This window comes from Comamonas testosteroni ATCC 11996 (genome assembly GCF_000241525.1).
Taxonomy (GTDB): domain Bacteria; phylum Pseudomonadota; class Gammaproteobacteria; order Burkholderiales; family Burkholderiaceae_C; genus Comamonas; species Comamonas testosteroni.
In genome coordinates this window covers 56,396-262,996 of sequence record NZ_AHIL01000011.1, presented here as the reverse complement: position 1 = coordinate 262,996, position 206,601 = coordinate 56,396, and the positions used below count along the sequence as shown (strand labels likewise).

General features: G+C 63.3%; 193 protein-coding genes and 1 tRNA gene (1 of these 194 running past the window's edge). 97 read left to right on the top strand and 97 right to left on the bottom strand.

Annotated elements, in window-relative coordinates:
* Nucleotides 1-8 precede the first annotated feature (8 nt).
* Nucleotides 9-848, bottom strand: coding sequence for a pyrroline-5-carboxylate reductase (proC, locus tag CTATCC11996_RS05220; RefSeq protein ID WP_034348229.1), 840 nt, complete (start codon nucleotides 846-848; stop codon nucleotides 9-11).
* Between the two features lie 70 nt (nucleotides 849-918).
* A complete protein-coding gene (locus CTATCC11996_RS05215; RefSeq protein ID WP_003073867.1) occupies nucleotides 919-2,097 on the bottom strand; it encodes an esterase-like activity of phytase family protein in 1,179 nt (392 codons plus the stop codon).
* 100 nt (nucleotides 2,098-2,197) lie between these two features.
* Between CTATCC11996_RS05215 and aqpZ the strand changes: the two genes are divergently transcribed.
* Complete coding sequence (aqpZ, locus tag CTATCC11996_RS05210; RefSeq protein ID WP_003073864.1) at nucleotides 2,198-2,896, top strand: aquaporin Z; 699 nt, start codon at nucleotides 2,198-2,200, stop codon at nucleotides 2,894-2,896.
* Between the two features lie 109 nt (nucleotides 2,897-3,005).
* Here the strand turns inward: aqpZ and glpK are convergent, their stop codons facing one another.
* The 3 genes from glpK to CTATCC11996_RS05195 are packed head-to-tail and all read right to left on the bottom strand — an operon-like array spanning nucleotide 3,006 to nucleotide 5,757.
* A complete protein-coding gene (glpK, locus tag CTATCC11996_RS05205; protein ID WP_003073861.1) occupies nucleotides 3,006-4,502 on the bottom strand; it encodes a glycerol kinase GlpK in 1,497 nt (498 codons plus the stop codon).
* Nucleotides 4,503-4,516: 14 nt separating this feature from the next.
* Nucleotides 4,517-4,996 carry a GNAT family N-acetyltransferase gene (locus CTATCC11996_RS05200; RefSeq protein WP_003073859.1) on the bottom strand — a complete coding sequence of 160 codons (480 nt, stop codon included), beginning with the start codon at nucleotides 4,994-4,996 and terminating at the stop codon, nucleotides 4,517-4,519.
* Nucleotides 4,993-5,757 (bottom strand): DeoR/GlpR family DNA-binding transcription regulator, encoded by a 765-nt coding sequence (locus CTATCC11996_RS05195; RefSeq protein WP_003068405.1) that lies wholly within the window; start codon nucleotides 5,755-5,757, stop codon nucleotides 4,993-4,995. The genes CTATCC11996_RS05200 and CTATCC11996_RS05195 overlap by 4 nt, the downstream gene beginning before the upstream one ends.
* A 501-nt stretch (nucleotides 5,758-6,258) precedes the next feature.
* Here CTATCC11996_RS05195 and CTATCC11996_RS05190 point away from each other — a divergent pair.
* The 20 genes from CTATCC11996_RS05190 (at nucleotide 6,259) to CTATCC11996_RS05100 (ending at nucleotide 17,203) form a co-directional block, all read left to right on the top strand.
* Nucleotides 6,259-7,854: a glycerol-3-phosphate dehydrogenase/oxidase gene (locus CTATCC11996_RS05190; protein WP_003073856.1), complete on the top strand. Its 1,596-nt coding sequence runs from the start codon at nucleotides 6,259-6,261 to the stop codon at nucleotides 7,852-7,854.
* 93 nt (nucleotides 7,855-7,947) lie between these two features.
* A complete protein-coding gene (locus CTATCC11996_RS26465; RefSeq protein ID WP_274377460.1) occupies nucleotides 7,948-8,079 on the top strand; it encodes a hypothetical protein in 132 nt (43 codons plus the stop codon).
* A gap of 197 nt (nucleotides 8,080-8,276) precedes the next feature.
* Complete coding sequence (gene rplN / locus CTATCC11996_RS05185; RefSeq protein ID WP_003050500.1) at nucleotides 8,277-8,645, top strand: 50S ribosomal protein L14; 369 nt, start codon at nucleotides 8,277-8,279, stop codon at nucleotides 8,643-8,645.
* Nucleotides 8,646-8,657: 12 nt separating this feature from the next.
* A complete protein-coding gene (gene rplX / locus CTATCC11996_RS05180; RefSeq protein ID WP_003050504.1) occupies nucleotides 8,658-8,975 on the top strand; it encodes a 50S ribosomal protein L24 in 318 nt (105 codons plus the stop codon).
* A 10-nt stretch (nucleotides 8,976-8,985) separates the two neighbouring features.
* On the top strand, nucleotides 8,986-9,525 hold the full coding sequence (gene rplE / locus CTATCC11996_RS05175; protein WP_003050507.1) for a 50S ribosomal protein L5: 540 nt from the start codon (nucleotides 8,986-8,988) through the stop codon (nucleotides 9,523-9,525).
* A gap of 8 nt (nucleotides 9,526-9,533) precedes the next feature.
* The gene (gene rpsN / locus CTATCC11996_RS05170) at nucleotides 9,534-9,839 is read left to right on the top strand and encodes a 30S ribosomal protein S14 (protein ID WP_003050509.1); all 306 of its coding nucleotides are present in this window, start codon (nucleotides 9,534-9,536) and stop codon (nucleotides 9,837-9,839) included.
* A gap of 20 nt (nucleotides 9,840-9,859) precedes the next feature.
* The gene (rpsH, locus tag CTATCC11996_RS05165) at nucleotides 9,860-10,255 is read left to right on the top strand and encodes a 30S ribosomal protein S8 (protein ID WP_003050510.1); all 396 of its coding nucleotides are present in this window, start codon (nucleotides 9,860-9,862) and stop codon (nucleotides 10,253-10,255) included.
* 24 nt (nucleotides 10,256-10,279) lie between these two features.
* Entirely contained in the window at nucleotides 10,280-10,813 is a 534-nt protein-coding gene (gene rplF, locus CTATCC11996_RS05160) for a 50S ribosomal protein L6 (protein ID WP_003073853.1), read from the top strand.
* Between the two features lie 11 nt (nucleotides 10,814-10,824).
* Nucleotides 10,825-11,190, top strand: a complete 366-nt coding sequence (gene rplR / locus CTATCC11996_RS05155; protein ID WP_003050513.1) for a 50S ribosomal protein L18 — start codon at nucleotides 10,825-10,827, stop codon at nucleotides 11,188-11,190.
* 15 nt (nucleotides 11,191-11,205) lie between these two features.
* Complete coding sequence (gene rpsE / locus CTATCC11996_RS05150) at nucleotides 11,206-11,727, top strand: 30S ribosomal protein S5 (RefSeq protein WP_003050515.1); 522 nt, start codon at nucleotides 11,206-11,208, stop codon at nucleotides 11,725-11,727.
* Between the two features lie 14 nt (nucleotides 11,728-11,741).
* Nucleotides 11,742-11,924 (top strand): 50S ribosomal protein L30, encoded by a 183-nt coding sequence (gene rpmD, locus CTATCC11996_RS05145; RefSeq protein ID WP_003050517.1) that lies wholly within the window; start codon nucleotides 11,742-11,744, stop codon nucleotides 11,922-11,924.
* A gap of 11 nt (nucleotides 11,925-11,935) precedes the next feature.
* Entirely contained in the window at nucleotides 11,936-12,367 is a 432-nt protein-coding gene (rplO, locus tag CTATCC11996_RS05140) for a 50S ribosomal protein L15 (RefSeq protein ID WP_003050519.1), read from the top strand.
* 24 nt (nucleotides 12,368-12,391) lie between these two features.
* Nucleotides 12,392-13,705, top strand: a complete 1,314-nt coding sequence (secY, locus tag CTATCC11996_RS05135) for a preprotein translocase subunit SecY (protein WP_003050520.1) — start codon at nucleotides 12,392-12,394, stop codon at nucleotides 13,703-13,705.
* 118 nt (nucleotides 13,706-13,823) lie between these two features.
* On the top strand, nucleotides 13,824-13,937 hold the full coding sequence (gene rpmJ / locus CTATCC11996_RS05130; protein ID WP_003050535.1) for a 50S ribosomal protein L36: 114 nt from the start codon (nucleotides 13,824-13,826) through the stop codon (nucleotides 13,935-13,937).
* 22 nt (nucleotides 13,938-13,959) lie between these two features.
* On the top strand, nucleotides 13,960-14,325 hold the full coding sequence (rpsM, locus tag CTATCC11996_RS05125; protein ID WP_003050537.1) for a 30S ribosomal protein S13: 366 nt from the start codon (nucleotides 13,960-13,962) through the stop codon (nucleotides 14,323-14,325).
* 17 nt (nucleotides 14,326-14,342) lie between these two features.
* Nucleotides 14,343-14,747, top strand: a complete 405-nt coding sequence (gene rpsK, locus CTATCC11996_RS05120; RefSeq protein ID WP_003050538.1) for a 30S ribosomal protein S11 — start codon at nucleotides 14,343-14,345, stop codon at nucleotides 14,745-14,747.
* An 89-nt stretch (nucleotides 14,748-14,836) separates the two neighbouring features.
* Nucleotides 14,837-15,460, top strand: coding sequence for a 30S ribosomal protein S4 (gene rpsD, locus CTATCC11996_RS05115; protein WP_003068426.1), 624 nt, complete (start codon nucleotides 14,837-14,839; stop codon nucleotides 15,458-15,460).
* Between the two features lie 112 nt (nucleotides 15,461-15,572).
* Nucleotides 15,573-16,571 (top strand): DNA-directed RNA polymerase subunit alpha, encoded by a 999-nt coding sequence (locus CTATCC11996_RS05110; protein WP_003050542.1) that lies wholly within the window; start codon nucleotides 15,573-15,575, stop codon nucleotides 16,569-16,571.
* 131 nt (nucleotides 16,572-16,702) lie between these two features.
* Nucleotides 16,703-17,086, top strand: coding sequence for a 50S ribosomal protein L17 (gene rplQ, locus CTATCC11996_RS05105; RefSeq protein ID WP_003050544.1), 384 nt, complete (start codon nucleotides 16,703-16,705; stop codon nucleotides 17,084-17,086).
* Between the two features lie 40 nt (nucleotides 17,087-17,126).
* A tRNA-Met gene (locus tag CTATCC11996_RS05100) sits at nucleotides 17,127-17,203 on the top strand.
* An 84-nt stretch (nucleotides 17,204-17,287) separates the two neighbouring features.
* Here CTATCC11996_RS05100 and CTATCC11996_RS05095 read toward each other — a convergent pair.
* Nucleotides 17,288-17,605 (bottom strand): hypothetical protein, encoded by a 318-nt coding sequence (locus CTATCC11996_RS05095; RefSeq protein WP_003073849.1) that lies wholly within the window; start codon nucleotides 17,603-17,605, stop codon nucleotides 17,288-17,290.
* 268 nt (nucleotides 17,606-17,873) lie between these two features.
* Between CTATCC11996_RS05095 and CTATCC11996_RS05090 the strand changes: the two genes are divergently transcribed.
* Nucleotides 17,874-19,379: a DASS family sodium-coupled anion symporter gene (locus tag CTATCC11996_RS05090; RefSeq protein ID WP_003073847.1), complete on the top strand. Its 1,506-nt coding sequence runs from the start codon at nucleotides 17,874-17,876 to the stop codon at nucleotides 19,377-19,379.
* 9 nt (nucleotides 19,380-19,388) lie between these two features.
* Here the strand turns inward: CTATCC11996_RS05090 and CTATCC11996_RS05085 are convergent, their stop codons facing one another.
* Genes CTATCC11996_RS05085 through CTATCC11996_RS05055 form a run of 7 tightly spaced genes read right to left on the bottom strand, consistent with a single transcriptional unit; the run spans nucleotide 19,389 to nucleotide 27,077 of the window.
* Nucleotides 19,389-19,979, bottom strand: a complete 591-nt coding sequence (locus CTATCC11996_RS05085; protein ID WP_003073845.1) for an alkylhydroperoxidase domain protein — start codon at nucleotides 19,977-19,979, stop codon at nucleotides 19,389-19,391.
* Nucleotides 19,976-20,671: a CMD domain protein gene (locus CTATCC11996_RS05080; RefSeq protein ID WP_003073843.1), complete on the bottom strand. Its 696-nt coding sequence runs from the start codon at nucleotides 20,669-20,671 to the stop codon at nucleotides 19,976-19,978. The genes CTATCC11996_RS05085 and CTATCC11996_RS05080 overlap by 4 nt, the downstream gene beginning before the upstream one ends.
* Complete coding sequence (locus CTATCC11996_RS05075; RefSeq protein ID WP_003073840.1) at nucleotides 20,668-21,786, bottom strand: putative FMN-dependent luciferase-like monooxygenase; 1,119 nt, start codon at nucleotides 21,784-21,786, stop codon at nucleotides 20,668-20,670. Before CTATCC11996_RS05075 ends, CTATCC11996_RS05080 begins: the two co-directional genes overlap by 4 nt.
* Nucleotides 21,767-23,452, bottom strand: a complete 1,686-nt coding sequence (locus CTATCC11996_RS05070; RefSeq protein ID WP_003073838.1) for a dipeptide ABC transporter ATP-binding protein — start codon at nucleotides 23,450-23,452, stop codon at nucleotides 21,767-21,769. Before CTATCC11996_RS05070 ends, CTATCC11996_RS05075 begins: the two co-directional genes overlap by 20 nt.
* On the bottom strand, nucleotides 23,449-24,393 hold the full coding sequence (locus tag CTATCC11996_RS05065) for an ABC transporter permease (protein ID WP_003073835.1): 945 nt from the start codon (nucleotides 24,391-24,393) through the stop codon (nucleotides 23,449-23,451). Before CTATCC11996_RS05065 ends, CTATCC11996_RS05070 begins: the two co-directional genes overlap by 4 nt.
* Nucleotides 24,390-25,337 (bottom strand): ABC transporter permease, encoded by a 948-nt coding sequence (locus CTATCC11996_RS05060; RefSeq protein WP_003050560.1) that lies wholly within the window; start codon nucleotides 25,335-25,337, stop codon nucleotides 24,390-24,392. Before CTATCC11996_RS05060 ends, CTATCC11996_RS05065 begins: the two co-directional genes overlap by 4 nt.
* A gap of 27 nt (nucleotides 25,338-25,364) precedes the next feature.
* A complete protein-coding gene (locus tag CTATCC11996_RS05055) occupies nucleotides 25,365-27,077 on the bottom strand; it encodes a TIGR04028 family ABC transporter substrate-binding protein (protein ID WP_042437589.1) in 1,713 nt (570 codons plus the stop codon).
* Nucleotides 27,078-27,298: 221 nt separating this feature from the next.
* On the opposite strand from CTATCC11996_RS05055, the gene CTATCC11996_RS05050 reads away from it, so the two are divergent.
* The 3 genes from CTATCC11996_RS05050 to CTATCC11996_RS05040 all read left to right on the top strand — a co-directional run bounded on the left by CTATCC11996_RS05050 (nucleotide 27,299) and on the right by CTATCC11996_RS05040 (nucleotide 30,096).
* On the top strand, nucleotides 27,299-27,883 hold the full coding sequence (locus CTATCC11996_RS05050) for an OsmC family protein (protein WP_003073831.1): 585 nt from the start codon (nucleotides 27,299-27,301) through the stop codon (nucleotides 27,881-27,883).
* Between the two features lie 22 nt (nucleotides 27,884-27,905).
* Nucleotides 27,906-28,727, top strand: a complete 822-nt coding sequence (locus tag CTATCC11996_RS05045) for a VOC family protein (protein ID WP_003073829.1) — start codon at nucleotides 27,906-27,908, stop codon at nucleotides 28,725-28,727.
* Between the two features lie 118 nt (nucleotides 28,728-28,845).
* Complete coding sequence (locus CTATCC11996_RS05040; RefSeq protein ID WP_034348226.1) at nucleotides 28,846-30,096, top strand: Hsp70 family protein; 1,251 nt, start codon at nucleotides 28,846-28,848, stop codon at nucleotides 30,094-30,096.
* Between the two features lie 111 nt (nucleotides 30,097-30,207).
* On the opposite strand, the gene rsmI is transcribed toward CTATCC11996_RS05040, so the two are convergent.
* A complete protein-coding gene (gene rsmI, locus CTATCC11996_RS05035) occupies nucleotides 30,208-31,131 on the bottom strand; it encodes a 16S rRNA (cytidine(1402)-2'-O)-methyltransferase (RefSeq protein WP_003073824.1) in 924 nt (307 codons plus the stop codon).
* On the opposite strand from rsmI, the gene CTATCC11996_RS05030 reads away from it, so the two are divergent.
* From CTATCC11996_RS05030 to CTATCC11996_RS05020, 3 genes are all read left to right on the top strand, one after another.
* Complete coding sequence (locus tag CTATCC11996_RS05030; RefSeq protein ID WP_003073822.1) at nucleotides 31,131-31,532, top strand: YraN family protein; 402 nt, start codon at nucleotides 31,131-31,133, stop codon at nucleotides 31,530-31,532. The two genes, rsmI and CTATCC11996_RS05030, sit on opposite strands and share 1 nt — an antisense overlap.
* Nucleotides 31,533-31,621: 89 nt before the next feature.
* On the top strand, nucleotides 31,622-32,230 hold the full coding sequence (locus tag CTATCC11996_RS05025) for an SIS domain-containing protein (RefSeq protein ID WP_003073820.1): 609 nt from the start codon (nucleotides 31,622-31,624) through the stop codon (nucleotides 32,228-32,230).
* Complete coding sequence (locus CTATCC11996_RS05020; protein WP_003073818.1) at nucleotides 32,227-32,880, top strand: BON domain-containing protein; 654 nt, start codon at nucleotides 32,227-32,229, stop codon at nucleotides 32,878-32,880. Before CTATCC11996_RS05025 ends, CTATCC11996_RS05020 begins: the two co-directional genes overlap by 4 nt.
* 61 nt (nucleotides 32,881-32,941) lie before the next feature.
* Here CTATCC11996_RS05020 and CTATCC11996_RS05015 read toward each other — a convergent pair whose 3' ends face one another.
* The 3 genes from CTATCC11996_RS05015 to CTATCC11996_RS05005 form a co-directional block, all read right to left on the bottom strand.
* Entirely contained in the window at nucleotides 32,942-33,853 is a 912-nt protein-coding gene (locus CTATCC11996_RS05015) for an NAD(P)-dependent oxidoreductase (RefSeq protein WP_003073816.1), read from the bottom strand.
* A 148-nt stretch (nucleotides 33,854-34,001) separates the two neighbouring features.
* Nucleotides 34,002-35,138 carry a PilT/PilU family type 4a pilus ATPase gene (locus CTATCC11996_RS05010; RefSeq protein ID WP_003073814.1) on the bottom strand — a complete coding sequence of 379 codons (1,137 nt, stop codon included), beginning with the start codon at nucleotides 35,136-35,138 and terminating at the stop codon, nucleotides 34,002-34,004.
* 145 nt (nucleotides 35,139-35,283) lie between these two features.
* A complete protein-coding gene (locus CTATCC11996_RS05005; RefSeq protein WP_003073812.1) occupies nucleotides 35,284-36,327 on the bottom strand; it encodes a type IV pilus twitching motility protein PilT in 1,044 nt (347 codons plus the stop codon).
* A 37-nt stretch (nucleotides 36,328-36,364) separates the two neighbouring features.
* Here CTATCC11996_RS05005 and CTATCC11996_RS05000 point away from each other — a divergent pair, with 37 nt between their 5' ends.
* Nucleotides 36,365-37,096: a YggS family pyridoxal phosphate-dependent enzyme gene (locus CTATCC11996_RS05000; protein ID WP_003073810.1), complete on the top strand. Its 732-nt coding sequence runs from the start codon at nucleotides 36,365-36,367 to the stop codon at nucleotides 37,094-37,096.
* A 132-nt stretch (nucleotides 37,097-37,228) separates the two neighbouring features.
* Here the strand turns inward: CTATCC11996_RS05000 and CTATCC11996_RS04995 are convergent, their stop codons facing one another.
* Both CTATCC11996_RS04995 and CTATCC11996_RS04990 read right to left on the bottom strand, forming a co-directional pair.
* Entirely contained in the window at nucleotides 37,229-38,476 is a 1,248-nt protein-coding gene (locus tag CTATCC11996_RS04995; RefSeq protein ID WP_003073808.1) for a branched-chain amino acid ABC transporter substrate-binding protein, read from the bottom strand.
* A 47-nt stretch (nucleotides 38,477-38,523) separates the two neighbouring features.
* The gene (locus CTATCC11996_RS04990; protein WP_003073806.1) at nucleotides 38,524-39,318 is read right to left on the bottom strand and encodes a TetR/AcrR family transcriptional regulator; all 795 of its coding nucleotides are present in this window, start codon (nucleotides 39,316-39,318) and stop codon (nucleotides 38,524-38,526) included.
* 165 nt (nucleotides 39,319-39,483) lie between these two features.
* Between CTATCC11996_RS04990 and CTATCC11996_RS04985 the strand changes: the two genes are divergently transcribed.
* The 4 genes from CTATCC11996_RS04985 (at nucleotide 39,484) to CTATCC11996_RS04970 (ending at nucleotide 46,301) form a co-directional block, all read left to right on the top strand.
* Entirely contained in the window at nucleotides 39,484-41,082 is a 1,599-nt protein-coding gene (locus CTATCC11996_RS04985; protein WP_003073804.1) for an AMP-binding protein, read from the top strand.
* A gap of 68 nt (nucleotides 41,083-41,150) precedes the next feature.
* Nucleotides 41,151-44,447, top strand: coding sequence for an acetyl-CoA carboxylase family protein (locus CTATCC11996_RS04980; RefSeq protein WP_003073801.1), 3,297 nt, complete (start codon nucleotides 41,151-41,153; stop codon nucleotides 44,445-44,447).
* A 211-nt stretch (nucleotides 44,448-44,658) separates the two neighbouring features.
* Nucleotides 44,659-45,801, top strand: coding sequence for an aminotransferase class V-fold PLP-dependent enzyme (locus CTATCC11996_RS04975; protein WP_003073799.1), 1,143 nt, complete (start codon nucleotides 44,659-44,661; stop codon nucleotides 45,799-45,801).
* A gap of 89 nt (nucleotides 45,802-45,890) precedes the next feature.
* Entirely contained in the window at nucleotides 45,891-46,301 is a 411-nt protein-coding gene (locus CTATCC11996_RS04970) for an FKBP-type peptidyl-prolyl cis-trans isomerase (RefSeq protein WP_003073797.1), read from the top strand.
* Here the strand turns inward: CTATCC11996_RS04970 and norR are convergent, their stop codons facing one another.
* Nucleotides 46,302-47,888, bottom strand: coding sequence for a nitric oxide reductase transcriptional regulator NorR (norR, locus tag CTATCC11996_RS04965; protein ID WP_003073795.1), 1,587 nt, complete (start codon nucleotides 47,886-47,888; stop codon nucleotides 46,302-46,304).
* 159 nt (nucleotides 47,889-48,047) lie between these two features.
* On the opposite strand from norR, the gene hmpA reads away from it, so the two are divergent.
* Nucleotides 48,048-49,226, top strand: a complete 1,179-nt coding sequence (hmpA, locus tag CTATCC11996_RS04960) for an NO-inducible flavohemoprotein (RefSeq protein WP_003073793.1) — start codon at nucleotides 48,048-48,050, stop codon at nucleotides 49,224-49,226.
* 292 nt (nucleotides 49,227-49,518) lie between these two features.
* Here hmpA and CTATCC11996_RS04955 read toward each other — a convergent pair whose 3' ends face one another.
* A complete protein-coding gene (locus CTATCC11996_RS04955; RefSeq protein WP_003050615.1) occupies nucleotides 49,519-49,764 on the bottom strand; it encodes a DUF3297 family protein in 246 nt (81 codons plus the stop codon).
* Between the two features lie 152 nt (nucleotides 49,765-49,916).
* On the opposite strand from CTATCC11996_RS04955, the gene CTATCC11996_RS04950 reads away from it, so the two are divergent.
* From CTATCC11996_RS04950 to CTATCC11996_RS04940, 3 genes are all read left to right on the top strand, one after another.
* A complete protein-coding gene (locus CTATCC11996_RS04950; protein WP_034348249.1) occupies nucleotides 49,917-51,242 on the top strand; it encodes a DUF445 domain-containing protein in 1,326 nt (441 codons plus the stop codon).
* A gap of 349 nt (nucleotides 51,243-51,591) precedes the next feature.
* The gene (locus CTATCC11996_RS04945) at nucleotides 51,592-53,613 is read left to right on the top strand and encodes a ligand-gated channel protein (protein ID WP_034348222.1); all 2,022 of its coding nucleotides are present in this window, start codon (nucleotides 51,592-51,594) and stop codon (nucleotides 53,611-53,613) included.
* Nucleotides 53,614-53,694: 81 nt separating this feature from the next.
* A complete protein-coding gene (locus CTATCC11996_RS04940) occupies nucleotides 53,695-54,663 on the top strand; it encodes a siderophore ABC transporter substrate-binding protein (RefSeq protein ID WP_003073786.1) in 969 nt (322 codons plus the stop codon).
* Between the two features lie 112 nt (nucleotides 54,664-54,775).
* On the opposite strand, the gene CTATCC11996_RS04935 is transcribed toward CTATCC11996_RS04940, so the two are convergent.
* From CTATCC11996_RS04935 to CTATCC11996_RS04925, 3 genes are all read right to left on the bottom strand, one after another.
* Nucleotides 54,776-55,207 carry a hypothetical protein gene (locus CTATCC11996_RS04935; RefSeq protein ID WP_003073784.1) on the bottom strand — a complete coding sequence of 144 codons (432 nt, stop codon included), beginning with the start codon at nucleotides 55,205-55,207 and terminating at the stop codon, nucleotides 54,776-54,778.
* Nucleotides 55,208-55,307: 100 nt separating this feature from the next.
* Nucleotides 55,308-55,712 carry a hypothetical protein gene (locus CTATCC11996_RS04930; RefSeq protein ID WP_042437610.1) on the bottom strand — a complete coding sequence of 135 codons (405 nt, stop codon included), beginning with the start codon at nucleotides 55,710-55,712 and terminating at the stop codon, nucleotides 55,308-55,310.
* A gap of 99 nt (nucleotides 55,713-55,811) precedes the next feature.
* Nucleotides 55,812-57,233: a heavy metal sensor histidine kinase gene (locus CTATCC11996_RS04925; protein WP_003073780.1), complete on the bottom strand. Its 1,422-nt coding sequence runs from the start codon at nucleotides 57,231-57,233 to the stop codon at nucleotides 55,812-55,814.
* A gap of 58 nt (nucleotides 57,234-57,291) precedes the next feature.
* Between CTATCC11996_RS04925 and CTATCC11996_RS04920 the strand changes: the two genes are divergently transcribed.
* Entirely contained in the window at nucleotides 57,292-57,633 is a 342-nt protein-coding gene (locus CTATCC11996_RS04920; protein WP_003073777.1) for a DUF5713 family protein, read from the top strand.
* Nucleotides 57,634-57,643: 10 nt separating this feature from the next.
* On the opposite strand, the gene CTATCC11996_RS04915 is transcribed toward CTATCC11996_RS04920, so the two are convergent.
* Both CTATCC11996_RS04915 and CTATCC11996_RS26095 read right to left on the bottom strand, forming a co-directional pair.
* Entirely contained in the window at nucleotides 57,644-58,333 is a 690-nt protein-coding gene (locus tag CTATCC11996_RS04915; RefSeq protein WP_003073775.1) for a heavy metal response regulator transcription factor, read from the bottom strand.
* A gap of 83 nt (nucleotides 58,334-58,416) precedes the next feature.
* Nucleotides 58,417-58,653, bottom strand: a complete 237-nt coding sequence (locus tag CTATCC11996_RS26095) for a hypothetical protein (protein ID WP_238532396.1) — start codon at nucleotides 58,651-58,653, stop codon at nucleotides 58,417-58,419.
* A gap of 28 nt (nucleotides 58,654-58,681) precedes the next feature.
* Between CTATCC11996_RS26095 and CTATCC11996_RS04910 the strand changes: the two genes are divergently transcribed.
* The 6 genes from CTATCC11996_RS04910 to CTATCC11996_RS04890 all read left to right on the top strand — a co-directional run bounded on the left by CTATCC11996_RS04910 (nucleotide 58,682) and on the right by CTATCC11996_RS04890 (nucleotide 68,481).
* Entirely contained in the window at nucleotides 58,682-59,800 is a 1,119-nt protein-coding gene (locus CTATCC11996_RS04910) for a TolC family protein (RefSeq protein ID WP_003073769.1), read from the top strand.
* Nucleotides 59,801-59,815: 15 nt separating this feature from the next.
* The gene (locus CTATCC11996_RS04905) at nucleotides 59,816-61,144 is read left to right on the top strand and encodes an efflux RND transporter periplasmic adaptor subunit (RefSeq protein ID WP_003073767.1); all 1,329 of its coding nucleotides are present in this window, start codon (nucleotides 59,816-59,818) and stop codon (nucleotides 61,142-61,144) included.
* A 144-nt stretch (nucleotides 61,145-61,288) separates the two neighbouring features.
* Nucleotides 61,289-64,411 (top strand): efflux RND transporter permease subunit, encoded by a 3,123-nt coding sequence (locus CTATCC11996_RS04900; RefSeq protein WP_003073764.1) that lies wholly within the window; start codon nucleotides 61,289-61,291, stop codon nucleotides 64,409-64,411.
* Nucleotides 64,412-64,639: 228 nt separating this feature from the next.
* Nucleotides 64,640-64,813, top strand: coding sequence for a hypothetical protein (locus CTATCC11996_RS25855; protein WP_003073760.1), 174 nt, complete (start codon nucleotides 64,640-64,642; stop codon nucleotides 64,811-64,813).
* 27 nt (nucleotides 64,814-64,840) lie between these two features.
* Nucleotides 64,841-67,075: a phosphocholine-specific phospholipase C gene (locus CTATCC11996_RS04895; RefSeq protein WP_003073756.1), complete on the top strand. Its 2,235-nt coding sequence runs from the start codon at nucleotides 64,841-64,843 to the stop codon at nucleotides 67,073-67,075.
* A gap of 83 nt (nucleotides 67,076-67,158) precedes the next feature.
* On the top strand, nucleotides 67,159-68,481 hold the full coding sequence (locus CTATCC11996_RS04890) for a D-serine ammonia-lyase (RefSeq protein WP_003073752.1): 1,323 nt from the start codon (nucleotides 67,159-67,161) through the stop codon (nucleotides 68,479-68,481).
* Between the two features lie 23 nt (nucleotides 68,482-68,504).
* On the opposite strand, the gene CTATCC11996_RS04885 is transcribed toward CTATCC11996_RS04890, so the two are convergent.
* The 6 genes from CTATCC11996_RS04885 to purU all read right to left on the bottom strand — a co-directional run bounded on the left by CTATCC11996_RS04885 (nucleotide 68,505) and on the right by purU (nucleotide 76,554).
* Entirely contained in the window at nucleotides 68,505-69,767 is a 1,263-nt protein-coding gene (locus CTATCC11996_RS04885; protein WP_003073749.1) for a PQQ-dependent sugar dehydrogenase, read from the bottom strand.
* Between the two features lie 14 nt (nucleotides 69,768-69,781).
* Nucleotides 69,782-71,329 (bottom strand): FAD-linked oxidase C-terminal domain-containing protein, encoded by a 1,548-nt coding sequence (locus tag CTATCC11996_RS04880; protein ID WP_003073745.1) that lies wholly within the window; start codon nucleotides 71,327-71,329, stop codon nucleotides 69,782-69,784.
* A 138-nt stretch (nucleotides 71,330-71,467) separates the two neighbouring features.
* Nucleotides 71,468-72,589, bottom strand: a complete 1,122-nt coding sequence (locus tag CTATCC11996_RS04875; RefSeq protein ID WP_003073742.1) for an ABC transporter substrate-binding protein — start codon at nucleotides 72,587-72,589, stop codon at nucleotides 71,468-71,470.
* A 156-nt stretch (nucleotides 72,590-72,745) separates the two neighbouring features.
* Nucleotides 72,746-74,665, bottom strand: coding sequence for a UvrD-helicase domain-containing protein (locus tag CTATCC11996_RS04870; RefSeq protein ID WP_003073739.1), 1,920 nt, complete (start codon nucleotides 74,663-74,665; stop codon nucleotides 72,746-72,748).
* A 113-nt stretch (nucleotides 74,666-74,778) separates the two neighbouring features.
* Nucleotides 74,779-75,681, bottom strand: a complete 903-nt coding sequence (locus CTATCC11996_RS04865) for a LysR substrate-binding domain-containing protein (protein WP_003073736.1) — start codon at nucleotides 75,679-75,681, stop codon at nucleotides 74,779-74,781.
* 24 nt (nucleotides 75,682-75,705) lie between these two features.
* Nucleotides 75,706-76,554, bottom strand: coding sequence for a formyltetrahydrofolate deformylase (gene purU, locus CTATCC11996_RS04860; RefSeq protein ID WP_003073733.1), 849 nt, complete (start codon nucleotides 76,552-76,554; stop codon nucleotides 75,706-75,708).
* Nucleotides 76,555-76,605: 51 nt separating this feature from the next.
* Here purU and CTATCC11996_RS04855 point away from each other — a divergent pair, with 51 nt between their 5' ends.
* Nucleotides 76,606-79,308, top strand: a complete 2,703-nt coding sequence (locus CTATCC11996_RS04855) for a GGDEF and EAL domain-containing protein (RefSeq protein ID WP_003073730.1) — start codon at nucleotides 76,606-76,608, stop codon at nucleotides 79,306-79,308.
* Nucleotides 79,309-79,333: 25 nt separating this feature from the next.
* Here CTATCC11996_RS04855 and CTATCC11996_RS04850 read toward each other — a convergent pair whose 3' ends face one another.
* On the bottom strand, nucleotides 79,334-80,239 hold the full coding sequence (locus tag CTATCC11996_RS04850; protein WP_003073727.1) for a ChaN family lipoprotein: 906 nt from the start codon (nucleotides 80,237-80,239) through the stop codon (nucleotides 79,334-79,336).
* 147 nt (nucleotides 80,240-80,386) lie between these two features.
* Here CTATCC11996_RS04850 and CTATCC11996_RS04845 point away from each other — a divergent pair, with 147 nt between their 5' ends.
* Entirely contained in the window at nucleotides 80,387-81,487 is a 1,101-nt protein-coding gene (locus CTATCC11996_RS04845) for an AbrB family transcriptional regulator (RefSeq protein ID WP_003073720.1), read from the top strand.
* Nucleotides 81,484-81,729 carry a hypothetical protein gene (locus tag CTATCC11996_RS04840; RefSeq protein WP_003073716.1) on the top strand — a complete coding sequence of 82 codons (246 nt, stop codon included), beginning with the start codon at nucleotides 81,484-81,486 and terminating at the stop codon, nucleotides 81,727-81,729. The genes CTATCC11996_RS04845 and CTATCC11996_RS04840 overlap by 4 nt, the downstream gene beginning before the upstream one ends.
* An 86-nt stretch (nucleotides 81,730-81,815) precedes the next feature.
* Here the strand turns inward: CTATCC11996_RS04840 and CTATCC11996_RS04835 are convergent, their stop codons facing one another.
* The 3 genes from CTATCC11996_RS04835 to CTATCC11996_RS04825 form a co-directional block, all read right to left on the bottom strand.
* A complete protein-coding gene (locus CTATCC11996_RS04835) occupies nucleotides 81,816-82,115 on the bottom strand; it encodes a BTH_I0359 family protein (protein ID WP_003073714.1) in 300 nt (99 codons plus the stop codon).
* A 284-nt stretch (nucleotides 82,116-82,399) separates the two neighbouring features.
* Nucleotides 82,400-83,158, bottom strand: coding sequence for a DUF3108 domain-containing protein (locus tag CTATCC11996_RS04830; protein WP_003073712.1), 759 nt, complete (start codon nucleotides 83,156-83,158; stop codon nucleotides 82,400-82,402).
* A 427-nt stretch (nucleotides 83,159-83,585) separates the two neighbouring features.
* A complete protein-coding gene (locus CTATCC11996_RS04825) occupies nucleotides 83,586-84,377 on the bottom strand; it encodes an IclR family transcriptional regulator (protein ID WP_003073710.1) in 792 nt (263 codons plus the stop codon).
* A gap of 109 nt (nucleotides 84,378-84,486) precedes the next feature.
* Between CTATCC11996_RS04825 and CTATCC11996_RS04820 the strand changes: the two genes are divergently transcribed.
* From CTATCC11996_RS04820 to CTATCC11996_RS04810, 3 genes are all read left to right on the top strand, one after another.
* The gene (locus CTATCC11996_RS04820; protein WP_003073709.1) at nucleotides 84,487-85,557 is read left to right on the top strand and encodes a fumarylacetoacetate hydrolase family protein; all 1,071 of its coding nucleotides are present in this window, start codon (nucleotides 84,487-84,489) and stop codon (nucleotides 85,555-85,557) included.
* A gap of 24 nt (nucleotides 85,558-85,581) precedes the next feature.
* Nucleotides 85,582-86,616 carry a TraB/GumN family protein gene (locus CTATCC11996_RS04815; protein ID WP_236597899.1) on the top strand — a complete coding sequence of 345 codons (1,035 nt, stop codon included), beginning with the start codon at nucleotides 85,582-85,584 and terminating at the stop codon, nucleotides 86,614-86,616.
* A 99-nt stretch (nucleotides 86,617-86,715) separates the two neighbouring features.
* Nucleotides 86,716-87,690 carry a Bug family tripartite tricarboxylate transporter substrate binding protein gene (locus tag CTATCC11996_RS04810; protein WP_003073705.1) on the top strand — a complete coding sequence of 325 codons (975 nt, stop codon included), beginning with the start codon at nucleotides 86,716-86,718 and terminating at the stop codon, nucleotides 87,688-87,690.
* Nucleotides 87,691-87,800: 110 nt separating this feature from the next.
* Here the strand turns inward: CTATCC11996_RS04810 and CTATCC11996_RS04805 are convergent, their stop codons facing one another.
* Nucleotides 87,801-88,703, bottom strand: a complete 903-nt coding sequence (locus CTATCC11996_RS04805; RefSeq protein WP_003073703.1) for a LysR family transcriptional regulator — start codon at nucleotides 88,701-88,703, stop codon at nucleotides 87,801-87,803.
* 177 nt (nucleotides 88,704-88,880) lie between these two features.
* Between CTATCC11996_RS04805 and CTATCC11996_RS04800 the strand changes: the two genes are divergently transcribed.
* The 5 genes from CTATCC11996_RS04800 (at nucleotide 88,881) to CTATCC11996_RS04780 (ending at nucleotide 94,356) form a co-directional block, all read left to right on the top strand.
* The gene (locus CTATCC11996_RS04800) at nucleotides 88,881-89,600 is read left to right on the top strand and encodes a pirin family protein (RefSeq protein ID WP_003073701.1); all 720 of its coding nucleotides are present in this window, start codon (nucleotides 88,881-88,883) and stop codon (nucleotides 89,598-89,600) included.
* A gap of 85 nt (nucleotides 89,601-89,685) precedes the next feature.
* The gene (locus CTATCC11996_RS04795) at nucleotides 89,686-90,363 is read left to right on the top strand and encodes an isochorismatase family protein (RefSeq protein WP_003073699.1); all 678 of its coding nucleotides are present in this window, start codon (nucleotides 89,686-89,688) and stop codon (nucleotides 90,361-90,363) included.
* Between the two features lie 73 nt (nucleotides 90,364-90,436).
* On the top strand, nucleotides 90,437-92,326 hold the full coding sequence (locus tag CTATCC11996_RS04790) for an amidohydrolase (protein WP_003073697.1): 1,890 nt from the start codon (nucleotides 90,437-90,439) through the stop codon (nucleotides 92,324-92,326).
* 1 nt (nucleotide 92,327) lies between these two features.
* Nucleotides 92,328-92,738, top strand: a complete 411-nt coding sequence (locus CTATCC11996_RS04785; protein WP_003073695.1) for a DoxX family protein — start codon at nucleotides 92,328-92,330, stop codon at nucleotides 92,736-92,738.
* A complete protein-coding gene (locus CTATCC11996_RS04780) occupies nucleotides 92,728-94,356 on the top strand; it encodes an MFS transporter (protein ID WP_003073692.1) in 1,629 nt (542 codons plus the stop codon). The genes CTATCC11996_RS04785 and CTATCC11996_RS04780 overlap by 11 nt, the downstream gene beginning before the upstream one ends.
* A 91-nt stretch (nucleotides 94,357-94,447) precedes the next feature.
* Here the strand turns inward: CTATCC11996_RS04780 and CTATCC11996_RS04775 are convergent, their stop codons facing one another.
* The 5 genes from CTATCC11996_RS04775 to CTATCC11996_RS04755 form a co-directional block, all read right to left on the bottom strand.
* Complete coding sequence (locus CTATCC11996_RS04775; RefSeq protein ID WP_003073690.1) at nucleotides 94,448-94,993, bottom strand: RidA family protein; 546 nt, start codon at nucleotides 94,991-94,993, stop codon at nucleotides 94,448-94,450.
* Between the two features lie 18 nt (nucleotides 94,994-95,011).
* Nucleotides 95,012-95,509, bottom strand: a complete 498-nt coding sequence (locus CTATCC11996_RS04770) for a c-type cytochrome (RefSeq protein ID WP_003073688.1) — start codon at nucleotides 95,507-95,509, stop codon at nucleotides 95,012-95,014.
* 30 nt (nucleotides 95,510-95,539) lie between these two features.
* Entirely contained in the window at nucleotides 95,540-97,135 is a 1,596-nt protein-coding gene (locus tag CTATCC11996_RS04765; RefSeq protein WP_003073686.1) for a flavin monoamine oxidase family protein, read from the bottom strand.
* A 303-nt stretch (nucleotides 97,136-97,438) separates the two neighbouring features.
* Complete coding sequence (locus tag CTATCC11996_RS04760) at nucleotides 97,439-99,049, bottom strand: sensor domain-containing diguanylate cyclase (protein WP_003073685.1); 1,611 nt, start codon at nucleotides 99,047-99,049, stop codon at nucleotides 97,439-97,441.
* Between the two features lie 144 nt (nucleotides 99,050-99,193).
* Nucleotides 99,194-101,257: a molybdopterin-containing oxidoreductase family protein gene (locus CTATCC11996_RS04755; protein ID WP_034348245.1), complete on the bottom strand. Its 2,064-nt coding sequence runs from the start codon at nucleotides 101,255-101,257 to the stop codon at nucleotides 99,194-99,196.
* 161 nt (nucleotides 101,258-101,418) lie between these two features.
* Here CTATCC11996_RS04755 and CTATCC11996_RS04750 point away from each other — a divergent pair, with 161 nt between their 5' ends.
* Nucleotides 101,419-102,579, top strand: coding sequence for an ABC transporter substrate-binding protein (locus CTATCC11996_RS04750; protein ID WP_003073682.1), 1,161 nt, complete (start codon nucleotides 101,419-101,421; stop codon nucleotides 102,577-102,579).
* 84 nt (nucleotides 102,580-102,663) lie between these two features.
* Nucleotides 102,664-103,875, top strand: coding sequence for a M20 aminoacylase family protein (locus CTATCC11996_RS04745; protein ID WP_003073680.1), 1,212 nt, complete (start codon nucleotides 102,664-102,666; stop codon nucleotides 103,873-103,875).
* On the opposite strand, the gene CTATCC11996_RS04740 is transcribed toward CTATCC11996_RS04745, so the two are convergent.
* Nucleotides 103,862-104,884: an AraC family transcriptional regulator gene (locus CTATCC11996_RS04740; protein ID WP_003073679.1), complete on the bottom strand. Its 1,023-nt coding sequence runs from the start codon at nucleotides 104,882-104,884 to the stop codon at nucleotides 103,862-103,864. The two genes, CTATCC11996_RS04745 and CTATCC11996_RS04740, sit on opposite strands and share 14 nt — an antisense overlap.
* A gap of 157 nt (nucleotides 104,885-105,041) precedes the next feature.
* On the opposite strand from CTATCC11996_RS04740, the gene CTATCC11996_RS04735 reads away from it, so the two are divergent.
* The 6 genes from CTATCC11996_RS04735 to CTATCC11996_RS04710 all read left to right on the top strand — a co-directional run bounded on the left by CTATCC11996_RS04735 (nucleotide 105,042) and on the right by CTATCC11996_RS04710 (nucleotide 111,014).
* On the top strand, nucleotides 105,042-105,890 hold the full coding sequence (locus CTATCC11996_RS04735; protein ID WP_003073677.1) for a TauD/TfdA dioxygenase family protein: 849 nt from the start codon (nucleotides 105,042-105,044) through the stop codon (nucleotides 105,888-105,890).
* A gap of 118 nt (nucleotides 105,891-106,008) precedes the next feature.
* On the top strand, nucleotides 106,009-107,067 hold the full coding sequence (locus tag CTATCC11996_RS04730) for a beta-keto acid cleavage family enzyme (protein ID WP_003073674.1): 1,059 nt from the start codon (nucleotides 106,009-106,011) through the stop codon (nucleotides 107,065-107,067).
* A gap of 17 nt (nucleotides 107,068-107,084) precedes the next feature.
* Nucleotides 107,085-108,053: a Bug family tripartite tricarboxylate transporter substrate binding protein gene (locus tag CTATCC11996_RS04725; protein WP_003073672.1), complete on the top strand. Its 969-nt coding sequence runs from the start codon at nucleotides 107,085-107,087 to the stop codon at nucleotides 108,051-108,053.
* 107 nt (nucleotides 108,054-108,160) lie between these two features.
* A complete protein-coding gene (locus tag CTATCC11996_RS04720; RefSeq protein ID WP_003073670.1) occupies nucleotides 108,161-109,132 on the top strand; it encodes a quinone oxidoreductase family protein in 972 nt (323 codons plus the stop codon).
* Nucleotides 109,133-109,382: 250 nt separating this feature from the next.
* Nucleotides 109,383-110,588 carry a porin gene (locus CTATCC11996_RS04715; protein ID WP_003073668.1) on the top strand — a complete coding sequence of 402 codons (1,206 nt, stop codon included), beginning with the start codon at nucleotides 109,383-109,385 and terminating at the stop codon, nucleotides 110,586-110,588.
* 171 nt (nucleotides 110,589-110,759) lie between these two features.
* Nucleotides 110,760-111,014, top strand: coding sequence for an acyl-CoA-binding protein (locus CTATCC11996_RS04710; RefSeq protein ID WP_003073666.1), 255 nt, complete (start codon nucleotides 110,760-110,762; stop codon nucleotides 111,012-111,014).
* A gap of 168 nt (nucleotides 111,015-111,182) precedes the next feature.
* Here the strand turns inward: CTATCC11996_RS04710 and CTATCC11996_RS04705 are convergent, their stop codons facing one another.
* Nucleotides 111,183-112,181: an isopenicillin N synthase family dioxygenase gene (locus CTATCC11996_RS04705; RefSeq protein ID WP_003073665.1), complete on the bottom strand. Its 999-nt coding sequence runs from the start codon at nucleotides 112,179-112,181 to the stop codon at nucleotides 111,183-111,185.
* Between the two features lie 155 nt (nucleotides 112,182-112,336).
* On the opposite strand from CTATCC11996_RS04705, the gene CTATCC11996_RS26090 reads away from it, so the two are divergent.
* From CTATCC11996_RS26090 to CTATCC11996_RS04680, 6 genes are all read left to right on the top strand, one after another.
* A complete protein-coding gene (locus CTATCC11996_RS26090; RefSeq protein WP_147282734.1) occupies nucleotides 112,337-112,543 on the top strand; it encodes a hypothetical protein in 207 nt (68 codons plus the stop codon).
* A gap of 112 nt (nucleotides 112,544-112,655) precedes the next feature.
* Entirely contained in the window at nucleotides 112,656-113,672 is a 1,017-nt protein-coding gene (locus CTATCC11996_RS04700; RefSeq protein WP_003073663.1) for an ABC transporter substrate-binding protein, read from the top strand.
* Nucleotides 113,673-113,685: 13 nt separating this feature from the next.
* Entirely contained in the window at nucleotides 113,686-114,186 is a 501-nt protein-coding gene (locus CTATCC11996_RS04695; protein WP_003073661.1) for a nucleoside deaminase, read from the top strand.
* Between the two features lie 53 nt (nucleotides 114,187-114,239).
* Complete coding sequence (locus tag CTATCC11996_RS04690) at nucleotides 114,240-115,268, top strand: ABC transporter substrate-binding protein (RefSeq protein ID WP_003073659.1); 1,029 nt, start codon at nucleotides 114,240-114,242, stop codon at nucleotides 115,266-115,268.
* 57 nt (nucleotides 115,269-115,325) lie between these two features.
* The gene (locus CTATCC11996_RS04685; protein WP_003073657.1) at nucleotides 115,326-116,174 is read left to right on the top strand and encodes an ABC transporter ATP-binding protein; all 849 of its coding nucleotides are present in this window, start codon (nucleotides 115,326-115,328) and stop codon (nucleotides 116,172-116,174) included.
* Nucleotides 116,175-116,182: 8 nt separating this feature from the next.
* Nucleotides 116,183-116,953 carry an ABC transporter permease gene (locus CTATCC11996_RS04680; RefSeq protein WP_003073654.1) on the top strand — a complete coding sequence of 257 codons (771 nt, stop codon included), beginning with the start codon at nucleotides 116,183-116,185 and terminating at the stop codon, nucleotides 116,951-116,953.
* An 89-nt stretch (nucleotides 116,954-117,042) separates the two neighbouring features.
* Here CTATCC11996_RS04680 and CTATCC11996_RS04675 read toward each other — a convergent pair whose 3' ends face one another.
* Nucleotides 117,043-118,740, bottom strand: coding sequence for a phosphoethanolamine transferase (locus tag CTATCC11996_RS04675; RefSeq protein WP_003073651.1), 1,698 nt, complete (start codon nucleotides 118,738-118,740; stop codon nucleotides 117,043-117,045).
* Between the two features lie 103 nt (nucleotides 118,741-118,843).
* On the bottom strand, nucleotides 118,844-120,025 hold the full coding sequence (locus CTATCC11996_RS04670; RefSeq protein WP_003073650.1) for an aminopeptidase: 1,182 nt from the start codon (nucleotides 120,023-120,025) through the stop codon (nucleotides 118,844-118,846).
* A 42-nt stretch (nucleotides 120,026-120,067) separates the two neighbouring features.
* On the opposite strand from CTATCC11996_RS04670, the gene CTATCC11996_RS04665 reads away from it, so the two are divergent.
* The 3 genes from CTATCC11996_RS04665 (at nucleotide 120,068) to CTATCC11996_RS04655 (ending at nucleotide 122,364) form a co-directional block, all read left to right on the top strand.
* The gene (locus CTATCC11996_RS04665; protein WP_003073648.1) at nucleotides 120,068-120,685 is read left to right on the top strand and encodes a hypothetical protein; all 618 of its coding nucleotides are present in this window, start codon (nucleotides 120,068-120,070) and stop codon (nucleotides 120,683-120,685) included.
* Between the two features lie 74 nt (nucleotides 120,686-120,759).
* Nucleotides 120,760-122,031 carry an SAM-dependent methyltransferase gene (locus tag CTATCC11996_RS04660; RefSeq protein ID WP_042437587.1) on the top strand — a complete coding sequence of 424 codons (1,272 nt, stop codon included), beginning with the start codon at nucleotides 120,760-120,762 and terminating at the stop codon, nucleotides 122,029-122,031.
* 12 nt (nucleotides 122,032-122,043) lie between these two features.
* A complete protein-coding gene (locus CTATCC11996_RS04655; protein ID WP_003073644.1) occupies nucleotides 122,044-122,364 on the top strand; it encodes a DUF1840 domain-containing protein in 321 nt (106 codons plus the stop codon).
* Nucleotides 122,365-122,440: 76 nt separating this feature from the next.
* Here CTATCC11996_RS04655 and CTATCC11996_RS04650 read toward each other — a convergent pair whose 3' ends face one another.
* The 8 genes from CTATCC11996_RS04650 to CTATCC11996_RS04615 form a co-directional block, all read right to left on the bottom strand.
* Nucleotides 122,441-123,430, bottom strand: a complete 990-nt coding sequence (locus tag CTATCC11996_RS04650) for a tripartite tricarboxylate transporter substrate-binding protein (protein ID WP_003073641.1) — start codon at nucleotides 123,428-123,430, stop codon at nucleotides 122,441-122,443.
* A 254-nt stretch (nucleotides 123,431-123,684) separates the two neighbouring features.
* Complete coding sequence (locus CTATCC11996_RS04645) at nucleotides 123,685-124,932, bottom strand: phenylacetate--CoA ligase family protein (RefSeq protein WP_003073639.1); 1,248 nt, start codon at nucleotides 124,930-124,932, stop codon at nucleotides 123,685-123,687.
* A 161-nt stretch (nucleotides 124,933-125,093) separates the two neighbouring features.
* Nucleotides 125,094-125,933 (bottom strand): ABC transporter ATP-binding protein, encoded by an 840-nt coding sequence (locus CTATCC11996_RS04640; RefSeq protein ID WP_003073637.1) that lies wholly within the window; start codon nucleotides 125,931-125,933, stop codon nucleotides 125,094-125,096.
* Between the two features lie 203 nt (nucleotides 125,934-126,136).
* Entirely contained in the window at nucleotides 126,137-127,453 is a 1,317-nt protein-coding gene (locus tag CTATCC11996_RS04635) for an ABC transporter substrate-binding protein (RefSeq protein WP_003073635.1), read from the bottom strand.
* A gap of 182 nt (nucleotides 127,454-127,635) precedes the next feature.
* Nucleotides 127,636-128,700: a branched-chain amino acid ABC transporter permease gene (locus CTATCC11996_RS04630; RefSeq protein WP_003068654.1), complete on the bottom strand. Its 1,065-nt coding sequence runs from the start codon at nucleotides 128,698-128,700 to the stop codon at nucleotides 127,636-127,638.
* Between the two features lie 17 nt (nucleotides 128,701-128,717).
* Nucleotides 128,718-129,647: a branched-chain amino acid ABC transporter permease gene (locus CTATCC11996_RS04625; protein WP_003073633.1), complete on the bottom strand. Its 930-nt coding sequence runs from the start codon at nucleotides 129,645-129,647 to the stop codon at nucleotides 128,718-128,720.
* Between the two features lie 10 nt (nucleotides 129,648-129,657).
* Nucleotides 129,658-130,443 carry an ABC transporter ATP-binding protein gene (locus CTATCC11996_RS04620; protein ID WP_003073630.1) on the bottom strand — a complete coding sequence of 262 codons (786 nt, stop codon included), beginning with the start codon at nucleotides 130,441-130,443 and terminating at the stop codon, nucleotides 129,658-129,660.
* Nucleotides 130,444-130,454: 11 nt separating this feature from the next.
* Nucleotides 130,455-132,392, bottom strand: a complete 1,938-nt coding sequence (locus tag CTATCC11996_RS04615) for an AMP-dependent synthetase/ligase (protein ID WP_003073627.1) — start codon at nucleotides 132,390-132,392, stop codon at nucleotides 130,455-130,457.
* A gap of 226 nt (nucleotides 132,393-132,618) precedes the next feature.
* Between CTATCC11996_RS04615 and CTATCC11996_RS04610 the strand changes: the two genes are divergently transcribed.
* A complete protein-coding gene (locus CTATCC11996_RS04610; protein WP_003068662.1) occupies nucleotides 132,619-133,350 on the top strand; it encodes a Crp/Fnr family transcriptional regulator in 732 nt (243 codons plus the stop codon).
* 84 nt (nucleotides 133,351-133,434) lie between these two features.
* Complete coding sequence (locus tag CTATCC11996_RS26085) at nucleotides 133,435-135,399, top strand: pseudouridine synthase (protein ID WP_233506371.1); 1,965 nt, start codon at nucleotides 133,435-133,437, stop codon at nucleotides 135,397-135,399.
* Nucleotides 135,400-135,604: 205 nt separating this feature from the next.
* On the opposite strand, the gene CTATCC11996_RS04595 is transcribed toward CTATCC11996_RS26085, so the two are convergent.
* The 4 genes from CTATCC11996_RS04595 to CTATCC11996_RS04580 form a co-directional block, all read right to left on the bottom strand.
* Nucleotides 135,605-136,708: a Csu type fimbrial protein gene (locus tag CTATCC11996_RS04595; protein ID WP_003073619.1), complete on the bottom strand. Its 1,104-nt coding sequence runs from the start codon at nucleotides 136,706-136,708 to the stop codon at nucleotides 135,605-135,607.
* A 10-nt stretch (nucleotides 136,709-136,718) separates the two neighbouring features.
* A complete protein-coding gene (locus CTATCC11996_RS04590) occupies nucleotides 136,719-139,163 on the bottom strand; it encodes a fimbria/pilus outer membrane usher protein (RefSeq protein WP_080569827.1) in 2,445 nt (814 codons plus the stop codon).
* Between the two features lie 22 nt (nucleotides 139,164-139,185).
* Nucleotides 139,186-139,965, bottom strand: a complete 780-nt coding sequence (locus CTATCC11996_RS04585; protein ID WP_003073616.1) for a fimbrial biogenesis chaperone — start codon at nucleotides 139,963-139,965, stop codon at nucleotides 139,186-139,188.
* A 266-nt stretch (nucleotides 139,966-140,231) separates the two neighbouring features.
* Complete coding sequence (locus CTATCC11996_RS04580) at nucleotides 140,232-140,756, bottom strand: Csu type fimbrial protein (protein WP_003073614.1); 525 nt, start codon at nucleotides 140,754-140,756, stop codon at nucleotides 140,232-140,234.
* A 664-nt stretch (nucleotides 140,757-141,420) separates the two neighbouring features.
* Between CTATCC11996_RS04580 and htpG the strand changes: the two genes are divergently transcribed.
* Nucleotides 141,421-143,370: a molecular chaperone HtpG gene (gene htpG, locus CTATCC11996_RS04575; protein ID WP_003073613.1), complete on the top strand. Its 1,950-nt coding sequence runs from the start codon at nucleotides 141,421-141,423 to the stop codon at nucleotides 143,368-143,370.
* Between the two features lie 112 nt (nucleotides 143,371-143,482).
* Here htpG and CTATCC11996_RS04570 read toward each other — a convergent pair whose 3' ends face one another.
* Together CTATCC11996_RS04570 and CTATCC11996_RS04565 are read right to left on the bottom strand one after the other, a co-directional pair.
* Nucleotides 143,483-144,691: an MFS transporter gene (locus CTATCC11996_RS04570; RefSeq protein ID WP_034348211.1), complete on the bottom strand. Its 1,209-nt coding sequence runs from the start codon at nucleotides 144,689-144,691 to the stop codon at nucleotides 143,483-143,485.
* Between the two features lie 22 nt (nucleotides 144,692-144,713).
* Entirely contained in the window at nucleotides 144,714-145,208 is a 495-nt protein-coding gene (locus CTATCC11996_RS04565) for a RidA family protein (RefSeq protein ID WP_003073609.1), read from the bottom strand.
* A 200-nt stretch (nucleotides 145,209-145,408) separates the two neighbouring features.
* Between CTATCC11996_RS04565 and soxR the strand changes: the two genes are divergently transcribed.
* Nucleotides 145,409-145,876 carry a redox-sensitive transcriptional activator SoxR gene (soxR, locus tag CTATCC11996_RS04560; protein ID WP_034348241.1) on the top strand — a complete coding sequence of 156 codons (468 nt, stop codon included), beginning with the start codon at nucleotides 145,409-145,411 and terminating at the stop codon, nucleotides 145,874-145,876.
* A gap of 6 nt (nucleotides 145,877-145,882) precedes the next feature.
* Here soxR and CTATCC11996_RS04555 read toward each other — a convergent pair whose 3' ends face one another.
* Nucleotides 145,883-147,091 carry an MFS transporter gene (locus tag CTATCC11996_RS04555; RefSeq protein ID WP_003073606.1) on the bottom strand — a complete coding sequence of 403 codons (1,209 nt, stop codon included), beginning with the start codon at nucleotides 147,089-147,091 and terminating at the stop codon, nucleotides 145,883-145,885.
* A 93-nt stretch (nucleotides 147,092-147,184) separates the two neighbouring features.
* Between CTATCC11996_RS04555 and CTATCC11996_RS04550 the strand changes: the two genes are divergently transcribed.
* On the top strand, nucleotides 147,185-147,919 hold the full coding sequence (locus tag CTATCC11996_RS04550) for a TetR/AcrR family transcriptional regulator (RefSeq protein ID WP_236597902.1): 735 nt from the start codon (nucleotides 147,185-147,187) through the stop codon (nucleotides 147,917-147,919).
* Nucleotides 147,920-147,930: 11 nt separating this feature from the next.
* Nucleotides 147,931-148,392, top strand: a complete 462-nt coding sequence (locus CTATCC11996_RS04545; RefSeq protein WP_003073601.1) for a hypothetical protein — start codon at nucleotides 147,931-147,933, stop codon at nucleotides 148,390-148,392.
* A 22-nt stretch (nucleotides 148,393-148,414) separates the two neighbouring features.
* Here the strand turns inward: CTATCC11996_RS04545 and CTATCC11996_RS04540 are convergent, their stop codons facing one another.
* The gene (locus tag CTATCC11996_RS04540; RefSeq protein WP_003073600.1) at nucleotides 148,415-149,449 is read right to left on the bottom strand and encodes a serine/threonine protein kinase; all 1,035 of its coding nucleotides are present in this window, start codon (nucleotides 149,447-149,449) and stop codon (nucleotides 148,415-148,417) included.
* A 177-nt stretch (nucleotides 149,450-149,626) separates the two neighbouring features.
* Between CTATCC11996_RS04540 and CTATCC11996_RS04535 the strand changes: the two genes are divergently transcribed.
* A complete protein-coding gene (locus CTATCC11996_RS04535) occupies nucleotides 149,627-150,292 on the top strand; it encodes a 2'-5' RNA ligase family protein (RefSeq protein WP_003073598.1) in 666 nt (221 codons plus the stop codon).
* Here the strand turns inward: CTATCC11996_RS04535 and CTATCC11996_RS04530 are convergent.
* From CTATCC11996_RS04530 to CTATCC11996_RS04515, 4 genes are all read right to left on the bottom strand, one after another.
* Nucleotides 150,289-150,705 (bottom strand): organic hydroperoxide resistance protein, encoded by a 417-nt coding sequence (locus CTATCC11996_RS04530; protein WP_003073596.1) that lies wholly within the window; start codon nucleotides 150,703-150,705, stop codon nucleotides 150,289-150,291. The two genes, CTATCC11996_RS04535 and CTATCC11996_RS04530, sit on opposite strands and share 4 nt — an antisense overlap.
* Before the next feature lie 63 nt (nucleotides 150,706-150,768).
* Nucleotides 150,769-151,245 (bottom strand): MarR family winged helix-turn-helix transcriptional regulator, encoded by a 477-nt coding sequence (locus tag CTATCC11996_RS04525; RefSeq protein WP_003073595.1) that lies wholly within the window; start codon nucleotides 151,243-151,245, stop codon nucleotides 150,769-150,771.
* A 139-nt stretch (nucleotides 151,246-151,384) separates the two neighbouring features.
* Nucleotides 151,385-152,710, bottom strand: a complete 1,326-nt coding sequence (locus tag CTATCC11996_RS04520; protein ID WP_172590567.1) for a serine hydrolase domain-containing protein — start codon at nucleotides 152,708-152,710, stop codon at nucleotides 151,385-151,387.
* Nucleotides 152,711-152,731: 21 nt separating this feature from the next.
* Entirely contained in the window at nucleotides 152,732-153,547 is an 816-nt protein-coding gene (locus CTATCC11996_RS04515) for a crotonase/enoyl-CoA hydratase family protein (RefSeq protein ID WP_003073591.1), read from the bottom strand.
* Nucleotides 153,548-153,694: 147 nt separating this feature from the next.
* Between CTATCC11996_RS04515 and CTATCC11996_RS04510 the strand changes: the two genes are divergently transcribed.
* Nucleotides 153,695-155,818, top strand: a complete 2,124-nt coding sequence (locus tag CTATCC11996_RS04510; protein ID WP_003073589.1) for a radical SAM protein — start codon at nucleotides 153,695-153,697, stop codon at nucleotides 155,816-155,818.
* 52 nt (nucleotides 155,819-155,870) lie between these two features.
* On the opposite strand, the gene CTATCC11996_RS04505 is transcribed toward CTATCC11996_RS04510, so the two are convergent.
* Nucleotides 155,871-156,719: a 3-hydroxybutyryl-CoA dehydrogenase gene (locus tag CTATCC11996_RS04505; protein ID WP_003050821.1), complete on the bottom strand. Its 849-nt coding sequence runs from the start codon at nucleotides 156,717-156,719 to the stop codon at nucleotides 155,871-155,873.
* Between the two features lie 196 nt (nucleotides 156,720-156,915).
* Between CTATCC11996_RS04505 and CTATCC11996_RS04500 the strand changes: the two genes are divergently transcribed.
* A complete protein-coding gene (locus tag CTATCC11996_RS04500) occupies nucleotides 156,916-158,508 on the top strand; it encodes a GMC family oxidoreductase (RefSeq protein WP_003073586.1) in 1,593 nt (530 codons plus the stop codon).
* Between the two features lies 1 nt (nucleotide 158,509).
* On the opposite strand, the gene CTATCC11996_RS04495 is transcribed toward CTATCC11996_RS04500, so the two are convergent.
* The 3 genes from CTATCC11996_RS04495 to CTATCC11996_RS04485 are packed head-to-tail and all read right to left on the bottom strand — an operon-like array spanning nucleotide 158,510 to nucleotide 163,309.
* Nucleotides 158,510-159,724, bottom strand: coding sequence for a GGDEF domain-containing protein (locus tag CTATCC11996_RS04495; RefSeq protein WP_003073585.1), 1,215 nt, complete (start codon nucleotides 159,722-159,724; stop codon nucleotides 158,510-158,512).
* A 9-nt stretch (nucleotides 159,725-159,733) separates the two neighbouring features.
* Nucleotides 159,734-161,185 carry an AMP nucleosidase gene (locus CTATCC11996_RS04490; RefSeq protein WP_003073583.1) on the bottom strand — a complete coding sequence of 484 codons (1,452 nt, stop codon included), beginning with the start codon at nucleotides 161,183-161,185 and terminating at the stop codon, nucleotides 159,734-159,736.
* A gap of 45 nt (nucleotides 161,186-161,230) precedes the next feature.
* Nucleotides 161,231-163,309: a putative bifunctional diguanylate cyclase/phosphodiesterase gene (locus CTATCC11996_RS04485; protein ID WP_034348210.1), complete on the bottom strand. Its 2,079-nt coding sequence runs from the start codon at nucleotides 163,307-163,309 to the stop codon at nucleotides 161,231-161,233.
* 160 nt (nucleotides 163,310-163,469) lie between these two features.
* On the opposite strand from CTATCC11996_RS04485, the gene CTATCC11996_RS04480 reads away from it, so the two are divergent.
* The 3 genes from CTATCC11996_RS04480 to CTATCC11996_RS04470 are packed head-to-tail and all read left to right on the top strand — an operon-like array spanning nucleotide 163,470 to nucleotide 166,729.
* Nucleotides 163,470-164,444 (top strand): cation diffusion facilitator family transporter, encoded by a 975-nt coding sequence (locus tag CTATCC11996_RS04480; RefSeq protein ID WP_003073580.1) that lies wholly within the window; start codon nucleotides 163,470-163,472, stop codon nucleotides 164,442-164,444.
* Complete coding sequence (dtd, locus tag CTATCC11996_RS04475) at nucleotides 164,441-164,890, top strand: D-aminoacyl-tRNA deacylase (protein ID WP_003073578.1); 450 nt, start codon at nucleotides 164,441-164,443, stop codon at nucleotides 164,888-164,890. Before CTATCC11996_RS04480 ends, dtd begins: the two co-directional genes overlap by 4 nt.
* Nucleotides 164,891-164,944: 54 nt before the next feature.
* A complete protein-coding gene (locus CTATCC11996_RS04470) occupies nucleotides 164,945-166,729 on the top strand; it encodes a dipeptidase (protein ID WP_003073576.1) in 1,785 nt (594 codons plus the stop codon).
* A gap of 6 nt (nucleotides 166,730-166,735) precedes the next feature.
* On the opposite strand, the gene CTATCC11996_RS04465 is transcribed toward CTATCC11996_RS04470, so the two are convergent.
* The gene (locus CTATCC11996_RS04465; RefSeq protein ID WP_003073575.1) at nucleotides 166,736-168,061 is read right to left on the bottom strand and encodes an amidohydrolase; all 1,326 of its coding nucleotides are present in this window, start codon (nucleotides 168,059-168,061) and stop codon (nucleotides 166,736-166,738) included.
* Nucleotides 168,062-168,224: 163 nt separating this feature from the next.
* Between CTATCC11996_RS04465 and dbpA the strand changes: the two genes are divergently transcribed.
* Nucleotides 168,225-169,634, top strand: a complete 1,410-nt coding sequence (dbpA, locus tag CTATCC11996_RS04460; protein WP_003073573.1) for an ATP-dependent RNA helicase DbpA — start codon at nucleotides 168,225-168,227, stop codon at nucleotides 169,632-169,634.
* 122 nt (nucleotides 169,635-169,756) lie between these two features.
* On the opposite strand, the gene CTATCC11996_RS04455 is transcribed toward dbpA, so the two are convergent.
* Nucleotides 169,757-170,521 carry a sulfite exporter TauE/SafE family protein gene (locus tag CTATCC11996_RS04455; protein WP_003073571.1) on the bottom strand — a complete coding sequence of 255 codons (765 nt, stop codon included), beginning with the start codon at nucleotides 170,519-170,521 and terminating at the stop codon, nucleotides 169,757-169,759.
* 192 nt (nucleotides 170,522-170,713) lie between these two features.
* On the opposite strand from CTATCC11996_RS04455, the gene CTATCC11996_RS04450 reads away from it, so the two are divergent.
* Complete coding sequence (locus tag CTATCC11996_RS04450) at nucleotides 170,714-171,697, top strand: Bug family tripartite tricarboxylate transporter substrate binding protein (RefSeq protein WP_003073570.1); 984 nt, start codon at nucleotides 170,714-170,716, stop codon at nucleotides 171,695-171,697.
* Between the two features lie 145 nt (nucleotides 171,698-171,842).
* On the opposite strand, the gene ybeY is transcribed toward CTATCC11996_RS04450, so the two are convergent.
* Both ybeY and CTATCC11996_RS04440 read right to left on the bottom strand, forming a co-directional pair.
* Entirely contained in the window at nucleotides 171,843-172,301 is a 459-nt protein-coding gene (ybeY, locus tag CTATCC11996_RS04445) for an rRNA maturation RNase YbeY (RefSeq protein WP_003073568.1), read from the bottom strand.
* 49 nt (nucleotides 172,302-172,350) lie between these two features.
* Nucleotides 172,351-173,364, bottom strand: a complete 1,014-nt coding sequence (locus CTATCC11996_RS04440) for a PhoH family protein (protein ID WP_003073564.1) — start codon at nucleotides 173,362-173,364, stop codon at nucleotides 172,351-172,353.
* Between the two features lie 49 nt (nucleotides 173,365-173,413).
* On the opposite strand from CTATCC11996_RS04440, the gene ruvA reads away from it, so the two are divergent.
* A complete protein-coding gene (gene ruvA, locus CTATCC11996_RS04435) occupies nucleotides 173,414-173,989 on the top strand; it encodes a Holliday junction branch migration protein RuvA (RefSeq protein ID WP_003073563.1) in 576 nt (191 codons plus the stop codon).
* Nucleotides 173,990-174,038: 49 nt separating this feature from the next.
* Nucleotides 174,039-175,598, top strand: a complete 1,560-nt coding sequence (locus CTATCC11996_RS04430; RefSeq protein WP_034348208.1) for a trypsin-like serine peptidase — start codon at nucleotides 174,039-174,041, stop codon at nucleotides 175,596-175,598.
* 23 nt (nucleotides 175,599-175,621) lie between these two features.
* Here the strand turns inward: CTATCC11996_RS04430 and CTATCC11996_RS04425 are convergent, their stop codons facing one another.
* Entirely contained in the window at nucleotides 175,622-176,155 is a 534-nt protein-coding gene (locus tag CTATCC11996_RS04425; RefSeq protein ID WP_003073559.1) for a peroxiredoxin, read from the bottom strand.
* A gap of 141 nt (nucleotides 176,156-176,296) precedes the next feature.
* Here CTATCC11996_RS04425 and ruvB point away from each other — a divergent pair, with 141 nt between their 5' ends.
* Nucleotides 176,297-177,394: a Holliday junction branch migration DNA helicase RuvB gene (ruvB, locus tag CTATCC11996_RS04420; protein ID WP_034348239.1), complete on the top strand. Its 1,098-nt coding sequence runs from the start codon at nucleotides 176,297-176,299 to the stop codon at nucleotides 177,392-177,394.
* 304 nt (nucleotides 177,395-177,698) lie between these two features.
* On the opposite strand, the gene CTATCC11996_RS04415 is transcribed toward ruvB, so the two are convergent.
* The 10 genes from CTATCC11996_RS04415 to CTATCC11996_RS04375 form a co-directional block, all read right to left on the bottom strand.
* Nucleotides 177,699-178,418, bottom strand: coding sequence for an MgtC/SapB family protein (locus CTATCC11996_RS04415; RefSeq protein WP_003050868.1), 720 nt, complete (start codon nucleotides 178,416-178,418; stop codon nucleotides 177,699-177,701).
* A 105-nt stretch (nucleotides 178,419-178,523) separates the two neighbouring features.
* Complete coding sequence (mgtA, locus tag CTATCC11996_RS04410) at nucleotides 178,524-181,271, bottom strand: magnesium-translocating P-type ATPase (RefSeq protein ID WP_003073555.1); 2,748 nt, start codon at nucleotides 181,269-181,271, stop codon at nucleotides 178,524-178,526.
* A 12-nt stretch (nucleotides 181,272-181,283) separates the two neighbouring features.
* Nucleotides 181,284-181,607, bottom strand: a complete 324-nt coding sequence (locus CTATCC11996_RS04405) for a hypothetical protein (protein WP_003073552.1) — start codon at nucleotides 181,605-181,607, stop codon at nucleotides 181,284-181,286.
* A gap of 48 nt (nucleotides 181,608-181,655) precedes the next feature.
* Nucleotides 181,656-181,781, bottom strand: a complete 126-nt coding sequence (locus CTATCC11996_RS26460) for a hypothetical protein (RefSeq protein ID WP_274377459.1) — start codon at nucleotides 181,779-181,781, stop codon at nucleotides 181,656-181,658.
* Nucleotides 181,782-181,842: 61 nt separating this feature from the next.
* Complete coding sequence (locus CTATCC11996_RS04400; protein ID WP_003073550.1) at nucleotides 181,843-182,040, bottom strand: hypothetical protein; 198 nt, start codon at nucleotides 182,038-182,040, stop codon at nucleotides 181,843-181,845.
* A gap of 389 nt (nucleotides 182,041-182,429) precedes the next feature.
* On the bottom strand, nucleotides 182,430-184,232 hold the full coding sequence (locus CTATCC11996_RS04395; protein ID WP_034348238.1) for a lysoplasmalogenase family protein: 1,803 nt from the start codon (nucleotides 184,230-184,232) through the stop codon (nucleotides 182,430-182,432).
* A 74-nt stretch (nucleotides 184,233-184,306) separates the two neighbouring features.
* Entirely contained in the window at nucleotides 184,307-185,167 is an 861-nt protein-coding gene (locus CTATCC11996_RS04390) for a Bug family tripartite tricarboxylate transporter substrate binding protein (RefSeq protein WP_236597903.1), read from the bottom strand.
* 157 nt (nucleotides 185,168-185,324) lie between these two features.
* Nucleotides 185,325-186,425 carry an NAD(P)H-dependent flavin oxidoreductase gene (locus CTATCC11996_RS04385; protein WP_003073542.1) on the bottom strand — a complete coding sequence of 367 codons (1,101 nt, stop codon included), beginning with the start codon at nucleotides 186,423-186,425 and terminating at the stop codon, nucleotides 185,325-185,327.
* Nucleotides 186,422-187,648 carry an acyl-CoA dehydrogenase family protein gene (locus tag CTATCC11996_RS04380; protein WP_003073540.1) on the bottom strand — a complete coding sequence of 409 codons (1,227 nt, stop codon included), beginning with the start codon at nucleotides 187,646-187,648 and terminating at the stop codon, nucleotides 186,422-186,424. Before CTATCC11996_RS04380 ends, CTATCC11996_RS04385 begins: the two co-directional genes overlap by 4 nt.
* A 27-nt stretch (nucleotides 187,649-187,675) precedes the next feature.
* On the bottom strand, nucleotides 187,676-188,872 hold the full coding sequence (locus CTATCC11996_RS04375; RefSeq protein ID WP_003073537.1) for a CaiB/BaiF CoA transferase family protein: 1,197 nt from the start codon (nucleotides 188,870-188,872) through the stop codon (nucleotides 187,676-187,678).
* A 104-nt stretch (nucleotides 188,873-188,976) separates the two neighbouring features.
* Between CTATCC11996_RS04375 and CTATCC11996_RS04370 the strand changes: the two genes are divergently transcribed.
* The 4 genes from CTATCC11996_RS04370 (at nucleotide 188,977) to CTATCC11996_RS04355 (ending at nucleotide 193,119) form a co-directional block, all read left to right on the top strand.
* Entirely contained in the window at nucleotides 188,977-189,942 is a 966-nt protein-coding gene (locus CTATCC11996_RS04370) for a LysR family transcriptional regulator (protein ID WP_236597904.1), read from the top strand.
* 191 nt (nucleotides 189,943-190,133) lie between these two features.
* Nucleotides 190,134-191,126: a Bug family tripartite tricarboxylate transporter substrate binding protein gene (locus CTATCC11996_RS04365; protein WP_003073531.1), complete on the top strand. Its 993-nt coding sequence runs from the start codon at nucleotides 190,134-190,136 to the stop codon at nucleotides 191,124-191,126.
* 3 nt (nucleotides 191,127-191,129) lie between these two features.
* Nucleotides 191,130-192,359, top strand: coding sequence for a M20 aminoacylase family protein (locus CTATCC11996_RS04360; RefSeq protein WP_003073528.1), 1,230 nt, complete (start codon nucleotides 191,130-191,132; stop codon nucleotides 192,357-192,359).
* 7 nt (nucleotides 192,360-192,366) lie between these two features.
* Nucleotides 192,367-193,119, top strand: a complete 753-nt coding sequence (locus tag CTATCC11996_RS04355) for a phosphoribosyltransferase (protein WP_003073525.1) — start codon at nucleotides 192,367-192,369, stop codon at nucleotides 193,117-193,119.
* Between the two features lie 125 nt (nucleotides 193,120-193,244).
* Here the strand turns inward: CTATCC11996_RS04355 and CTATCC11996_RS04350 are convergent, their stop codons facing one another.
* The 7 genes from CTATCC11996_RS04350 to CTATCC11996_RS04320 all read right to left on the bottom strand — a co-directional run bounded on the left by CTATCC11996_RS04350 (nucleotide 193,245) and on the right by CTATCC11996_RS04320 (nucleotide 198,838).
* A complete protein-coding gene (locus tag CTATCC11996_RS04350; RefSeq protein WP_003073522.1) occupies nucleotides 193,245-194,429 on the bottom strand; it encodes a DSD1 family PLP-dependent enzyme in 1,185 nt (394 codons plus the stop codon).
* Entirely contained in the window at nucleotides 194,413-195,054 is a 642-nt protein-coding gene (locus tag CTATCC11996_RS04345; protein WP_003073518.1) for a histidine phosphatase family protein, read from the bottom strand. Before CTATCC11996_RS04345 ends, CTATCC11996_RS04350 begins: the two co-directional genes overlap by 17 nt.
* A 212-nt stretch (nucleotides 195,055-195,266) precedes the next feature.
* Nucleotides 195,267-195,749, bottom strand: a complete 483-nt coding sequence (locus CTATCC11996_RS04340; RefSeq protein WP_003050913.1) for a YjjA family protein — start codon at nucleotides 195,747-195,749, stop codon at nucleotides 195,267-195,269.
* A 102-nt stretch (nucleotides 195,750-195,851) separates the two neighbouring features.
* Nucleotides 195,852-196,583 carry a DUF4136 domain-containing protein gene (locus CTATCC11996_RS04335; RefSeq protein ID WP_003073515.1) on the bottom strand — a complete coding sequence of 244 codons (732 nt, stop codon included), beginning with the start codon at nucleotides 196,581-196,583 and terminating at the stop codon, nucleotides 195,852-195,854.
* A gap of 83 nt (nucleotides 196,584-196,666) precedes the next feature.
* Nucleotides 196,667-197,662: a tRNA 2-thiocytidine(32) synthetase TtcA gene (gene ttcA, locus CTATCC11996_RS04330; protein WP_003067973.1), complete on the bottom strand. Its 996-nt coding sequence runs from the start codon at nucleotides 197,660-197,662 to the stop codon at nucleotides 196,667-196,669.
* Nucleotides 197,656-198,027 (bottom strand): dihydroneopterin aldolase, encoded by a 372-nt coding sequence (locus tag CTATCC11996_RS04325; protein WP_003050921.1) that lies wholly within the window; start codon nucleotides 198,025-198,027, stop codon nucleotides 197,656-197,658. The genes ttcA and CTATCC11996_RS04325 overlap by 7 nt, the downstream gene beginning before the upstream one ends.
* Nucleotides 198,028-198,052: 25 nt before the next feature.
* Entirely contained in the window at nucleotides 198,053-198,838 is a 786-nt protein-coding gene (locus CTATCC11996_RS04320; protein WP_003073512.1) for an SDR family oxidoreductase, read from the bottom strand.
* 9 nt (nucleotides 198,839-198,847) lie between these two features.
* Between CTATCC11996_RS04320 and CTATCC11996_RS04315 the strand changes: the two genes are divergently transcribed.
* Complete coding sequence (locus tag CTATCC11996_RS04315) at nucleotides 198,848-199,975, top strand: class I SAM-dependent methyltransferase (RefSeq protein ID WP_172590566.1); 1,128 nt, start codon at nucleotides 198,848-198,850, stop codon at nucleotides 199,973-199,975.
* Nucleotides 199,976-200,004: 29 nt separating this feature from the next.
* On the opposite strand, the gene CTATCC11996_RS04310 is transcribed toward CTATCC11996_RS04315, so the two are convergent.
* Entirely contained in the window at nucleotides 200,005-200,991 is a 987-nt protein-coding gene (locus CTATCC11996_RS04310; RefSeq protein ID WP_003073508.1) for a Bug family tripartite tricarboxylate transporter substrate binding protein, read from the bottom strand.
* Nucleotides 200,992-201,199: 208 nt separating this feature from the next.
* On the opposite strand from CTATCC11996_RS04310, the gene CTATCC11996_RS04305 reads away from it, so the two are divergent.
* Nucleotides 201,200-201,400, top strand: coding sequence for a DUF2905 domain-containing protein (locus CTATCC11996_RS04305; RefSeq protein WP_012839950.1), 201 nt, complete (start codon nucleotides 201,200-201,202; stop codon nucleotides 201,398-201,400).
* A 208-nt stretch (nucleotides 201,401-201,608) separates the two neighbouring features.
* Complete coding sequence (gene trxC / locus CTATCC11996_RS04300; RefSeq protein ID WP_003073498.1) at nucleotides 201,609-202,043, top strand: thioredoxin TrxC; 435 nt, start codon at nucleotides 201,609-201,611, stop codon at nucleotides 202,041-202,043.
* 75 nt (nucleotides 202,044-202,118) lie between these two features.
* Here trxC and adhP read toward each other — a convergent pair whose 3' ends face one another.
* The 3 genes from adhP to CTATCC11996_RS04285 form a co-directional block, all read right to left on the bottom strand.
* On the bottom strand, nucleotides 202,119-203,153 hold the full coding sequence (adhP, locus tag CTATCC11996_RS04295) for an alcohol dehydrogenase AdhP (RefSeq protein WP_003073495.1): 1,035 nt from the start codon (nucleotides 203,151-203,153) through the stop codon (nucleotides 202,119-202,121).
* Between the two features lie 293 nt (nucleotides 203,154-203,446).
* Nucleotides 203,447-204,709, bottom strand: a complete 1,263-nt coding sequence (locus tag CTATCC11996_RS04290) for a multifunctional CCA addition/repair protein (protein WP_003073490.1) — start codon at nucleotides 204,707-204,709, stop codon at nucleotides 203,447-203,449.
* Nucleotides 204,710-204,768: 59 nt separating this feature from the next.
* Nucleotides 204,769-205,449, bottom strand: coding sequence for a glutathione S-transferase family protein (locus CTATCC11996_RS04285; RefSeq protein ID WP_003073486.1), 681 nt, complete (start codon nucleotides 205,447-205,449; stop codon nucleotides 204,769-204,771).
* 116 nt (nucleotides 205,450-205,565) lie between these two features.
* On the opposite strand from CTATCC11996_RS04285, the gene queC reads away from it, so the two are divergent.
* Entirely contained in the window at nucleotides 205,566-206,330 is a 765-nt protein-coding gene (queC, locus tag CTATCC11996_RS04280; protein ID WP_003073482.1) for a 7-cyano-7-deazaguanine synthase QueC, read from the top strand.
* A 117-nt stretch (nucleotides 206,331-206,447) separates the two neighbouring features.
* On the opposite strand, the gene CTATCC11996_RS04275 is transcribed toward queC, so the two are convergent.
* Nucleotides 206,448-206,601: the 3' portion of a hypothetical protein gene (locus CTATCC11996_RS04275; RefSeq protein WP_003073480.1), read on the bottom strand. Its footprint extends 107 nt past the window's final position; the window shows 154 of its 261 coding nt (coding positions 108-261); its start codon lies off the right edge, out of view; the stop codon is at nucleotides 206,448-206,450.

Here is a 206,601-nt window from a genome sequence, read left to right as displayed (position 1 = left end):
CGGTTTTTTTATTTGCCGAACTCGGCGGCCAGCTCCTGTGCGCGGACCTGGGCCTTGCGCATGGCCTCGATGAAATGCTCGGGCAGCTTTTGCTCCTGCATATGCGTGATGGCCGCATAGGTGGTGCCGCCCTTGCTGGTCACGCGCTGGCGCAGCACTTCGGCGCTCTCGCTGGAGCGTGCCGCCAGTTCCGAGCCGCCCGCAAACGTGGCCACGGCCAGCTTGTAGCTTTGCTCGGCGCTGAGGCCCATGTCGACGCCCGCCTGGGTCATGGCTTCGAGGAACAGGAATACATAGGCCGGTCCGGAGCCGGAGATCGCCGTCACGGCATCCAGATGTGCTTCTTTGTCCACCCAGCTGAGTTCGCCGGTGCTGCCGATCACGGTCTCGATCAGGGCCTTGCCCTGGGCATCGACCTCGGGGCGGGCGAACAGGCCCGTCATGCCCTTGCCCACCAGGGCCGGGGTATTGGGCATGGCGCGCACGATGCGGCGGGTGCCGGTCCAGGCCGCAATGCTGTCGGTGGTGATGCCGGCAGCCACGCTCAGGTGCAGGGCGTTGCGGGTGTGGGCGGCAACGGGAGCGGCCGCTTCCTTGAAGCTCTGGGGCTTGACGGCCCAGACCACTAGCTGGGCGCTTTGCAGGGCCTCGGTGGCGGCGGGCAGGGCGTCGATGCCGAAGCTGGTCTTGATCGCAGCACGTGTGGCTTCAAAAGGCTCGACCACGGTGATGCTGCTGGCCGGAACGCCCTGGCGGATCAGGCCGCCGATGATGGCGCTGGCCATGTTGCCGCCGCCGATAAAGGCGATGGGAGGGAAAACGGAGGTCGAGTGGTCGGTCTGGCTCATGATGGTTCGATTCGCTCTGCGATGCAGCAAGTGGGCAAGCCTGTATTCGGATTCCAGGCGCACAACGGCACTATAAACCTGCTGCGCAGCGGCCGCGCTCCTCGCTCAGGGCGATGAACTGGGTGACTTCGGCGGGGTTGAAGTTGTTGTCGCTGACCAGCAGCAGCACGCGCCGACCATCGGGCAGCGGCGGCCCCCAGCTCATGCCCTCCAGGTTGTCTACGGAGCGCAGGCCGGCATCGGCCAGGTCCAGCAGCAATTCCTTGTCTGCAGGGCGGTAGCTGCCCGGCACGAGCCGGGTTTGGCCCAGCGTATCGCTGCTTGCGTCGGCACGGGTGCTGATGCGGTAGATGCGGGCGCCGAAGCGCAGCGGTGGCGCAAAGGAGCGCTCCAGCACCAGCAGATGTTCAGGGCCGTCGGCCAGCACGGCGCTGATGCCGTTGATGGCACCGCGTTGCAGCCACAGGCCGGCAGGCAGTGCATCGGGCTGGTAGGCCAGCTGGCGTACGGGCTGCCGCGTGCCCATGTCATAGGTGGTGATGCGAACTGGGCCGCCCAGGTGGTCAGCAGCGGGCAGGGGGCCGTCTTGTCTGAGCGCTGCCTCCATGGCCAGCCAGAGCGTTGCACCATCTTCGCTCAGCGCCATGCCTTCGAGCGTGAAGTTGCTGCGCGGCCCCTGGGACTTGCTGGCCGGCAGGCGCAGCTCGGGCGGCAGCGGCCATTCGCGCTGCCAGCGTCCGTCCGTGCCTGATTGCAGCAATTGCGGGCCGAATCCGCGTGCGAAGTCGCCCTCGCTGCTCCACAGCAGGGACTGTCCTCCTGGCAGCACGCGCAGGGCTTCCGCATCGGGCGTCGCGATGCCGGGCACGGACTGGCGGTGGCTGGGGTAGGGGGCCTGGGCGGAGCTGAGCATCGGCCGCGCATCGTGCACTCTGACCTGATGCAGGCCGCTGGCGTCGTATTCGATGCGCGCCGTGTAAAAGCGCGCCGGCCCGTGGGCGGAGCGGTCGTCGCTGACCAGGTAGTACAGATGGCTGCCCGCGTCATAGTCGATCGACGACAGACCGCCCACCGGCGTGTCGGCAAACAGCTTGTCATGCTGCCAGCGGATTTCCCCGAGCAGGGACCAGGGTCGGGCCTGGGATGTGCTGCAGATGCGGTGGGGTGCGACCGGTTTCGTCGTGCAGGCAGCAAGGCCGGCGCAGATCAGCGAGAGGCCCCAAAGGCAGAGCTGTCGTGGATTGTTCACATTTGTGCCTTGTACTTTTCGCCGATCGTTTTCTAAGATGCCAGCGGCTCTGTGCCGCGTGGGGCGGCACGGACAACGCCATCGGAAATAGGGAGCAATCATGGCATCCAATGTCAAAAAATGGTCGGCGGAGTTTCTGGGGACTTTCTGGTTGACGTTTGGCGGTTGCGGCAGCGCGGTGCTGGCAGCGGCATTTCCCGAAGTGGGCATCGGCCTGCTGGGCGTGTCCTTTGCCTTCGGCCTGACGGTGCTGACGGGCGCTTACGCCTTCGGTCCCGTCTCCGGCGGCCACTTCAACCCTGCGGTCTCCGTCGGTCTGGCAGTGGCGGGGCGTTTTCGCTTTGCCGAGCTGCCCGGCTACATCATTGCCCAGGTGCTGGGTGCCATTGTGGCGGCCGCCGCGCTGTACTTCATTGCCAGTGGCAAGGTCGGCGCCCAGGTGGCCGATCTGGCCACCAACGGCTATGGCGAGCACTCGCCAGGCAAGTTCAATATGGCGGCTGCGCTGGTGACCGAAGTGGTGCTGACCGCCGTGTTTCTGCTGGTGATCCTGGGCTCCACCACCAAGAAGGCCGCGGTGGGCTTTGCGGGCATGAGCATCGGCCTGTGCCTGACGCTGATCCATCTGATCTCCATCCCCGTGACCAATACCTCGGTCAACCCCGCTCGCAGCACCGGCCCGGCGCTGTTCGGGCCGGCCATCGCCCTGGAGCAACTGTGGCTGTTTTGGCTGGCTCCCATCGTGGGCGCCATCATCGGTGCCGTGATCCACAAGGCGCTGCTGGGTGATGAAGACTGAGCGTTGAGCGCGGCCGCTGCACAAGCAAAAAGGGATGCCTTGGCATCCCTTTTTTGATGGTTCTTTGAGGGCTTGAGCGCTTGCCTGGCCAGCGCCCAGCGCAGCGGCTTTACTGCGCCGTGGTCTGGCGCACGGCTTGCTCCCAGCGCTGCATCAGCTCGTCGGCGCGGTCCTTGCCAAGGGTGGGCAGGAAGCGGCGCTCGGCCTTCCACAATGCCGACAGCTCCTCGGTGCTCTGATAGACGCCGCTGGACAGGCCCGCCAGATAGGCAGCGCCCAGGGCCGTGGTCTCCACGCAGGCCGGGCGCACCACGGGAATGCCCAGCAGGTCGGCCTGGAACTGCATCAGCAGATTGTTCACGCAGGCGCCGCCATCCACACGCAGCTCGCTGACCGGCGTGCCGCCCGTGGCCACGGCGTCGCGGCTCATGGCGCCGAGCAGGGCCGCACTCTGGTAGGCAATGGATTCCAGGGCCGCGCGGGCGATATGGGCCATTGTCGTGCCGCGCGTCAGGCCGGTGATGGTGCCGCGCGCATCGGGCTTCCAGTAGGGGGCGCCCAGGCCGGTGAAGGCCGGCACCAGCATCACGCCGCCGCTGTCGGGCACGCTTTCGGCCAGTTGCTGCACCTGGCCGCTGTGCTCGATGGCCTGCAGGCCGTCGCGCAGCCACTGCACCACGGCACCGCCGACGAAGACGCTGCCTTCCAGCGCAAACTGAGGCTGACGGCTCGCCTGGGCGGCCGAGGTGGTCAGCAGACCGTTGCTCGAGGTCTGGAAGCTGCTGCCCGTATGCATGAGCATGAAGCAACCCGTGCCATAGGTGTTCTTGGCCATGCCGGCGTCGAAGCAGGCCTGGCCGAACAGTGCGCTTTGCTGGTCGCCGGCCACGCCACCGATATTGATGGAGCCGCCCAGCACTTCGTTGGCCGTCTGGCCGAAATCGGCAGCCGAGGGCAGGACTTCTGGCATCAGACACGCAGGAATGTCCAGCAGGGCCAGCAGATCGGTATCCCACTGGTTGCTGTGCACATTGAAGAGCATGGTGCGGCTGGCGTTGCTCACATCGGTGACATGGCGCTTGCCGCCCGTCAACTGCCAGATCAGCCAGCAATCCACCGTGCCGAAGGCCAGCTCGCCGGCCTGCGCTGCGGCGCGTGCGCCGGGCACGTTGTCCAGCAGCCATTTGAGCTTGGTGCCCGAAAAATAGGCATCGATGCGCAGGCCGGTTTTGCGCAGAATGGCGTCGCTGTGACCGGCTTCGCGCAGCTGCACGCAGGTGGGTTCGGCGCGGCGGTCCTGCCAGACGATGCCATGGTGAATGGGGGCGCCGGTCTTGCGGTTCCAGACGATGGTGGTTTCGCGCTGGTTGGTAATGCCCACCGAGCGGATATCGCCAGCCTTGAGGCCCGCCTTGGCCAGCGCCTCTTTGGCGGTGCTCAGCTGGGTGCGCCAGATCTCGCGCGGGTCATGCTCTACCCAGCCCGGCTGCGGATAGATCTGCGGCAGCTCCAGCTGAGCCGATGCCACGATGCGGCCTTGCGTGTCGAAGACGATGGAGCGGGAGCTGGAGGTGCCCTGGTCCAGGGCGAGCAGATAGGTTGTCATGGAATGTCCGTGATTCAGAGGGGGAGCACAAAGCGCGCCATTTCGGCCTGCTCGCTCCAGCCCTGGCGGGAGTAGAAGCCGCGCACATAGGAAGGGCGCTCGCGGTTGTTGACCAGCCAGATGCGTATGCAGCGGCGCTCGCGCGCAGCCTGTGTGGCGGCATCCAGCAGCTGCTGGCCCAGGCCGGCGCCGCGTGCTGCTTCGGCGACAAACAGCTCGCTCACATAGGCCTCCCAGCCTTGCTGCACGGCGACCGGCAGCCAGTGCACGGCGCAGTAGCCGTGAATGCGTTGCTGAGCGTCTTGCGCCACCAGCATCAAAGAGCGCTCCGGCCCGGCCTGTAGCTCGTCCAGCAGCGCCCTCACGGCCTGGGTGTTCTGGGACGCCGAATGACTTTCGTAGGCCTGGAACCAGCCGATGTCATGCAGCAGTCCGGCAATGCCTGCTGCATCTTCGGGCAGCGCGGGACGGATCAGATAGGGGGCAGCATTCATTGGGCGATGGTGCATTGCACCTCGGCATCGCGCAACAGGGCATCGAAGGGGGCGGAGGGCGCAACGTCGGTGAACAGGCGGTCGATCTGGTTCAGTCGGGCCAGCTCCACCATGGCCTGACGGCTGAACTTGCTGTGATCGGCCGCCAGCCAGACTTCGCGCGACTGGCCGATGATGGTCTGGGCCACCTTGACCTCGCGCAGGTCGAAATCGCGCAGGCTGCCGTCGGATTCGATGGCCGAGATGCCGATCACGGCAATGTCGACTTTGAACTGGCGCATGAAGTCCACGGCGGCCTCGCCCACGATGCCACGGTCGCGTGTGCGCACCACGCCGCCCGCGACGATGACCTCGCAATCGGCATTGCTGCTGAGGATGGCGGCGACATTGAGATTGTTGGTGATGACGCGCAGCCCCTTGTGCTGCAGCAGAGCCTGGGCCACCGCTTCGGTGGTGGTGCCGATGTTGAGAATCAGCGAGCAGCCGTTGGGAATGGCCTCGGCGATGGCGCGCGCAATGCGCATCTTGCCTTCGGCGTGCAGCACCTGGCGCTGGGTATGGGCCAGGTTCTCCACGGTGGCGCTGGGCACGCGCACGCCGCCATGAAAGCGCACCAGCAAGCCGGCATCGGCCAGCTTCTGGATGTCGCGGCGCACGGTCTGCAGCGTGACCCCGAGGATTTCGGCCAGTTGCTCTACCGAGGTGGATTGGCGGGCGCGGACTTCTTCGACAAGCTGCAACTGGCGGGGATTGCTGTTCATGACTGGTGACTGGTTATATAGGTGCTATTGGCGCATGGACGGGCCTGCAGGCGAAGAGCTCTACAGACGAGAGCGCCAGCCGCAGCGGGCAGTGCAGGGATTGTGAGCGAATCCAAACGAACCTCTAATAGGGTGATTTTCTATGGAATTGCCCGGTAAAAAACAAAAATGAATCCGCGCCGAGTCTGAAGTCTGACAGCAAGCTGCGGTTATATGTCATCGTGGTGAGTTGTTGCAGCAGTAACAATTGGCACGGCAAGAAGAATGCAGTTCATGCATCGAGAGTGTGCAAGCGCACCGATTGCTGATGTTGCGGCCTGGCTGGAGCGGCGCCGGATCGGTGGTTTTGTCTTGAATCGCGCAAAAACGAATCGATATTTGGGATTTGCAATGCACTAAAAGCGAAAAAGAGCGAAAATATTCGATCTGAAATTTGTTCTTTGCTGTGCGCGTCTCATCGCTGGATGATGGCGGCGCGGCGATCACCGCAGAAGTCGTTCCATGAACCAGTCCACTCAACCCTTGGCTACAACACGTGCTCAGCTGCTGGAGCGCCTGGCGCAGACAGAAAGCTTCGATCTGGCCATCGTGGGCGGTGGTGCCACGGGGCTTGGCGTGGCGGTGGATGCGGCGGCACGCGGCTTCAAGGTTTTGCTGCTGGAATCGCTGGACTTCGCCAAGGGAACCTCCTCGCGTGCCACCAAGCTGGTGCACGGCGGCGTGCGCTATCTGGCGCAGGGCAATATCTCCCTGGTGCGCGAAGCGCTGCATGAGCGCACGACCCTGTTGCACAACGCACCGCATCTGGCCCAGCCGCTGGCCTTTGTGATGCCCTCGTACAAGCTGCTGGATACGCCGTTCTACGGCATCGGCCTCAAGATGTACGACGCGCTGGCCGGCAAGGCCGGTCTGGGCTCGACCGAATTCCTCTCCAGCGCCAAGACCGTGAAATATCTGCCCACGGTGCAGCAAAAAGGTCTCAAGGGCGGGGTCAAGTACTGGGATGGCCAGTTTGATGATGCGCGCCTGGCGCTGGCGCTGGCGCGTACCGCAGCGGCCAAGGGCGCTTTGCTGATCAATTACTGCCCGGCAGAAAAGCTGATCTATGAAAACGACCAGATTGCCGGACTGATCTGCCGCGATGCGGAATCGGGTCGCAACTTCACCGTGCGTGCCAAGTGCGTGGTCAATGCCACGGGGCCCTGGGTGGATCTGTTCCGCCAGCAGGATGCCGAGGCCCAGGGCAAGCCCGTCAAGCCCATGGTTGCGCCCAGCCAGGGCGTGCACGTGGTGGTGGACCGCGAGTTTCTGCCCACGGATCATGCGCTGCTGATCCCCAAGACGGCCGATGGCCGCGTGCTGTTTGCCGTGCCGTGGCTGGGCAAGGTCATTCTGGGAACCACCGACACGCCGCGTCACGATCTGGCGCGCGAACCCCTTCCTTTCCCCGAGGAGCTGGACTTCATTCTCGGCGAGGCCGGCAAGTATCTGAATCGCCAGCCCACGCTGGCCGATGTGCGCAGCATGTGGGTGGGCCTGCGCCCGCTGGTCAAGCCGCAGGACGACGATGGCGAGAACACCAAGAAGATCAGCCGCGAGCACACGGTGATGGCCAGCAAGACGGGTCTGGTGACCGTCACTGGCGGCAAATGGACGACGTACCGGGCCATGTCCGAGGATGTGCTGGCCGAATGCTTCCAGATCGGCCGTCTGCCCAGCCGCCCTGCCGGGGTGACCGTGAACCTGCCCCTGGTCGGTGCGCCGGCCGAAGCCGCAGTCACGCACAGCATGAACCAGAGCCAGGGGCTGCACTCCTACGGCACGGATGCCGCCGCCGTGGCGGCCTTGCCGGGCGCGCAGAACTGGCTGATGGACGGTCTTTCCGAGGCCATGGTGCGCTTTGCCGCCCGCTTTGAGTACGCGCGTACCGTCGAGGACATGCTGGCGCGCCGCAGCCGTCTGCTCTTTCTTGATGCCCGCAAGGCGGCCGAGATCGCGCCCCGCGTTGCAGCCATCCTGACCGAGGAGCTGGGGCAGGATGTGTATCTCAACGACTTCCTGGCGCTGACCCGCCAATATCTGCCCGCTCAGGGCTGATCTGCGCGGCCGCGCTGCAGGGAGTGGCGTGCGGGCAACAGGCTGCGATCCGCAGGCCTTGTGAAAATGTGAGCTATCAGCGCTTTCTATCTCTTGATTTCAGATGATTTATTGTTTGAAATCAATGGTGTAAGCGCGCTGCGTGCTATTGTTTTGGTTGCAAGTGCGATAGACCTGTTTGCCAGGCTTTCCGTCAGTGAAATCAGTGCGGGTATTGCAGGCTAAACGCTTGACGCACAAAGGATTTCCTGCGACAATCTCCTGCTTCACGTTTAAAAGCGTGGAACTTTCTGCCCAGCGGGAAGCCTTCCGGAATGGTCCGGAAGGTGGACGACGGGCCCAAGACTGACCGGCTGCTTGATCAGCCCTTGAGAAGACTCTGGGGCTGTCGAGCGTTGCTGGAGCAAGTTGGGAATATTGAAATGATCCAAACAGAATCTCGGTTAGAGGTTGCCGACAACACCGGCGCGAAGTCTGTTCAGTGCATTAAGGTGCTGGGCGGTTCTCATCGTCGCTACGCAAGTGTTGGCGACATCATCAAGGTGAGCGTCAAGGAAGCAGCTCCTCGTGGTCGCGTCAAAAAAGGCGAGATCTACAGTGCTGTGGTTGTGCGCACCGCCAAGGGCATCCGTCGTGCAGACGGTTCGCTCGTGAAGTTCGACGGCAATGCCGCCGTGCTGCTGAACGCCAAGCTGGAGCCTATCGGCACCCGCATCTTTGGCCCCGTGACTCGTGAACTGCGTACCGAAAAGTTCATGAAGATCGTGTCGCTGGCCCCTGAAGTTCTCTAAAGGAATAGCACCATGAACAAGATTCGCAAGGGCGACGAAGTTATCGTGCTGACCGGCCGTGACAAGGGCAAGCGTGGCGTGGTTTCTCTGCGCAAGGATGACTCCCACGTGATCGTGGACGGTATCAACCTGGTCAAGAAGCACACCAAGCCTAACCCCATGAAGGGCACCACCGGCGGTATCGTGGAAAAGGCCATGCCTATCCACCAATCCAACGTGGCTATCTTCAATGCAGCGACCGGCAAGGCCGATCGCGTGGGCATCAAGGTGAACGCCGACGGCACACGTGTTCGCGTGTTCAAGTCCAATGGCGCTGAAATCGCCGCCTAAGGAGTAACACATGGCACGACTGCAAAAACTCTATCGCGAAAAGATCGCGGCTGAACTGAAAGAAAAGTTCGGCTACACCTCCGCTATGGAAGTGCCCCGTCTGACCAAGATCACTCTGAACATGGGTGTGAGCGAAGCCGTGGCCGACAAGAAGGTGATGGACAACGCCGTGGCTGACCTGACCAAGATTGCTGGTCAGAAGCCTGTGGTGACCAAGGCCAAGAAGGCTATCGCTGGTTTCAAGATCCGCGAAGGCCAGGCTATCGGCTGCATGGTGACCCTGCGTGGCGTTCAGATGTACGAATTCCTGGACCGTTTCGTGACCGTGGCTCTGCCCCGCGTGCGTGACTTCCGTGGTATTTCGGGTCGTTCGTTCGACGGTCGCGGCAACTACAACGTTGGCGTCAAAGAACAAATCATCTTCCCCGAAATCGAGTACGACAAGGTGGACGCTCTGCGTGGTCTGAACATCAGCATCACGACAACAGCGAAGAACGACGAAGAGTGCAAGGCACTGCTCGCCGCTTTCAAATTCCCCTTCAAGAACTGAGGTGGCGCATGGCTAAAGTAGCAATGATTCAGCGCGAACTGAAGCGCGAAAAGCTGGCAGCCAAGTATGCTGCCAAGTATGCAGAACTGAAGGCAATCGCCGGCGACGTGAAGCGTTCCGACGAAGAGCGCGATGCCGCTCGCCTGGGTCTGCAGAAGCTGCCCCGTAACTCGAACCCCACTCGCCAGCGTAACCGTTGCGAGATCACTGGCCGTCCTCGCGGTACCTTCCGCCAATTCGGTCTGGGTCGTGCCAAGGTGCGTGAATTGGCCTTTGCTGGCGACATCCCCGGTGTCACCAAGGCCAGCTGGTAAGCAAGCAGGAGAGATTAAACATGAGCATGAGTGATCCCATCGCTGACTTGCTGACCCGCATCCGCAATGCACAACTGGTCTCCAAGGCCACTGTGTCGGCTCCTTCCTCCAAGGTCAAGGTTGCCATCGCACAAGTGCTGAAGGAAGAAGGCTATATCGACGGCTTCGAAGTGAAGTCCGAAGGTGGCAAGTCCGAACTCGAAATTACCCTGAAGTACTACGCCGGTCGCCCTGTGATCGAACGTATCGAACGTGTGAGCCGTCCCGGCCTGCGCGTGTACAAGGGTCGTCACGCAATCCCTCAGGTCCAGAACGGCCTGGGTGTGGCCATCGTCACTACTCCCAAGGGCGTGATGACTGATCGCAAAGCACGTGCTGCCGGTATCGGCGGTGAAGTGCTGTGCTATGTGGCCTAACGGACATTAAGGAGAAATACTGAAATGTCTCGCGTAGCAAAAGCTATTGTGACCATCCCCGCAGGTGTGGATGTGTCCATCAACGCTGGAACCATCAAGGTCAAGGGCAAGGGCGGCGATCTGTCGCTGGCTCTGAACGGCCTGGTGACTATCGGCAACAACGACGGCAAGCTGTCCTTTGCTCCCGCCAACGACTCCCGTGAAGCTGACGCTCTGGCCGGTACCATCCGCCAGCTGGTCAACAACATGGTCAAGGGCGTGACTGAAGGCTTCGAGAAGAAGCTGACGCTGATTGGCGTGGGCTACAAGGCCGCTGCACAAGGTTCCAAGCTGAACCTGGCTGTGGGCTTCTCGCACCCCGTCAACTTCGAGATGCCTGCCGGCATCACTGTCGCTACCCCCACTCCGACTGAAATCGTGATCAAGGGTGCTGACCGTCAAGTGGTCGGTCAATTGGCTGCTGAGATCCGTGCCGTTCGTCCTCCCGAGCCTTACAAGGGCAAGGGCATTCGCTATGCGAATGAGAAGGTCGTGATCAAAGAGACCAAGAAGAAGTAAGGAGCTGCATGATGTTGAACAAGAAAGAGCAGCGTCTGCGCCGTGCCCGTCAGACTCGCATCCGCATTGCCCAGCAAGGCGTTGCACGTCTGAGCGTGAACCGCACCAATCTCCATATCTACGCCTCCGTGGTTTCGGAAGACGGCACTACCGTGCTGGCTTCGGCCTCCACTGCAGAAGTCGAAGTGCGTTCGCAACTCGGCGCCGCTGGCAAGGGTGGCAACGTGGCCGCCGCCACGCTGATCGGCAAGCGCATTGCTGAGAAGGCTAAGGCTGCTGGCGTTGAGAAAGTGGCTTTCGACCGCGCCGGTTTTGCATACCACGGCCGCGTGAAGGCTTTGGCAGAAGCCGCTCGCGAAGCGGGCCTGCAGTTCTAAGCGGAGCGGATACAAATGGCTAAATTTTCCCCCAAAGTGCAAGACGAAGGTCGTGACGACGGTCTGCGCGAAAAAATGATCGCGGTCAACCGCGTCACCAAGGTTGTGAAGGGTGGTCGTATTCTCGGCTTCGCTGCACTGACCGTGGTTGGCGACGGTGACGGTCGCGTTGGCATGGGTAAGGGCAAGTCCAAGGAAGTGCCTGCTGCCGTGCAAAAAGCGATGGAAGAATGCCGTCGCAACCTGATGAAGGTTGCACTGAAGAGCGGCACCATTCACCACTCGGTGAAGGGCCATCACGGCGCTGCCAAGGTCGAGCTGCACCCAGCTCCCAAGGGTACCGGCATCATTGCTGGCGGCCCTATGCGCGCTGTTTTTGAAGTGGTGGGTATCACCGACATCGTGGCCAAGAGCCACGGTTCGTCGAACCCCTACAACATGGTTCGCGCAACTTTCGACGCTTTGAAGAACTCCACGACCCCTGCGAACGTGGCAGCAAAGCGCGGCAAGTCGGTCGAAGACATCTTCACCGCCTGATCGGAGTCCAGCACATGACAACACAACAAACTGTCAAGATTCAGCTGGTTCGTAGCCCCATCGGCACCAAAGAGTCGCACCGTGCGACTGTGCGTGGCCTGGGTCTGCGCAAGCTGAACAGCGTCAGCGAACTGCAGGACACTCCTGAAGTGCGCGGCATGATTAACAAGATCGCCTACTTGGTGAAGGTTCTCTGAAAGGATTGATGATGGAACTCAATAGCATCAAGCCTGCAGACGGCGCCAAGCACGCCAAGCGTCGCGTGGGTCGCGGTATCGGTTCTGGTCTGGGTAAGACTGCCGGTCGCGGTCACAAGGGTCAGAAGTCGCGTTCGGGTGGCTACCACAAGGTGGGCTTCGAAGGCGGTCAGATGCCTCTGCAGCGTCGCCTGCCCAAGCGTGGCTTCAAGTCGCATCTGCTGAAGTTCAATGCAGAAGTGACCCTGTCCGAGCTGGATAAGCTCGGCCTGGCCGAAGTCGATCTGGCTGCTCTGAAGCAAGCCGGTCTGGTTGGCTCTATCGCTAAGGTGGTGAAGATCATCAAGAGCGGTGAACTGACTAAGGCTGTCAAGCTCAACGGTATCGGCGCTACCGCCGGTGCCAAGGCTGCCATCGAAGCTGCCGGTGGCAGCATCGCCTGATTAAAGTTCTGAAAGAAGACATCCGTGGCTACTAGCGCAGCTCAAATTGCAAAGACTGGAAAATTCGGCGACCTGCGTCGTCGTCTGGTTTTTCTGTTGCTTGCGCTGGTCGTATACCGCATCGGGGCGCATATCCCCGTTCCGGGCATCGATCCAGCGCAGCTGCAGCAGCTGTTCTCTGGCCAGCAGGGCGGCATTCTCAATCTGTTCAATATGTTCTCGGGTGGAGCGCTCTCGCGCTTCACAGTGTTCGCACTGGGGATCATGCCGTACATCTCGGCATCGATCATCATGCAGCTCATGACCTACGTGGTCCCGACATTCGAGCAGATGAAAAAGGAAGGTGAAGCGGGTCGTCGCAAGATTACCCAGTACACCCGCTACGGCACTCTGGGCCTGGCGCTGTTTCAGTCCTTGGGAATTGCTGTTGCCCTGGAAAGCTCCGCAGGCTTGGTTCTGAACCCTGGTTTTGGCTTCCGCATGACTGCGGTGGTCAGTCTCACGGCCGGTACCCTGTTCCTGATGTGGCTCGGTGAACAGATCACTGAACGTGGTCTGGGCAACGGTATTTCGATACTGATCTTTGGCGGTATCGCCGCAGGCCTGCCGAGCTCTATCGGCGGTCTGCTGGAACTGGTGCGCACCGGTGCCATGAGCATTCTGGCGGCAATCTTCATTGTTCTCGTTGTGGCAGCCGTGACGTATTTCGTCGTGTATGTCGAACGAGGTCAACGCAAGATCTTGGTGAATTACGCACGCCGACAAGTCGGCAACAAGGTGTACGGTGGTCAGTCTTCGCACTTGCCACTGAAGCTGAACATGGCAGGTGTGATTCCTCCCATCTTCGCTTCGTCGATCATCTTGCTGCCCGCTACGGTGGTGAATTGGTTCAGTGCAGGAGAATCCATGCGCTGGCTGAAGGATATTGCGAGCACGTTGACCCCTGGTCAGCCAATCTATGTCATCCTTTATGCTGCCGCGATCATTTTCTTCTGCTTCTTCTATACGGCCCTGGTTTTCAACAGCCGGGAAACTGCCGACAACCTGAAGAAGAGTGGCGCTTTCATCCCCGGGATTCGTCCTGGCGAACAGACAGCCCGCTACATTGACAAGATTCTGGTTCGCCTGACCCTGGCTGGCGCGATCTACATTACCTTCGTGTGCTTGTTGCCCGAATTCCTGATCCTGAAGTACAACGTTCCGTTCTACTTCGGTGGTACATCGTTGCTGATCATCGTGGTCGTGACAATGGACTTCATGGCGCAAGTGCAGAACTACGTGATGTCGCAGCAATACGAGTCGCTCCTGAAAAAAGCGAACTTTAAGGCTGGTATTTGATGACAAGGCTGCCCAAGGGGGCAGCCTGCCAAAAGTTAGTAGACGCCCATCGATCTATCGCGGGCATTGTTTCCCGGTCGATAGGCCGATAGTGGATGGAAAGTTTTAGGAGAAAAGAATGAGAGTTTCGGCTTCGGTCAAGAAAATCTGCCGTAACTGCAAGATCATCCGCCGCAAAGGTGTTGTGCGCGTGATCTGCACTGACCAGCGCCACAAGCAGCGCCAAGGTTGATTGAAAGCATTAGAGGACTAATATGGCACGTATTGCTGGCATTAACATCCCGCCGCACAAGCATGCTGAAATCGGCCTGACCGCCATCTTCGGCATCGGTCGCACTACAGCTCGCAAAATCTGCGAAGCATGCGGTATCGAGTATTCCAAGAAGGTCAAGGACCTGACGGACGCTGATCTGGAAAAGATCCGTGACTTCCTGAATCCCATGACTCTGGAAGGTGATCTGCGTCGCGAAACCACCATGAACATCAAGCGTTTGATGGACATCGGTTGCTACCGCGGTTTCCGTCATCGTCGCGGCCTGCCCATGCGCGGTCAACGTACCCGCACGAACGCCCGTACTCGCAAGGGTCCGCGCAAGGGTGCAGCGGCTCTGAAGAAATAAGAGATTGAAAGATCATTATGGCTAAGTCTCCCGCAAACAACGCAGCTGCTCGCGTTCGCAAGAAGGTCCGTAAGAATATTTCTGACGGTATCGCGCACGTGCACGCTTCGTTCAACAACACGATCATCACCATCACCGACCGTCAAGGCAACGCTCTGTCGTGGGCTTCGTCGGGTGGCCAGGGCTTCAAGGGTTCGCGTAAGTCGACTCCCTTTGCTGCTCAGGTTGCTTCGGAAGTGGCCGGTCGTGCTGCTATCGAACAGGGCATCAAGAACCTGGAAGTCGAAATCAAGGGTCCCGGTCCTGGCCGTGAATCCTCGGTTCGCGCCCTGGGTGCTCTGGGTATCCGTATCACTTCCATCTCGGACGTGACTCCGGTTCCCCACAACGGCTGCCGCCCTCAAAAGCGTCGTCGTATCTAATTTTTTACCAAGCCCACCGCCGCCCAGGTGCATTTGCATCGCGGGCGGCTCCCGTGTTTGCGCACGGTAGATGACACAAAGGAAATCAAGTGGCACGCTATATTGGCCCTAAGGCAAAACTCTCCCGCCGCGAAGGCACCGATCTGTTCCTGAAGAGCGCCCGTCGCTCCATCGCAGACAAGGCAAAGTTCGACACCAAGCCTGGTCAGCATGGCCGCACTTCCGGTCAGCGCACTTCCGACTACGGTCTGCAACTGCGCGAAAAGCAGAAGGTCAAGCGCATGTACGGCGTGCTGGAGAAGCAATTCCGCCGCTACTTCGAAGCTGCTGACCGCAAGCGTGGCAACACTGGTGCCAACCTGCTGTCGCTGCTGGAATCGCGTCTGGACAACGTTGTGTACCGCATGGGCTTCGGCTCCACTCGCGCTGAAGCACGTCAGCTGGTGTCGCACAAGGCTATCACTGTGAACGGCCAGTCCGTGAACATTCCTTCTTTCTCCGTGAAGGAAGGCGACGTGGTTGCTCTGCGTGAAAAGTCCAAGAAGCAAGCTCGCGTGGTCGAGGCTCTGCAACTGGCGGCTCAAGTGGGCTTCCCCGCATGGGTTGAAGTGTCTGCTGACAAGGCAGAAGGTACTTTCAAGAAGTCTCCTGACCGCGATGAATTCGCAGCTGACATCAACGAATCCCTGATCGTTGAGTTGTACTCGCGTTAATCTTTAGCAGCGACATTTCTGTAAACCGTCCCCACGGCGCGAGGCATCGCGCCGTGGGTGCTTCACCAGCCTTACCGGTGTAACGAGCCGAGGGTATTGAGAGGAAGTCTGCATGCAAACGAATTTGCTGAAGCCCAAGACAATCAATGTCGAGCAACTTGGTCACAATCGTGCCAAGGTTGTTCTGGAGCCGTTTGAGCGTGGCTACGGTCATACGCTGGGCAATGCCCTGCGCCGTGTTCTGCTCTCCTCCATGGTGGGTTACGCAGCGACGGAAGTGACGATTGCTGGAGTGCTGCATGAGTACTCCTCCATCGACGGTGTCCAGGAAGATGTGACCAACATCCTGCTGAACCTCAAGGGTGTGGTGTTCAAGTTGCACAACCGTGACGAAGTCACCCTGAGCCTGCGCAAGGATGGCGAAGGTGTTGTCACTGCGCGTGACATTCAGACCCCCCACGACGTAGAAATCGTCAACCCTGATCATGTGATCGCCCATCTGTCGCAAGGCGGCAAGCTGGACATGCAGATCAAGGTGGAAAAGGGCCGCGGCTATGTGCCCGGCAACGTGCGCCGCTACGGTGACGAATCGACCAAGTCGATCGGCCGTATCGTGCTCGACGCCTCGTTCTCGCCCGTCAAGCGCGTGAGCTACGCTGTCGAATCCGCACGTGTGGAACAGCGTACCGATTTGGACAAGCTGGTTCTGGAAATCGAGACCAACGGTGCCATCACCGCTGAAGACGCAGTGCGTGCATCTGCCAAGATCCTGGTGGAGCAACTGGCAGTGTTTGCCCAGCTCGACGGTGGCGATATCGCCAGCGTGTTCGACGCTCCTGCCGGTGGCCGCGGCGCTGCCACGTCGTTCGATCCCATCCTGCTGCGTCCTGTGGACGAGCTCGAGCTCACCGTGCGTTCTGCCAACTGCCTCAAGGCAGAGAACATCTACTACATCGGTGACCTCATCCAGCGTACCGAAAACGAGCTGCTCAAGACTCCTAACCTGGGTCGTAAGTCGCTCAACGAGATCAAGGAAGTTCTGGCTTCCCGCGGTCTGACTCTGGGCATGAAGCTTGAAAACTGGCCACCAGCTGGCCTGGAAAAGCGTTAATTGCTACAATAGAGGACTTTGCTAGAGTTGATCTGGCAAAGTCCAAGTGCCTCGGGCAGTACCTGATACGGCTGCCTGATTTAATTTAGAAAAGATCTCCGGATAAAAACGGGGAGCAAAGGAAAAGCACCATGCGTCACGGCAACGGCCTCCGCAAACTGAACCGCACTTCTGCACACCGCAAGGCAATGCTGCAGAACATGATGAACTCGCTGATCGAGCACGAAGCAATCAAGACCACGGTCCCCAAGGCCAAGGAACTGCGCCGCGTGATCGAGCCCATGATCACTCTGGCCAAGGTTGATACCGTGGCTAACCGCCGTCTGGCTTTCGACCGCCTGCGCGACCGCGACAGCGTGACCAAGCTGTTCAATGTGCTGGGTCCCCGCAACGCTCAGCGTCCCGGTGGCTACACACGTATCCTGAAGATGGGCTTCCGCGTGGGCGACAACGCTCCCATGGCCTATGTGGAACTGGTCGAGCGCGCTGAAGAAGCCGCTGCAGCAGCTGAATAAGCCAGGGCAGGCTGCAAAGCCTGCTATAATTTGGAAATACCGCGCGATGGAGCAGTCTGGTAGCTCGTTGGGCTCATAACCCAAAGGTCGGAGGTTCAAATCCTTCTCGCGCAACCAAATTGAAAAAGGTCACGACATTGTCGTGACCTTTTTTTTGTCCATTTTCTCCATGGGCCAGAAGGCAGCACCCGCCTTAGCTCGTCATACCCCTGACTGCGTGCCTGAGCGACGGCGCAGGTGCTCGCGTACGCGGTCGGCGATCACCTGGGCGATCTCCGGGCTCAGCACCTCGCTGATATGCAGTACCTCGGTGTAGTGCAGATAGAGCAGGCCGCGCAAGGTCCTGAATGCCGTGTCATGTTCGGCACCGCAGATGCCGGCATCATTGGCCAGCACGCGCTCCACGGCACCGGGGTCGAGCAGCCGGATCCTGCAGATAGCTGCCTGATGCAGGATCTCCAGGTCTATTGCCTCAAGGCGGTTTTCCCATTCATCGGGCAAGAATCGATTCGCTGGCATGTAGGGTGGCTCTCCTGCTCAATCCATGGACGTCTGTCCCAGACCCGGATGCTGGCATACCCCGGGTCCGGCCGTTGGTTTTGCTTCTACAAGTCTTGATGCTTATCAAATGCCGGCAAGGTGAAGGTCGGCCTGGGGTCGCGACCGTGCGGCACTGCATCATGATGCCAGTCTGCGACCTGACCACCAATGCCCGTCCGTGTCTCCTGGAATTCTCCGAGCTGAGGTATGGTGTCTCGATGCGCTGCAGGTAAAGAAAAGGACTTGTATGTTCGAGAAAATCGTCTCGATGTTCCGCTACCTCAAATCGGCCGTGCCGTTTCGGCTGGTGCCTGCACTGGTTGCCACTCTGGTGCTGATTGGTCTGCTGCTGACGCCGGTGCCGGCCGGGCTGGATGCCAAGGCATGGCAGCTGGTGGCCATCTTTCTGACGACCATCGTGGCGATCATTCTCAAGGTCATGCCCATAGGCGTGATGGCGTTGATGGCGATTGTCATCGTGTCGCTGTCCCAGGTGACCTCCAGTTCCTCCAAGGGGGCGATCACGGATGCGCTGAGCAGCTTTGCGAATCCCCTGATCTGGCTGATCGTGGTGGCTGTTCTGATCTCGCGCGGCCTCAAGAAAACGGGGCTCGGCAACCGCATCGGATTGCTGTTCATTGCGCTGATGGGCAAGCGCACCATAGGCATAGGTTACGGACTTGCGATCTGCGAGTTGGTGCTGGCCCCGTTCACGCCCAGCAACACGGCGCGCGGCGGCGGCATCGTGCATCCGATCATGAAGTCCATTGCCAATGCCTTCGAGTCGGACCCGGCCAAGGGTACGCAGGGCAAGGTCGGGACCTATCTGGCACTGGTCAACTACCACTCCAACCCGATCACCTCGGCCATGTTTCTGACCGCTACGGCGCCCAATCCTCTGGTTGTGGACCTGGTGGCCAAGGCCACGGGCCAGTCCCTGCATCTGAGCTGGACAAGCTGGGCGCTGTACATGCTGCTGCCAGGCTTGCTGTGTCTGCTGTTGATGCCGTTGGCGGTCTATCTGCTGTCGCCACCCGAACTCAAGGCCACGCCCAATGCCGTGGAGTACGCGCGTGCCGAGATGGCCCGCATGGGGCCGCTGTCAGGCAAGGAGCGGGTGATGCTCGGGACTTTCGGCGGGATGCTGTTGCTGTGGGCGAATGTGCCGCAGATGCTGTTTGGTCCGGCTTTCACGCTGGACCCGACCGTGGTGGCTTTTCTCGGTTTGTTCGCCTTGATCATCACGGGGACCATCGATTGGGATGACGTGCTGTCCGAGAAAAGCGCCTGGGACACCCTGATCTGGTTCGGTGCCCTGGTCATGCTGGCCGAGCAGCTCAACAAGCTGGGGGTGGTTGCCTGGTTTGCCGAGGGCTTGAAGAATGCCATCGTCGCCAGCGGCCTGGACTGGCTGCCCGTGGCTGCCATTCTGGTGGGCATCTTCGTTTTCTCGCACTATCTGTTTGCCAGCACCACGGCCCATATCAGCGCCATGATGCTGGCCTTTCTGACCGTGGGGGCGCAACTGATCCCAGCCGACTACGTCGTGCCCTTTATGCTGATGATGACGGCCGGCTCGGCCATCATGATGACGTTGACGCACTACGCGACCGGCACATCGCCCATCATCTTCGGCAGCGGCTATGTGACTCTGGGTGTCTGGTGGCGTGTGGGGGCCGCGATGTGCGTGCTGGAGTTGCTGATCTTTGCTGTCGTCGGCAGTGCCTGGTGGAAGTTGCTGGGGCTGTGGTGACCTGCGGCCTCAGGTGGCCGTATGCAGGGGCTCGCCCAGAGACAGCATGAGCCGGTTGGCCCAGTTGAAGAAAGCCGTGCCTTGCAGGGCATCGGAGATGGCCGCGTCGTCGAGGCCGGCGGCGAGCAGCGCATCTATATGGCTGGATTCCAGCGCGGGCGGTGTCTGCGTCAAGGCCACGGCGGCGGCGACGATGGCATTCCAGCGAGGGCCCAGGTCGGTGCCCGGACCTTCATCGAGCAGGCGCTGCACATCGGCAGTGCGATGCGAGAAATGCGTGGCAAAGCGCGCATGTACCGAAGCGCAGTAGATGCAGCCGTTGGTGCGTGAGGTTGCAGCTGCTGCCAGTTCACGCTCGGCGCGCGGCAGGCCGGCGTTGGGGTTGTAGAAGATGTCCTTGTCGGTGCGCGTGCGTGCTCCCAGTGTGTCGGGGTCGCGCGCCAGCAGCCGGAAATAGGGTGAACGCGCGCGCGCCGCGTCCACAAGCCCCGCATGGTGGCGCTCGCTCAGCTCGCTCTCCTGCAGCGGAGCTATCCACGGCTGCCAGTCGAGCTGTTCCTGGGTGAAGACCTGGGGGGAGGTGTTGTGCGTAGTGGTCATGGCTGGGCTTGAAGGGCGATGGTGGAAGATGCCGTGGCGGCTGCAGCTCGTGCTCCGAGCACGCGTAGCCCCGCCACGAGGCGGATCTGGAAGGACAGGAAAGAGGCGAGCTGGGACAGGATGACGATATCGGTCTCGCTCCAGCCGGCCTGCTGCAGCGCCAGCAGGGCCTGGGCACTCGCATCGCGTGGGTGGTAGGCCAGCAGATGGGCATGGGCCAGCGCGGCGCTCAGGCGCGGGCCCAGCAAGGCCGCATGCGCCGGGTCCACGGCGTAGCTGGGGCCGCTCTGGTCCTCGCGGCTCAAGGGCCCGGCCGGATAGATCCCGTAGGGGCCGTGCGGGCCGCTGCCGGGCTGCAGGCTGGCAGCGCGCCCGCGCACCACTTCCGAGCTCACGGCATCGGCAAGATCGGCATCCTCGTCCGCCAGGGAGCGTGTGTAGAAGGCCGTGCTGCGTGGCTCGCCGTGCAGGCCTGCCGTGAAGGCAGCCAGCGTCAGGCGCTCCCGCAGCGAGACGGTTCCTGCAACGGGCTCGGCGGGGGTGAACAGCGCGGCAAAGCTTTGCTGGGCCTGGGTGCGAGCCTCGCTGCGGTGGCGGCGCACCTGATCCAGCGTGCTGCCTGCAGCGATGTCGGCGAGGTGGTCGATCACATCTTCGGGAAAGCGGGTCTGTGCGGTGTTGCTCATGATCATGCGGCTTGAAGCAGTTCGGTCTGGACAAGGGGCTGGGAAGCGCCTGTGGGGGCCTCGCTGCGGCGCCAGCCCAGAGCCGGCGCCACGACGGCTGCCGTCAGCTCGATGGAGCGCAGAATGCCCTGGTGCGGCGGGTCGATGGAGTGGACCTGGAACACGATGTCGGTGGCTTGCGCCAGCGCCGTGTCGGCGCGCAGCGAGGCGATCACCTCCTCGGGCGTGCCCACATGCACGTCATAGGCTTCAATGAGCTGCTGCAGCGGCGCCTGCGGATCGACGCGCGTTGCCCATTGCGTGGACGCGGATGAGGCAAGGGCCGCATGACGCTGGGCCGAACGGCGCAGACCGGCCTCGGCCCATTGCAGTGCCTGTTCGCGCCTGTCGGCAACCAGCAGCGTGCGCGAGGCCAGGATGCGCGGTGCGCGCCCTGCGGGCAAGGCCGCGAGATAGGCCTCGATGATGGGGTTCTGTATCTCGGACAGCGTGGCCCGGGGTCGGCCTTCGGGTCGGGGCTGGGTGCGAGAGAGCATCAAGCCGTCCCCGTTGGCGCCGGCGCGTGCCCCGCCCTCGACCGAGAACGTGGCCTGCCAGACGCGCTCCAGCAACTGCGGGGCTGCGGGGTACAGGCGCACGCCGCCTGCCAGCTCGCGCCCGGCCCAGGCATCCCGCAGCATGGCGAAGTTGCGCGCAAAGACCGCGCCGCGCTCGCTGCCTGTGACGCCGAAGGCCTCGAAGGACTCTGCCGTGCCGCCTGTGCCCAGGCCCACTTCGAGGCGGCCGCCAGACAGCAGGTCCAGCACGGCCGCATCCTCGGCCACGCGCAGCGCGTTTTCCAGCGGCAGCGTGACCACACCCGTGCCCAGACGGATGCGCCGCGTGCGGGCCGCCACATGCGACAGAAAGACAAAGGGCGAGGGCAGGCCGCCCTCGCTTTCGTGGAAATGATGCTGGGCGATCCAGGCCGAGTCGAAACCCTGGGCTTCGGCATGGGCGATTTGCTCGGTCACGAGACGGTAGCGTTCGCCGGCCGGCACCTCATCGAGCAGGCGGCTGAAGAAGCCCAGGCGCGGTGCAGGGCGCGCGCGAGCAAGAGTGTCAGGCGGGGTGGGGGACAAAATCAATGCTCCTTTTGCCGGGAATGGCGTCCATGAGTTCGCGCGTGTAGTCGCTGGTGGGGTGCAGGAACACGTCCTCGACGCTGCCTGCGTCCACCACCTTGCCTGCGCGCAGCACCGACACCGTGTCGGCGATCTGGCGCACCACGGCAAGGTCGTGCGAGATGAAGAGATAGCTCAGGCCCAGGTCCTGCTGCAGCTGCGCGAGCAGGGCCAGGATCTGGGCCTGTACGGTCACGTCCAGTGCCGAAACGGCCTCGTCCAGCACCACCACCTCGGGTTGCAGCACCAGGGCGCGTGCAATCGCCACGCGCTGGCGCTGGCCGCCCGAGAGCGCATGCGGGCGCCGTTCGAGCACGGCGGCCGGCAGGCCCACGCGCTCCAGCATGTCATGCACGCGCTGGCGTCGTTCCTGGGGCGGCAGCGGCTCGAAGTTGAGCAGCGGCTCCTCGATGATGTCGAAGACACGCTGGCGCGGGTCCAGCGAGCTGAACGGGTTCTGGTAGACCAGCTGGACCTTGCGCCGCAGCTGGCGCAGGGCCTCGCCGCGCAGGCCCGTGAGTTCGGCGCCGGCGATGCGGATGCGTCCCGATGTAGGGCGTGCCAGGCCCACGATGTCGCGTATGGTCGTGGTCTTGCCCGAGCCCGACTCGCCGACGATGGCATGCGTGGAGCCCCGGCGCAGGCGCAGCGACACGCCGTCCACGGCGCGGAAAACGCCGCCCCCCTGGCCGGGGGCATGGAAGTCGTGGACCAGGTCCTCGACCTCGATGGCCCAGTCTTGGGCAGCGGCCGCCGCCGATGGCGCAGTGCGACGAGGGGCGTGCGTGAGCGACGGAGCATCAGACAGCAAGCGGCGCGTATAGGCGCTTTGCGGATTGCGCAGAAGCTCCAGTGTCGGGCCTTGTTCCTGGATGCGGCCGCCCTGCATGACGATGAGGCGATGCGCGCGGTCGGCCGCCACGCCCAGGTCGTGGGTGACCAGCAACACAGCGGTGCCGGTTTCGCGGCGCAGCTCGTCGATCAGATCCAGGATGCGCCGCTGCACAGTGACATCCAGCGCGCTGGTGGGCTCGTCGGCGATGATTAGCGCAGGCCGCAGCGCGATGGCGATGGCGATCAGCACGCGCTGGCGCATGCCGCCCGACAGCTCGTGCGGATACTGGCGCGCGCGCAGGGCGGGCTGTGACAGGCCCACGCGTGTCAGCAGGTCGATCACGCGCGTCTCGATGGCGGAGCGGTCGCGCAAGCCGTGAATACGCAGGATTTCGCCGACCTGGTCGCCCACGGTGCGCACGGGGTTGAGCGAGGTGGTCGGATCCTGGGGCACAAGGCTGATCACGCGGCCGCGAATGCTGTTCCAGCGCGCGGCACTCCAGTCCGAGACCTCGGTGCCCTGCAGCCGGATGCTGCCTTGCTCGCGGCGCCCGTTGTCGGCCAGCAGTCCGATCACGGCCTGGGCCGTTGTGGTCTTGCCCGAGCCCGATTCGCCGACCAGGGCCACGACCTCGCCGGGCGCCACGGAAAACGACAGGCCGTGGACCACGCGCTGTTCCTGGCCGCTGTGGTCGCGGTAGGCGATGACCAGATTCTGGACCTCAAGCAGCGGGGCTGCGGTTGCGGCAGGGATTGCGGTGGCAGGGCGGTCTTGCAGCAGGGCGCTCATACCGACCTCCGCGCGAAGGAGGCGCCGATGCGGTTGGCGGCCAGCACCACGGCCACCACGACCAGGCCCGGCGCCGTGGTCAGCCACCAGGCGGTGGCGATGTAGTTGCGCCCTTCAGCGATCAGCAGACCCCATTCGGGCGTGGGCGGCGGCGCGCCGTAGCCCAGAAAGCCCAGCGTGGAAATCGACAGGATGGCCGAGCCGAACTGCAGCGCGGCCAGGGCTACCACCGAGGTCAGCGAATTGGGCAGCACATGGCGCCACAGCACGGCGGCAAAGCGTCCGCCGCTGCCGAAGGCCGCCTCCACATAGTCGGAGCGCCGCACGCGAACCACTTCCGAGCGCACCAGGCGCGCGAAGCCGGCCACGGATGCCACCCCCACGGCGATGGCCGCATTGATGGTGCCAAAGCCCAGCAAGATGATGATGGTCAGCGACAGCAGCAGCGAGGGCACGGCCAGCAGCACGTCGACGAAGCGCATCAGAGCATCATCGACACGGCCGCCCGCGGCACCGGCCAGCAGGCCGATCAGCGTGCCCGCCACCAGGCCCACGGCCACGGCGAGGAAAGCACCCGACAAGGAGTGCACCGAGCCATGCACCACGCGGGCCCAGAGATCACGCCCCAGCGCATCCGTGCCCAGCCAGTGCGCGAGGCCGGGCTCCAGCAACTGCTGGCCGGCCTGGCCGACGACGGGGTTCTGATGGGCAAACCAGCCCGGAACCAGGGCCCACAGCGCGGCGGTGGCAATCACCAGCCATGCCAGGGCCAGCGTGGGCGGCAGGCGCCTGAGCCTTTGCAGATCGGTCAGGGCGGGGCGCAGGCTTTTTGCGGCCGGTGCCGGTGCCGGTGCCGGCGAGGGCGCCAGCCTGGGCGCTGCGGACGATGCGACGCCGGATGCCAGGGGCTTGGGAATGGCGGTCGAGACGGCGGTATTCATGCCCGGTTCTCCACAGAATGACGCAAACGAGGATCGAGCAGCGGGTAGAGCAGGTCCACGGCGAGGTTGATGAGCACGAAGGCGGCGGCCGAGACGACGACCACGGCCTGGAGCACGGCCGTGTCCTGGTTGCCCACGGCCTGCTGGGTCAGCGTGCCCAGGCCGTTGAGGCCGAACACGGCCTCGGTGACCACGGCACCGGCCAGCAGCTCGCCGAACAGCACGCCGGCAATCGTCAAGGTCGGCAGCAAGGCATTGCGCGCCACATGGTGCAGCAGCACCCAGGCGCGAGAGGCGCCCTTGGCGCGCGCCACGGCCACGAAGGGTTGGGCCAGCACGGTGTCGATATTGCGCAGCAGGATCTGGGCCAGTGGCGCCGAAATCGGGACGGCCAGCGTCAGCGTGGGAAGGACCAGACCTTCCCAGGGACCGGGATTGATGACGGGAATCCAGCCCAGACGGAAGGACAGCACCTGGATCAGCATGATGCCCAGCCAGAAAACGGGCACGGAGACGAAGACCGAGGGCAGGGCTTGCAGGGCATTGCGCAGCCAGGCCAGAGGCGCGAGGCTGGCTGCGGCCGCCAGAGCGATGGCCAGCAGCGCCGCCGTGGAAAAGCCCAGGGCCGCCAGGCGCAGCGTTGGCGGCAGACTGGTGGCCAGGCCCTGGCTCACGGGCACGCCGGCCTGCAGCGAGTAGCCGAAATGGCCCGTGAGGAACTGAGCCAGCGTGTGCAGGTATTGCTGCCAGACGGGCTGGTCGGCACCATAGGCGGCGCGGATGTCGGCGATCTCCTGCGGGCCCAGGCCCAGCTCGGGGTTCAGGAACTTGATCAGCACGGCGTCGCCCGGCAGCAGCTGCAGCAGGATGAAAGAGGCCGTGAAAGCCGCCCACAGCACCAGGGCGGCCTGTGCGATGCGGCCAAGCAGATAGCGGCGTGGCATGGGTGCGCCTCCTTGATCGGTGCGCACTCAGCGCTTGGCCAGCCAGGTGCTGTAGAAGCTGGGGCGGCCCACGGCCTCGAAGCCCACCTCACGCACCCAGGTCGCACCCGCGAAGGCCTGGGGTTCCTCGAAGATCGGGATCACATAGGCCTGATCGATCAGATAGTTCTGCACATCGCCGGTCAGCGCCAGGCGCCGGTTGGCATCGGTCTCGGCCGCGATGGCATCGAACAGGCGGTTGAGCTTGCCGTCCTCGAAGGACTTGACCTTCTGGCTCACACCGCCTTTTTGCAGCAGCACATTGCGGTTGCTTGGGTAGTAGTTGCTCTTGATCACGTCGGGATCGGCGCGGCCCACCATGCCCGGCAGCACGCCGGTCTTGTCGGGGTCCAGCGTGTCCACCGTGCGGCTGCCCGAGTCTCCGGCCAGCACATTGAGCTTGATGCCCAACCTGGCCCATTGCTGGGCCACGAGCTGCAAGGTCTCCTTGTTCTGCGGCTGGGGCAGGGATTCGTAGGTCGAGAGCACGAAGTCCTGGCCGTTCTTCTGGCGCAGGCCGTTGGCGCCCAGGCTCCAGCCGGCCTCGTCGAGCAATTGTCTGGCCTTGGCCTCGTCAAAGACCAGCTTGGCCGACAGGTCCACATAGCCGGCTGCCGTGGAGGCGATCACCGAGCGTGCCTGCGGGTAGCGCGGCGAGAAGAGGGTTTCGACGATCTCCTTGGTATTGGTGCCATGCAGCAGGGCCTGGCGCACCTTGAGGTCGGCCACCAGGGCGTTGTCGGGACGGATGGCGATGCTGTTGTTCACGCCGCGCGTGGACGGCGCATAGATGGCGAACTTCTGCTGCTCCACGCGCTTTTCGTCATAGGCCTGGACCTGGCGGATGAAGCCGGCCTGGCCGGCCAGCAGTGCGCCTATGCGCACGCTGTCCTCGGGCGTGACGATGAACTTGACTTCATCCAGGCGTGCGCGGCCCTGGTGGGCCAGCTTGGCCGGGCCCCAGCTGTAGTCCTTGCGCGCCTTGAGCACCAGCTCCTTGCCCAGGGTCTCGCTGGCCACCACGAAGGGGCCCGAACCTATGATGCGCGTGGCATCGCCAAGCTCCTCGAATGGACGATCCAGCGTGGCCGGCGAGACCAGGCCCGAGCCGATCACCGAAGTGCCCTGGAGAAAGCCTGGCGAGGGTTTCTTGAAGAAGAATTTCACGGTCAGCGGATCGACGACTTCGCTGCGCTCGTAATTGTTGATGACCTCGGAGACCGGTTGCTTGAGCGCCTTGTTGCCCAGGCCGTAGGTGTCGAAGTTACGCGCCACGGCGGCCGCGTCCAGCGGCGATCCGTCCGAGAAGCTCACGCCGGAGCGCAGCTTGAAGCTGTACTCGGTGGCGTCGGCGTTCACGGTCCAGGACTCGGCGATCCAGGGCTGGATCTCCAGTGTCTCGGGGTCCTGATAGGTCAGCTTGTCCGTGATCTGGTTGAGCACGCCGCCGTTGGGATAAAAGCCCCCCGCAGGCGGATAGAGATTGGTGTGTGCCTGCTGTTCGAGGTAGACCAGGGTGCCGCCCTGGACCGGCTTGGCCGATGCATCGGCCTGGGCCGTGCCGGATTGCCTGGAGCAGCCGGCCAGCAGCATGCCGCCCGTCAGTACCGCCACTGCGGCCCACAGGGCCCGGCGTTTGGCCGACCTGTTCACTGGCTGTTTTATCGATGGATCCGTCTGCGAAGGGAAAAACACGTTCATACCTCGTCGCCGCATGGCGCTGAAAATTCAGGTTCCGGACGCATCGCCGCAGCGACCGACCGGATTCATGGTTCTCATGCTATTGACGCCAAATATTCGTGCTCATATATTGAGTAGCATCGTTATGCGAAAAACAACTAAGCAGCGTGAACCTGCATATTTGCTACGCGCATAAGCGCAGACGAATTCCTTTGTTGGCCCGACGCGCCGCTCTCACAACAATGGCCTGGCATTCCTTTATCGAAAGCCCGCTCATGAGTCATCTCAACGAATATCTTTCCGAAAAACGCGCGGCCGTGCTGGCACGCAGCGCCGCCATCGAGGCGGGCACGGCCCAGGCCGCCAGACTCAAGGCCAGCGTGCGTGCCGAGGGGCGCAGCGGCGTGCGCCGCCTGCGCATCCGCGAACACCAGGTCATCAGCGACAGCCCGCCCGACTTCGCGGGCTACAACCTCGGCCCGAGCTCGCCCGAGCTGCAACTGGGCGTGCTGGGCACCTGCGTGACCCATATCTTTCTGATCCAGGCGGCCGAGCGCCAGGTGCCGCTGGAGAGCCTCGAAGTCGAGGTCACGGGCATCATCGACCCGCGCGGCGGCAAGCCCGGCCACGAAGCGACGCCGATCTGGCCGCACGATATCGGTTACACCGTGCATATCGATTCGCCGGCCAGCCGCGCCGAGATCGATGCACTGTTCGAGGCCGTGGAGCGAACCTGCCCCATCCTCAACCTGCTGCGCAGCCCCCAGTCCATCCGCGCCGAAGTGCGTCATACCGACTCCAGCGCGCCCGAGCGCCTGGCGGCCTGATAACCTTTAGAAAGACTTTTGCATGAGCCTGCCACTCGACCATATCGTCATCGCGGTCCAGGACCTGGAGCGCACGATTGCCGACTATCAGTCCCTGGGTTTCAACGTGCTGCGCGGCGGCGAGCACCCGGGCCGCTCCACGCACAACGCCCTGGTGGTCTTTGCCGACGGCGTCTATTTCGAACTCATTGCCTGGCGTGCGCCTGCGCCCGAGGAGCGCTGGTGGCAGCAGTTGCAGCAGCACGGCGAGGGGCTGGTCGACTTCGCGCTGCTGCCTTCCGAGACCGGCGCCGTGGTGGCAGCGGCCCAGGCGCGTGGCCTGGGCTATGAAGCACCTTATGAGGGCGGACGTCTGCGTCCCGATGGAGAGCAGCTGCGCTGGCGCAATGCACGCGCCCACAGCCAGGATCTGCCGTTTCTGTGCGGCGACCTGACGCCGCGTGCCCTACGCGTGCCCGAAGGCCAGGCCCGCGTGCATCCCAACGGCGCGACCGGCGTGGCCCGTCTGGAAGTGGCAGTGCAGGACCTGCAGTCCAGCCTGGCGCGCTGGCGGGCATTGCTCGGCGAAGGCGTGGATGTCAGCGCGCTGCGGGTCTCGGCCGACGGCAGCACGCAGCAGGTATCGCTGGGTCTGGGCACCACCGAGCTGGTGCTGGCCGCACCCGTACAGGCTGCAGGCTTCCTGGCCCAAAGACTGGCCACTCGCGGCGAAGGCCCTTATGCCATTGTGCTGTCGGTGCCGCAGCAGGCGGTAGCACGGGAACTGGACGAAGTTGCCACCCACGGGGTGCGCATTGAACTGGCACTGCATTCCGGCAGCGAGCGGGAAACCGCCGCCGCCTAGGCCCAATAACAGGGGCGCTAGAATAGCGCCCCCGCTGACACCCATGCCCACTTCGGTGGGCGTTTTCGTTGCGGCCGCGTCAGCCTTTGCGGGCCGGCGCGGTGCAGCGCCGCCTTCCATGACTACAGCTCTCACGCCTGCCACTCTGGGCATCGATTTCGGAACCTCCAACTCTGCTGCCGCCTATCGCCTGCCTGGCAAGACCGCCAGTCTGCTGCCGCTGGAAGGCGCTGCCACCGGCATGCCAACGGCACTGTTCTTCAATACCGAAGAGCACAGCACGCATTTCGGTCGCGATGCCATGCAGCAGTATCTGGCAGGCGAGGAAGGGCGTCTGATGCGTTCCCTCAAAAGCCTGCTGGGCAGCAGCCTGTTGCTGGAAAAGACTGCGGTGCACGAGCAGCTTGTCAGCTATCAGGACATCATCGCGATCTTTCTCAAGCGCGTGGCCGATCAGGCGCGCCGGGCGCTGGACGGCCGTCTGCCGGAGCGTGTGGTGCTGGGGCGTCCCGTGCATTTTGTCGACGAGCACCCGCAGCGAGACCGCCAGGCGCAGGATGCCCTGGCCGCTGCGGCGCGCGCCGCGGGCCTTGGCGAAGTCAGCTTTCAGCTGGAGCCGATTGCGGCGGCGCTGGACTACGAGCAGCGCCTGAGCGAGGAGCAACTGGTGCTGGTGGTCGATATCGGCGGCGGCACCTCGGACTTCACGGTGGTGCGTCTGGGCCCGCAACAGGCCGGGCATGCCGACCGTACTCAGGACATTCTGGCCACCACCGGCGTGCATATCGGAGGCACGGATTTCGACCATCGCCTCAATGTGGCTCAGGTCATGCCGCTGCTGGGCTACAAGCACATCGGACCCAGCGGGCGCGAGGTGCCCAGCAGCGTGTTCTTCGATCTCTCCACCTGGCATCTGATCCAGTGGCTGTACACGGCCAAGGCCCTGGCTTCGGCGCGTGGTCTCAAGAGCGATTACAGCGATCAGCAACTGCACCAGCGCCTGATGAAGGTACTGGATTGGCGTGAAGGCCATAGGCTGGCCGATGCGGTGGAGCAGGCCAAGATTGCGGCTTCGCAAAGCCATGCGCCCTCGGCCATTGCTCTGGACTGGCTGGAGCAAGACCTGCCAGCGGCCATCTCCCCGGAGGTTCTGCAGGAGCAGTTGCAGGCCTTGCTGCTGCAGGTGGTCGAATGTGCGCAGGACTGTGTGCGCCAGGCCGGCGTGGCGGCACCAGACGCCATCTATCTGACCGGCGGCTCGTCGGCCCTGCGTACCCTGCGCGATGCGCTGCGCGTCGCTTTCCCCGATGTGCCGCAGGTCGAGGGCGACCTGTTCGGCGGCGTGGCCACCGGTCTGGCCTATGCCTGAACTCGAAGCCCCCTGAGCTGCTGCACGGCTTCCCCCAAAGGGGGCGGCACCTGCGCTGCGAGGTAGCCCTTGCCAGGCATCTCCGGTTTGTACCGCGCTCGGTTGACGTGCTTATTCTTCTTCGGCGGCCCGCTTGAGCTCCAGCGCCCGGTCGTAGAGCGTGTTGCGGCTGGCTCCCGTGATTTCGGCGGCCAGTTTCACGGCCGTCTTGGTCGGTAACTCGGCCAGCAGCAGCTTGAGCACGCGCTCGGGCTCGCCCGACTCCTGTTGCACCGCCACAGGGTGCAGCACGATGGCGAACTCGCCCTTGACACGCTGCGGCGAGGCCTGCAGCCAGGCGGCCAGCTCGTGGGCCGGCATGCTCGCGATGTCTTCAAACTGCTTGGTGATCTCGCGCGCCAGCGTGACGCGGCGCTCGCCCAGCAGGGCCAGAGCCTGGGCCAGCTCGATGATGCGGTGCGGGGCTTCGAGCAGCACGGTGCAACGCGGCTGGTCGGCCAGTTTTTGCACGGCGGCGAGTCGTTCGGCATTCTTGGTGGGCAGGAAGCCGGCAAACACAAAGCCGTTTTCGCCCTGTGCCGGCGTGACGGCACCGGCCACGCTGATGGCCGATGTCACGCTGCTGGCGCCGGGCAGCGGAATGCTGCGCAGACCCACGGCCTGCAGCGCTGCGCACAGGCGCGCGCCCGGGTCGCTGACGCCGGGCGTGCCCGCATCGCTGACATAGGCGATGCGCTGGCCTTGCTGCAGGCGCTCGATCACCTGCTGGGCGGCTTCTGCCTCGTTATGCTGATGCACGGCCAGCAACTGGCTGCCGGGGCGGTCCAGCCCGTAGCTGCGCAGCATGCCCTGGGTGTGGCGCGTGTCTTCGCAGGCGATGCAGTCCACGATCTGCAGCACATGCAGCGAGCGCAGGCTGATGTCGGCCAGATTGCCAATCGGCGTCGCCACCACATACAGGGCTGCCTGCGGATAATGCTGGGAAGCGGCCGCGTCATGTGCGGCAGTCAGTGCAGAGGCGAAAGAGGTAGTCAATGGATTTCCTTGGAAAGCGGCCCAAGCCGGCGCAAAGCACAACCGCACGCGGGCAACAGGCCGAGGATGCTGCGTTGGCACATTTGCAGACGCGAGGCCTGAAGCTTGTCGAGCGCAATTATCGGACGCCGGGCCGTGGTGGCGGCGAAATCGACCTGATCCTGCGTGACCGCGACGGGTCTTTGGTGTTCGTCGAAGTCCGCAGCCGCAACACCGAGCGCTTCGGCGGTGCAGCCGGCAGCATCGGCCGCCTCAAGCAGCAGCGCATCGTGCTGGCCGCCAGGCACTATCTGATGAGGCTTGCGGCAGCGCCGCCATGCCGCTTTGATGTGGTGCTGGTCGACAGCTCCGGGAACCAGATGCGCATAGAGTGGCTCCAAGCGGCATTCGAGGCGCTTTAGTCGCCGCGTCATAGTTGTGCGCAACACTGATGCGCAAATAACGGTTTGCTACCAAAGAGATAACAGGTGGCGGGTATCATCGGGCCTCCATGCTAGAGCAACGAATTCAACAGCATTTCATCGACAGTGCCGACCTGAAGTACCAGGCCGCCCAGGCGCTGAGCCAACCTATTGCTTCCGCCGTACAGGCCATGCTGGCCTGCGTGACGGGCGGCGGCAAGGTGCTGGCCTGCGGTACGGGCGTTTCGGCCAGCGATGCCCAGTTATTTGCCTCCCTGTGCGTGACAGGGTTCGAGCGCGATCGTCCCGAGCTGGCGGCCGTGGCCCTGACTTCCGATGGCGGCCTGCTGGGCAGCGTGGGGGCGACGGGTTCGGGCGGCAATGCCAGCCAGTATCTGGCGCGTCAGGTGCGGGCGCTGGGGCAACCCGGCGATCTGCTGCTGCTCATGTCGGTGACCGGCAACGATACGGCTGTGCTGGAGGCTCTTGAAGCCGCCCACGAGCGCGACATGATGGCCGTGGTGTTGACAGGCCGCACCGGCGGAAATCTGGCCTCCGCCGTGCGCGAGACCGATGTGCTGATCTGCGTGCCCCACGACCGTGCGGCGCGTGTGCGCGAAACCCATACCTTGATCCTGCACTGTCTGGCCGACGGTGTGGACTCTCAACTGCTTGGTGACCAGGAGATGCCTTTATGAAGTTGAAGTGGACCCGTGTTGCATGCGCGGCCCTGACCGTTGCCGCTCTGGGCGGTGCCTTGAGCGGTTGTGTGGCTCTGGTGGGCGGTGGTGCCGCCGTGGCGGGCATGTCGGCAGTGGACAGGCGCACCACCGGCACACAGGTGGAGGACCAGGGCATAGAGCTGCGTGCCGGCAATCGCATCAGCGAGGTGATGGGCGAGAAGGCCCGCGTCAGCGCCACCAGCTACAACCGAGTGGTGCTGCTGACCGGCCAGGCAGGCAATGCGACGGACAAGGCGACCATCGAGAAGCTGGTGCGCGAACAATCCACCGTGCGCCAGGTCTACAACGAGATCGAGGTCGTGCCTTTCACGGCCACTCTGGGTCAGCGCTCCCAGGATTCTCTGATCACGACCAAGGTCAAGGCCAGTCTGGTCAACGCCAAGGACATTTCATCCTCGGCCATCAAGGTCGTGACCGAGAACAACGTGGTCTATCTGATGGGCATAGTCACGCCGCGTGAATCCAAGCGGGCTGCCGAGATCGCCCGTGGCGTCAACGATGTGAGCAAGGTTGTGCGCCTGTTTGAGGTCATCTCCGAAGATGAGCTGGCTGCTGCAACGTCCAAGGCAGCCCCTGTGGTCGAGGACCGCTCCAGCATGAACTGAGGCGAACTGAGGGCCACAAAAAAGCCGGACCCGAGTCCGGCTTTTTTCATGGCGCAGCGGCTCAGCGCAAGCGCTGGATCAGGCTGGAAGTATCCCAGCGATTGCCGCCCATGGCCTGTACATCGGCATAGAACTGGTCCACCAGCGCGGTGACGGGAAGGCGTGCGCCATTGCGCTGGGCCTCGGCCAGCACCAGCCCCAGATCCTTGCGCATCCAGTCCACGGCAAAGCCGAAGTCGAACTTCCCCACGGCCATGGTCTTGCCGCGATTGTCCATCTGCCAGCTCTGGGCGGCGCCCTTGCCGATCACGTCGAGGACCTTCTCCACGTCCAGGTCGGCGCGCAGGCCAAAGGCAATGGCTTCGGACAGCCCCTGGACCAGGCCCGCAATGCAGATCTGATTGACCATCTTGGTCAGTTGACCGCTGCCGCTGGCACCCATATAGGTAAAGGCGCGCGAGAAGGCATCAGCCACCGGTGCCACCTGGTCGAATACCTCCTGATCGCCACCGCACATGACAGTGAGCTGACCGTTGACCGCACCGGCCTGACCACCCGATACCGGGGCATCCATGAAGTGCAGGCCGCGTTTGCGTGCTTCGGCATACAGCTCGCGCGCCACCTGGGCCGAGGCCGTGGTGTGATCGACAAAGATGGCGCCAGGCTCCATGCCCGCAAAGGCGCCGTCGTCGCCCAGCACAATGGAGCGCAGGTCGTCATCGTTGCCCACGCAGGAGAAGACCATGCGTGCGCCCTTGACGGCTTCACGGGGCGTGGCCGCATGGCGGCCGCCGACAAATTCCTCGACCCAGGCTTCGGCCTTGGTGGTCGTGCGGTTGTAGACCGTGACCTGATGGCCAGCCGCAGCCAGGTGCCCGGCCATGGGATAGCCCATGACACCCAGACCCAGAAAGGCCACAGGAGTGGAAGTGCAGGGTGCGTAGCTGCGGGAGGCGATGGTGGCTGTGCTCATGAAATCCTCTAAGACTGGGTGCGGAACAGTTCGATCATGGTAGCGCCGCAGTGCATGGCCTTGGCGTAGAGCAGGGTCCTGGGCGGCCCTGCCGCCCCACAGCAAAGCCAGCGCTCCACCTGTGGGAGGAGATGCCGGCGCCTTGGGGTTAGACGATGGTCAGATGTTCTGTGCCGGCTGCCAGGTCCAGAGTCCGGGCGCGCTGGCTGTTGAGCTTGATCTGCAGACGCAGGTCGTTGACCGAGTCTGCATTGCGCAGCGCATCTTCGTAGGTGATGAGATTGGATTCGAACAGGTCGAACAGCGCCTGGTCAAAGGTCTGCATGCCGATATTGCGGCTTTTCTTCATGATCTCCTTGATCTCGACGACCTCGCCCTTGAAGATCAGGTCGGCAATCAGCGGAGAGTTGAGCATCACCTCGATGGCGGCGACACGGCCCTTGCTGTCCTGCTTGGGAATCAGACGCTGGGAGATGAGGGCCCGCAGGTTCAGCGACACATCCATCAGCAGCTGTGGACGGCGTTCTTCGGGGAAGAAGTTGACGATGCGGTCCAGCGCCTGGTTGGCACTGTTAGCATGCAGCGTGGCCAGACACAGATGGCCCGTTTCCGAGAACGCAATCGCGTGCTCCATGGTTTCGCGGTCGCGGATTTCGCCCATCAAAATCACATCGGGAGCCTGGCGCAGCGTGTTCTTGAGCGCCGCTTCCCAGCTGTCCGTATCCAGCCCCACCTCGCGTTGCGTGACCACGCAGTTCTTGTGCGGGTGCACGAATTCCACGGGGTCTTCCACCGTGATGATGTGGCCGAAGGAGTTCTCGTTGCGCCAGTCCACCATGGCGGCCAGCGTGGTGGACTTGCCCGAGCCCGTCGCGCCCACCAGGATGCACAGGCCGCGCTTGGTCATGGTCACTTCCTTGAGCACCTGCGGCACGCCCAGGCCGTCAATCGTGGGCAGGGTGGTGGGAATGGTACGCAGCACCATGCCGACCTTGCCCTGCTGCATGAAGGCATTGACACGGAAGCGCCCCACACCGGCCGGCGAGATGGCGAAGTTGCACTCCTTGGTGTGCTCGAAGTCCGCCACCTGCCTGTCGTTCATGATGGAGCGCGCCAGGGCCAGCGTATGCAGCTGGCTCAGCGGCTGGGGCGAGACCTTGGTGACCTTGCCGTCAATCTTGATGGCAGGCGGAAACTCCGCCGTGATGAACAGGTCGCTGCCGTTGCGGCTGACCATGAGCTTGAGCAGATCGTTGATGAATTTACTGGCCTGATCGCGTTCCATGATCACTCCTTGTCCAGTGGTCGCAAGCAAAGACCACTCTTAAAAATTGGCACGGCCCAAGCGAGAGGCAGCCAGCAAGGGCCGTCCCGCAGCAAAGGCTGTCGTCCCCCTCAGGGGGAAGCGGCAAAGCCGCTCAGGGGGAACCTTATCCAGGGAAATTTTCGGGAATCTTCGCCTTGCTGCGCGCTTCGGCCGGGCTGATGAGGTTGCGGCGCACCAGATCGGTCAGGTTCTGGTCCAGGGTCTGCATGCCCATGTTCTGGCTGGTCTGGATGGTGGAGTACATCTGCGCCACCTTGGCTTCGCGGATCAGGTTGCGGATGGCGGGCGTGCCCAGCATGATCTCGTGCGCGGCCACCCGGCCCTGGCCGTCCTTGGTCTTGCAAAGCGTCTGTGAGATCACGGCCTGCAGCGACTCGGACAGCATGGCGCGCACCATTTCCTTTTCATCGGCCGGGAACACGTCGATGATACGGTCGATGGTCTTGGCCGCCGACGAGGTGTGCAGCGTGCCGAACACCAGGTGACCGGTTTCGGCCGCAGTCATGGCCAGGCGGATGGTTTCCAGGTCTCGCATTTCGCCGACCAGGATCGCGTCCGGATCTTCACGCAGCGCGGACTTCAGGGCTGCCGCGAACGACAGCGTCATGGGGCCGACTTCGCGCTGGTTGATCAGGCATTTCTTGGACTCGTGCACGAATTCGATGGGGTCTTCCACCGTCAGGATGTGGCCGTACTCGGTCTCGTTGAGATAGTTGACCATGGCGGCCAGCGTGGTGGACTTGCCCGAGCCCGTGGGGCCGGTCACCAGCACCAGGCCGCGCGGCTTCAGGGCCAGGTCGGCGAAGATCTTGGGGGCGTTGAGCTGTTCCAGTGTCAGGATCTTGCTGGGAATGGTACGGAACACGGCCGCCGCGCCGCGGTTCTGGTTGAAGGCGTTGACACGAAACCGGGCCAGGCCTTCGATTTCGAACGAAAAGTCCACTTCCAGAAACTCTTCGTACTGCTTGCGCTGGGCATCGCTCATGATGTCGTAGACCATGGCGTGCACGGTCTTGTGGTCCAGCGGATCGATGTTGATGCGGCGCACATCGCCGTGGACGCGAATCATGGGGGGCAGGCCTGCCGACAAATGCAAGTCCGAAGCCTTGTTCTTGACACTGAATGCCAGCAATTGCGTGATATCCACGGAGATCCCTCTCTGGTTTGATACTCTGGCGCCAATTATGACGACGATTGAAAACAATCTGGGGCAGATTCATGCCCGCATTGCAGCCGCTTGCGCCAGTGCAAGCCGGCCCGTGACATCGGTGCAACTGCTGGCCGTTTCCAAGACCTTCGGCGCGGATACGGTGCGCGAGGCGGTGCTGGCCGGCCAGCGCAGCTTTGGCGAGAACTATATCCAGGAGGCGGTGGAGAAAATTGCCGCCGTGCGCGCCATGCAGCTGGCGGGCGGCGAGGCGCTGCAATGGCATTGCATAGGCCCCATCCAGAGCAACAAGACGCGGCTGGTGGCCGAGAATTTCGACTGGGCCCAGACCGTGGACCGGCTCAAGATCGCCGAGCGTCTTTCGGCCCAGCGCCCCCTGGGCATGGCACGGCTCAATGTCTGCATCCAGGTCAATGTGGATGGCGGCGCCACCAAGTCCGGCGTCATGGCCGAGCAAGCCCTGGAGCTGGCCCAAGCCATGGTGAAGCTGCCCAATCTACAGCTGCGCGGCATCATGAGCATTCCTGACGATGCTCCTGATTTCGAGGCGCAATGCGCAGTCCACAAAAAGGCCAAGGCTGTTTTTGAGTCCATCAAGGCCAGTGGCCTCGCGGGGCTGGAGCATTTCGACACGCTGTCCATGGGCATGACCGGCGATCTGGACGCCGCCGTGGCAGCGGGCAGCACCATGGTGCGCGTGGGCAGCGGGATATTTGGAAGGCGTACCTACGGTACGCCCACCCCCTGAGCCGCGTAGCGGCTTCCCCCTCTCTCTTCGGGAGGGAGGACGACAGCCTCGCTGCGAGGCGGCTCTTGCTCGCTGTCTCTGGCTTGGTGCGCGCCGGTTTCAAGCTTCAGTTGCTGTGTTGCAGTCTTTTGCTCAAGGTCGCTTCATCTGGCATTCGGTCGGTAGGTCAAGCTGCTGGGCGGAATAGACAGCGTCGGTTCTGAAACCGTAGTTCGTGCCTTCCCAGCCGGTTTTGACCAGCTTGCCATCCACGGGGGCGATGGTGTTGACGACCTGGGGCAGCAGCAGCTGATGGTCCTTGCCGCGCATCTTGACGGGGCCGAAGACAGTGTCCATGGACATGTCCTCCATGGCCTTGGCAATTTTCACGGGCTCGGTGGACTGTGCCTTGGCCATGGCAGCGGCCAGCATGCGCGGCACCAGGTCCATGCGCGGGGCCAGAAAGTCCTGGCTCATCCTGGCCTTGTACTCTCTGGCGCGGGCGTCGGCCTGGGCGCGGTCGGCCATGCCGGGGTGCCATTCTGCGACCCAGGTCACCTGGCCGATCCTGGCCTGGGAAATGGAGGTCACGGTGCCCGGAAAGCCGCCTGCGCTGTGGTTGAAGTAGCGCAGGTCGTAGCCCGAGTCTCCGGCGGACTTGAGCAGCAATGCCAGATCCTGGCCCCAGTTGCCGGTGATGATGGAATCGGTTCCGACTTCCTTGATCTTGGCCACATAGGGCGCAAAGTCCTTGATGCGGCCCATGGGGTGCAGGGTCTCGCCCACGAACTGCACATCGGGTCTTGCCTTGCCGACCATGCTGCGCCCGAAGCTGGCCCATTGCTTGCCATGGGCATAGTCCTGGTTGAGCAGAAAGACCTTGCGGATCTGGGGCTGGGTCTTGATGTAGTTGGCGATGGCCTGCATGCGCATGGCCGTGTTGGCATCGAACATGAAATGCCAGAAGCTGCAGGACTTGCCGGTCAGTTCGGGATCGATCGAGCTGTGGTTGAGTACTAGCACCTCCTTGCCTGGATTGCGCTGGTTGTAGCGCGATGCTGCCTGCACCAGGGCCGTGACCACCGAAGAGCCCGAGCCCCCCGTCACCACCACGCGCGCGCCCTGGTCAATGGCGGCCTGCAGCGCGCTCTGGCTCTCCTGGGCCGAGAGCTTGCTGTCGAACTGCAGCAGCTGGAACTTGGCGCCGTTGTAGAGGCCGCCCTTGGCGTTCACGTCATCGACGGCATAGAGCACATGGTTGCGCATGACTTCACCCACATTGGCAAACGGGCCGGAGAGCGGGTCGATGAATGCGATCTTGAACGGCTCAGCCGTCTGGGCGGATACGCTGCCGGCGCAAAGACCGGCGGCCAGCGCAATGGCTGAGAAGCGAACGGACATGGTGTTGTCTCCAGGGAGTTGGAATGGCGCCTTGGCCGCAGGGGCTCTCAGCTGGCGCTGTGGCTGGTGGAGGAAGCGCTCTTGCGGCGCCTGGGGGGCGAAGGGTCTTGCGGTGGCGGCGCAGTGCGGCTCGCGCGCTTGCGTGGTGCAGGTGCAGGTGCAGGTGCAGGTGCAGGTGCAGGTGCAGGATTGCGCAGGCCCAGCACGCGCGAGGCCAGATCGGTGAGCTCGACCACCATCTCGGCCGGCCCCAGCTTGCCGCCGGGCTGGTACCAGTTGTAGAGAAAGCCCGGCAGGCTGCAGGCCGCCTGGGCCGTGATGCGGGTGTCGCGGAAGTCGAAATGCCCGCTGGCGCGGCCTTCGTCGAGCAGGGCGCAGAACTGCCTGTAGAACTGCTGGGCCACATTGCGGGAGGCCTTGAGATAGGCCGGGCTGAAGGCCTGCGGCTCGCGGTAGGGGAAAAAGCCCGCCGGGTAGTGCGCGATGGTGGCGGCGATCAGGCGCTGCAGGCCGTCCACGGCTTTCTCATGCGCGGGGCGCGGGTCGTCGGCCGCAAAGTCCAGCACCGTGAAGCAGGCCTCGGTCGGAGCCCAGCACAAGGTCTCGAAGATCTCCTGCTTGTTGCGGAAGTAGTAGTAGACAAAAGGCTTGGTCACGCCCAGCGCCTGCACGATCTGCTCGATGGTGGTGTTGGCATAGCCATAGCGATCGAACAAGGCTTCGGCGGCCTTGAGAATGCGCTCGCGCTTCTCGTCGGAGCCTGCCGTGGGCAGGCGCTGGCGGCCGTGCGGCGCCACTGGCGCAGCCGGCTTTTTTTCGGTCTTTCTGGGCGTGGCAGGCATGAGGGTTTGCGCGTGTCGCATTCGTTATACCAATGGGTAGCATTGTTCTACCGGCAGGTATACATTGACAAGACGCCGAGCAGCAGATTGCCCTAAGGCAATCCCTGAGAAAGCCCGCAAAGTGGCTCCAGACCTCGGTTTTCACGAGACACCCAGGAGACAACCATGGCTGAATCCGAAATCCTCATTCCCCTGCATGAGGCCTTGCGCCGCAATGCGCGCCAGCATCCCGAGCGCGATGCCTATATCTGGTACGGACAGCACATCAGCTGGCGCCAGGTGGATGAGGCCAGCGATGCCGTGGCCGCGCATCTGCAGCAACTGGGCGTGAAGCCCGGCGAGCCCGTCGCCCTGTTCATGAACAACTGCCCGCAGTACATCGTGGCGCACTACGCGGTGCAGAAGATCGGAGCCATCGTCTGCCCCTGCGGGCCGTTGAACAAGGAGCACGAGCTCGAATACCAGCTCAACGATCTGCAGGCACGGATCATCATTGCGGCCGATGTGCTGCTGCCCGTGGTGGACAAGGTGCGCGGCAGCACCGCGCTGCAGCATGTGCTGGCCGTGCGCTACGGCGACTGGTTGCCCGCAGCGCCCACGCTGCCCCTGCCTGCCGAGCTGCAGGCCCCCGTGCGGCAGCTGCCCGCCGATGTGACGTCGTTCTGGGATCTCATGCACAGCGGCGCCAGGCCTTCCCATGTCGAGGTGGACATGGACGAGGTGGCGCTGATGACCTATACCTCGGGGACCACGGGCCTGCCCAAGGGCGCTATGCTGAGCTTTGGCGCGGCCGCATACAAGACCGCCGGTGCGTCCCGGGTGACCGGGGTCAGCGCCGAGGATGTCCTGCTGGCCGTGGCGCCGCTCTATCACATCGCCGGCATGTCCATGGGCGTGAACATGCCCGTGCATTCGGGGGCGCCCTGCGTGCTGCTGCATCGCTTCGATCCGCTGGCCGTGGCGCAGGCGCTGGAGCGCTATCGCGTCAGCTGGTGGTACAGCATCGCGCCCATGAATGTGGCGCTGATGCAGGTGCCCGGCGTGGAGAAGATGGATTTCAGTGCGCTGCGCCGCAATACCGTCACCAGCTTCGGCATCACCTACACCGAGGACCTGGCGCAGCAGTGGCGCCGGTTCGCACCCAATGCCATCTCCAGCGAGGCGGCCTACGGCCTGTCCGAAACCCACACCATGGATACCTTCATGCCGGGCGATGCCATCCGCTGGGGCACCCATGGCAAGCCCGCGCCGGGCAACGAAATCCGGGTGATAGATCCGGAGACCGGCGCACCGCTGGCGGCAGGCGAGGTGGGCGAAATCATCATTCGCGGCCCGGGCAACTTCAAGGGCTACTGGAACAAGCCCGAGGCCACGGCCAGGACGCTCAAGGACGGCTGGGTGCATACCGGCGATATGGGCAAGTTCGATGCGGACGGCTATCTGACCTTCATCGGCCGCTTCAAGGAGATGATCAAGGTCTCGGGCTACAGCGTCTTCCCCGAGGAGGTGGAGACCATTCTGATCAAGCATCCGGCCATCGCTCAGGCGGCCGTGATCGGTGTTGCCGATGCCCAGAAAGGCGAGGTCGTGCGCGCCTTCATCGTGCGCAAGGCCGGGCAAAGCCTGGAGGCGGACGGGCTGCTGGCCTGGAGCAAGGAAAACATGGCCAGCTACAAGGCTCCGCGCGAGGTGCGCTTCATCGATGCCTTGCCGGCCACCGGCGCTGGCAAGGTGTTGCGCAGATTGCTCAGAGACATTCCCTGAGTCATTGCGCCAAAAGTGGGTGAACCCCTTGGTTGGTGAGTGCTAGAAGCTATTCAAACGAGAGTCCTATGTTCAAGAAAGTCCTGATCGCCAACCGCGGTGAAATCGCCCTGCGCATCATCCGAGCGCTGCAGGAGCTGGGCATTGCCAGCCTGGCGGTGTACGCCGCCGATGATGCACAGGCCCCGCATGTACAGGCCGCAGACGAGGCGCAGGCACTGGGAGCCAGCGGCCCGGGTGCCTATCTCGATGGCGTGCATCTGCTGCGTATCGCGCAGCAGCACGGTTGTGACGCGCTGCACCCGGGCTATGGTTTTCTCAGCGAGAACGCGGACTTTGCGCGCGCCTGTGCGGCAGCCGGGCTGCGCTTTATCGGCCCGACGCCCGAGCAGCTGGCGCTGCTTGGCGACAAGGCCAGAGCCCGTGCGCTGGCGCAGCAATGCGGCGTGCCCCTGATGCCCGGCAGCACCGAGGCCGTGACGCTGGAGCAGGCCCAGCAGTTCTTTGCGCGCCAGCAGGCCGACGGTGCCAGCGGCATCATGATCAAGGCGATTGGCGGCGGCGGCGGTCGCGGCATGCGTGCGGTCACCGAGGCTGGCGAGGTGGCGGCCGCCTACCAGCGCTGCCGCAGCGAGGCGCAGGCGGCCTTCGGCGTGGATGGCGTCTATGTCGAGCGGCTGATGAGCGGCGCGCGCCACATCGAGATCCAGCTGCTGGGCGACGGCAGCGAATGGCCGATGGCGCTGGGCGAGCGCGAATGCACGCTGCAGCGGCGCTTTCAGAAGCTGGTGGAGATTGCACCCAGTCCCAGCCTGACGCAGCCGCTGCGCGAGCGCATCACCGAAGATGCGCTGCGCATGGCAGCCAGGCTGCGCTACGAGAGCCTGGGAACGTTCGAGTTTCTGGTCGATCTGCAGTCCGAGTCCCTGCCCTATGTGTTCATCGAGGCCAACCCGCGTCTGCAGGTGGAGCATACGATTACCGAAGAGGTCTTTGGCGTCGATCTGGTGCAGGCCCAGATCCGCATTGCGGCGGGCGAGCATTTCTCCGACCTGGGCCTGAATGTGAATGCCCCGCCCCGGCCGCGCGGCTATGCCATGCAGTGGCGCATCAATGCCGAAACCCTGGATGCCCAGGGCCACTCCCGCCCTGGCGGCGGCCGCATTGCCGAACTGCACTGGCCGCAAGGCCCGGGCATACGCCTGGACGGTCATGCGCAGCAGGGGGGCAGTCCGTCGCCGCATTACGACACGCTGCTCGCCAAGCTCGTCGTGCACAGCAACGCGCCGCATTTCGACGATGTGCTGCGCCGCTCCCGGCGCGCGCTGGCCGACTGCCGCATCGTGGGCCTGGCCACCAACTTGCCGCTGCTGCAGGCCCTGGCCCTGCGGCCCGAGATGCAGGCTCAGACGGTGCACACGCGCTGGCTGGAGGAGGTCCTGCCGCAACTGGTGGAGGCTACAAAAAGGATAGCTTCAAGCGCAAATCATTCAATAAATTCAAATACTTTTGAGGCTGAAAGTAAGGCGCTTCAAGCGCAACAAGCTCCTGAAAATGCTGTGCTGGCCCCCATGCCGGCCAGGGTCGTGCAGTGGTCCGTGGCTGTGGGCGAGCAGGTGGCCAAGGGCGCCGAGCTGGGCATTCTCGAAGCCATGAAGATGCAGCATGTGCTGCTGGCCCAGGCCGCAGGCAATGTCTTGCAACTGCTGGCAGAGCCGGGCAGCTATGTGGCGCAGGACCAGGCCTTGCTGGTGCTCGCGCCCGCACAGGGCGAGGCCGCGCATGCCGAGGTGCAGGCGCAGCTGCAGGACCCCGACCAGATCCGGGCCGATCTGCAGCGCGTCAAGGATCGCCATGCTTTCACGCTCGATGCAGCGCGGCCAGGCGCCATGGCCAGGCGCCATGGCCAGGGCAGCCGCAGCGCGCGCGAGAACATTGCCGATCTCTGTGATGAAGGCAGCTTCATCGAGTACGGGGCGCTGGCGATTGCCGCGCAGACACGCAGGCGCAGCCTCGACGATCTGGTGGCCAACACGCCGGCCGACGGCATGGTGACGGGCATGGGCTCCATCAATGCAGCCCAGTTCGGCACGGAGCGGTCGCGCGCCGTGATCATGTCCTATGACGCCACGGTGCTGGCCGGCACCCAGGGCGCGCGCAATCACGCCAAGACCGACCGCATGCTGGGCATCGCGCTGCAGCAGAAGCTGCCCGTGGTGCTGTTTGCCGAAGGCGGCGGCGGCCGGCCCGGCGATACCGACACACCCGTGGTCGCGGGCCTGCATGTGCATACCTTCGCGGCCTATGCGGCGCTCTCGGGTCAGGTGCCCGTGGTAGGCATTACCCACGGCCGCTGCTTTGCTGGCAATGCCGCGCTGCTGGGTTGCAGCGATGTGATCATCGCCACGCGCAGCAGCAATATCGGCATGGGCGGACCGGCCATGATCGAGGGCGGCGGGCTGGGCGTCTTCCGGCCCGAGGAAGTCGGCCCCGCCAGCGTGCAGCATGCCAACGGCGTGATCGACATCCTGGTCGACGACGAGGCCCAGGCCGTGGCTGCGGCCAGGCACTATCTGTCCTTCTTCCAGGGGCGCATCGACCAATGGTCCGAGCCCGATCAGCGCCTGCTGCGCCAGGTCGTGCCCGAGAACCGCCTGCGCGCCTACGACACCCGCGCCGCCATGGCCGGGCTGGTGGACGAGGGCAGCCTGCTGATGCTGAGAGCTGGCTTCGGCGCCGGCATCCACACGGCACTGGCACGCATCGAGGGCCGGCCCGTGGGGCTGATGGCCAACAACCCTGGGCATCTGGGCGGTGCCATCGATGCCGATGCGGCCGACAAGGCGGCGCGCTTCATGCAGCTGTGCAATGCCCACGGCATCGCCATCGTCAGCCTGGTCGACACGCCCGGCTTCATGGTGGGGCCGGAGATCGAGAAAACCGCCCAGGTGCGCCATGTCAGCCGGCTGTTCGTCATGGCGGCCAAGCTGCGCGTCCCGTACTTCAGCGTGGTGCTGCGCAAGGGCTATGGCCTGGGCGCCATGGGCATGACGGCGGGCAGCTTTCATGCGCCCATCTTCAATGTGGCCTGGCCCACGGGAGAGTTCGGCGCCATGGGCCTGGAGGGCGCGGTGCGGCTGGGCTTTCGCAAGGAGCTCGAAGCCCTGCCCGAGGGCGCTGAGCGCGAGGCGCTGTTTCAGAAGCTGCTGGCCCAGCAATACGCGCATGGCGAGGCCATGCACATGGCTGCCACGCTGGAAGTCGATGCCGTCATCGACCCCGCGGAGACCCGCGCCTGGCTGGTGCGCGGCCTGGCCGGTGCGCGCCTGCGCGAGGGTGAAGGCCGCTTTGTGGACACATGGTAAACGCTGATGGAGGTATCAAGGTTTCAGCATCTAATCGGCTTCAATCTCCAATATGCAAAGCGCTTGATGCTCATGTTTTTGATATGAACTCCATACGCAAAACCATATTCCGGCTCATGCTAAGCTGAATGTCTTGCACCAGCGCCCCGGCGGCCCGACGGCTGCTCCGGGGTGTTTTTGATTGCCCAGTATTTGCGATTGGAGATATCCCATGCCCGGACTTTTGCCCGACGTCGATCCCGATGGCCTGCTTGAATTCTCGGTGGTCTACACCGATAGAGCGCTCAACCACATGTCCAAGAAATTCGTGGGTGTGATGCAGGACATCCTGGGCATGCTCAAGGATGTCTATCACGCCAACACGGCCGTGCTGATTCCAGGCAGCGGCACTTTCGGCATGGAGGCCGTGGCGCGCCAGTTCGCCAACCGCGAGCGGGTGCTGATCGTGCGCAACGGCTGGTTCAGCTACCGCTGGACGCAGATCTTCGACGCCGATGCGGGCCTGGGCGGCGGCTCCGTGGTCTGCAAGGCGCGCAAGCAGGGCGAGGGCAGCCAGGATCCATGGGCGCCATGTCCGGCAGCCGATGTGGCCGAGACCATTCGTGTGGAGCGTCCCAAGGTGGTGTTTGCCCCGCATGTGGAAACGGCCAGCGGCATCATGCTGCCCGACGAATACCTGCGCACCGTCGCCGACGCCGCACACGAGGTCGGCGCGCTGTTCGTGCTCGATTGCGTGGCCTCCGGCGCCATGTGGGTCGATATGGAGAAAACCGGCGTGGACGTGCTGATCTCGGCGCCGCAAAAGGGCTGGAGCAGCTCGCCTTGCTGCGCCATGGTCATGCTCTCGGCGCGCGCCCGCGAGGCCATAGAGCACACGCAAAGCTCCAGCTTCTCCTGCGACCTGAAGAAGTGGATGCAGATTGCCGAGGGTTACGAAAAAGGCCAGCATGCCTATCACACCACCATGCCCACGGATGCGCTGCTGCGCCTGCGCGACGTGATGCTGGAGACGCGCGAGTACGGCTTTGCCAAGGTGCGCGAAGAACAGATGGAGCTGGGGCGCAAGGTGCGCGAGCTGCTGCAGTCGCGCGGCTTTCCCAGCGTGGCTGCCGAGGGCTACAAGGCCCCTGGCGTGGTCGTCAGCTACACCACCGACCCGGAAATCCAGAGCGGCCGCGCCTTCCTCAAGGTGGGCCTGCAGACCGCCTCGGGCGTTCCGCTGCAATGCGATGAAGGCCCGGACTTCAAGACTTTCCGCGTCGGCCTGTTCGGCCTGGATAAATGGCATGACTCGGATCGCTCCGTGGCGCATCTGTCCAAGGCGCTGGACGATATCGGCATTGCCCGCAGCTGAGGCCCTGCGGCCGGCGGCAATGCAGCCATGACATTTTTTCGACCCGACTTCGTACTACAGTCGGGTTTTGTTCATTCAGCGCATCCGATATGAAAAAAGCAATCTCCGTGATCGGTCTTGTATGGGCCATGGGTGCTGGCGCAGTGGTTCATGCTGCGCCGGTCACCACCGCCAGCGGGCTGATCTATGAAAGCCAGGTCGAAGGCAGCGGGCCCAGTCCCAAGGCGACGGATACTGTCAAGGTGCATTACCGCGGCTACTTCCCCGATACCGGCAAGGAGTTCGACAGCTCCTATGCCCGCAAGCAGCCCATCGAGTTCCCGCTCAATGGCGTGATCCCCTGCTGGACCGAGGGCGTGCAGAAGATGAAGGTCGGCGGCAAGGCCAAGTTCACCTGCCCGCCAGCCATTGCCTACGGCTCACGCGGCGCGGGCCGTGCCGTGCCGCCCAATGCCACGCTGAACTTCGATGTGGAGCTGCTGGGCATCCAGGGCCGCTGATCAAGGCCTGTCGATCTCCAGCCGCTTGGCCAGGCGCTGCAGATTGGCACGATCGAGCTGCAGCTCGCGCGCTGCGGCGGCCCAGCTGCCCTGGTGGCGGGCCAGGCTGGAGCTGACCAGCTGGCGTTCATAGGCGCTGACGGCGGCGCGCAGGCCGGCCTCGGGCGCAGCCGTCGGTGTGGCCGGGTCCATGGACGCAGGGGCCTGTTCGGTGGCTGGTGCCTCGGCCCGCTCCCAGAGATCGGCCAGCCCCAGCGTCACGATGCGCAGCCTGGCGCCGGCGCGGCTGGCACTGCCGTCATGGCGGCTCAGGGCCCTGAGCACGGCGCGGCTGATGCAGTGCTCGAGCTCGCGTACATTGCCGCTCCAGCTGCGATTGAGCAAGGCCGCCTGTGCGGCCGCATCCAGGCGCAGACCGCCCAGCCTGAGCCTGGAGCGGTTCTCCTCGAGGAAATAGCCCGCCAGCTGCAGCACATCGCTGTCGCGCTCGCGCAGCGGCGGCACATTGAGCGGATAGACGTTGAGGCGGTGATAGAAGTCCGCGCGCATGCGCCCGGCGCCGACTTCTGCAGCCAGATCGCGGTTGGTGGCGGCGATCACGCGCACATCCACATGGTGCTCCCGGTCCGAGCCCAGGCGCTGCAGCTGGCCGCTTTGCAGCACGCGCAGCAGCTTGGCCTGTACAGGCAGCGAGAGTTCGCCGACCTCGTCCAGAAACAGCGTGCCCTGATGCGCCTGCTCGAACTTGCCGCTGCGCTCGCTCAGCGCTCCCGTGAAGGCCCCGCGTACATGGCCGAACAGCTCGCTCTCGACCAGATTGTCGGGCAGGGCCGCGCAGTTGATGCTGATCATGGGCTTGTCGGCCCGGCCCGACTGCGCATGCACGGCCTGGGCCACCAGTTCCTTGCCGGTGCCGGTCTCGCCGGTGACGAGCACGCAAAGATCGCTGGCGGCGACCAGGGCAATGTCTTTTTGCAGCTGGCGCATGACGGGGCTTGCACCCTGCAGTGCGCGCTCGGGCGCGGCGGCAGCGCCGGCCGGGCCCGTGGCACCGCGCGCGAGCTGGGCCAACTGGTGCACGCGTTCGGCCGTGGCCACGGTGGCCGCAGCCAGATTGCTGAAGGCCTGCAGCATGGCCAGCGCCGCAGGATCGGCAAACCGGCCCGGCTCCAGTGCATCCAGCGTCAGCAGGCCCCAGGGCAGGCCGCCCAGTTGCAGCACGCAGCCCATGCAGTCATGCACATGCAGCTCGGTGATGGCCTGGCCCTTGTGCGCCACCAGCCCGTCATAGGGGTCGGGCAGGGGGCTGTCGGGCTCGAAGCGCATGGCCTGGCCGGCCGCCAGCAACTGGGCAAAGCGCGGGTGCTCGGCCAGACGAAAGCGCCGGCCCAGCGTGTCCGGCATCAGGCCGTCGATCGCCATGGGGCGCAGCCATTCGCCCTCCAGCTTCAGCAGGGCGACGGCATCGGCGGGCAACAGGTTGCGCAGTGCGGCAAGCAGACGGCGCAGACGTTCGCGCTCGGACAGGTCCTGGGCCAGATCGGCGATCAGCGGGCTGACGGCGTTGAGAATGTGGGATGTTGTCATAACGACAGCGTTTGGTGTCAAAAAGACATCAATTGAGCAATGTCATATTGACTCATATTTCTGCAAGCCATTGCTTTGCAATGGTCTTGATGCTGGCATGCCGTTTGCATTTGTCCGTTCAAGCCTTGCAGCTGGCAAGGCAGCAACCAGGAGATTTACATGCTTACCGAACGTCAACGCGAGATCGTCAAGGCCACCGTACCGCTGCTGGAAACCGGCGGCGAGGCGCTGATCACGCATTTCTACCAGACCATGCTGGGCGAATACCCCGAGGTGCGCCCGCTGTTCAATCAGGCGCACCAGCAAAGCGGTGCCCAGCCACGCGCTCTGGCGCACAGCGTGCTGATGTATGCCAAGAACATCGACCGCCTGGAAAACCTGGGCAATCTGCCCGCCCAGATCATCAACAAGCATGTGGCGCTGCAGGTGCAGGCCGAGCATTACCCCATCGTGGGTGCCTGCCTGCTGCGCGCCATTCGTGAGGTGCTGGGCGCCGAGATCGCCACGGATGAGGTGATCGCCGCCTGGGCCGCAGCCTATCAGCAGCTGGCCGATATCCTGATCGCGGCCGAGCGCAGCGTGTATGAGCAGACGGCGGCGGCCGAAGGCGGCTGGCGCGGTGCGCGCGCCTTCAAGCTGGTGCAAAAGCAGGCCGAATCGGCCGAGATCACCTCGTTCTACCTGGAGCCGGCGGACGGCGGCGCGGTGATCACCCATCAGCCCGGCCAGTACATCGGCCTGCGCGTGGTGGTCGACGGCCTGGAGCAGCGCCGCAACTATTCGCTGTCGGCGCCGACCAACGGCAAGAGCTATCGCATCAGCGTCAAGCGAGAGGCGGGCGGCAAGGTCTCCAACCATCTGCACGACCAGCTGCAAGTGGGCGATACGCTGGAGCTGTTCCCGCCTGCCGGCCATTTCACCCTGCAGGCCGCCGCCAGGCCCCTGGTGCTGATCAGCGGCGGTGTGGGCATCACGCCCACGCTGCCCATGCTGCAGGCCGCGCTGCCCACGGGGCGCGAGATCACCTTCATCCACTGCGCGCGTGATCGCGGCGTGCACGCCTTTCGCGAGAAGATCGATGCGCTGGCCAGCAGCCACGAGCAGCTCACACGCCGCTATTGCTACGACCAGGCGGACGCGGGCGACGAGGTGGATGCCCAGGGCCTGCTGAGCACCGAGCGACTGGCCCAGTGGCTGCCCGAGTCGCGCGATGCCGATGTCTACTTCCTGGGCCCGCGCGGTTTCATGCGCAGTGTCAAGCAGTCGCTGCGCGAGCTGGGCGTGCCCGACGCCCAGGTGCACTACGAGTTCTTCGGCCCGGCCGAAGCCCTGGCTTGACGTTATCGCACCCCCTGAGCGGCTTTGCCTAGGCCCTTGCTCGGCGTCCCTCGTTTTGGGCGCGCCGGTTTTGAGCGCTGTGATCTGCAAACCAATGGATGCTCATAAAAAAAGAGCTGCTAGCGCATGTTATTACTAGGTTTCAGTGCTTAAAGCATTTGAAATCCATTTAAATAAAGCGCAAGCAGCTCTCTTTATTGAGGCGGCGATTGGACTCATTGCTCTTTGAACTGGGCGATTGCCCAGTGAGATACATCGAGCAAGGGCCTGGTGGGCGGCACCGCCCAGGCGCTCAACGGTAGTACGCTTCGACCGTGCCCTTGAGCTTGATCAGCAGGGGCTTGCCCTTGCGGTCCAGGGTCTTGCCGGCGGGCACCTTGACCCAGCCTTCGCTGACGCAGTATTCCTCGACGTCAAAGCGATCCTTGCCGTTGAAGCGGATGCCGATGTCGTGCTCGAACACGGCGGCCACATGGTGGGGGCTGCGAGGGTCAACGGACAGATGGTCGGGCAGTTCGGGGCGGGTGGCTTCGGTCATGATTTCTCGAGAGTCAGGCAATACAAGAGCGCTATTTTCGGTGCAATTGCAAAAGCCTGCCGTCTGTCGCTGCAATGGTGCAGCGCTGGCCATGCGCGGCCATCGGGGCCGTGGGCATAGGCGAGCCGGCCCGACTCGCCTATGCTTGCGCCATGCTCACCGAAGAACAACGCCTGTCCCTGCAGCGCGCCAAGCGGCTGCCGCTGATTTTGCTGCTGCTGGTGACGGCCGGCTTCATCGCCACGGCGCTGGCAGGCTCGCGCTGGGGACTGGAGGGCCAGGCCGTGCCGCTGTGGCTGGTGTGTCTGCGGGCCATCTGCGAGGCTGCCATGGTGGGGGCACTGGCCGACTGGTTTGCGGTCTCGGCGCTGTTTCGCCATATTCCGCTGCCGCTGGTGGGGCGGCACACGGCCATCATCCCGCGCAACAAGGATCGCATAGGGCGCAACCTGGCCACTTTCGTGCGCGACAAGTTTCTCGACGCGCCCTCGCTGGTGGCGTTGATCGAGCGCAACAACCCGGCCCAGGCGCTGGCCGACTGGCTGACGGCCCCAGCCAACAGCCAGCTGCTGGGCAGGCAGGTGGCGCGGCTGGCGCTGGCCGCGCTGGAGATGGTGCAGGACAAGCAGGTGGAGAAGTTTCTGACCCAGTCGCTCAAGGCCGTGATGCAGCATGTGGATCTGTCGCGCGCGGCCGCTTCGCTGCTGTCGGGGCTGACGGCGGGCGGGCGCCACCAGGAGGTGCTCGACGATGTGCTGGCGCGCATCAGCCGCGTGCTGCGCCAGGACCAGACCCATGTGCTGATCGCGCAGACCATCGTGGTCTGGCTCAAGCGCGAGCACCCGATCAAGGAAAAAATGCTGCCAACCGACTGGCTCAGCGACAAGGGCGCGAGCCTGATTGCCAGCGCTCTGGACAGCCTGCTGCAGGACGTGGCCCAGAACCCCGGCCACCGTTTGCGCCAGGCCTTCGACGGCTCCATACAGCGCCTGATCGACGGTCTGCAGAACGACCCGGCCTACGCCGAGAGGGTGGAGAAACTGCGCAACTATCTGCTGCATGACGAGAAGCTGGCTGTCTATCTGCGCGAGCTATGGGCCGGCTGGCGTGCCCGGCTGGAGCGCGATCTGGCCGACGAGAATTCGGCCATGGCGCGGCGCGCCGCCGTGATGGGGCGCTGGCTGGGCCAGGCGCTGGCGCATGACGAGGCGCTGCGCGAGTCCATGAATGAGCGTCTCAAGCGCTGGGCGACCACGCTGGCGCCTGATGTCTCGCAGTTCATCGCCCGCCATATTGCGGACACCGTGCAGCGCTGGGATGCCGAGCAGCTGGCCACGCTGATCGAGGCGCATATCGGCAAGGATCTGCAGTACATACGCATCAACGGCACGCTGGTGGGCGGCGCCATCGGCTTGCTGCTGTTTCTGATCTCGCATGCCGCAGCCTTGTGGCGCAGCCTGCTGGCCTGGCTGGGATAAAGCTCTATGAGCCGCATGCCGGTGCCAGTCGGCGCTGGTCAGTCCTTGTCAAAGTACTTAACAGTAAAAATTCTTTGGAAGGTCTGTTGGTTACGGTTACAATGAGAACTATTCGCAACAAGAAGACCTTGCGGTAATCTTTGACTCAGCCAGGCATGCCCATTGAATGGCCGCATGCCGCCATGCCCCGCTGCATGGTGTAGCCAGGACGATCTCATGCGCAGATCGTGATTGCCTTCTTCATCACTCCAACAGCGCGAATGCTTCGCTGACCTGTACCTGTTGTCCATGGCTCTCGCCATGGGGCGCAGCCGTGCCTGGTCGATGTGCATCTTTTTCCAAACTCATCATGCAAATTCATGCAGCCGCTGCTGCAGGCTTCGCCACGGCCTGCGCCTCTTCGTCTTCCCGTCCTTTGTCCACAGCCTGCCGGTCGCTGCGTCCCATGCTGGGCATGGCGCTGGCGGCTGCCGGCCTGCTGACCCACGGGCTGACGGCGGCTCAGGAGAAATCTCTGGAGACTGTGGTGGTGACGGCCTCGGGCTTCGAGCAGGAGATCAAGGATGCGCCGGCCTCGATTTCCGTCATCACCCGTGAAGAGCTGGAAAAAGGCAGCTACAACAATCTGCACGATGCGCTGCGCGACGTGCCCGGCGTGAATCTGGTGCCTTCGGACAACAATTCCAACGACATCAGCCTGCGCGGCATGGGCGTGAACTACACGCTGATCCTGGTGGACGGCAAGCGCACCAACACCCGAGAAACCCAGGCCAACGGCTCCACCGGAACCGACCAGAGCTGGGTGCCGCCGCTGGAGGCGATAGAGCGCATCGAGGTGGTGCGCGGCCCCATGTCCTCGCTCTACGGCTCGGACGCCATGGGCGGCGTGATCAACATCATCACGCGCAAGGTGGCCAAACAGTGGATGGGCTCCATCCGCACCGAGGCCACACTGCAGGAGCGCTCTTCCTCGGGCAATATCTACCAGAGCAATTTCTATCTGTCCGGCCCCATACAGACCGATCTGCTGGGGCTGAGCATCTACGGCAACTACAACAAGCGCGGCGAGGACAACATCCTCAACGGCTACAACGACTACGACAACCGCGCGCTCAACGTCAAGCTTGCGCTGACGCCCAACAAGGACCACGACATCATTGCCGAGCTGGGCACGGGCAAGCAGCACTTCACCTCGACGCCGGGCAAGACGCTGGCGGCCACGGCAGCACTCAGCGACCGCAAGTTCGAGCGCGACAACTTCTCGCTGCAGCACAAGGGCCGCTGGGGCTGGGCGTCCTCGGACACCTATCTGCAGCAGGAAAAGACGCGCAACCTGTCGCGCGACATGACCATCAAGAACACGGTGTTCAACAGCAGCTGGGTGACGCCGCTTGGGGCAAGCCATCTGCTGACCACGGGCGTGAGCTACAACGAGCAGGACCTGACGGACACCACCACCAACACCTTGCCCAATGCCAGCCGCACCAGCATCAACCGCAGCCAGTGGGCGGTGTTTGCCGAGGACGAGTGGCGTCTGCACAAGGACTTTGCACTGACCGGTGGCCTGCGCTACGACCACGACAGCCAGGCCGGCGGCCAGGTCAGCCCGCGCCTGTATGGTGTGTGGAATCTGGCCCCGCAGTGGACGGTCAAGGGCGGTGTCTCCACGGGCTTTCGCGCGCCGTCGCTGCGCCAGACCGTGGGTGACTGGGGCCAGAGCAGCCGTGGCGGCAATATCTACGGCAATCCCGATCTGAAGCCCGAGACCTCGCTGACCAAGGAAATCGGCGTGCTCTACGACAGCGGCGCCGGCACCACGGCGGGGCTGACGGTGTTCGACAACGAGTTCGAGGACAAGATCACCCGCGTGGCCTGCCCCAGCTGCGGCCCGCTCAACAGCTCGGGCCGCGTGCCCACCACGAACATCAATGTGGACAACGCCATCACGCGCGGCCTGGAGGCTTCGCTGGGCACCCAACTGAGCAGGGCGCTGCGCCTGAAGACCAACTACACCTTCACCAAGTCCGAGCAAAAGAGCGGCGAGTTTGCCGGCATGCCGCTGAACCAGCTGCCGCGCCATCTGTTCAATGTCTCGCTGGACTGGAGCCCCACGGGGCAGCTCAACGGCTGGCTCAAGGCGTCCTACCGCGGCAAGGAAAGCGCCCCCACGGGCGGAGCGTCCTCGGGCAGCTTCACCCAGAAGAGCTACACCATGCTGGATCTGGGCGGCTCCTACAAGCTCAACAAGACCGTCACGCTGTACGCGGGCATCTACAACCTGCTGGACAAGCAGGTCATCTATGACGGTGTCAATTACGACACCGTGCTTGATGGGCGTCGCTACTGGCTGGGCATGAACGTCAAGTTCTGATCCTGGTCATCGCAGCCGTTGCCGGGATGCGCGGCAACCGGCTGCCGACTTTTCTTCTGTTTCCGCTTTTCAAGGTACTTCATGCAACAACTGATCAGCCGTCGCGCCACCACTGTGGCACTGCTGATGATGGCCGGCGCCGCCTGGGCGCAAACGCCGCAGGCCTTGCCGTATGCGACCCAGCCCGCCCGTATCCAGGTCGAGCATGCCAGGGGCGTGACCGAGCTTCCCCTGGCTCCTCAGCGCGTGGTGGTGTACGACCTGGCTTCGCTGGACACCATGCAGGCGCTCAAGCTGCCGGTGGCGGGCGTGCCCAAGGCCCATTTCCCGGCCTATCTGGCCGGCTACGCCGATGCCCGTTACCAGGTGGCGGGCTCGCTGTTCGAGCCCGACTACGAGGCGCTGAGCCGCATCCGCCCCGATCTGATCGTGGTGGCCGGCCGCTCGGCCAGCAAGTACGAAACGCTGAGCCGTATCGCGCCCACGCTGGACCTGAGCACCTCGGGCCAGGACTTGCTGGGCGATATGCAGCGCAACGTGACCGCACTGGCCAGCCTGTGGGGCAAGCAGGATGAGGGCGCGCAGCTCATGCAGCAGGTGCGCAGCGATGTGCAGGCCACCCGCGCTGCCGCGGCCAAGGCCGCGCCAGGCCTGCTGGTGCTGGCCGTCAACCGGAATATGAGCGGACAGACCCCGGGCTCGCGCTTCGGTCTGCTGCATGACGTGCTGGGCGTCAAGCCCGCCTTGCCCGCAGATCCGGCGCAGGCGCGCGGCATTGCGCTGAAGATGGAAGATATCGCCAGGATTGACCCCGAGTGGCTGTTCGTGATCGACCGCAATGCGGGCACGGGCAGCACCCGGGACAAGGACGGCAAGCCGGTCGTGCCGTCGCGGGAGCTGTTCGACAACGACACCATCAAGAACACCCGTGCAGGCCGCAGGCAGCAAGTGGTGTTCGTCGATCCGCAGCTCTGGTATTTGCTGGGCAGCAGCGGCCCCCAGGCCATGCGGGCCAATGCGCAGCAGATTCGCGCTGCATTCGAGCGCTAGGCTCCGCGAAAGACAGCAAAGTTAATAGCTGCTTTCGCCAATGAATAAAGGGTTTCAATGCATAAAAGCATTGAAACCCTTTTTTATTAAGCGCAGCAAGCTATCAAAAGTATCAGGCAGCGGGCTCCGAAGGCTCGGGCGGCAGCAGCTGCTTGCCAATCAGCTGCCAGGCCTTGGCGGCATCGGCCTGGCCGGCAAACAGATGGCAGCTGGCGGCCGTCATGGCGATGCGGCCGTTCTCGGGCTCCAGGTCAAAGGCCAGCTCGCATTGCGCAGCGGCGTTGGCCCACATGACCAGCGCGTTCTTGTTCTCTTCCTTTTGCAAGGCATGGGCCTCGGCCATCCAGGCCTGTGCCAGGCGGAAGGCGGCTTCGGGCTCGCTCATATCGGCCTTGTGAGCCAGATAGAACTCCTTGCCGGCGGCCTGCCAGAATGCGCGGGCCTGCTCGAAGTCCTGCGTGGCAATCTTCTGGGCCTGCTGCACCAGCGCGTTGCCGGCCTGCAGATGGGCCTGATAGGTGGATGCGTCTTGATCTTGGGACATGGCGCTTATTGTCCTCATTGCAGGGCCCGGCCGAGCCCGTCCGCGCGCATCGCCCCTGAACAGGCCCGGGGCATTGCCGGTGCCTGCCGGCGGCTTGCCGCTAGTAGCGAAAGTCCAGCTGATGCGGGCCCTTGCCGATCTCTGCCGCCTGGGTCTGGCTGCTGCCTTCCTTGGTGGTGGCCGTGATCTTGTAGCTGCCGGCGGGCAGCTGGATCAGACAGACCGGGCCGTTGGCCGTGAAGCGGCTGCTGTCCTTGGCTGAGCTGACCTCGACCGCCACGTTGGCCAGATAGGCGCCGTCCTTTTGCGCAAACAGCAGCGACAGCGGGTAGTCCTTCATCGCGGCGCGCATGAGCGTGGATTCGTCCTCGCCTATGCCGCCGCAGCTGTAGCGCAGGGCGCCGGCCTGCTGCATATCGGGAATCCGGCCCTGAGCCAGAGCGGGCAGGCCGAGAGCTGCGCTGGCGGCCAGGGCCAGGCAGGCAGCGTTTCTCAAGCAATGCATGGTGTTTCCTTTCTGCGATACACGGCCGGCCATCTTGCGGCCGGGACGCGCAGCTCCATGTCATCCCCGCGCGGTGCTGCTTGTGGGCATCCCCGGCATTTACGCCTGGTTGCTTCCGGAAACAGGTGCCTGGGCTGATGCGTTAAGGTCCGCAGGCAGACTCAGCCCGATGCTGGTGACGGACAGGTCGGAGCGTGCAAACGCCTGTCCGCCGTGCATGCGTGCAATGGCGGCCACGATGGACAGGCCCAGGCCGTGGTTGCGATCGGCCTGGCTGCGGGCAGCGTCTGCACGGTAGAAGCGGTCAAACAGCCTGGACAGATGCTCGGCTGAAATGGCCTGCCCCTGGTTCTGCACCGCCAGCGTGACCTGGCCGGCCTGCGGCGAGCTGATCTGTATTTCTATGTGGCTTCCCGGTGTGGCATAGCGGGTGGCATTGCCCAGCAGATTGGACAGCGCCCGGCGCAGTAAACGCGCATCGACCTGGGCCTGTGCATCGCCCTGTACCCGCACCTGCAGATCGGCCTCCTGCAGCGCGGCCTCGTGGTAGTCCACCACTTCGTGCGCGAGGCTGGCCAGGCTGGCCACCTGAATGCGGTGCGCGCTCTCGCCGCGATCGGCGTGAGAGAGAAAAAGCATATCCGCCACGATGCCGGCCATGCGCTGCAGATCCTCCAGATTGGAGGCCAGGATGTCGCGCAGCTCGCCCGCATCGCGGGGCTTGCGCAGAGCCAGCTCGCAGCTGCTGATGAGTGTGGTCAGCGGGGTGTTGAGCTCATGGGCCACATCGGCGTTGAAGGCCTCCATCTGGCGGTAGGCCACGGCCAGCCGCTCCAGCAGCGCGTTGAACTGGGCAATCAGCGGGCGTAGCTCCTGGGGCTGGTTGCTGTCGTCAAGTCTGGTCTGCCAGTCGTGCGTGAGATCCTTGGCACCCAGTTGCCGGGTCTGCTCGACCAGCGAATGCAGGGGCGCCAGCCCGCGGCGCACCAGCCAGGCACTGAGCAGCGACACCAGCAGCGCACCGCTGACGGCAGCAAGGCCCAGAATCCAGGCCAGCTGGCGCAGCAGGGCATCGTCGGGGCGGCGGTCCAGCATCAGCAGCACCTGCACGACCTGCTGCTCCTGCGGATCCACATGGGCCGGCAGCACGACGCTGAAGCTGCGCCGGGCGCTGTGAACATCGTCGAGGGGCTGGTGCAGTTTCTCGAACAGCAGCGCGCCACTGGCATAGCTGACGCGGATCGACATATCCTCGTGGCCCGTGAGAAAGTCGGACAGCATGTGCTGCATGCTGGACGCGGAGCGATTGGCACGCGCCTGTTGCAGAAGATGGGTGACGGTGACTTGCTTTTGCTCCAGGCTTTCCTGCTGGCGCTGGGCCAGGGCCAGCCAGCTGCCCCAGTAAACGGCCACGCAGACCAGGCCCAGGCCCAGCATGGTCTGCAGGGCCAGCGAGCGTGACAGCCGCCGGCTCAGGTTCGGGATCTGAGGAGTGCTTGGAGAGGCGTGATCAGCGGTCATGAGTGGCTGCTATGCTGGACGATTCATCGTTTGCGGTTTGCTGGAAAAGGAATGGATCATGAGTCTTGATAACGCCATCATGAACAACTACGCCTTCTTGCTGGAGATGTACGAGGACAGCTATTTCCCCGAAGAGCTGGTGCGCAAGGGCGAGGATATTCTGCGCGAACTGTGTCTGCAGATCGAGCAGCAAAAGCCGCAGAATCTGGAGCAGCTGTATCGATTGAGCCATGCTGCGACCGAGCGTTTCAACGATCTTCAGCAGGAGTTCGAAGAGCAGGGCAGTGAGCTAGAAACGGCGGCACGTGAATGCATTGCAGCTGACTTCGAGGCCATTGCCAAGGCTTATGGTTTTGAAGATGCGGATGTGGAGGAGCTGATCGCTCTACGCGAATGGTAAGCACCGGCCATCAGACATCAAGGCGAAGCTCCAGCACATAGCCCATGCCGCGCACCGTGTGCAGCAGGGGCAGCTCGAAGGGCGCGTCGAGCTTGAGACGCAGGCGGCGCACGGCGACCTCGACGACATTGGTTTCGCTGTCGAAATTCATGTCCCAGACCTGGGAGGCCAGCTCGGTACGCGACAGCACTTCGCCCTGGCGCCGCAGCAACAGACTCAGCAGATTGAATTCCTTGGCCGTCAGGTCCAGCCGCTGGCCCGCACGCGTGGCGCGGTGACGCAGCAGATCCAGCTCCAGATCGGCCATGCGCAGTACCGTGGCTTCGGGCGTGGCCTGAGCCTGCAGGCCGCGGCGCAGCAGTGCATGAATGCGGGCCACCAGCTCTGAAAATGCAAAAGGCTTGACCAGATAGTCATCGGCGCCGGCCTGCAGCCCTTTGACGCGGTCTTCCACCTGGGCGCGGGCCGTGAGCATGAGCACCGGCGTCTGGCGGGACTGGCGCAGAGCCGCCAGCACGGCCAGGCCGTCTATGCCGGGCAGCATGCCGTCCAGAATGATGAGATCGTAAGGCTGCTCGGTGGCCAGATGCAGGCCGTCAATGCCGTTGTGCGCGGCATCGACCACAAAGCCTTCCTCGCCCAGGCCTTTTTGCAGGTACTCGGCGAGTTTGGTTTCGTCCTCGATGACTAGAAGCTTCATGCGCAGATTGTCGAGCAAGTCGGTTGTTTGCGAAGATGACAAATTTGTCATCTTGAGGTCAGAACCCTGTGGGGTCTACGAGACTAGATTTGCTCCGCTTGCACAAGACTGCCAATGGAAGGGCAGGCATGCCGGCGGAGCATCACCATGACATTCATCACCAAGGCGGCCGCTGCGTTGCTGGGCAGCGGTTTGGGCCTTTTTGTGCCTTGTGCCTGGGCGCAACAAGCTGCGCCAGCAACAGCAACAGCAACAGCAACAGCAACAGCAACAGCAACAGCAACAGCAACAGCAACAGCAACAGCAACAGCAGCTCCCATCAGCCTGCAGGCCGCACTGTCGCTGGCCATGGAACACAACCCCAGTCTGCGAGCGGCAGCGCAGGCTCTGGCGGCCAGCGAGGGGGCGTTGATCCAGAGTCGCGCCAGACCCAATCCCGAGCTGGCCTATTCTCAGGAAGACACGCGCCGCGAAACCCGCTCCATGACCCTGCAATGGAACCAGTCCATAGAGATCGGCGGCAAGCGCGAGGCCCGCATGAAGGCGGCCGAGCATGGTCGCGAACTGGCCCGGGCCGAGCTGGAAGCCGCGCAGGCCGGCCTGCGTGCCGATGTGCGCACGGCATTTGCCAATGTGCTGGCCGGCCAGCAACGCGTGCAGCTGCATCAGAAGACGCTGGAGATTGCCAGCAGTGCCCGCGATGCTGCGGCCAAGCGCGTGCTGGCAGGCAAGGTGGCCCCGCTTGAGGAAACCAAGGCCCGTGTGGCCGAGAGCAGTGCCGAGCTGGCGCTGGTGCAAGCGCGCTCCGGTCTGCGTGTGGCACGTCAGCAGCTGGCGGCGCTGTGGGGAGCGCAGCCTGCGGCATTTGGCAGCGCGGTGGGGGAGCTGGCGCAACTGCCGGTGCTGCCCGATGAAGGCTTGATGCTGGAAAAGCTGGAGCATTCACCGCAGATGCTGCGCGCGCAGCAGGCCGTTTTTCAAGCCAGGTCCGTCGCCGAGCTCGAGCGTGCCAGGCGCCTGCCTGACCCCAGCGTGAGCCTGGGCATGAAGCGTGCACAGGAAGTGGGGCGCAATCAGCTGGTAGTGGGTATCTCGGTGCCGCTGCCGATTCTGGACAGCAACCGCGGCAATCAGCTGCAGGCACTGCGTCTGGCCGACAAGTCCGAGGACGAAATGCTGGCCACGCGCCAGCAAATGTACGCACAGTTGCAGCAGCAACGCGAGCAGCTGCAGACCAGCCGGGCCCAGGCCGAGCAACTGGCGCAGCAGGTCTTGCCGGCGGCCGAATCTGCTTACGAAGTCGCTGCCAAGGGCTTTGCCCTGGGCAAGTTCAGCTATCTGGAAGTGCTGGATGCCCAGCGCACGCTGGCCGAGGCACGTAGCCTCTATCTGGAGCAGCTGGTGGCAACCCATCAGGCGGCTGCCGACATCACCCGCCAACTGGGCGATGTGCCCGGTCTTGAGTAAGAACAAGCACGCATCATGAATTCCACATCCCCTAAGCCCCGCCGCACGGCGATTGCCATTGCCATCATCCTGGCGCTGGGTGCGGCCGCTGCTGCAGCCATTGTCTACGGTACGCAGCCAGCGGCTGTAAGCGCCGAAGGCCATGATCACGGCGCTGCAGACAAGAGTCATGCCCATGAAGAAAAGAACGGGCATGAACATGACGAAAAAGAGGGGCATGACCATGGCAGCGAGCCTGGGCATGAACAGGCTGCCAGCACCGGAAAACCCGCAGTCAAGCCCGAATCCGCTCATGAGGATGAGGGCCTGCTCAAACTCGATGCAGAGCGTGCCAGGGCTGCGGGCGTGGCGCTGGCCGAGGCCGGCCCGGCGTTGATAGCCAGCATGCTGCAGTTGCCGGGCGAGATTCGCTTCAACGAGGACAGAACGGCCCATGTGGTGCCGCGGGTGGCGGGCGTGGCGCAGAGCGTGGCGGCCAATCTGGGGCAGGTGGTGAAGAAGGGGCAGTTGCTGGCCACCCTCACCAGCCCTGCGGTATCCGAGCAGCGCAGCGAGCTGATGGCCGCGCAAAAGCGTCTCGCACTGGCGGGCACCACCTATCAGCGCGAAAAGCAGCTGTGGCAGGAAAAGATCTCGGCCGAGCAGGATTATCTGCAGGCCCAGCAGGCCCAGCAGGCACTGCGCGAGGCCGAGATCGCGTTCGCCAATGCGCAGCAGAAGCTGGCTGCGATCGGTGCCGGCTCAGGCTCTGCCGGGGCGCTGAACCGCTTCGAGCTGCGCGCTCCCTTCGATGGGGTGGTGGTGGAAAAGCATCTCTCCGTGGGTGAGGCCGTACAGGACAGCACGGCCGTGTTCACCATCTCCGATCTGCGTTCGGTCTGGGCCGAAATGAAGGTGGCAGCCAGCGACCTGCCCTTTGTGCGCGTGGGCGAACAGGCCACTGTGCGTGCGACGGCCTTTGAATCGAAAGCCACGGGGACGGTGGCCTATGTGGGCGCCTTGATAGGGCAGGAAACCCGCACGGCACCGGCACGCATCACCCTGGACAACCCGGATGGCGTCTGGCGTCCGGGCCTCTTCGTGAATGTGGATCTGACGGCATCCGGCCAGAAGGCAGCGGTGACGGTGGCCAGTGCGGCCATCCAGAAGATCGACGGCGACAAGCCCGTGGTGTTTGTGCCGGTGGACGGCGGCTTCAAGGCGCAGGCCCTGAAGCTGGGCAAGACCGATGGCCAGAACACCGAAGTGCTGCAGGGCCTGAGTACAGGTCAGCGCTATGTGAAGGACGGGGCCTTCGTCCTGAAGTCCGAGCTTGGCAAGGCAACGGCCGAGCATGTGCATTGATTGCCCCCTGAGGCGCTGCGCGCCTTCCCCCAAGGGGGACGACCCCCTCGCCTGGGCGGCCCCGCCGCGAGGCGGCTCTTGCTCGGTGTCTCTGGTTTGGATTGCGCCAGTGTGACAGGGCAGATGAAGATATTTGGAGTTTGAATGTTTGAGCGCATCATCCGCTTTGCCATTGCCCAGCGCTGGCTGGTCATGCTGGCCACGCTGGCCCTGGTGGGCCTTGGCATCTACAACTACCAGCGCCTGCCCATCGATGCCGTGCCCGACATCACCAATGTGCAGGTGCAGATCAATACCTCGGCGCCCGGTTATTCGCCGCTGGAGACCGAGCAGCGCGTCACCTTTCCCATAGAGACCGTGATGGCCGGCCTGCCGGGGCTGGAGCAGACCCGCTCGCTGTCGCGCTACGGCCTGTCCCAGGTGACCGTGGTGTTCAAGGACGGCACGGACATCTACTTTGCACGCCAGTTGGTTAACGAGCGCATGCAGCAGGCGCGCGACGCCCTGCCGGCGGGCGTCGCGCCTGCGCTGGGGCCTATCTCCACGGGGCTGGGCGAGATCTATCTGTGGACCGTGGAGGCCGATGAGGGCGCCACCAAGCCTGACGGTTCGCCCTATACACCCATGGATCTGCGCGAGATCCAGGACTGGGTCATCAAGCCCCAGCTGCGCAATGTGGCGGGCGTGACCGAGATCAACTCCATTGGCGGCTTCGCCAAGGAATATCTGGTGGCGCCGCAGCCGCAAAAGCTGGCGGCCTATGGTTTCACGCTGGCCGACATCGTCGCGGCGCTGGAGCGCAACAACGCCAATGTGGGCGCCGGCTACATCGAGCGCCAGGGCGAGCAGTATCTGATCCGCGCACCGGGGCAGGTGGGGGGCATTGCCGATATTCGCGAAGTCATCGTGGGGTCGGCGCAAGGCCAGCCGATTCGCGTGCGCGATCTGGCCGATGTGGGCCTGGGCCGCGAGCTGCGCACGGGGGCTGCCACGGACAATGGTCGCGAAGTGGTGCTGGGTACGGTGTTCATGCTGATTGGCGAGAACAGCCGCGCAGTGGCGCAGGCGGTGCATGAGCGCATGCAGGTGATCAACAAAAGCCTGCCGCCCGGCGTGAAGGCCGTGACGGTGTACGACCGCACCAATCTGGTGGACAAAGCCATTGCCACGGTCAAGAAGAACCTGATCGAAGGCGCGGCGCTGGTCGTGGCGATTCTGTTCCTGTTCCTGGGCAATCTGCGGGCAGCGCTGATCACGGCGCTCATCATTCCGCTGTCCATGCTGTTCACCTTCACGGGCATGGTGCAGATGCGCGTCAGCGCCAACCTGATGAGCCTTGGGGCGCTGGACTTCGGCATCATCATTGACGGCGCGGTGGTGATCGTGGAGAACTGCGTGCGCCGTCTGGCCCATGCGCAGGCCGCAGCAGGCCGATCTTTGACCCGCAGCGAACGTTTCGAGGAAGTGTTTGCGGCAGCCAGGGAGGCACGGCGTCCGCTGCTGTTCGGTCAGCTCATCATCATGGTGGTCTATCTGCCCATTTTTGCGCTCACCGGTGTGGAAGGAAAGATGTTCCACCCCATGGCGCTGACGGTGGTGATCGCGCTGCTGGGTGCCATGCTGCTGTCTATCACCTTCATCCCTGCCGCGATTGCGCTGTTCATGGGCGACAAGGTGGCCGAGAAGGAAAACCGTCTGATGGAGTGGGCGCGCCGTGCCTACGCGCCGGTGCTGGACAAGGTCATGCGTGCACCTGCAGTGGTGTTGACGGCGGCCAGTGTCATCGTCGCCCTGAGTCTGTTGCTGGCTACGCGCATGGGCAGCGAGTTTGCGCCCAATCTCAATGAAGGTGACTTTGCGATCCAGGCGTTGCGCATACCGGGAACAAGCCTTACGCAGTCGGTGCAGATGCAGATGCAGATCGAGAGCGAGCTCAAAAGGCAGTTCCCTGAAATCGAGCGTGTGTTTGCGCGCACCGGCACGGCAGAGATCGCCTCCGACCCCATGCCGCCCAATATTTCGGACGGCTACATCATGCTCAAACCGCGTGAGCAATGGCCCGATCCGGCGCGCTCGCGTGACGATCTGCTGGCTGCCGTACAAGAGGCTGTGGAAAGGATTCCGGGCAGCAACTACGAGTTCTCGCAGCCGATTCAGCTGCGCTTCAATGAGCTGATCTCGGGCGTGCGCAGCGATGTGGCCGTCAAGATCTTCGGCGACGACATGGCTCAGCTGGAAAAGTCCGCGCAGGCCGTGGCCGCCATGCTGCAGAAGATTCCTGGCGCTTCCGAGGTCAAGGTCGAGCAGACCACGGGCCTGCCCATGCTCACGGTGCAGATCGACCGCGAAAAAGCCTCGCGCTACGGTCTGAACATGGGCGATGTGCAAGATGCCATCAGCACAGCATTCGGCGGGCGCGAGGCCGGCACGGTATTCGAGGGAGATCGACGTTTCGCGATCCAGGTGCGTCTGCCCGAGGCCATGCGCAGCGATGTAGACAGCATAGGCCGCCTGCCGATTGCGCTGCCGCGCGGCGGCGACGGGCGTCTGGGCTTTGTGCCGCTGTCATCGGTGGCGACGGTGGAGCTGGCACCGGGCCCCAACCAAGTCAGCCGCGAGGACGGCAAGCGCCGCATCGTGGTCAGCGCCAACGTGCGCGGGCGCGATATCGGCTCCTTCGTGGCACAGGCTCAGCAGGAACTCGAAGGCGTTGCGCTGCCTGCAGGTTACTGGACACGCTGGGGCGGAACCTTCGAGAACCTGGAGTCGGCCCGCCAGCGTCTGATGATCGTGGTGCCCGTGGCGCTGGTGCTGGTGTTCACGCTGTTGTTTGCCATGTTCGGCAATGTACGCGACGGTCTCATCGTCTTCACCGGCATTCCGTTTGCATTGACGGGCGGGATTGCGGCGCTGTGGCTGCGCGGAATTCCGCTGTCCATTTCGGCGGCCATCGGCTTTATCGCACTCTGCGGCGTGGCCGTGCTCAACGGCCTTGTGATGATTGCCTATATCCGTTCGCTGCGCGAGCAGGGCATGGGCGTTGAACAGGCCGTCACCGTAGGGGCGCTCACGCGCCTGCGTCCCGTGTTGATGACGGCTCTGGTGGCATCGCTGGGCTTTGTGCCCATGGCGATTGCCACGGGAACGGGGGCAGAGGTGCAAAGGCCGCTGGCCACGGTGGTGATTGGCGGCATTCTCTCGTCCACGGTGCTGACGCTGCTGGTGCTTCCGCTGCTGTACAGACTTGGTTACCAGAAGCGCCAGTAGCCGTGCAAGCGCCAGCGTTCTGACTGGCGTTCCGATGTTTTCTGCACAGGGCCGATGCGAATGCATCGGCCCTTTTTGCATGGCGCTTCGTGCCGGGCAAGGCTCGCGAATCTTGAGCGCTGGCCCGATGCGAAGAAACGTACTGAAACACGGGCGTCATCGGGATGACACGAGCTTTGCCTAGATTCTTGCCGGTCGAAACCTGTCGACATCCAAGCGAAAGACTCCATGCAAAACAAGCGTTTGATCAAGGCGCTGGCGCTCGTGTGCCTGACGGCCGCCACGCTGGCCGCCTGTGGTGGCAGCGATGACAGCCCGCCTGCCCCGACGACCCCCACCAATCCCACCAATCCCACGACCCCCACCGAGCCGGCCAAGCCGGAGATGCGCTGTGCTCCCTGAGCGCAGTGACAGACAAGACGCCCTACCATGATTTCGCGACGCAATCTTTTGCAGGCCGGCAAGAACGCCGCCTTTTCTGCTGCCGCACTGGCCGCCTTTCCTCCCAGCATCCGCCGTGCGCTGGCCATTCCTGCCAACAATGCCACGGGCACGGTCATGGATGTGCAGCATGTGGTGATCCTGATGCAGGAAAACCGTTCCTTCGACCAGTACTTCGGCACGCTCAAGGGAGTGCGCGGCTTTGGCGACCGGATGACGATTCCCATGCCCAACGGCCGCAAGGTCTGGCAGCAGGAGCGTACCAACGGCACGGTCATCACGCCCTATCATCTGGACGGAACGGCCAACAATGCGCAGCGCGTTTCCGGCACTCCCCATTCCTGGCTGGACAGTCAGCAGGCCTGGGACAACGGCCGCATGTCGCGCTGGCCAGTGGCCAAGACGGACACCTCCATGGGCTATTTCAAGGAGCAGGAGCTGCCCTACCAGTTCGCGCTGGCCAATGCCTTCACGATCTGCGATGCCTACCACTGCGCCATGCACACCGGCACCGACGCCAATCGGTCATTTCACATGACAGGCACCAACGGTGCCATACCGCAGAACGTGGCCTTCGTGAATAACGAGTGGGATGCCATCAACGGCGTGCCCAGCGATGCCAACACCGGCTACACATGGAAGACCTATGCCGAGCGGCTGCAGGAAGCCGGGGTGAGCTGGATCAGCTACCAGAACATGCCCGACGAGTGGGGCGACAACATGCTGGGGGCGTTCCAGAACTTTCGCCGGGCGAATCTGGCCTCCGGCTTTCCTGTCTCCAGCGGCGGTGCGCCCAATGCGCCGTATACCAACACCGGCCAGGCCTTGCCCTATCACGCCTATGATGCGGCCAGCGACAACGCTGCCAATCCGCTGTACAAAGGCGTTGCCAACACCTTGCCCGGCAACAAGCCTGAGGAATACCTGGACGCCTTCAAGCGCGATATCCGCGAAGGCAAGCTGCCGCAGGTGTCCTGGGTCAATGCACCGTCCATCTATTGCGAGCATCCCGGCCCATCAAGCCCTGTGCAGGGCGCCTGGTTTTTGCAGGAGGTACTGGACGCGCTGACGGCCAATCCCGAGGTCTGGAGCAAGACCGTGCTGCTGGTCAACTTCGATGAGAACGACGGCTACTTCGACCATATGCCTTCGCCCTCGGCGCCATCGCAGAACGCCGACAAGACCTATGCAGGCAAGACCACGCTGCCGCAAGCCGATCTGCAGGCCGAGTACTTCACGCATGGCGCACCGGCGGGCAGCCGCAGCCAGCCGGCCCCCGATGGCCGTGTCTATGGTCCCGGGCCGCGCGTTCCGCTGTATGTGATCTCGCCCTGGAGTCGTGGTGGCTGGGTCAACTCGCAGGTGTTCGACCATACGTCGGTGCTGCGTTTTCTGGAGGCTCGCTTTGGCGTGCAGGAGCCCAATATCAGCCCGTTCCGTCGTGCGGTATGTGGAGATCTTCTGAGCACCTTCAACTTCAAGACTCCGAACAACGAGACACTGCCCGTGCTGGCCGGGAGATCCACACGCGGTGTCGCCGACCAGCTGCGTGCCGATCAGCAAAAGCTGCCTGCAGTGCCGGTGCCGCGCGACATGCAACTGCCTTTGCAGGCAGTCGGTACGCGTCCGTCGCGCGCCTTGCCCTACGAGCTGCACACCAGTGCGCGCTGTCAGGCCAACAGCCAGGTGGAGCTGGTGTTTGCCAACACCGGAACGCAGGCGGCCGTCTTCCATGTCTACGACCGCTACAAGCTCGATCGCACGCCACGCCGCTATATGGTGGAAGCGGGCAAGACGCTGTCCGATACCTGGGATGCCGTGCGTGACAACTTCGGCAAGTACGACCTCTGGGTGCTGGGCCCCAACGGTTTTCACCGCCACTTCAAGGGCGACCTGAATCGCCTGGGCAGTACACAGGCTGCCCCCGAGGTGCGTGTCTGCTACGACATCGCCAATGGCAACGTCTACGTGGATCTGATGAACAAGGGCGCTCAGGCTGCAGTGTTCACCATCACGCCCATGGCCTACCGCAGCGACGGCCCGTGGACGGTGGAAGTTGGCGCGGCTTCCAGTGCCGAGAGGCATTGGGAGCTGAAGGCCAACGGCCAGTGGTATGACTTTGCCGTGACCTGCAACAGCGATCCGGCGTACTACCGGCGCTTTGCCGGTCGCGTGGAAACCGGTCAGCACACGATCAGCGACCCTGCCATGGGCGAGGTATAGCGACCATGCTGCGCTTTGCGGACCTGTCTGGCATGCACCATTGGCCCTAATATGGCGCTCTTGTATGACGATGGATGCCCGCCATGACTTTCTTCGCACTGCGCGACCTTGTTGAAGACCTGCGTGATGCCCGGCCCACGCTATGGGCCGGGCGCAGCGAAGGGGTTCGTTCCACACACGCTATAGACGCAGTCGAGGTTCAGCAGGCTGTACAGCGTTTTGTACGCTTTGCACCCTTGCTGGCGCGGCTGTTTCCAGAGCTGCAGGCGTCTGGCGGACGTATTGAGTCGGCGCTGTTTCCCGTGCCGCAGATGCAGCAGGCTTTGCAGCTGCCCGAGCAACTGGGTCGGCTGTGGCTCAAGGCCGATCACAGCCTGCCAGTAGCGGGCTCCATCAAGGCGCGCGGTGGCGTGCATGAGGTGCTGGAGTATGCGGAGCAGATCGCTTTGCAGCATGGCCTGCTGGCCGATGGCGACTATCTGCAGCTGGCCTGCGATGCTGCGCGTGCGATGTTCGCCCGGTATCAGGTGGCGGTAGGCTCCACCGGCAATCTGGGCCTGTCGATTGGCGTCATGGCTTCGGGCCTGGGCTTCAAGGCGACGGTCCATATGTCTGCCGATGCCAAAGAGTGGAAAAAGCAGCGCCTGCGAGCCCGTGGCGTGCAGGTGGTGGAGCATGCCGGTGACTATGCCCAGGCCGTTTCTGCAGGCCGTGAGCTGGCCGACCAGGATGCGCACTGTCACTTTGTGGATGACGAGCACTCGCTTTCGCTGCTGCTTGGCTATGCGGCGGCGGCTCCGCACTTGGTCGCGCAACTTGCAGAGAACAAGATTGCTGTGGATGAAACGCATCCTTTGTTTGTCTATATTCCCTGCGGCGTGGGGGGCGCACCCGGTGGCGTGGCCCTGGGTCTGCAGCAGGCGTTCGGGCCGCATGTGCATTGTTTTTTTGCCGAGCCCGTGCAGTCGCCCTGCTTCATGGTGGAGATGCTGGCCGGTGCTGCAGCGCTGCCTGGTCTGGAAGCCCATCCTTCGGTCTATGAGCTGGGCCTGAACAACCAGACCGAGGCCGATGGCCTGGCCGTGCCGCGTGCATCGGAGCTGGCTGCCAACGTGGTGCGTGGCTTTCTCGGTGGCGTGTTCACGGTGGAGGACGAAACCCTGTTTCGCCATCTGTACCTGCTGAAGGATAGAGAGGGGCTGCAGATCGAGCCATCGGCGGCAGCGGGATTTGGCGGTCCGCGCGCCCTGCTGGAAAGTGCTGCGGGTCAGGACTATCTGCAGCGCCAGAAGCTGCTGCCGCACATGGCAAGCGCCACACATATCGTCTGGACCACGGGAGGCCTGTTTGTCCCCGACGAGGAGTACGCGAGGTTTCTGGCGCGCGGGCGCGATCTGTCGAACTGAGCGCCTTGCCCGGGTTAGCTGGGTTACCTGGGTCTTGGCGCCGTGCCCGCTTCACTCATCAGCATTAGCAGGCTGCGGTTGAAGTCCTCCACCACCAGCAGGCGGCCTGCATGATCGATGTCCATGCCCGTGGGGCGGCCGCCGGGGCGCAGTCCGTGCCTGGCATCCCAGTTGCTCAGCCATTGAATGGGCTTGCCTGAGGGGCGGCCCTTGCCATCCCGCGCAAAGCCCACGATGCGTTGACCGTCTGCGCGCTGGCCGTGCCAGGCCACCAGCAATTGCCCGCCAAACGCGCTGCCCGCAGGCGTGGCCAGCATTTGCAGCGGAGCCACATGGGCGGGCCAGAGCATATGCGGCGCCTCGGTCCTGCTGCAGTCAAAGCGCTTTTCATAGCCTTGTGCGTTCTGGCGTGCGCCTATGCAGTAAGGCCAACCGTAGTCGGCACCGGCGCGCAGCAGGTTGAGCTCTTCCGGCGGCTGTTTGGGGTCGCGGTAGTCGATATTGTTTTCGCCTTGCCAGACGGTGCCAGCTGCAGGGCCGTCAGGCATCACGGCCAGCGCCATGGAGTTGCGCAGGCCGCTGGCAAAGGGTTTGAATTCCTTGACGGGCTGCTTGCCAGCCTGCAGCACCAGGCGCCAGACGGCAGCGCGCGGCATGGCCGTGCTGCGCTCGGGGCAGGGCACAGGTTGCTTCTGGTCTTCACCCCGGCAGGCATCGGTGGCCGATCCCATATTGACGTAGAGGCTGCCGTCCGGCGCAAACGCCAGCTCCTTGAGCAGATGGGCGCCGTCGGCCGGCAGGCCGCTGGCAAGCATCTCGGGCTGAGGTGTCTGTCCGAGTGCAGGCACCGCAGCGCGCCATATCTTGTCGGCCTCGCCGATATAGATTTTGCCGTCAGGTCCGCGCGCCATTCCCGAAGGATAGTTGAGCTTGCTCAGCAGCACCCGGGCTTCCACGGCCTTGGCCGTGGTGTTGGCATTGGCGGGAGTCGCCGCGTCTGGCGGTAGGCGCAGCTCGATCAGCTGGCCCACCTGGGGCATCCAGTTGCCCATGTCCAGCACCCAGATACGGCCAGGCGCAATTTCCAGCACGCGACGCGGAAAGCGCAGGCCGTGGGCTTCGTCGGCAATCAGCCCCACGCAGGTGCCGGCGGGGCTGGTGATGGCCAGGCGCGGATAGATACCGCATTTGCCAGTGGAGGCATAGCCGCGCGCATGCGCACCTGGGCTGGCAGCCATGAGCAGCAGCGCAGACAGACTCAGAATCAACCGGTATTTGCGCTGCATGGCTCTCCTGGAGGTTAAAAGCGCGACAGATCGGGATGGGCAATCTGTCCGCCGCGCACCAGCATCTTGCCGTACTCGGCGCAGCGGTTGAGCGTGGGAATCACCTTGCCGGGGTTGAGCAGCGATTGCGGATCAAACGCCGCCTTGAGCGCGAACATCTGGGCGTTCTCGGCCGTGGTGAACTGGGTGCACATGCTGTTGAGCTTCTCCACCCCGACACCATGCTCTCCCGTCACCGTGCCGCCCATGGCAACGCTGGTTTCCAGAATGTCGGCGCCGAACAGCTCGCAGCGGTGCAGTTCGTCGGGGTTGTTGGCATCGAACAGGATCAAAGGATGCAGATTGCCGTCGCCAGCGTGGAACACATTGGCGCAGCGCAGCTGGTATTTCTTCTCCATCTCCTGAATCGCCAGCAGGATGTCGGCCAGACGCTTGCGTGGAATGGTGGAGTCCATGCACATGTAATCGGGGCTGATGCGGCCGCTGGCGGGGAAGGCGTTCTTGCGCCCGCTCCAGAAGCGCAGACGCTCTTCCTCGCTTTCGCTGACGGTGATGGCCGTGGCGCCGGCGTGGCGCAGAACTTCGCTCATGCGGGCGATTTCTTCCTCGACCTCCTCGGGCGTGCCGTCGCTCTCGCACAGCAAGATGGCTTCAGCCGTGAGGTCGTAGCCGGCACGCACAAAGTCTTCCACGGCAGCCGTCATGGGCTTGTCCATCATTTCCAGCCCGGCCGGAATGATGCCGGCCGCGATCACCGCAGCCACTGCGTCGCCAGCTTTGCGCACATCGTCGAAGCTGGCCATGATGCAGCGCGCCAGCTGGGGCTTGGGCACGAGCTTGACAGTGACCTCGGTCACCACGGCCAGCATGCCCTCGCTGCCTATCATGATGGCCAGCAAGTCCAGGCCGGGGGTGTCGAGTGCATCCGAGCCGAATTCGACGGGATCGCCTTCGATGCTGAAGCCCTTGACCTTGAGGACGTTGTGCACCGTGAGTCCGTACTTGAGGCAGTGCACGCCGCCCGAGTTCTCGGCCACGTTGCCGCCGATGGTGCAGGCGATCTGGCTGCTGGGGTCGGGCGCATAGTACAGACCGTAGGGGGCAGCGGCTTCGCTGATGGCGAGGTTGCGCACGCCGCACTGCACCAGGGCCGTGCGGCTGTAGGCATCGACCTTGAGAATCTTGTTGAATTTGGCCAGCGACAGCGTCACGCCCATGGGGTGAGGCATGGCGCCGCCCGAAAGTCCGGTGCCCGCGCCGCGCGCAATGACGGGGGCCGCTATGGCATGGCAGGCCTTGAGCACGGCCTGCACCTGTGCATAAGTCTCGGGCAGGCAGACCAGCAGCGGGCGCTGGCGGTAGGCCGTCAGTCCGTCGCATTCATAGGGTGTGGTGTCTTCGCTCTGATAGAGCAGGGCATGCGCCGGCACATGGGGGCGCAGTGCTGCCAGCACCTCGGCCTGGCGCCTGGCGCGCTCGGACGGCTCGGGCAGGTGATGCGCGGCGTTGGCCGCCGTGCTGGAGGTGGCGACGAGATCGGTGAATGTGCTGGCGGACGTCATGCCTGCAAATGTAGGGGATGCGCCCGCGCCTTGGTGTGAGCTTTATTGCAAAGCTGCTTGAAATGCTTTGCGATGACAGTCATGAATGCTTTAGAAATAAGAGCATCAACCGATTTATGGGTAAGCGATGGAGTCGATTTATTCTCTGAAATGGCCGCTTGCATCAATCATGGTCAACCCCACATAGCTGGAGCCGGTGCGAGGCGGTGTGAAGCGCAGATGCATGGTGCCGTAGCGAATCTCGCCCATGGCGTCGAGGGCGGTCAGCAGGCCCGCTCGATTGCTTGTGGGCGCAGCTTTACGCAGCGCATCCAGCAGGGTTCGGGTGTTGAGAAAGACTTCCAGGCCCAGATAGGAGGCAGGCGGCATGCCGCTGTGGCCGAGGAGCTGCTGGTAGTCCTTGATGGCCGGAACCGCACCCTTCCAGGGACTGGGCACCAGGGTGGTGAAGGCGATGCCGCGCGTATAAGGGCCCAGCCCTTGCACCACGGCACGGTTGGCCTGGGCGGCCAGGTTGTAGAACGGTACCGTGACATGAGTCTGTCTGGCCATGGTGATCAGACCTATGGTGGCGGGGGCGCCCGCCAGCACGATGACGCCTTGGAGATCGGGCAGGGCGGCCAGCTGCCTGGCCAGGTCCGGGGTGTTGCTACCCGATGCTTCCACTGCCAGCGTGATGACGGGTTTGAGGTCCTTGGCGGCAAAGGCGGTCAGGGCAATTTGCAGGCTGTCTTTGCCGAAGCCGTCGTTCTGGTGAACGATGGCGATCCGCCGCAGACCTATGGTCTGCATCTGCTGCAGCATAGCCGCGATTTCAGCCTGGGTGCTGGCGCGCAGCGGATAGACGAAACGGCCCGGCTGCTGGCGCATGCTGCCGGCTCCGGCAATCACGCCCACCAGGGCCGTCTGGCCTTGCTGAACCTCGGGTTGCATGGCTGTGCAACTGGCAGTTCCCCAGCAATTGAGCAGGGCCAGGGCTCCTTCCTGGATCAGCTGACGTGCATTGCCGGCGGCGCGCTGTGGCTCGTAGCCATCATCCAGCACCTTGAGTGTCAAAGCTTTGCCGCCCAGGCCTCCCTGCTTGTTGAATGCCTCCACCTGCGCCTGCATGATGCTCAGGCCTTCCTTGCCGGCCTCGGCCTGCGAGCCTGACAGCGGCAAGCTGGCGCCTATGGTGAGGTTGTTCTCCTGCGCATGCAGGGTCAGGCTGGCGGTGATGCCGGTGGCCAGCAGCCAGGCGCAGCGCAATGGGGTTTGCATGGGTCTCCTCCTCGTTGTTGTGAGTCCATGGTGAAAGGGCTGCAACAAGGGTGGGAGAGGGCAACTGTGGCTATGTCGGCTGCGGGCGACGTTATGGTGTTTTGACCCGCTTATGAGATACGGGCTTGATCTGCATCGCCCCATGGCCTTGCGCCGTCATCTGCTTTCCAGCATCCACAGGCGCTTGCTGGCACGGGTCATGGCGACGTAGAGCATGTTGCGTTGTGGGTCGTTCGCGTTGGGCGAGAAGTGCCCGGGATTGACGAAGGGTACGGCCACATACTCGTATTCATGGCCTTTGCTGCGTTCTACCGTGAGCAGTTGCAAGCTGGGTTTTTCATGGCGCTGATGCTGCGCGATGCTCGACTGGACCATGAGGCTGAGGCGGCCAAGGAATTCATCGACGGAAAGCCCGGTGCAGATGCGCGACAGCGCCTGCAGGCTGGCCAGACACTGGCGCAGTTCGTCCTGGCTGATGGGGGCCTGGGCAAAGAACTGTCGCAACAGAGGGTGCCGGAGCAACTGGCCCGCATCGGCGCACTGGTCGGCGGGCAGGGCCAGCAACCGGGCACAGGGGGAGTCTGGTGCGATGTAGGCGGCGAGGAAGCGGCGCATGGCGGCTTGCTGTCCCATGAGTTCGGCGGCAATGCGCAGCGTGTCGGACTCCGGCGGGGCGTCGCCCAGTGCAGTCATGTCGAACAGGCCGTTGGCCAGCAGATCCCGGTCGGGCGGGCTGGCATGGCGCACGTAACGCATCAGGCCTTCGGCTGCGCTGTTCAGAATACCTTGCGAGAGCAGCGCGCCGCCGCTGCAGCCCTGCATGGCCCATAGCATGGCCAGCACCAGGGCGATTTCGCGGCGCTGGTAGAAGCGCTGCATGCCTTTGCAGGCATAGTGCACGCCCTCGTGGGCGAACAGCCATTCAAGCAGTACCGAATCTTCGGGCGAATGCAGGATGACACGCAGCACGGCTGGCGGGTCCTGCGGTTTGCGGGGCAGGTGGGCCACAGCGGCATGAATATCCAGCAATTGCCGGGCGCAGTCCTCGTCATCGCCATGGCGATGTTCGAACCAGGCCGAGGCGTTGCGGTAGTGGGCTTCGAACTCCACGCCGAAGAGCCGGTTCAGTTTCTCGCAGATGACGGGGCCGAAGCGATAGGTCGTGTTGAGCGTGGCCTGGCCGGTGCCCGCGGGCAGCTCCTGCAGTATGCGCTGGGCGCTGTCGCCAAAGATGGAGGAGGCGCCCGGCAGGATGTGCTGGTTGAAGTCGCCGACACCGATGAAGCGCCCATTGTCGCGCGCCAGATGGCGCAGCACCAGCAGCGCGGCCTCGTCCAGGTCCTGCAGTTCGTCGAACAGCACGGCTTCGAAGCGACCCTGCAGCAGAGGGAAATCGGCATCGAAGTCCAGTGCGGCCAGCTGGCAGGCCAGCGCATAGGTGCAGTCGCCGGGTGCATAGAACAGCGGCTCCTGGGTGGGGCCCGCGCGCAGCCGCTCATAGCTGCGCAGCAGTCGGTACAGGCCGTAGTCCAGGGCGTTGTCTCGGCAATATGCCAGCGCGCCGAGGCCGCTGTCGTCGATGTCGAGTTCCAGCATGCACTGCTTGGCCTGGGCCTCGAAAGCGAGGAAGGCACTGATGTCCAGAGGCCGGGCGAAGTAGTCCGCCAGCTCGGGTATGCCGAGCTCGGCATGCCGCTCGGCCTCTTGCGACAGCGCTTCATGCGCCTGCTGGATGAGCAAATTCTTCTCCAGGCCGGAGGAGAGCATGGGTACAGGGTCCCCCTGCTCTTCGAGTATCCGCGTGCAAAACTGCTCCAGAGTGAGCAGATGCAGGCCTTCGAGACACACGGTGCAGAGGCGGTCCAGGCGAGCCTGAATGGCCTTGATGCCGGCCGCCGAGTAGGCCAGCATCAGCACGTTGCGTGCGCCCTGGGTTCGGATCAGGTCGGCGGCCTTGATGGCCAGCGTGGTCGTCTTGCCCGTGCCGGCCAGGGCGCGGATGAGCAGCGAAGACGCTTCGCTGTTGAGTGCCTGGTTCTGGTCAAGGCCGGGGTAAAGCCTGGGCTGCAGGTTCATGCCGTGAGTGCTCCATCTTCGTTATCCATCGAGCAGCCCGTGCAACGAGCTGCTCGTCGGGCCAGGGGCGGCGAGCAAGAGCTGCGCCACAGCGAAGCCGCTGGGGTTGCAGCTCAGCCCATTGCCTTGCGTAGCCACTCAGCGAAGGCAGCGCATTCCCAGCGGTCCATGATGCCGGTCTTCCAGCACAGGTAGTGGGCATGCGGGCTGGGTGCATCGACATCGAAAAGGCGTACCAGCGTTCCGTTTTCCAGCCAGGGGGCGCCGAGCTTGTGACGTACCAGGGCTATGCCCATGCTGGCCGATGCGGCGTCGCACATCAGACCGATATCGTTGAACTGCGAGCCTTCGTTGGGCTCGGCCATGTCGAGGCCGGTGGTGGCGAACCAGGTGCGCCAGGGCTCCAGCGGGCTGCGCAGCAGCGGCATGCCTTCCAGGTCTTCAGGGCGCTCGAACGGGCCATGTTCGCGGATGAAGCTGGGCGATGCCAGCGGCGTGACCGTGTCGCGGGCCAGCTCGATGTGCTCCACATCGGCATAGTGGCCGGCGCCGAAGCGCACCATCAGGTCGGCATCCTCGCCGATCACATCCAGCAGCGGAATCGATACCTGCAGCGCAATGTCGATCTCCGGATAGGCCTCGGTGAACTGGCGCAGGCGCGGGATCAGGATCACGCGTGCAAAAGTGGGGGTGACGGCCAGCTTCAGGCGTCTGCGCCCAGGCGAGGCCGATGCTCCTGGAAAGCGTTGCAAGGCGCCCAGGCCTTCACGCACATGGGCCAGATAGGAGCTGCCGTCCGTGGTCAGCGAGAAATCCGTGCGGCCGAACAGCCGCGCGCCCAGAATCTGCTCCAGCTGCTTGACCCGGTGGCTGACGGCGCTGGGCGTGACGCACAGCTCCTCCGCCGTCAACGTGACCGAGCGCAGCCGCGCCAGAGCCTCGAAGGTGAGCAGGCACTGTATCGGCGGAATCCGCCTGGCCGTAATGCTGTTCAAGGCGCCGGGGCTGCGGGTCATATGATCAATCCCAAGCCCAGGGATTTAGCGGAACACCACGGTCTTGTGACCGTTGAGAATGACGCGGCGCTCGCTATGCCACTTCACGGCACGGGCCAGAACCTGGCTCTCGGTGTCGCGGCCGCGGGCCGTCAGGTCTTCCACGGTGTCGGTGTGGTCGGCGCGTGCCACGTCCTGCTCGATGATCGGGCCCTCGTCGAGGTCGGCCGTCACATAGTGGGCGGTGGCGCCGATCAGCTTCACGCCGCGGTCATGCGCCTGGTAGTAGGGCTTGGCGCCCTTGAAGCTGGGCAGGAAGCTGTGGTGGATATTGATGGCGCGGCCGGCCAGCTTTTTGCAAAGGTCGTTGGACAGCACCTGCATGTAGCGCGCCAGCACCACCAGCTCGGCGCCTTCTTCCTCAATGATCTCGTACTGGCGCTCTTCGGCCTGGGCCTTGGTCGCGGCAGTCACGGGAATGTGATGGAAGGGGATGTTGTAGCTGGCCGCCAGCTGATAGAACTCGCGGTGGTTGCTGATGATGGCCTTGATCTCGATAGGCAGCAGGCCCGACTTCCAGCGGAACAGCAGATCGTTGAGGCAGTGGCCTTCCTTGCTGACCATGATGACGGTCTTGATGCGCTCGGCCTTGGAGTGCAAACTCCACTGCATTTGATATTGATCAGCTAATTCGGCAACGGATGCCTTTAGAGCGGCGGCGTCTTTGCCATCGCAGGCAAACTGCACGCGCATGAAGAACAGGCCGGTCACCGGGTCGTTGTACTGCGCTGCTTCTTCAATATTGCCGCCTTGTTCAAGCAAGAATCCGGAAACGGCATGCACCAGGCCCAGTCGGTCTGGGCAGGATAAAGTCAAAATATAGGCTTGGGTCATAGCTCGGCAATTGTCGCAGCAAGGCGAGGACCCTGCGGACAAAGGAAATTCATGAAAAGCGAGGAGGGGCATTCTGCGCTCACACCCTGGGTGATTGTCACCCTCTATTTGTGCGTGGGGATGCTTTGGTTGGGGGCGCAGGCGGGCGTGCTCGGCTATTTTGATGTATCGCTGAATCGACAGTCGCTGCGTTGGCAGATAGGCCTGTTCATTGTTTGGTTGCTGGCGACAGCGCTGGTTGCACTTTGGTTCATGCAGCGCAAGGCGCGCGCCGACCAGCGTGGCCGGGAGACGGCGCAGGAGCTGGAGTTGGTGGTGCGTCACGCACCGGCCGGAATGGCTCGCGTGCATGTGGGCGGGGCAGAGATTGTCTGGGCCAATGCCAAGCTGGCGGGTTGGCTGGGCCGCAGCGTGGAGTCGCTGCGCGGTCAGGATTTTCGCGTTCTGGTGCCGGTGAATGACCAGGACGAGGTTGCTCTGCAGCTGCAGCGCCTGCTGGACGGCAGCACTGATTACTTCCAGGTGCTGCGTCAATGCGTGCATGCCGGCACCGGCAAGGTTACGCCCGTGCTGTGCACAACCAGTCGCGTGGCGGCATCGGGTGTGGATGGGCCGGTGGCCCTGGTCTGCGTGTTGCAGGATCTCAGCGAGATGGTGAGCGCGCGCAATGCCATGGTGCGCAGCGAGACCATGTTGCGCCTGGCGCTGGAGGGCAGCGGCAATGGCGTGTGGGAATGGGATGCGCTGGAGCAGCGGCTGAACTTCTCCACGGGCATGAGCGCCTTGCTGCGCTACCAGGGCCAGGATCTGGCTCGCGAGTTCGATTTCCAACAGCGCCTGCATCCCGAAGATGCCGCAGGCGCGCGCGCCCAGGCCCAGCAGGCGCTGGAGCAGGGAAGCATGCTGGTGCTGACGGCACGTCTGCTGTGCTTTGACGGTCTGTATCGCTGGTTCCGCGCACGCGGCCAGGCCTACAAGGATGAGAGCGGACGCCTGATACGAATCTCGGGCCTGCTCTCCGACCAGACTGCGAGTCGTGAGGCCGATGAGCGCAGCCGTCTGGCCTCCACGGTGGTGGACAACACCATCGAGGGCGTGGTGGTAACCGATGCACACAGCCGGATTCTCTCGGTCAACCACGCCTTCACGCAACTGCTGGGCTTCAGCGAAGCGGAAATGCTGGGCAAGACGCCGCGCATGTTCAAGTCCGGCCGACATGACAAGGCTTTCTATGACGCCATGTGGGCCAGCATGCATGCCACAGGGCACTGGCAGGGCGAAATCTGGAATCGGCGCAAGAATGGAGAGGTCTTTCCCGAGCGCATGTCGCTGAGTGCGGTCAAGGATGCCAACGACAAGGTCACGCATTACGTCTGCATGTTCACCGATATCTCGGCCGAGAAGGCGCGCGAGCAGCAGCTGGAGTTTCTGGCCCATCGCGACACCTTGACCGGTCTGCCCAACCGCTCTCAGTTCACGCGCATGCTGGGTGAGGCGGTGGAGCTGAGTCAGAGCACCAACCGTCGCATGGCCGTGTTGCTGTTCAATATCGACCGCTTCAAGGACGTGAACGACAGCTATGGCCACTCCATCGGCGACGAGGTGCTCAGGCATGTGGCTGTGCAGATGCAGGGTGCTTTGCGGCACGGCGACATCATTGGCCGCCTGGCGGGCGATGAAATCTGCGTGGTGGCGCAATCTATTTGCGGTCGTGACAGCGCGGTGGACGTGGCCGAACGCCTGATGGCCGCCGCCGGCCAGCCCTGGACCACGCCAGATGGTCTGTCCGTGGTGGTCAGCGTCAGCGCAGGCATCTGTCTGTATCCCGACCATGCATTGACAGCCGACGATCTGCTGCAGGGCGCCCATGCGGCGGTGTATGGGGCCAAGGCCAGAGGCTCCAATGCCTGGTGCTTCTTCCATGAAAACATGACCCAGGCCGCCCGCGAGCGCCTGGCGCTGGAGGCGCGCCTGCGCCGTGCGCTGGAGCTGGGCCATATGCGTCTGTATTACCAGCCACAGATTGAGCTGGCGACGGGACGCCTGATGGGGGCTGAAGCCCTGTTGCGCTGGCTGGACCCAGAGGAAGGCCTGATCTCGCCGGCCCGTTTCATTCCCGTGGCGGAAAACTCGGGCGTCATCGGCCCGCTGGGTCTGTGGGTGCTGGGTGAGGCCTGCCGTCAGGGCCAGCAATGGCGTGCTGCGGGCCTGCCTGATCTGACGATTGCGGTCAATGTCTCGCTGCATCAGTTTTTGCTGACCGATATTGCCGGTGCCACGGCCGATGCGCTCAACAAGTCGGGTTTTCCGGCCAGCTTGCTGGAGCTGGAGATCACCGAAAGTGCACTGGCCGAAAAGCCCGAAGAGGCGTTGGCCGTGCTCAACCGCCTGCGCGAACTGGGCCTGCGCCTGGCCATTGATGACTTTGGCACCGGCTATTCCTCACTGGCGCACCTCAAGCGCTTTCCGCTTGATCTGCTCAAGATCGACCAGGGCTTTATCCGCGACATTCCGCACAGCGCGGACGACATGACCATCAGCAGCTCGGTCATTGCCCTGGGTCATGCCATGGGTCTGAAGGTCCTGGCCGAAGGCGTGGAAACCCAGGAGCAGCTGACGTTCTTGCAGCAAAAAGGCTGTGACTACTTTCAGGGCTATTTCTGCAGCCGGCCCTTGCCGGCCGAAGACTTCACGCGCCTGCTGGAAAAGACGCGTGAGGGGCAGCCGCTGGTGTCTGTCGCAACCGTGGACTGAGGATCGCCAGCGCTGCATCAGCCTGTCAAGGCTTGGGCGCTGGTTTGTTTTTCCATTGTTCGCGCAGTTGCTGGCATTGGTCTTCGGAGGCATTGCCTTCCAGCGTCAGCTGCTTGTCTGCTTTCATCGTGATAGCAGTCTGAGCCTTGTCTGATTGGGCTATCGCCACTTTTTGCTTGAAGTCGCCAGGTAGCCAGGTCGGCACGCCGATATCGCTGCGCACATGACCACGGCCCGCCACCAGCAGCACGCTTTTGCCGGGCTGGCCCAGCTCGCGCACCGCTGTTTCAGTCACCCCGGCCATGGCTTCGTCGCGGGCCAGCTGAATGCGGGCCATGGGCGCGAACTGCGATTCGGGCAGCAGGCCGCAGTGGCCGTCCTTGATGGCATCGAGCTGCAGCTGCCAGCCCGCAGCCGGCAGGTGTGCGTCGTAGCGGGACTCGCCCATGGCCTGCTTCATCCGGGGACGCGGCAGATTGCCGCCGAGCACGGGCACGCCGGCTTTCACGGCAGCCATCACCACCGGACCATAGTCCTGCCAGGGCCAGCCGCCCGGGCCGCCGCCCTGAGCCCATTGAAGAGCGGTCTTCACCTCCTCGTCGCTGGCCGATGCGGGAAGGCCCCGGGTGCTGCCGCCTGCAGGGGCCATCTCGACCACCAGGGCTGCGAGCCTGTCTTGCGCTGCCAGGTGGCGCACGGTAGAGGCTTCCCACTGGTGATGGGCGATCTGGTCATGCTGCTCGCCGAGCAGAATGATCGGTGTTCCGGCCCATTGGCCCAGTGTCCGCTGCCATTCTGTGTCGGAGGTCAACCGAGCGCTTTGATGGGCACAGCCGCCCAGCAGCAGGGCGCCGGCAAGAGCCGTCATGGCCGAAGGATTGAAACGATTGAAGCGCTGGCGCGGCTGCGCCGCAGAAATGAAAGTCCACATATGAGCTGATTGCGTTCGTCTGAGACGGGGCATGGCTTCGTAGCTGTAGATTTCGTACCGGCTTTGCCCACCGAGTTTTACCGCGATACTGCGGGGCATTGCCCCTGTCGCGCGTCCATTGTCGTGCCTTGCCGGATTCCCGTGCACATGTCCGTATTGCTTCCCCCCGCGTTTCTGGCCCGTGTGGCCGCTACCCTGCTGCTGGCCTGGTTGGCCGCCCAGCTCTGTCTGATGCTGCATACGCCGCTGCCGTGGATGCTGGGGCCGCTGATTTCGATCTCCATGCTATCGATTGGTGGAGCGCCCACCCAAAGCTGGGCCAGGTTGCGTGATCTGGGGCAGTGGACGATAGGCGGCGCACTGGGCCTGTATTTCACGCCTGCCGTGACCGAGCTGGTGGCAGGCCTGTGGTGGGCGATTGCGCTGGCCATTGCCTGGGCCTTGCTGCTGGGCTGGGTCTTCGGGCGCTGGCTGTATCGCGTGCAGGCGGCCTCCATGCTGGTGCAGCCGGGCATGGATAAAGAGCGCCTGCGCGCCACGACCTATTTCTCGGGTGCGATAGGCGCGGCCTCGGAGATGACGCTGCTTGCAGAGCGTGAGCATGCACGCACCGATCTGGTTGCTGCGGCGCATAGCCTGCGGCTGGTGATAGTCACGGTAAGCATTCCTTTTGCCTTGCAATGGGCGGGGCTGCAGGGAGACCCCGGCCTGACGCTGCCCAGCGTGCGCAATGTGCAATGGCCGGGCTTTGCCTGGCTGGCGCTGGCCACTGGCGCGGGGGCACTGCTGATGCTCAAGCTCAGGCGTGCCAACCCCTGGTTTCTCGGCGCGCTGGCCGTATCCATGGGCTTGACCATGGCAGGCCTGGAGCTGTCCGCTGTGCCGCAATGGCTGATGAATGCGGCCCAACTGGTGATCGGCGTCAGCCTGGGAGTGCGCTTTCGACGTGAATTCCTGCATACGGCTCCGCGCTGGCTGGGCATGGTGGCGCTGGGTACCGTCGGCTTGATGGCAGTCTGCGCGGGCTTTGCCTGGCTGCTGCACGGTGCCACAGGCCTGCCCTGGGTGACCTTGCTGCTGGGCACATCGCCGGGCGGCATTACCGAGATGGCCATCACCGCCAAGGTACTGCAACTGGGCGTTCCCGTGGTCACGGCCTTCCAGGTCTGCCGGCTGATTGCCGTACTGCTGCTGGTGGCGCCGCTGTACCGGTGGCTGAACAGAGCGCTGCCGGGGGCGAGGCCATGATCCGCGGCAGGCGAAATCCCTGGAAGCCGATCCTGATCATCAGCGCCTGCGTCGGCTTTGTAGTGGCCGGACTTCTGATGTGGGTGGCCTGGGAGCACAACCCTCAGTGCGAGATTCACTGCGCAGAGCAGGGCATTGACTGGGTCTACTGGCTGACGCTGGGTGCGGGAGGGGGGCTGCTGGGCTTTTTTGGCTGCCTGCTGCCTGCCGGCGTGTTGATGCTGCTGTGCAGAAAGCCATAGCGGATCGCGCTTTTCCGACAGGCACTTCAGCGTGTTCCCAGACATCAAAAAAGCCACTCGAAAGAGTGGCTTTTTTGCGGGGGTGTTCAGTGAATGATGACCGGCTGCTGGGCCAGGCCCGTGTAGGTATCGAGAATTTCCTCCACCTCTTCCTCGGTGGGGGCGTCCTGCTGCCAGGCGAGGATCTGCTTCTGGAACATTTCGGCCCAGGAGCCATCCAGATACACCTCCTTGCCCGAGCGCTTGTCCACGATCTCGAAGCCGTGGCGGGGCAGTTGATGGGCTTGCTCGGTCTCGGCCTTGGCTTTGCCTGCCGGAGCGTCTGCTTCCATATCGGGACGCAGATGGAGCACCGCAAAGGATTCAGAGTCGTAAAGCATTTGCATGGTGTTCCTCCTTTCACTTCCGTTATGAGCATGCCTGCCATGGATATGGCGACAGGGTGCCGCATTTCAAGGTGGAAATGCCTGCTCTTGGCACTTGGGCACAGTATTCCATGGATTTGACATGGTTGTGGGCAACCGGCTTTCCCGATCTGTAGTAGGCAAGTCCTTGAACGGCGCGACAGCGTTCAGCCCGAGCCGATGCAGGTTGCAGGCCTTGGCTGGGAGGTGAGTAAGCGCTTTGGGCGCGGTGGTCCCGGGGTTTACGCCAGGGTGCAGCATGGAGGCTATTGCGGCGTGGGCAGATATTTCTTGAGCTGCAGATCGACAAAGTCGTCTTGCCCCTGGGTGAGCTTGATGCGCACGGGCAGGTATTGCATGGACGGTGCCAGCCAGACCGAACCGTGCTGGTCGCTGCTGCTTTTGCCGGGCAGCTTGTCCAGGCGCAGCGCCATGACACTGCCAAACGGCAGCTCCAGCGCCTCGCTGGCACCCACGCGGAACTGCCAGCGCACGGCCGAGCGTGCGCTGCTGGTGGTCAGCTCTATCAGTGTGCCTGGCGGATATTTTTCGGGGGCGGCAGCCATCAGGGCCGAGAGCTGCAGAAACACGCTGAGGCGGTCCTGCACGCCATCGCCAATGGCCGCATCGGGCTGGCCGCCGCTGTAGTGCGCCTTGCCGCTGGCCACGTCAAAGGCGGCGGACTGGGTTTTGCGCCCTTTGTCGCTGAAGTTGAGCGGCTGCAGGCCCTTGGGCGTGATCAGCCCCTCGCTGGTCTGGGCGCGCTCGCCCAGCAAGAACATGCTGATCGACTGCCTGGCCTGGTAATACTGGCCGTCATGCTGCCACTGCAGCTGTGCGCCGGCCGAGTATTGAAAACCCTTGATCTGACCCGAGGCATTGAACTCCAGCGTGGCGGAGTTAGGCAGCGTCACGGGCAGCACCGTGCCGGGCGGCAGCGGGGGCGCGCCTGCGGGGGTGACCCGGATGGGGCGGGCCGTGTCCGCACCATTGGCTTCGGGTGGCTCAGCCTCCGGTTCGGGCATCGGAGTGGCAGCAGGCTCTGGTGCAGGGGGCGGCGAAGGTGCTTCTGTTTCTGGAGCTGAATGCGCTTGTTGGTTCTGCTCCGAAGGCTGATTTTGGTCCAATTCTGGCTCCGCCGGAGCAGGGCTTGGAACGGGTGTAGGGGCTGGAGCACGCGGCTTGGGAGCCGGTCGGGGCTTTGGCGGCGATGGTGGCGATTTTGGGGGCGGAGGCGGAGCAGGCGGTGGTGGGGCAGGCGGTGCCTGAAGCATGCGTGTCTCCATCACAATCTGGGCGTCGACGGCCTTGTCTGGCTGGCTCAGCTCGGGCAGCCCCCAGAGCAGCAGCCCATGGGCTGCCAGCACTACGCCGGTGACGGGTAGCAGTACTTTGCGTGTCTGGCTTGCCTGAAGGGTGCGGCCCATGAGCGTGACTTGGAGAGTACGGATGTCAGTGTGACTGGTCTGCGCGCCAGCCCAGATCGCTGGACAGCTGGCGGGCAGCAGCCTGCAGCGGCGCGTCAATGGCTCCACCATATTCGGGGTCGAAAGTCGCCAGAGAGCCCAGGGTCATGAGCCCTAGCACGATATGACCGGACGCGTCGAAGACCGGCACGCAAAAAGCCACGATGCCCGGCAGCACGGTGTCGACCACGCGGGCCGTGCCGCGCGCCCGGACTTCGGCCAGCATGTTCGCAACTGCCTCTTCGGTCTGGGGCAGGTCCTGGCGTCTGGCCTTGCGCGCACGCTCGATCTCGGGCTCCAGCAACGCGGCCGTCGCCTCGCGCGGCAGCCAGGCACCGAAGCAGCGCCCCGTTGCTGATGCCAGCATGGGCATGACGTCTCCCAGGCGCAGATTGGCGGTGACGGATTGCGCCGACTCCTCCCAATGCACGATGGTCGGGCCATGGTTGCCCCAGACGGCGATGGCCAGCGTGTGGTTGAGGGTCTCAAGCAGTGCCGGAATGCGTTCACGCGCCAGACGCACCGGGTCGAGGCGGGCCAGCGAGGCCAGGCCGATCTTGAGCGCCGCAGGACCCAGGTCGTAGCGCGAATTGCGCTCGTCCTGCGTCACCAGTCCGATGCGCTGAAAGCTCACCAGATAGCGGTGAGCCTTGGCGGCACTCATGCCGGCGGCGGCGGCGACATCCTTGAGCATCAGCGGTCCGCTGGCCTGTGCCAGCGCCTCGACGAGGGAGAAACCCACTTCGACCGACTGAATCCCTGCGCGTTCCTTTTCCATTGCAATAGAATCGTGTTTTGTTTAGTTAAATCAATTTAACCAATCGTAATTTTGGCTAGCGTTGTCAGGCATTGTGCCAGCACCGCTGCCGTGAGCAGAGGGACAGAGAATGAAACTGGCAACCTACAAGGATGGCTCGCGCGACGGGCAACTGGTCGTGGTCTCGCGCGACCTGAGCCAGGCCTGCTATGCCACCGGCATTGCCAATCGCATGCAGCAGGTGCTGGACGACTGGAGCTATATGGCCCCCCAGCTGCAGGATCTGTCGCACGAGCTCAATCACGGCAAGGCCCGCCACGCGTTTCCATTCGATCCCCAGCGATGCATGGCACCGCTGCCGCGAGCTTATCAGTGGGCCGATGGCTCGGCCTATATCAACCATGTGGAGCTGGTACGCAAGGCGCGCAATGCCGAGGTGCCGGCCAACTTCTACACCGATCCGCTGATGTACCAGGGCGGCAGTGATGACTTCATCGGCCCCTGCGACGATGTGATCGTGCCCAGCACGGCCATGGGCATCGATTTCGAGGCAGAGATCGCCGTCGTTACCGGCGACGTGCCGATGGGCACGGATGCCAGGGATGCACTCGACGGCATCCGTCTCGTCATGCTGGCCAATGACGTGAGCCTGCGCAATCTGATTCCCGGCGAACTGGCCAAGGGCTTCGGTTTCTTCCAGAGCAAGCCCGCCACCGCCTTCAGCCCCGTGGCCGTGACACTGGACGAGCTGGGCGATGCCTGGAAGAGCGGCCGTCTGCATCTGACGCTGCAGAGCACCTGGAACGGCCGCAAGGTCGGCATGTGCGATGCGGGCGAGGAGATGACTTTTCACTTTGGCCAGCTGATCGCCCATATCGCCAAGACCCGCAATGTACGTGCCGGCTCCATCGTGGGCAGCGGCACGGTGAGCAACAAGGGTGTGGAGACCGGCAGCGGCAAGAACAAGCGCACGGAATGGCCCAAGGGCTATAGCTGCATCGCCGAAAAGCGCTGCATAGAGACCATTCAGGACGGCGCGCCCAAGACCGAGTTCATGCAGTTTGGCGACACCATTCGCATCGAGATGAAGGGCAAGGACGGCCAGAGCATCTTCGGCGCCATCGACCAGAACATTGCGCCGCCCGGCGGCAGCAAGGATGACTTGCCCGAAGCTCAGCCTGTGGATATCTCTGAGGACTAAGCCCTCGTTGCCGCCGTCATGCCCATGCCAAGTCTTAATCTCTCGCGCTGGATCTTGCCTCTGAAGGCCGTGCCGGCCATGGCGCTCGCTTTGTTGACGGGCCTGTCCATGGCGGCAGAGCCGGCAGCCGAACCTGCTGGCAGTTGCCCGCCGTCGTTCAGCCCGCCAACGCCGGCCGAAGTGCAGGCCATGGCCCCCCAGATGCAGGACAGAGGCCTGCTCTGGCGCGTGCAGGATGGCGAGCGCACCAGCTGGCTTTACGGCACTTTGCATGTGGGCAAGCGGGAGTGGATCTTGCCCGGCCGCACCATCTTGCGTGCCATGGTTGCGACGGATTTGCTGGCGCTGGAGCTCGATGTGCTGAATCCGCAGGTCATGCAGCAATTGATCGAAGGCTTCCAGGCTCGTGTCGACGCCCCTGCGCTGCCCGCAGAGCTTGAGGCCAGGCTGGCGCAGCAGCGAAAGCAGGCCTGTGCCGAGCATCTGAGCACGCAACGTCCGGACGCCCAGCTGTTGGGGCTGGTCAGTCAACTAGGCCGCAGGTATGGGCTGATGGCCGAGTTTGGTGCCGATCTGCAACTGGCAAGCCTGGCCGGTGCCGTGCACAAGCCTGTGCTGGGGCTGGAGTCGGCGCAGACCCAGCTTGAGGAGCTGCTTTCCGACGACCCTCTCGAGGTCCAGGAGAGCGTGCGTGAGGGGCTGGAGCAGCTCGAAGATCCCAAGTCCCCGCAAATCCTGCAGCAGCTGGCGAATATCTGGGCCAGCGGCAATGAAAGACAGCTGGAGAACTATGCCGATTGGTGTGACTGCATCAAGACCGAGCGTGACCGGCTTAAATACGCGCGCCTGATGGAGGGACGCAATCCAGGCATGGCGCAAGGCATTGCGAACCAGCTCAAACAGGGCAAGACGGTGTTTGCTGCCGTGGGCGCGCTGCATATGGTCGGGCCCATGGGCCTGCCCGAGCTGCTGCGGCAAAAAGGCTATCAGGTCGAGCGCGTGGGCTTCAAACTGCCACCCATACAGAAATCGGAGTCAAAACCGATTAAAACCGAATAGAGACAAGCGCAAGCTGCTATCAATTCTAAAAAGCAGGCAGCTTGGCGGGGTCCAAAAATCATTCCACACCCCCCTACATCACCCTCAAGGAGACAAACGATGGATCGTCGTCAATTCCTGGCTGCCGTGGCAGCCAGCTCGGCTGCTGCTGCATCCCCCTTCGCCATGGCGCAGGACTGGCCTGCCAACCCCGTGCGCTGGGTTGTGCCCTACCCACCAGGAGGCGGCACCGATGTGTTGGCCCGCACCGTGGCCGAGTCCATGCGCAAGACGCTGAACCAGACCATCGTGGTGGACAACCGTCCCGGCGCCTCGACCAATATTGGTGGCCAGCTCGTTGCCTCGGCCAAGCCCGATGGCTACACCATCATGTCGGCCGACAACGCCATCCTGGCGTTCAACGAACACTTGTTCAGCAAGCTTCCCTTCAGCCCCGACAAGGATTTCACCTATGTGGGCGGCATCAGCCGCTTCCCCATGGCGCTGGTGGTCAACCCCGCGTTCGAAGCCAAGGATTTCAAGGAATTCCTGGCCTATGCCAAGGCCAACCCCGGCAAGCTCAACTATGCCTCGCCCGGCAATGGCTCGCCCCACCATCTGGCCATGGAGTTGTTCAAGAACCGCACCGGCACCAGCCTGACCCATATCCCCTACAAGGGCGCCGCGCCCGCTCTGGCCGATGTGATGGGCGGCCAGGTGCCTTGCATGTTCCTGGATCTGGCATCGGGCCTGCCCGTGATTCAGTCCGGCAAGGTGCGAGCCCTGGCCATAGGCACGGCCAAGCGCGTGCCCAATCTTCCCAACGTGCCTACGCTGGCCGAGCTGGGTCTCAAGGATTCCGAGGTCTACGCCTTCCAGGGCATTCTGGGTCCCAAGGGATTGCCGCCAGCCATCGTGCAGCGCCTCAATGCAGACCTGCAAAAAGCGTTCAAGGACCCCGATGTGGTCAAGCGCATGGCCGACTTCGGCATGGAAGCCCTACCTGGTACGCCCGAGCAGTTCCACCAACTGGCACGCAACGAAGCCAAGCGTTGGGGTGAGGTCATCAAGGCGGCAGGCGTGAAGCTGGACTGATCGACCTTTTCCTGAGCTTCGCGAGGTCCTGGGCATGGCTTGAGCCGTTGCCGTAGACCTCGTCGGCGCGCATCACCACGGCCCTGCCTCCTTGCGTTGCAGGGCCGTTTTCAATAGGGCAGTATGCCCGGCAGCAGTGGGCGGCTGAGGCGCTCGCGCCACCATTGCTGGGCCCGGCCGCGGGCATCGCTGCGCCAGGCCAGCCAGAAGGTTTCGGGCGGGCGCGGCTCTTCCACCGCCAGTTCCACCAGCACCCCAGTCTCCAGCTCCACACGCACGCAGGCGCGCGGCACAAAGCCGTGGCCCAGCCCGGCGGCCTGGCATTCGATCTTGGCCTGCATGCTCGGCACGGTGATGCGTCGCTGGCCGGTGAGCAGGCCCACGGTGCGGTCGGTCAGCGAGCGCGCGCCGTCACCCACCACCACGGCGGTGTGTTCCAGCAGGTCGCTGCGCGCCAGTGGCCGGCCCAAGCGCGCCAGCGGGTGGCTGGCCGTCACGCAGAACACGAAATCGAGCTGGCCCACGGCCACGGCCTTGTGGCCGCCGCCGGCCGGGCCTTCGCCCGCGGCCACGATAAGGTCGGCTCGGCCTTCGCGCAGGGCTTCCCAGGTGCCGGTCAGCGTCTCACTGCCGATGCGCAGACGCGTGCCGCTGTTCAGCGCCTCGAAGGCCTGAATGTCGGCGCCGAAGGCGCTGGTGGGGATCAACGAGTCATGCACCAGGCGCACTTCGGTCTCGAAGCCCGTGGCGATCTGGCGCAGCCGCGATTCGAGCTGACGCGCGGCCGCCAGCAGCCAGCGCCCTTCCTTGAGCAGTTCTTCGCCCGCTGGCGTGAGACTGACGCGCGGGCCGTTGCGCACAAACAGGTTCAGACCCAGCTGTTCCTCGAGCTTGGAGACGGCATAGGAAATGGTTGACGGTACTTTGTGCAGGCGCTCTGCCGCACCGGCGAACGAGCCATGGCGCGCAATGTTGTCCACCAGTTCGATGGCTTCCAGAGAGAGTTTGAGCATATTGGGGTGCCTGAAAAATAATCATCGAAATTATCGATGATTGAGAAGATTTTCTTTCAGCATAACCGCATATCAGGCCACGGATACTTCATTCATCGCCACACGGAATGCAGCAGAAAAAGGCAGACAGGCCAGCCGCAGGAAGTGTGAACACCATCGATTGTTTAGGAGATAGAAATGCTTGAAGTTCGCCCATCCAACCACCGCGGTCGCGCCAACCATGGCTGGCTGCAATCGCGCCACACCTTCTCCTTCGGCCACTACCGCGATGCCAACCAGCAAGGCTTTTCGGATCTGCTGGTCATCAATGACGACCATGTGTCCCCCGGTCAGGGCTTTGGCACCCACGGCCACCGCGACATGGAAATCTTCTCCTATGTGCTCGACGGCGCCCTGGAGCACAAGGACTCCATGGGTACGGGCTCGGTGATCCGTCCCGGCGACGTGCAGATGATGAGCGCCGGCACCGGCGTGGAGCACAGCGAATTCAACCACTCGACCCAGGACCCGGTGCACTTTCTGCAGATCTGGATCGTGCCCGCCGAACGCGGCGCCGCTCCACGCTATCAGCAGGTCCATGTGGACGATGCCGACAAGCGCGGCCGCCTGCGCCTGATCATTGCCCCCGAAGGCGCAGACGGCACCCTGGCCGTGCGCCAGGACGCCCGAGTCTATGCCGGCCTGTTCGATGGCGCTGAATCCGCCGAGCTGGATGTGGGGCCCGAGCGCCATGTCTATGTGCATGTGGCCCGCGGCAGTCTCAGCGTGAACGGTGAGCGCCTGTCCGAAGGCGACGGAGCCCGCATTCGCAACGCCGGGGCCCTGCGCTTCGATCAGGGTGAAGACGCCGAGGTGCTGGTCTTTGATCTGCGTCCCCGCGAACTGCCCACCTTGTAAGCAACAGTTTTCACATTCCGGTTTTCATTCTGCTTTCTTGTTTTCCCTGCAGCCTCTCGCTCACCTTTTACCCAGGAGTTTCACCATGACCAACGCCAATGCCTCCATCGCCCATCCCGTCGCCGTCGCCAAGCCCGGTGCCAAGCTGCTCAACCCCCATGACCACACGCTGATCATGATCGACTTCCAGTCGCAGATGGCCTTTGCCACGCACTCCATCGATCCCGTGCAGCTGCGCTCCAACGCCGCCCTGGTCGCGTCGGCCGCCGCCGGTTTCGGGGCCTCCACCATCCTGACCACCGTGGCCGAGAAGAGCTTCTCCGGCCCCATGTTCGAGGAAGTGACTTCGCCTTTCCCTGGCCAGGCCCTGCTGGACCGCACCTCGATGAATACCTGGGAAGACCAGGCCGTGATCGACAAGGTCAACGAGATCGGCAAGCCTCGCATCGTGCTGGCTGGTCTGTGGACCAGCGTGTGCATCGTCGGCCCGGCCTTGTCGGCCCTGGACCAAGGCTTTGAAGTCTTCGTGATCGCCGACGCCTGCGGCGACATCTCCACCGAAGCGCACAACCGCGCCATGGACCGCATGGTGCAGGCGGGAGCCCAGCCCATCACCTCGCTGCAGTACCTGCTGGAAATGCAGCGCGACTGGGCCCGCACCGAGACTTATGACATGACCACAGGCATCGCCAAGAAGCTGGGCGGCGGCTACGGCATCGGCATCACCTACGCCAAGACCATGTTCGGCGCCCACGAAGGCTGAAAAAGCGCACCATCTACCTGCTTGCCACGAAACCCGGCGCAGTCTTTGCGCCGCCGAACTTCCTGAGACCGTCATGACCCAGCCCACCACTCCCGATCTGATCCTGTTCAACGGCCGCTTCACCACCCTGGACCGCAGCAAGCCCACGGCCACGGCCGTGGCCGTGAGCCAGGGCCGCTTCAGCGCCGTCGGCAGCGACCGCGAGGTCCTGCCCCTGGCCGGCCCGCAGACCAAGCGTATCGATCTGGGCGGGCGCAGTGCGCTGCCCGGGCTCATCGACAACCATCTGCACTTGATCCGTGGTGGCCTGAACTTCAACATGGAGCTGCGCTGGGACGGCGTGAAGAGCCTGGCCGATGCCATGGCCATGCTCAAGGCCCAGGTGGACGTGACACCCGCCCCCCAGTGGGTGCGTGTGGTGGGCGGCTTCACCGAGCACCAGTTCGTGGAAAAGCGCCTGCCCACGCTGGCCGAGCTGAACGCCGTGGCGCCCGACACTCCGGTCTTCATCCTGCATCTGTACGACCGTGCCCTGCTCAACGCAGCCGCCCTGCGCGCCGTGGGCTACACCAAGGACACGCCCGAGCCGCCCGGTGGCCAGATCCTGCGCGACAGCGCCGGCAATCCCACGGGGCTACTGCTGGCCAAGCCCAATGCGTCCATCCTCTATGCCACGCTGGCCAAGGGCCCCAAGCTGCCGCGTGACTACCAGGTCAATTCCACGCGCCACTTCATGCGCGAACTCAACCGCCTCGGTGTGACCGGCGCCATCGACGCTGGCGGCGGCATGCAGAACTACCCCGATGACTACGACGTGATCCAGGAGCTGGCCGATGCCGACCAGCTCACCATCCGCCTGGCCTACAACCTGTTCACGCAAAAGCCCAAGGAAGAGAAGGACGACTTTCTGCGCTGGACCTCTACCTCGCAGTACAAGCAGGGCACAGACTACTTCCGCCACAACGGCGCGGGCGAGATGCTGGTGTTCTCGGCCGCCGACTTCGAGGACTTCCGCCAGCCCCAGCCCGAGCTGGCGCCTGGTATGGAAGGCGAACTCGAAGAGGTGGTGCGCATCCTGGCCCAGAACCGCTGGCCCTGGCGTATGCACGCTACCTATGACGAGACCATCGACCGTGCGCTCAATGTGTTCGAGAAGGTAAACGAGGACACGCCCCTGGCCGGCCTGAACTGGTTCTTCGACCATGCCGAAACCATTTCCGAGAAGTCCATAGACCGCATCGCGGCCCTGGGAGGCGGCGTGGCCGTGCAGCACCGCATGGCCTACCAGGGCGAATATTTCGTCGAGCGCTACGGCGCGGCTGCGGCCGAAGCCACGCCCCCCGTCAAGCGCATGCTGGAAAAGGGCGTGAACGTGTCCGCCGGCACCGACGCTACCCGCGTCGCCAGCTACAACCCCTGGGTCTCGCTGTCCTGGCTCATCACTGGCAAGACTGTGGGCGGCCTACAGCTCACCCCCCAGCGCAACTGTCTGAGCCGTGACCAGGCCTTGTGCATGTGGACCGAAAACGTGACCTGGTTCAGTAACGAACAGGGCAAGAAGGGCCGCATCCAGGTTGGCCAGCTGGCCGACCTCATCGTGCCCGACCGCGACTTCTTCGCCTGCCCCGAGTCTGACATCGCCGATATCTCGGCCCTGCTCACCGTGGTGGGCGGCAAGGTGGTCTACGGCGCCGGCGCCTTTGCCGACTTCGACGAATCGGCCCCGCCGCTGGCCATGCCCGACTGGTCGCCCGTGCGCACCTTCAAGGGCTATGGCGCCTGGGGTGTGCAGGAAGGCGCGCCGCTGCAGTCCGTGATGCGCCATGCCGCCGCCAGCTGCGCCTGCGACAGCAACTGCAACATGCACGGCCACGCCCACGCTACGGCGTGGAGCAGCAAGCTGCCCGTGGCCGATCTCAAGGGCTTCTGGGGCGCGCTGGGCTGCGCCTGCTGGGCGGTGTGACATGGGTGAGGCGCTGCGCTCTGCCGCCACCGCACCCTGGGTGCAGTCGCTGGCCCTGCTGTGCCTGTGCGCCGCCTACCTGCAGGGCGGGGTGGACAAGGCCCGCAACTTCCGCGGGGCGGTCGCCGAGATGCGCCAGTTCGGTCTGGCGCCGGCCGTGCCCATCACGGTGGCCACCATCGCGCTGCAGTTGGGTGCTTCAGCGCTGATTGTGTCGGGCTGGTACCGCTGGGCGGGCGCCCTGGCGCTGGCGATCTTCACCGTGGCCGCTGCCTTCCTGGCCGACCGCTTCTGGGCGGCGCCGCAGGCCGAGCGCCAGCGCAGCGCCAACGCATTTTTTGAACATTGGGGCCTGGTGGGCGGCATGCTGCTCGTCGCCTGGCACGACCTGGGAGGCCACCGTGCCGGATAACACCACCACCACCAAAAACTCGGGCAGCTTCGCGCCGCTCGCCATTCCCGTCTTCGCCGTGCTGTGGGCCGCCACGGTGCTGGGCAACATCGGCAGCTTCATGCGCGATGTGGCCAGCGCCTGGATGGTGACCGAACTCTCGTCCAGTCCCACGGCCGTCGCGCTGATCCAGACGGCGGCCACGCTGCCGGTCTTCCTGCTGGCGATTCCCGCCGGTGTGCTGTCCGACATCCTGGACCGCCGCCGTTTCCTCATCGGCGTGCAGGTGCTGCTGGGCGCCGTGAGCGGCACGCTGCTGGTGCTGGCACAGACCAACACTCTCACGGTGGAATACCTGGTGGCCCTGACTTTTGTGGGCGGCATCGGCGCCGCCCTCATGGGCCCGACCTGGCAGTCCATCGTGCCCGAGCTGGTGCCGCGCAGCGAGCTGAAAAGCGCCGTGGCCCTGAACTCCCTTGGCATCAACATCGCCCGCGCCATCGGCCCAGCCGCCGGCGGCCTGCTGCTGGCCAGCTTCGGTGCGGCCGCCGCCTACGGCCTCGACGTGCTCAGCTATGTGTTCGTGATCGCTGCCCTTATCTGGTGGAAACGCCCCAAGGCCGAGGCCTCGGCGCTCAACGAGCAGTTCTTCGGTGCCTTCCGGGCCGGTGTGCGTTATGCCCGTGCCAGCCGCGAACTGCATGTGGTGCTGCTGCGCGCTGCGGTATTTTTCCTGTTCGCCAGTTCGGTCTGGGCCTTGCTGCCCCTGGTGGCACGCCGCATGCTGGGCGGAACGGCCGGTTTCTACGGTGTGATGCTGGGCGCTGTGGGGGCCGGTGCCATCCTGGGCGCCGTGCTGCTGCCCAAGCTGCGCAAGCGCCTCGACACCGACGGTCTGGTGCTGTTGGCCTCGGTGGTCAGTGCCGTGGTGATGGCAGTGCTGAGCCTGGCGCCGCCCCAGTGGGCTGCAGTGGCGCTGATGCTGGTACTCGGTCTGGGCTGGATTGTTGCGCTGACCACGCTCAACGGGGTGGCCCAGGCGGTGCTGCCCAACTGGGTGCGTGGCCGGGGTCTCGCCATCTACCTGATGGTGTTCAACGGCGCCATGGCCCTGGGCAGCCTGGGCTGGGGCCTGATCGCCGGCCAGTTGGGCCTGCCGGTCACGCTGCTGATCGGAGCCGTGGGCCTGGTGCTTGTGTCCCTGGTCTTCCACCGCGTCAAGCTGCCCACCGGCGAGGCCGATCTGCAGCCGTCAAACCACTGGCCCGAGCCTTTGCTGGCCGCACCCCTGGCCCACGATCGTGGCCCGGTCATGATTCAGGTCGAGTACCGGATTGCGCATCAAGACCTGGCCGCCTTTTTCCAGGCCATGCAGCAAGTGGCCCAGGAGCGCCGTCGTGACGGTGCCTATGCCTGGGGCGTGGCCGAGCACACCGGCGAGCCGGGTCGGGTGATCGAGTGGTTCCTGGTCGAGTCCTGGGCCGAGCATCTGCGCCAGCATGGTCGTGTGTCCAAGGCCGACGCCGACCTGCAGGCCGCTGCTTTGCGCTACCACCAGGGGCCGGACAAGCCCGTGGTCCATCACTTCCTGGCGCTCGATGCGCGCAGCACCCAGCAGGAAACGGGCTCCCCCCACTGAGCGGCGCTGGAATCGGCATTCATCGCTGACGGGACAGGCGATGAATGCCACCCGGTTTATTTTTCCAGAGACTGGAGCAGAGGTCGTTGCATCACTTGACGGGCTTGGCGGCACGCACTGCCACGACCTCGATTTCCACATACCAGGCCGGGTTGGCCAGGGCTGCAATCTGGAAGGCTGAGCGTGCGGGCAGGTTGGGCTGGGCGGCCGTGCCAAAGAACTGGGTGTAGCCACGCATGAAGCCGGCAAAGTCCATCTTGTTGCCCTTGGCGGGGTCGGCCACCAGGAAGACCTGCATTTTCACCACATCGCTCATGCCGAGATTCATGCCCTTGAGTTGATCTTCCAGGCCCTTGAGGATGGCGACGGTCTGACCCTCGGTATCGCCGCCGTAGGCCGCAGGATCAGTGGCGGGCTTGGATTTGTCCACCACGGGCGGTACCTTGCCGGAGAGATAGACAGTGCGTGCATCGGTGGGAATCTCCACGGCCGCAGCAATGGGGAAGGTCGAGCCCGGTGTCCTGTAACGCAGGACATCGCCACTTCCGGAGGTGGTGGCAGCGCAGCCGGTGAGCAGGACTGCCGCTCCCAGCAGGGCGGCAGTGGTGGCGGTCTTGAAGATGGATGGAGCGTTCATGTGCTCTCCTGAATGGATTTATGGTGTTACGCGAAAGGGTTTGACGTCGGCGGCAGACAGCTTGTCCGGGTACTGATTGCCGAAGTTGCTGCGCACATAGTTCACGACGTCGGCAATCTGCTCGTCGGACAGCTTGCTGGCAAAGGACGGCATGCCGTGCAGGCCGTTCATGACGACCGAGGCCGGGTAGGCAGCGGCTGCCAGCTTGGGGTTGGAGGCCAGCGCAGGGTAGAAGCCCGCTCCCTTGGCGCCTTCGCCCTTGACCATGTGGCAGCCCTGGCAGATGGCCTGGTACAGGGTCTCTCCGCCGTTCTGGCTGAAGCGTGGACGGACTGCCGAGAAGTTCTGCATCAACGCCTGGGTATCTGCGGGCGAGATGGAAAGAACGGCGGCAGACTGCAGCGTTTGCAGGTTTTTCACATCCTGGGTTTTCACGCCCTGTGATTGGGCCAGGACGGCACCGGAGAAACCCAGGGCCAGGGCGCAAGCGGCGCAAAGACGGTGCAATGTGTGCATGGTGAAGTTCCTTGTGGCAGACATGGGCGATCAGAGACTGGAGGCCTTGGCGTGCAGACGCTGGATTGCGTCCAGCGAGGACAGCACGGCACCTTCCTGCCAGGCGGGGATGTAAGAGACATGCTCGCCCGCCAGCACCAGGCGACCGTCGATCTGGGCCAGATCCTTGTAGTGCTGCTCGCGCAGTGCATCGGTCCAGTTGCCAAAGCAGCCGTTGATCCAGGGCATGCGATGCCAGGCGACCGATACCCCGTTGAGAAACTCCTGCTTGTATTGCGGATGGATCTGCGCGCCGTACTCCAGCGCCAGGCGAACGCGCTCGGCCGGCTTGAGTGAGGAGAAGCGGTAGCTGTTGGAGTTCTCGAATGCATAGGCGCCCAGCAGCACGGCGGGGCCGCGGCCCATATAGCCGGTGGAGGGGTAGGAGATCTGCTGGATCGGCAGGTCGGTGTAGCTGATGCCGCCGTAGATTCGCTCATCCTCTTCCCAGAAGCGGCGCTTGAACTCCAGTCCGACTTTCATGGAGCTGCCGTAGGGCACGGCAGCAATCGCGTTCTGCATGGCGCTTCCGGCCTGCACTTCGATCTGGCTCAGAATGGACAGTGGAATCGTGCACACGCACCAGTCGGCGCGGGCCTGCAGCGCGGCGCCGGGCTTGAGGGCGTCCACATAGTCCACGATCACGCCCTTGTCGTTCTGGGCGATCCTGGTGACCTTGGCGTTGTAGCGGATGGCAGAGCCCAGATCGCGTGCCATGGCCTGGGCCAGCATGTCCATGCCGCCTTCGGGCTGGAAGATGGTGCTGTGGAATTCGTAGATATTGCCCACGCCCATCTGGCGCCACAGATTGGATTCAAGCAGCTCGTGCAGGCCCATGGGCGTCGAAGGTTTGGCCAGCGCCATCATGCCGCCGCCTGGGTCGATGTCGTAGCCACGGAAATCGCTGACCGCATTGCTGGCGCGGTAGCGGTACTCCTTGTCCAGCACGCCCCAGGCCTTCAGACTCTCCAGCAGGCGTTCCTTGTCTTCCCGGCTGACGCTCTGGTCCAGCGCGCCCTGATTGGTAGCCTTGGATAGCAGCTCGGCCACATGGCCGTAGACATCGGTCTGCACATGGCGAAAGCGCTGCGGGTTGCCAGCCAGGGCCTTGCTGTTGTGCAGATAGGCGTTGTAGTTGACCTGGTTGAAGGCTTCTAGCTTGATGCCGAAGCGCTTGTAGTAGTCCAGCATCGCATGATGGTGATAGGGCACGCGCCAGGGGCCGGGGTTGAAGTAGTTGCCCTTGGCAAAGCCCACTTTCTGACGTGTACCGTCGAGTTCGCTGAACTCATCGCCGCCGCGCAGCGTCCAGCAGCGGCCGCCGGCTCGACTCTGGTATTCAAGCAACTGCACCTTGTAGCCGGCCGCACGCAATTCGTGGGCTGCCACCATGCCTGCCAGGCCAGCGCCCAGCACCAGAACCGATGCACCAGGTCTGGCGTTGCCGAGCTTGACCGGACCGCTGTAATGCGATTCGGCGGCATATCCCAGTGAACTCATGGCTTGATACATGGCACTGCCGCCCGCGACCTTTCCGATCATCGAGAGCAGTTGTCTGCGACTGACATGCTTGCTTGGCTCTGGCATCTGAAATTCCTTTGCTGTTGTGTATTCCGCTGTCCATCCGGGGCTGCGGGGCAAGGGTTTTCAGCAAGAGCTGTGCCAGGGCTGGGGCTCAGGGCATTAGTTCAATGAAATCAGTGGCTTGTTATGTATTTCAGGTCAACCTGTGTTCAATCCCCTTAACTTGTATGGTGCATGCTCACTAATTTGAAGCATTAATGACCAAATTGGTGCAACGGAGTCACACAATGAGCTGCAAAAAAGCGTATCGGCTGTGACAGCGGATACGCCTTGAAAGTGGGGGACTGAACTACGGCTCTGCCGGGCTCAGAGCTCGCTGGGAGGCTCGCTGGCCTCACTGACCATGACACGATTGCGTCCACCCCGCTTGGCCGCGTAGAGCATGACATCGGCCTGCTGGAAGACGGCCTTGATATCGGGGTCGCTGTCGGGCCAGTGGGCCACGCCCAGCGAGATGGTGATATGGCCCACAGGCTGTATCTCCATCTTCTCGACCATCTGGCGCAGGCGCTCGGCGACATGGGCGGCGGCCTCCAGCACCGTGCCGGGCAGCAGCAGCAGAAACTCCTCGCCACCCACTCGACAGGGCAGGTCATCGACACGCGAGACCTCGCGCATGGTGCGTGCGAGCTGTTTGAGCACCTCGTCGCCTGTATCGTGGCCAAAGCCGTCATTGATATGCTTGAAGTGATCGATGTCGATGGCAATCACCGAGAACGGCAGCGCCTGAGCCTGGAAGGCGCCGATGGCGGCCTCCAGATGGCGGCGATTGCCAAGGCCGGTCAGCGGATCGGTGTTCACGTCCTCGCGCAGCTTGGTGATATTGCGCTGCAGCAGGCCAAGGCCCTTGAGCATGGCTTTCTTGAGCTCGTAGGACTCGAAGTACCATGACTTGACGGCCTGAATGTTCTGCGCCGTCTCGGGCTTATCCATATCGTGCGCGCCGTTGGCCAGTTGGCGCAGCGGGCTGGCAATGCGGCGCGCGCTCCACCAGATGACCACCAGCATCAGCAGGGCGATGGGCAGGGTCTTGTAGAGCACGGAGCGCATCAGCTTGTTGAGCGGGGCCAGCGTGGCAGCCTTGGGACGCTGGGCCACAATGCCCCAGCCCGAAGCATGGATGACGGCATAGCCGGCCAGCATTTCCACGCCCTTGCTGTTGACGACCGGCGCCGTACCCGACTCGCCCCGGATCACGGAGTTGATGACATCGTTGTTGATCACCTGATCGCCGATACGGTGGTTGTCGGGGTGATAGATGATGTGCCTGTTCTGGTCCACCACGTAGACATAGGTGCCATCCTGGTAGAAGTGCGAGCCCAGCAGGGTGTCGAGGATGCTGTCTTCCTTGAGGTAGATGCTGCCGCCTACCGCTCCCAGGAATTCGCCCTGAGGGTCGAAAATGGGCTGCGATACAAAGACGATGTAGTTGCCGGCCATTGACATGTAGGGCTGGCTGATGACGGGCCCACGAGTGCTCAAGGTCTGTGTCACCCCGGCACTTTGCAGCGTCTTACCCTTGATCTGCAGGGTTTCGGGCGATGTGGCCAGCACATAGCCCGTGGGGTCGATGATGGTGACGGAGTTGAAGCTCTTGGTTTGCAGGCGCAGACGCGTGGCCTCCTTGGCCAGATAGTCCACGTCATTCATGTGTGCACCCATCAGATTGGCGCTGTATTCCAGCTGCTGCAGGGCGGATTGCAGAAAATCATCCGTGCTCTGCGCCAGCTTGGTCGCATAGGCATGGTGACCCTCGAGCGTGTTGTCGATCAGTTGCTGGCGCTGCACCAGATAGCCGGCATAGAAAGTGTTGAGAAACGGGATCAGCGCGCTGCAGATGGTCAGGACCAGAATCAGGCGGCGCAGGTCAAGTCGGGTCGGTGCGAGGCGGCGTTGCCAGGGGAGAGATTTCTTCACAGATGATGTCGCGAGAGCAGGGCGGCTCTGCGCTGTACCTGTGTGCTCTGACAGGCTCAGACCCTGGCCGCATATTCATTGAGTGTCTGCATTATGGTTGCTTGCGCCGTGGCCCTGCTCATGGTCAACCACAATGCAGCAGCGTCAGGCTGACAACTCCTTGAACTTTTCCACCTGTACCGCGCAGTCGTAGAAGCAGGGCGCCCGGCCAATATCGGTGAGCTGCTGATGCGTCAGCTCATTCACATTCGTGCCGTTGGCTCCCTGCTTGCGCCACCAGATGCCCAGGCCCACAACCACGCCGGTGCGAGCGCGGCCGTTGACGGCGGCGTGGCAGACATGCTCGCCGCGCTGGTTGAACACTCGCAGCTGGTCACCGTCGGCAATGCCGCGCGCAGCTGCATCATCGGGGTGCATCTCCAGCAGCGGACGCTCTTCCATGCGGGCCAGACTGGCCACATTGGCAAAGCTGCTGTTGAGAAAGTTGCGTGCGGGTGGCGAGATCATGGCCAGCGGGTAGGCCGTCGTGGGCGGCTCGTAATTGGGCAGATAGTCGGGCAAGGTGTTGATGCCCAACCGGGCCAGGGCGGGGTTGTCGAATTCGCATTTGCCCGATGGTGTGGCAAAGCCGCCTTCGGCAAACGGCGCATCGGGCAGCGGGATATGGGCAAAGCCCTGTTGCAGCAGCACTTCAAAATCAATAGCTGTGCCCGAGACTGCTGTGCGACATAGAGTTTCATCAGACTCGGAAAAACATGCTGCTGCAAAAGCGGAGTCCAGCCTGGCCATATGCATGGCCAGATCGCGAAAGATCTGTGCATTGCTGCGCGCCTGACCTTGGGGCTCGATCGCTGGGCGATTCAGCAGCACATCGGTATGACCGTAGCTGCCGTGGATGTCCCAATGCTCTAGCTGCGTGGTGGCAGGCAGCACGTAGTCGGCATGGTCTGCGGTGTCGGTCATGAAATGCTCGAGAACCACGGTGAACAGATCTTCGCGCGCAAAGCCCGCAGCCACCTTGGCCGACTCTGGCGCCACCGCCACGGGATTGCTGTTGTAGACCACGACGGCTTCCACCTTGGGGCCGAAGCCGGCATCGCCCTCATGCAGCAGCACATCGCCAATCTGGCTCATGTTCAGCGTGCGTGGGCGACGCTCTCCCAGCAACTGCGGCATCTGAAGAGAAGCCCGCTTGAAAGGCGAGACGCCCGAGGCAGACAGCAGCAGCCCGCCCGCGCGGTGGCGCCAGGCGCCGACAAGAGCCGGCAAACAGGCCACGGCGCGCACGGCATTGCCGCCGCCGCGTGCGCGCTGCATGCCGTAATTGAGGCGAATCGCCGCTGGCCTGGTCGTGCCGTAATCACGAGCCAAAGACTGGATCTGCGCCACCGTCAGGCCGCAGATCAGGGCCGCACGCTCGGGCGGCCATTGCAAGGCTCTGGCCTTGAGTGCGTCCCAGCCCAGGGTGTGTTGGGCAAGGTAGTCATGGTCCAGCCAGCCGTGCACGATCAGCTCGTGCATCAGCGCCAGAGCCAGCGCCGCATCGGTGCCGGGCAGCAGTTGCAGGTGCTCGTGGCATTTGTCGGCGGTTTCACTCTTGCGCGGGTCTATGCAGATCAGCTTGGCGCCCTGGCGCTTGGCTTCCTGCGCATAGCGCCAGAAATGAAGATTGCTGGCAATGCTGTTGCTGCCCCAGATCAGGATCAGCTTGCTTTCGGCAAAGAACTCCACACGCATGCCCAGTTTGCCGCCATAGGTGGCGGTCAGCGCCTCGCTGCCGGCGCTGGCGCAGATGGTGCGATCCAGCAGGCTGGAGCCCAGCTGGTGGAAAAAGCGCCGGTCCATGCTCTCGCTCTGCACCAGTCCCATGGTGCCGGCATAGCTGTAGGGCAGTATGGCTTCGGGCGCGCGCCGAGCGATGCCGTGCAGGCGCTGTGCGATATCGCCGAGGGCTTCGTCCCAGCTCACGGGGGTGAAATGGCCGCTTCCTTTGGGGCCGCTGCGTTTGAGAGGCTGCAGCACTCGCCCAGCGTGGTAGGTGCGTTCGGTGTACTTGCTGACCTTGGCGCAGAGCACACCTCCCGTGTGAGCGTGTTCTGCATTGCCTTGCACCTTGGTGGCCGTGCCATCGATCACCGTGGTGACCAGGGCGCAGGTGTCCGGGCAGTCATGCGGGCAGGCGCCGCGTACTTGAACGATATGAGGCATGTCGTGGGCTCGAAAAATCTGGAGCGGTTTGCGGCTGAAGACCATTTTGTGGGCCTATTATGCGGCGCGCATCCATGTCAAAAAACCTGAGATGCAAGACCCCAGGAACGGGCTGATCCAGCCCGTGGCAATGAGTAGCCCGTAGAGAGAGATCGAGAGCAATGCAGGACAAGAGAGTGGAGTGGAATCGTCGTCAATTCATGACTGCTGGCGCAGTTGTGGCCGCCGGGAACTGGACCGGCGCCAGTTATGCCCAGGATTCGAGCGGGCCCATTGTGCTTGGGCAGTCCTGCGCGCTGAGCGGCCCTTCAGTGCAGCTGGGTATGCAGTTTGTGCAGGGCGCCAAGCTGTACTTCGATCAGCTCAATGCTCAGGGCGGCATCGGCCGCCGCCAGGTGGAGCTGCGCACGCTGGACGACGGTTACGAACCCGAGCGCTGCGTGGCCAATACCCGGAAGTTCATTGCCGACGATGTAATGGCCTTGTTCGGCTATCTGGGAACGCCCACCAGCATGGCCGCACTGCCTTTGCTGCAGAAAGCCAAGCTGCCACTGATTGCTCCACTGACGGGGGGCGCCGGCCTGCGCGACCCCAAGCTGGCGCAGACGGTCTTCAATCTGCGTGCCTCCTATGCCGACGAGACCGCGCTCATGGTCAGGCAACTGGTCTCCCTTGGCCTTCAGAAGATCGCGGTGTTTCACCAGAACGATGCCTATGGCCAGTCCGGTCTCGAGGGTGTGACGCAGGCGCTGCAAGGCCATGGCCTCAAGCCCGTGGGTTCTGCGACGGTTGAGCGAAACTCTCAGGATGTGGCCAAAGCGGTCAGGACTCTGGTGCCGCTGGGCGCCGATGTCATCGTGCAGGTCGGCACCTATGCGGCTAGCGCTGCCTTTGTGCGTGCGGCCCGCCAGGCTGGCTATGGTGGGCAGTTCTACAACGTCTCCTTCGTGGGCACCTCGGCACTGGCCCAGGCCTTGGGCAAGGAGGCCGAGGGGGTGGTGGTCACTCAGGTCGTGCCATCGCCGTTCAAGACCTCGCATCCGCTGGCACGCGAGTTTCAGGCTGCCCTGCAGAAAAGCGGTGCGTCGCTGCAGCCCGATTACTCGAGCATGGAGGGTTATCTGGCCGCACGTGTCGTGGGCGAGGCGCTGAAATCTGCCGCTGCCGCCGGCCGTCTGAATCGCGAAGGACTAGTGGCGGCGCTGGAGGCCATGAACGGTCAGCAGGTGGCGGGTTTTCCCATCGCCTTCCGCCCACAGGCCGGCAAGCCGCGTTTTGTCGAGCTGTCCATGCTCACAGGCGACGGCAAGGTCCGCGTGTGAGGCTTAGAGGCGTGCAGGGCGCAGGCTCTCTCGCTTTGGGCCATCATGGCATCTTTGCCATTGATGACCCCAAGGAGAGAGCGCATGGCCCTGCTGCCCGAACTTCAAGCAAGCGCCCCTGACATTGCCGCGCTGCGTCGCGATATCCACGCCCACCCCGAGCTGTGTTTTGAGGAAATACGGACCTCGGATCTGGTCGCGGCGAAGCTGGAGCAATGGGGCATAGCGATCCATCGCGGTCTGGGCAAGACCGGTGTGGTGGGCATCATCCATGGCCGCGACGGCGGCAAGAGCGGCCGTGCCATCGGCCTGCGTGCCGATATGGATGCCCTGCCCATGCAGGAGTTCAACACCTTTGACCATGCCAGCCGCCATGCGGGCAAGATGCATGCCTGCGGTCACGACGGCCACACGGCCATGCTGCTGGCGGCGGCGCAATATCTGGCCGCGCATCGCGACAGCTTCGAGGGTACGGTCTACACCATCTTCCAGCCAGCCGAGGAAGGTGGTGGCGGCGCCCGCGAGATGGTCAACGACGGATTGTTCAGGCAGTTCCCCATGCAGGCCGTGTTTGGCATGCACAACTGGCCGGGCATGAAGGCCGGAACGATGGCCGTGGGGGCCGGGCCTGCCATGGCATCCAGCAACGAATTCAGGATCGTGGTGCGCGGCAAGGGCGGCCACGCGGCCATGCCGCATATGGTGGTGGATCCGGTACCCGTGGCGGCCCAGCTCATCATGGCTTTCCAGACTATCGTCAGCCGTAACGTCAAGCCCATTGAGGCGGGCGTGGTGTCGGTCACCATGGTCCATGCCGGCGAGGCTACCAACGTCGTGCCGGACAGCGTGGAGCTGCAGGGCACGGTGCGTACCTTCACGCTGGAGGTGCTGGACCTCATCGAGCAGCGCATGCAGCAGATCAGCGAGGCCGTCTGTGCAGCTCATGGCACGCAATGCACGTTCGAGTTCGTGCGCAACTACCCGCCCACCATCAACACGGCCCCCGAGGCCGAATTTGCCCAGGCCGTGATGCGCGAGATTCTGGGCGATGCCGGTGTGGTGCCGCAAGAGCCGTCCATGGGGGCCGAGGACTTTGCATTCATGCTGCTGGAAAAGCCCGGCGCCTACTGCTTTATCGCCAACGGCGATGGTGATCACCGTGCCCTGGGGCATGGCGGTGGTCCCTGCACCTTGCACAACCCCAGCTACGACTTCAACGATGCGCTGATTCCGCTGGGCGCGACTTTCTGGGTCAAGCTGGCCCAGCGCTGGCTGGACCAGCCTACGCGCGCTTGAAGGCTTGGGTCCTGGGTGGAAGATTTCTTTCACGCCAGACCTCGGGCGGGCAGCCAAAGAGCGAGCTGAACCAGCGTGTGAAGGCACTGTGGCTGTTGTAGCCCAACATGGAGGCGATCTGGCCCACGGGGTAGTCAGGGTTGCGCACATAGCGCTGGGCAAGATCCGAGCGAACCTCCTGCAGCAGGTTGGTAAAGCTCAGGCCTTCACTGTCAAGCTCGCGCTGCAGGGTCCGTACGCTGCGCCCCAGACCTTGGGCCACGCAGATGCAGGTGGCATTTCCCGACGGCAGCATGAGGTAGATGGCCTTGCGCACCTGCTGGCCGATGGAGGCCTGACGGTCCTGCTGCGTGGTGTCCACCATCGTCTTGGCATAGCGCACCAGAACCGGGTCGGCCAAGGGGTTAGGAGCATCCAGGTCCTCGGTGCGAAACACAATGCCGTTGAAGTCGGCATCAAACTCCACGCGGCAACGAAACATCTGCTTGTGCAGGCTGGTGTCGCCGGGCGCGGGGTGGCTGAAGCAGACGCGCTGCGGGCGCCATTGCTCATGCAGCAGCAGATTGCAGGTGCGAAACAGCACGCCGATTGCCAGCTCCATGGATTGCGGAAGCGCCTCCGGCAGGGTGAGCTCTTCGCGCAATACCACGACGCCATTGGCGTCGTCCATATGAATCACCAGCGACTCATTGAGCATGTGCACATGCTCGATCAGCGTACTCAGCACCTTGCGCAAGGTGGGCTGGTGCAGCAACAAAAGGCTGACGACACCGAAGTTTGAAACCTGCCGCGATTGGGCCATGCGCAGGCCGAAGTTTTCGCAACCAGTGATGCTTGCAGCTTCTTCCAGCAAGCGCCCGGCCGTCAGCGCATCAATCAGCTGGTCCTGTTCGCGCACCACGGCGGGTCGTAGCCCCGCGCGACGCAATGCCGCATCAGGGTCTCCACCCAGCTCGCTGAAGAGTTCCGAGAAATTTGTAAGAGATGCCGCGCGCACAAAAGTGACCATGACTGCTCCATGCATAGAGGCGTGGAAATTCTGGCATGAGATGCATAAGGTGCGGCATGAAATGCACAACCTATGTGACACAGGTTTTCTACAGTGGACTTACCGGGCGGCAGTGACCTGCAACAAGCCTGGGTTCAAAAAAAGGTAGGAGACAGTTATGCAGATAAACCCTCTGACCTGTGCCATAGGCGCGGAGTTGGTCGATGTGCAACTGGCGGATGCGCTGCACGATGACGGGCTTTTCGCAGAGATAAAGGCGGCCTTGCTCAAGTACAAGGTACTGTTTTTGCGTCGCCAGAGTATCAGTCGCGCCGAGCATGTCGGTTTTGCCCGGCGCTTTGGCGAGCTGGAGGATCACCCGGTGGTCGGCAGCGACCCCGAGCATCCCGGCCTGGTGCAGATCTACAAGACGCCGGACAAGCCGCTGGACCGGTATGAAAACTCCTGGCATTGCGATGCCACCTGGCGCGAGGTGCCGCCCATGGGCTGTGTGCTGCGCTGCGTCGAATGTCCGCCGGTTGGCGGCGACACCATGTGGGCCAATATGGCGCTGGCTTACGAGATGCTTCCATCGCACATCAAGGACGTGATAGCCCCGCTGCGGGCACGCCACAGCATTGAGTGCACCTTTGGCGCTGCCATGCCTGCGGAAAAGCGTCTGGCCCTCAAGGCGCAGTTTCCGGATGCGGAGCACCCGGTGGTGCGCACACACCCGGAAACCGGTGAAAAAGTGCTGTTTGTCAGCGGCTTCACCACTCATTTCACGAACTTCCACACGCCCGCCAATGTGCGTGTGGGCCAGGACTTCACCCAGGGCTCATCCAGTCTGCTGCAGTTCTTGATCAGCCAGGCCGCGATCCCCGAGTACCAGGTCCGCTGGCGCTGGGAGCCCGGCAGCATCGCCATCTGGGACAACCGGGCGACACAGCATTACGCGGTGATGGACTACCCGCCCAGCTATCGAAAGATGGAGCGCGCGGGAATCATTGGCACACCGACTTTTTGAGCATCGGAAGACGCCCGTGGCAAGGCGCAGAACCTGACCGAGCGGTGCGACGCAAGCACAGCTGTACGCAAGGCTCTGAGCGCGGGCATGGCATTCATATAACAACGGAGACACCATCATGAATTTCCTCGACGGTCACCTGGTTGCCGAAAATCAGCAGCCTCTCATCATCACTGCAGCTCCTTATGCGCCTTCGTGGCTGCCTGAGGACTTCCCCGGCGAAATTCCCGTCACGATGGAAGAGCAGATTCAAAAAGCCGTGGACTGCTACAACGCCGGTGCCCAGGTGCTGCACCTGCATGTGCGTGAGCTCGACGGTCGCGGCAGCAAGCGGCTTTCCAAGTTCAACGAGTTGATTGCCGGCGTGCGTGCCCGCGTCCCGGACATGATCATTCAGGTGGGTGGGTCGATCAGTTTTGCACCCGAAACCGATGGCGCGGCCGCCAAATGGCTGTCTGACGATACCCGCCACATGTTGGCCGAGCTGGACCCCAAGCCCGATCAGGTGACGGTGACCATCAATACCTCGCAGATGAACATTTTGGAGCAGTTCGATGCGCGGGATATCCAGGGCACTTCGATGGAGGACCCTGCGGTGTTCAATGCCTACAAGGAAATGACCGTTCCAGCACAGCCAGGCTGGGCCGAAGAACATATACGCCGCCTGAGTGCGGCCGGCATTCAGAGTGCTTTCCAGTGCTACAACATCAACAGCTTCGAGTCGGTTGAGCGGCTGATGCGTCGCGGCATCTACAAAGGTCCGCTGGTGCTGAACTGGGTGGCCATCGGCGGCGGCATGGACCAGCCAAGCGTCTACAGCCTGGCCAATTTTGTGCGCGCCGTGCCCGACGGTGCGGTGCTCACGGTAGAGGCCTCGGTGCTGAACGTGCTGCCCATCAATCTCATGGGCATTGCCATGGGCCTGCATGTGCGCTGCGGCACCGAAGACAATCTCTGGAATCAAACCCGAACCCGAAAAATGGGTACGGTGGAGCAGATCGAGCAACTGGTGCGCATTGCCAAGGAATGCAGCCGCCCTATCGCCACTCCTGCCCAGGCGCGCGAGATCTGCCAGATCGGCGTGTTCTACGACACGGTGGAGGAGAGCCTGGCAAGGAACGGCTTTGCTCCGAATCGCAACGGTGCTCAGCAGGGTTTTCTGCGCAAAGTCGCCTGAGGTCAAAGGAGCGCACGATGCAACGCATTCCCGTTCTTTTATCCATGGCTCTGGCTGCTGCTTTGCCGCTTGGCAGCGCCCTCGCGTTTACCGACAAGCCTGTCAAGCTTATTGTTCCTGCCCCGCCCGGTGGCACGATCGATGTGTTTGCGCGCATCATCAGCGATCAGCTGGCGCATGAGCTCAAGCAGCCAGTGGTGGTCGAAAACCGCCCCGGTGCCGGCGGTGCCATGGCGGTGAAATACATGCTGTCCCAGCCCTCAGACGGCAATACCCTGTTGGTGACGGTGACCAATATCCTGACCGAGGTTCCTCATGTGCTCAAGGGGGGCTTTGATGCCATGAAGGATGTCAGACCCGTCTCGCAGATGGCACGCTCCGTCATGGTGTTCATTGCTTCGCCTCAGTTCCCGGCCAAGGATGCCAAGGAGGCCATTGCCTATATCAAGGCCCATCCGGGTCAGCTGTCCTTTGCCTCCTACAGCCAGGGGACGGCATCGCAATACGCAGGGGCGATCCTGAATCAGAAGGCCGGCCTGGATATGCAGCATGTGCCATTTCCAGGCTCTGCACCAGCATTGGCACAAATCATGGGCAATCAGATTCCGCTGATGTTCGATGGCTCCGTTACCACCAAACCGCTGGTTCCCAGCGGCAAGGTCAAGTTGCTGGCCGTTGCTTACAAGAGCCGACTGCCCGATTTTCCCAATGTGCCGACGATGGCCGAGGTCGGTTATCCGGAGCTTGATTTCAGCAACTGGGCGGGTGTGTTTGCTTCGGCAAAGACGCCGCAGCCGTTGCTGGAGAAGATCAATGCCACGCTGCAGAAGGTCAACGCCAGCCAGGCGGTGCAGGCCCGCTATCTGTCCACCGGCTTCGAGCCCATCAAGCAGGAGCGCACTCTGGAGCAGCTGTCTACCGATCTGCAGGCCGAATACCAGCGCAACGGTGAGATCGTCAGGAATTTCGGCATCAAGCTGAACTGAATCGGCTCGTCAATCGGTCCGGACATGTCTGCGACTGAGGACGCACGGGCTTTTGCTTTGCAGCGCTTGCTGCATCTTGCTGTGAACAATAGAGACAGGAGCATTTCATGACTCAGGCCATTCGCTTTTACGAGACTGGCGGTCCAGAAGTTCTGCGACTGGAAAACGTTGCCGTGGGAGACCCCGGCCCAGGCCAGGCGCGTGTGCGGCATAGCTATATCGCGCTCAACTTCATTGATGTGTACTTCCGCTCCGGGCGTTACCCGCTGGCCTTGCCCAACGGACTGGGCTCGGATGCCGTCGGCGTGGTCGAGGCCGTCGGATCAGGTGTGACGGATATCCGGGTGGGTGACCGCGTTGGCTATCTGATCGGTCCGCAAGGCGCTTATGCACAGGCGCGTGTGATGCCTGCAGAAGTGCTGATTCCGCTGCCCGACGGAATTTCAGACCGTGCTGCAGCCACGCTCATGATGAAAGGCATGACGGCCCAGTATCTGTTCCGTCAGGTCTATCCGCTGCAGGGCGGTGAAACAATTCTCTACCACGCAGCTGCCGGAGGCGTAGGTCTGATTGCCTGTCAGTGGGCCCGCGCCATGGGGGTCAACATGATTGGTACGGTCAGCACGGATGAGAAGGCCGAACTGGCCAGAGCGAACGGATGCGCGCACACCATCGTGACTTCGCGCGAAAACATCGTCGAGCGAGTGAAGGAAATCACGGCAGGCAAGGGCGTTTCCGTGGTCTTTGATTCGGTAGGCAAGGACACACTGATGGATTCGCTCGATTGCCTACAGCCGCGTGGCTCGCTGGTCAGCAACGGAACTTCTTCCGGCTCCGTGGTGGTGGACTCATCGCTGCTGGCCGCCAAAGGCTCGATCTGGATGACCCGGCCGGCCATGATGCATTACATCCAGCCCCGCTCACATATGCTGGAGATGGCTGCAGAGCTGTTCGAGCACGTGCTGGCAGGGCGCATTGTGAGCGAGCCGCAGCAGGAGTTTGCATTGGCCGAGGCGGCACAAGCCCATCGCGCATTGGAAGCTCGCAAGACCGTGGGGGCCACGGTACTCGTGCCATGAGCTGCAGGGTGCAAATGTTGGGCGCTTAAAGCCATTGCGAAGATCTGTGCCGGCTCCTTTGTCAAGGCGCCGGCTTTTTTCTGTCTGACATTGGCCATGCGGCGGGGCGACATTCCTAGGGATTTCACCTTGGGCAGATGGCACCAAATAAGCAATGAATGGCATCAACTGCACAAGAGCTGCAGCCTTCCTTTTCTAGAGTGACTTCGCGGATCAAGACCGCGAATTCATAACGAAAAGGAGACATGACATGCCACGTATTCCACGCTATATCTGGAGTTTTTTTGCCCTGTCCGCAAGCAGTCTGGCCAGCGCTCAGTCATCTGTGACGCTGTTCGGTGTCATGGATGCAGGCGTCAGCCGCTACATGGTGCGCAGCAATTCCTGGGATGGCTCCGGTCGCACGGCCAGCCAAGGTCTCTGGGCGCTGTCACCATCGGGTAATCTGGCCAGCCGTCTGGGTGTTCGTGCCGTTGAAGATCTGGGTGCTGGAATGTCTGCCAGTATGTGGCTGGAAGCGCCTGTGACCAACGACACGGGCGGCGGCGCGCTGAACTTTGGGCGACGCTCGACCGTCAGCCTGGCGGGCAATTGGGGCGAGCTGCGCCTTGGGCGCGATCACACGCCGTCGTTTCTGAATGACTGGGCTTTTGATCCCTATTCCGTCAACGGCGTGGGCGTCAATTTGCTGGCGGTGGTCAGCAGCAACCTGGCCATCAACCGTGCACTGAGTACGCAGAGCAGCGGCACGCTGCTCGAGCGCTTGCTGGGAAACGGTTTGTCGGCAGGTACGGACAATTATCTGCGCGCCAACAATTCCATCGGCTACCACCTGCCGACAGGGCTGGGTGGACTTTATGGTCAGCTGATGTATGCCTTCCCGGAAAATGATGCCAGGCGCGGCCGCTATGCGGGAGGCCGCATAGGCTGGGCCAATGGCCCCACCGATATTGCGCTGGGATATGGCGAAAGCATGCTGGGCACTTTCAACGGCCGCAAGGAAACCATCAAGTCCCTGAACCTGGGAGGCTCGTACAACTTCGGTCCGGTCCGCGTGTTGGGCGAGTGGTCGCAAGTGCGCAATGCGCGCAGCGATGTGCGGGCCACAGACCGCTATGACGGGCTTCTGGCTGGTGTGCAAATCCCTGTCGGACTGCATCAGTTCAGGGCGTCGGTGGCCAGGGTGCAATTCAAAAATGGGCAGGGAACTGGCGACGCATCGGTGAACAAGCTGGCCTTGGGTTATGTGCATAACCTCTCCAAACGTACGGCGCTCTACACCACGGTGTCACGTATCAGCGTGAGCAATGGACACAGCAATCCTGCGGTGATGGGTGTGACGCCGCTGGCCGTCAGCAGCCCGGTCATCATGCCGCAGCCGGCCTATAGCAGCAGCCCCGACATGCAGCCGCGCAGTGCGCTGGGCTTTGATCTGGGTCTGCGCATGATGTTCTGAAGGCTGCCCGTTGGGCGAATCACGAAGAGGCGGATTGGAGGGCTAGCGTGCCACAAAGGGCTGCTCGCATGCAGGCGTCTCGGTACTTTGTGAAATAAAAAGAACGGTCGTTCTAATTTGACGTTTTTTTGGCTACACTGACCTCGACTATTAAAGCCCAGGAGACCTTTCATGTCCGATCTCAACGCCCGGTTCGAAGAAACCGTCAAGAATTCCACCTCACTCGGCGAGCGTCCTGACAACGCCACCTTGCTCAGGATCTATGCCTTGTACAAGCAGGCCACCGAAGGCGACAACGAAGCCAAGAAGCCCAGCTTCACCGACATGGTGGCGCGCGCCAAGTGGGATGCCTGGGCCAAGCTGGAAGGTACGACGTCGGATGAAGCCAAGCAGCAGTACATCGATCTCATCGAGTCGCTGCGCTGATCTGCTCCCCCCTGATTGCCGACACGGCCCCGGATTCCGGGGCCTTGTCGTTTCAATTCAGACCACATCACACTGCGCTAAAGACGGGGGCTGGTGCACCCTCAAAGGAGTATTGAGGAAGCGCCGCCCCGTTCCCTTGGGGGACGCGGCAGGGCTGCTCAGAGGGTCTCAGTACCGGTTCGAAAAATTGGCACTGATGCGCTGGCGCAGGTATTCCGCTCCCGTGATGGGCGGATATTTCTGGGCCGGCCCTTCGATCACCGCATCCTCATTGGCCTGGCAGAAGAAGGCCAGGCTGTAGCGTGCGCCCTGGTACTCATGGGGCTGGGGGTTGCGCACGCGGTGGAAGTTGCTGGGCAACTGGTCGTCGCTCCAGCGCATCAGCATGTCGCCGATATTGCAGGTGATGACGCCATCCACGGGCTTCACGGGCGTCCATTGCTGGGCATCTGCCTCCTTGCCAGGCAGCACCTGTAGCCCACCCTGGCCGGCGCGCTGGAACAACAGCGTCAGGCAGTCGAAGTCCGTATGTGCGCCTGCACGCCACAGGCCGATTTCGTCCTTGAGAGCAGGGTCCACGGCAAAGTAATGCAGCATGCGCAGCGTACTCTGGTAGCTGGGCACGGCGGGGTCATGTGCGCGGGTGAAGAACTCCTCATCAAAGCCCAGCTTGTAGGCAAAGCAGGACAGCAACTGCATGCCCACCTGCCAGCACTGGTGCTCGAAGGCCAGCGTGGCCTGCTGGAATCCCGGCAGCTCCTGCTCGCTGGGCCACAGACCCTGCATGCGGGGACGCGTGACCTGATAGGACTCCTTTTGGTCGGGGGTGCGCGTGGAGGGGCGGATCTGCGCCTTGTGCTCCCAGCCTGCGTTGCGCGATAGCGGCCATTGCGCCTTGGTTTCGGGCGGCAGGGCAAACAGCTGTTCGGCCCTGCCGAATGCAGCGTCGATATCGGCCTGGGCTATGCCGTGGCCGGACACCTGGAAGAAGCCGATTTCCACCGAAGCGCTCCAGATCTGCTCGGCAATCTCCTGCTTGCGCTGCTCGAAGTCGCTGATGTCTATGACGCGAACTTCGCGCGCCGAAGTTTCTGCGCCTTGCCCGCCCATACGGGCCTCCTTGTCCAGCTCGCCAAGGCTGTAAGAGTGGCTGTTCGTGGTTTGCATAGGAATTTCTCTTGCAATGACTTCAGGCGCCGGTGTTGCCTCTGCGGCTTGGTGTGGCGGGCATCTGAAGTGTGGATACCAGGCGCGGCTGTGTGCCGCACCCACTTCAAGAGCAATGACCCGCGAAGCTGCTGACCGACAAGGGCCAGAGCACCGTGCTGAACGCTTCTACTCTTGATTTGAGTGCAGCAAACAGCGTGCCAGTCATTTACCAGGGAACGCGCACTCTTGGTTTTGGTGCATGGCTTCAAACTGGTGCACTGGCGTGCATGAATCCATGCATGCGCGGCTCGGACGTGCACCTTGTTGATACCGCTGCAAGCGGTAAGCAAAAGCAGGCACGCCAATTGCTAGAAGGTTGAACGAGTAGAAGCGTTCAGCCTGCCTCTGTGTGCAGTGCCCGGAAATTGCTCAAGTCCTGCCAGTGGCTGCCGCCGCCGGCAATCCTGTCGCCAGAGACCTGAGAGTTCCTTCATGCAACGTCGCCAATTTCTTGCTGCTTTGCCTTTGTGCAGTGCGCCCTGGGTGCATGCCCAGGGAAAGTCGCTGACACCTCTGAAATTCACGCTGGATTTCCGCGTCAACGGCCAGACCGCACCGTTTTTTCTGGCCCAGCAAAACGGCTACTACCGCGATGAGGGGCTGGATGTGAGTCTGGACGTAGGGTCGGGCTCGGTGGCTTCGATTACTCGTATCGCCAGCGGTGCCTACCAGCTCGGACTGGGTGATATCAGTTCGCTGATCGAGTTCAATGCGCAGAACACCGGCACGCCGCGCGTGCAGGCCGTCTACCAGTACTACAACCGCGCGCCGTTTGTGATCATCGGACGCAAGGACAGAGGCATCACGCCGGACTTCGCAAGCCTTAGGGGCAAGAAGGTGGCAGCAGCGGCGGTGGAGTCCACGCGCCGTGCCTGGCCCATGGTGGCGCGGCGCAAGAACCTGCCCGCCGACCTTTTCGCCTGGTCGACGACGGAGTTCTCGGCACGCGACAACGTCATGGTGCGTGGCGATGTGGATGCCGCCACCTATTTCCATGACTCGGCGGTATCTCTGTTTGCGCGCCTCAAGCCCGAGGGGCTTTCCATACTGCGCTATAGCGATGCCGGCGTTCATCTGTATGGCAATGCGATCCTGGCGTCCAGCCAGCTGATCGCCGAGAAGCCGCAGGTCGTAGCCGCTTTCCTGCGCGCCACCAACCGTGCGATTGTGGAATGCCTTGCCAACCCCGCAGCAGGCATTGCCGCCGTGCGCCAGCGTGAGCCGATTCTCGATGAGAGGCTGGAGCTGGAGCGCTGGTCCATCACCGCGCAGTACGTGGCTGCGGCAGACACGAAAAGCCATGGACTGGGCGACTTCAGCAAGCGTTTGATGGAGCAGCAGCTAGACAGCGTGGTGCAGACCTTTGCGCTCAAGACCACGCCGTCTGCCGACGCACTGTTCAACAGCAGCATGCTGCCCGCCAGGTCGGCGCGCATGCTCAAGGCCTGAGGAGGAAGCCTCCATGTCTCTGCCTCAAGCCCAGACATTGAACGACAGCGATGGCCGCTATCTGCGTGAAGCCATTGCGCTTGCCGATATGGCGCGCGAGCGCGGCAACCGTCCGTTTGGCTCACTGATCGTGGCGGCCGACGGACGCGTGCTGGCCCGGGCCAGCAATGCCAACGGCGAAAGCGGCGATTGCACGGCCCATGCCGAGCTGTCCGCCATCCGCCTGGCCAGCCCCCTGCATTCACGCGATGAACTGACGCGCGCCACGCTGTATTCCTCGGCCGAGCCCTGCGTGATGTGCGCTGGTGCCATCTTCTGGTCCGCCATCGGCCGCGTGGTCTATGGCATCGATGCCGAGCGGCTGCGCGTGTTCCGTGGCGAGCGGCTCGATCAGAAGGATGCAGAGCTGTCCTGCCGCGATGTGTTTCAGGCCGCGTCGCACGCCATCGAATGCATTGGGCCGGCCTTGATCGAAGAGGCCAGCAGTTCGCACCAGGGCGCCTGGAAGGTCTGAGCCCCGGCACGCATTCAACCGCAATTCATTGACATAGAGAGAGGGAAGCCACCATGCAAACCAAGCGCCTGTTTCTGCAATCCGTTCTGGCCCTGGGCAGCTTTGCCAGCGCCACGGCAGCCTTTGCCGCAACGCCTATCAAATTTCAGCTCGACTGGCGTTTTGAAGGACCTGCGGCGCTATTTCTGCAGCCAGTCGCCAAGGGCTATTTCCAGGCTGCGGGGCTCAATGTGACGGTGGATGCCGGCAGCGGCTCGGGCGGCGCCATCCAGCGCGTGGCATCGGGCTCCTACGACATGGGCTTTGCCGATCTGGCCGCGCTCATGGAGTTTCATGCCAACAACCCCGAAGTCAAGGACAAGCCCGTGGCCGTGATGATGGTCTACAACAACACGCCGGCCTCGGTCATGGCGCTCAAGAAGAGCGCCATCGCCAAGCCGGCGGACCTGACGGGCAAGAAGCTGGGAGCGCCGGTCTTTGATGCAGGCCGACGCGGCTTTCCGTTGTTTGCCAAGGCCAACAAGGTCGGCGATGTGCAATGGACCACAATGGATCCGCCGCTGCGCGAGACCATGCTGGTGCGCGGCGATATCGATGCCATCACGGGCTTTACCTTTACCTCGCTGCTGAACCTGGAGGCGCGCGGCGTCAAGGCCGCCGATGTGACGGTCATGCCGTTCGCCGACAACGGCGTCAAGCTCTATGGCAACGCCATCATCGCCAGCGCCAAGCTGGTGCGCGAGAACCCCGAAGCCGTGCGTTCCTTCCTCAAGGCCTTCAGCAAGGGCGCCAAGGAGGTCATGGCCAATCCCGGCAGTGCCATCGCCTATGTGAAGGAGCGCGACGGCATCGTCAACTCGGCGCTCGAGACCCGTCGTCTGCAGCTGGCGATCGACACGGTGATCAACACCGCCGATGCGCGCGGCGAGGGCTTTGGCCAGGTCAGCCCCACACGCATGGCACTGATGGCTTCCCAGATCTCGGACGTCTATGCGACCAAGACACGCGTGAACCCCGAGACGCTCTGGAATGGCCGCTTCCTGCCGCCCGTCGCGGATCTGGACGTCTTCCCTAAAAAGTAATTGCTCATTGATTGATAGCTGGATGCGCTTGTGAGGCAGGCGCTACAGCCTTGTTTTATGAAGTCATCAGATACAGAAGCTGCCCGGCCATTTGTCGAATTCAAGGACGTCTGGCTGGCCTATAACGAAGAGCTGCTGCAGGCCAACCACTTTGCGGTGGAGGCCATCGACCTCACGGTACAGCGCGGCGAGTTCATTGCCATCGTCGGTCCCTCGGGCTGTGGAAAGTCCACGTTCATGAAGCTTACGACGGGCCTGAAGATGCCGTCCATGGGGCGCATCACGGTCGATGGCCAGCGAGTGACCGGGCCGCTCAAGATCTCGGGCATGGCTTTCCAGTCGTCCTCGCTGCTGCCCTGGCGCACCACGCTGGACAATGTGCTGCTGCCGCTGGAGATCGTGGAGCCGCACCGTTCGCAGTTCAAGCAAAAGCGCAAGGAATACGAGGCACGTGCCATCGAGCTGCTGGGCAAGGTGGGCCTGGCAGGGTATGAGCGCAAGTTTCCCTGGCAGCTTTCCGGCGGCATGCAGCAGCGCGCCAGCATCTGCCGCGCCCTGATTCACGAGCCGCAGATGCTGCTGCTCGACGAGCCCTTTGGCGCGCTCGACGCCTTCACACGCGAAGAGCTGTGGTGCATTTTGCGCGACCTGCAGGCCGAGCAGAAGTTCAATGTGATCCTGGTCACGCATGATTTGCGCGAGAGCGTGTTCCTGGCCGATACCGTCTATGTGATGAGCAAGAGCCCGGGCCGCTTCGTGGTGCGCCGCGACATCGACCTGCCGCGCCCGCGCGATCTGGAGGTCACCTACACCCCCGAGTTCTCGGACATCGTCTACGAGCTGCGCGGCCATATCGGCGCCCTGCGCAAAAGCGGCACCGACACCGCTGCAGCCATTCTTCAATAAGGCGCTCCATGAAACATCAAAAAACCGCCGAGCGCTGGGCCCCCTGGCTGCTGTTGCTGCTGATCGTCCTGCTCTGGCAGATCATCTGTTCGGGCTTCGGCGTCTCGGAATTCATCTTCCCAAGCCCCTGGGCCATAGGCCATCAGCTCTATGAGTTTGCGGGCACGATTGCCATGCATGCCTGGCGCACCTACTGGGTGACTATGGCAGGTTTTGCCTTGGCGATCGTGGTTGGCGTACTGCTTGGGTTTCTGATCGGCTCCTCGCGTCTGGCCTATGCAGCCTTCTATCCGCTGATGACGGCTTTCAACGCCTTGCCCAAGGCAGCGTTCGTGCCGATTCTGGTGGTCTGGTTCGGCATCGGCGCAGGCCCGGCCATTCTTACGGCCTTTCTGATCAGCTTCTTCCCCATCATGGTCAATATCGCCACGGGGCTTGCCACGCTGGAGCCCGAACTGGAGGATGTGCTGCGTGTGCTGGGGGCCAAGCGCTGGGACGTGCTGATCAAGGTCGGTCTGCCGCGCTCCCTGCCGTATTTCTACGGCTCGCTCAAGGTCGCGATCACGCTGGCCTTCGTCGGCACCACGGTCAGCGAGATGACGGCTGCCAACGAGGGTATCGGCTATCTGCTGGTCTCAGCCGGATCTTCCATGCAGATGGGCCTGGCCTTTGCGGGGCTGATCGTGGTGGGGGCCATGGCCATGGTGATGTACGAGTTGTTCAATCTGCTGGAAAAGCACACCACTGGCTGGGCGCGTCGCGGCTCTCAGGGCGAGTGATGCACTGTTTCTGAGCGCAGCACCTGAAAACGAGAAAGGCCAGCCGGATCATTGATCCGGCTGGCCTTTTTGTGCTTTGTAGTCAATGCCTAGCTGGCCGTGCGGCAGCTGGCAAATGCATCCAGTGGCTGCTTGTAGGTCGGTGAGGTGACATCCATCAGACCCATTACTGTATGAAACAGGTTGTCATGCGAGAGCGGCTGGTCCAGCGTCTTGCTCAGGCAGGTCTGATTCAGGCCGGTGCGAGCACCCAGCGTTCCCAGCCAGGCAATCATGGGCACATGTTTTTGATTGTCGGGTGCCATGGCGTAAGGCATGCCGTGCAAATAGACACCGAGCTCGCCCAGCGATTCGCCATGGTCTGACATGTAGAACATGCCGGTTTCAAACTGGTTTTGCTGGGTCTTGAGCCAGTCTATGGTCTGGGCCAGGAAGTGGTCGGTATAGCGAATGGAGTTGTCGTAGACATTGACCACGCTTTGTTGCGAGCAGCTTGACAGGGCATTGGTGGCGCACTCGGGCTTGAACGCCTTGAGGTCTGCCGTGGAGCGCTTGAAGTAATCGGGGCCGTGACTACCCATCTGGTGCATGACCAGTACCAGGCCCTTTGCGCGGCGTGCGGGGTCCAGCTTGGCGATGCGCTCGTCCAGGCCGCTGAGCAGCAGTGCATCCAGGCATTCGCCATCCTGGGCGCACAGCGCCTTGCCGGCCGGCGTATTCACGCTGTCGGCGGTATCGGCCATGGGGATGCGCTTGCACACGCCTTTGCAGCCTGCCTGATTGTCCACCCAGAGCACGGCCAGTCCGGCGGCCTGCAGTACGTCAAGCAGGTTGTCATGCTCGACCTTGGAGGCGTAAAAGCCTTCACGGCCCAGGTTGGAGAACATGCAGGGCACCGATTCGCGGGTGCTGGTGCCGCAGGAGCGGGCATTGCGCCAGCTCAGCACGTCGCGCTTGGCCAGCTCAGGGTTGGTATCGCGCTCATAACCGTTGAGGCTGAAGTTCTTTGAGCGTGCAGTCTCGCCGACCACCAGAACCAGCAGCGGCGGTTTCTGGGCTGCCGCATAGCTGGCACCCAGAGCTGCGCCACCAGTGATAGTGACAAAGGGCCTGGGCTTGTTGAGTATGGGGTCCAGCGCCACCGAGGCAGCGGACAGCACGGGGTTGATCGGGTTGATCATGTAGCGTAGCCAAAGATTGTTGCGCACCACGGGGGCCAGATCACGGTACGAAACGGCCAGCGATGCGGCTATCAGGGCAATGCCGCCCAGCAGCAGCAATGCGGTGCGCAGCATATTGCGCCAGGCGCTGTTAGCACGCTTGAGCGGGGTTTTCCACAGCCAGATGGCAGGCAGTATGGCGATGATCAACACCTCGGCCAGCAGCTTGATGTTGAACAAGTCCGAGCTTTCGCGCGCATCGGTCTGTAGGATGTTGTGAATCATGCCCTTGTCCATCACGGTGCCGTAGCTGACCATGAAGTACTGGGAACTGGCCGCCACCAGCAGCAGCGCAACCCAGAGGGGCTTGGTAAAGCGCGGCCAGGCAAACAAAGAGGTCAGCAGAAGGCTGGCACCCAGCACCAGCGGCACAACCCGCAGGGCAAGCAGGGCCAGACTGCCGTGATAGCCGTCCAGGGAAGGCAGGCGCAGCCACAGGGCCCAGTTGGCCGTCAGTGTCAGCCAGATGGCCAGGGCCAGAGCGATGAACTGAGGCGTTCGAGGTTGAAAAAACCCCTTGAAAAATGGGGTAGAAACGGAGTCTTGGGTAGCCACGGCAGAGGGCAAAAAATAGGTATCGGAGAAGTCTGGCGAGACTTTCTTAAAAACCGCTGAAACCTCCTATATGGCTAACCCGTGTAAAAAATTGTTTTATGTCAATTTGACGTATTTATTGGCACTGAGTCGCTGTTTTTGCCGCTTCTCCCCATTGGGCGCATAGCCGCAGCTTGCGTTCTTCAGCAGGCAAGGCTGCCAGCTCGCGCATCTGGGTATAGAAGCCGCGCCAGGTCTCTGGAGTGGCCGGGCCTTCGCCGCGCAGCTGCAGCCACCAGCGAGTCATGGCCGGCACCCAGTCGTCATAGGCGGCAAGGGCTCCGAAACTGGCGTTATTGGCCTGCGCCACCCATTCATCGGTCTGGGTCAGGCGCCGGTAATACTGCTCGCGCAGGGCGAAGCTGGTCAGCAGGGGCTCGTCAGTGGCAATCCATTGCGTTCTGAGCTGCGCATAAGTGGCACGGAATTCGTCAAATACTTTGCTTTTGATGGCTTCCAGCGCTTTGGCATCAAAGGCTTCAGCATTTTTCTGTTCATAAATCTGTTGCAGGCGCTGACGGGTCTCGCGCGTCAGCTGCTGCCATAGCTCGCGCCGCTGCAGGCTCTGCTGCCAGCGTTGCTGTGTGGCGGCGCTGGCATGGCTGTGCAGCCACAAAGGTGTGGCCATGCGTTCCACCGTGGTGGCAAAGGATTCGTTGAAGGCCGTGTCGTTCTTCACATACAGCAGCTGGTGGGCCAGTTCGTGGAACAGCAAGCCGGCAAAGTCACCCTCCTGCCAGGAAGTGAAGGTGCTGAGCAAGGGGTCGCCGCCCAGCCAGTTCAGATAGCCCAGCGTGGAGTAGGCAGGCACGCCATAGACGCTGGTTTCCAACCCCAGGGACTGAAGCGTTTGTGCCTGCGCCTGTGCGTCGCTCTTGCTGAAGTAGCCTCGGTAGGCAATGCAGCCGGTGACGGGAAAGCACCATTGGTGCATCTCCAGGCTGTAGGCCGGGGCTGCCACCACGTTCCAGACCGCAAACGGACGCTGCAGCTGGGCGTAGCGGGTGTAGCTGGCGTTGTCGGGCAGAGCCAGCTCCCGGCTGGCGAAGCGGCGCATCTGTTGCGCGGTCTGCAGACGCTGACGCAGTGCTGCGGAGGTGCTGTCTTCGGCGAGCCAGTCATCAATAGGTCGTGCGGCCTGAAGAATCTGCATCTGCCCCTTGAAACCTTGCCAGTAATAGCCGGCGCTGCTGCAGCCCGTCAGGCCTGCAATTGCGGCACTAATTCCCAGCAAAGCCCTCAGGCTGACTACACTCATCCTTTTTCTCATTGCGCTTGTCCGCCTGTCTGGTTTCGCTTCATGGATTTTCTAACGCTCGCCATCATTGTCACCACCGTGCTCTACGTGCTCAAGAAGCAGGAGCAGCGTCAGCACACCCAGCTTCTGGCCCAGCATCTGGCACGCTTTCAGATCGAGAAGCTCATGGCCAATCTGATGGAGGGATATCTGCGTGTCATCGGCGAGAAGGATGCGCAGAGGCGTGAACAGATCTGGCCCGTGCTGGCCAATACCGAGAGCAGTCTGGTGAGCCAGTTTCAGCGTTTCGCGGATGAATTCGCCACCTTGCCGCCCGAGCAGACGCGCGCCAGCACCCTGCCGCTGGCGCTGCCCTATATGACCCGGGTTCTGCCTTCGGCCACCATGGATGTGCGCGAGACCATGAAGCTTCATGCCCAGGCGCTGGCGGCTGCCCGTGTGGGTGATGCGGCCGACGAGGAAGAGCGCAAGCGCCGAGCCTTCACCATGACGGCTGAGCTGATGCTGATGCAGCACACTTGCCACTGGTTCTGCCGCAGCCGCACCGTTGCCTCCATGCGCTTGCTGGCGCGTCACAAGACGGCTTATGAACAAGTGCTGCAGTCTGTGGCCCCAGCCACCCTCAAGGCCTACGACAGGCTGGTGAAAGCCCGCAACTGATCCTCTGCCAGACCTGGAGGCAGTTTTAGGCAGGGATGTTTTCCGTCTTGACCCTGCCATAGTCGATGTGAACAATGGTTTTCATGAAAAACCTGTTGAGCACATTGGAGCCGCTGCTAGCAAGACTTCCTGTGACTGCATCGATACAGCTTCCCTCGGGCGAGCATATCGGGCCTGAACACAGTGCGGTTCAACTCATTTTTCGCTCTCCCAAGGCTGTTGCGGCGCTGCTGGATGGTCAGATCGGCTCGATTGGGTCGGCCATCGTCGAGGGCTGGGTGGAGGTCAAGGGCAGCTCCCGCGACATCATGACGGCAGCGGCCGGGCTGCTGCGCGGTGATCCGGTCAGTCATACGCCCTCTTGGCTGGGGCAGACGGTCTCCAAGGCCAGGTCGCTGGCCATGCACACGCTGACCCGCGATGCCGAGCAGATTCAGTTTCATTACGATCTCTCCGACGACTTCTACGCGCTGTGGCTGGACCCGCGCCGCGTCTATTCCTGCGCTTACTACAAAGAGCAGGGCATGAGCCTGGCGCAGGCGCAGGAGGCCAAACTCGATCACATCTGCAAAAAGCTCAAGCTCCAGCCCGGAGAGCGCTTCTGGGACATAGGTTCCGGTTGGGGCGGGTTGATCTTCTGGGCGGCCGAGTATTACGGTGTTCAGGCCCATGGCATCACGCTGTCGCGCAACCAGTTCGAGCATGTGCAGCGCCTGATCTCCGAGAAGGGCCTGCAGGGCAAGGTCCAGGTCGAGCTGCGTGATTACCGGCAAATGGGTGATGTGGAGCCGTTCGACAAGATCGGCTCGGTCGGCATGTTCGAGCACGTGGGCAGCGCCAATCTGGAGGAATACTTCGAAACCATTTATTCCATGCTCAGGCCTGGCGGTCTTGCATTGGTCCATGGCATCACGGCGGGCGGCGTCAGCAATGTGGAGCTGGGCGCCGGCATGGGCGAGTTCATCAACCGCTACATCTTTCCCGGAGGCGAACTCATGCATGTCAGCCGCGTGCTGCATGACCTGGCTGCCAGCGGGCTGGAGATGGTGGACACCGAAAACTTGCGCCCACACTATGCACGCACGCTATGGGCCTGGTCGGATACGCTGGAGTCCCGGCTGGGCGAGGCACAGGCCATTTTGCAGACCCAGTATGACGAGGAAAAAGCCGCTAAGGCGCTGCGTGCTTACCGCCTCTATCTGGCAGGATCGGCCATGGGCTTCGAGCATGGCTGGATTGCGCTGCATCAGATGCTGTGCAGCAAACCTGATGGCGATCTGCGCAGCGGCGCGATGACCGGTGCGCAGAGCGGCTATCCTTTTAACCGCGAATACATCTACCGTTGAAGGAACCGCTCCATGCCCTACAAATTCAAATCGCGTGCCACGGCAGACCTCATCATGCTGGACGCCAACGGCCGCAAGCTGCTGGAAATCATCGGCAAGTCGCCCGACGAGGTACACGGCATCATCACCGTGGAGCAGATTCCAGCCGCCATTGCCGCGCTGGAGGCGGCTGCCGCCGAGGAGGCAGTTAGGCGCAAGCAGCCGGAAGACGACGCGCAGGACGAAGATGCCGCGCCTGCGAGCCAGGACAGCGTGGCCCTGGGCCAACGCATCGTGCCTTTTGTCGACATGCTCAGGCGCAGTGCCGCCGACGGCAAGGAAGTGACCTGGTAAGTTCCATCCCCTTCCGGGCACCCCAAAAAAAAGCCTGCAGATGCAGGCTTTCTGTTTTTTACGAGCTCGCGCCCTGTCAGTCGGCGTAGATGCCGGCGGCCTTGATGACCTTGCCCCACTTGGCGATTTCAGACTCCACAAACTTTTTGTGGCCGGCAGGGTTGGTGCGGTCGTCCGTGGCAATCACGGCACCCAGGGCTTCCTGGCGCTTGATGAACTCGGGGTCCTTGAGCGAAGCCTTCATGGCTTCGTTGATCTTTTGCACCACATCGGCAGGCGTGCCCTTGGGGGCGTACAGACCGTGCCAGATGGTCACGTTGAAGTCCTTCAGACCCAGGGATTGCAGCGTGGGCAGGTCCTTGAGTGCAGGCGTGGTCAGAGGCTTGGCAGTGGTCACGGCATAGGCCTGGACCTTCTTGGCGGCAATCTGCGAAGTGGTGTTGGTGGTCTGGTCGCACAGCAGGTCCACCTGGTTGCCCATCAGGTCGGCAATCGCAGGAGCTGCACCCTTGTAGGGAACGGGCGTCATGTCCTGCTGCAGCGAGGCCTGGAACATCAGGCCGCACAGGTGCGAGGCCGAGCCCACGCCGGCGTTGGCCAGATTCACCTTGCCCTGGTTCTTGCTGACCCAGTCCTTGACTTCGGCGAAGTTCTTGGCGGGCAGGGTGGGGCGACCGATCAGTGTCATGGGCACATCGTTGATGATGCCGGCGTACTCGAAGTCGTTGAGCACGTTGAAGGACAGCTTGCGGTACAGCGTCGGGATGGTGGACATGCCGATATGCGTCAGCAGCAGCGTGTAGCCGTCATTGCGTGCGCGTGCTGCCTTGGCCGTGCCAATCGTGCTGCCGGCACCGTCTGCGTTGTCGATGACGATGGTGGCGTTGTTCAGCTGCTTGCGCATGGATTCGGCCAGGTCGCGTGCCACCTTGTCGGTGGGGCCGCCTGCCGTGAAAGGCACAATGATCGTGATCGTCTTGCCAGCGGCAGGGTAGCTGTCGGCATGGCTGCTGATGGCAGCGGTGGCAGCCAGAGCAATGGTGGCGATCTTGAAAATAGTTTTCACAGTGTCTCCCTAAAAATAATGTGCAAGCAGACCAGGACGGTTCGCTTTTCGTGACGTAAAGCCGGATTCTAGGTAGCGCTAATCTGTGGGGTTTTTGTTATTTTCTAAGTGTTATCCCTTGATGGAGCGGGCGATCACATTGCATTTGCGTTAAAGCAAACTGGTTGCCTGTCGCGTATTGGCGACACATGATCAGGGGCTTGGTCCCGGTGCACAGCCTTTAGGCCGCAGAGTCAGCCGAAGCCTGCTGCTCTTCACTGATAGGAACGCGCGTCCTCGATCACCTTGCCGTCATTGGGCAGGCTGCCAGGAGATACCATCTGCACTTCGCCGCGCAGCTTGGTGACTTCGCGCAAGGCGTCGATCACCTGCAGGGCAAAGCCCGGCGCGGTTTCTGTGGTTTCAACCAGCAACTGCATCTGGTCGTTGGCCATCTCACCTGTCACCACCAGCCTGGCCCTGGCGATCTGCGGAAAGCGCTTGGCGACCTCAGCCACCTGTTTGGCATGCACAAACATGCCGCGGACCTTGGTGGTCTGGTCGGCGCGGCCCATCCAGCCTTTGATGCGGGCATTGGTGCGGCCCGTGGGGCAGGCTCCTGGAAGATAGGCCGAGAGATCGCCCGTGCCGAAGCGGATCAGCGGATAGTCGGGGTTGAGCGTGGTGATGACCAGCTCGCCCACCTCGCCCTCGGCCACAGGGTCGCCGGTTCCAGGGCGCACGATCTCCACGATCACGCCCTCGTCCAGAACCAGGCCTTCGCGCGCGCTGGTTTCATAGGCAATGAGGCCCAGATCGGCCGTGCCGTAGCTCTGGTATGCGTCGATGCCATGCTCGCGCATCCATTGGCTGAGTGAAGGCGGAAAGGCTTCGCCGCTGACCATGGCCTTGGTCAGGCTGGGCAGCTTCACTCCCATCTCCTGGGCCTTTTCCACAATGATTTTCAGAAAGCTGGGCGTGCCCACATAGGCGGCTGGCCGCAGATCGGCCATGGCCTGCACCTGCTGCTCGGTCTGGCCCGTGCCGCCTGCAAACACCGTGCAACCCAGTGCCTGGGCACCGGTTTCCATCATCGATCCGGCGGGCACGAAGTGATAGCTGAAGCAGTTGTGCACCAGCTCGCCGGCCCTGAAGCCTGCGGCGTACATGGAGCGGGCCATGCGCCAGTAATCGGTGCGACGGCTTTCGGGTTCGTAGATGGGACCGGGGCTGGCAAACAGCCTGGGCATGTCGTGGCCCAGGCCAATGGCATTGAAACCTCCGAAGATCTGGCGCGGGCGCAGCGCGGCCTGGCGCTCCAGCAGTTCGCTCTTGCGGGTGACGGGGAGCTGCGCCAGTGCGCTGCGGTTCGTGATGCTTGTTGCATCCACGCCCTTGAGGATCTCGGCAAACGCAGCCGAGCGCTGCTGGGCATGGGCGATCTGCGCGGGCAATGCAGCCATCAATGTCGCTTCGCGCTCATCAGGGCTGCGTATTTCCAGGGAGTCGTAGAAGTCACTCATGGCAAATCCTGTAGGGAAAATCTGCAAACAAAACGGAAAACAATGGGCGTTAGCTCTGAGAACTGACCTGCACCCAGCGAGAGGCGGCGAGCAAGCGCCGCCGCGCAGCGAGGCTGTCGTCCCCCTTGGGGGAAGCGGTGCAGCCGCTCAGGGGGTATCCGTTACGCCAGCCAGCGCTTGCGACGCTTGTAGCTTTTCACATCCTTGAAACTCTTGCGCTCACCGCCGCCCACGCCCAGGTAGAACTCCTTGACGTCCTCGTTGCTGGCCAGATCCTTGGCTGAGCCGTCCATGACGATGCGCCCGCTTTCCATGATGTAGCCGTAGTCGGCGTATTTAAGCGCCATATTGGTGTTCTGCTCGGCCAGCAGGAAGGTGACTTTTTCCTTGCTGTTGAGGTCTTTGACGATGTGAAAGACCTCGTCCACGATCTGCGGCGCCAGGCCCATGGAGGGCTCGTCCAGCAAAACCATACGCGGATTGCTCATCAGCGCGCGGCCGATGGCGCACATCTGCTGCTCGCCGCCCGAGGTATAGGCCGCCTGGCTGGTGCGCCGGGTCTTGAGGCGCGGGAAGTAGTTGTAGACCTTCTCGAGATTGGCAGCAATCTCGCCCTTGTCCGTGCGGGTGTAGCTGCCCGTCAGCAGGTTTTCTTCAATGCTCAGGTGGGCAAAGCAGTGCCGGCCTTCCATGACCTGCACCACCCCGCGCTTGACCAGGTCGGCCGGCGAGAGGTTGGCGATCTGCTCGCCCTCCAGCGTGATGCCGCCCTTGGTGACTTCACCGCGCTCGCCCTTGAGTAGATTGGAGATGGCGCGCAGCGTTGTGGTCTTGCCCGCGCCATTGCCGCCCAGCAGGGCCACGATGCTCTGGTGCGGCACTTGCAGAGAGACGCCCTTGAGCACCAGGATCACATGGTTGTAGATGACCTCGATGCCATTGACTTCCACCAGGGGCGTGGCCTGCGGGGAAGTGGAAACTGTGTGCGCGTTATCGGTCATGCGGTCACCTGGTAACTCAAAATAGATAGCTGTAAACGCTTTTTAGGTAAGCGATTGAGGCTGATTTTTGTCAATCCAGTTGCGGCGAGGCGAGCCTTGGTCAGAGACATCAGGCAAGGGCCGATGCCGGCCGCTTGCCCCGCAGCGGGGATGTAGCCCCCCTCAGGCACTTGGTGCCGGAGAGGGGGAAGGCGCGAAGCGCCTCAGGGGGTGCAGGTCCTTACCTTGACGTTCTTTTCCTTGGCGTACTTGTCCGCAAATTCTTTGTAGAGCGGATCGACCATGGACTTGTCGGCCTGGTACCAGTCGGAGCTCACCTTGAACTTGCTGCCGTCCCAGGTGGCAATACGCGCCCAGTCGGCACCCAGGTGGTTTTCGCAGCTGGTCTTGAAGGGGCGGATGATCTTGCCGAAGCCCAGCTCGTTCAGGCGTTCCTGCGTCATGTTCAGGTTCTCCAGGCCCCAGCGCACCTGCTCGGGTGTCATGACCTTGCCCTTGCCGAACTTCTCCTGTGCGGTGCGGATGGCTTCGACCTGCAGCATGGAGATCACCATGCCGCGGGTATGTGCCAGTTGGCCCAGCTCCTTGGCGTCCTTGGCCGTGCCCTGGCCCTTGTCGTAGAGCATGGACTTGATATCCGCATGCACCTTGTCGCTTTCGGCCGTGTTGTGAATGGTCACGGTGTTGTAGCCCTTGGCTCCGGCGCCTATGTCTCGCACGTCATGGTCGGAGCCGCCCCACCACACGGCGTACATCTTCTCGCGTGGGTAGCCCGTGGCCTGTGCCTCACGCACGGCCGTGGGCGTCATCACGCCGGCCGACCACAGCAGCACATAGTCGGGGCGGCTCTGGCGGATCTGCAGCCAAGTGGATTTTTGCTCCACGCCGGGGGCGGTCACGGGCAGCTTGATCAGCTCAAAGCCGTCCTTGGCTGCGCGCTTTTCCAGCAGCGGAATGGGTTCCTTGCCATAAGGCGAGTCGTGATAGACCAGTGCGATCTTCTTGCCCTTGAGGCTGCCTTTTTCCTTCTTCAGGATGTCCTGCACGATGGAGTCGGCGGCGGTCCAGTAGTTGCCCAGCAGCGGGAAGTTCCACTCGAAGACCTTGCCGTCCACGGACTGGGACAGGCCATAGCCCGGAGTGACCACCGGCACCTTGTCACCGGGGGCCTTGTCGGTCACGGCAAAGGTGATACCGGTGGACTGGGTGTCAAAGCCGGAGGCGCCGCCATCCTTGTTCTTGAGGCGCTCGTAGCATTCCACGCCCTTGGCCGTGTCATAGGCGGTTTCGCACTCCTCGAACTTGATCTTCACGCCGTTGACGCCACCCTTGGCATTGACCAGCTTGAGGTAATCCTGCTTGCCATCCGCCCATGGAATGCCCAGGGGCGCGAACTGGCCTGTGCGATACACCAGCAGAGGCACGAACTGCTCCTGGGCCTGAGCCGCAGGCGAGGCCATCAAGGCTCCCATGCCTGCAGCAACAGCAGCGGCAGCAATCGCAACTTTCTTGAACATCATCGACTGTCTCCTTGGGTTGTATGGGACGCTGTCCCGGTTGCAGGCACTCTGCGGTGTCTTGAAGAAAAGAATACTGAGGTAGCTCAACGGTCCATGAACCTGCATGACTCGCTGCGCGGCATTGAGCCAGGGGGCCGTGCACACGGAGGAAGGCCTGCAGCGTTTCAGCAGATGCTTCATGCTCAATGCGGGAACGGCCAGACGCGCAGCTTCTGACGGGCCGTGGCCCAGAGCTTGGCCAATCCGTGGGGTTCCACAATCAGGAAGAACACGATGAGCGCACCAAAAATCATGTGCTCGAGATAGGTTGCCGTTGCCGTGGATAGTGGCAGGCCCAGCCAGTGAGGCACCTGGTTGAGCAGCAGCGGCAGCAGCACGAAGAAGGCGGCGCCGAAGATGCTGCCCACGACCGAGCCCAGGCCGCCGATGATGATCATGAACAGCAGTTGCAGCGAACGATCCAGACTGAAGGCTGCAGGTTCCCAGGCACCCAGGTGGACAAAGCCCCAGAGCGCGCCGGCCACGCCGACGATAAAGCTGCTGACTGCAAAGGCCGACAGCTTGGCGTAGGTGGGGCGAATGCCGATCACTGCAGCGGCCACATCCATGTCGCGCATGGCCATCCATTCACGACCTACCGAGCTGCGCACCAGATTTTTGGCGGCCAGGCCGAGCAGACACAGAATCGCCAGGCACAGCAGGTACTTTTCCATGGGCGTGTCGATGGCCCAGCCCAGAATGGCCAGCGGCTTGGCGCTGACCGAGCCGGAAGAGGAGTTGTTCGTCACCCAGGCCGCGCGGGTCGCCAGCCAGTCGACAAAGAACTGGGCGGCCAGCGTGGCCACGGCCAGATACAGGCCGCGAATGCGCAGGCTGGGCAGACCGAACACCACGCCGAACGCCATTGCCACCACGCCGCCGCCCAGAAGTGCTACCAGCAAAGGCATGCCTTCAATGCGGGCCTGCAGGTTGTAGGCCGCATAGGCACCCACGGCCATGAAGGCGGCGGTACCCAGCGAAATCTGGCCGCAGTAGCCGACGAGAATATTGAGTCCGAGCGCTGCCAGCGACATGATGACAAAGGGAATCAGAATCGCCTGAAAGGTGTAGTCGCTGGCAATGAAGGGAATGGCAAGGAAGGCAAAGGCCAGCACCAGCAGGATGACCCAGCGGTCCTGGGCGACGCCAAAGATCTGCTGGTCTGCTGCGTAGCTGGTCTTGAACTGGCCGTTTTCACGATAAAACATTTTCTTGTTCTCCCCGTTCAGACGCGGTCAATGATCTTGTCGCCGAACAGACCTTGTGGCCGAACCAGCAAAAAGCAAAGGGCCAGACCATAGGCAAACCAGGTCTCGATGCCGCCTCCCACCATGGGGCCGATATAGACCTCGGAGAGCTTCTCTCCCACGCCGATGATCAGGCCGCCGATGATTGCGCCGGGCAGCGAGGTCAGGCCGCCCAGAATCACCACAGGCAGTGCCTTCAGGGCCACCAGCGACAGCGAATACTGAACGCCCAGCTTGCTGCCCCAGATGATGCCGACGACCAAAGCCACGCCGCCGGCCACCGACCAGACGATGACCCAGATGCGCGACAGCGGAATACCGATGGACTGAGCGGCCTGGTGATCGTCGGCCACGGCGCGCAGCGCGCGTCCGGTCTTGGTCTTCTGAAAGAAAAGGCTCAGGCAGATCACCAGGATGGCTGCAATGCAGGCCGCATACAGGTCTTCCAGGCTGATCATCACGCCGCCCTGAAACAGGCTGTTCATGATGAAGACCGGGTCCTTGGGCATGCCGACGTCAATCTTGTAGACCTCGCTGCCGAAGACCATGGGGCCGAGACCATCGAGCAAATAGGCAATGCCCAGCGTGGCCATCAGCAAGGTGATGGGCTCCTGATTGACCAGATGGCGCAGGGCCAGACGCTCGATCACCCAGGCCACGCCCACCATCAGCGCCAGAGTGACGACGATGGCCAGCAGATTGCCGACCAGTCCCGGCTCCAGGCCCAGCCAGCCGGGAATCCACTGCGAGAAGCGCGCCATGGCCAGGGCCGAAAACAGCACCATGGCGCCTTGCGCAAAGTTGAAGACGCCAGAGGCCTTGAAGATCAGCACAAAGCCGATGGCGATCAGTGCGTACAGCGTGCCCACCATGAGGCCGCCGAACAATGTCTCTAAGAAAAATCCCATGACTGCTCCTTCAGTGGCCTGCGCCCAGGTAGGCTCTGATCACGTCTTCGTTGTTGCGTACTTCATCGGGAGCGCCGTCGCCGATCTTCTTGCCATAGTCCAGCACCACGACACGGTCCGAAATGTCCATGACCACGCCCATATCGTGTTCGATGAGCACGATGGTGGTGCCGAACTCTTCGTTCACGTCAAGGATGAAGCGGCACATGTCCTGCTTCTCTTCCACGTTCATGCCGGCCATGGGTTCGTCCAGCAGCAGCACCTGCGGCTCCATGGCCAGCGCACGGCCCAGGTCCACGCGCTTTTGCAGGCCGTAGGGAAGCTGGCCCACGGGAGTCTTGCGATAGGCCTGGATTTCGAGAAAGTCGATGATGTGCTCGACGAACTCGCGGTGCTGCATTTCCTCGCGCTGCGCAGGGCCGATACGCAGGGCCTGCATGAGGATGTTGCTCCTGATCTTGAGGTTGCGGCCGGTCATGATGTTGTCGATCACGCTCATGCCCTTGAACAGTGCCAGGTTCTGGAAGGTGCGTGCGACACCCATCTCGGCCACCTGGCGGCTGTTCATATGACTGAAGGTCTGGCCGCGAAAGGTGATGGAGCCTTCGGACGGCGTGTAGACGCCGTTGATGCAGTTGAGCATGGAGCTCTTGCCGGCACCGTTGGGGCCGATGATGGAGCGGATTTCGTGCTCTTTGACGTTGAACGAGATATCGGTCAAGGCCTTGACGCCGCCGAAACGCAGGCTGATGTTCTTGATGTCCAGGATCACGTCGCCGCTGGTTCTTGTATTCATGAAAATTCCTCTCAGGCGGCAGCCTTGGCCGAAGCCGGGTGGAGCTTGGCGTCGACAATGGTCAGCGTGGCGCTGACGCTGCCCGTGCGGCCGTCCTCGAACTTCACCAGGGTCTCGATGAACTGCTGCTGCTTGCCGGTGTAGAGTGCCTCCACCAGCACGCCGTACTTGTCGGCGATGAAGTTGCGACGCACCTTGCGGGTGCGGGTCAGCTCGTCGTCATCGGGGTCCAGCTCCTTGTGCAGCACCAGAAAGCGCGCCACCTGGGTGTCGGCCATGCCGGGCTCGCTGGCCAGGTCGGCGTTGACCTTGTCTATGCAGTCGGCCACCAGCTCCAACACCTTGGCCTTGCTGGCCAGGTCCACATAGCCGCCGTAGGGCAGACCCTGGCGCTCGGCCCAATTGCCCACGGCCTCGTAGTCGATATTGATGAAGGCGCAGACCTCGTCCTTGCCATGACCGAAGCACACGGCTTCCTTGATATGCGGGAAGAACTTGAGCTTGTTCTCTATGTAGTTGGGTGCGAACATGGCGCCGCGGCTGGTCTTGCCCACATCCTTGGCACGGTCGATGATGCGCAGCTGGCCGTTGGCATCGATCACGCCGGCATCGCCGGTATGGAAATAGCCGCTGGCGTCGATCACCTCGGCCGTGGCGTCGGGGCGTTTGTAGTACTCCTTGAGAACGGACACGCCCTTGACCAGCACCTCGCCGTTGTCGGCAATCTTGAGCTCGATGCCCGGAGCCGCCTGGCCCACGCTGGAGAGCTCCACCTGGCGGTCGCGCTGCAGGCAGACATAGGCACAGGTTTCGGTTTGGCCGTAGAGCTGCTTGAGGTTGATGCCGATGGAGCGGAAGAAGCGAAACAGCTCGGGGCCGATGGCGGCACCCGCCGTATAGGCCACGCGAATGCGCGACAGGCCCAGTGCATTGCGCAGCGGCCCGTAGATGAACAAGCTGCCCAACCGGTATTTGAGGCGATCCACGGCACCGACGTTCTTGCCGTCCAGAATGTCCGAACCGACGCGACGAGCCACCTCCATGGCCTTGGCATACATCCACTGCTTGAGTGGCGACGCATCTTCCATGCGGATGGAGACCGAAGTCAGCATGCCCTCGAATATGCGTGGCGGAGCAAAGTAGTAGCTGGGACCGATTTCGCGCAGGTCGATGGCGATGGTCGAGGCGGATTCCGGGCAGTTGATGGTGAAGCCCGCTACCAGCCATTGCGCAAACGAGAACAGATGGTCTCCCACCCAGGCCGGCGGCAGATAGCAGATCACATTGTCCGAAGCATTCAGGCCATCGGTCTGCACGCCGCCGCGGGCGGATTCGCCAAAGCTGGCATGGGTCTGGCACACCCCCTTGGGCTTGCCCGTGGTACCCGAGGTATAGAGGATGACCGAGACATCGTCGGGCGAGATGGCCTGGACCATGGCCTCATAGGCTCCCGGATGCTGTGCATCCCATTCCTTGCCCTTGGCCAGCAGCTCCTCGGTGCTGACGAGGCCGGGTTGATCATATTTGCGCAGGCCGCGCGGATCGTCATAGATGATGTGACGAATTCCGGGAACGCTCTCGCGAACTTCCAGCAGCTTGTCCACCTGTTCCTGGTTCTCGGCGAAGGCAAACGCGATCTCCGCGTCCTCCATCACAAAGCGCATCTCGGCGGCCACGGCATCCTGGTACAGCGGAATAGGCACTGCGCCACAGGCCTGAACGGCCAGAAAGCCCATGTAGACATGGGGCCGGTTATCGCTGATGAACGCCAGGTTCTGGCCACTTTCAAGCCCCAGCGCGCGCAGGCCGCAGGCCATGTGGCGTACGGTCTGCGCAGCTTCGCGCCAGCTCCAGGTCTGCCAGATGCCATACTCTTTCTCGCGCAGGGCGGGCGCATCGGGGCGTTCTGTCGCGTGCTTGAGCAGCAGTTGCGGGAACGTGGTTGTCATGCCTGATCCTCTTGGTTGGGGTTGGAGCCGCCGTGGCTACCCTTCACGAAAGTCTTGCAGACATGCTATGAGTGACTTTGACGTCAGGATGTCTGTTTGACGACAATTTGAGGGAAAGCCTGCATAGTGAAAATCCGCTGTAACAAATGCTGCTGAAAATGGCGCATTTGCTGCCTCGTGGAAATCCCGCTGTTGCGCCAGCGCGGCTTTGGCAATGCTTCTGGGCATGAGTCAAGAACTGTCCCTGCATCAAAGGCGGCGCAAGCCTTTGAGCTCAGAACTCGATGGCATTCCCTGGTGGCCCGTTCTGTTGCCCATAGAGCGTGAAAACGTGGCACGCGTGCTGCTCGTTGGCGATGCCGAGCCGGGTGACTATGTCTGTCGCACCGGTCGCCCGCCTACCTACTGGTTTGGCGTGGTCGACGGTCTGCTCAAGATGAACACCGAAAGCGCCGACGGCGTCAGCATGACGCTGGCCGGGCTGCCGCCCGGCGGCTGGTTTGGCGAGGGAACGGTCATCAAGCGCGAGCCCTATCGCTACAACGTCCAGGCTATCCGCAAGACCGTTGTGGGCGGCCTGCCCATAGACATGTTCCACTGGCTGCTTGATCACTCCATAGGCTTCAATCGTTTTGTAATGAACCAGCTCAACGAGCGGCTGGGCCAGTTCATCGCAGCGCGCGAGATCGACCGCATGAGCAATCCCGATCTGCGCGTGGCGCGCACCCTTGCCGCCTTGTTCAACCCCTTGCTCTACCCTGGCGTGGGGCAGATTCTGCGTATCACCCAGCAGGAACTGGCCAATCTGGTCGGCCTGTCGCGCCAGCGTGTGAACGAGGCCTTGTCGGTGCTGCAGCGCGAGCGCGTGATACAGATCGAGTATGGCGGCCTGCGCGTACTGGACCTGGAGGCACTGCGGCATGGAGAGTTCTGCGCGTCGCGCAAGGCGCTTGCCTGAGGGACGTCCTATAACCTAGCTCCGCGCTGGAATTGTGGATAACTCTCGCCTCGCGCCCGCGCGTCGCGAGACAATTACGCCCAAATGTCAGTCAAACCTCCTAAAGAGTCCGGCGCCCCTGGTGCTGGCAAATCCTCCGCGCCCTCGGATTCCTCGTCGGCGCGCCCTGTTTTGCGTGCACCGGCCAAGCCAGCCAAGGCCGAAAAGCCTGCGGCAGCCCGTGGCCCCCGGCCCGCAGGCGGCTCCGATCGCGGCCCGCGCAGCGAAGGCCCGCGTGGCGAGCGTGGCGCACGCCCTCAGCGCGAGCGCGACGAGCGCCCTCGCGCTTCCGGCTTTGGTCGCCCAGACGGCGGTCGTCCTGCTCGTGACGATGGCGAACGCCGCGGCGGCTTCTCGCAGCGCGACGAGCGCCGTCCCCGCGCTGATCGCGATGACCGCTTTGCCGAAGGCGGCGAGCGCCGCTTTGGCGGCGGTGACCGCGGTTTCCGCCCCTATGGCGAGTCGCGTGATGGTGATCGCGGTGGCGAGCGCCGCGAGTTTCGTCCCCGTGACGACCGCCGTGATGACCGTCCGCAAGGCGGCCGTGACTTTGGTGACCGTCCACGTTCGTCCGGTTTTGGCCGCCCCGACCAGGGCCGCTTTGAGCGCTCCGAAGGCGCAGAGCGTCGCGAATTCCGTCCTCGTGACGACCGCCGTGATGACCGTCCGCAAGGCGGCCGTGACTTTGGCGAGCGTCCACGTTCGTCCGGTTTTGGCCGTCCTGACCAGGGTCGCTTTGAGCGTTCCGAAGGCGGCGAGCGCCGTGAATTCCGTCCTCGTGACGGCGAACGTCGTGGCGGTGATCGCTTTGAAGGCCGCCGCGATGAGCGTCCTCAAGGTCGTGAATTTGGTGACCGTCCGCAAAACCGTGGTTTTGGTCGCCCAGACCGCTCCGAAGGTGGCGAACGCCGCGAATACCAGTCCCGTGATGCCGAGCGCCGTGGTAGTGATCGCCCGCAAGGCCGTGACTTTGGGGACCGTCCGCAGAACCGTGGCTACGGTGACCGTCCCGAAGGCCGCTCCTTTGATCGTGACGACCGCCGCAATGACGAGCGCCGTGGTGAACGCCGCGAAAGCCGCCGCGACGAGCGTGGTGGCGAGCCTGAAAAGCGTCATATCCCCGGCTCGTTTGTGTCGGAGGCCACACGCCGCCCGACGACCGGAATCCGCACCTACCGTCCTGCTGCCGATGGCTCGGACCGTGCAATTCCCGTCAAGCGCGCACCCGAAGCCGAAGCGCGCCAGGACGATCGTCCCGGTGCCGTGCGCATCAACAAGCGCATTGCCGACATGGGCCTGTGCTCGCGTCGCGAAGCCGACGAGTGGGTTGAAAACGGCTGGGTCACGGTCAACGGCGAAGTCGCAACCATGGGCCAGAACGTGGTGCCCGGCGACAGGATCGAGATCGACCAGAAGGCTCAGGAACGCCAGGACCAGCAGGTCACCATCCTGCTGAACAAGCCCATGGGCTATGTCAGCGGTCAGGCCGAGGACGGCCATGAGCCCGCCGTGGTGCTGATCACCAACGAGAACCGCTGGAATGAAGACCGCAGCAAGACGCGCTTCAACTTCAGCCAGCTCAAGGGCCTGGCTCCCTGCGGTCGTCTGGATATCGACTCCGTGGGCCTGCTGGTGCTGACCCAGGACGGCCGCGTGGCGCGCCAGATCATTGGCGAGGACTCGGAAGTCGACAAGGAATATCTGGTGCGCGTGACCTTCGGCGACCGCGACGTGGATGTGCAGTCCGTCTTCCCCGAGGAAAAGCTGGCCCTGCTGCGCCATGGCCTGTCGCTGGACGAGCAGCCGCTCAAGCCGGCCCAGGTGGACTGGCAGAACCCCGAGCAGCTGCGCTTTGTGCTGACCGAAGGCAAGAAGCGTCAGATTCGCCGCATGTGCGAGCAGGTCGGCCTCAAGGTCGTGGGCCTCAAGCGCATCCGCATCGGAGGGGTGACCCTGGGCAATCTGCCCACCGGCCAATGGCGCTATCTGGCTGCGCATGAGAGCTTTTGATACCCCCTGAGCGGCTCCGCCGCTTCCCCCAAGGGGGGCGGTCAGCTTCGCCGCAAGGCGGCTTTTGTTCGCAGTCCCTCAGAAAAGGGTGACGTTATTTTTAGTGAAAATGGCCTCTACCCCTTTGCTGGAAAGCGCAAGTAGCTATTCTTTTTGAATAAGCGCTTGCGCTTTTTTCATGGCGACATGAAAAGGGACCTGGCTCTCAATACAAGACGTTGACAATCACGTTGTCGGTGTATGAGCCGGGCCTGACATTGCCGTTGCTGATGCGCCCGTATATGTTGATGGGACTTGCGGCGTACGAGCCCGTACCGGTGCCACCGAAGGTATTGCTGTTGCTGACATTGCCCCAAGGCAGGCTGCGTCCGGCATCGCGATATAGCCCGTAGCTGACATAGGTGTCCGGGTTATTGCTTGCCGTGCCGGCATTGCGCAGTGTGCCTTTGCCATCGGTGGGAGTCGGTGTTCCGCTGGGTTCCAGTGCGATGTTGTAGGGCGTGGTGCTGGTGCAGCGGGCATTCAGGCTGCTGCTGGTGTCAAAGGGGCCTGTTGTCAGCGGATTGATATTGCCAAAATCCATATTGCTGGCGCTGCTGATCTGGATTTGGCAGGCTTTTTGCACCGTTGCCGTGACACTGAATGACAAGGTGGCCTGGCTCAGCACGACGTTGGCACTGCTGGTGGATTGGCCTAGGCAGGTCACCGTGTTGCTGCTGCCCGTGCGGACAATGATGCTGGCCTGGGTTGTGCTGAAATCGCTGCGGTAGGCCCCGGGAATGGTGGTGCTCTGGCCGGAACCGATGTTTGCCGTAAACGGTATGGTGGCTGATTGGTAGTTGTATGAACCAAAGACGCCATTGACCAGCCAGGCTGACGGGAGTTGCAGCACGATCTGAGGGGGCGACGAGCCCGCCAGGTTGTAGGAGCCCCAGACTGCGCCATCGCTGCGGTAGATCTGGTACTGCAGCGGCGTCAGGCTTCCTGTCGTGCTCATGTTGCGTGCAGCGGCCGTTCCACCTGCACTGCCGTCACCAAAATTGATGCAAATGGCCGCATAGATGGAGGTGATTCCTAAGAGGCTAATAGTGGTGTTGTAGCACTGAAAGGAAAGCTGTCCGCTGGTGCTGGCTGGCGCATCAAATGGCGTAAAGCTGCCGAAATTCACATTCGGCATGCTGAAGGTATTGCACACCACGTTCTGCGCCTTGGCGGTTGTTGGCACAAGCAGCCAGACCATGGAGACGGCCAGAAGGCTGAGAAGCATGCGAACGGTGGTCTGTTTCAGCAGAGAGATAAGGAATTCCATGGCGCAACCTTTATCGACAGGTGATCGGGCCTATCACGGGAATTTCATTCACGGACTCAGCGGTATCAGGCCAGCGGGCATGGGCAGTGCATTGACCTCCATCGGGCAGGTTGACCGTGATACGGTTGTCGGCAGCCAGTTGCTCGAAGTACACCATGCCGTCATAGCCGACGATGCTGCTGATCGTCGCTGCGTCCCTGCTGTGATCTTGCACGACAGCACGGCTGCCGGTGGCAACGGGCTGACCCGAAGCATCGTGCAGCACGATGCTGGCTGAGCGAATGCGCTGCAGATCGAACTTGACCAGTGTTCCCGCCCTGTCTGTCGGGACGATGTTGAGCTCGGGCTGGGGCACTTTGAATTGTGCGGGAAGCTGCATGGGGTCAATGGAAATCCTGTTGTTGCGATAAGCCCCGAGTTGCGTGACCAGCAGCAAGCCTTGCTCGCTGGTCTGCCCTGCAGAATTGTTTTCCCGCTTGATGGGGATGTTTGCAAGTCCATTGGTGCTGACGAGGGCAAAGCCGTCGTAGATACGACGACTGGCCAGCAGATGCCCGTCCATCAGCACGAGCGATCCAGACGCTCCTGCGGAGGCGCTGCTGATGCCTCGGTTGCTGGCGATGGATGCGTTGGCTTCGAAATGCTGGGCCAGATAATCGGCTCGTGCCTGGCCAGAATTGCCATCGCCGTGCTGGGCGGCAACACTCCAGCCCCAGCCGCCATCGTTGGCGCGGGATTGGCTGGCGTAGGCACTCAACAGGCTCTGCTGGTTCTGGCGGCTGGCCGTGGCACCCAGGTTGAGCCTGCCATCGAGAAACCAGCTCAAGGCCAGTTGCACATTGCTCTGGCGGCTATCGTCCAGATCATGATTGACACTGAGGCTGAGGGCGCCTTGGCCTCCCAGGTTACGGCTCCACCCTGCAGTGGCATAGCGCTGTGTCTTGTTGCCATAGCTGGACAGGTACAGCAGGCCGATATTGAACGCTCCCAGTTTTTTATCGTTGTACCCCAGCATGGCGCGCCCGGATGCCTTGGGTCGAACCACGTCATACAAGGATGCCGCATCACGGAAGCTGCGGTTGGCGCGCATGCCTTGCAGTGCGGTGAAGAACGATTGGTTGTTCCAGGTGTGCCCCAGTTGGACCAGCGCTCCAGCCTCGCCATCCTTACGGCTGATGGCGCTGGCTGCAGAAAGCACGCCAAAGGCCCCGGCCTGCCAATGCGCACCAGCACCAAGGTTCAGCAAGCCCGAGGTGGCCTCTGCATGCGTGAGTACGGTCAATTGGTTGCTTACACCCCTGCTCCAGGAGCCGCTGACGACCGGGACGCGGCCATAGCTGAAAGACTCGTAGCCGTAGTTCTTGCGCACCCAGCCAGCCTCTACAGACCAATCGCTCAAACCCTCGGCCAGCAATTGCGTGCTGCCGTAGAGGCTGTATTGCAAAGTGGTGTTGCGGCCCAAGGCATCGGTCAGAACAATCTGTGCATTTCCCATTCCTGAGATGCCCACCGGCGTGTTCAAAGTGAAGGGGCCCGCATTCACCGTGCCCTGGTATTGCTTGATCCCGTTGATGTACAGCGCAATATCGGATGGCAATGCGCTGGTGCCCATCAGCGCCGGCATGGGTGATGTGATGCGATAAGGCTGCAGTGAAAAATTGCGTGAAATCTGGATGCCGCCGATGCGCGTGGCGCGTGACCAGGGCTGCATGCTGGTCAGCGTGTCGCCGAGGCGAAAGGTCAGCATCTGGTTGGGAAAGGACTGGCTGTAGGTCGTATCCAGTCGTACCTGGCGAAATTGATCATGGCTCGTTCCCAGCTGGCTGGTGCTCGAAAATTGGGACAGCATGGTCGTCGCGAGCACCTTGTCCGCCATGAAGGCTCGCCACTCGGTAATCGCACTCAGCGCGCGCGATCCCTTGCTATCAAAGCCATAGGCATCGTAGTTCAGCAGCAGGCCGTGAGAGCTGTGGGATGGCTGGCCTCGGACGCCGTTGGCGGTAAGCTGGGCGCTGGCCCATTGCAGCCGCGTGAAGGGAATGTTCAGCGTCAAACTCTGCATCGCCATATTGAGCTGAATTTGCAGCTCCTCGATGGCATCCAGTTCAATCCATGGATTGGTTGGGGCGGAGGTCTGCGCTGCAGGCGAGGGTAGGGATTCGTTTCTCAGGCCCAGTACGGCAAGTGTGTCCCGGCGCATGGATAAGCGCTTGCCTCGCAGCAAGGCCGGTTGCAGGCCGAAGTCCCGGGTGTTGAGCTGCACGGAGAGCATCAGCTCGATGCCTTCCTCTCTGGAGGCAAGAGAGGCCCGAGGCGCAAGCGGTGCAAGATCCGACAGGCGAAAGGGTTGATTGCTGCCCGGGGCTGGATCGCTCTGTGTCTGGGCCCAGCCACAGGATGTGCCCAGCAAACTCGCTGTGCCAAGGATGAGTGCAGCGTTTCTGCTAAATGCCATGGTGCTCGCGCATGGCACAAGATCACGGCTGAAGCTTGATCATCTGGGTGTCCGAGTTGATCTGCGCCTGAAAACCTTTGAGAGATTGCGCCCGGGGCGCAGCCGCGAGCTTCCATTGCCGGGTGCTTCCGGGGAGCACATAGCCGAGCATGCCGCTGATCAAAGGGCGTGTTTGTCCCTCCGTGGTGACTGCACTGAGATCTGCAAGCTGGGCGCGTACAGAGGCGTGGTTGGTGACACGCACGATCCACTGTCCTGTGGAGTCATCTTTATGGGAAGACCACTCAAGCTGTGAGCCGATATCTTTGATGGAGTCGTCTGTGGCGTCACCGATAAACACCGGGACGGAGTAGCGCATCAAGAAGTTCATACCAAAGGTTCGCCTGGAGGGTGTGGGTGTTGGCGGCCTCAGGGCTTCTGGCACTTCGGCCGGCAGCTCGTCAACGATGAGTCTGTAAGCCGTTTCCGTGCCAATGGCGGGTGCAGCGCCGGTGCGGATGATGCGCACAAGCTGCTTGCCTCCCGGCGGGATTTCCACCACTGGAGGGCTGATCGTGAGCTGAGCGGTGGAGGACATGAGATCTTCCCCGTCTGCTTGTGACCATTTGAAGACCCGAATCTGGGCCGTCAAAGGAGAAGAGTTGGTGTTGCTCAGCCAGATGCCAGCGGCATTGTTGTTGATGGGCATCTGTATGGATGCAGGTGCCACCTGCAGTCCGCCCGCATATGCCAATGGCATGTGACAAAACACGCACGCCGCCAGCGAAACGACGAAGCCCTGTTTTTGAGGCATGAAACGCATGGAGTCCCTCCGCAACTTCTCATTTTTTGATCACCGAACACGGCTCTTGGCGCGCTGCCGGTTTGCCTTGTGCGGGCCAGCGCCTCGTCACGCTCAGCTTTTGGTTTTGTGATTCGTGTTGCAAGCGCTTTGTGAAAGCTGCTCACAAAGCTGTCAACCATGAAGCAACTGGAAAATGCAAAGCTTTGGTCAGTCCTGCGATAACCGGACTCTGCACGCATCATGCCAAGGCCTTTGCACTGCTTGGGGCCGTACGTCAGGCTTGATCAGTAGGTCACGGTCACCGTGACTATGTCAGCATAGTTGCCAGGCTCGACATTCCAGACCGTGCCTGCCACTGCTGCAGTTGCGACATAGGTTTGTACTGCGCCAGTGCCTGTCCCGGTGACGGTATTGCCTCCAGCACCCGTCTTGTTGCCCCAGGCGTTGCTTGACGGAGAATTGATTTGGTAAGCAATCCTTTGGTCAGCGGTGGGCGAGGCGGCTCCGACCTTGGTCATGGTCCCTGCGCCTGTGGTGTTGGCGTTAGAGGGTGTGAGGCCGATTTCGTAAGGCGTGCTCTTCGAGCACTGAACAGCAATCGACGTGGTTTTGCTCTGGGCTGTAGTGCTCGTGGTGTCTACAGTGTCAAAAACGATATCGGCCGGGTTGGTGGGCGTGACCGAGCAGGCTTTGAGCACCTGGACCTTGACATTGAACGAGCCGGTGACAGTTTCGGCAAAAGTGGCAGTGGTGGCTATGCCCAGCAGCATGGCTGCGATGCCTGACAGAACGGGGCGTTGACTACGCATAAAGACTCCTTCAAAGCGAAGAGGGACCTCTGCTGTGCCAACTCAGTGCGTCAAGACAAGATATGGAAAAGGTAGTTGAGAAAACTCATGGATCGCTTCATGGAAGATTTGAAAATCAAAATTCAATTCGAATATCTGAATCTCACCAAAAAACATTCATAAGAAGATCTACCTTTTATTTTTAGCAAAGAGCTGGTGTTTCAAAATTCTCATAAGGATGAAATAGTTCGTCTTGTAGGAGAAAAGCCCGAGCAAATGTAGGAAATTGTAAATATGCTCTGAATTTGTATGGGTGAGAGGCAATTCTCGATCTTGCTTTTGATCAACGTTTCCTAGTGATTTGGTTTTTTGAAATCTTCTGTTGTCTAAAAATGAATCATGTATTCAAAAGTGATTTTGAAAATCAATATTGAATTCTTCATTTGAATGCGTTGATTGACTATTGGTTTATTTTTTGACGCGTTTGATAGGTTTTCGTCAATAGCACTCATGCAAGCAGAAGGAGCGTCGCAGAAGCTTGAGGCTGTGACGGTCAGACCTCTATGCAACCCGATCGGGCAATGGATACCCGCAGACTGATGACGAGCTCTTGAATTTGCGCACTTCTGCACTACTTGTATAAACGACAGTTTTTGTGTTCAACGACATCCGTATCCTGAGAACGATGACTAAGCAAACCCATTCCTTCCAGGCCGAAGTGGCCCAGCTGCTGCACCTGGTCACGCATTCGCTGTATTCCAACCAGGAAATCTTCCTGCGCGAGCTGATCTCCAATGCTTCGGATGCTTGCGACAAGCTGCGCTTTGAAGCGCTGGGCGACGCCAGCCTCTACGGTGATCAGCCCGAGCTGGAAGTGCGCGTTTCCTTTGACAAGGCTGCCCGCACCCTGACCATCACCGATACCGGCATCGGCATGAGCGAGCAGGAAGCCATCGACAATCTGGGCACCATTGCCAAGAGCGGCACCAAGGCTTTCATGGAAAAGCTCAGCGGCGACCAGAAGGCCGACTCGCAACTGATCGGCCAGTTTGGCGTCGGTTTTTACTCGGGCTTCATCGTGGCCGACAAGATCACCGTGGAAACCCGCCGCGCCGGTGCACCTGCTTCTGAGGGCGTGCGCTGGATCAGCGGCGGCACGGGCGACTTCGAGATCGAGCAGATTGAACGCCCCCAGCGCGGCACCAGCATCATCCTGCACCTGCGTGACGACGCCGAGGAGTTTCTCAACGGCTACAAGCTCAAGCAGGTCATCTCCAAATACTCCGACCACATCAGCCTGCCCATCCTGATGGAAAAGGAGGAGTGGAAGGACGGGGAGAACGATCAGCCCGGCGAGATGGTCAAGACCGGCGAATGGGAAACCGTGAACAAGGCCAGCGCCCTGTGGACCCGCGCCAAGAAGGACATCACGGAAGAGCAGTACAAGGAGTTCTACAAGGCCATCAGCCATGACTTCGAGGACCCGCTGACCTGGAGCCACAACCGCGTCGAAGGCAATACCGAGTACACGCAGCTGCTGTACATCCCCGCCAAGGCCCCGTTCGACCTGTATCAGCGTGACAAGCATGCCGGCATCAAGCTCTATGTGAAGCGCGTCTTCATCATGGACGATGCAGAGGCGCTGATGCCCCAGTACATGCGCTTTGTGAAGGGCGTGATCGACTCTGCCGACCTGCCGCTGAACGTGAGCCGTGAGCTGCTGCAGGAAAGCCGCGATGTGCGCCTGATCCGCGACGGCTCGGCCAAGCGCGTGCTCTCGATGCTGGAAGACCTGGCACGGCATGACAAGCATGAAGCGGCAGCTGAGGCTGCGGATGGCGTGCAGGATGTCGTCAGCGAAGAGGACAAGGCCAAGGAAGGCAAGTTCACGCAGTTCTACAACGAGTTCGGCGCCGTGCTCAAGGAAGGTCTGGGCGAGGACTTCGGCAACAAGGAACGCATTGCCAAGCTGCTGCGTTTCGCCACCACCACGCATGAAGGCCTTAATACCTCGTTTGCCGACTACAAGGCACGCATGAAGGAAGGCCAGGACGCGATCTACTACATCACGGCCGACACCCTGGCTGCGGCCAAGAACAGCCCGCAGCTCGAAGTGTTCAAGAAGAAGGGCATCGAAGTCCTGCTGATGACCGATCGCGTGGACGAGTGGGCGCTCAACTATCTGCACGACTTTGACGGAACGCCGCTGCAGTCCGTGGCCAAGGGCGCCGTGGATCTGGGCAAGCTGCAGAACGAGGAAGAGAAGAAGGCCGCCGAGGAAGCCGCCGAAGCCTTCAAGCCCGTGCTGGCCAAGCTCAAGGAAGCCCTGAAGGACCGTGCCGAAGACGTGCGTGCCACCAGCCGTTTGGTCGACTCACCCGCTTGTCTGGTGGTCAGCGACGGTGGCATGAGCCTGCAACTGGCCCGCCTGCTCAAGCAGGCCGGCCAGGCCGCGCCCGAGTCCAAGCCCGTGCTGGAAGTGAACCCCGATCACGCCTTGGTCAAGAAGCTGGACGGCTCCGTCCACTTCAACGATCTGGCACAGATTCTGTTCGACCAGGCTGTGCTGGCCGAAGGCGGCATGCCCGAAGATCCGGTTGCTTATGTCAAGCGTGTGAACGCGCTGCTGGCCTGAGCGGTTCGGTTACTCCGATAAAAATCCCCGCAGAGTGGTGGCTCTGCGGGGATTTTTTATGATTTCTGGCTATATCGCTTATGGGTAGGGCGCTACCAGCTATCAAAATTGATTAACTGCGTGAACGTACAAGCAGGCTGCGATCCCAGAGCACCATGGCCAGGGTGAGCAGGCCAAGCAGGCCACCCATGAGGCTGGTGCCGGTCCAGCCATGGGTCAGCCAGGCCCACGAGCCCAGTGCCGAGCCGAGGGAAGCGCCGAGAAAGTAGGTGGTCATATAGACGGCATTGATGCGCGAGCGGGCCTCGGGCGCCAATGCATAGACCACGTTCTGGTTGCTGATGTGCAGGGCCTGCAAGGCGCCGTCGACCACCAGCAGACCCAGCAGAAACCACCAGATGCTGCTGCCGCCCAGCCACAGGCACAGCCAGCCCAGCAGCATCAGAATGGCGCCGGCCAGCGTGGCGGACTGCTCCAGTCCCTTGTCGGCCATGCGTCCGGCCACATTGGCCATCAGTGCGCCGGCAATGCCCACGATGCCGATCAGGCCGATCATCAGATCCGAGAGTTCAAAGCCCGGCCCGGCCAGCAGCAGCGCCATGGTGGAGAACAGTACGCTCACGGTGGCAAAGCCGGTGCCGCCAATCAGCGCACGGCTGCGCAGGCGCGGATGCCGGAGCAGCAAGTCTCCGAGGGACTTCATGACTTCGCCATAGCTGACGGGAGCGGCGGGAGCCGCCTTGGGCAGGGCCCGTGCCAGCAGCACGGCCATGAAGGCAGTGCTGATGGCCCCCACCCAGTAGACGGTGCTCCAGCCGCCCAGATCGGACAGAATCCCCGCCACGCTGCGTGAGGCCAGAATGCCGATCAGCAGGCCGCTCATGACCAGGCCGACGGCACGCCCGCTGGCGCCAGGCGCGGCAAAGGTGGCGGCCATGGGCACCAGTACCTGGGCGGCCACCGAGAACACGCCGGCCATCAGGGTGCCGGCGGCGAGCAGCGCGAAGCTGCCGGCCAGGCCGCTGATGCCCGACAGCAGCATGCCGCAGGCGGCCAGCAGCATCAGGGTCAGAACCAGGCGGCGGCGCTCCAGCATATCGCCCAGCGGCACCAGAAACAGCAGTCCCAGGCCGTAGGAGACCTGGGCCATGGTCACGGTGCTGGAGGCCTGGGCATCGCTGATCTGCAGATGCTGGACCATGGAGTTGAGCAAGGGCTGATTGAAATAATTGGCTCCGGCGCAAAGGCCGCAGGCCGTGGCCATGAGCAGCAGGGTGGTTCTGGAGAGGACTGTGGTGGCCGCTGGTGTTGTGGTTTTCATGAGGCGCTCAGGTGCAAGGGTGTCAGGCGGGAGTGGCGGCTTTGGCACCCACCGCCATGGGGAGGGCCGCCGTGGCCTCCACCTCGATCAGCATGCCGGGCAGGGCCAGCTTGGGCACGGGAATCAGCGTGCAGGCCGGAAAGCGCGGTCGCTTGTCGCCGGGCTCGCCGCTGCCCCAATGCTGTCTCACGGCGCTTTGCCAGTGCTCGAAGCGCTCCAGCGAATGATCGACGATGAGCACGGTGAGCTTGAGCACATGGCCCATGTCCGCGCCACCGGCGGCCAGGGCGGTCTTGATATTGGCAAGAGCCTGCGCAGCCTGCAGGGCAAAGCTGTCTGGCAGCTCGGCCTGGGCATTTTCTCCGCCCTGGCCCGAGACGAAGAGCCAGCGCAGCGGCTCCTGGACGGTGACCACATGGGTGTAGCCATTGGGCAGGCTGTCATAGAGACCGGTGGGCTGCAGATAGCGCGGTTGCGGGGCGGGGGCTTGGGCAATGAAACTGGGCTTGGCGTCCATGAAAGTCTTTCAGGCAAGGCGGCTTCGGCAGGGCCCGTCAGCGGTAGGCCTTTGTTCCCGAAGCTGCTGGAATTGTTCAACCTCAACTAAGCTTGAGGTCAAGCGGTTTGTATGACCACACAGGATTGCGGTCATGGCGGTCAGGCAGGGACAACGGGAAGCAGCGGGAGATGACTGTGCAGTGTGAAGAGGCTGGCGATATGAATGGATGCGGCAGCGGCCTGGTGGCCGAGGCTGAGGGGATGCCGGATCTCAGTGTGGGAGAGGTCGCCAGCCGCAGCGGGGTGGCGGTATCGGCCCTGCATTTCTATGAGAAGCAGGGCCTGATCGAGAGTGCGCGCACCGCAGGCAACCAGCGCCGCTATGCGCGAGCGGTGCTGAGGCGGGTGGCCGTGATCAAGGTGGCTCAGCGCATGGGCGTGCCCCTGGCCGAGATAGCGCAGGCACTGGCCCATCTGCCGGCCAACCGCGTGCCTGGCAAGGCCGACTGGAGTCGCCTGTCCTTGCATTGGCGGGCACAGCTCGATGCACGCATTGCCATGCTGACCCAGCTCAGGGATCAGCTTGACTCCTGCATAGGCTGCGGCTGCCTGTCTCTGCAGGCCTGCCCGTTGCGCAACGACCATGACTGTCTGGCGGCGCAGGGAGCTGGCCCGCATTTCAGATAGCCGGGCTTACTGGCGCGGAACGGGCAGCACGCGTGCTCTTGCGCTGATGACGCCCAGCAATGCCGACAGCAGGCCCAGACAGGCGCAAAAGCCTATCAGTGCGCCCGTCAGCCCGATATGGTCGGACAGCCAGCCCATGCCCAGAATGGGGACGATGGTGCCTACATAGCCCACGACCAGATAGGTGGAAAGCAGGCCTGTGCGGTTGGCGGGCTTGGAGACCTTGTTGACCACGGCCATGCCCGAGAGATTGCACAGTGCATGACCGCAGGACATGCTCAGCACACTCAGTGCGAACAACCATGGCGAGCCGGCAAACAGATTGAGAACCAGCAGGGCATTGGTCGCCGCCAGGGCGAAGAAGCCGATGATGATCAGCCGCTTGGTGGGATAGGGCCGGGCGATGAGCTGGATGCCGGCCGACAGAAACAGGATGACGCCGATGGACAGGCCCGAGACTGCAGGTCCATGCCAGGGCAGCATCTGGGCCATGAAGCTGGGGGCCATGGCGGCAAACAGGCTGAACATGCCGAAGGCGGAAAACGCCGCCATGCAGCCCAGCGCATAGTGGTAGAGAAAAGGCTTGCGCGGCTGGGAGATGCTGGGAAGTACATCTTTCAGCGTCAGGCCTGGCGCGCTGTGGGCGGGCGTGCTGGCCGCTGGTAGCTGGATCTTGAACAGCGCATGGATGCCCAGAAAGCTCAGTGCGATGGGCGGCAGATAGCTGCTGATCAGGGGGAATTGCACCCATTGCGCCATCAGGCCGCCCACCACGGGCCCCAGGCCGAAGCCGAAGGCAATCGTCAGGCTGGTGGTTGCCGCCGCACGCTGCAGGTCGCCCTTGTTGTTGAGCTGGGTCATGCCTATGGAGGCCGAGGTGGTGATCAACCCCGAGGCCAGGCCGATGATGAAGCGGGAAGCGCCCAGGCTCCAGGCATTCCAGGACAGGGCTGAGCCGATGACGCCCACGGTCATCACCATCAGTCCCAGGCGCAGCACTTTGAGAAAACCGAAGAGGTTGGTCAGACGGCCCAGAAACAGCAGGCTGATCAAGGCGCCCAACATATAGGTCACGAAAATCTGCGTGATATGGCTGGGCTGCAGCCCCCAGGCCTGCTGGTAGAGCGGGTAGAGCGGGCTGGCAAGCGCCGTTCCCATGACGCCGACGCACATGGAAAAGCACACCCAGGCATAGGGACTCAGACGGGATTGCATTGGGAAAGCTTTGGTGGGGCAGTCATCCGCATGTCCGGTGTGGGCAAGTCGGCTTGACCTAGAATTATTAAAAATGACTATTTGGTCAATTTTATGAATTCTAGAAAAGGATTTCAGCGCATGGCGGATGGTGCGGCGGCTGCCCCTTGTGCAGACCCGGATATCGGCACGCAGGCAAAGCGTCAGCGGCGCACGCGTGGCCCTAGTCTCGACAAGACGGCGCAGACGCGTCAGCAGATTGCGGAGGCCGCGCTGGCCGAGTTCGTGGAGTGTGGTGTGACCCGTAGCACCATGGAGCGCATTGCCTGCCGCGCGCAGGTGGCCAAGGGCACTCTGTATCTCTACTACCCATCCAAGGATGAGCTGTTGCGGGGCGTGGTAGAGCACGCGCTGCGGCATTCGGCCGTCTACCAGCCGCTCAGGCGCCGCAAGGGCGAGACGGTGCGCGCCTTGCTGCGCCGCAGTCTGCTGCCGACGCTGGAGGCCGTGGACAGCAGCGAGCGCGGCATGCTGGCACGCCTGGTTCTGAGCGAGGCACGGCATGCGCCCGAGCTGGCCCGACTGTACAAGGAGCTGGCTTTTGATGCCTGGCAGAACTATGTGCAGGATCTGCTGGCGCTGGCTGTGAAAGAGGGGGAGCTCAGGACCCGCTCGGTCAGCCGCAGTGCCCAGCTGCTGGCCAGCCCGTTCTGGATGGCGCTGGTGCACAACAACCTGCTGGCCTCCGAGGGCTCGCAGAAGCTGGCCCTCAAGCCACTGGTTGAGCTACTGATTGATAACCTTTTTGCGGGCACGGCCGGTGACAATGCGGCTGTCAAACGTCAGTGAGAGTCAGTGAGATGAATTCCATGCCCGCCACCATCAAGCCCGGTCATCACAGAATCCTGAGCACGGTCTGCGCCGCCGCTCTGTTGCTGGTCTTGCCCGCCTGCGGCTCCGTCGGGGCCGGAGTGGGCGTAGGGATTCCGGTGGGGCCGTTTTCCGTGGGCGTGGGTCTTGGCAGCGGCGGTCTCAGCGCAGGCGTCGGCACGGGTGTCGGGCCTGTCGGTGTAGGCGTAGGCGTCAACCAGCGCGGGCAGGTGCTGGGCAGTGCCGGCGTTGGCGCTTCCACCGGGGTGGGTGGTGCCAGTGTGGGTGTCGGGGTGGGATCCTCCACCGTGCTGCATGATCCCAATCGCCCGCAGGCACCAGAGGCACAGCCCGCGCCGCCGCCGGCCTCCGCGCAGAGCGGCGATGCCGTGCAATGGCGCGATGCACGCGGGCAGCTCGTGCCCGAATGCCGCTTGCAAGGGCGCTGCTAGCTCTTTGCCGGTATGGACCGCCCTAGGCGTAGAGCGGCTCCTGCTGCATGGCTTCGATCTGTTCGTTCAGCATGTCCACCTGGCCCTGCCAGTAGTCGGTGCTGCCAAACCAGGGGAAGTTGATGGCAAAGATCGGGTCCTGCCAGCGGCGTGCCAGCCAGGCGCTGTAATGCAGCAGGCGCAGAGTGCGCAGCGGCTCGATCAGTGCCAGCTCGCGCCGGTCGAAGCTGCGGAACTGCTCATAGCCTTCGAGTAGGGCCGACAGCTGCTGGGTCTGCTGGCTCCGGTCGCCCGAGAGCAGCATCCACAGATCCTGCACGGCAGGACCGCTGCGTGCATCGTCGAGATCGACAAAATGCGGGCCGCCGTGGCCTTCGTCATCCAGCGGCGTCCAGAGAATGTTTCCCGGGTGGCAGTCGCCATGCAACCGAATCTGCGTCGCAGAATGCAAGCCAAAATGGCCTGCAGCGCTTAACCCATCTGCGGATGGTGCTATCAATGAAAGAGCTTTGTCGCAGGCCTGCTGCCAGCGGCTGCGCACTTCGAGCGCGACGACCTCATGTTCGAGCAGATAGTGCATGGATTCGTAGCCAAAGCTTTTCAGGTTCAGCGCCGGGCGATGCGTGAAGGGCTGGGCGGCCCCCACGGTGTGGATACGGGCCAGAAAACGGCCTATCCATTCCAGCACCTCCCAGTCGTCCAGCTCGGGGCGGCGCCCGCCGCGCCAGGGGCTGATGCTGAACAGAAAGCCCGCATGCTCATGCACGGTCTGCCCTTGCAGCGCCAGCGGCGCCACCACGGGAACCTCGCCAGCCGCCAGCTCCTGGGAGAAGGCATGTTCTTCCTCGATCTGGGCACGGCTCCAGCGGCCTGGGCGGTAGAACTTGGCGACGACCTTGTCGCCCTCGTCCTGGTGGGCCAGATAGACGCGGTTTTCATAGGAGCTCAGCGCCGTCAGCCGCCCGTCCGGCACAAGGCCCGTGCTGCACAGCGCATCGATCACGCAGTCCGGCGTGAGGTCCGCATAGGGGTGAGAAGGGTCTTGGGTATCGCTCATCCCCGCATTGTCGGGCTCAAACAGGCTCTTGCGAACCGGATGACATGGCACATGCGTCGGCAAAATTGCTTTTGATTTGATAGCTGCTGCCGTTTCTCTGGCGGATGTTGGCGGCCGGAAATCTCTGGAAAACCGAGCGGGCGCCGTGCATGTCGCCTAAGCTGGCACACTGCCCGCATGCAAGAGAGCGAAGCACTTTCACAGCCCTGCGAGGACCGGGATTTTGCCGAGTGGCATCAGGGCTGCCCCTGGTGTGCGGTCTGGGTGGTGATGCTGCAAGGCCATGGTCTGGAGTCTGTGCTGCAGCAGGCCAGGTCCAGGCTCGGTGATGCCCTGCTGCCGCGCCATGCGCGCCAGCCGCATATCACGCTGGCCTATAGAGGGCTGTGCGGGGGAGGGGATGAGCATGCGGTGCGGGAATATGACCGGCTGGCGCTGCGCGCCGATGTCGCCATGCTGCAAAGCCTGCGGCTGAGCCCTTTTGCCGTGCAGATAGTGGGGGCTGGCAGCTTTACCACCGTGCCTTATCTGGGCGTAGGTCAGGGTCAGGAATGCCTGCAGCACCTGCATACGGCACTGGTGCCCGTGGAGCCCGCGCCGGGCTGGCGCTATGTACCCCATGTGACCCTGGGCCACTATGCGAGACGCCGGCCGCTGCGAGAGGCGGTGGACAAGTTGCTGGCACTGATCCAGGACTTGCCGGTTGTCGAGGTAAGGGAGTTGGCGCTGGCCCGCTATGCGGCGGCCGATATTGCCGGGCCGCTGACGATTGAAGGCGTCTTCGAACTGGACACCGGGCGCTATGTGGCTGCGCCCGGTGCCCTGTGGCCTGAGCCGCTTTAGGCGATGGTCAGCGTCACGCCGATATTGCCGCGCGTGGCGTTGGAGTAGGGGCAGACCTGGTGAGCAGCGTCCACCAGTTGCTGGGCCGCAGCCTTGTCCATGCCGGGCAGGCTGATCTTCATGCGCACGGCAATGCCGAACACTTCACCCACGGGGCCCAGATCGACTTCTGCGTCTACCGACAGGTCGGCAGGCAGGGTGATCTTCTGGCGAGCGGCGACGGCCTTCATGGCGCCGATAAAGCAGGCGGAGTAGCCGGCGGCAAACAGCTGCTCGGGGTTGGTGCCCTTGCCGGCGCCGCCGGGCGAGCTCAGCTGGATGTCCAGGCGGCCATCATCGGTGCGCGAATTGCCTTCGCGGCCGCCGGTGGTGTGGGCGTGGGCGGTGTAGAGAACCTTGTCGAGTTGGGCCATGGTGTCTTCCTTTGCGAGATTGCCCGGCAGTGCAGGCGGGTGGAGGAAATCGTCACCCCGGTATCAGCCGGAGTGGCTGCGGCGCGGTGCCAGCCGTGCGCGCAGTGTGCTGAGTTGGCCCGTAAGAGCCTGCAGTTCGGGCAGGGTGCACTGGGTGCTCTGAAGCACGCAGGCAGGTATTTTTTCGGCCTCGGCGCGCAATGCCCGGCCAGTATCCGTGAGGGCGATGCGCACACGGCGCTCGTCCTGTGCATCGCGCTGACGTGCCAGCAGGCCTGCGCTCTCCAGTCGCTTGAGCAAGGGCGTCAGCGTGCCTGAATCCAGATAAAGGCGCTCACCCAGTTCCGAGACCGTGAGCTGGTCGCCTTCCCAGAGCACCAGCATGACCAGGTACTGAGGGTAAGTCAGGCCTATCGCATCCAGCAAGGGTTTGTAGAGCTTGGTCATGGCCAGCGATGCCGAGTACAGCGCAAAGCAGACCTGATTGTCCAGGCGCAGCAGCTCGGAGCTGTCGGGGAGAAGGTCGTTAGCGGATCGCATGAGTTGAATTATTGCAGGCAATTTAATTGCGTGCAATTTAATTTGCAGATCACCAAGCCGCAGGAGACAGTGCAGAGGTCCGGAGCAATGCAAACAGGCTCCGTGAGCGGAGCCTGTTGCGGCTAAAGCTGTCTCGTGTCTAACGGGCGGTCAGTGCATCGGCCAGCGCCTGGTACATGGGCAGGCTGGTCGGGTCTATGCCCGCATTGCCCGCAATCGGGTGGGAGGCATAGCGCACCACCACCATCTGGGCCTTGGGGTCGATATAGATGGCCTGACCGTGAATGCCGCGCGCCATATAGGCCCCGTTGGGGTTGTGCGAGACCCACCACATATTGCGATACGACCAGCCGGGCAGCGTGGCATAACCGGCCTTCACAAACTTGGCGGGGTCGGCGCCGCGGCGGATGTCCTGGACCACGGCCCTGGGCAGCACCTGCTGGCCGCTGGCGGCGCGGCCTTCGTTGCGCATCAACTCGCCGAAGCGGGCCAGGTCGCGCAGCGTGGTGTTGAGGCCGCCGCCGCCCGATTCCGTGCCTATGCGATCCACCATGAAGTAGGCGTCTTGCTCCGCTCCGATTCGGCTCCAGATGCGTTCGGACAGCAGCTGGGCCAGAGGCTTGCCGCTGGCGCGGCGCACGATCCAGGCCAGAACCTCGGCGTTGGCCGTCTTGTAGGCAAAGCCCTGGTCATGTTCGCCCTCTTTCTGCAGGGTCTGCAGAAATTCGTAGAAGCTCTTGGGGCCTGCATAGTCCTTGCCCTGGGGCATCATGCCGCCGGCACGGGCGTAGTCCCAGACTTCGGCCTTGGGATCGGCGTAGTTCTCGGAGTACTTCACGCCGATCGTCATGTCCATCACCTGGCGCACCGTGGCGTCGCCATAGGCGGTGTTCTTCATCTCGGGCAGATAGTCGGTCACCGGTGCTTCGGGCTTGATGAGGCCCTCGTGGGCCAGCAGGGCGGCCAGGGTTCCGACAAAGGACTTGGTGACCGACATGGCCAGGTGCGGGCGCTGCGGCTCCAGCGCACCCAGATATTTCTCATAGATCACGCGGCCCTTGTGCATGACCAGAATGCCGTCGGTGTAGTTGCGATCCAGTGCCTGGGCAAAGGTCAGCTCCTCGCCCGTGCCCATGACCTTGAAGCGCACTTGCTCGATGTCGACCGGAGCCGAGCGCAGGGCGCTGGGAGCGCCCGGGCCGCGCCAGACATTGGCCGTGGGCGTGATTTCGCGGATATGCGAGAAGGTCCAGCGTATGCGCGGGAAGGTATTGCCCACGGGGTTGTCGAAGGTGATGAGCTTGTCGGCAGCGGGCGGAAAGCCCTGCATCCAGCCCATGGCCTGCACGCTGGTGCTGGCCGGGTCGGGCAGCGCGGGTGCGGCAGTCTGCGCATGGATTGCAGAAACCATAGCTGTCAGAGCAAGTGGCACAAGCGTTTTTCGCGTAAAAGACTTCAAGCTCATCATCACCTCTTGGAGTTGGAATTAACGACCAGTAAAACGTGCTGGGCGTTTCTCGACGAAGGAGCGCACGCCTTCGGCGGCGTCCTCGCTGCTGGCCAGGCGCTGCTGCACGGGGATGAAATCGGCCACGGCGGCGGCCTGGCCCAGTTCTATGGCCTTGAGGACATTGAGGCGTGTGGCCACCACGGCCTGCGGCGCCTGTGCGGCAATGCGCTCGGCAATGCGAAAAGCCTCGTCCAGTTCCTGGCCCGCAGGCACCACTTTTTGCACAAAGTGGCAGCGCAGGGCTTCGGCTGCATCGAACGCGTCGCCGGTCAGCAGATGCAGCATGGCATTGCCCACGCCGGCGCGCTCGGGCATGCGCAGCGTGGCACCGCCCGTGGGCATGATGCAGCGCTGTACTTCCATCTGTGCAAAGCGGCTGCTGTCGGCAGCGACGACGATATCGGCGCCCAGCATCAGCTCGATGCCAACGGTAAAGCAGATGCCTTTGACGGCGGCCACCATGGGCTTGGTGCGGCGGCGGTAGCCGGGCAGGCCATAGTCATGCGGCTCCACCAGGCCCGGTGGAATGACTTTCTGGCCGCTCTTCATGAACTCGGCGATCAGGGGCAGGTCCAGCCCCGCCGTGAAGTGTTCGCCAAAGGCGTGGAGCAGGCCCACGCGCAACTCCGGGTCGTCGTCCAGCCTTGTATAAGCCTGGGCCAGTTGCTGGAACATGGCTGGCGTCCAGCCATTGCGCTTGGCCGGGCGGTTGATGCCGATCAGCAGCACATGGCCGCGGACTTCACAAGAAATACAGCCCTCGGGCGCAGGGTTGGGAATGTCGATTTGCATGGTGAATCTCCTGCGCAAAACAATAGACCGCAGCGGTTTCTGCAGCAGTCGCATACAGGACGAGTCATCGCTTGCAGAGCTAGGTGTTAACGCCAACGCCTTGCACGCAGCTATGCTTTGGGCGTGATCCCACGAATTGGAAAAAAGATGCCAGAAGCGCCGCACCGTCAACTGTTCAGAGACTACCCGCTGGATGGCGCGCTGCTGCGTTTCCACCCGGAAAGCGGCACCAGCATCCGCATTGAAAACGCTGAAACCCGGCATCTGCAGCGCGTGGCACCCCGGGTGGCCATGTTTGGCATTACCAATAAATGCAATCTGAGCTGTGATTTCTGCTCACGCGATGTGCAGCGCGAGAGCGCATGGACGGTCGATTCCGCCGCGCAGGTGCTGCAAGACCTGAGCGCAGCCGGTGTGTTGGAGGTTGCGTTTGGCGGCGGCGAGCCTTTTGTCTTTCGCGGCTTTGCCGATCTGGTTCAGCAGTTGCATGAAACCACGCCGCTGGCGCTGAATGTCACCACCAATGGCCTGCTGATTCGCCCAGGCAGCTTTGCGGCGTATGCGGGCCGCTTGGGGCAGGTGCGCATCTCTCTTTATGACGACCCGCGCTGGCGCGATACGGCGCAGGTTTTGTCCAGCTATGGGCAAAGATGGGGCGCTAATCTGCTGGTCGATGCGGCAGTGCTGACTATGCTGCCCAGTCTGCTGGGGGAGTTGGCGGCACTGGGTTGCCACGATGTGTCGCTGCTCTCGTATATCGGTGCCGATATGCGCAGGCATTTGACGGCTGAGGGGCGGCTGCAACTGGCGGCCATGGTGCAGGATGCTCCACTGCCTTGCCGCCTTTCTGTGTGCTTTGGCGATACCGTTCCATTGCCTCGCTTGTTTGATGGAGCGGACGGTAGCGGGGACTGCGGCGCGGGCGTGGATTTTGTGTCCATCACTCCTGATCAGCGCATGCAGGGTTGCTCGTTCCACGATGGCGGCCTGCCCGCGCGCAATGCGCAGGAGATTCTGGCGGGCTGGCAGCATCAGCGCTCGCGTCTGGCCCAGCCCAGTTTGCGTCATGGCTGTGCGGGCCGCAAACGGGCTGGCGTGCCGCAAGCGCAGCGCGCCCATGCCGCGGCGCCATCCATACGGGTGTGGCAGGCGTTTTCGGGCAATAACAGTGGCGAATGTGTGATGGTGGCCAAGTTCAACACCATTAGCGATGCCAACAGCTATCTGGCGCAGCTGCTGCCAGCCTGGAGGCCGCAAGCAGACTATGCACCTGAATGGCAGCAGCTCTTTCAGGCGCAGGCCGTGGCCGGGCCGGGGCTGGCCTATGGCGAGATGCCGCGCGATTTGCTGGCCATTGGCCGATCGGTGCTGGCAATGGGCTACGGTCTGGAAGACCAGTTCCCCGAGCTGCGGGCGCTGGCCTGGAAGCAGGGTGCAGCGTCGATGTCCGGTGGCATACACAGCCATGAGGTGACGCTGCTGGCGGCAGTGCGCACCGCCGGTGCAGCTGAAGCCCTCAAGCTCGCTGCAGTCGAGTGGGCTGATGAATTCCAGGCCCGGCCGTTTGTTTATGGCGATACGCTGTTGCTGGCCATGGGCCTGATGGGGCAAGAGGGCGAGCTGGAGGCTTGCAAGCGCAAGCTGGAATCTTTGGCTGATGGGCGCCCTCTGGCCGTTGAAGTGCACTCTGATATTGTCAGCAGCGAGAACATGCTGGAGGTGATGAAGCGGCTCGGTGCGCAAATTCATCAGACGCCGAGGCTGGTGCTGCAGTTCTGGGATGGTGACCCTGTGGTGGCGCAGAAGAAAGCAGCGCATTTTGCCCAGATGGTGACCGAGGCCGAAGTGACTGTGGCTGCAGATTGTGTGCTGATCTCAGGCCTGAGCCGGCGTAAGCGGCTTGCGGTGCTCGCGTATCGCCAGGGGGCGACGGTCGGGGCCTTGGATACTGCTGAGCTGCAGGTGAGCGCGCGGTTGGTGCTGCCTGAGTTGCCCAGACAAAAAGGCAAGCGTGCGATGCAGCCACCCATCGACATTGAGCTATTGCAGGATGAGCTGCGGCTAAGCCTTTGGCCCGGTGAGCAGTTGCAGGTGGCGCAGGGCTACCGAGGCGCAGCCCAGGTGCGCGTGACCAGCACCCAGCCTGAGCGGGTGCTGGAGACCTTAAAGCAAGCGGCGCAAAGACTGGGCGCAACAACCCATTTCTGGGTCAGCGAGCCTCAGGCTCTGGCGATGGCTGTGCGTCGGCTGCTGGCAGAGGTTCGGGAGTAGTGCGAGTGGGCCTTGCTGGCCCTAGCTTCCTGACCGAGCCAGCGACCGTAGATCAGTAGGTGTAGACGCCCTGGCCGGTCTTGCGGCCCAGACGGCCGGCGGCCACCATTTCGCGCAGCAGGAAGCAGGGGCGGTACTTGCTGTCGCCGAATTCCTTGAGATAGACCTCCATCACGGCCAGGCAGACGTCCAGACCGATCATGTCGGCCAGGGCCAGCGGGCCAATCGGCTGGTTGCAGCCCAGCTTCATGCCGGCGTCGATGTCCTCGGCCGAGGCCGTGCCTTCGCTGAGCACCTGGAAGGCCTCGTTGATCATGGGCACCAGAATGCGGTTGACCACAAAGCCGGGAGCGTTCTTGACGGTGATGGGCGACTTGCCCAGTTTTTCCGACAAGGCCTTGACCGCATCGTGGGTGGCGTCGCTGGTCTGCAGGCCACGGATGATCTCCACCAGGGCCATCATGGGCACGGGGTTGAAGAAATGCATGCCGATGAACTTGTCGGCACGCTGGGTGGCGGCCGCCAGCTGGGTGATGGAGATGGACGAGGTGTTGGTGGCAACGATCACGTCCTGTGCCAGCAGGGTATCGAGCTGCTTGAGGATCTTGACCTTGAGCTCGTAATTCTCGGTGGCGGCTTCGATCACCAACTGTGCCGACTTCAGATCGTCGTAGCTGGTCGAGGTCTTGATGCGTGCCAGCGCTGCGCTCTTGTCGGCTTCGCTGATCTTTTCCTTCTTGATCAGGCGGTCCAGGCTGCCGGCCACGGTGGCCAGGCCTTTTTGCACGGCGGCCTCGGAGATGTCCACCATCACCACGTCGATGCCCGACACGGCGCAAGCCTGCGCGATGCCGTTGCCCATGGTGCCGGCGCCGATGATGCCTACGGTTTGGATTGCCATCTATTTGTCTCCATTCAGATAAGTGCGGTTGAACAGGAAAATGTTATCCCGGTTCTGACCGGGTTTGACCCTAGTCGGGCATGGTTGGCGTGTTAAGAGTCATCACGATGACAGTGTTTTTTCTGCACGACCGTGTTTTTCCGCGTTTCGCCGCTACAGACCTCTGGTCAGAATTTGCAGCAAAAGGAGTGCGGACATGCGTGACTATCTGGTAGTGGGAGGCGGCTCCGCTGGTGCGGTGCTGGCAGCCAGGCTCAGCGAGAACCCGCAGGTCAGCGTGACCTTGCTGGAGGCGGGTGGCGAAGACAAAAGCGTGCTCATCCACTGCCCGGCAGGGCTGGCGCTGATGGCCAAGCAGAAAAACTTCAACTGGGCCATGAGCACAGTGCCGCAGGCCGGCCTCAATGGTCGGCGGGGCTACCAGCCGCGCGGCAAGGTGCTGGGCGGCTCCAGCTCCATCAATGCCATGATCTATCTGCGCGGCCAGCCCGCGGACTACGAATATTGGAGCGCTCAGGGCAATCCAGGCTGGGGTTGGAGCGATGTTCTGCCCTATTTTCTGAAGGCCGAATGCAATGCGCGCGGTGCAGATGTGCTGCATGGCGCAAGCGGCCCTTTGCATGTCAGCGATCTCTGCGACCCGAATCCGCTGGCGCAGGCCTTTGTGCGCGCAGGCGTGCAGGCCGGTCATGCGCACAATCCGGACTTCAACGGCACAGCTCAGGAGGGCGTGGGTCTGTATCAGGTCACGCACCACAAGGGCGAGCGCTGCAGTGCGGCCAAGGCTTATCTGATGCCGGTGCGCGGCAGCCGGTCCAATCTGGAAATCATCACCGCAGCCCAGGTGCGGCGGATCCTGATGGACGGGCGCAAGGCTGTCGGCGTGGAATACGTGCAGGGGGGTCATGCCAGACAACTGCTCTGCCGGCGCGAGGTCCTGCTCTGTGCCGGCGCACTGCAGTCGCCGCAGCTGCTGATGCTCTCGGGCATAGGGCCGGGGGAGCATCTGCAGCAGCTGGGCATCGATGTCGTCCACCACCTGCCGGGAGTGGGTGAGCATCTGCACGACCATCCCGATGTGGTGCAGGTGGTGGACGGCCCGCAGCTCAAGGACAGCTTCGGCATTTCGCTCGCCGGTCTCAGGAATGTCTGGCAGGGCATGGGTCGCTGGCGCCATGAGCGCCGGGGCCTGCTGACCAGCAATTTCGCCGAAGCCGGCGGCTTTATCCGCAGCCGGCCCCAGGAGCCGGTGCCCGATCTGCAGCTGCATTTTGTGGTGGGCAAACTGGTCGATCATGGCCGCAAGACCTTGTTGGGCCATGGCTACTCCTGCCATGTCTGCCTGCTGCAGCCAAGGAGTCGGGGCAGCGTGAAGCTCGCCTCTGCCGATGCGGGCACCATGCCTCTCATAGACCCGGCCTTCTTTGCCGAGGCCGAGGACATGCAGCGCATGGTGCACGGCGTACGCCGCATGCGCGAAATTCTCGATCAGCCGGCCTTGGCCCGCTTCGAGGGGCGGGAGCTGGAGTATTCGGCAGGCGCGCGCAGCGACGAGGAGATCGAGCAGTTCATCCGCCGTTACGCCGACACCATCTATCACCCCGTGGGCAGCTGCCGCATGGGGCCAGGCGCTAAGGATGTGGTTGATGCCCGCTTGCTGGTGCATGGTGTGCAGGGGCTGCGCGTGGTCGATGCATCGGTCATGCCGCGCATCGTGAGCGGCAATACGAATGCGCCGACCATCATGATTGCCGAGAAGGCTGCAGATCTGATCAAGGCCACGTACTGACTCAGGCCAGCGGAGTCAGGTCGGAGGGGGCATGATCCTCGCCGGGCGGAGGTGTCAGAGTGGTGCATTCCACCCTTCCCCGGCCCTGATTCTTGGCTTGTTGCAGGGCGGCTCCGGCATGGCTGGCCAGCTCGTTGAGGCTCAGGCTCCTCCAGGCTGAAGGGACCAGGGCGCAACCCGCGCTGAAGTCCAGATCCATCTGCAGTTCGTACTGCGCGCCGATCTGGAATGCGGACTGGATGCGGGTCAGCAGCGACATGACACCCAATTGGTCGGCGTGAATCAGCAGGCAAAAGGATTCCCCCTGCCATCTGGCCACGACCTCGTCGCCGCGCATCTGCTTTCGCAGAGTGCGTGACATGAGCTGCAGCGCCGCATCTCCGGCCTGATAGCCATGGCGGCTGTTGACCCGGGAAAAGTGATCCATGTCGATCAGAATCAAGGCCAGAGGCAGGCCTTCGCGCCGAGCTCTGTTAAGCATGAAGCGGGCCTGGTTCTTGATGGCCTGGCGCAGCGGCAGGCCGGTCAGGCTGTCCTCTGGTGCGTTGGCAGATCGCTGACGGACTTCTTCGTCACGGCAAGCCATCAGGATCGATACGAAAAAAATGGCTGAACCTATGGGGATCAGCCACGAAAGCAGCATATGTGGACTGGGTTCCTCTGCAAAGCTGTGCAGCCAGGGAGCGTGCAAGGTGAAGTAGCCGCGTATGACCAGAATGCTGGCGACGCAAAGGCCCGCACCCAGTAGCAGATATCGCCAGGCCGTGGCGGAGTTGGTTTGCGGCGATAAGGTCAGGCAGACCAGGGTGGCAAGGCTCAAGCCGTAGCTGATATTGAACCAAGCCAGCCGGTAGGGCTTGCTCTCAATCAGAACCAGCACGCCCGCAAGTGTCAGCAGGCACAGCACGGCCAGGGAGCGGGTGAGTATCTTGTTGCGAGGTCCAAGCCAGCCCTTGAGTGCTTTATGCAGCTGCCACAGTGCACCGGTTGCAACAGCGGCGCTGGAGATCGACAGCAGCGCATTCCATGTGAAGGGTAGTACATGGCCGGCGCAGAAGACGAGCAGCCAGGCCAGCCCCTGCAAAAGCAGGAATTGCTGAGCATTTCTGGCTGCCCGGCTCATTTGCTGACCCATAAACCATGGCAGTGCAAAAGCGACCGTCATCAAATTGACGGCCACCATCAATGTCATGGAAAACTGGTCGGCCTCCGGCATGGCTGGGCTCTACTGGAAGGCCACTTCGTCAAAGCTGCGCAGCTTGCGGCTGTGCAGGCGGTCGGAGCCGCCTTCGCGCAGTATGTCGACGGCACGCATGCCGATGCGCAGGTGCTGGTCCACACGCTCTCGATAGAAATGGTTGGCCATGCCAGGCAGCTTGATCTCGCCGTGCAGCGGCTTGTCGCTCACGCACAGCAAGGTGCCGTAGGGCACGCGGAAGCGGAAGCCGTTGGCGGCAATGGTGGCCGACTCCATATCCAGCGCCACGGCTCTGCTCTGGCTGAAGCGACGCTGGGGCAGGTTGTCGGGCAGCAGTTCCCAGTTGCGGTTATCGGTGCTGGCCACGGTGCCGGTGCGCATGATTCGCTTGAGGTCGGCACGCTCCATCTGCGTGACATCGGCCACGGCCTGCTGCAGCGCGACCTGGATTTCGGCCAGCGCAGGAATCGGCACCCACAGAGGAAGCTCTTCGTCCAGCACATGGTCTTCACGCACATAGGCGTGGGCCAGTACATAGTCGCCCAGTTGCTGGCTGTTGCGCAGGCCCGCGCAGTGGCCCAGCATCATCCAGGCATGAGGGCGCAGCACGGCGATGTGGTCGGTGATGGTCTTGGCATTGGCCGGGCCCACTCCGATGTTGACCATGGTGATGCCGCTGTTGTCAGTGCGCACCAGGTGGTAGCCCGGCATCTGCGGCAGGCGCGGCGGCGCCGTGCCAAGTTCGTCAACGGCTTCTGCAGGCAGGCCTGCGCGGCGGGTCACCACATTGCCAGGCTCGACGAAGGCAATGTATTCGCTGTCCTCCTTGGCCATTTCGGCGTGACCCAGGCGGATGAATTCGTCGATATAGAACTGGTAGTTGGTGAACAGCACGAAGTTCTGAAACCAGTCGGGGGCCGTGCCTGTGTAGTGGCGCAGGCGATGCAGCGAGTAATCCACGCGCGGGGCGGTGAACAGCGACAGAGGCAGGGCCTCGCCTGCCGCCGCGCGCCAGGTGCCGTTGGCGATGCCGTCGTCCATGGACTCCAGATCCGGCAGATCGAACACATCGCGCATCAGCATGCGGCGCTCTGGCGAGAGCGAGCCTTCGATATGGTCGTTGTCAGCGAAAGAGAAATGAATCGGGATGGGCTTGTCGCTGAGGCCTACTTCGATAGGGACCTGGTGGTGCAGGATCAGCAGGCGCAGTTGCTCGCCGAAGTAGCTGGCAAACAGGTCGGGCCGGGTCAGCGTGGCCTCGTAGGTGCCTGGGCCTTCCACAAAGCCGTAGGTCAGCTTGGTATCGGCTTGCGCCACCGTGGTGGTCTTGATGCGTACAAACGGGTAGTAGGCATGAATGGGCGCGGCCGGAGTTTCACCCGCCACGAAACGCTGCATGGCAGCTCGCAGATGGTCGATTTGCTCGCGGTACAGCTGCTGCACATGGGCCAATGCCTGAGGGGCATCCGTATGGAACATGCTGCTGCTTTTATGAGAGGGTGTCGGTGTATTCGAGGCCATGCACTATTGTCTTTGTAGCAGTTGACAGTGTTGCGACATCCATGCCGAAGCCTGCTCGGCAGGTAATGGCGCTGACACGAGAAACCCTTGCATCATGGCACAGCCCATCTCTCTCAGAAGTTGCAGCTGTTCAGTGCTTTCCACACCCTCGGCCAGAATCTCCAGATGCAGGCTCTGGCCCATCTGCACGATGGCATTGACAATGGCGGCGGCATCCGGGTTGTGGGGCAGATCGGTCACGAATGAGCGGTCGATCTTGAGCCGGTCTATGGGGTGCTTGCGCAGATAGGCCAGAGACGAGTAGCCGGTACCGAAATCGTCGATGGCCAGTCCCACGCCAAGTGCCTTGAGGGCGTGCAGAGTCTGCTGCATCTGGTTGCCCGAGAGCATCAGCGTGGTTTCTGTGACCTCGATGTGCAGATAGCAGGCGTCCAGCCCCGTGTCGGCCAGGGCCTGTGCCACTTCCTTGACGACATCGCGCTGGCGGAATTCCTGTGCCGACAGGTTGACTGCCACAGGGATAGGGGGAAATCCTTGCTGCTGCCAGGCACGGGCTTGACGACAGGCCTGATAGAGCACCCAGCGGTCCACGGCTGCGATCAGCCCCCGGTTTTCGGCAAAGCCGATGAACTCGTCGGGCGAGACCAGGCCACGGTGCGGGTGCTTCCAGCGCACCAGGGCTTCGAAGCCTGAAAGCTCGCCCGTCTGCATGAGAGTCTGTGGCTGGTAATGCAGCTCGAACTCACCGCGTTCCACGGCGTTGCGCAGCATCTGCTCCTGCATCAGCATGCGTGTTGCGCGGCTCTCGAGTGCAGGAGTGTAGAACTGGGAGAAGCTGCGGCCGTGACTCTTGGCCATCTGCATGGCAGCCTCGGCATTGCTCAGCAGGGATGCCGGGCATTTCCCGTCCTTGGGATACATGGCGACGCCGACACTGACGGAGATCACCAACTGGGTGCCCTCTATCAGATAGGGTGCCTCTGCAGTCGCGCGCAGTCGTGCCAGCAGGGCCTCTGTCTCCAGCAGGCCGGGGTTGTCTGGCAGCACGACCACAAAGTCGTCGCTGCCGGTGCGGGCCACGATATCCTGAGCACCTACAGTGCTTCTGAGCCGCTGCGCCAGCTCGCACAGCAGCAGATCTCCAGCCTGATGACTGAGCGAATCGTTCACCGACTTGAATTGGTCCAGGTCCAGCGACAGCACCGCCAGCCGCGATTGCTCGCCGGCAGCCCTGGCGATGGCATCGGCCAGCAAATGGTTCAGACGTGCCCGGTTGGGCAGATGCGTCAGCAGGTCATGCTGGGTCAGATAGTCCATGCGCTGGCGGGTCTGGAGGTTTGCGGTCAGGTCGCGCAGCAGGACGATGCGATGCCTGTCCTTTTCTCCAGGCATGGTGGAGGCCTCTATCTCGACGGGGATGAGTTGGCCGTTCTTGTGCACGACCACGGACTCAAGACGATCTTCGCGCTCGCTGCGCATGTTCTGCAGCGCTCGCAGACGCGCCTCGGGCGCCACGTAATCGAGAACCGGCGTGCCGCGCAGCTCGCCAAGCGAGTAGCCAACCAGCCGGGAAAGCGCATCATTGCCGTCCATGATGATGCCGTCGCGATGCAGCACGATGGCTTCGGTGGTGATGGCGGCAAACTTGCGCATGCGCTCTTCGCTGTCGCGTATCTGTTGTGTCGCCAGATGGTGGTGGCTGACATCGGTCATCAGCGCCACGACCCCTTTGAGTACGCCTTTTTCCTCATGAGGGCGCAGTACTGCCTCGATGTGTTGCAGCCGGCCAATCTCGTTTTCGACCTGGCGGGTGTAGCGCAGCGTCTGGGTGTTGTCGACGGCCACGGAGTCCAGATAAGGTTCGATCTGTGTCCAGACCAGCTCGCCCACGATGTCACGCACGTCCATGCCCACTATGGTTTGCATGGTGTGGCCAAAGTGCTCTGCATAGCGCGCGTTGGCAAAGCGACAGGCGCGTGTGCCGGCATCAAAATAAGCCAGCATAGCGGGCGCTGTATCGGCCACCAGTCGAAGAATGGCGTCCTCATCCCTCGGTTGCTGTGCTATCAACGTATCAGGCATGCGCCTCCCTTTTCTCTGGGAGTATTTATATAGGAATCAGGTCAGCCTCGACCATGACATGTCCATCACGATAAGGGATTGTGAATTGCTTTTCAGACAACTGGCAAAGACTATTGATGTATCAAAGCACTTGGTGATATAGAGGCTCAGGAACCAGAACATGCTCAAATCCGACCTCTCAAGCTCTTCAACATGGCTGCAGCCGCACAATCTGCTGCGCCTGTCCGTAGTGGTGGCACTGCTCACCATTGTGCTCAAGACCCTGGCCTGGTGGCTGACCGGCTCGGTAGGCCTGCTGTCCGATGCGCTGGAGTCCTTTGTGAATCTGGCCGGAGCCATGTTTGCTCTGACCATGGTGACCGTGGCCAAGCGACCGGCGGATACCGAACACCCTTATGGGCATTACAAGGCGGAGTACTTCTCGGCCGGTTTTGAGGGGGTGTTGGTCATAGGTGCCAGCCTGGCGATTGCCTGGGCGGCGCTGTCGCGGCTGTGGAACCCGCAACCCCTGGAGCAGCTGAGCTGGGGCCTGATGCTGTCGCTACTCAGCACCGTCTTCAACGGGCTGCTGGCCTGGGTCATGTTGCGCTCTTCACGTAAATACCGCTCCATGGCACTGGAGGGCGATGCGCGGCATCTGCTGACCGATGTCTGGACTTCGGTGGGCGTGGTGGTCGGGCTGCTGGCCGCCGCCTTGACGGGCTGGCTGTGGGTGGATGCACTGGTGGCTCTGGCAGTGGCTGTGCATATCTGCGTGCAGGGTGTGCAACTGGTCTGGCAGTCCTCGCAAGGACTGATGGATCAGGCGCTGGATGCGCCGCAGCGCCTCAGGATTGACACTTTGCTGGATGGCTATGCCAAGCGCAACGAGGGTGTGAACTTTGACAACATCTCCAGCCGCCAGGCGGGGGAGCGCAGCTTTGTGGACTTCCACATGCATGTTCCCGGCCAGTGGAGCGTGCAGCGAGCGGCACAATTGCGTTCCGAGATTGAAGCCGCGCTGCTGCAGGCCATTCCAGGCCTGTATGCCCGCATCGAGCTGCTGCCCATGGGCATGAACACGGTCAGCGAAGTGGCTGACGGAGAGCAGGGCGGCGCAGCACAAGGCACGGCCAAGGAAGGTTTAAGTACATGATGAGTGTGATTCAGCGCGTCAAGCAGGCGCGCGTGGAGGTCGGCGGTCGTATTACGGGCCAGATCGACCAGGGCTTGCTGGCGCTGGTCTGTGCCGAGCGCGGCGATACCGAGGCCGAGGCCGACAAGCTGCTGGCCAAGATGCTCAAGCTGCGCATATTCAGCGACGAGGCCGGCAAGATGAACAAAAGCCTGCAGGACATTGGCGGAGGGCTGCTGGTGGTCAGCCAGTTCACGCTCGCGGCCGACACCAGGGGCGGCAATCGCCCCAGCTTCACTGCAGCTGCCGAGCCTGGCGAAGGTCGGCGCCTCTACGACTACTTTGTGAACCAGGCCAGGCTTGCCCACGCTCAGGTGCAGACCGGCGAGTTCGCCGCCGACATGCAGGTGCATCTGGTCAATGACGGGCCCGTGACCATCCCCATGCGCATGGAGCCTCAGGTATAGACGAAGTCAAGCCTGAGACTACATTCACCACAACGATTCCTGCAAAAGCTGTCCATGAAGAAATCCTGCAAGCCCTCTTTGCCGATCCTCGCTGCGAGCCTGACCTTGAGTCTGGTTGCAGGCGCCAGTCTGCCCATCCAGGCGCAGACCTTGAAGAAACCCGCGTTGGAGGCACTAATTGCGTCATCCGCTGCGACCCCGCCCGAATCCTTCAAGGCCTTTGCGCAGCAGGCTGCAAAGGCCGAGCCTGGCGTGGCGGCAGCCGTGCAGCGCTACATGCTCGGCCAATCTCTGTCGGACGGCCAGCTCGCGGATATCGCCCGATTGCTGGGGGTGTACAACCGTGTGACACAAGAGACGGCGGTGCTGGAGAGCCTGCAGCGCATGGTGGCGCTGCCCACGGTGCGCGATCCCAAGGTGCCTGCGCATGAGAGTCCGGCCATCCTGGATTTCGGCAAGCTCGTTGCGTCCATGGCAGCCGAGTTCGGGCTGCGCTTTCGCAATGTGGACAACCGCATCTTTGAAGTGACGCTGCCTGCCAATGCGGCGAGCCGCACCAGCGAGGCCTCCGAGTTCGGCATCCTGACCCATGCCGATGTGGTGCCGGTGGTGGCTGCCGAGTGGGTACTGGATGGCAAGCAGATCAATCCGTTCCGGGTCACCCGCGTGGGCGATCGGCTTTATGGGCGCGGCACGATTGACGACAAGGGCTCCATCGCCACCGTGCTGTATGCGATGAAGGCGGTCAAGGACAGCGGTCTGCCGCTGTCGCGCAGCATTCGTCTGATGATAGAGACCACCGAGGAAACCGGCGGCGATGCCATGAAGTACTACCAGAGCAAGACCTCGCTGCCGCAGTACAACATCGTGCTGGACAGCAAGTACCCGGCCGTGGTCGCTGAAAAGGGCACGGGCGCGCTCAAGGCCTTGTTTGCGGATGTTCCCGTGGATGCCGCCAAGCCCGCCATCACCGCCATGGCCGGCGCCGCCTCGGCCAACTCCATTGCGCAGACGGCCTCCGCCACCGTCTCTGCCACCGATGCGGCTGCGCTGGATCAGATCGCGCAGCGGCTGTCCAAGGACAAGGACGACTTTGTGCGCAGGCATGAGGCGCAGGGGAAGTTCTCCATCGATGTGCAGCGCGCCGAGGGGCAGGTCACGGTCAAGGTCAGCGGTGCTTCCGCTCACGGCTCGCGCCCCGAGGAAGGGGTGAATCCCGTGCCGCGCCTGGCGCTGTTCCTGCAGCAGAGCCTGATGCCGGATCAGGGCGCAGCACTGGTGCAGCCCAATCAGTACAGCCAGGCCGTGCGCTATATCAATGGCGTGTTCGGCCTGGACTATCTGGGCCGGCAGCTGGGCATCGCCTATGCCGATGATTTCATGGGGCCGCTCACGCTGTCGCCCAATCTCATCAAGTCCGCGGACGGCAAGCTGGAGGTGACTGCCAATGCGCGCATGCCGCGAGGCAAGACGCCGGAGCAACTGCGCGCCGAGGTGGAGCAGGGCATTGCCCGCTGGAGTGAGGCGGCCAAGGTGCCGGTCAGCGTGCAGTACACCCAGGGCAACTGGATGGCCCGCGATCCCAAGGGCGCATGGCTGAGCACCCTGCTCAATATCTTTGGCGACACCACGGGACTGGACGCCAGGCCCGTGCCGACCGCAGGCAGCACCACGGCCAAGCTCATGCCCAACGCCATCAACTTCGGCCCGGCCATGCCTGGCAAGAAGTACACGGCCCACAATGCGCTGGAGTACCAGGAGCTGCCGGATCTGCGCACGGACATGCAGATGTTCACCGAGATGCTGGTGCGCATCGGCAATCTGCAGCAGATGCAGTGACGCTGCTTACTGCATCACGTTCATGACCGCCAGGGTCATGGTTTCCACGCCGGTCTTGAACGTGGGTTCGGGTTCTGGGGCGAAGAAGGGTGAGTGATTGAAGGGCAGCGGCTTGCCGCCGGGCTGACTGGCCTCGGCCACCTTCTTGGGGTCGTACACGCCCAGGGTGTAGAACATGGATGGCACGCCCTGATTGATGAAGTCCGAGAAATCTTCGCTGGCCGTGATGGGTGAGATGGGGATCACATTGCGGTCGCCGAGTGCGGCCTTGAACAGCTTGACCGTGCGGCCTACCAGTGCCGCGTCATTGACCACGGCATCCGAGCCCTTGACCAGCTTGACCTCGGGTGCAGGAGCGCCCGACATGGCGGCTTCGGCCTTGGCCGTGCGCTCAATGCCTTCGTGCATTTTTGTGCGCACCTCGCTCTTGTAGCTGCGGATTGTTCCGAGCAGCCGCGCCTGGTCGGGAATGATATTGCCCGCGCTGCCCGAGTTGAAGGCGCCCACGGTGACCACGCCGAACTCCATGGGATCTTTTTCGCGGCTGATCACGCCTTGCACATTCACCACGAAGCGCGAGGCCATGAGCACGGGGTCTATGCCTTTGTCGGGCATGGAGCCATGGCTGCCGCGACCGTGAAACGTGATGTCCAGCGAGTCCGAATTGGAGGTCGCCGCCCCGGCCACATAGCCCACCGTGCCATAAGGCATGGAGCCGGTGTGCAGCGCAAAGGCGTAGTCGGGCTTGCCGAACTTCTGGAACAGGCCGTCGGCCAGCATGGCCTTGGCTCCGGTCACGGTTTCCTCGGACGGCTGGGCCACGAACATCAGCGTGCCCTTCCATTGCTTCTTCAGGCCCAGCAGCGCCTGGGCAGTGCCCAGCCAGCTGGTCATGTGCATGTCGTGGCCGCAGCTATGGGCGACAAAGCTCTCCTTGCCGTTGTACTGGGCCTTGGCCTTGCTCGCATAGGGCAGGCCGGTTTTTTCCTCCATGGGCAGGGCGTCCAGCTCGGTGCGTACCATGACGGTGGGGCCCGCGCCATTGCGGTAGATGGCGACCAGGCCGGTCTTGCCAATGCCCTCGGTGACTTCAAAGCCCAGCTTGCGCATCTCGGCAGCCAGCTTGGCGGCGGTGCGTGTTTCCTGGAAGCCCAGCTCGGGGTTGGCATGCAGGTCTTCGTAGATGCCGCGCAACTGCGGATACATCTGGGCGATCAGCTGCTGCAGCTGGGGTTTGAGCGGCTGGGGATCCAGCTCTGCTGCCTGGGTCGAGCCCAGGGTGAAGGCCAGCGTGGCGACGGCGCAGAACTTGCGGGTAAGGCTAGGGTGCATGTGAGGGTCTGTGGTTGGCTTCAAACAGAGGCGGCCATTGAAGACCGCGCTTTCAGACTAGGAGCATGGCCGGCTCGAATTGAAGAGGGGCAACCCGCAAACGACACCGTGAATAGCGATGGCTCAAGGCTTTTGCGGCGCAGGCCCGGGATAATCCGCTCCCATGAATACCTCCACCAGCGCCGCCCAGGCCTCTGACTCCACCGCTTTCTCGGCGCTGCCCCTGTCCCCCGAAATGCTGGCCAACCTCCAGCAGCTCGGCTATGCGCAGATGACGCCCATCCAGGCCGCCAGCCTGCCGTTGACCCTGCAGGGCAAGGACCTGATCGCCCAGGCCAGCACCGGCAGCGGCAAGACGGCTGCCTTCGGCCTGCCCATGGTGGACCGCCTGAACCCGCGCTGGTTTGCCGTCCAGGCCCTGGTGCTGTGCCCCACGCGCGAACTGGCCGACCAGGTCGCCACCGAGATCCGCCGCCTGGCGCGCGCGCAGGACAACATCAAGGTCGTCACCGTCTATGGCGGCGTGCCCTCGCGCAACCAGATCGCTTCGCTGGAAAACGGCGCGCACATCGTCGTCGGTACACCCGGGCGCGTGATGGATCTGATGGAGCGCGGCAAGCTCGACATCGGCAACCTCAAGACCCTGGTGCTGGACGAGGCCGATCGCATGCTGGACATGGGCTTTCTCGGCGACATCGAAACCGTGGTGCGCCAATGCCCGGCGGATCGTCAGACCTTGCTGTTCTCGGCCACCTACCCCGAAGGCATTGCCTCGCTGGCCAGCCGCTTCATGCGCGATCCTCAGACCGTCAAGGTCGCAACCCAGCACAGCGCCGGCAAGATCGCACAGCGCTGGTACGAGGTTGGCGCTCGTGACAAGGTGGACACCGTTGCCAAGCTGCTGGCGCACTTCCGCCCCGAGTCGAGCATTGCCTTTTGCAACACCAAGCAGCAATGCCGCGACGTGGTGAGCGAGCTGCAGGCTCAGGGCTTCAGCGCTCTGGCCCTCTTCGGCGAGCTGGAGCAGCGCGAGCGCGACGAGGTGCTGGTGCAGTTTGCCAACAAGAGCTGCAGCGTGCTGGTCGCTACCGATGTGGCGGCGCGTGGCCTGGACATTGCCGATCTGTCGGCCGTCATCAATGTCGATGTCACGCCCGACCCCGAGGTTCATATCCACCGTATCGGCCGCACGGGCCGTGGCGATGCCGAAGGGCTGGCGCTGAATCTGGTGTCCATGGACGAGATGGGCAGCGTGGGCAAGATCGAGCAGCTGCAAGGCCGGGCTTCGCAGTTCTTCCCCGTGGAAGAGCTCACGCCCGCCGCCGGTGGCGAGCTGCTGCCGCCCATGATGACCATCCAGATCATCGGCGGGCGCAAGGAAAAGATCCGCGCAGGCGACGTGATGGGCGCCATGTGCGCCGACTTCGGCTACAGCCGCGAGCAGATCGGCAAGATCAGCGTCAACGACTTTTCCACCTATGTGGCCGTGGATCGCAAGATCGCCTCGGCGGCCTGCGCCAAGCTCAATGGTGGCAAGGTCAAGGGCAAGACCGTCAAGGCGCGGCTGCTCTAAGCACGTCAACACGTTCTAAGCACCGTCCATCAAATTGATCTCCAGCGCTTTCCCACAAAGCGCGGGATGCTCACAAAAAAGCCTTCTCGGTCACGAGAAGGCTTTTTGCTTTGGACGCCGCTTCAGCCTTTGGCGAAGAACAGCCCTGCCATCACCAGCCCCGTGGCCACAATGCCCCAGCGCAGGACATGGGGCGCAATCCTGCGCGCCACGCGCGCTCCCAGATAGCCGCCCAGGGTGGCGGCCGCCATCATGACCAGGGCCAGCTTCCACTCCACAATGCCGCCCACGGCGTAGATCACCACGGCAATCGCCGTCAGCAGGGCCGAGACTAGGTTCTTCATGCCGTTCATGGCGTTGAGCGAGGTCTGGCCCAGCAGGCCGAACAAGGCCAGCAGCAAAATGCCCAGGCCGCCGTTGAAGTAGCCGCCATAGATGGCCACGATCAGCATGCCTGCAGCGGCCTTGGCCATCGATGGGGTGGCATGAGCGGCATTCTTGCCCGCAGCCCAGGCGCGCAACTGCGGGCCGAAGGCGAACATGGCGGTGGCGGCCAGCAGCAGCCAGGGCACGACCTTGCGGAAGGTGGCGTCGGGCGTGAACAGCAGCAGCGCCGCACCCGCAGAGCCGCCGATCAGGGACAGCGCCACCACCTGTTTCATGGACAGGCCTGGCGGGGACTGCATATCGTCCTTGAAGCCCCATGCACCCGCCATATAGCCCGGCAGCAGGGCCACGGTGCCCGTGGCATTGGCAATCACGGGCGGCACGCCGGTGAAGACCAGCGCGGGAAGGGTCAGAAAGCTGCCGCCGCCGGCGACCGCGTTGAGCGCGCCGGCCGTGAAAGCTGCGGCCAGCAAAAGGGCGAGGTGGCCCAGGTTCTCCATGTTCTTGTCTCCTGATTTTCTCTATCGGCTTTGCGCCTTGTGGTTGGGGTCGATCTTAGGTGCTGGCCTGTGTCGCCTCTTTTCTTTTTCTTGCGTAGTTAATTATTTTTGGAAATAAAAGAATGTGAAAACAGTATTTTGAGGAATAAGTGATTGTTTTGACAATCAACTCCTTAGTTAAGGAGTTTTGCCGTGAATCTGCCCCGTTTTCTCTCCCGCACCGCTTGGACCATGCTGGCCGCAAGCTGTGTATCGGGCGCAGCCATGGCACAGCAGCCGGACTTTCCGGCGCGCATGGTCAGGCTGGTGGTGGCCAACGGCCCTGGCAGCGCTCCGGATCTGCTGGCTCGCCAGGTAGGCAATCTGGTGGGCAGGGACTGGAAGCAGGCCATCGTGGTGGAAAACAAGGGCGCGGCCGGCGGTGTCTCGGCCGTGGATTCCGTGGTCAAGGCCCAGCCCGATGGCTACACCTTGCTGGTGGGCGGCGACAGCGCCATCACCATCATGCCCAATGTGCAGCGCAATCTTCCCTATGACGTCAAGAACGACCTGGTGCCGGTGACCAAGCTGGGCCAGTCCGACTTCGTGCTGGTGGCCAACCCCAGGAGGGGTTTCAAGACCTTGCAGGACTTTGTGGCCTACGCCAAATCGCACCCGGGCAAGATCAACTACGCCTCCTCGGGCACGGGCGGCGCCCAGCACCTGGCCATGGAGCAGTTCAAGCAGCGCGCAGGCTTTTTCGCCACGCATATCCCCTATCGCGGCGGTCCTCAGGGTCTGCAGGATGTGCTGGCCGGCCAGGTCGATGTGATGCTGATTGCGATCGCTCCGGCGCTCACCCAGATCCAGAGCGGCAAGCTCACGGCACTGGCCGTGTCCGGCCTGCAGCGTCATGCTCTGCTGCCCCAGGTGCAGACTCTGGCCGAGAACTACAAGGGCTTTGAGGCCGGCGCCTGGTTCGGCCTGTTCGCACCCAAGGGCACGCCGGCTGCCGTGGTCCAGACCATCGCCCAGGACACTGACAAGGCGCTCAAGGACCCCGAGCTGCGCAAGAGCCTGCTGCAGCAGGGCATCACTCCCGTGGGCGAGGGCCAGCAGGTGTTTGCCAGACAGATCAAGACCGAAGACGTGCGCGTGGCCCAACTGGTACGCAGCATCGGCCTGAGTGTGGAGTAAGCCCGGCCGGGGTGCTCTCATAAAAAGAGCTGACTGCGCCTGTCATTCTTGATTTTCAAGGCTAAAAGCCTTTGAAATACATGATTGACCTGCGCAGGCAGCTCTGTTTTCAGGAGTCTACGGCACGTGGGCCGATGCCTGTCCGCTATTTGGCGTAGGGGTCCTCGTAACCCATCTCCTTCATGATGTCGGTCTCGTAGGCCTCCATCTCTTCGGCGTCTTCCTCGCTGGTCTCGTGGTCCCAGCCCTGGGCATGCAGCGTGCCATGCACCAGCAGGTGGGCGTAATGCTCTTCCAGGCTCTTGTTCTGCTCCTGGGCCTCGCGCTCCACCACGGGGGCGCAGAGCACCAGATCGGCCATCACGGACGGCTCCTGCTGATAGTCGAAGGTCAGCACATTGGTCGCGTAGTCCTTTTTGCGGTACTCGCGGTTGAGCTTGCGGCCTTCCTCGGCATCGACGATGCGCACCGTGATCTCGGCATCCACGGCCAGCGCATGGCGGATCCAGCGCGTGACGCGGCTGCGGCTGAGCAGTTCGCGGTGGGCGGCCGCCTCGGCGCTGGGGCCGAATTGCAGCGATAGTTGCAGTTGATTCAAGGTCATTTTGGCTTTTAGCCCTTATTTGGTAAGTGCTAGTAGCTATGGATTTTGATTAAAGCTCGTCGGCCGTGGGCAGCGAGCGGGCCGTACGCGGGCTGCTGGCGCGGTGCTTGGGCGCCGAAGTGCCTTCGGACACGCGCCCGCGTGCATCGTAGGCGTCCACGATGCGCGCCACCAGCGGGTGGCGCACCACGTCGGCGCTGGTGAAGTGGTTGATGGAGATGCCCTTGACACGCCTGAGCACGCGCTCGGCATCGACAAGACCGCTGGGCGCTCCCTTGGGCAGGTCGACCTGGCTCACATCGCCCGTGACCACGGCCTTGGCGCCAAAGCCGATGCGGGTCAGAAACATCTTCATCTGCTCGGGCGTGGTGTTCTGCGCCTCGTCCAGGATCACGAAGGCGTTGTTCAGCGTGCGCCCGCGCATGAAGGCCAGCGGCGCGATCTCCAGCGCATTGCGCTCGAAGGCCTTCTGCACCTTCTCGTAGCCCATCAGATCGTAGAGTGCGTCGTACAGCGGGCGCAGGTAGGGGTCCACCTTCTGCGTCAGGTCGCCGGGCAGAAAGCCCAGGCGTTCGCCAGCTTCCACGGCGGGCCGGGTCAGCACGATGCGCTGCACGGCGCTGCGCTCCAGCGCATCCACGGCGCAGGCCACGGCCAGATAGGTCTTGCCCGTGCCGGCCGGGCCGATGCCGAAGCTGATGTCGTGGTTGGCGATGTTTTCCAGATACAGCGCCTGGTTGGGCGTGCGGGCGCGCAGATCGGCACGGCGCGTGGTCAGCTGCGGTGCCGTCAGATCGGCTTCCAGCATCTCGACATCGCCGGCCAGCATGAGCTGCAGCGTATCCTCGGCAATCACGTAGTCGGCGATCTCATAGAGCGCCTGCAGCAGCTCCAGCGCTTCATTGGCCTTGGCCTTGGGGCCGTCGATCTTGAACTGCTCGTGACGGTGAGCGATCTTGACGCCCAGCGCGACTTCGATGGTGCGCAGATGCGCATCCGCCGGGCCGCAGAGATGGGTCAGGCGCGTATTGTTATGGGGAGTGAAGGTATGGCGCAGGATCACGCGGATAATTTCTCAAAAGAATCGCCGCACGGTGCGGCAAAGGATTTCAATGATAGGCAAATTGACTGGAACGCTGCTGGAAAAAAACCCGCCCGAAGTCCTGGTGGACTGCGCCGGCGTGGGCTATGAGGTGCAGGTGCCCATGAGCACCTTCTACAACCTGCCCGCCAATGGCGCCAAGGTGGCCCTGCTGACCCATTTCGTGGTGCGGGAAGATGCCCAGCTGCTGTTCGGCTTCGCAACCGCCCGCGAGCGTCAGACTTTTCGCGAACTCATCAAGATCACCGGCATAGGACCGCGCATGGCATTGGCCGTGCTCAGCGGCATGAGCATCGATGATCTCGCGGACGCGGTATCGCAGCAGCAAGCAGGGCGATTGGTCAAGGTGCCCGGCATCGGCAAGAAAACCGCCGAGCGTCTGCTGCTGGAGCTCAAGGGCAAGATCGGCGCGGATACCGGTGCGCAGTCGCTGTTTGCCAACAACAACGAGCAAAACGATATCCAGCAGGCACTGATGGCGCTGGGCTATTCCGACAAGGAAGCCTCGGCCGCCCTCAAGAAACTCCCACCCGATGTAGGGGTGAGCGAGGGCATTAAGCTCGCGCTCAAGGCTTTGACCAAATAGCTTCGCTGGCCCTGTGCCAGTCCGATCGTGAACGGCAGGAGAACACGAGATGTATTGGTGGATACAGGGCAGGCGCGTTTCCTCTCGATGCGCAAGCCTGATGCTGGTGGTGCTGACCGCTTGCGGCGGCGGAGGAGGCGGAGGCGGAGGCAATGTTCAGGACCCGGGCCCTGGCGGCGCAGGTGTCGGTAACGGCGGCGGCAATGGTGCGGGCGTCTCAGAGACCAGTCCCCCACCGGGTCCGCCCACAGCATATGTGCTGGATTCGCTGATAGTGCCTGTCGCCCAGACTGCGGCTTCGGCCAGAGGCGTGGCCGTGGCATCCGTGGCCGTGCGGCCCAAGGCCGTCGATCTGGCATTGCCGCAGTGGAGCGACGCGCCTTCGCCGGTCATGCCCAGGCCCGGCATGCCCATGCAGATAGGGGCGCCGCGGGCGCTGTCATCGCTGCAGTCCGCAGGCGATATGGCACGCACGCTGCGCTGGTCCGAGACCCCGGAGGGCGGTCAGGTGGCGGCGATCAGCATCACCTCGGCCGGCGCCCATGGCCTGCGGCTGGGCCTGGTGGTCGATGCCATGCCCGATGCCGCCGAGCTCAGGCTGTACCGCAAGGATCGCAGCAAGACCGGGTTCGAGACCACTGGCAAGGCCGTCAACGAGGCCATTGCGCGCAACCGCCGCGCCGACGGCGATACCCGGGCGGCCGGCATCTGGTGGACCCCCGACCTGGGGGCCGATGAGGTCACGCTGGAGATTGCACTGCCTGCGGGACTGTCGACATCGCAGCTGCGCATTGCCATTCCCACGCTCACCCATGCCTATGTCAACCTGGCCCTGCCCGTGGAGCTGGAGCTGCGCGATAGTCTCGTGCCCAGAAATGTGGGCGATGCCGCGGGTTGCGAGCTCGATGCCAGCTGCGCCGATCAGTACGCCACCGAGCGCAATGCCGTGGCGCGCATGACCTATGTGGGCTCAGACAACCGCTACTACTACTGCACGGGCTCCCTGCTGAACAACACGCGGCGCGATTTAACGCCGTATTTCCTGTCGGCCAATCACTGCATATCGACCCAGGCATCGGCCACCTCGCTGCGCACGGACTGGTTCTTCCGCTCGGCCAGCTGCAACAGCTTCGAGCCCAGCGCCCAGACCACGGCGCTGCAGCGCGGCGCCACCTTGCTGTATGCCACGGCGGCGCACGATGCCACGCTGATGCGGCTCAATGACGCAGCGCCCGCCGGTGCGACGCTGGCCGGCTGGGATGCGAGAGGCACGGCAGTGACGGGGACGGCCATCTACGGCCTGCATCACCCGCAGGGCGACTTGCTCAAATACAGCGAAGGCCAGGTGCAGAGCTACCGAAACTGCAGCTTGAGTGCCGGCAGCATCACCTGCAACCCAGGCAATGCCCAGAGCGATTTCGTGAACGTCGGCTGGAGCAAGGGCGTGACCGAAGGCGGCAGCAGCGGATCGGCCATGTTTGCGGGCGGACGTGTCGTGGGCACGCTGTCCGGCGGCAGCAGCTCGTGCACGGTCAGCGGCGGCTCCGACGTCTACAGCCGCTTCGACCGGACCTTCAGCAGCCAGATCGGGAACTGGCTGGCACAGTGACGGAGTGCCGGACCGGGCCGGGTCTATTTCCCCTGCAACTGCCTGACGGCGGCCTTGGTCTGCTCCACATGGGCCAGCGGGTCGCTGCTGACAAGGGCGAACTTCACCTTGCCGTCCTGGCCCACCACATAGGAGATGCGGTCGGCCCTGGCCGGGTTGGCGGCAGCCCCCGCGTCATAGGCCTTGATGGTGACGGCCTTCGGGTCCGATGCCACGGCAAACTGGTCGCGGCAGGCCTCGGTGGAAAAGCGCTTGAGGGTGTCGATATCGTCATGCGACATGCCCACCACCGTGGCTTTCATGGCAGCGAACTGGGGCGTGGCCTCGGCAAAGGCATGGGCTTCCAGCGTGCAGCCCTGGGTGAAGGCCTTGGGGAAGAAATACAGCACCACCGGCCCTTTCTTGAGCGCCTCGGCCATATCGAAGTCGAAGGCCTTGCCGGCGACGGCTGCGGGCGTCTTGAAGCTCGGTGCAGCATCGCCGGGCTTGAGCGCGGCCTGGGCCGGGACGGACAGGCAAAGCAGGGCGGCCGTGCAGGCCAGGGTGTGAATACGCATGAAAAATCTCCTGAGGTCTTTGCCGCCATTGTGCGCAAAGCCCGGGGCCGGCCATCAATGTGGGAGCTGCAACTGTGGGATTTTGTTTTCCCCTGTATTTTTGATCAGTGCTCCGACCTGGCTTGGGGCACAATTGCCGCCATGACGATTCATGTGGACGAATTTGCGGCCAGCCCCGCACCTGCACGCAAGGCCAGAAGCGCGGCCGCCGACCCCGAGGCGGCTGCGCCGCGCATGGTCTCGGCCGGGCATTCGTCCCAGGGCGAAGAGGCGCTGGAGCGCGCCCTGCGTCCCAAGCAGCTCGACGAATATGTGGGCCAGGCCAAGGCGCGCGAGCAGCTCGAGATCTTTATCGGCGCCGCCAAAAAGCGCAGCGAGGCCCTCGATCATGTGCTGCTGTTCGGCCCGCCAGGCCTGGGCAAGACCACGCTGTCCCACATCATCGCGGCGGAGCTGGGCGTGAACCTGCGCCAGACCAGCGGTCCGGTGCTGGAAAAACCCAAGGATCTGGCGGCGCTGCTCACCAATCTCGAGCCCAACGATGTGCTGTTCATCGACGAGATTCACCGCCTGAGTCCGGTGGTCGAGGAAATCCTCTATCCGGCGCTGGAGGACTATCAGATCGACATCATGATCGGCGAAGGCCCGGCCGCACGCTCCATCAAGCTTGACCTGCAGCCCTTCACGCTGGTGGGGGCAACCACGCGCGCCGGCATGCTCACCAATCCGCTGCGCGATCGCTTCGGCATCGTGGCGCGGCTGGAGTTCTACAGCTCCGAGGAACTCTCACGCATCGTCAAGCGCAGCGCAGGCTTGCTCAATGCCCCGATTGACGAGGAAGGCTGTTTCGAGATTGCGCGCCGCTCGCGCGGCACGCCGCGTATCGCCAACCGTCTGCTGCGCCGCGTGCGCGACTATGCCGATGTCAAGGGCGACGGCCGCATCACGCGCGAGATTGCCGACAAGGCGCTGGCCATGCTCGATGTGGACCCTCAGGGCTTTGACATCATGGACCGCAAGCTGCTCGAAGCCGTGGTGCATCGCTTCGATGGCGGCCCGGTTGGCCTCGACAACATCGCGGCGAGCATCGGCGAAGAGTCGGGCACCATCGAGGATGTGATCGAGCCCTATCTGATCCAGCAGGGCTTTTTGCAGCGCACGCCGCGCGGGCGCATGGCCACGCAGGCCGCCTACCGCCATCTGGGCCTGCAGGCCCCCGCAGACGATTCGGCCACGTAAGCGCTGCCGCTAAAACCGGCGTGGCCAAGAACTGGCACGGCCAAGGCCAGAGACGCCGAGCAAGAGCCGCCTCGCAGCGGGGCCGCCCAGGCGGGGCCGCCTAGGCGAGGGCGTCGTCCCCCTTGGGGGCGACGTGCAACGGGAAGCCGCGTAGCGGCTCAGGGCCTGGCTCCCGGCGACGATTCGGCGGTTCAAGCAGCACTGCGTCGTTAAAGCACGGTCAAGGCCAGAGACGCCGAGCAAGAGCCGCCTCGCGGCGAGGGCGTCGTCCCCCTTGGGGGAGGCCGCGCAGCGGCTCAGGGGGTCAATTATTCTGCGGTCCGGCGTTCCAGAAGGCCTGCAGCACGCCGGGCAAGGCTTCGATCTGCGTGACCACCTGGTCCAGCTCCTCGGCATGCACGGCCGTGGCGAACAGCTCGGCCTCGATTTCGGTGTTGTGCGGCGGGATCTCGTGCTTTTCGACTGCGCGAACCGGGTAGTTGGCCGCCTCCAGCAGCTCCTGCATGCCCTCGCGCACATCGGCCTGGGCTTGCTGGCCGCAGATCACATAGACATAGTAGGTGGCCTCGCTGGCATGCTCGGCCACGGGGTGGCGGTTGATGTAGTTGACCACGGGGCGCAGCAAGGTGTTGCTGGCCAGCACGAACAGGGTGGCAATGCCGGCCTCGGGCAGCAGACCCGCTCCCGCGCAGGCGCCCACCGCGGCCGAGCCCCACAACGTGGCGGCGGTGTTCAGTCCCGTGATGTTGGCGCCTTCCTTCATGATGGCGCCCGCGCCCAGAAAGCCCACGCCCGAAACCACATAGGAGATGACACGCGTGGCGCCGTCCGCTCCCGAGACGCGCATGGCCAGGTCGACGAACACGGCCGCGCCCACGGCGACCAGGGTATTGGTGCGCAGGCCCGCCGTGCGCTGGCGTATCTGGCGCTCCAGGCCGATGATGCTGCCGCAGACAAAGGCCACGACAAGGCACAGCACCGTGTTCAGCGTGGCGAGCAGATTGAAGTTCTGTAGGGATTGCATGAAGTTCCGATTGTTATTGCTTATGGAGCGGTGTCTGGGTTCATGAAACATGCGGCCCGGGTTGGCGCGTCTGCCCCGCAGGGCAGACGCGAAGCGGCCAGGTGCTCACCAGCCGTACTTGCGGATATAGACGCGCTTGAGCAGCGTGGTCAGCACAGCATAGGCCAGCAATATGACGATGAGCCATGGGAAATAGCCGAGCGGCAGGGCCTGCAGCTTGAAATGTCCGGCCAGCGGGCCCATGGGCAGGAAGATGCCTATGGCCATGATGGCCGCCGTGGCGGCCAGCAAGGGCCAGGATGCACGGCTTTGCACAAAGGGAATCCTGGGCGTGCGGATCATGTGCACGATCAGCGTCTGCGTCAGCAGCCCCACCACGAACCAGCCCGATTGGAACAGGCTTTGCTGTGCGGCCGTGCTGGCATGGAAGACGAACCACATCAGCGCGAAGGTGAGCACGTCGAACAGCGAGCTGATGGGGCCGAAGAAGAGCATGAAGCGACCCAGGTCCTGAGGGTTCCAGCGCAGCGGCCGCGCGACCATTTCCTCGTCCACGTTGTCGAAGGGAATGGCGATCTGCGACAGGTCGTACAGCAGGTTCTGCATCAGCAGCTGCATGGGCAGCATGGGCAGAAAGGGGATGAAGGCCGAGGCAATCAGCACCGAGAACACGTTGCCGAAGTTGGAGCTGGCCGTCATGCGGATGTACTTGAGCATATTGCTGAAGGTGCGGCGTCCTTCGAGTACGCCCTGCTCCAGCACCATCAGGCTTTTCTCCAGCAAGATGATGTCGGCCGCTTCGCGGGCGATGTCCACGCCGCTGTCGACGCTGATGCCGATATCGGCGGCGCGAAGCGCGGGCGCGTCATTGATGCCATCGCCCATGAAGCCCGTGACATGACCGTTGGCGCGCAGCGCACGCACGATGCGTTCCTTGTGCAGCGGCGTCAGGCGGGCGAACAGCAGGTGTGACTCCACGGTGCGGCGCAGCTGCTCCTCGTCCATGGCTTCGATGTCGTTGCCGACAATCGCCTCGTCCACCTGCAGACCCACGTCGCGGCAGACCTTGCGTGCCACCAGCTCGTTGTCGCCCGTCAGCACCTTGACCGTCACACCATGCTGCAGCAGCGCAGCAATGGCTGCCTGGGTGGATTCCTTGGGCGGGTCGAGAAAGGCCACGTAGCCGATCAGGGTCAGTCCGGACTCGTCTGCGATGCCGTAGGTGTTCTTGTCGGGCGCAACTTCCTTCATGGCCACGGCCACCACGCGCAGCCCCTCGCTGTTGAGGCCTTCGGTGACGGCACGCACCTGTTCGCGGCGCTCGGGCGTGAGCGGCAGCCGCGTGTCACCGTCGCTCCCGCTGTCTCGAATATGTGTGCAGACCTGCAGGATTTCCTCGACCGCGCCCTTGCAGATCAGCTCATGGTGATGGTCGCGCTCGGCTACCACCACGGACATGCGCCGGCGCTGGAAGTCGAAGGGGATTTCGTCGACCTTGCGGTAGTCCTCGTTGACATGCAGCCGGGTGCGCAGCTCCACATGCTCGAGCACGGCACGGTCCAGCAGGTTCTTGAGCCCGGTCTGGTAGTAGCTGTTGAGGTAGGCGAACTGCAGCACCTCGTTGCTGGGGCGGCCCTGCACATCGGTGTGGCGCTCCAGCGCGATGCGGTCCTGGGTCAGCGTGCCGGTCTTGTCGGTGCACAGCACGTCCATGGCGCCGAAGTTCTGGATCGCGTCCAGGCGCTTGACCATCACCTTCTGGCGCGACAGCACCACGGCACCCTTGGCCAGCGTGGAGGTGACGATCATGGGCAGCATCTCGGGCGTCAGGCCCACGGCCACCGACAGCGCGAACAAAAAGGCCTCGCCCCAGTCGCCCTTGGTGTAGCCGTTGATGAACAGCACCACGGGCACCATCACGGCCGCGAAGCGGATCAGCAGCCAGCTGACGCTGTTCACGCCCTGCTCGAAGGCGGTGGCCGTGCGGTCCTGGTGCGTGATGCGCGCTGCCAGCGTGCCGAAATAGGTCTGGTTGCCCGTGGCGACGACCACGGCCATGGCCGAGCCCGAGACCACATTGGTTCCCATGAAGAGCAGGTTACCGGCTTCCAGCAACTGGCCCGCCTGCAGGGCAGCCAGGGTACGCGCATCCTTTTCCACGGGCAGCGATTCGCCGGTCATGGCTGCCTGGCTCACGAACAGGTCCTTGGCGGACAGCAGGCGGCAGTCGGCCGGGATCATGTCGCCGGCCGACAGGGCCACGATGTCTCCGGGCACCAGCTCGCGCATGGGCAGCTCGGACAGCGAGGCGTCATGGCCGCCGCCGCTGTCGCGAAAGTCTGCGGCCTGTGCATCGGGTCTGCGGCGCACGGTGACGCGGTTGCTGACCAGGGCCTGCAGGCGCGCGGCGGCGCGCCGGGAGCGACCCTCCTGCACGAAGCGCAGCAGTGTGGACAGCAGCACCATGCTTGCGATGACGATGGTGGCCTTTTCGTCCTCGGTGACATAGGAGACCACGGCCAGCAGCGTCAGCAGCAGGTTGAAGGGGTTGCGGTAGCAATGCCACAGGTGCTGCCATGCGGGCAGCGGCTTTTCATGCGCCACCTCGTTGGGCCCATGGCGCAGCTGGCGCTGCCGGGCCTGCTCGGGGCTCAGGCCCCGGCTCGATGTGTCCAGCTGCTGCAGCAGCGCAGCCACGGGGCTGCAGGCGGCGGATTGCAGGGCCTGTACCTGTGCCGGTGGCACGGTGACGGCGGTGGAGGGGCCGCCAGCGGGCATCGGCCGACGCCCGAAAAGGCCGGCCAGGCGGTGGCTGTGCAAGAAGGCACGGAACAGGTTTTTGAGGGTTTGCATCACGGCCTCCTGTCAGTGCAGTGTCTTGCCGGAGATGCAGAATCGCCTCCAGGGCTGCTGCGCCTGGCCGGCGCGCAACTGGTTGTCGATGCGGCTGCGCTGCTCGCGGGTCAGCAGCGACAGCGCATCGGCGCGCTGGCGGATGCTCAGATTGGCCATGGCGCTGGCCATGAGGGGCGCTGCATGGCGGTCGACCAGGTGGCGCAGCACGTCGGTGCGGCGCTCGCTCAGTGCCGAGCTCACGGCATGGGTCAGGCCATGGTGGCGGGTGGTGTCATCGAGGCGGGGGGCGGGGCGGCTGCGTTGCAGCACGCGCAGCCAGGCGAGGCGTTGCATGGGCATACTCCTTGGGTGACCCGGGAGCTGCCCGCCGCTGCTACTGCATCAGGCGTCCAGCCCCGGGACGGGGTTCCAGTCCCTGCGCGCAGCCATCAGGGTCACACGCAGGCCAATGGCTTGACAGCGCGCCGCACGGGGCGCGCTGCAAGATCGACTAGGGTCGGGATCCATACGTGTTCCTTGGTTGAAAGTGAATGAAATACGGGCCGGAGCCGGTCCGCGACGAGGCGGCTCAGCGCACGTTGCGGCTGCTCAGATAGCTGCGGATGCGATGCGTGGGCCAGCTGGTCAGTGCATCGAGTTCCAGCGTCTGTTCCAGCGCTTGCGGCAAGGCTGCCGGTGCGGCGGGCGCTGCCTGGTGGGGCGTGGCGCGGGCGCGCAGCAGCAGGGGGCGCAGCTGGTGCAGAGTGCGGGTCAGGCGGTTGCTCATGGCGTTCTCCTCATTGGTTGAGGGAGCGGGCCAGGCGGCAGCGCGGCACAAACGTTTTGGCGCGACCATGAACCGACGGAAAGCCGGAGCGGTTGGCGGCGCGAAAACTCAGTGATGAGCAGAGCTTGCGAGCTTGAGGGCTCTAGCCGTGCTGTGCACGGCAGGCCGCCCCGAACGTCGGGAAGCCAAACAGCAAGTTGCGAGGGGCGCGGGGCAAGGGATGCGGGGCGGTCGATGACGACTCCCGATCCGGGGGAGTCTGTCAGTCGGCCAGCTTCGCAGCCATTGCGGCGTGCGATAAATCACTGGTTGAACTGGCACTGTCCACGTGGGGACTCCTGAAATTGCGATCTGCCGATTATCGGTCGAGACCGGTCCAAGGGTCAACCCTAGGTGGCTTTCAGTTGCAATTGTGCCGGGGCCTGGCGGGTTGCGGGCTCGGCCCATTGGCGCACACAGCCCCAGACAATCAGGGCCTGCGCGGCGTAATAGCTGCCGAGCACGCTCACCGACGACCAGGGCAGCGGCTGCACAAAACGGTTGATGGCCAGAATGGAGTCGCTGAGCATGAAAAAGCTGGCGCCCAGGGCGCTCAGCAGTGCGGCGCGGCTGCGCAGTTGGCGATAGCGTCCCCAGGCCTGGGCCGCCATCAGGGCGATGACGCCGACATAGGCGGCCACGGGCAGACGCAGGGCGGCAGGCAGGCCATGGGTCCAGAGAAAGACATACATGGCGGCGCCGATCGCGGCCACCAGCAGCAGTGCGCTGCGGTCGGCAAACCAGGCCACATCAAGCCTGAACAGCGCAACGTAGCAGACATGGGCCAATAAAAAGCTGACCAGGCCGGGAATGAACAGACTGGTTGACAACTGTCCGTCCAGCATCAGGAAGACATCGCCTGACATGGAAAAAACAATAGCTGTCAGCAGCAGATAGACATGCTTTTGAGGCAGGTTTTGCATTGTTTTCGAGGCATGACTTGCGCAAGAAGCTATGCATATGAGAGCAAAAACCATGGTGGCGGGCTTGAACAGCCAATGCCATGGCTGCAGACCGAGCGCCGCCGTGGCCGTTGCCAGTGAGCCGCTTTGCAGCATCAGTGCCAGCCACAGGCTGATGCGTCCCTGCATGGCAGCGCCCAGAGCCCATTGTCCGGTGAGCAGCACGCCAAACCAGATCAGATTGGTGGCCAGCGGCGACTGGTCGGCATGCCAGAGAAAGACCGAAGTGCCCGCAACCAGCGCCGCAAACTGCAGGCCGGCAAACCAGCGCAGCGCAGCGCTCATGGGGGGCGAATAGATGATGCGGTGCTCGTCCAGATCGAAGGCGGGCCTGGGAAAGCGCTGCGCCACATCGGCCGGCCGCCAGCCCGGCGGCTTGAACCAGACGCGAAGCTTGTCCATCCAGCTGCGTGCGTGCCAGCTGTCATGCGCCAGCTGGCGGTAGACGCTGAAGTTGGCCCACAGCGGGTCCCAGCTCTTGAGCAGGCCGCGCGTGCCGTAGACGCAGGGCTCCTCGTCGTCTTCGGTCTTGTAGGTGCCGAAGAGCCGATCCCAGACGATGAGAATGCCTCCATAGTTGCGGTCCAGATAGCGCTCGTTGACGGCATGGTGCACGCGGTGATTGCTGGGCGCGCAGAACCAGCGGTCGAACCAGCCCAGCTTCCTGACCTGCTCGGTATGCACCCAGAACTGGTAGAGCAGATCGATCAGCCCGACCACGGCAAACACCAGCGGCGGCACACCGGCCAGGGCCATGGGCAGATAGAAGATCCAGCCCAGCAGCGCGCCGGAGCTGGTCTGGCGCAGCGCGGTGGAGAGGTTGTAGGCCTGGCTTTGGTGGTGCACGGCATGGGCGGCCCAGAGCACGCCCACTTCATGACCCATGCGGTGCAGCCAGTAGTAGCAGAGATCGTAGAACAGCAGGGCCAGCAGCCAGCCCGGCAGGCTGAGCCAGAAGGCATCGGCCTCGATCAGCGCCACATGGCTGGCCACGACGGTGTAGATGCCCAGCGTCAGCAGCTTGGTGAAGACGGCGCTGGTCTGGCTCAGGACGCCCAGGTTCAGCGAGCTGATGGCATCGGCCAGCGCATAGGCATTGCGCCCGCGACTGAGGCTGACGGCCCATTCCACGGCAATCAATGCAAAAAAGACCGGCGTGGCCACAACGATGACTTGGCTGGGGGAGAGCATGGTCATCGATTGTGGGCAGGGCGCGGCGCGCGGCGCCTCGCATCTTCCCTAGTTGCGGCTCTTGGCGCGGGCGCTCACAACCGTATGCCGCGCTTGTGGATCAACGCGCCCCAGCGCCTGGTCTCCACGGCGATAAGCTCGGTGAAGCGTGCCGCATCCAGCGCCAGGATTTCCGCATCGGTGGCTGCCAGTCGCGCGCGCACTTCGGGCGTCGCCAGCGCGCGCTGGAACTGCTGGCTCAGCCACTCGACCACCGGCACGGGCGTCTTCGCCGGTGCGCCAATGCCGTACCAGGACTGCACCAGGATATCGGGATAGCCGGCCTGTGCGATGGTGGGTACCTCGGGCAGCGAGCGCGTGCGCGCTGCGGCGTTGACAGCCAGAGCCCGTACCTTGCCGGACTGGATCAGCGGCAGCACCAGGCTCTGCGAGATCAGCGCGAACTGCAGCAGGCCGGAGCCCAGGTCCAGCAGCGCCGGCGGCTGGCCCTTGTAGCTCACGTTGGTCAAGCGGATGCCGGTGCGCTCGAAGAACAGTTCCTGCGCCAGGTGGATGGAGCTGCCGGTGCCGGGGTTGGCTGCGTTGAACTCGCCCGGTCTGAGGGCCGCCAGCGCAACGAACTCCTTCAGCGTCCTGGCTGGCACCGTGTCGTGCACCACGAACACCGTCGGCGCGGCGGCGATGCCGCAGATGCCGACGAAATCCCTGCTGCGCAGCCGGCTGTCGGGCATCAGGTGCTCGGCTGTCGTCAGGATCGGGGACGCCGCCAGCAGCGTATAGCCGTCGGCCGGGGCCCTGGCCACCGCATCGATGCCGATGCGCCCGTCGGCGCCCGGGCGGTTGTCGACCACGATGCGCTGCGGCAGTGCGTTGGAAAGCGGGTCGCAGACGGCGCGCAGCACCACGTCGACGACGCCGCCTGCGGGATAGGGCACGACGACGCGCAGCGGCCGCTCGGGATAGCCGCCCGGTCCGGGCGCAACGGAGGCGCGCGCCAGCCCTGGCAGCATCCCTGGCACAAGGCCCAGGCCGGCCGATGCGCCGGCGAGCAGCGCGTGGAGATTGAACTGCCGACGATCCATGACGCTCTCCTCAGTCTGCGGCGATATAGGCCGCCATCGATTGCAGGGCCTGGCGCGTCTCGGTCACCAGGCGGTCCATCACCGCGCCCACGGGCTTGATCCCGCGCAGCCAGTGCACGCTCTGCCCTGCGGCCTCGTACATCAGAGGCTCGATCCGGTGCTGCTCCACCGCCGCCAGCAGATCGCCGGTGAGAGCCTGCTGGTAGGGCATGGACAGCGGCTCGGGCGCGCCGGGCTGTGCCCAGGCGTCGCTGAACGCGCTGCGCAGCACGCGGCAGGGCTTGCCGCTGTGGGCGCGCGTGATCACCGTGTCTTCGCTGTCGGCCGCGATCAGCTTCTTCGCCAGCTCCTGCGGCATCTCGTGCTCGCGCGTGCCCAGCCATAGCGTGCCCAGCCAGGCACCCTGCGCGCCCAGGGCCAGCGAGGCCGCCACCTGCGCCCCGGTGCCGATGCCGCCGGCCGCGATGACTGGCCGGCCCTCGGCTGCAGCCACGATCTGCGGCACCAGCGTGAAGGTGCCGATGGGCCCCGTGTGGCCGCCCGCGTCATAGCCCTGGGCCACCAGGATGTCGGCCCCGGCTGCGATCGCCTTTTGCGCATGGCGCACGCTGCCGACCAGGGCGATGGTGTGCAGGCCGCGGGCCTTGATGCGTGCCAGCGCCTCCACCGGCGTGCCGACGCCGGCGGCAAAGACCTCGATATCGCTGCCCGCAATGGCGTCCACCTGCTCCTCGAACAGGCTCTGCGAGCGTACGTACTGCGAGAAGAAGTTGCCCTCGGTGGCCGGCGGCACGTCGTATTGCCTGAACAGGCCCTGCACGAAATCCCTGTGCCCCTGCGGCAGCGCGGCAGCCACGGCCACGCGGTCGTCGTGTTCGGGCAGGCCGGTGGGCAGCAGCAGGTCCACGCCCACCGGGTGGTCGGGGCACAGTTCGCGCAGCTGGCGCAGCTTCTGTTGCAGCTCGTGCGGGCCGTCACGCGCGGCGGCATAGACGCCCAGCCCGCCTGCCCGTGAGATCGCGGCGGCCACTTCGATACGGTGGGCCAGACCAAAGATGGGCAGGCGTATGCCCAGCCGGCTGCAGAGGTCGTTGGTCAGCGAATGGCTCATGTCCACAGCTCCGGCTCCATGTCCAGGCAAGGGTGCTGCGGCAGCGCTGCGGCGCGCCGCAGCACATGGCGGCCGATCAGCGTCTTGTGAATCTCGCTGGTACCTTCGCCGATCTGGTTCATCTTGGCGTCGCGCAGGAAGCGCTCCAGCGGGAAGGCCTTGAGGTAGCCGTTGCCGCCCAGCAGTTGCAGGCAGTCAACCACGATGCGCATGCACAGGTCGGTGGCATGCAGCTTGGCGATCGATGCATGGGCGGCCACGTCGGCATCGCCTGCGTCGTAGCGCTGCGCGGTGCTGTAGACCAGACAGCGTGCGGCCTCGATCTGCGCCGCCATCTCGGCCACCATCCACTGGATGCCCTGGTGCGCACCCACCGGCTGCCCGAAGACCTGGCGCTGGTTGGCGTACTGGGCGGCAATCTGCAGCGCACCTGCGGCGCGGCCCAGCGCGATTGCAGCGTGGCCGATGCGTGCGCGCAGCAATGTGTCCTGCGCCAGCGCCATGCCTTCGCCTTCCTTGCCGAGCAGGTGCTCCGGCGCGATGTGCACGTCATCGAAGCTGACCAGCGCGATCGGCACGCCGTACCAGCCCAGCTTGGGAATCACCGGCGATACCGTGATGCCGGGGGTGTCGCTCGGCACGACGAAGGCGCTCAGTCCGCGGCCGCCGCCGGGACCGTCCGCCTGGCGCGCCACCACCACGAACATGTCGGCTACGTTGGCACGCGTGATGAACTTCTTCTTGCCATTGAGCGTCCAGCCGCCCTGCGGTGCCGGCGCATAGTGCGCCCCCAGCCGCGCCACGTCGCTGCCTGCGCCGGGCTCGGTCAGTGCGAAGGCCGACTGGCGTGCGCCGCTGGCCAGGTCGGGGATCAGCGCGCTGCGCAGTGCCTCGCTGCCGCCGGCCACGATGGGGCGCGAGGACAGGTCGGTGCCTGTGACCAGCGAAGCGGCCGTCGAACACACAGACGCTACTTCCTCGATGATGCGCACGCGCAGCATCATCGACGCCTCGCTGCCGCCGTGCGCGCGCGGGAATGCGGTGGCGACGATGCCTTCGCGACATAGCAGCCGGAAGGTATCCCAGGCGAAGACGTCCTCCTGCGCCACGCGGTCAGCGTCCGGACCGATGCGCTCGGCCACCAGAGTTTTCACGCGCTCAAGCAGTGCGGCCTCATCGGGCGACAGGTGCACAAGCGGGTGGTGGGGTTCAGGAATCGACATGGGGGCCTCCTTTGTTTCAGATCTGCCTCAGATGACGCCTGCCTCGCGCAGGCGGGCCAGTTCGGCGGCAGGCATTGCCAGCTCGCCCTGGTAGAACGCTTCGTTGTCCTGTCCCAGCGAACCGCCGGCGTGGCGGATGCCTCCGGGCGATCGGGCAAAGCGCGGCACGACATTGGCCATGCGCACGCTGCCGAAGTCCCGGTCGGGCACGTCGCAAAGGGCCTGGCGAGCGCGCATGTGCGGGTCGGCCTCGATCTGGTCGATGCCGTAGACCGGGGCGATGGTGCCCTGCGCCGCTTCGAAGGCGGTCAGAACCGCCGCCAGCGGATGTGCTGCGCACCAGGCCGCGAAGATGCCGTTCAGCTCCTGGGCATGCTGCACGCGGCCGCGGTTGTTGGCGAAGCATGGCTCGTCTATCAGCTCGGGCCGGCCTATGGCGCGGCAGTTGTTGGCAAACATGGCATTGGTGCTGCCCGACAGCGATACCCATTGCCCGTCGGCAGTGCGGTAGACCGCGGCCGGTGCAGAGTACTGGTTGGCATTGCCCGAACGCTGATACACGGTGCCTAGCTGCTCGTGCTGGATGGGCAGGAACTCCAGCAGCTTGAGCGTGGCCTCGGTCAGCGACAGATCGATTTCCTCGCCCGGGGCCTGCGGGTTGCGGGCGCGGCGCCACAGCGCTGCCAGCACGCCTACCGCGCCGAACAGCCCGCCGACGTTGTCGGCCAGTGGGTAGCCGCAGTGCATGGGTGCTCCCTGGGCTTCGCCGCTGATGTAGGTCAGGCCGCCCATGGCCTCGAACAAGCGTGCAAAGCCCGGCCGGTCGCGGTAGGGGCCGCTCTGGCCGAAGCCCGTGGTGCGCAGTATCACCAGGCTGGGCTGGGCCTGCCACAAGGCCTCTTTGGTCAGGCCCCAGCGGTCCAGCGTGCCGGGGCGGAAGTTCTCGATCAGCACATCGAACTGAGGCAGCATGCGCAGCAGCAGCGCGGCGCCCTCGGGCTTTCGCAGGTCGAGCGTGATCAGGCGTTTGCCGCGGTTGGTCACTTTCCACCACAGAGGCTTGCCGTCCTTGTGCGGTGGGAAGTCGCGCATGCCGTCGCCTGCGCCGGGCAGCTCGGCCTTGACGACACTGGCGCCGTAGTCGGCAAGGAGGGCCGCGGCCGAGGGCGCGGCAATGATGGTGGCGATGTCCAGGACGCGCAGTCCGGTGAGAGGTCCGTTCATGGTGTGCATGTCTCCTGAAGGTCAATGTAGGAAACAGCTAGCCGCGAGCCAACCAGAAATATGAGAATCAGATATCTCGCTTTCAGATGGATGCAGAAGCTGCCATGACCCACGCCACCGAAGCCCTGGAGTTGCTGACACTGAAGTCGCTGAGGACGCTGGCCGCCGCGATCCAGGGCGGCAGCCTGACACGTGCGGCCGTCGAGCGTGGACTGGCGCAGTCGGCCGTGAGCCGGCAGATCGCCGAACTGGAGCGCGCGCTGGGCGGTGCGCTCTTCTACCGCACGGGACGCGGCGTCAAGCCCACGGCACTGGCCGAGCAGATGCTGCCGCGCGTTTCGGCTTTGCTGTCCGAGGCCGAGGCGCTGTTGCGCATGGGCAAGGAGCTGACCGGTGTGCCCAGCGGCCTGGTTACGCTGGGCCTGGTGCCGGGTGTGGCCGGCTTCATGGCTGCGGCGCTGTATGGCGAGGTGGCGCAGCGCTTTCCCGAGATCCGGCTGCGCGTCATAGAGGGCTATAGCGGAGACATGGAGGTGGCGCTGAGCCAGGGCCGCATCGACATGGCAATCCTGAACCGCTACCGGGCCAGAGGCAGCAACAGCTACCGCAAGCTGGCCGATGCGCAGATATGCGTGGTGGGTCGCCAGAGTGTGCTGCAGCGCATGCTGGCGCCGGTGGATACGGCCCTGCCAGCCAGCATGGCCCTGCAGACGCTCGAGCGCCTGCCGCTGGTGCTGCCGGTGCCTCCCAACGCCATCCGCAACCTGCTCGATGAGCAGGCAGGCCGACATGGGGTGCCCCTGAACGTGATCCTGGAGGCCAGCTCCTCGGTGATCCTCAAGAGCATGCTGGCTCGGCACGACTGCGCCACGCTGCTGCCGCGCCATGCAGTCAGCGAGGAGCTGGCCTGTGGCCGCCTCGCAGCCATTGCGCTGGCGGAGCGGGTGTTTCGTCAGCATGTGGTGCTGGCTACCAGCAGTCAGCGCCCTTTCACTCTGGCAGGCAAGGCGGTGGCGGCCCTGATAACCGAGACCGCCGGCGCCTTGATGGCCCGACAGGCAGTGCTGTGAGGTCGTGGATCAGCGTTTTCTGGGGTAAGCATCGATTGCTAAGTATTTCTATTTATGAGATGGGGCGAGAAGCGAGCCGATAATTTCGCGCATCTCCCCGGTCGGCAAGCTGTCTTGACCCGCCGGCCTGCACGGGCACTTCGCCGTCCGCATGCTGCGGCAAGGTGCCCGTGACCCACTGCTGCCTTTACATGTCCATACCACGCCGCTCTCTTGTCGCGACCGCCGCCCTGATGGCTGCGGCCGGTTTTTCCGCTCCCGTTCTTGCCGCCGCCGATGCCTGGCCCGCCACCAAGCCCATCACGCTGATCGTGCCGTTCAGCGCCGGCGGCAATGTGGACACCACGGCACGCCTGATCGGCCAGAAGCTGGGCGAGCGCCTGCACCAGTCCATCGTGGTGGACAACGTGCCTGGCGCCGGCGGTGTGCTCGGGGTGAGCAAGGCCGTCAAGGCACCGGCCGACGGCTACACCTTGCTCATGGGCTTTGACGGCCCCATCAGCATTGCCCAGCTGGTGAATTCCGCCGTCAAGTACGACGCAGAAAAGGATCTGACCCCTGTGGGGCTGACCACCATCGCCCCCGTGGTCGCCGTGGCCCGTCCCGGCCTGCCGGCGCACAATCTGAACGAGCTGATTGCGCTGGCGCGTTCCAAGCCTGGATCGCTGACCTACGCCACTTCGGGCGTGGGCACCATGCTGCATCTGGCCATGGAAATGCTGCAGGAGCGTGCCAAGATCAAGCTGGTGCATGTGCCCTACCGCGGCGGTGCCCAGATCACCAGCGACGTGATGGGCGGTCAGGTCGATGTGGGCATGCTCACCACTGTGAGCGCCGTGCCCATGATCCAGCAGAAAAAGCTCGAAGGTTTGGGCGTGACATCGGCCAGGCGCATCGATGCCATCCACAACGTGCCCACCTTTGGCGAGACAACCGAGCTCAAGGGCTTTGACCTCAACACCTGGACGGGCCTGTTCGTGCCCGCCAAGACGCCTCAGGCCGTGGTCACGCGCCTGGCCACCGAGCTCGATGCCGTGCTCAAGATGCCCGATGTGCGCAAGCGCCTGGAAGACGGCGGCGCCACGCCCGGCTCCGGCACCCAGGCCAGCTTTGTCCAGTTCCTGAAGAAGGAAAAAGCCGGCTATGCGCAGATCGTGAAGTCGGCCAACATCCAGGCGGAATAAGCCATGGCTGCGCCGCTGAACCCTGTCCACGCCGAAATCCATCCGCCCGTGCTGCCCGAAGTGGCAGCCATTGCGCAGGAAATGCTGGCCCTGCGCCACGATCTGCACGCCCATCCCGAGCTGGCCTACGAAGAGCATCGCACCGGCGATATCGTGGCGGCCAGGCTGGCCGAATGGGGCTACGAGGTCCATCGCGGCCTGGGCGACACCGGCGTGGTGGGGACGCTGCGCTGCGGCGAGCATGCCAATGGCAAGCACATCGGCAAACGTCTTGGCCTGCGCGCCGACATGGATGCGCTGCCTATCCGTGAAGCCACGGGCCTGTCCTATGCCAGCCGTCACGACGGCAAGATGCATGCCTGCGGCCACGACGGGCACACGGCTACGCTGCTGGCCGCAGCCAGGGTGCTGGCCGCGCGCAAGGAACAGCTCCAGGGCACGCTCCATCTGATCTTCCAGCCAGCCGAGGAAGGCCATGGCGGTGCGCAGAAGATGGTGGAGCAGGGCCTGTTCGAGCTGTTTCCCTGTGATGCGCTCTATGCGTTTCACAACGAGCCTGGCTACCCGGCCGGGCAGTTCGGCTTTCGCCCGGGCGTGATGTATTCCAGCTCGGACACGGCCATCATCACCATCCGCGGCAAGGGCGGCCATGGCGCCATGCCCCATGTGGCCGTGGACCCCATCGTCGTGGCCTCGCATCTGGTGCTGGCGCTGCAGACCATACGCTCGCGTGAGATCGACCCCAACGACATGGCCGTGGTCACCATCGGTGCCATCCATGCGGGCGATGCGCCCAATGTGATTCCCGAAACCTGCGAGCTGCGCGTGACCATTCGCGCGCGCTGCCCCGAGGTGCGCCAGCAGCTGCGCGAGCGCATCACGGCCATGGCCCATGCCCAGGCCGCCGTGCACCGCGCCACGGCCGAGGTGGACTACAAATGGCGCTATCCGCCCGTCATGAACGACAAGGCCGCGACGGAGTTTGCCGTCGAGGTGGCGCGCGAATTTCCGGGCGAGGAATGGCTGATTCCCGATCTGCAGCCGCTGCAGGCCAGCGACGACTTCGCCATCATGCTCAACCAGGTCCCTGGCAACTATTTCATCGTCGGCAACGGCATGGGCGAAGGCGGCTGCATGGTGCACAACGCGGCCTATGACTTCAACGACAACCTGCTGCCCGTGACGGCCTCGTATTGGGTCAAGCTGGCCGAGAGCTATCTGCGCCGCGACTGAGTTTTGTATGAGTGAAATTGCATCCGTGGCCGACCTTTGCGGCCAGAATCTGCCCGGCTTCGATGCCACGACCGACTACTGGCAGGCCACCGTCACCGAGGCCGAGCTGACCCAGTCGCCGCTGCCGCCCTATGCGAAGAGCTACCCGGCCAGATTGCCCGACGGCCGCTATCTGCTGCTGCCGCTGCGCGGCATGCCCACGGCCGATGGCTCGGCACCGGACCGCTGCGTGGCCTCCCTGATTGCCAATCAGGCATCGATGGAGGTGGTGGAGGAGCTGGCGCTGCACATGGCGCAAGGCGCCGGGGCGCATGACTTCGACGCGGTCATCGGCCTGCCCACGCTGGGCCTGGCCTTTGCGCCGCTGGTGGCGCGCCACCTGGGCCGCAGCCGCTACGTGCCCCTGGGTTATTCGCGCAAATACTGGTATCGCGACGAGCTCTCCGAGCCCGTCAGCTCCATCACCACACCGGGCAAGGGCAAGCTGCTCTATATCGACCCGAATCAGCTGGGCCTGATTGCCGGCAAACGCGTGCTGGTGGTGGACGATGCCGTGAGTTCGGGCACGACCATGGTGTCCGGCCTCAAGCTGCTGGAGCGTTGCGGCGCCGAAGTGGCCGCCATTGCCGTGGCCATGCGCCAGGGCACCCAGTGGCAGCAAAAGCTGGTGCGAGCCGATGGCAGTGCCATCCCCGTGGTCGCGGCCTACGACTGCCCGCGCATGGAGCGCCGCGCCGACGGCTGGTGGCCTGAAAGCTAATAAAAAAGAGAGCTGTTGGCGCCTTTCAGGCATGAATTTCAGACTGTTTATGCCTTGAGATCACTGCATGAAAGGCGTTAATTGCTATTTTTTATATAGCAATCAAAGCATGAATCAAGAGCACATCAGGTCAGCGCACCGCGCCCGTCCACGGTAAAGATACGCTCCACCACGCCCTTGAGCCGGCCGCCGCGCACGCCGATCAGATGGTCGTGCAGATTGACCGTGGGGTCGCAGTGGCCGGGAATCAGCCACAGCGTCTCGCCCAGGGCGGGCAGCCAGCCGCTGTGGTTGCCCGCATCGGCATCGGGGTGCAGCACTCCATGCTCGTCGCCTCCATTGGCAAAGCGCAGCGCGTTTTCAGGCGCCAGCGCATGCAGCCGGGGCAGGCCGGAGTCTATGGCATGGGCCTTGTGGCCGGCGTCGCAGACGGCGTAATCGCTGCTGAGCGACATGACCTGGGTCTTGACGTAGAGCGCATGCTCGAACAGGGGCTGGGCCGCGTCGCGCTGGTTGGTGGCGTAGTCGGCGTCCATGAAGAGGAAGGAGCCGGGCTGGATTTCGCCATAGATGCCGCTGGCGGCCTCGTTGACCATGGTGCCCGTGCCGGCGCCCGTGATCAGCGGTATGGCCAGGCCGGCGCGGTCGAACTCGTGGCGCGTACGGTTGACGAGCTTGAGCACCTGCTCGATGGCGGTCTTGCGCTCCTCGGCGCCGCGCAGATGCTGGGCGCCGCCGTGATAGGCCTGTAGGCCCGCAAAGCGCAGCACGGGCTGGGCCGCAATCGCCTGTGCCAGTGCCAGGGCGGCTTCGCCGGGCTCTGCGCCGCAGCGGTTCTGGCCGACATTGATTTCCACCAGCACATCCATGGCCGCATCGCCTGCCTGCGCATCCTGCAGGGCCCGCGCCAGCCGCGTGATGCCTTCCTCGCAATCGACGGCCAGGGCCAGTCGGCCGCCCTGGGCATTCAGTGCCTTGGCTAGAGCCGCCACGCGCGCCAGCTTGGTCTGGGCGATGACTTCGTTGCTGATGAAGATATTGGTGATGCCGCCCTGGGCGAGGGCTTCGGCCTCGCTGACTTTCTGCACGCAGTGGCCGCAGGCGCCGGCATGCTCGAGCAGATGGGCGATATGCGCGCTCTTGTGCAGCTTGGCATGCGGGCGCCAGAGCACGCCATGCTGCTGGGCAAAGCGGGCCATGCGCTCGATATTGCGGTCCATGGCGTCCAGGTCTATGACCAGGGCGGGCGTGTCTATGCGTTTGACGGCCTGGCCGACCAGGGTTTGCAGATGCTCAGGAATGTGCTTCATCTCGGCTGCCTTGCTGAAGGTGTGCGGTATCTGCCCAGCCTACCAAAGACAGGCCGTCAGGCGTCCAGAGCAGGCGATTGATGGCGCAGTTGCTCAGCTCCCAGGTGCGGGGCGTCTGGAAGTCCTGGCGCGTGGCCAGGCGGTAGAGCACGTCCATCACGCCGCCATGGGCGACCAGCACGATCTGCTCGCCCTCGTGCTGGCGCGCAATCCGGTCCACCGTGGTGGAGATGCGTTCGCGCAAGGCCTGCAGCGAGTCGCCGCCGCCGGGCGGGGCATAGACCGGGTTGCGCGTGCGCCACAGCTGTGCGTCCTCGGGCTGGGTGGCTTCCACATCCTTGAAGGTGCGGCCCTGGAAATCGCCGAAGCAGCGCTCGCGCAGGCCGGTGGTGGCATGCAGCGGGGCGCCGGATGTGCGGGCAATCGCCTGCGCCGTGACATGGGCGCGCTGCAGGTCGCTGCTGTAGATGGCTGCAATGCTCTCGTCGGCCAGCGCCTGGGCGGCCTGCTCGGCCTGCCACAGGCCGGTGTCGTTCAAGGGAATATCCAGATGCCCCTGGATGCGTCCATCGACGTTCCAGGTTGTCTCTCCGTGCCGGATGGCAATGATGCGCGTGGCGTGCATGTCTTGGCTCGTTCAGCGTAGGTTGTTTTATTAGGCAGTCATTGTCTTGCAAACAAAGTCTGCCTGTACCCCGGTCTGTTGTTACAGACTTTTCGACGCCCGGCCTGCATCGAGGAGCAGCCGGCAAGAAAAAAGGCCTGCAACCACGGTCGCAGGCCTTTCGGGCATTGCAGCATCCGCGCTTCAAGCGCCGGCTGCCATGGCTTTCGGTGTCAGATCAGTGACTTGGCATTGTCCAGCACAAAGTCGCAGGCCTTTTCCTTGAGGTTGCTCTTGACCTTGTCCAGGCTGAAGCTCTTGCCGTCGGCGCCCGTGACCATGCCCATCAGACCGTTCTGGTAGCCCTGATCCTTGGGCTCTTCCTTCTGGCCCAGTCCCAGCTTGCCCAGCAGCTGATTCTTGACCTGGGCAGCCTTGTCGGCGTTCAGGTAGTTGTTCTTCATGCAGTAGGTGAGGACACCGGCGGCATTGCTGGCCGTGCCGGAGCTCAGGTTGCCCAGGCCCAGGGCCGACAGTGCCGAAGAGCCTCCGGAGCCGCCGAGCATGCCGCCCAGGCCCGAGGTGCTGGAGCTGCTCTCGGCCGCGCCGCCGCCCAGCTGACCGCGCAAGGCGTCGCCGAGACCGCTGGCATGGGCGCTGAAGGAGCCCGCGGCCACTGTGGCGCAAAGCAGGGTGGAGAGAGCAAATTTCTTCATGACTTCATCCTTTTCATGGCGAAGGCCCGGGCAGGAGGCCCCGGTTCAAGCCGAGCTGCACGTTAGCACGCGTCAGGCCCGGCAACTGTTGAAGATTGCAAATCAACGTACCGGCGCCGCGGTGGCCGGTGCCACGGTGGCCGGGGCGGCTGGTGCAGCCGATGCAGCGGGCTGTGCAGGAGCTGCCGGCGTGCCGCTGGCCGGCTGGGCTCCCGGCGGCTGGATGACGGTGCGCACATTGCGCTGGCCCTGCGGCGGCTTGGGAAAGCCCGTCAGCGCGGCATCAAACAAAATGCCGAAGATGGCCGGGTCGTCGGTCCATACATCCTGGCGCTGTGCCGAGGTTTCGTAGACGATCTGCTGGGTCTTGATGTCGCGCATGACGATGCTCACGGCGCGGTAATACTCCAGCGGCGGTTCGTTGAACATCATGCCGCCGCCAAAGCCCCAGCCGAAGCCGCGCCCGTAGCTCATGCCCCAGCCCCAGCGCGGACCCCAGTAGGGGTCGTAATAAGGCCAGCTGGCGTAGTCGCGCGCATAGCGGGCCATGGCGCTGATCTGCACCACCAGGCTGGCGCGCGAGTCATCGCGCGTCAGGCCGACGCGGGCCAGCGCATGCTGGGCCTGGGCTTCCACGGCCGCGAAGTTCACCTGGCCTTGCTGCGAGGGCAGGGTCTCCAGCCGGTAGGTGGCCGGCACAGGGATGGTGTTCAGTGCGGAAAAGCTCTGCACCGTGCTGTTGACCTCGCGCACCGTGCTGCAGCCGGCCAGCAGAGCCGTCGCAGTCAGGGCCACAAGGCCGATCCAGCGTAAGGAGGTTTTGCGCAGGTTCATGATGATTTCTCTGAAAACGACAAAGGCCCATGGGATGGGCCTTTGATTGGACCGCTGGGTCCGGTTTTAGTTCAAAAGTCCGTTCAGGACAGTTGTACCACTTGTACCCCGCCGGGCAGGGCGGCCATGGTTGGCAGCTCTTCATGGTCAAAGGCCATGTCGCCGTTGGGATCGGCAATGCCCGTGGCCTTGGCGTTCCTGAAGTCGTGCAGCTGGGGGTCCATCATGTGCGTGGTCACGATGTTGCCCATGGCTCGGAACATGCTCTCGATGCGGCCGGGGAACTTCTTGTCCCACTCGCGCAGCATATTGCCCACGGCCACGCGCTGCAGGCCGTCCTGGCTGCCGCAGAGGTTGCAGGGAATGATGGGGAAGTTCTGGTATTGGGCCCAGCGCGTCGTGTCCTTCTCGGGCACATAGCACAGGGGACGGATCACCACATGCTTGCCGTCGTCGCTGACCAGCTTGGGCGGCATGCCCTTCATGCGGCCGCCGTAGAACATATTGAGCATCATGGTCTGCACGATGTCGTCGCGGTGATGGCCCAGAGCCACCTTGGTGCAGCCCAGCTGGTCGGCCACCTTGTACAGGATGGCGCGGCGCAGGCGCGAGCACAGACCGCAGGTGGTCTTGCCTTCGGGCACGACGCGCTTGACGACGCTGTAGGTGTCCTGGTTCTCGATGTGGTAGTCCACACCGATGCTCTGGAAGTACTCGGGCAGCACGTGCTCGGGGAAGCCAGGCTGCTTCTGGTCCAAGTTCACGGCCACGATGTCGAACTTCACGGGCGCACGCTTTTGCAGCTTGCGCAGAATGTCGAGCAGGGTGTAGCTGTCCTTGCCGCCGGACATGCAGACCATGACCTTGTCGCCTTCCTCGATCATGTTGTAGTCGAGGATGGCCTTGCCCACTTCGCGGCACAGGCGCTTTTCGAGCTTGATCTGTTCGCGCTCGATCTTGATCTTGCCGGGCTTGGCGGCTTCTTCGCCGTTGGCGTTCTCTGCGGCCGCAGCATCGGCGGCTTCTGCCTCTTCGGCAATCCAGGGGTTGTCGTTTACTGCATTCATGGGGTTCACCATTGTCCGGTTTCGATGCGAATGGCTACTTCGCAGTCGTCAAAAATTTCCAGCTTCGCAATTTTCACACGCACGCCACGCACGCCTGGCAGCTGCAGCAGGCGCTGGGCCAGCTTGCCGATCAGGCTCTCGAGCAGGTTTACATGCTCGGAGGTGCATTCGTCGATGATGATCTGGCGCACCTTGCGGTAGTCCAGCACATGGAGGATGTCGTCATCGCGCGGAGCCAGGGGCTGGGGGCCGAGATTGAGTTCGGCATCGACCTGGATCGGCTGGGGCTCTTGTTTCTCATGCGCAAGAATCCCCAGGCTGGCGTCAAAGCGCAGGCCGGTGAGCGTGAGAATCTGTTGTCCGGAAGTGGAAGTCATGGAAAAGGGTGCGGCCTCGGCGGGCTCACATCATCGAAAAATCGCGCTCGAAGCGCTGTAAATGTTGGCCGCCATCGACCAGCATGGTGGTGCCCGTCATGGAACGGTTTTCCAGTGCAAAGCACACGGCGGCGGCAATGTCCTCGGACGAGGAGGAGCGTCCCAGCGGGCTCATGGCGTGCAGGGCCTCGAATTTTTCCTGGCTCAGCATATGGCTGGTCAGCGTCAGGCCTGGCGCCACGCCCACCACGCGCACGCTTGGTGCCAGAGCCAGGGCGAGCATGGTGTTGGCTGCTTCCAGGGCCGCCTTGGAGAGGGTGTAGCTCAGGAAGTCGGGGTTCTGGTTCCAGAGCTTCTGGTCCAGCACATTGACCACGGCGCCCTGGGCCGACTCTTCGCCCGCCACCACGCGCTCCTGCACATGGGCGTGCAGCGCCTGGGACAGCAGGATGGGCGCGCCCGTGTTGCTGCGCAGATGCGCTTCCAGCGCCACATAGCTGAAGCTCTGGGCATCGTCATGTTCGAACAGCGAGGCGTTATTGACCACGGCGTCGATGCGGCCAAAGCGCTCCACCACACGCGGCACCAGCGAGCGTACCGATTCCTCGTCAAAGAAATCAGCATCAAAAGCGGCGCTATCGCCCGACAGCTCTGCGCAGGAAGCTACGGTTTGCATAGCTTGATCGCGGGAGTCGCGGTAGTGCACAGCCACTTGCCAGCCCGCGCGGGCCAGGGCCAGGGCCATGTCACGTCCAAGGCGACGGGCAGAACCGGTCACCAATACTGTGCGTGGTCGGGCGGGTGAGGACATTCGTGGAAAATGCGGGTTGTGACGACAGAACCCTCAAGTTTAACGAGCGCCTTGCAATCCCGCATTGCCAAGGAGATTGCCGCCGTGGGCGGCTGGTTGCCTTTCGACCGTTTCATGGAGCTGGCGCTCTATGCGCCGGGACTGGGCTATTACGCCAATGAAACGGCCAAGTTCGGCACCATGCCGGAGTCGGGCAGCGACTTTGTAACAGCGCCGGAAATTTCAGCTATTTTTGGTCAGCTGGTGGCGTCCCAATTGCGGGAAGCGCTACAAAAAACGAATACCCGCGAGATCTGGGAGTTCGGCGCCGGCACGGGCGCGCTGGCGCTGCAGATCCTCGACGAGCTGGCGGCTCAGGAGGCGTTGCCAGAGCGCTACACCATCGTCGATCTCTCGGGCACGCTGCGTGCGCGCCAGAAGCTGGCGCTGATGCGGTACGAACATCTGGTGCGCTGGGTGGACGCGCTGCCCGAGACCATGGAAGGCGTGATCATCGGCAACGAGGTGCTGGATGCCATGCCGGTGCAGCTGCTGCAGCGCACCGCAGGCCAATGGCATGAGCGCGGCGTGGTGCTCGGCGCGGGTGGCGATGAAGCGGCCTTCGCCTGGGAGGACCGAGCCACCGAACTGCGCCCGCCTGTGGATATCGGCGGGCCGCATGATTTTCTGACCGAAATCCACCGCCAGGGCGAGGCGTTTATCCACACCCTGGGCGAGCGTCTGACCCGGGGAGCCGCCTTCTTCATCGATTACGGCTTTGGCGAGAGCGAGTACTACCACGAGCAGCGCCATATGGGGACCCTGGTCTGCCACTACCAGCATCAGGTGGACAACGATCCGCTGGTGCTGGTCGGCCTCAAGGACATCACGGCCCACGTCAATTTCACGGGCACGGCCGTGGCGGCCCAGGATGCGGGCTTCGATGTGCTGGGCTATACCAATCAGGCGCACTTTCTCATCAACTGCGGGCTTGCGCCCCGCCTGGATGCGGCCGGCATCAAGGCCCGCTCCATGGCCTCCAAGCTGGTCATGGAGCATGAGATGGGCGAGCTGTTCAAGGTCGTTGCCCTGTCCAAGGGCGTGGAGCCCTGGACGCCGCTGGGCTTTGTGCAGGGCGACCGCACGTACCGGCTATAGCGGCTATAGCGTCTGCGTGCCTGGCGCGCTCACTGCTTTTCGAGCTTGGCGGCCTGGATGATGCTGCCCCAGTGCTTGTACTCGGTGCGTGTGAAGTCGCGGAAGGCGGTCGAGCCAAGCAGGCGGGGCTCGCCGCCCAGGGCCGCGACGCGGGCCTTGAACTCGGGGCTGCTGGCCACCTTGAGCGTGGCCGCTTCCAGGCGCTGGACTGCGGCGCGCGGTGTTCCCTTGGGTGCCAGAACGCCGTTCCAGGTGGCGGTGACAAAGGACGGGAAGCCGCTTTCCTTCATGGTCGGAACCTGGGGCAACATCGGCAGGCGCTCGGCCGAGGTCACGGCCAGCGCCTTGAGCTTGCCGCTCTGGATGAAGGGCAGCGCCGGTGTGATGTTCTCGAAGATGAAATCGATCTGCCCGCCGATCAGATCGGTGAGTGCCGGAGCGCTGCCCTTGTAGGGCGCGTGGATCAGGTCGAGCTTGGCGGCGCTCTTGAGCAGCTCGCCCGACAGATGCACGGTGGAGCCCATGCCCGGCGAGCCATAGCTCATGCCGGTGCGGCGCTCGCGCGCATGGCTCACCAGCTCGGCCACCGATTTGACCGGTGTTCTGGACTCGTTGACCACCAGTACGTTGGGAATCGAGGTCACCAGCGCGATGTACTCGAAGTCGTCCAGGCTTTTCTCGCTGAGATTGCGGTACAGGCTGGGATTGATGGCCTGCGTGCCCGCCGTGCCGAACAGCAGGGTGTAGCCGTCATTGGCGGCCGCTGCGACGCGGCTGGCACCGATGGCTCCGTTGGCGCCGGGGACGTTCTCCACCACGACCGGCTGCCCCAGGGCCTCGGCCAGACCCTGGCCGACCAGGCGCGCCACGACATCGGTGTTGCCACCGGGCGAGAAAGGCACGACCAGCTTGAGCGGGCGATTGGGGAAGCTGTCGGCCGCGGCCGGCAGGGCCAGGCTGGCGCCTAGCAGCGCTGCGCTCAGGAGAAACTGTTTGCGTGAAAAGGTCTGGGGCACGGTATGTCTCGTTGTTTGTAGTTGGCGGGCCGTGACGGCAGACGCATGGGCCCGATCCCTGCATGGCGCAGGGCTTGGACATCATGGGCAGAGGGTGTAATTGAGGTCAATCAATCTTTGGGAAGCATGTCATGCATAAACGGAATGGCTGCCTGACAGCATGGGCGCGCGGGTCGCCAGGGCGGTGCGCCTCTATACTTGCGGCCTCATGATTCGCTGGTTGATCGTCATTTTTCTGGCCCTGTTGCTCGTCAACGGGCTGCACGGCTGGCTGCAGCGCATAGGGCTGGGGCGTCTGCCCGGCGACTTCCGCTTTCGCCTGTTCGGCAAGGAGTTCTTCCTGCCGGTGGCCAGCACGGTGCTGCTCAGCGTGGTAGCCGCGCTGATTGCCCGCTTTGTGAAGCTCTGAGATCGCAGCCACGCTCTGACGCTGGCCGACTTGAATCTGCAGGCTTTGGCTGCACATACGGGCCTGAGCCCGAGCAGTGCCTGCTGGCATCGTCAGGCATTGCCAAAGAAAGTACGACTTACGCAAAGCGGGTTCAGGCAAGGCGCCTGTCTCAGGAGGCGGGCCGTTGTCGCATTCTTGTTTGCGTAAATCCCAGAAAGGTTGCCCCGTGTCCGAATCCCTGCACTACGTCTGCCCTCATTGCCACACCACCAATCGCATCGCCAAAGAGCAACTGGGTAATCAGCCCGATTGCGGCAGCTGCCACCAGCCGCTGGTGACGGGCGAGCCCGTGGCCCTGGACAACGACAGCTTTGCCCGGCACACCGGTCGCAGCCAGTTGCCGGTGGTCGTGGATTTCTGGGCCCCCTGGTGCGGCCCCTGCCGCATGATGGCGCCGGCCTTTGCCCAGGCGGCGCAGCAGCTGGCGGGGCAGGCGCAGCTGGCCAAGCTCGATACCGAGGCTTATCCGCAGGCTGCAGCACCCTTTGGCATCCGCAGCATTCCGACCATGGTGATCTTCAAGGAAGGCCGGGAACTGGCACGCATCTCCGGGGCGCTGCCTGCATCGGAGATCGTGCGCTGGGTGCGATCGGTGAGCTGAGCGGCGGATTTTCGCGCTCCCGGCTGCATCACCAGGGCATGGCCTGCGGTGACACGGCCGGGGCGCCAGCCTGGCTCAGGCGGCGATGTCCAGCACCACGCGGCCTTCGATCTTGCCTTCGTGCATGCGGGCAAAGATGTCGTTGATGTTTTCCAGCTTGTCGGTGGATACGGTGGCCTTGACCTTGCCCTGAGCTGCAAAGTCCAGCGACTCCTGCAGGTCCAGGCGCGTGCCGACGATGGAGCCGCGTACCGTGATGCCCTTGAGCACCATGGAGAAGATCGGCAGCGGAAAGTCGCCGGGCGGCAGGCCGTTGAGCGAAATCGTGCCGCCGCGACGCACCATGCCCAGCGCCTGCTCGAAAGCCTTGGGCGACACGGCCGTGACCAGCACGCCATGGGCGCCTTCAATCTCTCTTTGCAGATAGGCCGCCGGATCGGTGGTCCTGGCGTTGACAGTGACGGTTGCGCCCAGCTGACGCGCCAGAGCGAGTTTGCTGTCGTCGATGTCGACCGCCGCGACGTTGAAGCCCATGGCCTTGGCATATTGCACGGCCATATGTCCCAGGCCGCCGATGCCGGAAATCACCACCCAGTCGCCGGGCTTGGCATCGGTGACTTTCAGCCCCTTGTACACCGTGACCCCGGCGCAGAGCACGGGAGCGACGTCGATAAAGCTCACGTTCGATGGCAGATGGCCCACATAGTTGGGATCGGCCAGTGCGTAGTCGGCAAAGCCGCCGTTGACCGAATAGCCGGTATTGGTCTGAGATTCGCACAAGGTCTCCCAGCCGCCTATGCAGTGGCGGCAGAAGCCGCAGGCGCTGTGCAGCCAGGGCACGCCCACGCGATCGCCTTCCTTGACATGCTTGACGTTCTTGCCCACCGCAGCCACATAGCCCACGCCCTCGTGGCCGGGAATGAAGGGCGGATGAGGCTTGACAGGCCAGTCGCCTTCGGCCGCATGCAGATCGGTGTGGCAGACGCCGGAAGCCGCGATCTTGACCAGGATCTGATCGTCTGTCGGTCGGGGCACCGGCATTTCTTCAATCGTGAGCGGCTTCCCGAAGGAACGCACCACGGCGGCTTTCATGGTCTGGGGTAAGGACATCAGAGCACCTCCTTGAAGTAGAAGGCAAGGCCCAGACCTGTAGGCCGGAGACTTGCCCGTATAAGAACGTGTTTACGATTTCTACGTAGCCGCGTTGGAGCGCGATCGTAAGCACGTTCTAAAACCATGCCGGTATGGCATGGGGGTTGCAGCGGGTTTCGTGATCCGCTGCATGGCCCGGGCGGAGCGAACCGCCGCAGCCGTCTCGTACTGTGCAATGGCTGCAGCATACCGTCTTTGACTTAACTCAAGCCGCGCCCATCCCTGCCCCGTTGGCCTCGGCGCGCGGACTGCTAGGCGCCGCCTTCCAGATAGGCAGCAATCGCCTGCTCGCGCGCCTTGCTCACTGCGTCGCCAATGGCCTTGCCTTTGAGGCCGCGCTGCGCTGCCGCCTGGGCAACGGGGGCGGTTTCCACGGCCAGAGCCGCCGTCAGAGCATTGCCCAGGCGCTGGCGCTGCGGGTAGGCCGCCTCTTCAAAGCCCAGACGTCCGCGTGCGTCGCATTCGCAGGCCAGCAAGGCTTCCTCGAAGCGCTGGGGCTTGCGGATGGCATCGCAGCGCTCCAGCAGGCGCAGCAGGGCGGCGGCATTGAGCTCGTGGCTGCGATGGATGTTGCCATGCTCGCGTGCCACGACCTCGGCCAGCTCCTTGCAGTCGTTGGGCACGCGCCAGCGCTCGCAGACCTGCAGCAGCAGGCGGGCGCTGCGCTGTTCGTGGCCGATATGGCGGGGCAGTACATCGGCCGGCGTGGTGCCTTTGCCGAAGTCATGGCACAGGCAGGCAAAGCGCACGGACAGCGGTGTCTGCAAGCGGGCCGACATGTCCAGCACCATCATGGCATGCACGCCGCAATCGATCTCGGGGTGGTACTCGGCGCGCTGGGGCACGCCCCAGAGCTTGTCGAGTTCGGGCAACAGCCGGGCCAGAGCTCCGCATTCGCGCAGGATGTTGAACATGCGCGAGGGCTGGGCCTCCATCAGGCCGCGGCTGATTTCCTGCCACACGCGCTCGGGCACCAGGGCATCGACCTCGCCGGCCGCCACCATCTCGTGCATGAGTTCCATGGTCTCGGGTGCGACGGAGAAGTCGGTGAAGCGCGCCGCAAAGCGGGCCAGACGCAGAATGCGTACCGGGTCTTCGCGGAAGGCATCGGTCACATGGCGCAGCACGCGATCCTTCAGATCCTGCTGGCCGCGATAGGGATCCACCAGGTCTTCGAGGTCGCCGTTGCCTGTCCAGTCTGCGGGAGCAGCGATGGAGTTGATGGTGAGATCGCGTCGCGCCAGGTCTTCTTCCAGCGTCACATCGGCGGCGGTGTGGACCACAAAGCCGCGATAGCCCATGCCGTTCTTGCGCTCGGTGCGCGCCAACGCATATTCCTCATGGGTCTGGGGGTGCAGAAACACCGGAAAGTCGCGCCCCACGGGCACGAAGCCGCGCGCGCTCATCTGCTCCGGCGTGGCGCCAACCACCACCCAGTCCGTATCGTTGACGGGCAGGCCCAGCAATGCATCGCGCACTGCGCCGCCTACCTTGAAAACCTTGAATTCACTCATGCTGCAATGGTAGTGGCTGCGAGCCGGCGTGCAGATACCGCGATTGCGGGATTGCGGACTCAGCGCTGCTGGCGATAAGGCTCTTCGAACTGCAGAAAATCCTGCTCGGCCAGAGCCGCCTGAATCCATTCCTGGGTGGCGGGCAGCTGGGTGATGCGCTGTATATAGGCGCGTACCGGGGCCGAGGTCGGCAGGCCGTAGCTGTTGATGCGCATGCACACCGGCGCAAAAAAGGCATCGGCAATGCTGAAGTGGCCAAACAGCATGGGGCCGCTGGCGATGCTCAGCAGCGGGGTCCAGAGTTCTTCGAGCTGCTGGACATCGCTGCGCAGATCGGCATGCTCGGCCCAGAGCCGGGCACCGGTCTCCTGCAACTGGGCTTCGATATTCATGGGGCAGAGGCTGCGCAGCGCACCAAAGCCGCTGTGCATCTGTGCCACCAGGCTGCGTGCACGGGCGCGCTGGGCCACGGTCTGCGGCCATAGATGCTTTTCCGGAAAACGCTCGGCCAGATATTCGCAGATGGCCAGGCTGTCCCAGATGACCAGCCCCTCATCGACCAGCAGCGGCACCTTGCCGGTGGGGGCGAGTGCCAGCGCCTGCAGCTTGAAGCTGGAGTCGGGCGCAAAGCTGTCAAAGCGCAGTGTGAGCTCTTCGAAGCTGATGCCGCTTTGGCGCATCAGCACCCAGGGGCGCATGGACCAGGATGAGTAGTTCTTGTTGCCGATATAGAGCTTCATGGCGGACTCCTGTGTGATTTGCCGAGCAGCTTATCAAGCTTGGGGCGGGCGGTCTGTGTGTTTTGATTCCACAGTCATGCCGGGGCGCTGCGGCTGATGATGTAATTGGCTCCACTATGGCAAATACTTCCACTTCTTCTGCAAACCTGGCCGCGCATGTGGCAGGGGCTGGTCACCACAAGGGCGCGCTGGTGCTGTTCTCGGGCGGCCAGGACTCGACCACCTGCCTGGCTCAGGCCCTGGCCATGTTCGAGCGTGTGGAGACGCTGGGCTTTGACTACGGCCAGCGCCACAGCGTGGAGATGCAGGTGCGCGCAGGCGTGCGTGAGCAGCTGGCTGAGCGCTTTCCCCAGTGGGCGCCGCGTCTGGGCGAGGACCATGTGCTGTCGCTCGACGTGCTCAAGCAGATCGGCGGCTCGTCCCTGACCGAGGATGTGGCTTTTGCCATGCAGGCCGACGGCCTGCCCAACACCTTTGTGCCGGGCCGCAACCTGCTGTTTCTGACGCTGGCCGGTGCGCTGGCTTATCGGCGCGGCCTGACGGTGATCGTCACCGGCGTCTGCGAGACCGATTATTCGGGCTACCCCGATTGCCGCGACGACACCATGAAGGCCCAGCAACTGGCACTGAACCTGGGCCTGGAGCGCCGGCTGCGCATCGATACGCCGCTGATGTGGCTGGACAAGGCCCAGACCTGGCAGCTGGCCCATGATCTGGGCGGCAGCGAGCTGGTGGAGCTGATTCGCACCGAGACCCATACCTGCTACCAGGGCACGCGCGATGTGCTGCACGAATGGGGCTATGGCTGCGGCAGCTGCCCAGCCTGCGAGCTGCGTGCATCGGGCTGGCGCAACTGGCGCGCCAGTCAGTCTGCAACTTGAAATTGATAGCTTCTTGCGCTTGATAAAAAAGGACTTCAGACTGATAAAGCTCTGAAGTCCTTTGATTGAATATGGTAAATGCTCCCTAATAAGGAGCATTTTTTTCGACGAACCCGATCAGGCGCTGGGCCGCGTGGCGATCTGCCCAGCCTGGATCTGCGCCGTCATCTGGCTGAGCCAGGTCTGGCTTTCCGGGCGCTCGAACAGAAAATCCCAGATGGCATCGTGCTGGCGCGGTGTCAGGCCGAGCGCGCCATGGCGGCGCATATGG

Excerpts from the sequence above, each read along its gene's own strand:
- CTATCC11996_RS04900 (WP_003073764.1), top strand. The coding sequence starts at position 61,289 with ATGTTTGAGCGCATCATCCGCTTTGCCATTGCCCAGCGCTGGCTGGTC.
- CTATCC11996_RS25855 (WP_003073760.1), top strand. The coding sequence starts at position 64,640 with ATGCAAAACAAGCGTTTGATCAAGGCGCTGGCGCTCGTGTGCCTGACG.
- CTATCC11996_RS04825 (WP_003073710.1), bottom strand. The coding sequence starts at position 84,377 with ATGGAAAAGGAACGCGCAGGGATTCAGTCGGTCGAAGTGGGTTTCTCC.
- CTATCC11996_RS04950 (WP_034348249.1), top strand. The coding sequence starts at position 49,917 with ATGCTCACCGAAGAACAACGCCTGTCCCTGCAGCGCGCCAAGCGGCTG.
- CTATCC11996_RS04690 (WP_003073659.1), top strand. The coding sequence starts at position 114,240 with ATGCAAACCAAGCGCCTGTTTCTGCAATCCGTTCTGGCCCTGGGCAGC.
- CTATCC11996_RS04940 (WP_003073786.1), top strand. The coding sequence starts at position 53,695 with ATGCAACAACTGATCAGCCGTCGCGCCACCACTGTGGCACTGCTGATG.
- rpmD (WP_003050517.1), top strand. The coding sequence starts at position 11,742 with ATGACAACACAACAAACTGTCAAGATTCAGCTGGTTCGTAGCCCCATC.
- CTATCC11996_RS04620 (WP_003073630.1), bottom strand. The coding sequence starts at position 130,443 with ATGAATACAAGAACCAGCGGCGACGTGATCCTGGACATCAAGAACATC.
- CTATCC11996_RS04425 (WP_003073559.1), bottom strand. The coding sequence starts at position 176,155 with ATGCGTATTCACACCCTGGCCTGCACGGCCGCCCTGCTTTGCCTGTCC.
- CTATCC11996_RS04645 (WP_003073639.1), bottom strand. The coding sequence starts at position 124,932 with ATGAGTGACTTCTACGACTCCCTGGAAATACGCAGCCCTGATGAGCGC.
- rpsE (WP_003050515.1), top strand. The coding sequence starts at position 11,206 with ATGGCTAAATTTTCCCCCAAAGTGCAAGACGAAGGTCGTGACGACGGT.
- CTATCC11996_RS04430 (WP_034348208.1), top strand. The coding sequence starts at position 174,039 with ATGTATTGGTGGATACAGGGCAGGCGCGTTTCCTCTCGATGCGCAAGC.
- CTATCC11996_RS04375 (WP_003073537.1), bottom strand. The coding sequence starts at position 188,872 with ATGAACGGACCTCTCACCGGACTGCGCGTCCTGGACATCGCCACCATC.
- CTATCC11996_RS04970 (WP_003073797.1), top strand. The coding sequence starts at position 45,891 with ATGAAAAAAGCAATCTCCGTGATCGGTCTTGTATGGGCCATGGGTGCT.
- CTATCC11996_RS04750 (WP_003073682.1), top strand. The coding sequence starts at position 101,419 with ATGCAGGACAAGAGAGTGGAGTGGAATCGTCGTCAATTCATGACTGCT.
- rpsH (WP_003050510.1), top strand. The coding sequence starts at position 9,860 with ATGAGCATGAGTGATCCCATCGCTGACTTGCTGACCCGCATCCGCAAT.
- CTATCC11996_RS05020 (WP_003073818.1), top strand. The coding sequence starts at position 32,227 with ATGAAGTTGAAGTGGACCCGTGTTGCATGCGCGGCCCTGACCGTTGCC.
- CTATCC11996_RS04885 (WP_003073749.1), bottom strand. The coding sequence starts at position 69,767 with ATGCAGCGCAAATACCGGTTGATTCTGAGTCTGTCTGCGCTGCTGCTC.
- ttcA (WP_003067973.1), bottom strand. The coding sequence starts at position 197,662 with ATGGTGAACCCCATGAATGCAGTAAACGACAACCCCTGGATTGCCGAA.
- rpsK (WP_003050538.1), top strand. The coding sequence starts at position 14,343 with ATGGCTAAGTCTCCCGCAAACAACGCAGCTGCTCGCGTTCGCAAGAAG.
- norR (WP_003073795.1), bottom strand. The coding sequence starts at position 47,888 with ATGACAACATCCCACATTCTCAACGCCGTCAGCCCGCTGATCGCCGAT.
- adhP (WP_003073495.1), bottom strand. The coding sequence starts at position 203,153 with ATGTCCTTACCCCAGACCATGAAAGCCGCCGTGGTGCGTTCCTTCGGG.
- CTATCC11996_RS04840 (WP_003073716.1), top strand. The coding sequence starts at position 81,484 with ATGATCCGCGGCAGGCGAAATCCCTGGAAGCCGATCCTGATCATCAGC.
- CTATCC11996_RS05040 (WP_034348226.1), top strand. The coding sequence starts at position 28,846 with ATGACTACAGCTCTCACGCCTGCCACTCTGGGCATCGATTTCGGAACC.
- CTATCC11996_RS04870 (WP_003073739.1), bottom strand. The coding sequence starts at position 74,665 with ATGAACCTGCAGCCCAGGCTTTACCCCGGCCTTGACCAGAACCAGGCA.
- CTATCC11996_RS04625 (WP_003073633.1), bottom strand. The coding sequence starts at position 129,647 with ATGGGATTTTTCTTAGAGACATTGTTCGGCGGCCTCATGGTGGGCACG.
- CTATCC11996_RS05000 (WP_003073810.1), top strand. The coding sequence starts at position 36,365 with ATGACGACGATTGAAAACAATCTGGGGCAGATTCATGCCCGCATTGCA.
- CTATCC11996_RS04490 (WP_003073583.1), bottom strand. The coding sequence starts at position 161,185 with ATGTTCCATACGGATGCCCCTCAGGCATTGGCCCATGTGCAGCAGCTG.
- rpsM (WP_003050537.1), top strand. The coding sequence starts at position 13,960 with ATGGCACGTATTGCTGGCATTAACATCCCGCCGCACAAGCATGCTGAA.
- hmpA (WP_003073793.1), top strand. The coding sequence starts at position 48,048 with ATGCTTACCGAACGTCAACGCGAGATCGTCAAGGCCACCGTACCGCTG.
- CTATCC11996_RS04815 (WP_236597899.1), top strand. The coding sequence starts at position 85,582 with ATGCCAAGTCTTAATCTCTCGCGCTGGATCTTGCCTCTGAAGGCCGTG.
- CTATCC11996_RS04795 (WP_003073699.1), top strand. The coding sequence starts at position 89,686 with ATGACCAACGCCAATGCCTCCATCGCCCATCCCGTCGCCGTCGCCAAG.
- CTATCC11996_RS04655 (WP_003073644.1), top strand. The coding sequence starts at position 122,044 with ATGCCCTACAAATTCAAATCGCGTGCCACGGCAGACCTCATCATGCTG.
- CTATCC11996_RS04360 (WP_003073528.1), top strand. The coding sequence starts at position 191,130 with ATGGCTGCGCCGCTGAACCCTGTCCACGCCGAAATCCATCCGCCCGTG.
- CTATCC11996_RS04920 (WP_003073777.1), top strand. The coding sequence starts at position 57,292 with ATGAGTCTTGATAACGCCATCATGAACAACTACGCCTTCTTGCTGGAG.
- CTATCC11996_RS04730 (WP_003073674.1), top strand. The coding sequence starts at position 106,009 with ATGAATTTCCTCGACGGTCACCTGGTTGCCGAAAATCAGCAGCCTCTC.
- CTATCC11996_RS04715 (WP_003073668.1), top strand. The coding sequence starts at position 109,383 with ATGCCACGTATTCCACGCTATATCTGGAGTTTTTTTGCCCTGTCCGCA.
- CTATCC11996_RS04875 (WP_003073742.1), bottom strand. The coding sequence starts at position 72,589 with ATGCAAACCCCATTGCGCTGCGCCTGGCTGCTGGCCACCGGCATCACC.
- CTATCC11996_RS04835 (WP_003073714.1), bottom strand. The coding sequence starts at position 82,115 with ATGCAAATGCTTTACGACTCTGAATCCTTTGCGGTGCTCCATCTGCGT.
- CTATCC11996_RS04775 (WP_003073690.1), bottom strand. The coding sequence starts at position 94,993 with ATGAACGCTCCATCCATCTTCAAGACCGCCACCACTGCCGCCCTGCTG.
- CTATCC11996_RS04380 (WP_003073540.1), bottom strand. The coding sequence starts at position 187,648 with ATGTCGATTCCTGAACCCCACCACCCGCTTGTGCACCTGTCGCCCGAT.
- ybeY (WP_003073568.1), bottom strand. The coding sequence starts at position 172,301 with ATGACCTTGAATCAACTGCAACTATCGCTGCAATTCGGCCCCAGCGCC.
- CTATCC11996_RS04585 (WP_003073616.1), bottom strand. The coding sequence starts at position 139,965 with ATGCGTTTCATGCCTCAAAAACAGGGCTTCGTCGTTTCGCTGGCGGCG.
- CTATCC11996_RS04510 (WP_003073589.1), top strand. The coding sequence starts at position 153,695 with ATGCCAGAAGCGCCGCACCGTCAACTGTTCAGAGACTACCCGCTGGAT.
- CTATCC11996_RS05045 (WP_003073829.1), top strand. The coding sequence starts at position 27,906 with ATGAGCCTGCCACTCGACCATATCGTCATCGCGGTCCAGGACCTGGAG.
- CTATCC11996_RS04400 (WP_003073550.1), bottom strand. The coding sequence starts at position 182,040 with ATGAGCAACCGCCTGACCCGCACTCTGCACCAGCTGCGCCCCCTGCTG.
- CTATCC11996_RS04370 (WP_236597904.1), top strand. The coding sequence starts at position 188,977 with ATGACCCACGCCACCGAAGCCCTGGAGTTGCTGACACTGAAGTCGCTG.
- rplR (WP_003050513.1), top strand. The coding sequence starts at position 10,825 with ATGTTGAACAAGAAAGAGCAGCGTCTGCGCCGTGCCCGTCAGACTCGC.
- CTATCC11996_RS04770 (WP_003073688.1), bottom strand. The coding sequence starts at position 95,509 with ATGCACACATTGCACCGTCTTTGCGCCGCTTGCGCCCTGGCCCTGGGT.
- CTATCC11996_RS04995 (WP_003073808.1), bottom strand. The coding sequence starts at position 38,476 with ATGTCCGTTCGCTTCTCAGCCATTGCGCTGGCCGCCGGTCTTTGCGCC.
- CTATCC11996_RS04545 (WP_003073601.1), top strand. The coding sequence starts at position 147,931 with ATGAATTCCATGCCCGCCACCATCAAGCCCGGTCATCACAGAATCCTG.
- CTATCC11996_RS04805 (WP_003073703.1), bottom strand. The coding sequence starts at position 88,703 with ATGCTCAAACTCTCTCTGGAAGCCATCGAACTGGTGGACAACATTGCG.
- CTATCC11996_RS04365 (WP_003073531.1), top strand. The coding sequence starts at position 190,134 with ATGTCCATACCACGCCGCTCTCTTGTCGCGACCGCCGCCCTGATGGCT.
- CTATCC11996_RS04670 (WP_003073650.1), bottom strand. The coding sequence starts at position 120,025 with ATGAGTGTAGTCAGCCTGAGGGCTTTGCTGGGAATTAGTGCCGCAATT.
- CTATCC11996_RS04865 (WP_003073736.1), bottom strand. The coding sequence starts at position 75,681 with ATGACCCGCAGCCCCGGCGCCTTGAACAGCATTACGGCCAGGCGGATT.
- CTATCC11996_RS04285 (WP_003073486.1), bottom strand. The coding sequence starts at position 205,449 with ATGAAGCTCTATATCGGCAACAAGAACTACTCATCCTGGTCCATGCGC.
- CTATCC11996_RS04845 (WP_003073720.1), top strand. The coding sequence starts at position 80,387 with ATGTCCGTATTGCTTCCCCCCGCGTTTCTGGCCCGTGTGGCCGCTACC.
- CTATCC11996_RS04350 (WP_003073522.1), bottom strand. The coding sequence starts at position 194,429 with ATGAAGCACATTCCTGAGCATCTGCAAACCCTGGTCGGCCAGGCCGTC.
- dtd (WP_003073578.1), top strand. The coding sequence starts at position 164,441 with ATGATGAGTGTGATTCAGCGCGTCAAGCAGGCGCGCGTGGAGGTCGGC.
- CTATCC11996_RS05110 (WP_003050542.1), top strand. The coding sequence starts at position 15,573 with ATGCAAACGAATTTGCTGAAGCCCAAGACAATCAATGTCGAGCAACTT.
- CTATCC11996_RS04700 (WP_003073663.1), top strand. The coding sequence starts at position 112,656 with ATGCAACGTCGCCAATTTCTTGCTGCTTTGCCTTTGTGCAGTGCGCCC.
- CTATCC11996_RS04640 (WP_003073637.1), bottom strand. The coding sequence starts at position 125,933 with ATGACCGATAACGCGCACACAGTTTCCACTTCCCCGCAGGCCACGCCC.
- CTATCC11996_RS04520 (WP_172590567.1), bottom strand. The coding sequence starts at position 152,710 with ATGAGCTTGAAGTCTTTTACGCGAAAAACGCTTGTGCCACTTGCTCTG.
- CTATCC11996_RS04800 (WP_003073701.1), top strand. The coding sequence starts at position 88,881 with ATGCTTGAAGTTCGCCCATCCAACCACCGCGGTCGCGCCAACCATGGC.
- rplE (WP_003050507.1), top strand. The coding sequence starts at position 8,986 with ATGGCACGACTGCAAAAACTCTATCGCGAAAAGATCGCGGCTGAACTG.
- rplN (WP_003050500.1), top strand. The coding sequence starts at position 8,277 with ATGATCCAAACAGAATCTCGGTTAGAGGTTGCCGACAACACCGGCGCG.
- CTATCC11996_RS04880 (WP_003073745.1), bottom strand. The coding sequence starts at position 71,329 with ATGACGTCCGCCAGCACATTCACCGATCTCGTCGCCACCTCCAGCACG.
- CTATCC11996_RS04530 (WP_003073596.1), bottom strand. The coding sequence starts at position 150,705 with ATGGCCCAACTCGACAAGGTTCTCTACACCGCCCACGCCCACACCACC.
- CTATCC11996_RS04630 (WP_003068654.1), bottom strand. The coding sequence starts at position 128,700 with ATGTTTTATCGTGAAAACGGCCAGTTCAAGACCAGCTACGCAGCAGAC.
- CTATCC11996_RS05070 (WP_003073838.1), bottom strand. The coding sequence starts at position 23,452 with ATGAGCGCCCTGCTGCAAGACCGCCCTGCCACCGCAATCCCTGCCGCA.
- ruvA (WP_003073563.1), top strand. The coding sequence starts at position 173,414 with ATGATAGGCAAATTGACTGGAACGCTGCTGGAAAAAAACCCGCCCGAA.
- CTATCC11996_RS04345 (WP_003073518.1), bottom strand. The coding sequence starts at position 195,054 with ATGCACGCCACGCGCATCATTGCCATCCGGCACGGAGAGACAACCTGG.
- CTATCC11996_RS04290 (WP_003073490.1), bottom strand. The coding sequence starts at position 204,709 with ATGAGTGAATTCAAGGTTTTCAAGGTAGGCGGCGCAGTGCGCGATGCA.
- CTATCC11996_RS04355 (WP_003073525.1), top strand. The coding sequence starts at position 192,367 with ATGAGTGAAATTGCATCCGTGGCCGACCTTTGCGGCCAGAATCTGCCC.
- CTATCC11996_RS04890 (WP_003073752.1), top strand. The coding sequence starts at position 67,159 with ATGACTTTCTTCGCACTGCGCGACCTTGTTGAAGACCTGCGTGATGCC.
- CTATCC11996_RS04525 (WP_003073595.1), bottom strand. The coding sequence starts at position 151,245 with ATGCGATCCGCTAACGACCTTCTCCCCGACAGCTCCGAGCTGCTGCGC.
- CTATCC11996_RS04910 (WP_003073769.1), top strand. The coding sequence starts at position 58,682 with ATGGAACACAACCCCAGTCTGCGAGCGGCAGCGCAGGCTCTGGCGGCC.
- CTATCC11996_RS26095 (WP_238532396.1), bottom strand. The coding sequence starts at position 58,653 with ATGGGAGCTGCTGTTGCTGTTGCTGTTGCTGTTGCTGTTGCTGTTGCT.
- CTATCC11996_RS04785 (WP_003073695.1), top strand. The coding sequence starts at position 92,328 with ATGGGTGAGGCGCTGCGCTCTGCCGCCACCGCACCCTGGGTGCAGTCG.
- CTATCC11996_RS04550 (WP_236597902.1), top strand. The coding sequence starts at position 147,185 with ATGAATTCTAGAAAAGGATTTCAGCGCATGGCGGATGGTGCGGCGGCT.
- CTATCC11996_RS04580 (WP_003073614.1), bottom strand. The coding sequence starts at position 140,756 with ATGCGTAGTCAACGCCCCGTTCTGTCAGGCATCGCAGCCATGCTGCTG.
- CTATCC11996_RS04945 (WP_034348222.1), top strand. The coding sequence starts at position 51,592 with ATGCAAATTCATGCAGCCGCTGCTGCAGGCTTCGCCACGGCCTGCGCC.
- CTATCC11996_RS04735 (WP_003073677.1), top strand. The coding sequence starts at position 105,042 with ATGCAGATAAACCCTCTGACCTGTGCCATAGGCGCGGAGTTGGTCGAT.
- CTATCC11996_RS04765 (WP_003073686.1), bottom strand. The coding sequence starts at position 97,135 with ATGCCAGAGCCAAGCAAGCATGTCAGTCGCAGACAACTGCTCTCGATG.
- CTATCC11996_RS05090 (WP_003073847.1), top strand. The coding sequence starts at position 17,874 with ATGTTCGAGAAAATCGTCTCGATGTTCCGCTACCTCAAATCGGCCGTG.
- CTATCC11996_RS04925 (WP_003073780.1), bottom strand. The coding sequence starts at position 57,233 with ATGACCGCTGATCACGCCTCTCCAAGCACTCCTCAGATCCCGAACCTG.
- CTATCC11996_RS05095 (WP_003073849.1), bottom strand. The coding sequence starts at position 17,605 with ATGCCAGCGAATCGATTCTTGCCCGATGAATGGGAAAACCGCCTTGAG.
- aqpZ (WP_003073864.1), top strand. The coding sequence starts at position 2,198 with ATGGCATCCAATGTCAAAAAATGGTCGGCGGAGTTTCTGGGGACTTTC.
- CTATCC11996_RS04635 (WP_003073635.1), bottom strand. The coding sequence starts at position 127,453 with ATGATGTTCAAGAAAGTTGCGATTGCTGCCGCTGCTGTTGCTGCAGGC.
- CTATCC11996_RS05085 (WP_003073845.1), bottom strand. The coding sequence starts at position 19,979 with ATGACCACTACGCACAACACCTCCCCCCAGGTCTTCACCCAGGAACAG.
- CTATCC11996_RS04305 (WP_012839950.1), top strand. The coding sequence starts at position 201,200 with ATGATTCGCTGGTTGATCGTCATTTTTCTGGCCCTGTTGCTCGTCAAC.
- rpsN (WP_003050509.1), top strand. The coding sequence starts at position 9,534 with ATGGCTAAAGTAGCAATGATTCAGCGCGAACTGAAGCGCGAAAAGCTG.
- CTATCC11996_RS04615 (WP_003073627.1), bottom strand. The coding sequence starts at position 132,392 with ATGACAACCACGTTCCCGCAACTGCTGCTCAAGCACGCGACAGAACGC.
- CTATCC11996_RS05060 (WP_003050560.1), bottom strand. The coding sequence starts at position 25,337 with ATGCCACGCCGCTATCTGCTTGGCCGCATCGCACAGGCCGCCCTGGTG.
- CTATCC11996_RS04895 (WP_003073756.1), top strand. The coding sequence starts at position 64,841 with ATGATTTCGCGACGCAATCTTTTGCAGGCCGGCAAGAACGCCGCCTTT.
- rplQ (WP_003050544.1), top strand. The coding sequence starts at position 16,703 with ATGCGTCACGGCAACGGCCTCCGCAAACTGAACCGCACTTCTGCACAC.
- CTATCC11996_RS04500 (WP_003073586.1), top strand. The coding sequence starts at position 156,916 with ATGCGTGACTATCTGGTAGTGGGAGGCGGCTCCGCTGGTGCGGTGCTG.
- rplO (WP_003050519.1), top strand. The coding sequence starts at position 11,936 with ATGGAACTCAATAGCATCAAGCCTGCAGACGGCGCCAAGCACGCCAAG.
- CTATCC11996_RS04955 (WP_003050615.1), bottom strand. The coding sequence starts at position 49,764 with ATGACCGAAGCCACCCGCCCCGAACTGCCCGACCATCTGTCCGTTGAC.
- CTATCC11996_RS04480 (WP_003073580.1), top strand. The coding sequence starts at position 163,470 with ATGCTCAAATCCGACCTCTCAAGCTCTTCAACATGGCTGCAGCCGCAC.
- CTATCC11996_RS04325 (WP_003050921.1), bottom strand. The coding sequence starts at position 198,027 with ATGACTTCCACTTCCGGACAACAGATTCTCACGCTCACCGGCCTGCGC.
- CTATCC11996_RS04340 (WP_003050913.1), bottom strand. The coding sequence starts at position 195,749 with ATGAAGAAATTTGCTCTCTCCACCCTGCTTTGCGCCACAGTGGCCGCG.
- CTATCC11996_RS04790 (WP_003073697.1), top strand. The coding sequence starts at position 90,437 with ATGACCCAGCCCACCACTCCCGATCTGATCCTGTTCAACGGCCGCTTC.
- CTATCC11996_RS04320 (WP_003073512.1), bottom strand. The coding sequence starts at position 198,838 with ATGTCCTCACCCGCCCGACCACGCACAGTATTGGTGACCGGTTCTGCC.
- htpG (WP_003073613.1), top strand. The coding sequence starts at position 141,421 with ATGACTAAGCAAACCCATTCCTTCCAGGCCGAAGTGGCCCAGCTGCTG.
- dbpA (WP_003073573.1), top strand. The coding sequence starts at position 168,225 with ATGAATACCTCCACCAGCGCCGCCCAGGCCTCTGACTCCACCGCTTTC.
- CTATCC11996_RS04705 (WP_003073665.1), bottom strand. The coding sequence starts at position 112,181 with ATGCAAACCACGAACAGCCACTCTTACAGCCTTGGCGAGCTGGACAAG.
- CTATCC11996_RS04590 (WP_080569827.1), bottom strand. The coding sequence starts at position 139,163 with ATGGCATTTAGCAGAAACGCTGCACTCATCCTTGGCACAGCGAGTTTG.
- CTATCC11996_RS05200 (WP_003073859.1), bottom strand. The coding sequence starts at position 4,996 with ATGAATGCTGCCCCCTATCTGATCCGTCCCGCGCTGCCCGAAGATGCA.
- rpmJ (WP_003050535.1), top strand. The coding sequence starts at position 13,824 with ATGAGAGTTTCGGCTTCGGTCAAGAAAATCTGCCGTAACTGCAAGATC.
- CTATCC11996_RS04830 (WP_003073712.1), bottom strand. The coding sequence starts at position 83,158 with ATGCCCGAACCGGAGGCTGAGCCACCCGAAGCCAATGGTGCGGACACG.
- CTATCC11996_RS04595 (WP_003073619.1), bottom strand. The coding sequence starts at position 136,708 with ATGGAATTCCTTATCTCTCTGCTGAAACAGACCACCGTTCGCATGCTT.
- CTATCC11996_RS04485 (WP_034348210.1), bottom strand. The coding sequence starts at position 163,309 with ATGCCTGATACGTTGATAGCACAGCAACCGAGGGATGAGGACGCCATT.
- CTATCC11996_RS04740 (WP_003073679.1), bottom strand. The coding sequence starts at position 104,884 with ATGGTCACTTTTGTGCGCGCGGCATCTCTTACAAATTTCTCGGAACTC.
- CTATCC11996_RS05010 (WP_003073814.1), bottom strand. The coding sequence starts at position 35,138 with ATGGAACGCGATCAGGCCAGTAAATTCATCAACGATCTGCTCAAGCTC.
- CTATCC11996_RS05050 (WP_003073831.1), top strand. The coding sequence starts at position 27,299 with ATGGCCTGGCATTCCTTTATCGAAAGCCCGCTCATGAGTCATCTCAAC.
- CTATCC11996_RS04935 (WP_003073784.1), bottom strand. The coding sequence starts at position 55,207 with ATGTCCCAAGATCAAGACGCATCCACCTATCAGGCCCATCTGCAGGCC.
- CTATCC11996_RS05190 (WP_003073856.1), top strand. The coding sequence starts at position 6,259 with ATGAACCAGTCCACTCAACCCTTGGCTACAACACGTGCTCAGCTGCTG.
- CTATCC11996_RS04820 (WP_003073709.1), top strand. The coding sequence starts at position 84,487 with ATGAAACTGGCAACCTACAAGGATGGCTCGCGCGACGGGCAACTGGTC.
- CTATCC11996_RS04905 (WP_003073767.1), top strand. The coding sequence starts at position 59,816 with ATGAATTCCACATCCCCTAAGCCCCGCCGCACGGCGATTGCCATTGCC.
- CTATCC11996_RS04985 (WP_003073804.1), top strand. The coding sequence starts at position 39,484 with ATGGCTGAATCCGAAATCCTCATTCCCCTGCATGAGGCCTTGCGCCGC.
- CTATCC11996_RS04470 (WP_003073576.1), top strand. The coding sequence starts at position 164,945 with ATGAAGAAATCCTGCAAGCCCTCTTTGCCGATCCTCGCTGCGAGCCTG.
- CTATCC11996_RS04610 (WP_003068662.1), top strand. The coding sequence starts at position 132,619 with ATGAGTCAAGAACTGTCCCTGCATCAAAGGCGGCGCAAGCCTTTGAGC.
- ruvB (WP_034348239.1), top strand. The coding sequence starts at position 176,297 with ATGACGATTCATGTGGACGAATTTGCGGCCAGCCCCGCACCTGCACGC.
- CTATCC11996_RS04465 (WP_003073575.1), bottom strand. The coding sequence starts at position 168,061 with ATGCACCCTAGCCTTACCCGCAAGTTCTGCGCCGTCGCCACGCTGGCC.
- queC (WP_003073482.1), top strand. The coding sequence starts at position 205,566 with ATGGCAAATACTTCCACTTCTTCTGCAAACCTGGCCGCGCATGTGGCA.
- CTATCC11996_RS04515 (WP_003073591.1), bottom strand. The coding sequence starts at position 153,547 with ATGCAAATCGACATTCCCAACCCTGCGCCCGAGGGCTGTATTTCTTGT.
- CTATCC11996_RS04540 (WP_003073600.1), bottom strand. The coding sequence starts at position 149,449 with ATGAGCGATACCCAAGACCCTTCTCACCCCTATGCGGACCTCACGCCG.
- CTATCC11996_RS04850 (WP_003073727.1), bottom strand. The coding sequence starts at position 80,239 with ATGTGGACTTTCATTTCTGCGGCGCAGCCGCGCCAGCGCTTCAATCGT.
- CTATCC11996_RS04565 (WP_003073609.1), bottom strand. The coding sequence starts at position 145,208 with ATGGACGCCAAGCCCAGTTTCATTGCCCAAGCCCCCGCCCCGCAACCG.
- CTATCC11996_RS26085 (WP_233506371.1), top strand. The coding sequence starts at position 133,435 with ATGTCAGTCAAACCTCCTAAAGAGTCCGGCGCCCCTGGTGCTGGCAAA.
- CTATCC11996_RS04745 (WP_003073680.1), top strand. The coding sequence starts at position 102,664 with ATGGCCCTGCTGCCCGAACTTCAAGCAAGCGCCCCTGACATTGCCGCG.
- rplX (WP_003050504.1), top strand. The coding sequence starts at position 8,658 with ATGAACAAGATTCGCAAGGGCGACGAAGTTATCGTGCTGACCGGCCGT.
- CTATCC11996_RS04555 (WP_003073606.1), bottom strand. The coding sequence starts at position 147,091 with ATGCAATCCCGTCTGAGTCCCTATGCCTGGGTGTGCTTTTCCATGTGC.
- glpK (WP_003073861.1), bottom strand. The coding sequence starts at position 4,502 with ATGACAACCTATCTGCTCGCCCTGGACCAGGGCACCTCCAGCTCCCGC.
- CTATCC11996_RS04930 (WP_042437610.1), bottom strand. The coding sequence starts at position 55,712 with ATGCATTGCTTGAGAAACGCTGCCTGCCTGGCCCTGGCCGCCAGCGCA.
- CTATCC11996_RS26460 (WP_274377459.1), bottom strand. The coding sequence starts at position 181,781 with ATGGATCCCGACCCTAGTCGATCTTGCAGCGCGCCCCGTGCGGCGCGC.
- CTATCC11996_RS05015 (WP_003073816.1), bottom strand. The coding sequence starts at position 33,853 with ATGAGCACAGCCACCATCGCCTCCCGCAGCTACGCACCCTGCACTTCC.
- CTATCC11996_RS04660 (WP_042437587.1), top strand. The coding sequence starts at position 120,760 with ATGGTTTTCATGAAAAACCTGTTGAGCACATTGGAGCCGCTGCTAGCA.
- CTATCC11996_RS04915 (WP_003073775.1), bottom strand. The coding sequence starts at position 58,333 with ATGAAGCTTCTAGTCATCGAGGACGAAACCAAACTCGCCGAGTACCTG.
- CTATCC11996_RS04385 (WP_003073542.1), bottom strand. The coding sequence starts at position 186,425 with ATGAGCCATTCGCTGACCAACGACCTCTGCAGCCGGCTGGGCATACGC.
- CTATCC11996_RS04455 (WP_003073571.1), bottom strand. The coding sequence starts at position 170,521 with ATGGAGAACCTGGGCCACCTCGCCCTTTTGCTGGCCGCAGCTTTCACG.
- CTATCC11996_RS05195 (WP_003068405.1), bottom strand. The coding sequence starts at position 5,757 with ATGAACAGCAATCCCCGCCAGTTGCAGCTTGTCGAAGAAGTCCGCGCC.
- CTATCC11996_RS05080 (WP_003073843.1), bottom strand. The coding sequence starts at position 20,671 with ATGATCATGAGCAACACCGCACAGACCCGCTTTCCCGAAGATGTGATC.
- CTATCC11996_RS04415 (WP_003050868.1), bottom strand. The coding sequence starts at position 178,418 with ATGCAATCCCTACAGAACTTCAATCTGCTCGCCACGCTGAACACGGTG.
- CTATCC11996_RS04755 (WP_034348245.1), bottom strand. The coding sequence starts at position 101,257 with ATGCCTCATATCGTTCAAGTACGCGGCGCCTGCCCGCATGACTGCCCG.
- CTATCC11996_RS04665 (WP_003073648.1), top strand. The coding sequence starts at position 120,068 with ATGGATTTTCTAACGCTCGCCATCATTGTCACCACCGTGCTCTACGTG.
- CTATCC11996_RS04680 (WP_003073654.1), top strand. The coding sequence starts at position 116,183 with ATGAAACATCAAAAAACCGCCGAGCGCTGGGCCCCCTGGCTGCTGTTG.
- mgtA (WP_003073555.1), bottom strand. The coding sequence starts at position 181,271 with ATGCAAACCCTCAAAAACCTGTTCCGTGCCTTCTTGCACAGCCACCGC.
- CTATCC11996_RS04685 (WP_003073657.1), top strand. The coding sequence starts at position 115,326 with ATGAAGTCATCAGATACAGAAGCTGCCCGGCCATTTGTCGAATTCAAG.
- CTATCC11996_RS05065 (WP_003073835.1), bottom strand. The coding sequence starts at position 24,393 with ATGAATACCGCCGTCTCGACCGCCATTCCCAAGCCCCTGGCATCCGGC.
- CTATCC11996_RS04405 (WP_003073552.1), bottom strand. The coding sequence starts at position 181,607 with ATGCAACGCCTCGCCTGGCTGCGCGTGCTGCAACGCAGCCGCCCCGCC.
- CTATCC11996_RS04335 (WP_003073515.1), bottom strand. The coding sequence starts at position 196,583 with ATGAACCTGCGCAAAACCTCCTTACGCTGGATCGGCCTTGTGGCCCTG.
- CTATCC11996_RS04505 (WP_003050821.1), bottom strand. The coding sequence starts at position 156,719 with ATGGCAATCCAAACCGTAGGCATCATCGGCGCCGGCACCATGGGCAAC.
- CTATCC11996_RS04315 (WP_172590566.1), top strand. The coding sequence starts at position 198,848 with ATGCGGGTTGTGACGACAGAACCCTCAAGTTTAACGAGCGCCTTGCAA.
- CTATCC11996_RS04535 (WP_003073598.1), top strand. The coding sequence starts at position 149,627 with ATGCAAGAGAGCGAAGCACTTTCACAGCCCTGCGAGGACCGGGATTTT.
- CTATCC11996_RS04855 (WP_003073730.1), top strand. The coding sequence starts at position 76,606 with ATGAAAAGCGAGGAGGGGCATTCTGCGCTCACACCCTGGGTGATTGTC.
- CTATCC11996_RS04975 (WP_003073799.1), top strand. The coding sequence starts at position 44,659 with ATGCCCGGACTTTTGCCCGACGTCGATCCCGATGGCCTGCTTGAATTC.
- CTATCC11996_RS04720 (WP_003073670.1), top strand. The coding sequence starts at position 108,161 with ATGACTCAGGCCATTCGCTTTTACGAGACTGGCGGTCCAGAAGTTCTG.
- rplF (WP_003073853.1), top strand. The coding sequence starts at position 10,280 with ATGTCTCGCGTAGCAAAAGCTATTGTGACCATCCCCGCAGGTGTGGAT.
- CTATCC11996_RS04725 (WP_003073672.1), top strand. The coding sequence starts at position 107,085 with ATGCAACGCATTCCCGTTCTTTTATCCATGGCTCTGGCTGCTGCTTTG.
- CTATCC11996_RS04570 (WP_034348211.1), bottom strand. The coding sequence starts at position 144,691 with ATGAAAACCACAACACCAGCGGCCACCACAGTCCTCTCCAGAACCACC.
- CTATCC11996_RS05025 (WP_003073820.1), top strand. The coding sequence starts at position 31,622 with ATGCTAGAGCAACGAATTCAACAGCATTTCATCGACAGTGCCGACCTG.
- CTATCC11996_RS04395 (WP_034348238.1), bottom strand. The coding sequence starts at position 184,232 with ATGCTCTCCCCCAGCCAAGTCATCGTTGTGGCCACGCCGGTCTTTTTT.
- CTATCC11996_RS04710 (WP_003073666.1), top strand. The coding sequence starts at position 110,760 with ATGTCCGATCTCAACGCCCGGTTCGAAGAAACCGTCAAGAATTCCACC.
- CTATCC11996_RS04695 (WP_003073661.1), top strand. The coding sequence starts at position 113,686 with ATGTCTCTGCCTCAAGCCCAGACATTGAACGACAGCGATGGCCGCTAT.
- purU (WP_003073733.1), bottom strand. The coding sequence starts at position 76,554 with ATGACCCAAGCCTATATTTTGACTTTATCCTGCCCAGACCGACTGGGC.
- CTATCC11996_RS05055 (WP_042437589.1), bottom strand. The coding sequence starts at position 27,077 with ATGAACGTGTTTTTCCCTTCGCAGACGGATCCATCGATAAAACAGCCA.
- CTATCC11996_RS05030 (WP_003073822.1), top strand. The coding sequence starts at position 31,131 with ATGGATTTCCTTGGAAAGCGGCCCAAGCCGGCGCAAAGCACAACCGCA.
- CTATCC11996_RS04810 (WP_003073705.1), top strand. The coding sequence starts at position 86,716 with ATGGATCGTCGTCAATTCCTGGCTGCCGTGGCAGCCAGCTCGGCTGCT.
- soxR (WP_034348241.1), top strand. The coding sequence starts at position 145,409 with ATGAATGGATGCGGCAGCGGCCTGGTGGCCGAGGCTGAGGGGATGCCG.
- CTATCC11996_RS04495 (WP_003073585.1), bottom strand. The coding sequence starts at position 159,724 with ATGCCGGAGGCCGACCAGTTTTCCATGACATTGATGGTGGCCGTCAAT.
- CTATCC11996_RS04990 (WP_003073806.1), bottom strand. The coding sequence starts at position 39,318 with ATGCCTGCCACGCCCAGAAAGACCGAAAAAAAGCCGGCTGCGCCAGTG.
- proC (WP_034348229.1), bottom strand. The coding sequence starts at position 848 with ATGAGCCAGACCGACCACTCGACCTCCGTTTTCCCTCCCATCGCCTTT.
- CTATCC11996_RS04980 (WP_003073801.1), top strand. The coding sequence starts at position 41,151 with ATGTTCAAGAAAGTCCTGATCGCCAACCGCGGTGAAATCGCCCTGCGC.